General features: G+C 66.9%; 204 protein-coding genes, 3 tRNA genes, 3 rRNA genes, 1 other RNA gene and 1 pseudogene (2 of these 212 cut by a window edge). 118 read left to right on the forward strand and 94 right to left on the reverse strand.

Features of this window, described 5'->3' with window-relative positions:
- The 6 genes from MYA_RS02085 to MYA_RS02110 form a co-directional block, all read right to left on the reverse strand.
- Positions 1–93: the 5' end (the start) of a UbiX family flavin prenyltransferase gene (locus MYA_RS02085; RefSeq protein WP_014722359.1), read on the reverse strand. 504 nt of this gene lie to the left of the window's left edge; only the first 93 of its 597 coding nucleotides appear in the window; the start codon lies at positions 91–93; the stop codon falls past the left edge of the window.
- Between the two features lie 12 nt (positions 94–105).
- Positions 106–417 (reverse strand): Grx4 family monothiol glutaredoxin, encoded by a 312-nt coding sequence (gene grxD / locus MYA_RS02090; RefSeq protein ID WP_011883132.1) that lies wholly within the window; start codon positions 415–417, stop codon positions 106–108.
- Positions 418–484: 67 nt separating this feature from the next.
- Complete coding sequence (gene prmC, locus MYA_RS02095) at positions 485–1,327, reverse strand: peptide chain release factor N(5)-glutamine methyltransferase (RefSeq protein ID WP_011883133.1); 843 nt, start codon at positions 1,325–1,327, stop codon at positions 485–487.
- A 7-nt stretch (positions 1,328–1,334) separates the two neighbouring features.
- Positions 1,335–2,417: a peptide chain release factor 1 gene (gene prfA / locus MYA_RS02100; protein ID WP_014722360.1), complete on the reverse strand. Its 1,083-nt coding sequence runs from the start codon at positions 2,415–2,417 to the stop codon at positions 1,335–1,337.
- An 80-nt stretch (positions 2,418–2,497) separates the two neighbouring features.
- The gene (hemA, locus tag MYA_RS02105; RefSeq protein ID WP_011883135.1) at positions 2,498–3,796 is read right to left on the reverse strand and encodes a glutamyl-tRNA reductase; all 1,299 of its coding nucleotides are present in this window, start codon (positions 3,794–3,796) and stop codon (positions 2,498–2,500) included.
- A gap of 71 nt (positions 3,797–3,867) precedes the next feature.
- Complete coding sequence (locus MYA_RS02110) at positions 3,868–4,584, reverse strand: response regulator transcription factor (RefSeq protein ID WP_011883136.1); 717 nt, start codon at positions 4,582–4,584, stop codon at positions 3,868–3,870.
- A gap of 176 nt (positions 4,585–4,760) precedes the next feature.
- Between MYA_RS02110 and MYA_RS02115 the strand changes: the two genes are divergently transcribed.
- From MYA_RS02115 to MYA_RS02130, 4 genes are all read left to right on the forward strand, one after another.
- Entirely contained in the window at positions 4,761–5,015 is a 255-nt protein-coding gene (locus MYA_RS02115) for a hypothetical protein (RefSeq protein ID WP_011883137.1), read from the forward strand.
- An 18-nt stretch (positions 5,016–5,033) separates the two neighbouring features.
- On the forward strand, positions 5,034–6,848 hold the full coding sequence (locus tag MYA_RS02120) for an aminopeptidase P family protein (protein ID WP_041493745.1): 1,815 nt from the start codon (positions 5,034–5,036) through the stop codon (positions 6,846–6,848).
- A 74-nt stretch (positions 6,849–6,922) separates the two neighbouring features.
- Positions 6,923–7,474: an isochorismatase family protein gene (locus MYA_RS02125; protein ID WP_014722362.1), complete on the forward strand. Its 552-nt coding sequence runs from the start codon at positions 6,923–6,925 to the stop codon at positions 7,472–7,474.
- Positions 7,471–8,094, forward strand: a complete 624-nt coding sequence (locus MYA_RS02130; RefSeq protein WP_014722363.1) for an HAD family hydrolase — start codon at positions 7,471–7,473, stop codon at positions 8,092–8,094. The genes MYA_RS02125 and MYA_RS02130 overlap by 4 nt, the downstream gene beginning before the upstream one ends.
- A 131-nt stretch (positions 8,095–8,225) precedes the next feature.
- On the opposite strand, the gene ettA is transcribed toward MYA_RS02130, so the two are convergent.
- Entirely contained in the window at positions 8,226–9,893 is a 1,668-nt protein-coding gene (ettA, locus tag MYA_RS02135) for an energy-dependent translational throttle protein EttA (protein ID WP_014722364.1), read from the reverse strand.
- 187 nt (positions 9,894–10,080) lie between these two features.
- On the reverse strand, positions 10,081–10,389 hold the full coding sequence (locus MYA_RS02140; protein WP_014722366.1) for a DUF3761 domain-containing protein: 309 nt from the start codon (positions 10,387–10,389) through the stop codon (positions 10,081–10,083).
- 573 nt (positions 10,390–10,962) lie between these two features.
- On the opposite strand from MYA_RS02140, the gene gabP reads away from it, so the two are divergent.
- Entirely contained in the window at positions 10,963–12,357 is a 1,395-nt protein-coding gene (gene gabP, locus MYA_RS02145) for a GABA permease (RefSeq protein WP_014722367.1), read from the forward strand.
- 53 nt (positions 12,358–12,410) lie between these two features.
- Here gabP and MYA_RS29170 read toward each other — a convergent pair whose 3' ends face one another.
- From MYA_RS29170 to ychF, 3 genes are all read right to left on the reverse strand, one after another.
- Positions 12,411–13,055 carry a hypothetical protein gene (locus MYA_RS29170; protein WP_081058997.1) on the reverse strand — a complete coding sequence of 215 codons (645 nt, stop codon included), beginning with the start codon at positions 13,053–13,055 and terminating at the stop codon, positions 12,411–12,413.
- A gap of 2 nt (positions 13,056–13,057) precedes the next feature.
- A complete protein-coding gene (locus MYA_RS29175; protein WP_014722368.1) occupies positions 13,058–14,287 on the reverse strand; it encodes an AAA family ATPase in 1,230 nt (409 codons plus the stop codon).
- Positions 14,288–14,414: 127 nt separating this feature from the next.
- Positions 14,415–15,509: a redox-regulated ATPase YchF gene (gene ychF / locus MYA_RS02150; protein ID WP_011883144.1), complete on the reverse strand. Its 1,095-nt coding sequence runs from the start codon at positions 15,507–15,509 to the stop codon at positions 14,415–14,417.
- Between the two features lie 248 nt (positions 15,510–15,757).
- Between ychF and MYA_RS02155 the strand changes: the two genes are divergently transcribed.
- From MYA_RS02155 to MYA_RS02170, 4 genes are all read left to right on the forward strand, one after another.
- Complete coding sequence (locus MYA_RS02155; protein ID WP_011883145.1) at positions 15,758–16,936, forward strand: UbiH/UbiF family hydroxylase; 1,179 nt, start codon at positions 15,758–15,760, stop codon at positions 16,934–16,936.
- Between the two features lie 90 nt (positions 16,937–17,026).
- Complete coding sequence (locus MYA_RS02160; protein ID WP_041493746.1) at positions 17,027–17,755, forward strand: DsbC family protein; 729 nt, start codon at positions 17,027–17,029, stop codon at positions 17,753–17,755.
- A gap of 115 nt (positions 17,756–17,870) precedes the next feature.
- Positions 17,871–19,670, forward strand: coding sequence for a M61 family metallopeptidase (locus MYA_RS02165; protein WP_014722372.1), 1,800 nt, complete (start codon positions 17,871–17,873; stop codon positions 19,668–19,670).
- A 144-nt stretch (positions 19,671–19,814) separates the two neighbouring features.
- Complete coding sequence (locus MYA_RS02170; RefSeq protein WP_014722373.1) at positions 19,815–20,411, forward strand: FMN-dependent NADH-azoreductase; 597 nt, start codon at positions 19,815–19,817, stop codon at positions 20,409–20,411.
- A gap of 113 nt (positions 20,412–20,524) precedes the next feature.
- On the opposite strand, the gene MYA_RS02175 is transcribed toward MYA_RS02170, so the two are convergent.
- The 8 genes from MYA_RS02175 to rpe all read right to left on the reverse strand — a co-directional run bounded on the left by MYA_RS02175 (position 20,525) and on the right by rpe (position 27,834).
- Positions 20,525–21,424 carry a uracil-DNA glycosylase gene (locus MYA_RS02175; protein WP_011883149.1) on the reverse strand — a complete coding sequence of 300 codons (900 nt, stop codon included), beginning with the start codon at positions 21,422–21,424 and terminating at the stop codon, positions 20,525–20,527.
- 12 nt (positions 21,425–21,436) lie between these two features.
- Positions 21,437–22,063, reverse strand: a complete 627-nt coding sequence (locus MYA_RS02180; RefSeq protein ID WP_014722374.1) for a CYTH domain-containing protein — start codon at positions 22,061–22,063, stop codon at positions 21,437–21,439.
- Complete coding sequence (gene trpC / locus MYA_RS02185) at positions 22,063–22,848, reverse strand: indole-3-glycerol phosphate synthase TrpC (protein WP_011883151.1); 786 nt, start codon at positions 22,846–22,848, stop codon at positions 22,063–22,065. Before trpC ends, MYA_RS02180 begins: the two co-directional genes overlap by 1 nt.
- Before the next feature lie 29 nt (positions 22,849–22,877).
- Positions 22,878–23,909, reverse strand: a complete 1,032-nt coding sequence (gene trpD, locus MYA_RS02190) for an anthranilate phosphoribosyltransferase (protein ID WP_011883152.1) — start codon at positions 23,907–23,909, stop codon at positions 22,878–22,880.
- Between the two features lie 13 nt (positions 23,910–23,922).
- Entirely contained in the window at positions 23,923–24,522 is a 600-nt protein-coding gene (locus MYA_RS02195; RefSeq protein ID WP_014722375.1) for an aminodeoxychorismate/anthranilate synthase component II, read from the reverse strand.
- A gap of 13 nt (positions 24,523–24,535) precedes the next feature.
- Positions 24,536–26,029 carry an anthranilate synthase component I gene (gene trpE, locus MYA_RS02200; protein ID WP_011883154.1) on the reverse strand — a complete coding sequence of 498 codons (1,494 nt, stop codon included), beginning with the start codon at positions 26,027–26,029 and terminating at the stop codon, positions 24,536–24,538.
- Between the two features lie 358 nt (positions 26,030–26,387).
- A complete protein-coding gene (locus MYA_RS02205; protein ID WP_014722377.1) occupies positions 26,388–27,143 on the reverse strand; it encodes a phosphoglycolate phosphatase in 756 nt (251 codons plus the stop codon).
- Between the two features lie 4 nt (positions 27,144–27,147).
- Positions 27,148–27,834: a ribulose-phosphate 3-epimerase gene (gene rpe / locus MYA_RS02210; RefSeq protein WP_011883156.1), complete on the reverse strand. Its 687-nt coding sequence runs from the start codon at positions 27,832–27,834 to the stop codon at positions 27,148–27,150.
- A gap of 176 nt (positions 27,835–28,010) precedes the next feature.
- On the opposite strand from rpe, the gene apaG reads away from it, so the two are divergent.
- The gene (gene apaG, locus MYA_RS02215; protein ID WP_014722378.1) at positions 28,011–28,385 is read left to right on the forward strand and encodes a Co2+/Mg2+ efflux protein ApaG; all 375 of its coding nucleotides are present in this window, start codon (positions 28,011–28,013) and stop codon (positions 28,383–28,385) included.
- Positions 28,386–28,464: 79 nt separating this feature from the next.
- Positions 28,465–29,697, forward strand: coding sequence for a murein transglycosylase A (mltA, locus tag MYA_RS02220; protein ID WP_011883158.1), 1,233 nt, complete (start codon positions 28,465–28,467; stop codon positions 29,695–29,697).
- A 192-nt stretch (positions 29,698–29,889) separates the two neighbouring features.
- Here the strand turns inward: mltA and paaK are convergent, their stop codons facing one another.
- The 5 genes from paaK to paaN form a co-directional block, all read right to left on the reverse strand.
- A complete protein-coding gene (gene paaK / locus MYA_RS02225) occupies positions 29,890–31,188 on the reverse strand; it encodes a phenylacetate--CoA ligase PaaK (protein ID WP_011883159.1) in 1,299 nt (432 codons plus the stop codon).
- A gap of 38 nt (positions 31,189–31,226) precedes the next feature.
- Positions 31,227–31,679 carry a hydroxyphenylacetyl-CoA thioesterase PaaI gene (gene paaI, locus MYA_RS02230; protein ID WP_011883160.1) on the reverse strand — a complete coding sequence of 151 codons (453 nt, stop codon included), beginning with the start codon at positions 31,677–31,679 and terminating at the stop codon, positions 31,227–31,229.
- A gap of 1 nt (position 31,680) precedes the next feature.
- Positions 31,681–32,472 carry a 2-(1,2-epoxy-1,2-dihydrophenyl)acetyl-CoA isomerase PaaG gene (paaG, locus tag MYA_RS02235; protein ID WP_014722380.1) on the reverse strand — a complete coding sequence of 264 codons (792 nt, stop codon included), beginning with the start codon at positions 32,470–32,472 and terminating at the stop codon, positions 31,681–31,683.
- 45 nt (positions 32,473–32,517) lie between these two features.
- Positions 32,518–33,720, reverse strand: coding sequence for a 3-oxoadipyl-CoA thiolase (gene pcaF, locus MYA_RS02240; protein ID WP_041493747.1), 1,203 nt, complete (start codon positions 33,718–33,720; stop codon positions 32,518–32,520).
- 96 nt (positions 33,721–33,816) lie between these two features.
- Positions 33,817–35,523 (reverse strand): phenylacetic acid degradation protein PaaN, encoded by a 1,707-nt coding sequence (gene paaN / locus MYA_RS02245; protein WP_014722382.1) that lies wholly within the window; start codon positions 35,521–35,523, stop codon positions 33,817–33,819.
- Positions 35,524–35,652: 129 nt separating this feature from the next.
- Between paaN and MYA_RS02250 the strand changes: the two genes are divergently transcribed.
- The 8 genes from MYA_RS02250 to MYA_RS02285 all read left to right on the forward strand — a co-directional run bounded on the left by MYA_RS02250 (position 35,653) and on the right by MYA_RS02285 (position 46,358).
- On the forward strand, positions 35,653–36,429 hold the full coding sequence (locus tag MYA_RS02250; protein WP_011883164.1) for an enoyl-CoA hydratase: 777 nt from the start codon (positions 35,653–35,655) through the stop codon (positions 36,427–36,429).
- A gap of 558 nt (positions 36,430–36,987) precedes the next feature.
- A 16S ribosomal RNA gene (locus MYA_RS02255) occupies positions 36,988–38,520 on the forward strand.
- A 63-nt stretch (positions 38,521–38,583) separates the two neighbouring features.
- Positions 38,584–38,660 (forward strand) — tRNA-Ile (locus MYA_RS02260).
- Between the two features lie 38 nt (positions 38,661–38,698).
- Positions 38,699–38,774, forward strand: a tRNA-Ala gene (locus MYA_RS02265).
- A gap of 284 nt (positions 38,775–39,058) precedes the next feature.
- Positions 39,059–41,940 (forward strand): 23S ribosomal RNA (locus tag MYA_RS02270).
- A gap of 154 nt (positions 41,941–42,094) precedes the next feature.
- Positions 42,095–42,207 (forward strand): 5S ribosomal RNA (gene rrf / locus MYA_RS02275).
- Together the 16S, 23S and 5S rRNA genes with 2 tRNA genes alongside form the textbook arrangement of a ribosomal RNA operon.
- Positions 42,208–42,472: 265 nt before the next feature.
- Entirely contained in the window at positions 42,473–44,548 is a 2,076-nt protein-coding gene (locus MYA_RS02280) for a molybdopterin-containing oxidoreductase family protein (protein ID WP_041493748.1), read from the forward strand.
- Between the two features lie 136 nt (positions 44,549–44,684).
- Complete coding sequence (locus MYA_RS02285; protein ID WP_014722384.1) at positions 44,685–46,358, forward strand: long-chain fatty acid--CoA ligase; 1,674 nt, start codon at positions 44,685–44,687, stop codon at positions 46,356–46,358.
- A 366-nt stretch (positions 46,359–46,724) separates the two neighbouring features.
- Here the strand turns inward: MYA_RS02285 and MYA_RS02290 are convergent, their stop codons facing one another.
- The gene (locus MYA_RS02290; protein ID WP_011883167.1) at positions 46,725–47,894 is read right to left on the reverse strand and encodes a porin; all 1,170 of its coding nucleotides are present in this window, start codon (positions 47,892–47,894) and stop codon (positions 46,725–46,727) included.
- A 278-nt stretch (positions 47,895–48,172) separates the two neighbouring features.
- Between MYA_RS02290 and coq7 the strand changes: the two genes are divergently transcribed.
- The 18 genes from coq7 (at position 48,173) to lpxC (ending at position 68,606) form a co-directional block, all read left to right on the forward strand.
- A complete protein-coding gene (gene coq7, locus MYA_RS02295; RefSeq protein WP_014722385.1) occupies positions 48,173–48,799 on the forward strand; it encodes a 2-polyprenyl-3-methyl-6-methoxy-1,4-benzoquinone monooxygenase in 627 nt (208 codons plus the stop codon).
- Positions 48,800–49,186: 387 nt separating this feature from the next.
- Positions 49,187–49,615, forward strand: a complete 429-nt coding sequence (mraZ, locus tag MYA_RS02300; protein ID WP_014722386.1) for a division/cell wall cluster transcriptional repressor MraZ — start codon at positions 49,187–49,189, stop codon at positions 49,613–49,615.
- A gap of 23 nt (positions 49,616–49,638) precedes the next feature.
- On the forward strand, positions 49,639–50,580 hold the full coding sequence (gene rsmH, locus MYA_RS02305; RefSeq protein ID WP_014722387.1) for a 16S rRNA (cytosine(1402)-N(4))-methyltransferase RsmH: 942 nt from the start codon (positions 49,639–49,641) through the stop codon (positions 50,578–50,580).
- Positions 50,577–50,918: a cell division protein FtsL gene (gene ftsL, locus MYA_RS02310; RefSeq protein WP_014722388.1), complete on the forward strand. Its 342-nt coding sequence runs from the start codon at positions 50,577–50,579 to the stop codon at positions 50,916–50,918. Before rsmH ends, ftsL begins: the two co-directional genes overlap by 4 nt.
- Positions 50,915–52,765 carry a peptidoglycan D,D-transpeptidase FtsI family protein gene (locus MYA_RS02315; RefSeq protein WP_011883171.1) on the forward strand — a complete coding sequence of 617 codons (1,851 nt, stop codon included), beginning with the start codon at positions 50,915–50,917 and terminating at the stop codon, positions 52,763–52,765. Before ftsL ends, MYA_RS02315 begins: the two co-directional genes overlap by 4 nt.
- On the forward strand, positions 52,762–54,300 hold the full coding sequence (locus tag MYA_RS02320; RefSeq protein WP_014722389.1) for a UDP-N-acetylmuramoyl-L-alanyl-D-glutamate--2,6-diaminopimelate ligase: 1,539 nt from the start codon (positions 52,762–52,764) through the stop codon (positions 54,298–54,300). Before MYA_RS02315 ends, MYA_RS02320 begins: the two co-directional genes overlap by 4 nt.
- On the forward strand, positions 54,297–55,703 hold the full coding sequence (locus tag MYA_RS02325; RefSeq protein WP_014722390.1) for a UDP-N-acetylmuramoyl-tripeptide--D-alanyl-D-alanine ligase: 1,407 nt from the start codon (positions 54,297–54,299) through the stop codon (positions 55,701–55,703). The genes MYA_RS02320 and MYA_RS02325 overlap by 4 nt, the downstream gene beginning before the upstream one ends.
- A gap of 16 nt (positions 55,704–55,719) precedes the next feature.
- A complete protein-coding gene (gene mraY, locus MYA_RS02330; RefSeq protein ID WP_011883174.1) occupies positions 55,720–56,889 on the forward strand; it encodes a phospho-N-acetylmuramoyl-pentapeptide-transferase in 1,170 nt (389 codons plus the stop codon).
- Positions 56,890–56,917: 28 nt separating this feature from the next.
- Complete coding sequence (gene murD / locus MYA_RS02335) at positions 56,918–58,429, forward strand: UDP-N-acetylmuramoyl-L-alanine--D-glutamate ligase (protein ID WP_011883175.1); 1,512 nt, start codon at positions 56,918–56,920, stop codon at positions 58,427–58,429.
- Positions 58,426–59,709, forward strand: coding sequence for a putative lipid II flippase FtsW (ftsW, locus tag MYA_RS02340; RefSeq protein WP_014722391.1), 1,284 nt, complete (start codon positions 58,426–58,428; stop codon positions 59,707–59,709). Before murD ends, ftsW begins: the two co-directional genes overlap by 4 nt.
- Positions 59,710–59,975: 266 nt before the next feature.
- Positions 59,976–61,079: an undecaprenyldiphospho-muramoylpentapeptide beta-N-acetylglucosaminyltransferase gene (gene murG / locus MYA_RS02345; protein ID WP_011883177.1), complete on the forward strand. Its 1,104-nt coding sequence runs from the start codon at positions 59,976–59,978 to the stop codon at positions 61,077–61,079.
- Positions 61,076–62,473, forward strand: coding sequence for a UDP-N-acetylmuramate--L-alanine ligase (gene murC, locus MYA_RS02350; RefSeq protein ID WP_011883178.1), 1,398 nt, complete (start codon positions 61,076–61,078; stop codon positions 62,471–62,473). Before murG ends, murC begins: the two co-directional genes overlap by 4 nt.
- Position 62,474: 1 nt before the next feature.
- On the forward strand, positions 62,475–63,416 hold the full coding sequence (locus tag MYA_RS02355; protein ID WP_011883179.1) for a D-alanine--D-alanine ligase: 942 nt from the start codon (positions 62,475–62,477) through the stop codon (positions 63,414–63,416).
- A gap of 19 nt (positions 63,417–63,435) precedes the next feature.
- On the forward strand, positions 63,436–64,188 hold the full coding sequence (locus MYA_RS02360; RefSeq protein WP_011883180.1) for a cell division protein FtsQ/DivIB: 753 nt from the start codon (positions 63,436–63,438) through the stop codon (positions 64,186–64,188).
- A 26-nt stretch (positions 64,189–64,214) separates the two neighbouring features.
- Entirely contained in the window at positions 64,215–65,447 is a 1,233-nt protein-coding gene (gene ftsA / locus MYA_RS02365; protein ID WP_006752447.1) for a cell division protein FtsA, read from the forward strand.
- A gap of 111 nt (positions 65,448–65,558) precedes the next feature.
- The gene (ftsZ, locus tag MYA_RS02370; protein WP_011883181.1) at positions 65,559–66,755 is read left to right on the forward strand and encodes a cell division protein FtsZ; all 1,197 of its coding nucleotides are present in this window, start codon (positions 65,559–65,561) and stop codon (positions 66,753–66,755) included.
- Between the two features lie 187 nt (positions 66,756–66,942).
- Positions 66,943–67,449 (forward strand): peroxiredoxin, encoded by a 507-nt coding sequence (locus tag MYA_RS02375; protein ID WP_014722392.1) that lies wholly within the window; start codon positions 66,943–66,945, stop codon positions 67,447–67,449.
- 239 nt (positions 67,450–67,688) lie between these two features.
- Positions 67,689–68,606 carry a UDP-3-O-acyl-N-acetylglucosamine deacetylase gene (gene lpxC, locus MYA_RS02380; protein ID WP_011883183.1) on the forward strand — a complete coding sequence of 306 codons (918 nt, stop codon included), beginning with the start codon at positions 67,689–67,691 and terminating at the stop codon, positions 68,604–68,606.
- 74 nt (positions 68,607–68,680) lie between these two features.
- On the opposite strand, the gene MYA_RS02385 is transcribed toward lpxC, so the two are convergent.
- Positions 68,681–69,160: a DUF721 domain-containing protein gene (locus MYA_RS02385; RefSeq protein WP_011883184.1), complete on the reverse strand. Its 480-nt coding sequence runs from the start codon at positions 69,158–69,160 to the stop codon at positions 68,681–68,683.
- 269 nt (positions 69,161–69,429) lie between these two features.
- On the opposite strand from MYA_RS02385, the gene secA reads away from it, so the two are divergent.
- The 4 genes from secA to MYA_RS02405 all read left to right on the forward strand — a co-directional run bounded on the left by secA (position 69,430) and on the right by MYA_RS02405 (position 74,951).
- Entirely contained in the window at positions 69,430–72,222 is a 2,793-nt protein-coding gene (secA, locus tag MYA_RS02390; protein ID WP_014722396.1) for a preprotein translocase subunit SecA, read from the forward strand.
- 143 nt (positions 72,223–72,365) lie between these two features.
- A complete protein-coding gene (argJ, locus tag MYA_RS02395) occupies positions 72,366–73,607 on the forward strand; it encodes a bifunctional glutamate N-acetyltransferase/amino-acid acetyltransferase ArgJ (RefSeq protein WP_011883186.1) in 1,242 nt (413 codons plus the stop codon).
- Between the two features lie 19 nt (positions 73,608–73,626).
- Complete coding sequence (locus MYA_RS02400) at positions 73,627–74,496, forward strand: ATP-binding protein (RefSeq protein WP_014722399.1); 870 nt, start codon at positions 73,627–73,629, stop codon at positions 74,494–74,496.
- Positions 74,493–74,951, forward strand: coding sequence for an NUDIX domain-containing protein (locus MYA_RS02405; protein WP_011883188.1), 459 nt, complete (start codon positions 74,493–74,495; stop codon positions 74,949–74,951). The genes MYA_RS02400 and MYA_RS02405 overlap by 4 nt, the downstream gene beginning before the upstream one ends.
- Before the next feature lie 65 nt (positions 74,952–75,016).
- Here MYA_RS02405 and MYA_RS02410 read toward each other — a convergent pair whose 3' ends face one another.
- From MYA_RS02410 to MYA_RS02455, 10 genes are all read right to left on the reverse strand, one after another.
- Positions 75,017–75,217 (reverse strand): DNA gyrase inhibitor YacG, encoded by a 201-nt coding sequence (locus tag MYA_RS02410; protein ID WP_011883189.1) that lies wholly within the window; start codon positions 75,215–75,217, stop codon positions 75,017–75,019.
- A 28-nt stretch (positions 75,218–75,245) separates the two neighbouring features.
- Positions 75,246–76,001 carry a cell division protein ZapD gene (zapD, locus tag MYA_RS02415; protein ID WP_011883190.1) on the reverse strand — a complete coding sequence of 252 codons (756 nt, stop codon included), beginning with the start codon at positions 75,999–76,001 and terminating at the stop codon, positions 75,246–75,248.
- Positions 76,002–76,110: 109 nt separating this feature from the next.
- The gene (coaE, locus tag MYA_RS02420) at positions 76,111–76,719 is read right to left on the reverse strand and encodes a dephospho-CoA kinase (RefSeq protein ID WP_034194193.1); all 609 of its coding nucleotides are present in this window, start codon (positions 76,717–76,719) and stop codon (positions 76,111–76,113) included.
- A gap of 90 nt (positions 76,720–76,809) precedes the next feature.
- A complete protein-coding gene (locus MYA_RS02425; RefSeq protein ID WP_011883192.1) occupies positions 76,810–77,721 on the reverse strand; it encodes a prepilin peptidase in 912 nt (303 codons plus the stop codon).
- A 39-nt stretch (positions 77,722–77,760) separates the two neighbouring features.
- On the reverse strand, positions 77,761–78,975 hold the full coding sequence (locus MYA_RS02430; RefSeq protein WP_011883193.1) for a type II secretion system F family protein: 1,215 nt from the start codon (positions 78,973–78,975) through the stop codon (positions 77,761–77,763).
- Positions 78,972–80,249, reverse strand: a complete 1,278-nt coding sequence (locus tag MYA_RS02435; RefSeq protein WP_041493749.1) for a GspE/PulE family protein — start codon at positions 80,247–80,249, stop codon at positions 78,972–78,974. Before MYA_RS02435 ends, MYA_RS02430 begins: the two co-directional genes overlap by 4 nt.
- Positions 80,250–80,331: 82 nt before the next feature.
- Positions 80,332–81,618, reverse strand: coding sequence for an HlyC/CorC family transporter (locus MYA_RS02440; protein ID WP_011883195.1), 1,287 nt, complete (start codon positions 81,616–81,618; stop codon positions 80,332–80,334).
- A gap of 354 nt (positions 81,619–81,972) precedes the next feature.
- Entirely contained in the window at positions 81,973–83,418 is a 1,446-nt protein-coding gene (locus MYA_RS02445) for a GSCFA domain-containing protein (RefSeq protein ID WP_014722403.1), read from the reverse strand.
- 458 nt (positions 83,419–83,876) lie between these two features.
- Positions 83,877–83,953 (reverse strand) — tRNA-Pro (locus MYA_RS02450).
- Between the two features lie 167 nt (positions 83,954–84,120).
- On the reverse strand, positions 84,121–85,116 hold the full coding sequence (locus MYA_RS02455) for a polyprenyl synthetase family protein (RefSeq protein WP_034194180.1): 996 nt from the start codon (positions 85,114–85,116) through the stop codon (positions 84,121–84,123).
- 210 nt (positions 85,117–85,326) lie between these two features.
- On the opposite strand from MYA_RS02455, the gene rplU reads away from it, so the two are divergent.
- The 4 genes from rplU (at position 85,327) to proB (ending at position 88,432) form a co-directional block, all read left to right on the forward strand.
- Positions 85,327–85,638 carry a 50S ribosomal protein L21 gene (rplU, locus tag MYA_RS02460; protein WP_006025184.1) on the forward strand — a complete coding sequence of 104 codons (312 nt, stop codon included), beginning with the start codon at positions 85,327–85,329 and terminating at the stop codon, positions 85,636–85,638.
- Positions 85,639–85,662: 24 nt separating this feature from the next.
- Entirely contained in the window at positions 85,663–85,926 is a 264-nt protein-coding gene (rpmA, locus tag MYA_RS02465; protein WP_006476999.1) for a 50S ribosomal protein L27, read from the forward strand.
- A gap of 185 nt (positions 85,927–86,111) precedes the next feature.
- Positions 86,112–87,224, forward strand: a complete 1,113-nt coding sequence (gene cgtA, locus MYA_RS02470; RefSeq protein WP_011883198.1) for an Obg family GTPase CgtA — start codon at positions 86,112–86,114, stop codon at positions 87,222–87,224.
- A gap of 89 nt (positions 87,225–87,313) precedes the next feature.
- A complete protein-coding gene (gene proB / locus MYA_RS02475; protein WP_014722406.1) occupies positions 87,314–88,432 on the forward strand; it encodes a glutamate 5-kinase in 1,119 nt (372 codons plus the stop codon).
- Between the two features lie 102 nt (positions 88,433–88,534).
- Here the strand turns inward: proB and MYA_RS02480 are convergent, their stop codons facing one another.
- Positions 88,535–89,092: a CNP1-like family protein gene (locus tag MYA_RS02480; protein WP_014722407.1), complete on the reverse strand. Its 558-nt coding sequence runs from the start codon at positions 89,090–89,092 to the stop codon at positions 88,535–88,537.
- A gap of 63 nt (positions 89,093–89,155) precedes the next feature.
- The gene (locus MYA_RS02485; protein ID WP_011883201.1) at positions 89,156–89,803 is read right to left on the reverse strand and encodes an RNA pyrophosphohydrolase; all 648 of its coding nucleotides are present in this window, start codon (positions 89,801–89,803) and stop codon (positions 89,156–89,158) included.
- Between the two features lie 216 nt (positions 89,804–90,019).
- Here MYA_RS02485 and MYA_RS02490 point away from each other — a divergent pair, with 216 nt between their 5' ends.
- Positions 90,020–91,756: a proline--tRNA ligase gene (locus tag MYA_RS02490; protein WP_011883202.1), complete on the forward strand. Its 1,737-nt coding sequence runs from the start codon at positions 90,020–90,022 to the stop codon at positions 91,754–91,756.
- A 21-nt stretch (positions 91,757–91,777) separates the two neighbouring features.
- Entirely contained in the window at positions 91,778–92,380 is a 603-nt protein-coding gene (locus tag MYA_RS02495) for a MarC family protein (RefSeq protein WP_011883203.1), read from the forward strand.
- A gap of 77 nt (positions 92,381–92,457) precedes the next feature.
- Here MYA_RS02495 and MYA_RS02500 read toward each other — a convergent pair whose 3' ends face one another.
- Both MYA_RS02500 and ffh read right to left on the reverse strand, forming a co-directional pair.
- Positions 92,458–93,009 (reverse strand): hypoxanthine-guanine phosphoribosyltransferase, encoded by a 552-nt coding sequence (locus MYA_RS02500; protein WP_011883204.1) that lies wholly within the window; start codon positions 93,007–93,009, stop codon positions 92,458–92,460.
- A 97-nt stretch (positions 93,010–93,106) separates the two neighbouring features.
- Entirely contained in the window at positions 93,107–94,474 is a 1,368-nt protein-coding gene (gene ffh / locus MYA_RS02505; RefSeq protein WP_011883205.1) for a signal recognition particle protein, read from the reverse strand.
- Positions 94,475–94,564: 90 nt separating this feature from the next.
- On the opposite strand from ffh, the gene MYA_RS02510 reads away from it, so the two are divergent.
- From MYA_RS02510 to MYA_RS29205, 7 genes are all read left to right on the forward strand, one after another.
- Complete coding sequence (locus MYA_RS02510) at positions 94,565–95,458, forward strand: cytochrome C assembly family protein (RefSeq protein ID WP_014722409.1); 894 nt, start codon at positions 94,565–94,567, stop codon at positions 95,456–95,458.
- Between the two features lie 13 nt (positions 95,459–95,471).
- Positions 95,472–95,768, forward strand: coding sequence for a PP0621 family protein (locus MYA_RS02515; protein WP_014722410.1), 297 nt, complete (start codon positions 95,472–95,474; stop codon positions 95,766–95,768).
- 10 nt (positions 95,769–95,778) lie between these two features.
- Positions 95,779–96,369 (forward strand): 1,6-anhydro-N-acetylmuramyl-L-alanine amidase AmpD, encoded by a 591-nt coding sequence (ampD, locus tag MYA_RS02520; RefSeq protein ID WP_034194192.1) that lies wholly within the window; start codon positions 95,779–95,781, stop codon positions 96,367–96,369.
- A gap of 462 nt (positions 96,370–96,831) precedes the next feature.
- On the forward strand, positions 96,832–99,822 hold the full coding sequence (locus tag MYA_RS02525; protein ID WP_011883209.1) for a ribonucleoside-diphosphate reductase subunit alpha: 2,991 nt from the start codon (positions 96,832–96,834) through the stop codon (positions 99,820–99,822).
- A gap of 362 nt (positions 99,823–100,184) precedes the next feature.
- Complete coding sequence (locus tag MYA_RS02530; protein WP_011883210.1) at positions 100,185–101,396, forward strand: ribonucleotide-diphosphate reductase subunit beta; 1,212 nt, start codon at positions 100,185–100,187, stop codon at positions 101,394–101,396.
- An 82-nt stretch (positions 101,397–101,478) separates the two neighbouring features.
- Positions 101,479–101,805, forward strand: a complete 327-nt coding sequence (locus MYA_RS29200) for a hypothetical protein (protein WP_011883211.1) — start codon at positions 101,479–101,481, stop codon at positions 101,803–101,805.
- A gap of 28 nt (positions 101,806–101,833) precedes the next feature.
- Complete coding sequence (locus MYA_RS29205) at positions 101,834–102,535, forward strand: histone H1-like DNA-binding protein (protein WP_011883212.1); 702 nt, start codon at positions 101,834–101,836, stop codon at positions 102,533–102,535.
- A 217-nt stretch (positions 102,536–102,752) separates the two neighbouring features.
- On the opposite strand, the gene MYA_RS02540 is transcribed toward MYA_RS29205, so the two are convergent.
- The 10 genes from MYA_RS02540 to MYA_RS02585 all read right to left on the reverse strand — a co-directional run bounded on the left by MYA_RS02540 (position 102,753) and on the right by MYA_RS02585 (position 111,441).
- The gene (locus tag MYA_RS02540) at positions 102,753–103,226 is read right to left on the reverse strand and encodes a glycine zipper 2TM domain-containing protein (RefSeq protein ID WP_011883213.1); all 474 of its coding nucleotides are present in this window, start codon (positions 103,224–103,226) and stop codon (positions 102,753–102,755) included.
- A gap of 19 nt (positions 103,227–103,245) precedes the next feature.
- Positions 103,246–104,184 (reverse strand): carbohydrate kinase family protein, encoded by a 939-nt coding sequence (locus MYA_RS02545; protein ID WP_011883214.1) that lies wholly within the window; start codon positions 104,182–104,184, stop codon positions 103,246–103,248.
- Between the two features lie 94 nt (positions 104,185–104,278).
- Complete coding sequence (gene tpx / locus MYA_RS02550; protein ID WP_011883215.1) at positions 104,279–104,782, reverse strand: thiol peroxidase; 504 nt, start codon at positions 104,780–104,782, stop codon at positions 104,279–104,281.
- Between the two features lie 71 nt (positions 104,783–104,853).
- Positions 104,854–106,620 carry a DUF3426 domain-containing protein gene (locus tag MYA_RS02555; RefSeq protein ID WP_014722415.1) on the reverse strand — a complete coding sequence of 589 codons (1,767 nt, stop codon included), beginning with the start codon at positions 106,618–106,620 and terminating at the stop codon, positions 104,854–104,856.
- A 45-nt stretch (positions 106,621–106,665) separates the two neighbouring features.
- Positions 106,666–107,568: a 50S ribosomal protein L11 methyltransferase gene (prmA, locus tag MYA_RS02560; protein ID WP_011883217.1), complete on the reverse strand. Its 903-nt coding sequence runs from the start codon at positions 107,566–107,568 to the stop codon at positions 106,666–106,668.
- A gap of 2 nt (positions 107,569–107,570) precedes the next feature.
- A complete protein-coding gene (accC, locus tag MYA_RS02565; RefSeq protein WP_011883218.1) occupies positions 107,571–108,938 on the reverse strand; it encodes an acetyl-CoA carboxylase biotin carboxylase subunit in 1,368 nt (455 codons plus the stop codon).
- A gap of 84 nt (positions 108,939–109,022) precedes the next feature.
- Positions 109,023–109,496 carry an acetyl-CoA carboxylase biotin carboxyl carrier protein gene (gene accB, locus MYA_RS02570; protein ID WP_011883219.1) on the reverse strand — a complete coding sequence of 158 codons (474 nt, stop codon included), beginning with the start codon at positions 109,494–109,496 and terminating at the stop codon, positions 109,023–109,025.
- Positions 109,497–109,560: 64 nt separating this feature from the next.
- Entirely contained in the window at positions 109,561–110,013 is a 453-nt protein-coding gene (gene aroQ / locus MYA_RS02575) for a type II 3-dehydroquinate dehydratase (RefSeq protein WP_034194178.1), read from the reverse strand.
- 194 nt (positions 110,014–110,207) lie between these two features.
- Complete coding sequence (locus MYA_RS02580; protein ID WP_014722417.1) at positions 110,208–110,789, reverse strand: TlpA family protein disulfide reductase; 582 nt, start codon at positions 110,787–110,789, stop codon at positions 110,208–110,210.
- A gap of 7 nt (positions 110,790–110,796) precedes the next feature.
- Positions 110,797–111,441 carry a UDP-N-acetylmuramate--alanine ligase gene (locus MYA_RS02585; protein WP_014722418.1) on the reverse strand — a complete coding sequence of 215 codons (645 nt, stop codon included), beginning with the start codon at positions 111,439–111,441 and terminating at the stop codon, positions 110,797–110,799.
- A 222-nt stretch (positions 111,442–111,663) separates the two neighbouring features.
- Here MYA_RS02585 and mpl point away from each other — a divergent pair, with 222 nt between their 5' ends.
- The 17 genes from mpl (at position 111,664) to pyrF (ending at position 130,233) form a co-directional block, all read left to right on the forward strand.
- On the forward strand, positions 111,664–113,049 hold the full coding sequence (gene mpl / locus MYA_RS02590; RefSeq protein WP_011883223.1) for a UDP-N-acetylmuramate:L-alanyl-gamma-D-glutamyl-meso-diaminopimelate ligase: 1,386 nt from the start codon (positions 111,664–111,666) through the stop codon (positions 113,047–113,049).
- Positions 113,046–113,615 (forward strand): YqiA/YcfP family alpha/beta fold hydrolase, encoded by a 570-nt coding sequence (locus MYA_RS02595; protein WP_011883224.1) that lies wholly within the window; start codon positions 113,046–113,048, stop codon positions 113,613–113,615. Before mpl ends, MYA_RS02595 begins: the two co-directional genes overlap by 4 nt.
- 81 nt (positions 113,616–113,696) lie before the next feature.
- Positions 113,697–115,805, forward strand: coding sequence for an RNB domain-containing ribonuclease (locus tag MYA_RS02600; RefSeq protein ID WP_011883225.1), 2,109 nt, complete (start codon positions 113,697–113,699; stop codon positions 115,803–115,805).
- Positions 115,802–116,668 carry a shikimate dehydrogenase gene (gene aroE, locus MYA_RS02605; RefSeq protein ID WP_011883226.1) on the forward strand — a complete coding sequence of 289 codons (867 nt, stop codon included), beginning with the start codon at positions 115,802–115,804 and terminating at the stop codon, positions 116,666–116,668. Before MYA_RS02600 ends, aroE begins: the two co-directional genes overlap by 4 nt.
- 14 nt (positions 116,669–116,682) lie before the next feature.
- Positions 116,683–117,420 carry a monofunctional biosynthetic peptidoglycan transglycosylase gene (mtgA, locus tag MYA_RS02610; RefSeq protein WP_014722419.1) on the forward strand — a complete coding sequence of 246 codons (738 nt, stop codon included), beginning with the start codon at positions 116,683–116,685 and terminating at the stop codon, positions 117,418–117,420.
- A gap of 426 nt (positions 117,421–117,846) precedes the next feature.
- A complete protein-coding gene (locus MYA_RS02615; protein ID WP_011883228.1) occupies positions 117,847–119,457 on the forward strand; it encodes a S10 family peptidase in 1,611 nt (536 codons plus the stop codon).
- A 64-nt stretch (positions 119,458–119,521) separates the two neighbouring features.
- Positions 119,522–119,920: an EF-hand domain-containing protein gene (locus MYA_RS02620; RefSeq protein ID WP_014722420.1), complete on the forward strand. Its 399-nt coding sequence runs from the start codon at positions 119,522–119,524 to the stop codon at positions 119,918–119,920.
- A gap of 333 nt (positions 119,921–120,253) precedes the next feature.
- Positions 120,254–121,153 (forward strand): IclR family transcriptional regulator, encoded by a 900-nt coding sequence (locus tag MYA_RS02625; protein WP_011883231.1) that lies wholly within the window; start codon positions 120,254–120,256, stop codon positions 121,151–121,153.
- Positions 121,150–122,154 carry a 2-dehydro-3-deoxygalactonokinase gene (locus tag MYA_RS02630; RefSeq protein ID WP_014722422.1) on the forward strand — a complete coding sequence of 335 codons (1,005 nt, stop codon included), beginning with the start codon at positions 121,150–121,152 and terminating at the stop codon, positions 122,152–122,154. The genes MYA_RS02625 and MYA_RS02630 overlap by 4 nt, the downstream gene beginning before the upstream one ends.
- 13 nt (positions 122,155–122,167) lie before the next feature.
- Positions 122,168–122,845 (forward strand): 2-dehydro-3-deoxy-6-phosphogalactonate aldolase, encoded by a 678-nt coding sequence (locus MYA_RS02635; RefSeq protein ID WP_041493750.1) that lies wholly within the window; start codon positions 122,168–122,170, stop codon positions 122,843–122,845.
- Positions 122,845–123,624, forward strand: a complete 780-nt coding sequence (locus MYA_RS02640) for an SDR family oxidoreductase (protein WP_014722423.1) — start codon at positions 122,845–122,847, stop codon at positions 123,622–123,624. The genes MYA_RS02635 and MYA_RS02640 overlap by 1 nt, the downstream gene beginning before the upstream one ends.
- A gap of 111 nt (positions 123,625–123,735) precedes the next feature.
- Positions 123,736–124,731: an arabinose ABC transporter substrate-binding protein gene (locus MYA_RS02645; RefSeq protein ID WP_014722424.1), complete on the forward strand. Its 996-nt coding sequence runs from the start codon at positions 123,736–123,738 to the stop codon at positions 124,729–124,731.
- Between the two features lie 71 nt (positions 124,732–124,802).
- A complete protein-coding gene (gene araG / locus MYA_RS02650; RefSeq protein ID WP_014722425.1) occupies positions 124,803–126,314 on the forward strand; it encodes an L-arabinose ABC transporter ATP-binding protein AraG in 1,512 nt (503 codons plus the stop codon).
- A 79-nt stretch (positions 126,315–126,393) separates the two neighbouring features.
- Positions 126,394–127,410: an L-arabinose ABC transporter permease AraH gene (araH, locus tag MYA_RS02655; protein ID WP_011883237.1), complete on the forward strand. Its 1,017-nt coding sequence runs from the start codon at positions 126,394–126,396 to the stop codon at positions 127,408–127,410.
- Positions 127,411–127,433: 23 nt separating this feature from the next.
- Complete coding sequence (locus tag MYA_RS02660; RefSeq protein ID WP_014722426.1) at positions 127,434–128,231, forward strand: SDR family NAD(P)-dependent oxidoreductase; 798 nt, start codon at positions 127,434–127,436, stop codon at positions 128,229–128,231.
- A gap of 73 nt (positions 128,232–128,304) precedes the next feature.
- Positions 128,305–129,366 (forward strand): aldose 1-epimerase, encoded by a 1,062-nt coding sequence (locus MYA_RS02665; protein WP_014722427.1) that lies wholly within the window; start codon positions 128,305–128,307, stop codon positions 129,364–129,366.
- A gap of 39 nt (positions 129,367–129,405) precedes the next feature.
- Positions 129,406–130,233 (forward strand): orotidine-5'-phosphate decarboxylase, encoded by an 828-nt coding sequence (gene pyrF, locus MYA_RS02670; RefSeq protein ID WP_011883240.1) that lies wholly within the window; start codon positions 129,406–129,408, stop codon positions 130,231–130,233.
- 190 nt (positions 130,234–130,423) lie between these two features.
- Here pyrF and MYA_RS02675 read toward each other — a convergent pair whose 3' ends face one another.
- From MYA_RS02675 to thiL, 3 genes are read right to left on the reverse strand one after another with little or no spacing between them, the layout of a single operon-like run.
- Positions 130,424–130,924, reverse strand: coding sequence for a CinA family protein (locus MYA_RS02675; protein WP_011883241.1), 501 nt, complete (start codon positions 130,922–130,924; stop codon positions 130,424–130,426).
- 31 nt (positions 130,925–130,955) lie between these two features.
- Entirely contained in the window at positions 130,956–131,501 is a 546-nt protein-coding gene (locus tag MYA_RS02680) for a phosphatidylglycerophosphatase A family protein (RefSeq protein WP_014722429.1), read from the reverse strand.
- Positions 131,491–132,525, reverse strand: a complete 1,035-nt coding sequence (thiL, locus tag MYA_RS02685; protein WP_085954461.1) for a thiamine-phosphate kinase — start codon at positions 132,523–132,525, stop codon at positions 131,491–131,493. The genes MYA_RS02680 and thiL overlap by 11 nt, the downstream gene beginning before the upstream one ends.
- Positions 132,526–132,667: 142 nt before the next feature.
- On the opposite strand from thiL, the gene MYA_RS02690 reads away from it, so the two are divergent.
- From MYA_RS02690 to MYA_RS02700, 3 genes are all read left to right on the forward strand, one after another.
- Entirely contained in the window at positions 132,668–134,968 is a 2,301-nt protein-coding gene (locus tag MYA_RS02690) for an NADP-dependent malic enzyme (RefSeq protein ID WP_014722431.1), read from the forward strand.
- A 376-nt stretch (positions 134,969–135,344) separates the two neighbouring features.
- Positions 135,345–135,776, forward strand: coding sequence for a ribonuclease (locus tag MYA_RS02695; protein WP_011883245.1), 432 nt, complete (start codon positions 135,345–135,347; stop codon positions 135,774–135,776).
- Between the two features lie 16 nt (positions 135,777–135,792).
- Positions 135,793–136,356, forward strand: coding sequence for a barstar family protein (locus MYA_RS02700; protein WP_011883246.1), 564 nt, complete (start codon positions 135,793–135,795; stop codon positions 136,354–136,356).
- 162 nt (positions 136,357–136,518) lie between these two features.
- Here MYA_RS02700 and MYA_RS02705 read toward each other — a convergent pair whose 3' ends face one another.
- The 3 genes from MYA_RS02705 to speE form a co-directional block, all read right to left on the reverse strand.
- Complete coding sequence (locus tag MYA_RS02705) at positions 136,519–137,286, reverse strand: 16S rRNA (uracil(1498)-N(3))-methyltransferase (RefSeq protein ID WP_011883247.1); 768 nt, start codon at positions 137,284–137,286, stop codon at positions 136,519–136,521.
- 17 nt (positions 137,287–137,303) lie between these two features.
- Entirely contained in the window at positions 137,304–137,720 is a 417-nt protein-coding gene (locus tag MYA_RS02710; RefSeq protein ID WP_014722433.1) for a VOC family protein, read from the reverse strand.
- A 133-nt stretch (positions 137,721–137,853) separates the two neighbouring features.
- Entirely contained in the window at positions 137,854–138,711 is an 858-nt protein-coding gene (gene speE / locus MYA_RS02715; protein ID WP_011883249.1) for a polyamine aminopropyltransferase, read from the reverse strand.
- Between the two features lie 214 nt (positions 138,712–138,925).
- Here speE and tkt point away from each other — a divergent pair, with 214 nt between their 5' ends.
- Together tkt and gap are read left to right on the forward strand one after the other, a co-directional pair.
- On the forward strand, positions 138,926–140,998 hold the full coding sequence (gene tkt / locus MYA_RS02720; protein ID WP_014722434.1) for a transketolase: 2,073 nt from the start codon (positions 138,926–138,928) through the stop codon (positions 140,996–140,998).
- An 87-nt stretch (positions 140,999–141,085) separates the two neighbouring features.
- Positions 141,086–142,096: a type I glyceraldehyde-3-phosphate dehydrogenase gene (gap, locus tag MYA_RS02725; protein ID WP_011883251.1), complete on the forward strand. Its 1,011-nt coding sequence runs from the start codon at positions 141,086–141,088 to the stop codon at positions 142,094–142,096.
- Between the two features lie 169 nt (positions 142,097–142,265).
- On the opposite strand, the gene MYA_RS02730 is transcribed toward gap, so the two are convergent.
- A complete protein-coding gene (locus tag MYA_RS02730) occupies positions 142,266–142,988 on the reverse strand; it encodes a FadR/GntR family transcriptional regulator (RefSeq protein ID WP_014722435.1) in 723 nt (240 codons plus the stop codon).
- Between the two features lie 212 nt (positions 142,989–143,200).
- Between MYA_RS02730 and MYA_RS02735 the strand changes: the two genes are divergently transcribed.
- The 3 genes from MYA_RS02735 (at position 143,201) to MYA_RS02745 (ending at position 146,184) form a co-directional block, all read left to right on the forward strand.
- A complete protein-coding gene (locus tag MYA_RS02735) occupies positions 143,201–144,523 on the forward strand; it encodes a C4-dicarboxylate transporter DctA (RefSeq protein WP_014722436.1) in 1,323 nt (440 codons plus the stop codon).
- Between the two features lie 108 nt (positions 144,524–144,631).
- Positions 144,632–145,639, forward strand: coding sequence for an allantoicase (gene alc, locus MYA_RS02740; RefSeq protein WP_011883254.1), 1,008 nt, complete (start codon positions 144,632–144,634; stop codon positions 145,637–145,639).
- A 14-nt stretch (positions 145,640–145,653) separates the two neighbouring features.
- The gene (locus tag MYA_RS02745; protein ID WP_011883255.1) at positions 145,654–146,184 is read left to right on the forward strand and encodes an ureidoglycolate lyase; all 531 of its coding nucleotides are present in this window, start codon (positions 145,654–145,656) and stop codon (positions 146,182–146,184) included.
- A 94-nt stretch (positions 146,185–146,278) separates the two neighbouring features.
- Here the strand turns inward: MYA_RS02745 and fur are convergent, their stop codons facing one another.
- Positions 146,279–146,707, reverse strand: a complete 429-nt coding sequence (fur, locus tag MYA_RS02750; protein WP_011883256.1) for a ferric iron uptake transcriptional regulator — start codon at positions 146,705–146,707, stop codon at positions 146,279–146,281.
- A 142-nt stretch (positions 146,708–146,849) separates the two neighbouring features.
- Between fur and MYA_RS02755 the strand changes: the two genes are divergently transcribed.
- The 11 genes from MYA_RS02755 to MYA_RS02795 all read left to right on the forward strand — a co-directional run bounded on the left by MYA_RS02755 (position 146,850) and on the right by MYA_RS02795 (position 158,161).
- The gene (locus MYA_RS02755) at positions 146,850–147,656 is read left to right on the forward strand and encodes an outer membrane protein assembly factor BamE (protein WP_014722437.1); all 807 of its coding nucleotides are present in this window, start codon (positions 146,850–146,852) and stop codon (positions 147,654–147,656) included.
- 66 nt (positions 147,657–147,722) lie between these two features.
- Positions 147,723–148,520 carry a 4-hydroxy-tetrahydrodipicolinate reductase gene (dapB, locus tag MYA_RS02760; protein WP_011883258.1) on the forward strand — a complete coding sequence of 266 codons (798 nt, stop codon included), beginning with the start codon at positions 147,723–147,725 and terminating at the stop codon, positions 148,518–148,520.
- A gap of 19 nt (positions 148,521–148,539) precedes the next feature.
- Positions 148,540–149,235, forward strand: coding sequence for a MotA/TolQ/ExbB proton channel family protein (locus MYA_RS02765; protein ID WP_011883259.1), 696 nt, complete (start codon positions 148,540–148,542; stop codon positions 149,233–149,235).
- A gap of 22 nt (positions 149,236–149,257) precedes the next feature.
- Positions 149,258–149,689, forward strand: coding sequence for an ExbD/TolR family protein (locus MYA_RS02770; RefSeq protein ID WP_014722438.1), 432 nt, complete (start codon positions 149,258–149,260; stop codon positions 149,687–149,689).
- Between the two features lie 281 nt (positions 149,690–149,970).
- Entirely contained in the window at positions 149,971–152,565 is a 2,595-nt protein-coding gene (gene leuS / locus MYA_RS02775) for a leucine--tRNA ligase (protein ID WP_014722439.1), read from the forward strand.
- Between the two features lie 38 nt (positions 152,566–152,603).
- Positions 152,604–153,158 (forward strand): LPS-assembly lipoprotein LptE, encoded by a 555-nt coding sequence (locus MYA_RS02780; RefSeq protein WP_014722440.1) that lies wholly within the window; start codon positions 152,604–152,606, stop codon positions 153,156–153,158.
- An 18-nt stretch (positions 153,159–153,176) separates the two neighbouring features.
- Complete coding sequence (holA, locus tag MYA_RS02785) at positions 153,177–154,271, forward strand: DNA polymerase III subunit delta (RefSeq protein WP_011883263.1); 1,095 nt, start codon at positions 153,177–153,179, stop codon at positions 154,269–154,271.
- A 138-nt stretch (positions 154,272–154,409) separates the two neighbouring features.
- A complete protein-coding gene (locus MYA_RS02790; protein WP_011883264.1) occupies positions 154,410–155,681 on the forward strand; it encodes a glutamate-5-semialdehyde dehydrogenase in 1,272 nt (423 codons plus the stop codon).
- A gap of 21 nt (positions 155,682–155,702) precedes the next feature.
- The gene (locus tag MYA_RS29220) at positions 155,703–157,109 is read left to right on the forward strand and encodes an AAA family ATPase (RefSeq protein ID WP_081065121.1); all 1,407 of its coding nucleotides are present in this window, start codon (positions 155,703–155,705) and stop codon (positions 157,107–157,109) included.
- Positions 157,110–157,120: 11 nt separating this feature from the next.
- The gene (locus MYA_RS30860) at positions 157,121–157,735 is read left to right on the forward strand and encodes a hypothetical protein (RefSeq protein WP_158333091.1); all 615 of its coding nucleotides are present in this window, start codon (positions 157,121–157,123) and stop codon (positions 157,733–157,735) included.
- Positions 157,736–157,738: 3 nt separating this feature from the next.
- Entirely contained in the window at positions 157,739–158,161 is a 423-nt protein-coding gene (locus MYA_RS02795) for a CopD family protein (RefSeq protein WP_014722442.1), read from the forward strand.
- An 87-nt stretch (positions 158,162–158,248) separates the two neighbouring features.
- On the opposite strand, the gene MYA_RS02800 is transcribed toward MYA_RS02795, so the two are convergent.
- Entirely contained in the window at positions 158,249–159,097 is an 849-nt protein-coding gene (locus MYA_RS02800; RefSeq protein ID WP_011883266.1) for a MurR/RpiR family transcriptional regulator, read from the reverse strand.
- 295 nt (positions 159,098–159,392) lie between these two features.
- On the opposite strand from MYA_RS02800, the gene edd reads away from it, so the two are divergent.
- From edd to MYA_RS02820, 4 genes are all read left to right on the forward strand, one after another.
- Positions 159,393–161,249, forward strand: coding sequence for a phosphogluconate dehydratase (edd, locus tag MYA_RS02805; protein WP_014722444.1), 1,857 nt, complete (start codon positions 159,393–159,395; stop codon positions 161,247–161,249).
- 19 nt (positions 161,250–161,268) lie between these two features.
- Positions 161,269–161,895 carry a bifunctional 4-hydroxy-2-oxoglutarate aldolase/2-dehydro-3-deoxy-phosphogluconate aldolase gene (gene eda, locus MYA_RS02810; RefSeq protein ID WP_011883268.1) on the forward strand — a complete coding sequence of 209 codons (627 nt, stop codon included), beginning with the start codon at positions 161,269–161,271 and terminating at the stop codon, positions 161,893–161,895.
- Between the two features lie 221 nt (positions 161,896–162,116).
- Positions 162,117–163,478: a GntT/GntP/DsdX family permease gene (locus tag MYA_RS02815; RefSeq protein ID WP_014722445.1), complete on the forward strand. Its 1,362-nt coding sequence runs from the start codon at positions 162,117–162,119 to the stop codon at positions 163,476–163,478.
- A gap of 13 nt (positions 163,479–163,491) precedes the next feature.
- Positions 163,492–163,995, forward strand: coding sequence for a gluconokinase (locus tag MYA_RS02820; RefSeq protein WP_011883270.1), 504 nt, complete (start codon positions 163,492–163,494; stop codon positions 163,993–163,995).
- A 109-nt stretch (positions 163,996–164,104) separates the two neighbouring features.
- Here the strand turns inward: MYA_RS02820 and purB are convergent, their stop codons facing one another.
- Positions 164,105–165,493, reverse strand: coding sequence for an adenylosuccinate lyase (purB, locus tag MYA_RS02825; protein ID WP_011883271.1), 1,389 nt, complete (start codon positions 165,491–165,493; stop codon positions 164,105–164,107).
- 202 nt (positions 165,494–165,695) lie between these two features.
- Between purB and MYA_RS02830 the strand changes: the two genes are divergently transcribed.
- The 6 genes from MYA_RS02830 (at position 165,696) to MYA_RS02855 (ending at position 171,758) form a co-directional block, all read left to right on the forward strand.
- Complete coding sequence (locus tag MYA_RS02830; RefSeq protein WP_011883272.1) at positions 165,696–166,649, forward strand: LysR substrate-binding domain-containing protein; 954 nt, start codon at positions 165,696–165,698, stop codon at positions 166,647–166,649.
- A gap of 452 nt (positions 166,650–167,101) precedes the next feature.
- Positions 167,102–168,388, forward strand: a complete 1,287-nt coding sequence (locus MYA_RS02835) for a Glu/Leu/Phe/Val family dehydrogenase (protein ID WP_011883273.1) — start codon at positions 167,102–167,104, stop codon at positions 168,386–168,388.
- A 252-nt stretch (positions 168,389–168,640) separates the two neighbouring features.
- Positions 168,641–169,534, forward strand: coding sequence for a glutamate/aspartate ABC transporter substrate-binding protein (locus MYA_RS02840; protein WP_014722447.1), 894 nt, complete (start codon positions 168,641–168,643; stop codon positions 169,532–169,534).
- Positions 169,535–169,618: 84 nt separating this feature from the next.
- The gene (locus tag MYA_RS02845; RefSeq protein ID WP_011883275.1) at positions 169,619–170,359 is read left to right on the forward strand and encodes an amino acid ABC transporter permease; all 741 of its coding nucleotides are present in this window, start codon (positions 169,619–169,621) and stop codon (positions 170,357–170,359) included.
- On the forward strand, positions 170,359–171,036 hold the full coding sequence (gene gltK, locus MYA_RS02850; protein WP_011883276.1) for a glutamate/aspartate ABC transporter permease GltK: 678 nt from the start codon (positions 170,359–170,361) through the stop codon (positions 171,034–171,036). The genes MYA_RS02845 and gltK overlap by 1 nt, the downstream gene beginning before the upstream one ends.
- The gene (locus MYA_RS02855; protein WP_011883277.1) at positions 171,033–171,758 is read left to right on the forward strand and encodes an amino acid ABC transporter ATP-binding protein; all 726 of its coding nucleotides are present in this window, start codon (positions 171,033–171,035) and stop codon (positions 171,756–171,758) included. The genes gltK and MYA_RS02855 overlap by 4 nt, the downstream gene beginning before the upstream one ends.
- A 116-nt stretch (positions 171,759–171,874) precedes the next feature.
- On the opposite strand, the gene MYA_RS02860 is transcribed toward MYA_RS02855, so the two are convergent.
- Together MYA_RS02860 and MYA_RS02865 are read right to left on the reverse strand one after the other, a co-directional pair.
- Positions 171,875–177,112 carry an autotransporter outer membrane beta-barrel domain-containing protein gene (locus MYA_RS02860; protein WP_014722448.1) on the reverse strand — a complete coding sequence of 1,746 codons (5,238 nt, stop codon included), beginning with the start codon at positions 177,110–177,112 and terminating at the stop codon, positions 171,875–171,877.
- A 616-nt stretch (positions 177,113–177,728) separates the two neighbouring features.
- Positions 177,729–178,652, reverse strand: a complete 924-nt coding sequence (locus MYA_RS02865; RefSeq protein ID WP_041493752.1) for a class II glutamine amidotransferase — start codon at positions 178,650–178,652, stop codon at positions 177,729–177,731.
- A 209-nt stretch (positions 178,653–178,861) separates the two neighbouring features.
- On the opposite strand from MYA_RS02865, the gene pyrC reads away from it, so the two are divergent.
- From pyrC to rnpB, 3 genes are all read left to right on the forward strand, one after another.
- Positions 178,862–179,926, forward strand: a complete 1,065-nt coding sequence (gene pyrC, locus MYA_RS02870; protein ID WP_034194154.1) for a dihydroorotase — start codon at positions 178,862–178,864, stop codon at positions 179,924–179,926.
- Positions 179,923–180,804: a DUF3025 domain-containing protein gene (locus MYA_RS02875; protein ID WP_014722450.1), complete on the forward strand. Its 882-nt coding sequence runs from the start codon at positions 179,923–179,925 to the stop codon at positions 180,802–180,804. The genes pyrC and MYA_RS02875 overlap by 4 nt, the downstream gene beginning before the upstream one ends.
- A gap of 12 nt (positions 180,805–180,816) precedes the next feature.
- An RNA gene (gene rnpB, locus MYA_RS28940) (RNase P RNA component class A) lies at positions 180,817–181,228 on the forward strand.
- A 68-nt stretch (positions 181,229–181,296) separates the two neighbouring features.
- Here the strand turns inward: rnpB and MYA_RS02880 are convergent.
- The gene (locus MYA_RS02880; protein WP_072465471.1) at positions 181,297–181,761 is read right to left on the reverse strand and encodes an OsmC family protein; all 465 of its coding nucleotides are present in this window, start codon (positions 181,759–181,761) and stop codon (positions 181,297–181,299) included.
- Positions 181,762–182,336: 575 nt separating this feature from the next.
- Complete coding sequence (locus MYA_RS02885) at positions 182,337–182,642, reverse strand: DUF1090 family protein (protein ID WP_011883282.1); 306 nt, start codon at positions 182,640–182,642, stop codon at positions 182,337–182,339.
- 311 nt (positions 182,643–182,953) lie between these two features.
- On the opposite strand from MYA_RS02885, the gene rplM reads away from it, so the two are divergent.
- The 3 genes from rplM (at position 182,954) to erpA (ending at position 184,365) form a co-directional block, all read left to right on the forward strand.
- On the forward strand, positions 182,954–183,382 hold the full coding sequence (rplM, locus tag MYA_RS02890; RefSeq protein ID WP_009687896.1) for a 50S ribosomal protein L13: 429 nt from the start codon (positions 182,954–182,956) through the stop codon (positions 183,380–183,382).
- 11 nt (positions 183,383–183,393) lie between these two features.
- Positions 183,394–183,786 (forward strand): 30S ribosomal protein S9, encoded by a 393-nt coding sequence (rpsI, locus tag MYA_RS02895; protein WP_011883283.1) that lies wholly within the window; start codon positions 183,394–183,396, stop codon positions 183,784–183,786.
- A 207-nt stretch (positions 183,787–183,993) separates the two neighbouring features.
- Positions 183,994–184,365 (forward strand): iron-sulfur cluster insertion protein ErpA, encoded by a 372-nt coding sequence (erpA, locus tag MYA_RS02900; protein ID WP_011883284.1) that lies wholly within the window; start codon positions 183,994–183,996, stop codon positions 184,363–184,365.
- 88 nt (positions 184,366–184,453) lie between these two features.
- Here erpA and MYA_RS02905 read toward each other — a convergent pair.
- Positions 184,454–185,563 (reverse strand): annotated as a pseudogene (locus tag MYA_RS02905) (anhydro-N-acetylmuramic acid kinase); the annotation flags it as partial.
- Between the two features lie 181 nt (positions 185,564–185,744).
- On the opposite strand from MYA_RS02905, the gene tyrS reads away from it, so the two are divergent.
- From tyrS to MYA_RS02920, 3 genes are read left to right on the forward strand one after another with little or no spacing between them, the layout of a single operon-like run.
- On the forward strand, positions 185,745–186,986 hold the full coding sequence (tyrS, locus tag MYA_RS02910) for a tyrosine--tRNA ligase (RefSeq protein ID WP_011883286.1): 1,242 nt from the start codon (positions 185,745–185,747) through the stop codon (positions 186,984–186,986).
- The gene (gene dtd / locus MYA_RS02915; protein WP_011883287.1) at positions 186,983–187,441 is read left to right on the forward strand and encodes a D-aminoacyl-tRNA deacylase; all 459 of its coding nucleotides are present in this window, start codon (positions 186,983–186,985) and stop codon (positions 187,439–187,441) included. Before tyrS ends, dtd begins: the two co-directional genes overlap by 4 nt.
- Positions 187,442–187,464: 23 nt before the next feature.
- Positions 187,465–188,127, forward strand: coding sequence for a histidine phosphatase family protein (locus tag MYA_RS02920; RefSeq protein ID WP_011883288.1), 663 nt, complete (start codon positions 187,465–187,467; stop codon positions 188,125–188,127).
- A gap of 102 nt (positions 188,128–188,229) precedes the next feature.
- On the opposite strand, the gene MYA_RS02925 is transcribed toward MYA_RS02920, so the two are convergent.
- The 9 genes from MYA_RS02925 to MYA_RS02970 all read right to left on the reverse strand — a co-directional run bounded on the left by MYA_RS02925 (position 188,230) and on the right by MYA_RS02970 (position 197,986).
- Positions 188,230–189,186, reverse strand: coding sequence for an oxygenase MpaB family protein (locus MYA_RS02925; protein ID WP_011883289.1), 957 nt, complete (start codon positions 189,184–189,186; stop codon positions 188,230–188,232).
- 29 nt (positions 189,187–189,215) lie between these two features.
- Positions 189,216–190,283, reverse strand: coding sequence for a Holliday junction branch migration DNA helicase RuvB (gene ruvB / locus MYA_RS02930; RefSeq protein ID WP_011883290.1), 1,068 nt, complete (start codon positions 190,281–190,283; stop codon positions 189,216–189,218).
- A 121-nt stretch (positions 190,284–190,404) separates the two neighbouring features.
- Positions 190,405–190,986 carry a Holliday junction branch migration protein RuvA gene (ruvA, locus tag MYA_RS02935; RefSeq protein WP_011883291.1) on the reverse strand — a complete coding sequence of 194 codons (582 nt, stop codon included), beginning with the start codon at positions 190,984–190,986 and terminating at the stop codon, positions 190,405–190,407.
- 217 nt (positions 190,987–191,203) lie between these two features.
- Positions 191,204–191,746, reverse strand: coding sequence for a crossover junction endodeoxyribonuclease RuvC (ruvC, locus tag MYA_RS02940; RefSeq protein ID WP_011883292.1), 543 nt, complete (start codon positions 191,744–191,746; stop codon positions 191,204–191,206).
- Positions 191,747–191,897: 151 nt separating this feature from the next.
- A complete protein-coding gene (gene purH / locus MYA_RS02945) occupies positions 191,898–193,463 on the reverse strand; it encodes a bifunctional phosphoribosylaminoimidazolecarboxamide formyltransferase/IMP cyclohydrolase (protein WP_014722454.1) in 1,566 nt (521 codons plus the stop codon).
- Positions 193,464–193,507: 44 nt separating this feature from the next.
- Entirely contained in the window at positions 193,508–193,741 is a 234-nt protein-coding gene (locus MYA_RS02950; RefSeq protein ID WP_006476892.1) for a Fis family transcriptional regulator, read from the reverse strand.
- A complete protein-coding gene (dusB, locus tag MYA_RS02955) occupies positions 193,738–194,805 on the reverse strand; it encodes a tRNA dihydrouridine synthase DusB (RefSeq protein WP_011883294.1) in 1,068 nt (355 codons plus the stop codon). Before dusB ends, MYA_RS02950 begins: the two co-directional genes overlap by 4 nt.
- A 422-nt stretch (positions 194,806–195,227) precedes the next feature.
- Positions 195,228–196,415: a UbiH/UbiF/VisC/COQ6 family ubiquinone biosynthesis hydroxylase gene (locus MYA_RS02965; RefSeq protein WP_011883295.1), complete on the reverse strand. Its 1,188-nt coding sequence runs from the start codon at positions 196,413–196,415 to the stop codon at positions 195,228–195,230.
- A gap of 173 nt (positions 196,416–196,588) precedes the next feature.
- Positions 196,589–197,986: an aminopeptidase P N-terminal domain-containing protein gene (locus MYA_RS02970; RefSeq protein ID WP_014722455.1), complete on the reverse strand. Its 1,398-nt coding sequence runs from the start codon at positions 197,984–197,986 to the stop codon at positions 196,589–196,591.
- A gap of 172 nt (positions 197,987–198,158) precedes the next feature.
- Between MYA_RS02970 and MYA_RS02975 the strand changes: the two genes are divergently transcribed.
- Positions 198,159–198,773 carry a glutathione S-transferase family protein gene (locus MYA_RS02975; protein ID WP_034194433.1) on the forward strand — a complete coding sequence of 205 codons (615 nt, stop codon included), beginning with the start codon at positions 198,159–198,161 and terminating at the stop codon, positions 198,771–198,773.
- A 163-nt stretch (positions 198,774–198,936) separates the two neighbouring features.
- Here the strand turns inward: MYA_RS02975 and MYA_RS02980 are convergent, their stop codons facing one another.
- The 4 genes from MYA_RS02980 to MYA_RS02995 form a co-directional block, all read right to left on the reverse strand.
- Positions 198,937–200,556 (reverse strand): FMN-binding glutamate synthase family protein, encoded by a 1,620-nt coding sequence (locus MYA_RS02980; protein ID WP_014722456.1) that lies wholly within the window; start codon positions 200,554–200,556, stop codon positions 198,937–198,939.
- Between the two features lie 115 nt (positions 200,557–200,671).
- Positions 200,672–201,826, reverse strand: coding sequence for a tRNA 2-thiouridine(34) synthase MnmA (gene mnmA, locus MYA_RS02985; RefSeq protein ID WP_011883299.1), 1,155 nt, complete (start codon positions 201,824–201,826; stop codon positions 200,672–200,674).
- The gene (locus MYA_RS02990; RefSeq protein WP_011883300.1) at positions 201,823–202,332 is read right to left on the reverse strand and encodes an NUDIX hydrolase; all 510 of its coding nucleotides are present in this window, start codon (positions 202,330–202,332) and stop codon (positions 201,823–201,825) included. Before MYA_RS02990 ends, mnmA begins: the two co-directional genes overlap by 4 nt.
- Before the next feature lie 106 nt (positions 202,333–202,438).
- Positions 202,439–203,359: a LysR family transcriptional regulator gene (locus MYA_RS02995; RefSeq protein ID WP_014722457.1), complete on the reverse strand. Its 921-nt coding sequence runs from the start codon at positions 203,357–203,359 to the stop codon at positions 202,439–202,441.
- A 108-nt stretch (positions 203,360–203,467) separates the two neighbouring features.
- On the opposite strand from MYA_RS02995, the gene MYA_RS03000 reads away from it, so the two are divergent.
- Positions 203,468–204,391 (forward strand): carbon-nitrogen hydrolase family protein, encoded by a 924-nt coding sequence (locus tag MYA_RS03000; RefSeq protein ID WP_014722458.1) that lies wholly within the window; start codon positions 203,468–203,470, stop codon positions 204,389–204,391.
- A gap of 192 nt (positions 204,392–204,583) precedes the next feature.
- Here MYA_RS03000 and MYA_RS03010 read toward each other — a convergent pair whose 3' ends face one another.
- The 9 genes from MYA_RS03010 to MYA_RS03045 form a co-directional block, all read right to left on the reverse strand.
- A complete protein-coding gene (locus MYA_RS03010) occupies positions 204,584–205,270 on the reverse strand; it encodes a helix-turn-helix transcriptional regulator (protein ID WP_014722459.1) in 687 nt (228 codons plus the stop codon).
- Positions 205,271–205,343: 73 nt separating this feature from the next.
- Positions 205,344–205,760, reverse strand: a complete 417-nt coding sequence (locus MYA_RS03015; protein ID WP_011883304.1) for a VOC family protein — start codon at positions 205,758–205,760, stop codon at positions 205,344–205,346.
- 342 nt (positions 205,761–206,102) lie between these two features.
- Positions 206,103–207,401: a THUMP domain-containing class I SAM-dependent RNA methyltransferase gene (locus MYA_RS03020; RefSeq protein WP_014722460.1), complete on the reverse strand. Its 1,299-nt coding sequence runs from the start codon at positions 207,399–207,401 to the stop codon at positions 206,103–206,105.
- Between the two features lie 166 nt (positions 207,402–207,567).
- Positions 207,568–209,691, reverse strand: a complete 2,124-nt coding sequence (locus tag MYA_RS03025; protein WP_014722461.1) for a site-specific recombinase — start codon at positions 209,689–209,691, stop codon at positions 207,568–207,570.
- 438 nt (positions 209,692–210,129) lie between these two features.
- On the reverse strand, positions 210,130–210,279 hold the full coding sequence (locus tag MYA_RS31680) for a hypothetical protein (protein WP_014722462.1): 150 nt from the start codon (positions 210,277–210,279) through the stop codon (positions 210,130–210,132).
- Between the two features lie 66 nt (positions 210,280–210,345).
- Complete coding sequence (locus MYA_RS03030) at positions 210,346–211,089, reverse strand: PqiC family protein (protein WP_014722463.1); 744 nt, start codon at positions 211,087–211,089, stop codon at positions 210,346–210,348.
- Positions 211,086–212,705: a PqiB family protein gene (locus MYA_RS03035; protein ID WP_011883308.1), complete on the reverse strand. Its 1,620-nt coding sequence runs from the start codon at positions 212,703–212,705 to the stop codon at positions 211,086–211,088. The genes MYA_RS03030 and MYA_RS03035 overlap by 4 nt, the downstream gene beginning before the upstream one ends.
- Positions 212,698–213,327, reverse strand: coding sequence for a paraquat-inducible protein A (locus tag MYA_RS03040; protein ID WP_011883309.1), 630 nt, complete (start codon positions 213,325–213,327; stop codon positions 212,698–212,700). Before MYA_RS03040 ends, MYA_RS03035 begins: the two co-directional genes overlap by 8 nt.
- Entirely contained in the window at positions 213,324–214,013 is a 690-nt protein-coding gene (locus tag MYA_RS03045) for a paraquat-inducible protein A (RefSeq protein WP_011883310.1), read from the reverse strand. Before MYA_RS03045 ends, MYA_RS03040 begins: the two co-directional genes overlap by 4 nt.
- Before the next feature lie 258 nt (positions 214,014–214,271).
- Here MYA_RS03045 and MYA_RS03050 point away from each other — a divergent pair, with 258 nt between their 5' ends.
- The 3 genes from MYA_RS03050 (at position 214,272) to MYA_RS03060 (ending at position 216,061) form a co-directional block, all read left to right on the forward strand.
- On the forward strand, positions 214,272–214,832 hold the full coding sequence (locus MYA_RS03050) for a cytochrome b (RefSeq protein ID WP_014722464.1): 561 nt from the start codon (positions 214,272–214,274) through the stop codon (positions 214,830–214,832).
- An 8-nt stretch (positions 214,833–214,840) separates the two neighbouring features.
- Entirely contained in the window at positions 214,841–215,401 is a 561-nt protein-coding gene (locus MYA_RS03055) for a YceI family protein (protein WP_011883312.1), read from the forward strand.
- An 81-nt stretch (positions 215,402–215,482) separates the two neighbouring features.
- Complete coding sequence (locus MYA_RS03060) at positions 215,483–216,061, forward strand: YceI family protein (RefSeq protein ID WP_011883313.1); 579 nt, start codon at positions 215,483–215,485, stop codon at positions 216,059–216,061.
- Here MYA_RS03060 and MYA_RS30875 read toward each other — a convergent pair.
- A complete protein-coding gene (locus tag MYA_RS30875) occupies positions 216,051–216,239 on the reverse strand; it encodes a hypothetical protein (RefSeq protein WP_014722466.1) in 189 nt (62 codons plus the stop codon). The two genes, MYA_RS03060 and MYA_RS30875, sit on opposite strands and share 11 nt — an antisense overlap.
- Here MYA_RS30875 and MYA_RS03065 point away from each other — a divergent pair.
- A complete protein-coding gene (locus MYA_RS03065; protein ID WP_014722467.1) occupies positions 216,226–217,503 on the forward strand; it encodes an MFS transporter in 1,278 nt (425 codons plus the stop codon). The two genes, MYA_RS30875 and MYA_RS03065, sit on opposite strands and share 14 nt — an antisense overlap.
- A gap of 7 nt (positions 217,504–217,510) precedes the next feature.
- On the opposite strand, the gene MYA_RS03070 is transcribed toward MYA_RS03065, so the two are convergent.
- From MYA_RS03070 to queA, 6 genes are all read right to left on the reverse strand, one after another.
- Positions 217,511–219,052 carry a S41 family peptidase gene (locus tag MYA_RS03070; RefSeq protein ID WP_014722468.1) on the reverse strand — a complete coding sequence of 514 codons (1,542 nt, stop codon included), beginning with the start codon at positions 219,050–219,052 and terminating at the stop codon, positions 217,511–217,513.
- A 209-nt stretch (positions 219,053–219,261) separates the two neighbouring features.
- Positions 219,262–220,212: a protein translocase subunit SecF gene (gene secF / locus MYA_RS03075; RefSeq protein ID WP_011883316.1), complete on the reverse strand. Its 951-nt coding sequence runs from the start codon at positions 220,210–220,212 to the stop codon at positions 219,262–219,264.
- Between the two features lie 18 nt (positions 220,213–220,230).
- A complete protein-coding gene (gene secD / locus MYA_RS03080; RefSeq protein WP_011883317.1) occupies positions 220,231–222,252 on the reverse strand; it encodes a protein translocase subunit SecD in 2,022 nt (673 codons plus the stop codon).
- A 106-nt stretch (positions 222,253–222,358) separates the two neighbouring features.
- Entirely contained in the window at positions 222,359–222,682 is a 324-nt protein-coding gene (yajC, locus tag MYA_RS03085; RefSeq protein WP_011883318.1) for a preprotein translocase subunit YajC, read from the reverse strand.
- Positions 222,683–222,941: 259 nt separating this feature from the next.
- Positions 222,942–224,135, reverse strand: coding sequence for a tRNA guanosine(34) transglycosylase Tgt (gene tgt / locus MYA_RS03090; protein WP_011883319.1), 1,194 nt, complete (start codon positions 224,133–224,135; stop codon positions 222,942–222,944).
- A 179-nt stretch (positions 224,136–224,314) separates the two neighbouring features.
- Positions 224,315–225,376, reverse strand: a complete 1,062-nt coding sequence (gene queA / locus MYA_RS03095; protein ID WP_014722469.1) for a tRNA preQ1(34) S-adenosylmethionine ribosyltransferase-isomerase QueA — start codon at positions 225,374–225,376, stop codon at positions 224,315–224,317.
- 167 nt (positions 225,377–225,543) lie between these two features.
- Here queA and recG point away from each other — a divergent pair, with 167 nt between their 5' ends.
- From recG to katG, 3 genes are all read left to right on the forward strand, one after another.
- The gene (recG, locus tag MYA_RS03100; RefSeq protein WP_041493755.1) at positions 225,544–227,889 is read left to right on the forward strand and encodes an ATP-dependent DNA helicase RecG; all 2,346 of its coding nucleotides are present in this window, start codon (positions 225,544–225,546) and stop codon (positions 227,887–227,889) included.
- A gap of 137 nt (positions 227,890–228,026) precedes the next feature.
- The gene (locus MYA_RS03105) at positions 228,027–228,986 is read left to right on the forward strand and encodes a LysR substrate-binding domain-containing protein (RefSeq protein WP_011883322.1); all 960 of its coding nucleotides are present in this window, start codon (positions 228,027–228,029) and stop codon (positions 228,984–228,986) included.
- A 492-nt stretch (positions 228,987–229,478) separates the two neighbouring features.
- A protein-coding gene (gene katG / locus MYA_RS03110) for a catalase/peroxidase HPI (RefSeq protein ID WP_041493935.1) crosses the window boundary here: on the forward strand, positions 229,479–229,651 show its start. It continues 2,014 nt past the right edge of the window; the window shows 173 of its 2,187 coding nt (coding positions 1–173); its start codon is at positions 229,479–229,481; the stop codon falls past the right edge of the window.

Below are 229,651 nucleotides of genomic sequence, written 5' to 3' on the forward strand. Positions count from 1 at the left end.
CAGCATGTCGAGCAGCCGCAGGCCGTAGACCGCGCCGGTGGCGCCGGTGATCGCGACGATCAGCCGGCGTGGCGGCGCGCTGGGAGATGCCATGCGGGACGGGCTTTACGCGGCGGCGAACAGTTGCTGCAGTTCGCCCGACTGGTACATCTCCATCATGATGTCCGAGCCGCCGATGAATTCGCCCTTCACGTACAGTTGCGGGATGGTGGGCCAGTTCGAGAATTCCTTGATGCCCTGGCGGATTTCGTCGTCCTCGAGGACGTTGACCGTCTTGAACTGATCGACGCCGCAGGCCTTCAGCACCTGCACTGCGCGGCCCGAGAAGCCGCACATCGGGAATTGCGCGTTGCCCTTCATGAAGAGCACGACCTGGTTTTCGTCGACGATTTGCTTGATACGTTGTTGGGTGTCCATGACTGACCTTGCGTTTGCGGGGCGTTAGATCGAAATGATAGCGGATTTCATCCGCGCGGGCCGGGCGTCAGCCGGGCAGGCGGCCGCCGGTCGTACGCTCGATCGCGGCCAGATCGGCGAGCGATTCGACCGCGACGAAGCCGTGCGACGCGAGCAGCGCGCGCACGGCTTCGGCCTGGTCGTAGCCGTGCTCGATCCACAGCGTGCCGCCCGGTTTCAGATGCGCGCCGGCGCCCGCGACGATCGTGCGGATCGCGCTCAGGCCGTCGGCATCGTCGGTGAGCGCGCCGCGCGGCTCGAAGCGCAGGTCGCCCTGCTCGAGGTGCGGATCGTGCTGCGCGATGTACGGCGGGTTGCTGACGATCGCATCGAACGCGAGCGCCGGGTCGAGCGCGGCGTACCAGTCGCTCTGCAGCCAGTGCAGCGGGCCGCCGGGGCGCCGCGCGTCGAGCAGCTTGGCGGCGTTGCGCTGCGCGACTTCGAGCGCGGCCGGCGAGCGATCGAGCGCCCATACGCGGGCGTCGGGCCGCTCGGCCGCGATCGACACGGCGATCGCGCCGCTGCCGGTGCCGAGATCGAGCACGGCCGGATGCGGCCGGCCGTCGATCGCGTCGAGCGCGGCTTCGACCAGCAGCTCGGTTTCGGGGCGCGGGATCAGCACGTCGGGCGTCACGTCGAACGGCCGGCCGAAGAACTCGCGCATCCCGACGAGCTGCGCGACCGGCTCACCGGCCACGCGGCGTGCCTCGAGCGCGCGGTAGCGTGCGATCGCCGCCGGCTCGAGCGGCGCATCGCCGCGCGTGATCAGCTGCGTGCGGGTCCAGCCGAGCGCGTGCGACAGCAGCACGCGTGCATCGACCGCGTCGAGCGGCGACGCGCGCAACAGATCGTCGGCGGTGAGCTCGGGCATCGTGGCCTCAGTCGGCGTCGCCGAGCGACGCGAGCAGTTCGGCCTGATGCTCGCTGACGAGCGCGCCGATCAGTTCGTCGAGGTCGCCGTCCATCAGCGCCTCGAGCCGGTACAGCGTCAGGTTGATCCGGTGGTCGGTCATCCGGCCCTGCGGGAAGTTGTAGGTGCGGATCCGCTCCGAGCGGTCGCCGGAGCCGATCAGGCTCTTGCGCGTCGCGGCTTCCTTCGCGTGCTGCTCGTGATACTGCTTGTCCTTGATGCGCGCGGCGAGCACCTTCAGCGCGCGATCCTTGTTCTTGTGCTGCGAACGGTCGTCCTGGCACTCGACGACGATCCCGGTCGGAATGTGCGTGACGCGCACCGCCGAGTCGGTCTTGTTGATGTGCTGGCCGCCCGCGCCCGACGCGCGGAACGTGTCGATCCGCAGGTCGGCCGGATTGATTTCGACCTCGCCGATCTCGTCGGCTTCCGGCATCACCGCCACCGTGCACGCGGACGTGTGGATGCGCCCCTGCGTCTCGGTGGCCGGCACGCGCTGCACGCGATGGCCGCCCGACTCGAACTTCAGCCGCGAATACGCACCCTGGCCGGCGATCCGCACGATCACTTCCTTGTAGCCGCCGAGGTCCGACGGGCTCTCCGACATCATCTCGACCTGCCAGCGCTGGCGTTCCGCGTAGCGCAGATACATGCGCAGCAGGTCGCCCGCAAACAGCGCCGATTCGTCGCCGCCGGTGCCGGCGCGGATTTCGAGGAAGATGTTGCGATCGTCGTTCGGGTCCTTCGGCAGCAGCATCTTCTGCAATTCGCCTTCGAGGCGGGTCATGCGCTCGCGTGCGCTGCGAATCTCCTCTTCGGCGAAGTCGCGCATCGACGCGTCCGCGAGCAATTCCTGCGCGGCCGCTTCGTCGTTGCGCGACTGGCGCCACAGCGCGTACTGCTCGACGACCGGCCCGAGCTCCGCGTGTTCGCGCGTCAGCTTGCGGTACTGGTCGAGATCGGCCGTGACGTTTTCGCGGCTCAGCAGATCATTGAGTTCGGCCAGCCGGACAGACAGCTGGTCGAGCTTGCGTTGCATGCTCGTCTTCATGGTGTGGAGCGGCGCTCCCGGGCAAGGGTATTCGAAAAGGATAGGCCGGCGCGCCGCCGGCGGCGTCGCGCCGACCGTCGCTAGTGGCCGGACTGGTCGTTCGAGCGCGGCGCGTGCTGGTAGAAGCCGCGCATCAGGTCGATCAGCGAATCGCGATCGGCGCCGCTCACGCGGTTCAGCGCGCTCGTCGGGCCGTGGATCAGCTTGTTGGTGAGCGCCTGCGACAGCGCTTCGAGAACGGCGGCCGGATCGTCGCCGCGTGCGAGCAGCTTTTGTGCCTTCTCGACTTCGGCGCGGCGCAGTGCGTCGGCCTGCGTATGCATGTGACGAATCACCGGCACGACGCTGCGCGTGTCGAGCCATTGCATGAAATTCTGCACGCGCGTCTCGATGATCGCCTCGGCCTGGGCGACCGCGGCCTGGCGCGACGCGTTGCCTTCGCGCACGATCGCGCCGAGATCGTCGACCGTGTAGAGGAACACGTCCTTCAGCTTGCCGACTTCGGGCTCGATGTCGCGCGGCACCGCGAGGTCGACCATGAAGATGGGCCGGTGGCGGCGTGCCTTCACCGCGCGCTCGACGGCACCGAGGCCGATGATCGGCAGCGTCGACGCGGTGCACGACACGATGATGTCGAACTCGTGCATGCGCGTCGGCAGGTCCGACAGCGGCATCGCGCGGCCGCCGAAGCGTTCGGCGAGCCGTTGGCCGCGCTCCGCGGTGCGGTTCGCGACGACGAGCTCGCGCGGGCCTTGCGCAGCGAAATGCGTCGCGCATAGCTCGATCATCTCGCCCGCGCCGATGAACAGCACGCGCTGATCCGCCACCTTTTCGAAGATGCGTTGCGCGAGGCGCACCGCCGCGGCGGCCATCGACACCGACTGCGTGCCGATCTCGGTCGTGCCGCGCACTTCCTTCGCGACCGCGAACGTGCGCTGGAACAGCTGGTTCAGATAGGTGCCGAGCGCGCCGGCTTCGGTCGCGGTGCGCACGGCGTCCTTCATCTGGCCCAGAATCTGGGTTTCGCCGAGCACCATCGAATCGAGGCCGGACGCGACGCGGAATGCGTGCCGGACCGCTTCCGATTGCGGCAGCGCGTAGACGTGCGGCGCGAGTTCGTCGACCGGAATCCGGTGATACTCCGACAGCCAGCGAATCGCCCCGTCGCGCGCGGCGCGATCATGCGTCGCGCAATAGAGCTCGGTGCGGTTGCAGGTGGAGAGGATCGCCGCTTCGGGCGTGTTCGGCGCCTGGGGGCCGAGGAACACGTTCTTGAACGTGACGAGAGCCGGTTTGATCTGCTCGAGCGGAAACGCCACGCGTTCGCGCAAGGCGACAGGCGCAGTGTGGTGATTGATTCCGATCGTGAGGAGTTGCATATCAGGGGCTATCGTTTAGCCTCATATTATAGCGTCTCGGCGATTTCCTCACTCAGCGCGTGGCGGGTACGTCAGCCGGGCGGCGCGCAGGCGGGGGCCTCGACCGGCACGCGGTTGAGCTGATAGCCGTAGCCGTACAGAGGCAGGAGCCGGTAGCCGCGTTCGGGAAGCAGCTGCAGCTTGCAGCGCAGCCGTGACGCGTGGGTGTCGAGCGTGCGCGACTTCATGTCGCGGTGACGCGCCCACACCGTTTCGAGGATGTGGGCGCGCGACACCGGCCGGGACAGGTTCGCGAACAGCAACTCGGCGAAGCGAAATTCCTTCGGCGTGAGCGCGACGACCGAATCGCCGAAGCGCACGACGCTGTGGATCACGTCGAACGCGTATTCGCCGAACGTTTCGCGTGCGCGATTCGGCGGCCGCCGCACGCCCGCGCGCCGGCTCAACGCATTGACGCGCGCCAGCAACTCGGGGCCGCTCACGGGGCGCACGACGCAGTCGTCCGCGCCCGCGTGCAGGCACGACACCACTTCGCTTTCCCGCGCGCGCTGCATCACGGCGATGGCCGGCAGCCCGGGCAGGATCGACTGCGCCCGCGGGATGACTTCCTCGGCCGGGTGATCGCCGGCCCAGTTGCCGGTGATCAGCATGTCGCAGGTGTCGGTGGCGAGCCACTCGAAGAAGTCCGCGCTCGACTCGAACGCGTGGCAGAGGTGACCGCCGGCGAACAGCAGGCGGTTCAGGAGCGCAGCATGGCGCGCCTCCGGATCGATCAGGGCAATTCGCATGAGGATTTCTTCAATACGGCTGCCGGTGCGCGCTTGCCATAACGTCAGGTCGGCCCCTACACTCGAATGTTCGCGGCGCCCGGCTGGTCGGGGGTTTCGATGGATGGATGAGTCGATGCTAGCCGCTGGCAACGTTCACGCCTATGGGACGAATCTGAATTTATAGAAGGCGTCGAATGAACTGGTTTGGAATCATTGTTCTCGGAGCGGCCGTCGGGCTGTTCGGCCGGTGGCTGCACCCGCTGCGGCGCGCAGGCCGGCCGGCATGGTGGATCGCGGTGCTGGTCGGCATCGTGGCCGCCGCCGCCGCGCGCATGGCCGGTAACCTCTCCGGACTGTTTTACGATGGCGAAACGCTCGAATGGCCGGTCTGCACCGGTGTCGCGTTCCTCGCCGTAGCCGTGACGGTCGCCGTGTCGGCCCGTCGCTGAAAGCTCTCAGGTGAAATCATGAATGCCCGTCTCCCCGAAGTCTCGTCGGTGCCGGCCCGCCTCGCGCTGCTGCGCGGTGCGATGGTCCGCGAGGACCTGGCCGCCTATCTGGTGCCGTCCGCCGATCCGCACCTGTCCGAGTACCTGCCCGAGCGCTGGCAGGCGCGCCGCTGGCTGTCCGGGTTCACCGGCTCGGTCGGCACGCTGGTCGTGACCGCCGATTTCGCCGGGCTTTGGGTCGACAGCCGTTACTGGGTGCAGGCAGAGGCCGAGCTTGCCGGCACGGGCGTTCAGCTGATGAAGATGACGAGCGGCCAGCAGAGCGCGCCGCACGTCGACTGGCTCGCGCAGAACGTGCCGGCCGGCGCGACGGTCGGCGTCGACGGCGCGGTGCTCGGCATCGCGGCCGCCCGCGCGCTGACGGCCGCGCTCGACGCACGCGGCATCGCGCTGCGCACCGATCTCGACCTGCTCGACGCGATCTGGCCCGAGCGCCCTGGCTTGCCGGGCGCCGCGGTGTTCGAGCACACGGCGCCGCAGGCCGACACGACGCGCGCCAGCAAGCTCGCCGAAGTGCGCCGCGCGATGCACGCGCAGGGCGCGCAGTGGCACTTCGTGTCGACGCTCGACGATCTCGCGTGGCTGTTCAACCTGCGCGGCGCCGACGTCAACTTCAACCCGGTGTTCGTCGCGCACGCGCTGATCGGCGCCGAGCGCGCGACGTTGTTCGTCGCCGACGGCAAGGTGCCGCCGGCGCTGGCCGCGTCGCTCGCGCAGGACGGCGTCGAGGTCCGCGCGTACGACGCCGCGCGCGCGTCGCTGAGTGCGCTGCCCGACGGCGCAAGCCTGCTGATCGACCCGCGCCGCGTCACGTTCGGCACGCTCGAGGCCGTGCCGGCCGGCGTGAAGCTGATCGAGGCCGTGAACCCGTCGACGTTCGCGAAGTCGCGCAAGACGTCCGCCGAGATCGAGCACGTGCGCGTGACGATGGAGCACGACGGCGCCGCACTTGCCGAATTCTTCGCGTGGTTCGAGCAGGCGGTGAACCGCGAGCCGATCACCGAGCTGACGATCGAGGCGCAGCTGACGGCCGCGCGCGCCCGGCGTCCCGGCTACGTGTCGCCGAGCTTCGCGACGATCGCCGGCTTCAACGCGAACGGCGCGATGCCGCATTACCACGCGACGCCCGCGTCGCATGCGACGATCGCCGGCGACGGCCTGCTGCTGATCGACTCCGGCGGCCAGTACACGGGCGGCACGACCGACATCACGCGCGTCGTGCCGGTCGGCACGGTCGGCGATCTGCAGCGGCGCGATTTCACGATCGTGCTGAAGTCGATGATGGCGCTGTCGCGCGCGCGCTTCCCGCGCGGCATTCGCTCGCCGATGCTCGATGCGATCGCGCGCGCGCCGATGTGGGCGGCCGGGCTCGACTACGGCCACGGCACCGGTCACGGCGTCGGCTATTTCCTGAACGTGCACGAAGGGCCGCAGGTCATTTCGCACTACGCGCCGGCCGAGCCGCACACGGCGATGGAAGAGGGGATGATCACGTCGATCGAGCCGGGCGTGTACCGGCCCGGCAAATGGGGTATCCGGATCGAGAACCTGGTCGTGAATCGCGCGGCCGGGCAGACCGAATTCGGCGATTTCCTCGCGTTCGAGACGCTCACGCTGTGCCCGATCGACACGCGCTGCGTGCTGATCGAGATGCTGCACGAAGAAGAGCGCGCCTGGCTGAACGCGTATCACGCGAGCGTGCGCGAGCGGGTCGGCCGGCACGTGAGCGGCGACGCGAAGGCCTGGCTCGACGTGCGCACGCAACCGATCTGACCCGGCCCGACGCACGGCAAAGCAGACGCCGCATACCGGCCGCACGGCGGCCGGACCATCACCGAGGGCACGCGATGGCAGACACCGCAGTAATCGTGATCGACATGCAGCGCGGGCTGCTGCAGCGGGCGCGGCCCGCGTACCGGCTCGACGACGTCGTGGCGGGCATCAACCGCCTGACCGCGGCCGCGCGCGCGGCGAATGCGCCCGTGTGCTTCGTGCAGCACGACGGCGACGCGGACGACGACATCGTGCCCGGCACACCCGGCTGGGAACTGCACGACGCGCTGAGCGTCGGCCCCGCCGACTGGCGCATCCGCAAGCAGATGAGCGATGCGTTCCACGACACGCCGCTCGCCGCGCAGCTCGACGGGCACGGCATCCGGTCGGTGCTGATCTGCGGCTATGCGACCGAGTTCTGCGTCGATGCGGCCGCGCGCCGCGCGGCGCTGCTCGGCTACCGGACGAGCGTCGTGTCGGACCTGCATACGACCAACGAGCGCACGCATCTGTCGGCCGCGCAGATCGTCGCGCACCATCAGTTCGTGTGGGAAAACAGCACGCTGTCGGGCAACGCGGTGACGCCGCGTCCGCTCGCGGACGTGCTCGCAACGGAGTTCGCATGACGATCAAGGCGGTGGTATTCGATTTCGGCGGCGTGCTGATCGACTGGAGCCCCGAGTATCTGTACCGGCAACTGATTCCCGACGAAGCGCCGCGCCGCTGGTTCCTCACGCACGTGTGCGCGATGGACTGGGTGGTCCGCCAGGACGGCGGGCAGACGATCGACGAAGGAACCGACGAACTCGTCGCGAAGTTTCCGGAACACGAGGCGCTGATTCGCGCGTTCTACGCACGCTGGCACGAGATGATCGGCGGCGTGCTCGAAGAAGGCGCGGCGCTGGTCGAGCGGCTCGATGCGCAGCGCATGCCGCTGTTCGGGCTGACCAATTGGTCGGCGCAGACGTTTCCGTATGCGTGGGACAACTTCCCGGTGCTGCGACGCTTCAAGGACATCGTCGTGTCGGGCCACGTGAAGCTCGTGAAGCCCGATCCGGCGATCTACCGCGCAATGCACGCGCGGATCGAACCGCATCTGCCGGGTGTCGCGCCGCATGAACTCGTGTTCATCGACGACAACGCGAACAACGCGGCGGCCGCGACCGCGCTCGGCTGGCACGGCATCCATCACACGAGCGCGGCGGCGACCGAGGCGCGCCTGCGCGAGCTGGGCGCGCTCACGTAGGCGAGCGTCGGGCGTTGAGCCAATAGAAAAGCGGGCCAGTGGCCCGCTTTCGTTTTGGCGATCCCGAAGCGGCGGCGCGGGCGTGCGGCCCCGCGTTGCCGCGCACCGCGCCGGACGCCGCCCCGTGCCGATCAGCGGCTGATCGGCTTGTAGCGCAGACGCTTCGGCTTCGCCGCTTCTTCGCCGAGGCGCGCACGCTTGTCGGCTTCGTACTCCTGGTAGTTGCCGTCGAAGAACGTGACCTGCGAATCGCCTTCGAAGGCGAGGATGTGCGTCGCGATCCGGTCGAGGAACCAGCGATCGTGCGAGATCACCAGCACCGAGCCCGCGAACTCCAGCAGCGCGTCTTCCAGCGCGCGCAGCGTTTCGACGTCGAGGTCGTTCGACGGTTCGTCGAGCAGCAGCACGTTGCCGCCGGAGATCAGCGTCTTCGCGAGGTGCAGGCGGCCGCGCTCGCCGCCCGACAGGTTGCCGACGATCTTCTGCTGGTCGCCGCCCTTGAAGTTGAAGCGGCCGATGTACGCGCGCGACGGCGTTTCGTACTTGCCGACCGTCAGCACGTCGGCGCCGCCGGAGATTTCCTCGAACACCGTCTTCGAGCCGTCGAGCGCGTCGCGGCTCTGGTCGACGTACGCGAGCTTCACCGTGGGCCCGAGCACGACTTCGCCGGAATCCGGCTGCTCCTTGCCGGTCAGCATCTTGAACAGCGTCGACTTGCCGGCGCCGTTCGGGCCGATGATGCCGACGATCGCGCCGGCCGGGATCTTCAGGCTCAGGTTGTCGATCAGCAGGCGATCGCCGAACGACTTGCTGACGTTCTTGAACTCGATCACTTCATTGCCGAGGCGATCGCCGACCGGAATGAAGATTTCCTGCGTTTCGTTGCGCTTCTGGTATTCCTGGCTGTTCAGTTCCTCGAAGCGCGCGATCCGCGCCTTCGACTTCGCCTGACGGCCCTTCGGGTTCTGGCGCACCCACTCCAGTTCCTTCTTGATCGCCTTCTGGCGCGCCGATTCCGACGCTTCTTCCTGCTTCAGGCGCTCTTCCTTCTGGTCGAGCCAGCTGCTGTAGTTGCCCTTCCACGGAATGCCGTGGCCGCGGTCGAGTTCGAGAATCCACTCGGCCGCGTTGTCGAGGAAGTAGCGATCGTGCGTGACGGCGACGACGGTGCCGGGGAAGCGCACCAGGAACTGCTCGAGCCAGTCGACCGACTCGGCGTCGAGGTGGTTGGTCGGCTCGTCGAGCAGCAGCATGTCGGGCTTTTCGAGCAGCAGCTTGCACAGCGCGACGCGGCGCTTTTCGCCGCCCGACAGGTGCTCGATCTTCGCGTCCCACGGCGGCAGGCGCAGCGCGTCGGCGGCCACTTCGAGCTGCTGCTCGGGGCTGCCGCCGTCGCTCGACGCGAGGATCGCTTCGTATTTCGCCTGCTCGGCCGCGAGCGCGTCGAAGTCGGCGTCGGGTTCCGCATACGCGGCGTAGATTTCCTCGAGCTTCTTGTTCGCCTGGAACAGGTCGCCGAGGCCGTCCTCGACCGCCTCGCGCACCGTCTTCGTCGGGTCGAGCTGCGGTTCCTGCGGCAGATAGCCGATGTTCAGGTTCGGCATCGGCGTCGCTTCGCCTTCGATGTCCTTGTCGACGCCCGCCATGATGCGGATCAGCGTCGACTTGCCCGAGCCGTTCAGGCCGAGCACGCCGATCTTCGCGCCCGGAAAGAACGACAGCGAGATGTCCTTCAGGATCTGGCGCTTGGGCGGCACGATCTTGCCGACCCGGTTCATCGTGAAAACGTATTGGGCCATTTGGGTGTGAAAGTCAGAGGGTTGAGACTGCCGCGCGGCGCATGGGCGAGCGTGGCGTCGGATGAGTCGGTACGGAGCGCGCGGCGCGCGGCGCGGCCGTGGCGCCGCGTGGCGGCGGCGCGAGCGCGTATTGTACTTCGCCGCCGCCTGCCGCTGGCGCGGCGCCGGCCATTCGGCCGACCCGCCTTCACAACCATGCGGCGACGCCGCCGTGCCCCGAACACGTGCCGCGCCGATGGCGGCTGAAGCTGTACGTGCCGTCGCGGCAACGTGCGCTCGCGCCGTCGGGCACGCGGCCCGATCTCGAATGCGCGGGCGCATGCACGGTGTCGCCGTCGCGATTGCGGTACGTGTCGTGCCGGTCGAGATCCGCTTCGCTGCCGTAACCGGGCGACGCGCGATACGCGTGTGCGGCGGGCGGCAGCGCGATGCACGCGACGAACAGCGCGGCCGCGACGGTCGCGATGCGGGTAGCGCGGCGCAGCGTGGCGGACATGGTGGTTCTCCGGATGAGGTGGTCGATGGCGGCTCGCAGGTCGAGCGGGCGGGGCGCGAAGCATTGCCGCGGACCGCGCGCCGACGCCGCGATGCTACGCGAAGGCCGTCGCCGCTGCCGCGAACCGGCACGCGGCAACGCTCGCGTCGCCCGTCTGCCGCACGATAGGGTGACGGCCCCATGGCGAGCGCCCGATAGCGCGCTCGCGCCGCTCGCCCGGCCGCCGAACCGACACCAAGCGTTGCATCGACGACCATCGATGCAACCAGTGGTTCCATCGAAATTCTTCAATTGGTTCTTAGTTCAGAACCGTTTGATGCTTACACTCCTTCGCTTCGAAGGCGGCCGACCGACGGCCGACGGAACGGGCGCACGCGATGCGCCGGCGCGCTGAGCGCCGCATCGCACCCGCAGCTTCGCAGACTGCGTCGCGCACCGACCAGACCGGCCCGATCCGGCTCCTGGTCCGCATGCGACGCATGCGCGGCGGGCAGCGGATACAACAACGACAACTCCCTCGCCGCCTTCATGCCACAACCGGTCGTACCGGCACCGTTTTTTGGAGAGAGACATATGAGTGGAAGCAACACAGGCCTCGGCACGGGTCTGAAACAGCGGCACGTGACGATGATGTCGATTGCCGGCGTCATCGGCGCGGGCTTGTTCGTGGGCTCCGGCCACGCCATCGCGGAGGCCGGCCCGGCTTCCATCCTCGCGTATGCGATCGCGGGCGTGCTGGTCGTGCTGGTGATGCGCATGCTCGGCGAGATGGCCGTCGCGCATCCGGACAGCGGTTCGTTCTCGACCTATGCCGATCGCGCGATCGGCCATTGGGCCGGCTTCTCGATCGGCTGGCTGTACTGGTGGTTCTGGGTGCTGGTGATTCCGATCGAGGCAACGGCCGCCGCAACCATTCTCAATGCGTGGTTCCCCGGCGTCGCGACCTGGATCTTCGCGCTCGGCATCACGCTGCTGCTGACGATCACCAATCTCTTTTCGGTCAAGAACTACGGCGAATTCGAATTCTGGTTCGCGCTGATCAAGGTGGTCGCGATCGTCGTGTTCCTGTGCATCGGCGGTGCCGCGATCCTCGGCATCGTTCCGGCGCCGGCGGTGTCGGGCGTGTCGAACCTGTTCGCGCACCAGGGCTTCATGCCGAACGGCGCGGGCGCGGTGCTGGCTGCGATGCTGACGACCATGTTCTCGTTTCTCGGCACCGAGATCGTGACGATCGCGGCCGCGGAATCGGACAACCCGCAGCGCCAGATCGTCCGCGCGACGAACTCGGTGATCTGGCGTATCACGCTGTTCTACCTCGGCTCGATTCTCGTCGTCGCCGCCATCGTGCCGTGGAACGATCCGCTGCTGCCGAAGCACGGCTCGTATCAGCGTGCGATGGAGCTGATCGGCGTGCCGAACGCGAAGGCGATCATCGACGTGATCGTGCTGGTGTCGGTCGCGAGCTGCCTGAACTCGGCGCTGTACACGGCGTCGCGGATGCTGTTCTCGCTGTCCAAGCGCAAGGACGCGCCCGCGTTCCTGCACCGCACCGATTCGACCGGCACGCCGCGCGCGGCCGTGCTGGCGTCGACCGCGTTCGGCTTCCTGACGGTGATCGCGAACTATCTGATGCCGGAGCAGGTGTTCGGCTTCCTGCTCGCGACCTCGGGCGCGATCGCACTGCTCGTGTATCTCGTGATCGCGATCTCGCAGCTGCGGATGCGCAAGACGCTCGAATCGACGGGCGCGGACCTGACGCTGCGGATGTGGCTGTTCCCGTGGCTCACGTGGGCGGTGATCCTGTTCATCTGCGGCACGCTGACCGTGATGTTCGTGAGCGAGGCGCACCGGATGGAAGTGGGCGCGACGGCCGTGCTGGCGCTGCTGGTGCTGTTCGCTTCGTGGCTGAACAAGCGTGCGCGCGATGCGCGGGCATTTTCCTCAAGACAGGCAATAGAGTTGCAGTGAGGTTAATGCACGAGGTCCGTAGTATTTTACGGACCTCGTTGGTCCAGCTTAGGCTAAGCAACTAGCCGTTTTAGGCCGTCGCGAAATTGGCAAAAGCTGTCGGAGGCATTGTTGTTAACGTCCATAAGCATTCCGATTTGCCTTGCCCATTCATGTTTCATTTCACCTGCAGCTGGCCATCCAGCAGCGTGAATAGCTGCCTTTCCACCCTTGTGGACTGCATCGGCGAGTAATTCCCAAGTTCCACATACGCTATCTTGCTTATAGCGTGCTAATACATCTTTTTTTGCTCGTGGAAAAGCAGTCCATAGTGCATTTGCATCACCCAACAGCCAAGCTTCCATTTCCTCGATTGCGAGTGAGAATAGGGTTGTGGGTGCTGGGTTGCATTGATCAAGAAGATTGTTAAGTTCCCGCAAAAATGCCCGAGGATCGCGAGAATCACTGTCGACGATAACTGCGACAGCATCTGTTCCTGGTGTTTTCCCGTAACCCTTTAAGAGTCTTGGGAGTTGGTCGAGCAGTGCTCGTTTTGCTGGGTCAGTTTTTGATGCCAGTCCTTTAGGTATGCGACCAATGCCTTTATAAGGATGCACTCGCCATGTATGTGGTTCCCCTTGTGCTCCGATGATGCGTGGCAGCAAGATTTCGAGGAGACACGCTCCAGAGCTGTCTTCCACCAATACCTCGATATGCATACTTATCTCGCGTCCAAGTAGTCGCTATACCAAAGTCCACCCAACGGCAACCCTTCTTCAACAAGATTACGCACAAGCTCAATGTCGGAGGCGCGTCGAATGGTAGAGAACCCGTCTGAGCCCTTTTCCAATATCCATACTTCGTCTGGAGATAAGGCGTCGACGAAATATGGTTGATGGGTAGTTACGAAAATTTGAGGCGCGTTTTTTTTTCCCGTCGCATGGCTTCTAAGTTCAAAAGCCAGAGAGTCGAGAAGCCGATGATAAAGTCCGTTTTCTGGTTCTTCGATGCAGATAAAGGGAGGAGGTTCCGGGTCCTCCATTAAGAGTAGGTAAGCGAAAATTTTCAGCGTGCCGTCCGACATTTGCCCGGCATAGAACGGATCAGAAAAGGCGCCATCGTTGAACTGAAGTAGGACGCGTTTATCCTGTGTTACGGTAGTTTTGATGCTTTGAACGCCAGGTATTTTCGCGGCGATTCGATCGAGAATGGCTGCGAATCGCTCTTTATGTTCGCGCTCCATATATTGCACGACATTGCCGATGTTATCGCCGTGAATGTTCAGGTGGCGCTGAATGCCCGCAGGTTGAATAGTCCGTGCAGCATCCGGATGAAAATACGAAAGGTACCAACCTTTTAGGAAGTCACGAAATCGCTTGATGCGAGGGTGTTCCTTGAGTGTTCCCAATGTGGCGATGCCCAGTTGACGTAGATCCGTAAGCTCAACGTCCTCCTGAGATCGATCCTCACCACCCTCCATTTCCACGGCTTCTTCCCCTGCCCATACTTTTCCCTTTCCGTGTTGAAGTTTTAGAAAAGGGTATGGTCGACCGTGCTTCGCGCCTTTGCGGCGTTGTTTCAGCGTTTCGGATTGTACAAAGGGGCGGCCGCTCTCATCCAAATTGATTGCCAATTCGTAAGTAATTGGCCGTTCACCTTTGGCTTCTCGGTAATAAATTTCAAATTGAATGGGTTCAGTCGTCCCCAAAGAGCGCATGCGTTCGAATCCGCCGCGCTGTTTGGCATCACAAGCTGTTTCAACGTCTGTCGATAGGCAGTCTGCAACAAATCCGAATGCGTCAAATAAAGTGCTTTTCCCGACGCCATTTTTTCCGATCACAACTGTGAACGGCGTCAGTGGGTCTACCTTTTGCCCGGTGGACATTTTGCCGAGGGTGACATCACGTAGCGCACGGTAGTTACGTACTCGAAATCCTTCGATCAATGCCATATTGTTACCTTCGTTGACGTGGCGGATGGTGCTGCGAACCACAAAAAAAGCCCGAAATAACGATCGTTGGACCGATTCTGTCGGGCTTGAGGTTAGCTATTGTTGCATGAACGCTTACAGCGTACTGTCAGACGTTGAACAGGAAGTTCATCACATCGCCGTCGTGCACGACGTATTCCTTGCCTTCCGCGCGCATCTTGCCGGCTTCCTTCGCACCCTGTTCGCCCTTGTACGCGACGAAGTCGTCGAACGAGATCGTCTGCGCGCGGATGAAGCCGCGCTCGAAGTCGGTGTGGATCACGCCGGCCGCCTGCGGCGCCGTGTCGCCGATATGGATCGTCCACGCGCGCACTTCCTTCACGCCCGCGGTGAAGTAGGTCTGCAGGCCCAGCAGCTTGAAGCCCGCGCGGATCACGCGGTCGAGGCCCGGCTCTTCCATGCCCATGTCCGCGAGGAACGCTTCCTTGTCGGCGTCGTCGAGATCGGCGATTTCCGCCTCGATCGCGGCGCACACGGCGACCACCGGCGAGTTCTCGCTTTCCGCGTACTTGCGCACCGCTTCGAGGTGCGGGTTGTTGTCGAAGCCGTCGTCCTTCACGTTCGCGACGTACATCGCGGGCTTCGCCGTGATCAGGCAGAACGGCTTGAGCAGCGCCTGCTCGTCGTCCGACAGGTCGAGGCTGCGCACGGCCTTGCCCTGGTCGAGCTGCGCGCGCACTTTCTCGAGCACCGCCGCGAGCTTCACCGCTTCCTTGTCGTTGCCCGACTTCGCGGCCTTCGAGTAGCGCGTAAGCGCCTTCTCGACGGTGCCGAGATCGGCGAGCGCGAGCTCGGTGTTGATCACTTCGATGTCGTCGATCGGGCTGACCTTGCCGGCGACGTGGATCACGTTGTCGTCTTCGAAGCAGCGCACGACGTGTGTGATCGCGTCGGTTTCGCGGATGTTCGCGAGGAACTGGTTGCCGAGGCCTTCGCCCTTGCTCGCGCCGGCGACGAGGCCCGCGATGTCGACGAATTCGACGACGGCCGGCAGGACGCGCTCGGGCTTCACGATTTCGGCCAGCGCCTTCAGGCGCGTGTCGGGGACTTCGACGATGCCGACGTTCGGCTCGATCGTGCAGAACGGGTAGTTCTCGGCGGCGATGCCGGCCTTCGTCAACGCATTGAACAGTGTGGACTTGCCGACGTTGGGCAAGCCGACGATGCCGCATTTGAGGCTCATGGAATCCTTCGGACGGGTGGGGCGGCGCGGCCGGACGGAGCGCGGCGGCGCGGGAAAATAGGGACGGCCGGCGCGCGAGGCGCGGCGGGCCGACGTTCAAAGGCGCTATTGTACCGTGCCGACGCCCCGGTTTCCGGCCTTGGCCGGAACGCCCCGACGCGACCGGCCGCCGCATTGGCGCAGCCACGGGCGATTCTGCTGATTTCCCGCAAAGTCCGGCCGAGTAAGGGCTCGGCCCCGCGGCTATAATGCGCGCCATGACTGCCCACCACACCTTCGATGTCGCCGTGGTCGGCGGCGGGCTCGTCGGCAAGACGGCCGCGCTCGCGCTGACCCAGTCCGGCTACAAGACCGCGTTGCTCGCCCAGCCGGCGACCCCGCGCCCCGCCGATCTCGCGTTCGATACGCGCATCTACGCGCTGTCCTCCAGTTCGCAGGCGTTGCTCGAACGGCTGCGGGTCTGGCAGGCGCTCGACCACGGGCGGCTCGCGCCGGTGTACGACATGCGCGTGTACGGCGATGCCCACGCGGAGTTGCATTTCTCCGCGTACCAGGCGTCGGTGCCGCAGCTCGCATGGATCGTCGAATCGTCGCTGATCGAGACGTCGCTCGACGCCGCGCTGCGGTTCCAGCCGAATCTCACGTGGTTCGACGCGCGCGCGCAGGGCTTCGACGTGCGCGACGATGCGGCCGTCCTGACGCTGTCGTCCGGGCACGTGGTCGAGGCGGACCTCGTGGTCGGCGCGGACGGCGCCCATTCGTGGGTGCGCTCCCAGATGGGCGCCAAGGTCGAGCGCCGCGATTACCGGCAGACGGGCGTCGTCGCGAACTTCAAGGCGTCGCTGCCGCACCGCGAGACCGCGTACCAGTGGTTCCACGAAGGCGAGATCATCGCGTTGTTGCCGCTGCCCGACGGCCACGTGTCGCTCGTGTGGTCCGCGCAGACCGCGCACGCCGATCAGCTGCTCGCGCTCGATCCCGCGCAGCTCGCCGCCGAAGTCGAACGCGTGTCGCACGGTCAGGTCGGCACGCTCGAATGCGTGACGCCGGCGGCCGGTTTCCCGCTCGCGCTGCAGACGGTCGACAAGCTGATCGCGCCGCGCGTCGCGCTCGTCGGCGACGCCGCGCATCTGATCCATCCGCTCGCGGGGCAGGGGATGAACCTCGGGCTGCGCGACGTCGCGTCGCTCGCCGATGCGATCGCGAGCAAGGAGAGCTTCCGCAATCTCGGCGATACGGTGCTGCTGCGCCGCTACGAGCGCGCGCGCCGCGAGGACATCCGCGCGCTGATGGTCGCGACCGACGGGCTGCAGCGGCTGTTCTCGGTGCCCGGCCCGCTCGCGAAGGCGGTGCGCAACGCGGGCATGGCGTTCGTCGGCGCGCAGCCGCTCGTGAAGCGCTGGCTGGTGTCGGCCGCGCTCGGCTGATCGAACCTTCGCATGGCGGTCCTGTCGGACAGGTGCCCGTTACGGCGTACACTGTGACGTGCACTTCGATTGAGCTGAAGGACCAACCCGATGAAAAGAACGATCCGCATGGCATCGCTGGCGCTCGCCGTCACGATGGCGACGCTTGGCTGTACCGCGCAGGCCGACCAAACCACCGACAAGCTGAAAGCCACGCTGCAGGCGCGTCTCGGCAGCGACGCGCCGATCAAGAGCGTGTCGAAATCGCCGGTCGCGGGCCTCTATGAGGTGAACCTCGGCTCGCAGATCATCTATAGCGACGCAGCGGGCGACTACGTGCTGCTCGGCGATCTCGTCGACACCAAGACGCACAAGAACCTGACCGACGCACGCCTGTCCGATCTGAACCGGATCGATTTCGCGAGCCTGCCGTTCGCGAACGCGATCAAGGTCGTGAAGGGCAACGGCGCACGCAAGATCGCGGTGTTCTCCGACCCCAACTGCCCGTACTGCAAGCGGCTCGAGACGACGCTGCAGTCGATCGACAACGTGACCGTCTACACGTTCCTGTACCCGGTGCTGTCGCCGGATTCGACCGCGAAGTCGAAGGCGATCTGGTGCGCGAGCGATCGCGCGAAGACGTGGGAAAGCTGGATGATCGACCATCGCGCGCCGTCCGGCGCCGGCACCTGCGACACCACCGCGCTCGACAAGAACCTCGCGCTCGGCCACGGGATGAACGTCACCGGCACGCCGACGATCTTCCTGCCGGACGGTCGCCGCCTGCCGGGCGCCGTTTCGGCCGAGCAGCTGAACCAGGCGCTCGCGTCGAGCAAGTAACCGACCGACACGCCGGGCCGCAACGCCCGGCCAGCGAGGGGCGCCCGCGACACCCGCCGGCGCCTCTCGTCGTTTTCGCCGCCTTATCCCGTTCGATCTCCGACCGATTGCCACGATGACCCAGCCGATCCGCTATTCGATTGCCCCGAAAGATCTTGCCGCGCACCTGTTCGAAGTCTCGGTGACGGTCGCCGACCCCGATCCCGCAGGCCAGCGCTTCGCGCTGCCGGTCTGGATTCCGGGCAGCTATCTCGTGCGCGAGTTCGCGCGCAACATCGTCACGCTCGCCGCGTTCAACGACGCCGGCCGCAAGGTGCGGATCGCCAAGACCGACAAGAACACGTGGCAGGCCGCGCCGGTGAGCGGCGCGCTGACGCTGCGCTACGACGTCTATGCGTGGGACCTGTCGGTGCGCTCCGCGTATCTCGACGAAGCGGGCGGCTTCTTCAACGCCACCGCGGTGTTTCTGAGCGTCGCCGGCCGCGAGGACGCACCGTGCGAGGTCGACATCGCGAAGCCGGCCGGCCCGGCGTTCCGCACGTGGCGCGTCGGCACGTCGCTGCCCGAGGCGCGCGGCACGCGGCGGTACGGGTTCGGCGCCTATCGCGCGGCGAACTATGACGAATTGGCCGACCATCCGGTCACGATCGGCGAATTCGCGCTGGCGACGTTCGAAGCGCACGGCGTGCCGCACGACATCGTGATCGCCGGGCGCGTGACGCAGCTCGACATGGAGCGCCTGCGTACCGACCTCAAGCGCGTGTGCGAAGCGCAGATCGCGCTGTTCGAGCCGAAGTCGAAGAAGGCGCCGATGGACCGCTACGTGTTCATGACGCTCGCGGTCAGCGACGGCTACGGCGGCCTCGAGCACCGTGCGTCGACCGCGCTGATCTGCAACCGCACCGACCTGCCGGTGAAGGGACGGCCGGAAACGACCGAAGGCTATCGTACCTACCTCGGCCTGTGCAGCCACGAATACTTCCACACGTGGAACGTGAAGCGCATCAAGCCGGCCGCGTTCGTGCCGTACGACCTCGGGCGCGAGAACTACACGTCGCTGCTGTGGCTGTTCGAGGGCTTCACGTCGTATTACGACGACCTGATGCTGGTGCGCAGCGGGCTGATGTCGCAGGACGAATACTTCGCCGCGCTCGGCCGCACCATCGGCGGCGTGCTGCGCGGCACGGGCCGCCTGAAGCAGAGCGTCGCCGACAGCTCGTTCGACGCATGGATCAAGTATTACCGGCAGGACGAGAACGCGACCAACGCGATCGTCAGCTACTACACGAAGGGTTCGCTCGTCGCGCTCGCGTTCGATCTGGCGATTCGCGCGCAAACGCGCAACCGCAAGTCGCTCGACGACGTGATGCGCCTGCTGTGGCAGCGCTACGGGCGCGACTTCTATCGCGGCAAGCAGGCGGGCGTCGGCGAGGACGAAGTCGACGCGCTGATCGAGGAAGCCACCGGCGTCGCGCTCGGCCGCCTGTTCGCCGACGCCGTGCACGGCACGCGCGACCTGCCGCTCGCCGAACTGTTCGCGCCGTTCGGCGTGACGCTCGTGCCGGAAGTCGCGAACGGCGCGGCCGCGAAGCCGAGCATCGGCGCGCGCCTGCGCGGCGGCGCGGACTGCACGCTGGCGGCCGTCTACGAAGGCGGCGGCGCGCACCGCGCGGGGCTGTCGGCCGGCGACACGCTGATCGCGCTCGACGGGCTGCGCATCACCGGCACGAACCTCGACGCGCTGCTCGCGCGCTACCGGCCGGGCGACAAGGTCGAGATCCACGCGTTCCGGCGCGACGAGCTGCGGACCGTGAAGCTGAAGCTCGACGGCCCGGACGTCACGCGCTACCGGCTGACCGCGGCCGCGAAGCCGGCCGCCGCGCGCAACGCCCGGGAAGCCTGGCTGAAAGGCTGAGCGCGGGGGGGCTGCGCCCAACCGGCGGCCGATTGTTCTGCTGATGCAACAATCCGTCGCCGGAGCCCCGCTTTTTCGCGACGATGTGGCCACGCACAATGGCGTCACTCGCGCTGACCAAGCGCAATCCAACTGGAGCCTGACATGACGACCATTCTGCAAATCAATTCCGCGGCGCGCTCGCAAGGTGCGCAGTCCACGCTGCTGGCCAGCGAACTGACGGCAAAGCTGCAACAATCGAACCCCGGCGCCCAGGTCGTCGTGCGCGACCTGCTGGCCGACGCGCTGCCGCACCTCGACGAAACGGTGCTCGGCGCGTTCTTCACGCCGGCCGACCAGCGCAGCGCGGAACAGAATGCGATCGTCGCGAAGAGCGATGCACTGATCGCCGAACTGCAGGCGGCCGACATCGTCGTGATCGCCGCTCCGATGTACAACTTCGGCGTGTCGTCGCAACTGAAGACGTATTTCGACTGGATCGCCCGTGCCGGCGTCACGTTCCGCTATACCGAGAACGGTCCGGAAGGCCTCATCAAGGGCAAGAAGGTGCACGTGGTCACCGCGCGCGGCGGCAAGTACCTCGGTACGCCGAACGACAGCCAGACGCCGTTCCTGCGCACCTTCCTCGGCTTCATCGGCCTGACCGACGTAAGCTTCATCCACGCCGAAGGCCTGAACCTCGGGCCCGATGCGCAGAGCGCCGCGCTCGCCGGTGCACGCGAGGCGATCGCCGCCGTGTAACGCGCAGATGCGCGGCCGTGCCGCGCTGCGTCGTCAAACGAAAACGCCGCGTCCCGACAGGGCGCGGCGTTTTTGCGTTGCGGCCGGCGCCAATGCCAAGCCGGCGACGTGCGTCAGGCGAGCGTTTCGGCGATCTCCGGCAGCCGCCAGTCGATCGGTTCGCGGCCCGCTTCGACCAGATACTCGTTCGCGAGCGCGAAGTGACGGCAGCCGAGGAAGCCGCGGTGCGCGGACAGCGGCGACGGATGCGGCGCCTCGAGCACGCAATGGGCGTTCGCATCGAACAGCGCGCGCTTCGCCTGCGCATGCGCGCCCCACAGCATGAACACGAGGCCGCGATGACGGCCGGCCAGCTCGCGGATCAGCGTGTCCGTGCATTGCTCCCAGCCGCGCTTCGCGTGGCTCGCGGCGGCGCCGCGCTCGACCGTCAGCACGGTGTTGAGCAGCAGCACGCCCTGGCGCGCCCACGTGTCGAGGCAGCCGTGGCGCGGCGTGTCGTGACCGAAGTTCGCCGCGATTTCCTTGAAGATGTTGCGCAGCGACGGCGGCGTGCGCACGGCCGGCGGCACCGAGAACGCGAGGCCATGGGCCTGCGGCGTGCCGCGGTCGTCGCCGTGGTACGGGTCCTGGCCGAGGATCACGACCTTCACGTCGTCCGGGCTCGTCAGGCGCAGCGCGCGGAACACGTCGGTCGGGTAGACCGTCTTGCCGGCGGCGCGCTCGTCGTCGACGAAGCGACACAACGGCGCGTACGCGTCGCTGTCGGTGAACGGCTTCAGCACGTCGCGCCAGACGGCCGGCAGCGCGTCGAATTGGGCGGCGAGGTGCGGGACGTCGGCGGCGCCGGCCTGCGGCTGCGCGGCGCGCGCCGGAGCCGCTTCCGCGGCCTTCTTGCCGGCCGCGCGCGCACGCGCGGGTGCGGCGGCGGGAACATCGTGCTGCGCCGGTTCCGGCGCGGGATCGTCGAACAGCGACGCCTGTTGCGGCGTACGGAGAGTCTTGCGGGTTGCCATGCGTGATGCGGGTTATTGCGCGCGCAGCCGGTAGCCGCGCTGCGCCTTGCTGATGTTTTCGGGGGCGAGGCCCGGCAGCGCCTGCTGCAATTCGGCGGCGAGCGTCGCGAGCGCCGCTTCCGGGCCGTCGATCAGTTCGAGTTCGATTTCGCTGATCGGTTCGCGGCGCGTATCGCTTTGCGTCTGAACGACGATCTCGCCGACGTCCACCGCCGCCTCGACGGTCGCGCCGCCGATTGCGACGCGCCACAGCGTACGCGAAAAATCCGTGCGGAACAGCGCGTGCAGCGCCGGCGCGGCGTCGCGCAATGCGGTCGCGGCTTCCGGCACGTCGCAGGCTGCGACCAGCGCGTCGATTTCGAGCGCGTCGCCGGCGACGGGCAGCTCCCATTCATGGCGGCGATGCAGGCCGGCCTCGGCGCTGCCGACCGTCTTGAACGTCTGCAGCCAGCCGTGCGGCGTGCGGCGCACGCGCACCGCGCTCTTCGACTGGGCGAGCGCGAGCTCGGGCGTGTCGTAATAGACGTTCGCGAGCGTGATGGCCTGGCCGGCCTCGCCGGTCAGCGTTTCGAAAAAGTGCCGCGCGGCGTCGGCCTGACCGGCCGGCAGCGCGAGCTTGATCTCCCGTTCGATCGCCATCAGAAGAACATCCGCGCGAGTGCCGCGCCCGGCTCGTCCGCGCGCATGAACGCTTCGCCGACGAGGAACGCGTTCACGTTCGCCGCGCGCATCGTGTCGACGTCCGCGCGCGACAGGATGCCCGACTCGGTCACGACCATGCGGTCGGCCGGAACCATGTCGAGCATGTCGAGCGTGGTCTGGATCGTCGTCTCGAAGGTGCGCAGGTTGCGGTTGTTGATGCCGACGAGCGGCGTCTTCAGCGTGAGCGCCTGTTCCATCTCGTTGCGGTCGTGAACCTCGACCAGCACCGCGAGGCCGAGTGAGTGCGCATACGCTTCGAGTTCCTGCATCAGCGGCGTGTCGAGCGCGGCCGCGATCAGCAGGATCGCGTCGGCGCCCATCGCGCGCGCCTCGAGGATCTGGTACGCGTCGACGATGAAGTCCTTGCGCAGCACCGGCAGCGTGCAGGCCGCGCGCGCTTCCTCGAGGTAGCGCACGCTGCCCTGGAAGAACTGTTCGTCGGTCAGCACCGACAGGCATGCAGCGCCGTGCGTCGCGTACGAGCGCGCGATGTCGGCCGGCACGAAATGCTCGCGCAGCACGCCTTTCGACGGGCTCGCCTTCTTCACTTCGGCGATCACCGCGGGCTGGCCGGCGGCCTGCTTCGCGCGCAGCGCGCCGACGAAGTCGCGCAGGTCGCGCGCCGATGCTTCGAGTTTCAGCGCCTCGAGCGGCGTGCTGCGCATGGCTGCCGCGACTTCGTCGCGCTTGACTGCGATGATTCGGTCGAGAATGTCGCTCATGTGGGTTCCTGCTGGATTCGTGAGGGGAGTCAGCGCTTGAACTGCTGCGTGAAGCGCACGAGTTCGTCGACTTTCGCGCGCGCCTTGCCGCTCGCGATCGCTTCGCGGGCGAGCTGGATGCCGTCCGCGATCGACGCGGCGACATTGGCCGCGTAGAGCGCGGTGCCGGCGTTCAGCGTGACGATCTCGCGGGCGACGCCCGGCTGGTTGTCGAGCGCGCCGAGCAGCATCACGCGCGATTCGTCGGCATTTTCGACCTTCAGCGTGCGGTTCGACACCATCTGGAGCCCGAAGTCCTCCGGATGGATCTCGTATTCGTGCACCTGCCCGTCGCGCAATTCGCCGACCAGCGTGGCCGCGCCGAGCGACACTTCGTCCATCCCGTCCTTGCCGTACACGACCAGCACGTGCTGCGCGCCGAGGCGCTGCATCACGCGCACCTGGATGCCGACGAGATCGGCGTGGAATACGCCCATCAGCTGGTTCGGTGCGCCGGCCGGATTGGTCAGCGGGCCGAGGATGTTGAAGATCGTCCGCACGCCGAGCTCGCGGCGCACGGCCGCGATGTTCTTCATCGCCGGATGATGGTTCGGCGCGAACATGAAGCCCATGCCGGTTTCGGCGATCGACGCGGCAACCTGATCCGGCTGCAGGTCGATGTTCACGCCGAGCGCCTCGAGCACGTCGGCGCTGCCGGACTTGCTCGACACGCCGCGGTTGCCGTGCTTCGCGACCTTCGCGCCTGCCGCGGCCGTCACGAACATCGACGCGGTCGAGATGTTGAAGGTGTGCGCGCCGTCGCCGCCCGTGCCGACGATGTCGACGAAGTTGGAGTTGTCCGGCACCTCGACGTGGTGCGCGAACTCGCGCATCACGGTCGCGGCGGCGGCGATTTCGCCGATCGTCTCCTTCTTCACGCGCAGGCCGGTGATGATCGCGGCCGCCATCACGGGCGACATGTCGCCGCGCATGATGAGCCGCATCAGGTGCAGCATCTCGTCGTGGAAGATTTCGCGGTGTTCGATCGTGCGCTGCAGCGCTTCCTGCGGGGTAATCGTCATCGTGCGTCTCCGGTCAGGCGGCCGGCGCGCTCGCGCGGGCGGCTGCGCGATGCTGTTTCAGGAAGTTCTCGAGCAGCGCGTGGCCATGCTCGGACAGGATCGATTCCGGATGGAACTGCACGCCTTCGATCGGCAGCGTCTTGTGGCGCACGCCCATGATCTCGCCGTCGTCCGTCCACGCGGACACTTCGAGGCAGTCGGGCAGCGATTCGCGCTCGATCGCGAGCGAGTGGTAGCGCGTGACGTCGAAATGCTTCGGCAGATCGGCGAACACGCCGCGGCCGTCGGTTTCGATCCGGCTCACCTTGCCGTGCATGATGGTCTTCGCGCGCACGACGCGGCCGCCGAACGCTTCGCCGATCGCCTGGTGGCCGAGGCATACGCCGAGAATCGGCTTCTTGCCCGCGAACTCGCGCAGCACGTCGAGCGTGATGCCTGCGTGCTGCGGATTGCTCGGGCCGGGCGACAGGCAGATCGTGTCGGGGTTCAGGCGCGCGATGTCGTCGAGCGTGATTTCGTCGTTGCGGTAGGTGCGCACGTCCTCGCCCAGTTCTCCGAAGTACTGGACCAGGTTGTAGGTGAACGAGTCGTAGTTGTCGATCATGAGCAGCATGGTCAGTCTCCGGTCAGAAGTCGCTATCGAGGCCGTCCTGGACCTGTTCGGCCGCACGCAGCACCGCGCGCGCCTTGTTCTCGGTCTCTTGCCATTCGGATTCGGGCACCGAGTCGGCGACGACGCCCGCCGCCGCCTGCACGTACAGGTTGCCGTTGTGGATCAGGCCCGTGCGGATCGCGATCGCGAGGTCCATCTCGCCCGAGAACGACATGTAGCCGACCGCGCCGCCGTACAGCCCGCGCTTGACCGGCTCGAGCTCGTCGATCAGCTCCATCGCGCGCACCTTCGGCGCGCCCGACAGCGTGCCGGCCGGGAACGTCGCGCGCAGCACGTCGTAGTTCGTCATGCCGGGCTTGAGCTTGCCCTCGACCGAGCTGACGATGTGCTGCACGTGCGAGTACTTCTCGATCACCATCTTGTCGGTCACCTGCACCGAGCCGATCTGCGCGATGCGGCCGACGTCGTTGCGCGCGAGGTCGATCAGCATCACGTGCTCGGCGATTTCCTTCGGGTCGTTCAGCAATTCGGTCGCGAGTTCGGCGTCGCGCTCGGGCGTGTTGCCGCGCGGGCGCGTGCCGGCCAGCGGCCGGATCGTGACGATCTGGTCATCGCCGCGCTTTTCCTGGCGCACGAGGATTTCCGGCGATGCGCCGACCACGTGGAAATCGCCGAAGTTGTAGTAATACATGTACGGCGACGGGTTCAGCGAACGCAGCGCGCGATACAGCGACAGCGGATTGTCGCGGTACGGCTTGGTCAGCCGCTGGCCGACCTGGATCTGCATCAGCTCGCCGGCCGCGATGTATTCCTTCGCCTGACGCACGGCGGCCAGATAGTCTTCCTTCTTGAATTCGCGGAACGTCTCGGTACGCACGCTCGCCGACGTGACGGGCGGCTGCACCGTCGTGCGCAGGCGCTGCTTCAGTTCGCGCAGGCGCTGCTTGCCCTTCGTGTACGCCTCGGGCTGCGCCGGGTCGGCATAGATGATCAGGTACAGCTTGCCGGCGAGGTTGTCGATCACCGCGACTTCCTCGGTGAGCAGCAGCTGGATGTCGGGCAGGCCGAGATCGTCGCGCGGCGCGGTGTTCGCGAGCTTCTTCTCGATGTAGCGCACCGCGTCGTAGCCGAAATAGCCGGCCAGGCCGCCGCAGAAGCGCGGCAGGCCCGGGCGCTGCGCGACCTTGAAGCGCGCCTGGAACGACTCGATGAAGGCGAACGGGTCGCCGTCGTGCGTTTCGATCACCTCGCCGTCGCGCACGACTTCGGACACGCCGTTGCGGGCGCGCACCAGCGTGCGTGCCGGCAGGCCGATGAACGAATAGCGGCCGAAGCGTTCGCCGCCCACCACCGATTCGAGCAGGAACGAGTTGGCGCCCGCGCGTTCGGGCTGCGCCAGCTTCAGGTAGAGGGACAGCGGCGTTTCGAGGTCGGCGAGTGCTTCCGCGATCAGCGGAATGCGGTTGTAGCCTTCGTTCGCAAGCGATTGGAATTCGAGTTCGGTCATGTTCCGGTCCTGTTCGGGACGAGCGGCGGCGTGCGCCAGGGATCACTTGACGCTGCGCGGCTGCCGTCGGCGAAAGGGCGGTCGATCGAGAAGTGCCTGTTGCCGGCCGGCACTCCGGGCGTGAGCGTCGCGAGCCTGTGGCCGATCCTGAACGCAGGCGTTCGGATGCGGTAGAACTCGGAGGTGGTGCGACGATCGGCGCGCGGATGCGCAGCGAGATAAAAAACGGCGCTGAAGACGGGCTTCAGCGTACCTCATCGAAGAGGTCAGCGCGACCAGCGACGCCAGGGCCAGGCTCCCCGGTCGATGCTGCTCAGACTCCGTTTTTTATTCAGAAACATGCGGATGGAAGAAATAATCAGATGGTTGGCCGGCCGGCATTGTGCGCGGCGATCGCGCGTGCTGCGACCAGCAACGAATCGACTATACCATCCGAATTTATCGTTTGTATAGCTTTGCCGTGGTTGTAGCCGTACGGCACGGTCAGCGTCGCCATCCCGGCTGCGCGGCCCGCCAGCGCATCGTTCTCCGAGTCGCCGATCGCGACCGCCGTGTGCGGCGCCACGCCGAGCGCGTCGCATGCCGCGAGCATCGGCAGTGGATCGGGCTTTTTGCGCGCGACGCTGTCGCCGCCGAGCACGATGCCGAAACGATCGATCAGCCCGTATTGCTCGAGCAGCTCGAGCGCGAAGCGGTGCGGCTTGTTCGTCACGCACGCGAGCCGGATGCCGGCCGCATGCAGCGCATCGAGGCCGGCGGTCACTTCCGGATAGAGCCGCGTGTGCCGGCCGTTGATCTTCGCGTACTCGGCCTGGTAGATCGCGAGCGCGTTGTCGAAGCGCGCTTGCGCGTCGGCCTGCGAGAAGCGCGGCGCCAGCACGCTCTGGATCAGATGCTCGGAGCCCTTGCCGACGTAGCCGATCACCTCGTCGCGCGACGTGGCCGGCGCGCCGAGCCGCGCGAGCATCCCGTTCAGCCCGGCCGTGAAATCGTCGGCCGTGTCGACCATCGTGCCGTCGAGGTCGATCAGCGCCGCATCGATGCGCGGCGCCGCGAAACGGATCGGGGCGCCGGTGTCGGGCGGCGCGCAAGCGTCGAGCGAGGAATCGGCCACGGCGTCAGCTCCGCTCGACCGTCGCGAGTGCCGCGCGCATCTCGTCGATCACCTTGCGATAGTCGGGCTTGCCGAAGATCGCCGAGCCCGCGACGAACGTGTCGGCGCCGGCTGCCGCGATCTCCGCGATGTTGTCGGTCTTCACGCCGCCGTCCACCTCGAGCAGGATCTCGCGGCCCGTGCGTTCGGTGTACGCGTCGATGCGCGCGCGCGCTTCGCGCAGCTTGTTCAGCGTTTCCGGGATGAACGACTGGCCGCCGAAGCCGGGGTTCACCGACATCAGCAACACGAAATCGAGGCGGTCCATCACGTGGTCGAGATAGTTCAACGGCGTGGCCGGATTGAACACGAGGCCGGCCTTGCAGCCGTGGTCGCGGATCAGCGACAGCGTCCGGTCGATGTGGTCCGAGCCTTCCGGGTGGAAGCTGATCAGATTCGCGCCGGCTTTCGCGAAATCGGGCACGATACGGTCGACCGGGCGCACCATCAGATGCACGTCGATCGGCACCTGCACGTGCGGGCGGATCGCTTCGCAGACGAGCGGGCCGATCGTCAGGTTCGGCACGTAATGGTTGTCCATCACGTCGAAGTGAATCCAGTCGGCGCCGGCGGCGACCACGTTGCGGACTTCTTCGCCGAGCCGTGCAAAGTCGGCCGACAGGATGCTGGGAGCGATGCGGAATTGGGTCATGACAGGGGAGCGGGGGACGCTGCGGCGCAAAACCGCCATTCTACCGTCCGGCGACCGCGTGCGCGGCGGCGAGCTGTGCGGTGGCGGCCCGATTGCGCATAGAATGCCGAACCAGTGCGGCGCGCCGCGGCCCGGCGCTACAGATGGCGCGGGCGGTTACCTACAGCGGAAACACCATGAGTCAGTATCAGTTCACCGTTTCGGTGAAAACCAGTTACTTGCCGGAACAATCCGACCCGGATCGACGTCAATACGCATTCGCGTACACGCTGACCATCCGCAATACGGGGCAGGTTGCAGCGCAACTGATCGCCCGTCACTGGATCATCACGGACAGCGAAAATCACTTGCAGGAAGTGAAGGGGCTCGGCGTCGTCGGGCACCAGCCGCTGCTGCAGCCGGGCGAACATTTCGAGTACACGAGCTGGGCCGTGATCGCGACGCCGGTCGGCACGATGCGCGGTGCGTATTTCTGCGTGGCGGAAGACGGCGAGCGGTTCGAGGCGCCCGTCGAAGAATTTGCGCTGCACATGCCGCGCACACTGCATTGAGCGTGCGGCGGGCGCTCAGCGCGGCTGGCGGTCGTTGTCGCGTGCGTGTTTCTTTCTGCCCGACGACGTCCACACGACGATGAAGATCAGCAGCGCAAGCGCGACGAAAGCTTCGAGCCCGAAGATGAGCATCGGATATTGGTCGAGAAAATCTGACATGGCGGTTTCCATCAAGAACGGACATTGTATGTGGTTTGGCGCCCGGGCGGCCGGCTGGCTGGCCGCCGCCGCGGCGGCCGCGCTACTCGCGGCATGCGGCAGCGCGCCGACGCGGACGTCGGCGCTCAAGCCGCCGACGGGCGCGGCGATCGTGCCGGGGCAGGTCGCCGCGCAGCGACTGACGCCGGTGGCCTGGCAGCAGGTGCCGGGCTGGCAGGACGATGCGCTGATCGGCGCGACGGCCGCGTTGCGGCAGAACTGCGTGCGGCTCGCGCGCCAGCCGGCTTGGCAGCGCGCGTGCGCAGCCGCCAACCGGCTCGACGAGTTGGACGTGAGCAGCGCGCGCGCATTCTTCGAAACGTATTTCACGCCGTTTCAGTTCGCCAATACCGACGGTACGCTGGACGGTCTCGTGACCGGCTATTACGAACCGCTGCTGCACGGCTCGAGGGTGCGTCGCGGTCCTTACCAGTACGCGCTGTACCGCTGGCCGGCCGGCTATCGCGCGGGCACCGCGCTGCCGGCGCGCGCGCAGCTCGAGCGCGCGGGCATTCTGAACGGCAACGAACTCGTGTGGGTCGACGATCCGATCGAGGCGTTCTTCCTGCAGGTCCAAGGTTCGGGGCGCGTGTTGCTGGACGACGGTTCGGTGATGCGCGTCGGCTTCGGCGGCACCAACAACCAGCCGTACCGCTCGATCGGCAAATGGCTGATCGATCACGGCGAGCTGACGCCCGCGCAGGCGACGATGCAGGGCATCAAGGCATGGGCGAAGGCGAATCCGGCACGCGTCGACGCGCTGCTCGACACGAACCCGCGCTTCGTGTTCTTCCGCGACATGCCGACCAAGGAAGATGCACCGCACGGTGGCGCGGAAGGCCCGATCGGCGCGCTCGGGGTGCCGCTCACGCCGGAGCGCTCGATCGCGGTCGATCCGTCGTCGATCCCGCTCGGCACGCCGGTGTTCCTGCAGACCACACGCCCGTTGACGAATACACCGATGAACCGGCTCGTGTTCGCGCAGGACACGGGTTCCGCGATCCGCGGCGGCGTGCGCGCCGACTACTTCTGGGGGCTCGGCGACGATGCGGGCGACCAGGCCGGCCGGATGAAGCAGGTTGGCCGGATGTGGCTGCTGTTCCCGAATTCGTGATGCGCGACCGCGCCGACGTAAAGCTGTAGCCGGCGTGCCGACACGGCCTCGAATTGCTGCACCCCAAAGGCTGGATCGTCGATCCGGCCTTTGGGGTGTTTTTCATCGCGGAACGTGGCGAGCGGGCTGGGCTGCGGCGAGCGGCGCCGGCATCCGTGCGCGCGCGGCCCGTCACGAAGCCGCGCTGCGGGTTCAGCCCTTGCGCTTGTCGATCACGCGTCGGGCCTTGCCGACCGAGCGCTCGATCCCGTTGACCGGCAGCACGTTGATGACCGCGGTCACGCCGATCAGCGACTTGATGTCGTGCGCGAGCGCGTGGCTCGCCGCGCGGATCGCCGCGGTGTCGGGAGCCGTCTCCGGGCACGGCTCGACGTTCAGCGTCAGCACGTCGAGCGGGCCTTCCTTCGTCAGCACGATCTGGTAGTGCGGCGCGAGCGCGCGCTGTTTCAGCAGCTGCTCTTCGATCTGCGTCGGGAACACGTTCACGCCGCGCACGATCATCATGTCGTCCGAGCGGCCGGTGATTTTTTCCATCCGGCGCATCGTGCGTGCGGAGCCGGGCAGCAGGCGCGTGAGGTCGCGCGTCCGGTAGCGGATGATCGGCAGCGCTTCCTTCGTCAGCGACGTGAACACCAGCTCGCCCAGTTCGCCGTCCGGCAGCACCGCGCCGGTGTCCGGATCGATGATTTCCGGATAGAAATGGTCTTCCCAGATGGTCGGGCCGTCCTTGGTCTCCACGCATTCCGACGCGACGCCCGGGCCCATCACCTCGGACAGCCCGTAGATATCGACCGCGTCGATGCCCATGCGCTGCTCGATGGCCGTGCGCATGTCGTTGGTCCACGGTTCCGCGCCGAAGATGCCGATGCGCAGCGAGCTCTGCGCGGGATCGAGGCCCTGGCGCTCGATCTCGTCGGCGATCGACAGCATGTAGCTCGGCGTCACCATGATGATGTCGGGCCGAAAGTCCTGGATCAGCTGCACCTGCTTTTCGGTCTGCCCGCCGCCGAACGGAATCACCGTGAGGCCCGCGCGTTCGGCGCCGTAATGCGCGCCGAGGCCGCCGGTGAACAGGCCGTAGCCGTAGCTGACGTGGACCTTGTCGCCGCGGCGGGCGCCGGCCGCGCGGATCGAGCGCGCGACGAGATCGGCCCACGTATCGATGTCGCGCGCGGTATAGCCGACGACGGTCGGTTTGCCGGTCGTGCCCGACGACGCGTGAATGCGCGAGATCTGGTCCTGCGGCACCGCGAACATCCCGAACGGATAGCTGTCGCGCAGGTCGCTCTTGGTCGTGAACGGGAAGCGCGCCAGATCGGCGAGCGTTTTCAGATCGTCCGGATGAACGCCCGCTTCGTCGAACTTGCTGCGATAGACCGGGGAATTTTCGTAGGCGTGCCGAAGCGACCATTTCAGGCGGTCGAGCTGCAGCGCAGTCAGTTCGTCGCGTGAGGCGGTCTCGATCGGCTCGAGCGGTAGCGCGGTAGTCATGCGTGTCTCCAGTGTTTGTTATGTGCGAGCCGCGGGCGTCAGCGATCTTCAGGCAGCACCGTGCCCTTGATTTGCGCCGACTTGCCGCGAAACATCGCGACGGTCTCGCCGGCCTGATTCATGACGCGCACGTCGTAGATGCCGTGCCGGCCGCTGCGCGTCTGCTCGGTTGCCTCGGCCGTCAGCACGTCGTTGCCGTGGACCGGCCGCAGGTACTCGATCGAGCAGCCGGCCGCAACGGTATTCAGGTTGTACGAATTGCATGCGAACGCGAACGTCGAGTCGGCGAGCGTGAAGATGATGCCGCCGTGGCAGGTCTGATGCCCGTTCAGGAATTCCGGCCGCACGCGCATGTGCAGACGTGCGTAGCCGGCGCGCACCTCGGCGATTTCCATGCCGAACGCGCGGCTGCAGGCGTCCGCCTCGTACATGGCCTGCGCAGTCGCGCGCGCGAGTGCGTCGGGGTCGAGCGGGTGAAGGGCGGCTGTCATGTCAACGCCCCTCGAAGCGCGGCGCGCGCTTCTCGATGAACGCCTTGACGCCTTCCGAATAGTCGTACGACTGGCCGAGCTTGCGCTGCAGGTCGCGCTCGACGTCGAGTTGCTGGTCGAGCGTGTTGCTGATGCTGTCGCGCATCGATTGCTTGATCGATGCGATCGCGAGCGTCGGCTGCTGGGCGAGCTGGTTAGCGACCTGACGGACCGACGCGGCAAGCGTATCGTCGTCGACCGCGCGCCAGATCAAGCCCCATTGCTCGGCCTGCTCGGCGCCGAGTTTGTCGCCTGTCAGTGCCAATCCGAGCGCGCGCGCCATGCCGATGCGCTGCGGCAGGAACCACGTGCCGCCCGAGTCGGGCACGAGGCCGATCTTCACGAACGCCTGGATGAAGCTGCTCGAGCGGGCGGCGAACACCAGGTCGCACGCGAGCGCCAGGTTCGCGCCCGCGCCGGCGGCCGTGCCGTTCACGGCCGCGATGACCGGAATCGGCATGCGCTGCAGGCGACGGATCAGCGGATTGAAATGCTCGTCGATCAGCGCGCCCAGATCGGTCGAAGCGCCGGGCGTGAAGTCGAGATCGGCAAGGTCCTGGCCCGCGCAGAAGCCGCGGCCCGCGCCGGTCAGGATCAGCGCGCGGGCGCCGGCTTTCTCGACCTCATCGAGCGCGGACTGCAATTCGCGATGCATCGCGCGCGTGAAGCTGTTCAGCTTGTCCGGACGGTTGAGGGTGACCGTGGCCACGTTCGCGGCCCGATCGAGCTCCAGCTGGATCGCGTCATATGACATGCAGTGTCTCCTTCATGACTTCGTTATAGGCGCGCGGCGAGCCGGTTACACGCGTTCGATCGCGATCGCGATGCCCTGGCCGACGCCGATGCACATCGTGCAGAGCGCGAAGCGGCCGCCGATGCGCTCCAGTTGATGAAGCGCGGTGGTCACCAACCGGGCGCCCGATGCGCCGAGCGGATGGCCGAGCGCGATCGCACCGCCGTTCGGGTTCACGCGCGGATCGTCGTCGGCGACGCCGAGCATGCGCAGCACCGCAAGACCTTGCGACGCGAACGCTTCGTTCAGCTCGATCACGTCGAACTGGTCGATCGACATGCCGAGCTGGCGCAACAGCTTCTGCGTCGCGGGCGCCGGGCCGATCCCCATCACGCGCGGCTCGACGCCGGCCGTCGCCATGCCGACGACACGTGCGCGGCGGCGCAGTCCGTATTGATCGGCGGCCTGCGCGTTGGCGAGCAGCAGCGCGCAGGCGCCGTCGTTGACGCCCGACGCGTTGCCGGCCGTCACCGAGCCGTCGGGACGCACGACGCCCTTCAGCTTGGCAAGCGCGTCGAGCGACGTTTCGCGCGGATGCTCGTCCCGTGACACGACGACGGCGTCGCCCTTCTTCTGCGGAATCGTCACCGCGACTATTTCCGCCGCGAGCGTGCCGTCCTGCTGCGCAAGCGCGGCCTTCTGCTGGCTGCGCAACGCGAACAGATCCTGGTCGGCGCGGCTGATGTCGTAATCGACCGCGACGTTCTCGGCCGTCTCCGGCATCGAATCGACGCCGTATCGCTGCTTCATCAGCGGATTGACGAAACGCCAGCCGATCGTCGTGTCGAATATGTCGGCCTGGCGGGCGAACGCGCTGGCGGCCTTGCCTATCACGAACGGCGCGCGCGTCATGCTTTCGACGCCGCCCGCGATCATCAGGCGCGCCTCGCCGGCCTTGATCGCGCGCGCGGCCGTGCCGACGGCGTCCATGCCGGAGCCGCACAGCCGGTTCAGCGTCGTGCCGGGCACGGCGCTCGGCAGGCCGGCCAGCAGCGCCGACATGCGCGCGACGTTGCGGTTGTCCTCGCCTGCCTGGTTCGCGCAACCGTAGATCACGTCGTCGAGCGCGGTCCAGTCGACGTCGCGGTTACGTTCGATCAGCGCGCTGATCGGCACCGCGCCGAGATCGTCGGCTCGAACGTCTTTCAGGGCGCCGCCGTAGCGGCCGATGGGGGTGCGAATCGCGTCGCAGATGTAGGCGTCGGTCATGGGAGTGTCGGGCGTGTCGATGTGCAACGAACCCGCCGGTTGGCGGATTCGTTCATGGTAGAGAACGTGGCCGAATTTGCACCTCGGCCGTTCGGCTTATGCCGTATGGCCAGCTTCCGCGGGCGCCGCCTTCGGTGCAACATGCACTCGGCTTTGCACGACGCGGAACCGGTTGGCGACGAACGCCGGGTCGGCCAGTGCCGCGTTGGCGGCCGGGTTCGCGCCGGTGCCGTGGAAGTCCGAGAACGCGGCCGACTGGTTGACGAATACGCCGCCCGTCAGGTTGATCGACAGCGCGACGCCGCCGCGAATCGCCGCTTCGTGCGCAGCGTCGAGCACGTTGGCGTCGGTGCTGTAGACGGACAGCGTCAGCGCGCCGTGTTGGGCAGCGATCTCGCCGGCGAGATCGAGCGACTGCGCGGTCGAGTCGGTCGCGATCACGAACGAGATCGGGCCGAACCACTCCTGCGTGAACTTCGCGCGGTCGGCCACGTCGAGCTGCATCACGAGCGGCGTGCGCACGCGAGCGTTGGCGAAGGTGGGATGCACGAGCGTCTGGCTGTCGGCGAGCACGCGGCCGAGCTTGCGGGCGTCGTCGATGCGCGCGCTCACGCCTTCGTTCTGGATCGCGCCGATCAGCTCGACGGAGCGTGCAGCGTCGCCGGTCAGCTTCTGCACGGCGCCGGCGATGGCCTGGGCGACGTCGTCGAAGCTCGCATGGCCATCCGCGGTCTGGATGCCGTCGCGCGGTACGTAGATGTTTTGCGGCGCCGTGCACATCTGGCCCGAGTACAGCGCCAGCGAGAACGCGATGTTCTTGGCCGCGGCCTTGAGGTCGTCGGTCGAGTCGATCACGATCTGGTTGACGCCGGCTTTCTCCGTGTACACCTGCGCCTGGTGAGCATGGCGTTCGAGCCACGTGCCGTTCTGCGTACTGCCGGTGAAGTCGATCAGCTTGATTTCGGGGCGCAGCGCGAGGTCCTGCACGAGCGCGCCGTCGTTCGGCTCGGTCGCGAGCAGCGTGACGACATTTGGATCGAAGCCGGCTTCGCGCAACACGTCGCGGGCGATGCGGACCGTGATCGCGAGCGGCAGGATCGCGCCCGGGTGCGGCTTGACGATCACCGTGTTGCCGGTGGCGAGGTCGGCGAACAGGCCGGGGTAGCCATTCCAGGTCGGGAACGTGCAGCAGCCGAGCACGAGGCCGGTGCCGCGCGGGACGATCGTATAGCGCTTGTGCATCGCGAGCGGCGGGTTCTTGCCCTGCGGCTTTTCCCAATGCGCATCGGCGGGGATGCGGCGCAGCTCGTCCCAGGCATAGGCGACCGCTTCGAGCGCGCGATCCTGCGCGTGCGGGCCGCCGGCCTGGAATGCCATCATGAAGGCTTGGCCCGTCGTATGCATCACGCTGTAGGCGATCTCGAAGCTCGCGCGATTCAGCCGTGCCAGGATTTCGAGGCTGACGCCGATCCATGCGCTCGCGCCGGCTTCACGCCATTGACGTTGGGCCGCGGCTGCCGCGGCGATCAACTCGTCGGGCGTCGATTTTGGATAGCGGATGTCGAGCGGGATCCCGTATGGCGACTGCTCCGCGCCGACGGTCCCGCCGGACGCCGGCTGGTCGAGCTCGAACACGCTGCCGAGATGCGCTTTGAACGCGGCTTCGCCATCGGCGTTCGCGCTTTCCCCGTACACTTTGGGACTCGGCATTTCCGCAAACGGGCTCCAGTACCCGCGGCTCTCGATGGCGGCGAGGGCGTGTTTCAGCGTGTCTTCGTGCTTCGTGAACAGTGCATGGGTCATGACGGCAGCCTGATGGACAGTGAGAAGGGTTGGATCGATTAATTAACCGACCGGTTGGTCGGAGAATGTTAGCATCAAACTATTCGCGTGTGCGAGGCGTTTCTCATTTCATTGATCGAGGAGAAATAGATGTCTTACGAGAACATCCTGGTGGAGACCCGAGGGCGAGTCGGATTGATCACGCTCAACCGTCCGAAGGCGCTCAATGCGCTGAACGATGCGTTGATGGATGAGTTGGGTGCGGCGCTGAAGGCGTTCGACGCAGACGACGAAATCGGCGCGATCGTCGTGACGGGCAGCGAGAAGGCGTTCGCGGCCGGCGCCGACATCGGCATGATGGCCACCTATTCGTATATGGATGTGTACCGCGGCGACTACATCACGCGTAACTGGGAGACCGTCCGCGAGATCCGCAAGCCGATCATTGCGGCCGTGGCGGGGTTTGCGCTCGGTGGCGGCTGCGAACTCGCGATGATGTGCGACATCATCTTCGCGGCCGATACGGCCAAGTTCGGCCAACCGGAGATCAAGCTGGGCGTGATGCCTGGCGCCGGCGGCACGCAGCGTCTGCCGCGCGCGGTCTCGAAGGCGAAGGCCATGGACATGTGCCTGACTGCACGTTTCATGGACGCGGCCGAAGCGGAGCGCGCCGGGCTCGTGTCGCGTGTGCTGCCGGCCGACAAACTCCTCGACGAAGCGGTTGCGGCCGCGACGACGATCGCCGAGTTTTCGCTGCCGGCAGTCATGATGGTGAAGGAGTCGGTGAATCGCGCGTACGAGACGACGCTGGCCGAGGGCGTCCACTTCGAGCGCCGCCTGTTCCATTCGCTGTTTGCGACGGAAGATCAGAAGGAAGGGATGGCGGCATTCGTCGAGAAGCGGAAGCCGGTATTCAAGAACCGCTGATTCGGGCGACGGCAGCGCGACGCGCTGCCGAACGATCGCAATCAGGGGTATCCGACGTGTCGACCTGAAGCCCCGCACGCGGCAGCGTGCGGGGCTTTTTCAAAATATTTTCACAAAGGGGTTGCATTGCGAGAGGCGGGTGCATAGAATCACGCCTCTTTCGCGCTACCGGAAACGCGGCGCGGGAGAAGAAGGGAAGCGGTGCGGTTGGGGTGGTTGTAGTGACCCGAACGCACACGAAGCTGAACCCCTCACCGTCGCAGCGAAGCAGTTCAAAAAGTTGTTGACGAGTGAAGAAAGACGGTTCATAATCTCGTTTCTCTGCTGCTGAAAACGCAGCGCTGCTGAGAAACACGAAGTTCCTCGCAGAAATGCTCTTTAAAAATTAACAGCCGATAAGTGTGGGCGCTTGATGGAAGCGAGCTGATCTTCGGATCAGAAAGCGAAAGTATCAAGAGTCTCACACTAAAGTAAGTCAGGTTTATGAAGAGATTCATATACCTGTCAGCTTTGAGTGAGCGACCGGTTCTTAACGGAACCGAAAACAGTAACAGGTTTAAACTGAAGAGTTTGATCCTGGCTCAGATTGAACGCTGGCGGCATGCCTTACACATGCAAGTCGAACGGCAGCACGGGTGCTTGCACCTGGTGGCGAGTGGCGAACGGGTGAGTAATACATCGGAACATGTCCTGTAGTGGGGGATAGCCCGGCGAAAGCCGGATTAATACCGCATACGATCTATGGATGAAAGCGGGGGACCTTCGGGCCTCGCGCTATAGGGTTGGCCGATGGCTGATTAGCTAGTTGGTGGGGTAAAGGCCTACCAAGGCGACGATCAGTAGCTGGTCTGAGAGGACGACCAGCCACACTGGGACTGAGACACGGCCCAGACTCCTACGGGAGGCAGCAGTGGGGAATTTTGGACAATGGGCGAAAGCCTGATCCAGCAATGCCGCGTGTGTGAAGAAGGCCTTCGGGTTGTAAAGCACTTTTGTCCGGAAAGAAATCCTTGGCTCTAATACAGTCGGGGGATGACGGTACCGGAAGAATAAGCACCGGCTAACTACGTGCCAGCAGCCGCGGTAATACGTAGGGTGCAAGCGTTAATCGGAATTACTGGGCGTAAAGCGTGCGCAGGCGGTTTGCTAAGACCGATGTGAAATCCCCGGGCTCAACCTGGGAACTGCATTGGTGACTGGCAGGCTAGAGTATGGCAGAGGGGGGTAGAATTCCACGTGTAGCAGTGAAATGCGTAGAGATGTGGAGGAATACCGATGGCGAAGGCAGCCCCCTGGGCCAATACTGACGCTCATGCACGAAAGCGTGGGGAGCAAACAGGATTAGATACCCTGGTAGTCCACGCCCTAAACGATGTCAACTAGTTGTTGGGGATTCATTTCCTTAGTAACGTAGCTAACGCGTGAAGTTGACCGCCTGGGGAGTACGGTCGCAAGATTAAAACTCAAAGGAATTGACGGGGACCCGCACAAGCGGTGGATGATGTGGATTAATTCGATGCAACGCGAAAAACCTTACCTACCCTTGACATGGTCGGAATCCTGAAGAGATTCGGGAGTGCTCGAAAGAGAACCGGCGCACAGGTGCTGCATGGCTGTCGTCAGCTCGTGTCGTGAGATGTTGGGTTAAGTCCCGCAACGAGCGCAACCCTTGTCCTTAGTTGCTACGCAAGAGCACTCTAAGGAGACTGCCGGTGACAAACCGGAGGAAGGTGGGGATGACGTCAAGTCCTCATGGCCCTTATGGGTAGGGCTTCACACGTCATACAATGGTCGGAACAGAGGGTTGCCAACCCGCGAGGGGGAGCTAATCCCAGAAAACCGATCGTAGTCCGGATTGCACTCTGCAACTCGAGTGCATGAAGCTGGAATCGCTAGTAATCGCGGATCAGCATGCCGCGGTGAATACGTTCCCGGGTCTTGTACACACCGCCCGTCACACCATGGGAGTGGGTTTTACCAGAAGTGGCTAGTCTAACCGCAAGGAGGACGGTCACCACGGTAGGATTCATGACTGGGGTGAAGTCGTAACAAGGTAGCCGTATCGGAAGGTGCGGCTGGATCACCTCCTTTCCAGAGCTTCTCGCAAAGTTGAGCGCTCACGCTTATCGGCTGTAAATTTAAAGACAGACTCAGGGGTCTGTAGCTCAGTCGGTTAGAGCACCGTCTTGATAAGGCGGGGGTCGTTGGTTCGAATCCAACCAGACCCACCATTTGTCTGGCGGTAACACCCTGAGGCATCTGTACTCATGGGGGCATAGCTCAGCTGGGAGAGCACCTGCTTTGCAAGCAGGGGGTCGTCGGTTCGATCCCGTCTGCCTCCACCAATCCTCAATGACAAGCGTTCGACGCGTCGAGCTTTTGTCATTGGCGATTGAGCCAGTCAGAGTGATATGAGTAACACCATATCGGCTGTCGTTCTTTAACAATCTGGAAGAAGTAAGTAATTTGGATAGTAGAAGCGTCTTGAGATGGACGTGAAAACTATCCGGGTTGTGATTGTATCGATGTATCTCAAGATGATTCGAACTTCATGTTCGGCTCAATTGGAATACGGCACAACGCGAGAACTCAACCTGTAGCGACTGTCGATGAGACAGACTCGTTATAGGGTCAAGCGAACAAGTGCATGTGGTGGATGCCTTGGCGATCACAGGCGATGAAGGACGCGGTAGCCTGCGAAAAGCTACGGGGAGCTGGCAAACGAGCTTTGATCCGTAGATATCCGAATGGGGAAACCCGGCCCTTTTGGGTCATCCTGGACTGAATACATAGGTCCAGAGAAGCGAACGCGGTGAACTGAAACATCTAAGTAACCGCAGGAAAAGAAATCAACCGAGATTCCCAAAGTAGTGGCGAGCGAAATGGGATGAGCCTTGCACTCTTTATTTGTATTGTTAGCCGAACGCTCTGGAAAGTGCGGCCATAGCAGGTGATAGCCCTGTAGGCGAAAACAGTATGAAAGAACTAGGTGTGCGACAAGTAGGGCGGGACACGTGAAATCCTGTCTGAAGATGGGGGGACCATCCTCCAAGGCTAAATACTCGTGATCGACCGATAGTGAACCAGTACCGTGAGGGAAAGGCGAAAAGAACCCCGGGAGGGGAGTGAAATAGATCCTGAAACCGCATGCATACAAACAGTCGGAGCCTCGCAAGGGGTGACGGCGTACCTTTTGTATAATGGGTCAGCGACTTACGTTCAGTAGCAAGCTTAACCGTATAGGGCAGGCGTAGCGAAAGCGAGTCCGAATAGGGCGTTCAGTTGCTGGGCGTAGACCCGAAACCAGGTGATCTATCCATGGCCAGGATGAAGGTGCGGTAACACGTACTGGAGGTCCGAACCCACTAACGTTGAAAAGTTAGGGGATGAGCTGTGGATAGGGGTGAAAGGCTAAACAAACCTGGAAATAGCTGGTTCTCTCCGAAAACTATTTAGGTAGTGCCTCGTGTCTCACCTTCGGGGGTAGAGCACTGTCATGGTTGGGGGGTCTATTGCAGATTACCCCGCCATAGCAAACTCCGAATACCGAAGAGTGCAATCACGGGAGACAGACATCGGGTGCTAACGTCCGGTGTCAAGAGGGAAACAACCCAGACCGCCAGCTAAGGTCCCCAAATATAGCTAAGTGGGAAACGAAGTGGGAAGGCTAAAACAGTCAGGAGGTTGGCTTAGAAGCAGCCACCCTTTAAAGAAAGCGTAATAGCTCACTGATCGAGTCGTCCTGCGCGGAAGATGTAACGGGGCTAAGCTATATACCGAAGCTGCGGATGCGAGCTTTGCTCGCATGGTAGGAGAGCGTTCCGTAAGCCTGCGAAGGTGCCTTGTAAAGGGTGCTGGAGGTATCGGAAGTGCGAATGCTGACATGAGTAGCGATAAAGGGGGTGAAAGGCCCCCTCGCCGTAAGCCCAAGGTTTCCTACGCAACGTTCATCGGCGTAGGGTGAGTCGGCCCCTAAGGCGAGGCAGAAATGCGTAGCTGATGGGAAGCAGGTCAATATTCCTGCACCATTGTTAGATGCGATGGGGGGACGGATCGCGGAAGGTTGTCCGGGTGTTGGAAGTCCCGGTCGCTGCATTGGAGAAGGCACTTAGGCAAATCCGGGTGCGTAATTCAAGGGTGTGGCGCGAGCTCCTTCGGGAGCGAAGCAATTGGAAGTGGTTCCAAGAAAAGCCTCTAAGCTTCAGTCTAACGATGACCGTACCGCAAACCGACACAGGTGGGCGAGATGAGTATTCTAAGGCGCTTGAGAGAACTCGGGAGAAGGAACTCGGCAAATTGGTACCGTAACTTCGGGATAAGGTACGCCCTTGTAGCTTGACTGGCCTGCGCCAGGAGGGTGAAGGGGTTGCAATAAACTGGTGGCTGCGACTGTTTAATAAAAACACAGCACTCTGCAAACACGAAAGTGGACGTATAGGGTGTGACGCCTGCCCGGTGCCGGAAGATTAAATGATGGGGTGCAAGCTCTTGATTGAAGTCCCGGTAAACGGCGGCCGTAACTATAACGGTCCTAAGGTAGCGAAATTCCTTGTCGGGTAAGTTCCGACCTGCACGAATGGCGTAACGATGGCCACACTGTCTCCTCCCGAGACTCAGCGAAGTTGAAGTGTTTGTGATGATGCAATCTACCCGCGGCTAGACGGAAAGACCCCATGAACCTTTACTGTAGCTTTGCATTGGACTTTGAACCGATCTGTGTAGGATAGGTGGGAGGCTATGAAACCGGAACGCTAGTTTCGGTGGAGCCGTCCTTGAAATACCACCCTGGTTTGTTTGAGGTTCTAACCTTGGCCCGTGATCCGGGTCGGGGACAGTGCATGGTAGGCAGTTTGACTGGGGCGGTCTCCTCCCAAAGCGTAACGGAGGAGTACGAAGGTACGCTAGGTACGGTCGGAAATCGTGCTGATAGTGCAATGGCATAAGCGTGCTTAACTGCGAGACCGACAAGTCGAGCAGGTGCGAAAGCAGGTCATAGTGATCCGGTGGTTCTGTATGGAAGGGCCATCGCTCAACGGATAAAAGGTACTCTGGGGATAACAGGCTGATACCGCCCAAGAGTTCATATCGACGGCGGTGTTTGGCACCTCGATGTCGGCTCATCTCATCCTGGGGCTGTAGCCGGTCCCAAGGGTATGGCTGTTCGCCATTTAAAGAGGTACGTGAGCTGGGTTTAAAACGTCGTGAGACAGTTTGGTCCCTATCTGCCGTGGGCGTTGGATATTTGAAGGGGGCTGCTCCTAGTACGAGAGGACCGGAGTGGACGAACCTCTGGTGTACCGGTTGTCACGCCAGTGGCATCGCCGGGTAGCTATGTTCGGAAGAGATAACCGCTGAAAGCATCTAAGCGGGAAACTCGCCTTAAGATGAGATATCCCTGGGGACTAGATCCCCTTGAAGGGTCGTTCGAGACCAGGACGTTGATAGGTCAGGTGTGTAAGCGCAGTAATGCGTTCAGCTAACTGATACTAATTGCCCGTAAGGCTTGATCCTATAACAAGTCTGCCTTGTAGATCGGCGCCGTGCGAAAGCACTGGCCGCGATCCGGAGCGACATGTTGGATTCTCGTGTGTGATACACACAACCTAAATTACTGCTTCTTCCAAGATTGGTTCTGTTGGCCACGCCAGCAGAACAACCCTCTTTGCCTGATGACCATAGCGAGTCGGTCCCACCCCTTCCCATCCCGAACAGGACCGTGAAACGACTCTACGCCGATGATAGTGCGGATTCCCGTGTGAAAGTAGGTAATCGTCAGGCTCCCTAAGCCAAGAACCCCCGCCCGATAAGGCGGGGGTTTTTGCATTTGTGGCTCTGAAAATACGATCTCACCGCGACTAAAGCCATCATTTCAGTGGTGTAACGCCGTGATCTAGATCAGTACCGAAGCCCTATCCCATACCAACAAAATTCCATCCCCCTTCCCAATTTCCGACGGACAATCAGGAAATTCGGATGAAGTGAAGCCTGATCAAGGGCGTCCACGTAGAATCTGCCAATCTCCCCCGATGCAGGATCCAGAACGATGAACGGAGCTACCCAGATAGCTCGGGCCGTTTGCCCGCACGATTGTCCCGACACATGCGCGATGCGCGTAACCGTCGAAAACGGCAAGGCAATCAAGGTCACCGGCGACCCCGAGCATCCGCCGACCCAAGGCGTGCTGTGCACGAAAGTCAGCCGATATGCCGATCGTGTTCATCATCCTGACCGTCTGACCGTTCCGCTCAAGCGCATCGGTGCGAAGGGGGAAGGGCGTTTTGCGCCGATCACCTGGAACGAAGCGTTCGACGAGATCGGCCGCCGCTTGGGCGATATCGCCGCGCGCTCGCCGGAGTCGATCCTGCCGTACAGCTATGCGGGAACGATGGGCCTCGTGCAGGGCGAAGGCATTGCTCAACGGTTCTTCCACAAAATCGGCGCGTCGCGGCTCGAGCGCACAATCTGCGCGGCGGCCGGCGCGGCAGGGCTGCGCTACACGTATGGCGGAAACATCGGCATGCACCTCGAACATTTCGAGGAAAGCGAGCTGATCCTCATCTGGGGCGCCAATCCAATTGCGTCGAGTCTGCATTTCTGGACACGCGCGCAGGAAGCCAAGCGCCGCGGGGCACGCCTGGTCGCGATCGATCCGTATCGCTCGTTGACCGCGGAGAAGTGTCATCAGCACATCGCACTGAAGCCGGGCACCGACGGCGCGTTCGCCTTGGGCATGATGCATGTGCTGATTACCGAGAACCTGCTCGATCACGACTACATCGCGAACCATACGGTCGGCTTCGAGGCGCTGAAGGCGCGAGCGCTGTCCTATCCGCCCGAACGCGTCGCCCAAATTTGCGGGATCGACGCGTCGGAACTGATCGAACTCGCGCGCCGCTACGGCGCGACGCGCAAGGCATCGATTCGCCTCAATTACGGCATGCAGCGCGTGCGCGGCGGCGGCAATGCAGTGCGTGCAATCGCATCCCTGCCCGGACTCACGGGCGCATGGCGCGATCGGGCCGGCGGGCTGTTGCTGTCGTCGTCGGAATTCGCGCCGATCGATCATGCCGCCTTGCTGCGCCCGGATCTCATCCCCGGCTGGCCGCACAAGTTGCCGCGCATCATCAACATGAATGCGATCGGCGACGCGTTGCTGCATCCGGGCGACGATGCCTTCGGGCCGAAGGTGGAAGCGGTGATCGTCTACAACTCGAACCCGGTGGCCGTCGCGCCGGACTCGTCGAAGGTAGCAGCGGGGTTCGCGCGCGAGGACCTGTTCACAGTCGTTCTGGAGCACTTCCAGACGGATACCGTCGATTTCGCCGACATTGTGCTGCCTGCGACGACGCAACTCGAGCATCTCGACATCCACAAATCGTATGGTCACACCTACGTGATGGCGAACCTGCCGGCGATCCCGCCGGTCGGCGAGGCGCGGCCGAACACGGAGATTTTCCGCGGCATCGCGCGCAGCATGGGGCTCGACGAGCCGGCGCTCTATCACAGCGACGAAGAAGTCGCTCAGACGGCGCTCCGCTGGGACGACCCGACGCTCGATAGCGACTGGAACACCTTGAAGCACGCGGGCTGGGTGAAGCTCAAGCTCGCGGATGCGCCGTTTGCAAACGGCGGCTTCCGCACGCCGTCCGGAAAATGCGAGTTCCACAGCGCGCGACTCGAGCAAATGGGCCTGGATCCGGTGCCGGATTATCTGCCGCCGTACGAGTCGGCCGAGGCGTCGCCGGAACTGGCCGCGCGTTACCCGCTCGCGATGATTTCGCCGCCGGCCCGCCACTTCCTGAACAGCACGTTCGTCAACGTCGAGAGCCTGCGCAGTACGGAAGGCGAGCCGCACCTCGACATCCATCCGGCGGACGCCGAGTCGCGCGGCATCGGCGATGGCGACACGGTGCGAATCTTCAACGACCGCGGCTCGATGCAGGCCGTCGCGAGGGTCACGGATCGTGCGCGCGCGGGGCTGGTCGTGGGCTTGTCGATCTGGTGGAAGAAGTTGTCCGCGGACGGCCGAAACGCAAATGAAGTGACGAGTCAGGCGCTGACCGATCTCGGCAATTCGGCGACGTTTTACGATTGCCTGGTAGAAGTAGAACGGATTTGACCGAACATCGCGATATGATCTGACGAATTCAATCGAAAGTTGGAAGTGGGTATCTAACCCTGTTGTCTCGGGACGGGCGAGCCGCTACGATGCGTTTTAGCACGACCATTCGAAAATCAGTGAGGAGACGCGCGGCATGGAAAAAATTTGGCTGAAATCGTACCCACCCGGCGTTCCAGCCGAAATTGACGCGTCCCCCTACCCATCCATCCCGGATCTGCTCGACGAGAGCTTCCGCCAGTATCGTGATCGCAGCGCGTTCGTCTGCATGGGCAAGCGCATCACGTACGGCGAACTCGATGCGCTGTCGCGACATTTCGGCGCGTGGCTGCAGTCGCGCGGGCTGAAGCGCGGCGCGCGCGTCGCGTTGATGATGCCGAACGTGCTGCAATACCCGGTGGCGATCGTCGCGGTGCTTCGCGCCGGCTATACGGTCGTCAACGTCAACCCGCTCTATACGCCGCGCGAGCTCGAGCATCAGCTGAAGGACAGCGGCGCAGAGGCGATCGTCATTCTCGAGAACTTCGCGTCGACGCTTCAGGCCGTGATCGCCAACACCGGGATCAAGCACGTCGTCGTCGCATCGATGGGCGACCTGCTGGGCATCAAGGGCTGGCTCGTCAACTATGTCGTGCGGCGCGTAAAGAAGATGGTGCCGCCGTGGCAATTGCCGTCGTATACGCGCTTCAACGCCGCGCTGTCGGAGGGCGCACGGCAGACCTTCAAACCGCCGAAGCTCGCGCCGGACGACGTCGCGTTCCTCCAGTACACGGGCGGCACCACCGGGGTCGCGAAGGGCGCGACGCTGCTGCACCGCAACATCGTGTCGAACGTGCTGCAAGCCGGCGCGTGGCACCATCCGGCGCATGAGAAATTCCCCGACGTGAAGCAGTTCATCACCGTCGTCGCGCTCCCGCTCTATCACGTGTTTGCGCTGACCGTCTGCGGGTTCCTGACCATGCGCACGGGCGGCATGGGCATCCTGATCCCGAACCCGCGCGACATCGGCGGCATGATCAAGGAGCTGAAGGGCTACCAGATCTCGACGATTCCGGCAGTCAACACGTTGTACAACGCGCTGCTGAACCATCCGGATTTCGGCCAGCTCGACCTGTCGAAGCTCGCGATCGCGAACGGCGGTGGGATGGCGATCCAGGAAGGCGTCGCGAAGCGCTGGTACGAAAAAACCCATACGGCGATCGTCGAAGGGTATGGCCTGTCGGAGACGTCGCCGGTGGCGACCTGCAACCCGGTGACGGCCACCGAATACAGCGGGACGATCGGTTTGCCGCTGCCGTCGACCGAGATTGCGATTCGCGACGACGCGGGCAACGACGTCGCGCTCGGCGAGCCGGGCGAGATCTGCATTCGCGGGCCGCAGGTGATGGCCGGCTACTGGAACCGTCCGGATGAAACGGCGAAGGTCATGTTTCCCGACGGCTTCTTCAAGACCGGCGACATCGGCGTGATGGACGCGCGCGGTTACGTGAAGATCGTCGATCGCAAGAAGGACATGATCCTCGTGTCCGGCTTCAACGTGTATCCGAACGAGGTCGAGGACGTGGTGGCGTCGCATCCGGGCGTGTTCGAGGTGGCGGCCGTCGGCGTACCGGACGAACACTCGGGCGAAGCGGTGAAGCTGTTCGTCGTGAAGAAGGACCCGGCGCTCACCGACAAGGACATCCTCGCGTACTGCAAGGAGCGGCTCACCGGCTACAAGCGGCCGAAGCTGGTCGAATTCCGCACGGAACTGCCGAAGACGAACGTCGGAAAGATCCTGCGGCGCGAACTGCGCGACGGCCGCGCGTAACGTCGACGTTCGAACCTGCGAGCCCGGCCTTGTGCCGGGCTTTTTAATTTTGGGCGGGCGACGCGTCGCGCTGCAGATATCGTCGGGACGTGGCCGTCGCCACGATGGTCGTTCGACTCCGAGGGCGGTGGCCGCCGGCGCGGCCGCGACCATTCCATGCACCCGCTTCGTTTCGAATGGCAGGCGCGCGGTGAACTTCGGTGCCGGTAAAGGCGGCGTTCACGTGGCGCTGCGTCGCCAGCGCACAGCCGGCGCAAGCGCTCGCGCCGCGCCGCCGCGCGCGCCACACGCCGACCGCGCCCAACCGAAAAAGAAAAAGGCGCCCGAAGGCGCCTTCAAGACACTGCGGCTTGTCAGGCAAGCTGATTAGAACTTGTGACGGATGCCGACGCGGGCTGCGACCTGGTTGCTGGTGCTCGACGCGTCGAGGCCGTTGATCGCGGCGGTTGCCTGAACGACGTTGCCCTTCGAATCGAGCACGTTGCCCGACGCGTGTTGATACACGCCGATCACGTAGACGTCGGTGCGCTTCGACAGGAAGTAGTCGACGCCCAGCGAGCCCTGGTGATACTTGGCCGCCGAGTTGCCGTCGATCTTGCTGCCTTGCGTGTAGTCGTACGCGGCGCCGAGGATCAACGCCGGGGTCAACTGGTACTTGAAGTTGAGTTCGCCGTTGTTGAACGTCGCGGTCTGGTTCGTGTATTGACCGGCCGAGAAGCCCTTGAACTTCGTGTTCGAGTACGTCGCGCCGATCGTTGCCGCGCCGAACGTGTATGCACCGCCCGCGCCGATGACCTGGTACGTGTTCGCGCTGTTCGCGTACGTGCCGTAAACCGGCGAGGAGACGACCGGCTTGCCGCTTGCCGCCGGATCGGACGAGCCGGTGTTGAAGATGCCGCCGTAGTTCGCCGGCGTACGTGCGTTCAGGTAGCCGACGCCCAGGACCAGCGGGCCGTTGTTGTAGCCCGCGCCGAGCGACCAGACCTGATTCTTCGAGAACTGGCCGGCTTGGCCGCCGAAGCTGTACAAGCCGCCGAACGTGAAGCCGCCGTAGTTTGCGCTCGTGTACTTGACCGCGTTGTTCACACGGTAAGCGTTGTTGAAGTTGTCGAGGTCGCCCGGGTGAGCGGCGATGTAGCCGCCCCATTGGTCACCTGCCTCGAGCGGGCCGACGAAGTCGACGACGGAGTCGTACTGGCGACCCAGCGTGACCGTGCCGTACTGGCTCGACAGGCCGACGTAAGCCTGACGACCGAACATCAGGCCGCCTTGACCGAGCTTGCCGGAGTTCACGTCGAAACCATTTTCGAGCACGAAGATCGCCTTCAGGCCGCCGCCCAGATCTTCGGTGCCGCGCAGGCCGAAGCGGCTGCCTTGCATCACGCCGCTGGCCAGACCGTACAGATGGCCGCCCTTCGCGTTGTTGTTGAAGATGAAGCCTTCATCGATGATGCCGTAAAGGGTCACGCTGCTTTGCGCATGGGCTGCGCCAGCGAACGCGCCCAGCGCGACGAGCGCGAGAAGCGACTTTTTCATTAACGGATCTCCAAGAATCACTGAATTTTTTTGGCGGGGCGGATAGTTATGTTGTGTCGACGAGCCCCTTCAACTTCGCAAGAAGTCGCTCGTAATGTAGCAAAGCCACTTTTTCCGACAAAGCGAAATGCCGTGGCTCAAGGTCGCCATGTTTCCTTTATGCAACAATGGTTAAAATCACGGGTTAACCGCAATTTCCGCTGAATAATCAAGTCGGTTACGCAGCGGAGCACGTGCCTTTTGCCGCCCGCGGCAGCACACGCAGACAGGAGAACAGGATGGTGTTGGACGAACTGATCAGCGAATTCGACCGTGGCCTCAGGTCGCTGACCGGCATTAGCCGGATGAGCCGGCCGGTGCCGGTGCCCGCGCAGCCGCCGGCTGCCGAACTGACGCCCGCGGAGCGCACGCACGCCGCCGGGCTGATGCGTGTGAACCACGTCGGCGAGGTTTGTGCGCAGGCGCTCTATCAGGCGCAGAAGTTCACCGCGCGCACCGCCTCCGCGAAGGCGATGTTCGAGGAAGCCGCGCGCGAGGAAGAGGACCATCTCGCATGGACCGCGCACCGCCTGAAGGAGCTCGACTCGCGCCCGAGCCTGTTGAATCCGCTCTGGTATGCGGGTGCGCTGGCGATCGGCGTGGCTGCCGGCACGCTCGGCGACAAGGTCAGCCTGGGCTTCATGGCCGAGACCGAGCGCCAGGTGGAGAATCACCTCGAAGGCCACCTGTCCGAGCTTCCGGCCGCGGACACCGCGTCGCGCGCGATCGTCGATCAGATGCGCATCGACGAGGTGAAGCACGGCAAGGCAGCGACCGATGCCGGCGGAGTGGAATTGCCGCTGCCTGCTCGGATGCTGATGCGCGCCGCCTCGAAAGTCATGACCAGCACTGCGTACTATCTGTGATCTTCGGGCCGGGGCCGCGCACGACGCGGCTCCGGTTCACCGCCGACGATACCGCCCGCTTTTTCCGCGTTTTCCCGCCCCTGAAAGCCCCGCCCGCACGCCAGTCTGGCCCGCCTTTCTCACGTATCACCTTCACAAGTTGCACTAGCCCATTCATTTATAACGATTTTTAGTTTGCAGGGCCGCATGAGAAACCGCGCGTAAGTCCTTGTTCTGAATAACAAAATTCGTCAAAAAAGCGGGCCGCTCCCTTGACCGTGCCAAACCCTTCCTCTAAAGTGGGAGACAGTGTGAGAAAGTGTATTTTTGTGTGATTTGGCGGGCCATTCGGGCTAAATTCTTGAGCGTTGGGCGGGTGCTTCGGTGCCCTGAACGGGAGAGCGGAACGTGTTCCAAGGGGCGTCGGCGCTGACGCTCGATGCGAAAGGCCGGATGTCGGTGCCGGCCCGCTATCGCGAAGCGCTGCAAGGACAGGCAGAAGGACGGGTGACTGTGACCAAGCACCCGGACGGCTGCCTGTTGCTGTTTCCGCGCCCGGAATGGGAAGTGTTTCGCGCCAAGATCGCCGCGCTGCCGATGGACGCCCATTGGTGGCGCCGTATTTTTCTCGGCAACGCGATGGACGTCGATCTCGACAGCGCGGGCCGGATTCTCGTATCGCCCGAGCTGCGAATGGCAGCCGGACTGGAAAAGGAAGTCATGTTGTTGGGAATGGGTAGTCACTTCGAGCTGTGGGATTCGCAGACCTACATCGCGAAGGAGCAGGCAGCGGTGGCGCAGGGCATGCCCGACGCGCTGAAGAATTTCACGTTCTGATTGCGGTGACGGAGACGCCCGCGATGGGAAACGAATTGCAGCATCGGACCGTATTGCTGGACGAAGCGGTCGATTCGCTCGTGACGCGACCGGACGGCATTTACGTCGACGGCACGTTCGGGCGCGGCGGCCACAGCCGCGCGGTGCTCGCACGGCTCGCGCCGGGCGGGCGGCTGATCGCGTTCGACAAGGATCCGAGGGCGATCGAGACGGCGCAGCGCATCGAGGATGCGCGCTTCTCGATCGTGCACGACAGCTTTGCATCGATGCGCGACGCGCTGGCGGCGCGCGGTGTCGAGAAGGTGTCGGGGGTGTTGCTGGACCTGGGCGTGTCCTCGCCGCAGGTGGACGATCCGGCGCGCGGCTTCAGCTTCCGCGCCGATGGCCCGCTGGACATGCGAATGGATCCGACGCGCGGCGAGTCGGCGGCCGAGTGGCTCGCGCGGGCTTCGGTGCAGGAATTGACGGAGGTGATACGAGATTATGGGGAAGAACGGTTTGCTTTTCAGATTGCAAAGGCGCTTGTTGCTCGCCGGGCAGAGTCCGACCGTCTTGGGCCTCTCGACACCACGGGCGAGCTTGCCCAAATCGTGGGTCACGTCGTCAAAACCCGTGAGAAGGGCAAGGATCCGGCAACCCGCACCTTTCAGGCTATACGGATTCACGTCAATCAAGAGCTTGCGGACCTGCAAGTCGTACTAGACGCGGCATTGTCGTTGCTGGAGCAAGGGGGGCGGCTGGTGGTCATCAGCTTTCATTCACTCGAGGATCGAATCGTCAAGCGATTCATGCAGGCGCACGCGAGTGCGCCTGCGGTCGACCGTCGCCTGCCGATTCGCGCCGTCGACCTCCCGAGCCCGCCTCTGAAGATCGTCAGCCGTCAGTTTCCGAGCGAAGCGGAAGTCGCCGCGAATCCGCGCGCCCGGTCGGCCGTGATGCGCATCGCGGAGCGCGTCACGCCATGAGCCGCTTCAACATCTTCCTGCTGATCATCGTGATGGGTTGCGCGTTGTCGGTCGTCAATTCGACGAACCAGCAGCGCCAGATCTTCATCCAGCTGCAGCGCGCGCAGTCGCAGGAGCGTCAGCTCCAGCAGGATTACGCGCAGCTTCAATATCAGCAGAGCGCGCTGTCGAAGACCTCCCGCATCGAGCAGCTCGCGAACGATACGCTGAAGATGCAGCCGATCACGACCGGCCGCACGCAGTACCTGACGCTGCCGTCGGGCGCCGCGAAGGCGATCGACGCACCGATTCCCGCGTCGGCCGATGCCGGCGCGAAGGGCCGCGGGGGCGCACGATGAAGCCGTCGCACAAGCGCCAGGACGTGAAATTCTCGTCGAGCCCCGTGCTCGGCGTGCACCTGCCGATGTGGCGCTCGAAGCTCGTCGTGTTCCTGCTGTTCATGGCGTTCGTCGCGCTGACCGCGCGCGCGTTCTGGATCCAGGGCCCCGGCAACGCGTTCTACCAGAAGCAGGGCGAGAGCCGCTATCAGCGCACGATCGAGCTGCCGGCCACGCGCGGCAAGATCCTCGACCGCAACGGGCTCGTGCTCGCGACGAGCCTGCCCGTGCGCGCGATCTGGGCCATTCCCGACGCCGTGCCGGACGACCTCGACGCCGCCAAGATCAACCAGCTCGGCAAGCTGCTCGGCATGACGCCGAAGGAGCTGCGCATCAAGCTGTCGGAAGACAAGGGCTTCGTCTACGTGAAGCGTCAGGTGCCGCTCGACGTCGCCGACAAGGTCGCCGCGCTCGACATCCCGGGCATCTATCAGCGCAACGAGTACAAGCGCTTCTATCCGGAAGGCGAGATCACCGCCCATCTGATCGGCTTCACGAACGTCGAGGACGAAGGGCAGGAGGGCGTCGAGCTCGGCGACCAGAAGTCGCTGTCCGGCACGTCCGGCGTGCGTCGCGTGATCAAGGACCGGATGGGGCACATCGTCGAGGACGTCGCCGAACAGATTCCGCCGCACAACGGCACCGACGTCGACCTGTCGATCGACAGCAAGATCCAGTACATCGCGTACGCGAACCTGAAGGCCGCCGTCGAGAAGTTCAAGGCCAAGGCCGGCGCGGCGATGGTCGTCGACGTGCGCACCGGCGAAGTGCTCGCGCTGGTCAACTATCCGACCTACAACCCGAACGACCGCACGCGCCTGACCGGCGAGCAGCTGCGCAACCGGATCCTGACCGACGTGTTCGAGCCGGGCTCGATCATGAAGCCGTTCACCGTGTCGCTCGCGCTCGACCTGCATCGCGTGACGCCGAACACGCTCGTCGAGACGGGCAACGGGCACTTCGTGCTCGACGGCGCGCCGATCACCGACGATGCGGGCTTCGGCACGCTGACGGTCGGCGGTGTGATCCAGAAGTCGAGCAACATCGGCGCGACCAAGATCGCGATGACGATGCGGCCCGAGGAAATGTGGAACATGTATACGAGCATCGGCCTCGGCCAGGCGCCGAAGGTCGGCTTCCCCGGCGCCGCGGCCGGCCGGCTGCGTCCGTGGAAGAGCTGGCGCCGCATCGAGCAGGCGACGATGTCTTACGGCTACGGGCTGTCGGTATCGCTGTTCCAGCTGGCGCGCGCGTACACCGCGATCGCGCACGACGGCGAACTGATGCCGGTGACCATTTTCAAGACCGACCCCAATCAGCAGATCACGGGCACGCAGGTATTCACGCCGACCACCGCGCGCGAAGTGCGCGCGATGCTCGAGACCGTCGTTGCGCCGGGCGGCACGTCGCCGGACGCCGCGGTGCCCGGCTATCGCGTCGGCGGCAAGAGCGGTACCGCCTACAAGCACGAAGGTCATGGCTACACGCGCAAGTACCGCGCGTCGTTCGTCGGGATGGCGCCGATGCCGAATCCGCGCATCGTGGTCGCGGTGTCCGTGGACGAGCCGACCGCGGGCAGCCACTTCGGCGGGCAGGTCTCGGGCCCCGTATTTTCGGCGATCGCGGGTGATACGATGCGCGCGCTGAACGTGCCGCCGAACATGCCGATCAAGCAGCTCGTCGTATCGGGCGACGCCGCGCCGGCGGCGCCCGCCGCGTCGGGGCCGCAAAAGCTCGCCGGCAGCGGCCACGCGAAGCATATGATCGTTTCCAGCACTACACGTAATTCACCAGGAGTTGTTCGATGAGCGCCGCTCGCAGTTCTCATCCGGCGCATCAGCAGATCGCAGCCGCGCTTGCGTGGCTGCGCCAGCATGTGGCCCCCGCGGCGCAGCTGCATGCCGACACGCGCAGCCTGCAGGCCGGCGACGTGTTTCTCGGCTATGCGGTCGACGGGGCCGACAATCGCGCGTTCATTGCCGATGCGGTGGCCCGCGGCGCGGCCGCCGTGCTGTATCAACCGGAAGGCCTCGCTGCCGCGCCGGCCGTTCCGGTCGCGTTCGCGGTGCCTGGCCTCGACCAGCTCGCCGGCGAAATCGCGAGCGGCTGGTACGGCGATCCGAGCGACGCTCTGCTCGCGATCGGCGTGACCGGCACGAACGGCAAGACGTCGTGCACGCAATGGATCGCCGCCGCGCTGACGGCGCTGCACCAGCCCTGCGCGCTGATCGGCACGCTCGGCAGCGGCATGCCGGGCCAGCTCGTGCCGACCGGCTTCACGACGCCCGACGCGCCGCAGTTGCAGCGCAGCCTCGCGCGCCTGCGCGATGCGGGCGCGAAGGCCGTCGCGATGGAAGTGTCGTCGCACGCGCTGCATCAAGGCCGCGTGAACGGCACCGCGTTCGACATCGCGGTGTTCACGAATCTCACGCAGGATCATCTCGACTATCACCGCACGTTCGACGCGTACGAGGCGGCGAAGGCGAAGCTGTTCGCGTGGCGCGGGCTGCGCGCGGCGGTCGTCAATCGCGACGACGCGGCGGGCCGCCGGCTGCTCGAGAAGCTGGCCGGACGCGTGCGCACGATCGCGTACGGCATCGGCGACGCGCCGTCGGCCGGCGCCGACCGCGAGCTGGTCGCGACCGACGTGCGCGCGACTGCCGCGGGCACCGCGTTCCGGCTGCGCTCGTCGTGGGGCGAGGCCGACGTCGAGGTCGGCACGCTCGGCACGTTCAACGTCAGCAACCTGCTCGCGGTGCTCGGCTCGCTGCTCGCGGCCGACGTGCCGTTCGACGCGGCGGTTGCCGAGATCGCGCGGCTCGAGTCCGTCAACGGCCGCATGCAGCGGCTCGGCGGTCGGCCGCAGAACGACGAGCCGCTGGTGGTGATCGACTATGCGCACACGCCGGACGCGCTCGACAAGACGCTCGAAGCCCTGCGCCCGATCGCGGCGGCGCGCGGCGGCCGGCTCGTCTGCATGTTCGGCTGCGGCGGCGACCGCGACGCGACGAAGCGCCCGCTGATGGGCGCGATCGCCGAGCGGCTCGCCGACGAAGTCGTCGTCACGAGCGACAACCCGCGCAGCGAAGATCCACAGCGCATCATCGACCAGATCGTCGCCGGCATGACGGCGCCCGATCGCGCACGCCGTATCGAGGATCGCGCGAGCGCGATCCTGCAGGCCGTGCGCGGCGCCGCGCGCGAAGACGTCGTGCTGCTGGCCGGCAAGGGCCACGAAGCGACGCAGGAAATCATGGGCAAGAAGCGCACGTTCTCGGATCAGGATCACGCGCGGCTCGCGCTGGCGGCGCGCGCGACCCACGGCAAGGGAGGCGGCGAATGACGATGCTCAGTCTCGGCGAAGCCGCGCGCCTGATTCCCGGCGCCGTCGTTCACGGCGATCCGGCCACGACGTTCGAGCGCGTATCGACCGACAGCCGTACGGCCGGCCCCGGCGACCTGTTCGTCGCGCTGAAGGGTGAGCGCTTCGACGCGCACGACTTCCTCGGCGACGTGGCCGCGCGCGGCGCAGCCGCGGCGCTGGTCGCGCACGTGCCGGCGGGCCTCGCGATGCCGGTCGTCGAAGGCGGCGAGACGCGCGCCGCGCTCGGCGCGCTCGCGCATGGCTGGCGCAAGCGCTTCGCGCTGCCGCTCGTCGCCGTGACGGGCAGCAACGGCAAGACGACCGTCAAGGAAATGATCGCGTCGATCTTCGCGGCAGCGGTCGGCGCCGACGCACGGCTCGCGACGGCCGGCAACCTGAACAACGACATCGGCGTACCGCTGACGCTGCTGCGGCTGTCGGCCGCGCACCGCCTCGCGGTGATCGAGCTCGGCATGAACCATCCGGGCGAGACCGACGTGCTCGCGCGCCTCGCCGCGCCGACCGTCGCGCTCGTCAACAACGCGCAGCGCGAGCACCAGGAGTTCATGGCGACGGTCGAGGCGGTCGCGCTCGAACACGCGGCGGTGATCCACGCGCTCGCGCCGGACGGTGTCGCCGTGTTCCCGGCCGACGATGCGTACGCGGGCATCTGGCGCGTCGCGGCGACCGGCAACCGGATTCTCGATTTCGCGCTGCACGACGCGCAGCGGCAGGTCGACGCCCAAGTCACCGGCCGCTTGCAAGGCGGCGAGCTCGCGATCGACACGCCGTCCGGCGCGCTGACCGTACGGCTGCGCGCGCTCGGCGAGCACAACGCGCGCAACGCGCTGGCGGCCGCGGCCGCGGCGCTCGCGGCCGGCGTCGAGCTGGCCGCGATCGGGCGCGGGCTCGAAGCGTTCGAGCCGGTCAAGGGCCGCTTGCAGGTGCGGCGTGCGGACGTCGGCAGCCTCGCGGGCGCGACGGTCGTCGACGACACCTACAACGCGAACCCCGACTCGATGCGCGCGGCGATCGACGTGCTGGCCGCACAGGCGGCGCCGCGCGTGCTGGTGATCGGCGACATGGGCGAAGTCGGCGACGAAGGCCCGGCCTTTCACCGCGAGATCGGCGCTTATGCGCGCGAGCGCGGCATCGACGCGCTGTTCGCGCTCGGCGATGCGTCGCGCGACGCATGCGCGGCGTACGGCGGCACGGCCCGCCATTTCGGCGACGTCGGCGCGCTGCTGACCGCCTTGCTCGCGGCCGGCTACGGCGCGCACGCGACGGTGCTGGTCAAGGGCTCGCGGTACATGAAGATGGAGCGCGTGGTCGACGCGCTGACGAACCAACCCGCGGCGGGCACGGTGCCCGCCGCTCACTGAGTAGAAGGAAGGAAGCATGCTGCTGGCGCTGGCGCAATGGCTGCAAGGAGACGCAAGCTTTTTGCGCTTGTTCACGTACCTGACGTTCCGTGCGGTGATGGCTACCATCACCGCGCTCGGCATCGGGCTCGTGTGCGGACCGTGGGTGATCCGCAAGCTGACGCAAATGAAGGTCGGGCAGGCCGTGCGCAAGGACGGCCCGCAGAGTCATCTCGTCAAGTCCGGCACGCCGACGATGGGCGGCGTGCTGATTCTGATCGGCATCGCGGTCGCGACGCTGCTGTGGGGCGACCTGACGAACCGTTTCATCTGGATCGTGATGCTCGTCACGTTCGGCTTCGGCGTGATCGGCTGGGTCGACGATTACCGCAAGGTGGTCCACAAGGACCCGCGCGGGATGTCGTCGCGCGAGAAGTATTTCTGGCAGTCGGTGATCGGCCTGTTCGCGGCCGTCTACCTGGCGTTCAGCGTGTCCGAGGCGAACAACGTGCGCGTGCTCGACCTGTTCATGGCGTGGGTGAGGAGCGGGCTGTCGATGGGGCTGCCCGCGCGGGCCGACCTGATGCTGCCGTTCCTGAAGTCGATCAGCTACCCGCTCGGCGTGTGGGGCTTCATCGTGCTGACCTATTTCGTGATCGTCGGCGCGAGCAATGCGGTGAACCTGACCGACGGCCTCGACGGCCTCGTGATCATGCCGGTCGTGCTGGTCGGCGCGTCGCTCGGCGTGTTCGCGTACGTGATGGGCAGCTCGGTCTATTCGAAGTACCTGCTGTTCCCGCATATTCCGGGCGCGGGCGAATTGCTGATCTTCTGCTCGGCGATGGGCGGAGCCGGGCTGGCGTTCCTCTGGTACAACACGCACCCCGCGCAGGTGTTCATGGGCGACGTCGGCGCGCTCGCGCTCGGCGGCGCGCTCGGCACCGTCGCGGTGATCGTGCGCCAGGAAATCGTGCTGTTCATCATGGGCGGCATCTTCGTCGCGGAAACGTTGTCGGTGATGCTGCAGGTGTCGTGGTTCAAGTACACGAAGAAACGTTACGGCGAAGGGCGCCGCCTGCTGAAGATGGCGCCGCTGCATCACCATTTCGAATTGTCCGGCTGGAAGGAAACGCAGGTGGTGGTGCGTTTCTGGATCATCACGCTGATGCTGTGCCTGTTCGGTCTGTCCACCCTCAAGCTGCGGTAAAGGAAAGGTAACAAGGATGTCTGGCGAGATGTTTGGAGATCGGCAAAGGCCGATGGTGCTCGTGCTGGGGCTTGGGGAATCGGGCCTCGCGATCGCGCGGTGGTGCGCGAGGCACGGGTGCCGGCTGCGGATTGCCGATACCCGCGAGGCGCCGCCGAACCTTGCCGCGCTGCAGGCCGAAGGCATCGACGCCGAATTCGTCGGCGGCCCGTTCACGCCTGCGCTGCTCGACGGCGGCATCGACATCGTCGGGCTGAGCCCCGGCCTGTCGCCGCTCGAGCCGGCGCTCGCCGCGCTGCTCGCGGCCGCGAGCGAACGCGCGATCGCGGTGTGGGGCGAACTGGAATTCTTCGCGCAGGCGCTGCGCGCGCTCGGCACGAGCGGCTACCAGCCGAAGGTGCTGGCGATCACCGGCACCAACGGCAAGACCACGACGACGAGCCTCACCGGCTTGCTGTGCCAGCGCGCGGGCAAGAAGGTCGCCGTCGCCGGCAACATCAGCCCGGCGATGCTCGACCGGCTCGCGAGCGCGATCGACGAGACGGCGCTGCCCGACGTCTGGGTGCTCGAACTGTCGAGCTTCCAGCTCGAGACCGCGCGTACGTTCGCGCCCGACGCGGCCGCGATTCTGAACATCACGCAGGACCATCTCGACTGGCACGGCAGCTTCGACGCCTATGCGGCGGCGAAGGGCCGCATCTTCGGCGCGACGACCACGCGCGTGCTGAACCGCGACGACGCGGCCGTGATGAAGTTCGCGCCGGCCGCGGGCGCCGCCGATGCGGCGCGCACGGTGACGTTCGGCCTCGGCGAGCCGACGCGGGACGGCGACTACGGGCTGTCGCGCGACAACGGTATCGCGTGGCTCGTCGAAGCGATCGACCGCGACGCGCCGGACGAAACGACGACGACCCGCCGCCGCAAGCGCGACGGCGCGCATACGCCCGATATCGCGCACAAGCGGCTGATGCCGGTCGACGCATTGCGCATCCGCGGGCTGCACAACGCGGCGAACGCGCTGGCCGCGTTCGCGCTCGCGCGTGCGATCGACCTGCCGGCCGCGCCGCTGCTGCATGCGCTGCGCGAATACCGCGGCGAAGCGCATCGCGTCGAGGTGATCGCGACGATCGACGACGTCGATTACGTCGACGACAGCAAGGGCACGAACGTCGGTGCGACGGTAGCCGCGCTCGACGGCCTCGCGCAGAAGATCGTGCTGATTGCCGGCGGCGACGGCAAGGGCCAGGACTTCGCGCCGCTCGTCGCGCCGGTCGCGCGCTGGTGCCGTGCGGTGATGCTGATCGGCCGCGACGCGCCGGCGCTGCGCGCGACGCTCGCCGACACCGGCGTGCCGCTCGCCGACCACGCGACGCTCGAAGGCGCGGTGCGTGCGGCCGCCGAGCTCGCCGAGCCGGGCGATGCGGTGCTGCTGTCGCCTGCCTGCGCGAGCCTCGACATGTTCCGCAACTACGCCCATCGCGCGGACGTGTTCCGCGCGGCGGTGGATGAAATCGCCATCGACAAAGGAGCGACGCCATGAGCTGGTCCGATCGCCTCGTCTCCCGCTTCAACGATCGGCGCGACACCGGCGGCAATGCCGCGGGCGGACGCGCCGCCTCGGCCACGCGCGCCGCGACGGGCGGCCTCGCGAGCGTCGTCAACGGCGTGCGGCCGAGCCGCTCGCGGATGCTCGACTTCGACTACTCGCTGCTGTGGGTCGCGATCGCGCTGCTCGGGCTTGGCGTCGTGATGGTCTATTCGGCATCGATCGCGATGCCCGACTCGCCGAAATACGCGTCGTATCACGATTACGCGTTCCTGATGCGCCATTGCGTGTCGCTCGTCGTCGCGTTCGTCGCGGCGGTGGTCGCGTTCCGCGTCCCCGTGTCGACCTGGGACAAATATGCGCCGCATCTTTTCCTGATCGCACTGGTGGGTCTCGTAATCGTTCTGATCCCGCACGTCGGCAAGGGCGTGAACGGCGCGCGCCGCTGGATTCCGCTCGGCATCACGAACATGCAGCCGTCGGAAATCATGAAGCTCGCGGTGACGATCTATGCGGCGAACTACACGGTGCGCAAGCAGGAGTACATGCAGAGCTTCGCGAAGGGCTTCTTGCCGATGGCGTTCGCGGTTGGCCTGGTCGGCGCGCTGCTGCTGCTCGAGCCGGACATGGGCGCGTTCATGGTGGTCGCGGCGATCGCGATGGGCGTGCTGTTCCTCGGCGGCGTGAACGGCAAGCTGTTCGGCGGGCTGGTCGCGACCGCGATCGGCACGTTCACGATGCTCGTGTGGCTGTCGCCGTGGCGTCGCGAGCGGATCTTCGCGTATCTCGATCCGTGGGACGAACGCTACGCGCAGGGCAAGGCCTACCAACTCACGCACTCGCTGATCGCGTTCGGCCGCGGCGAGTGGTTCGGCGTCGGCCTCGGCGGCAGCGTCGAGAAGCTCAACTACCTGCCCGAAGCGCATACCGACTTCATCCTCGCGGTGATCGGCGAGGAGCTCGGCTTCGTCGGCGTGCTGGTGGTGATCCTGCTGTTCTACTGGATCGTGCGCCGCGCGTTCGAGATCGGCCGTCAGGCGCTTGCGCTCGACCGCACGTTCGCGGGCCTGATGGCTAAGGGCATCGGCATCTGGTTCGGCGCGCAGACCTTCATCAACATGGGCGTGAACCTCGGCCTGCTGCCGACCAAGGGCCTCACGCTGCCGCTCGTCAGCTACGGCGGCTCGGGCATTCTGCTGAACTGTGTCTCGCTGGCGGTGCTGCTGCGGGTCGATTATGAAAATCGCGTACTGATGCGGGGAGGGAAGGTATGACCTCCCTGCGTCAGTACGCGATTTCGGCGAAGGCCGGCGAAGGCTAACTTCGTGCGCGAAGCGTGCGAAGTTAAGCGCAGCGGCCGTAGCCAAAACCCTCGTTCATTCGTACTGATGCGGGGAGGGAAGGTATGACCTCCCTGCGTCAGTACGCGATTTCGGCGAAGGCCGGCGAAGGCTAACTTCGTGCGCGAAGCGTGCGAAGTTAAGCGCAGCGGCCGTAGCCAAAACGTTCGTTCATGCTTGCTGATGCGCGGAGGAAAGGTATGACCGCGTCGCGACGCACGCTGATGGTGATGGCAGGCGGCACCGGGGGCCACGTGTTCCCGGGGCTCGCGGTCGCGCACCGGATGGAAGCGGCGGGCTGGCGCGTCGTATGGCTCGGCAATCCGGCCGGGATGGAAGCGACGCTCGTGCCGAAGCACGGCATTCCGATGGAATACGTGCGCTTCGGCGGGCTGCGCGGCAAGGGGCTGAAGACCAAGCTGACGCTGCCGTTCAACCTGCTGCGCGCGTGCTGGCAAAGCCTCGGCGCGCTGCGCCGCGTGCGGCCGGACGTCGTGCTCGGGATGGGCGGTTACATCACGTTTCCGGCGGGCGTGATGACCGCGCTGTCGGGCCGGCCGCTCGTGCTGCACGAACAGAATTCGATCGCCGGCCTCGCGAACAAGGTGCTCGCCAAGTTCGCGAAGCGCGTGCTGGTCGCGTTCCCCGACGCACTGCCGCACGCCGAATGGACCGGCAACCCGATCCGCGCGGAACTTGCGCGCACGGAAGCACCCAAAGCACGCTATGCATCGCGCAGCGGCCCGTTGCACGTGCTCGTGGTCGGCGGCAGTCTCGGCGCCGCCGCGCTGAACGAAGTCGTGCCGCGCGCGCTGGCGCTGCTCGCGCCGGGCGAGCGTCCGCGCATCGTCCATCAGGCGGGCGCGAAGCACATCGATGCGCTGAAGGCGAACTACGAAGCGGCCGGCTTTGCGGGCGGCGACGACGTGCGGCTCGTGCCGTTCATCGACGACATGGCGAGCGCGTACGCGGCGGCCGATCTCGTGATCTGCCGCTCCGGCGCGATGACGGTGTCGGAGATCGCGGCGGTGGGCGTGGCCGCGCTGTTCGTGCCGTTCCCGTACGCGGTCGACGATCACCAGACGACCAACGCCGCGTTTCTCGCCGATGCGGGCGCGGCGGTGCTGGTGCAACAGCGCGACCTGTCGGCGCAACTGCTCGCCGACTGGCTGCGTGGCCAGTCGCGGGCGTCGCTCGCGGCGATGGCCGAGCGTTCGCGCTCGCTGGCAAAGCCCGAGGCCACCGATGAAGTTGCGCGCGTCTGCGCGAAGGTGGCCGGCGCGAACCTGGAACAATTGCAATGAAACACATCGTCAAACATATTCATTTCGTCGGGATCGGCGGCGCGGGCATGAGCGGCATCGCCGAAGTGCTCGTCAATCTCGGCTACGAGGTAAGCGGCTCGGACCTGTCGCGCAATGCGGTGACCGATCGCCTCGCGGCGCTCGGCGCGCGCATCGCGATCGGGCACGACGCGGCGAACATCGAAGGTGCGAACGCGGTCGTCGTGTCGACGGCCGTGCGCTCGGACAACCCGGAAGTGCTGGCCGCGCGCCACCAGCGCGTGCCGATCGTGCAGCGCGCGGTGATGCTCGCGGAGCTGATGCGCCTGAAGCAGGGCATCGCGATCGCCGGCACGCACGGCAAGACCACCACGACGAGCCTCGTCGCGAGCGTGCTCGCGGCCGGCGGCCTCGATCCGACCTTCGTGATCGGCGGCCGGCTGATCAGCGCCGGCGCGAACGCGCGGCTCGGCACCGGCGACTTCATCGTCGCGGAGGCCGACGAGTCGGACGCGTCGTTCCTGAACCTGTATCCGGTGATCGAAGTCATCACGAACATCGACGCCGATCACATGGACACCTACGGCCACGATTTCGCGCGGCTCAAGCAGGCGTTCATCGAATTCACGCAGCGCCTGCCGTTCTACGGCAGCGCCGTCGTGTGCGTCGACGATCCGAACGTGCGCCAGATCATCCCGTTCATCTCGAAGCCGGTCGTGCGCTACGGGCTGTCGGCCGACGCGCAGGTGCGCGCGGAGAACATCGACGCGCGCGACGGCCGCATGCACTTCACGGTGATCCGCGAAGGCCGCTCGCCGCTCGCGGTGGTGCTGAACCTGCCGGGCCTGCACAACGTGCAGAACGCGCTCGCGGCGATCGCGATCGCGACCGATCTCGGCGTGTCGGACGACGCGATCCAGCTCGCGCTGGCGGAATTCAACGGCGTCGGCCGGCGCTTCCAGCGCTACGGCGAGGTGCCGAGCGCGGACGGCGGCCAGTACACGCTGATCGACGACTACGGCCACCACCCGGTCGAGATGGCGGCGACGATCGCGGCCGCGCGCGGCGCGTTCCCGGGCCGCCGCCTCGTGCTGGCGTTCCAGCCGCACCGCTACACGCGCACGCGCGACTGCTTCGACGATTTCGTCAACGTGCTGTCGACGGTCGACGCGCTGGTGCTGACGGAAGTCTATGCGGCGGGCGAGGCGGCGATCGCGACGGCCAACGGCGACGCGCTGTCGCGTGCGCTGCGCACGGTAGGGAAGGTGGACCCGGTGTTCGTCGCGACGGTCGACGACGTGCCGGACGCTCTGGCCAAGGTCGCGCGCAACGGCGACGTGGTGATCACGATGGGCGCGGGTTCGATCGGCGGCGTGCCGGCGAAGATCGTGCAGAACACGCAACAGAAGGGATGACATGAGCGGGATCGATCCGAAACGTTTCGGCAAGGTGGCGGTGTTGTTCGGCGGCGAGTCGGCCGAACGCGAGGTGTCGCTCACCTCGGGCCGTCTCGTGCTGCAGGGCCTGCGCGACGCAGGCATCGACGCGCATCTGTTCGACCCGGCCGAGCGGCCGCTGTCGGCGCTGAAGGACGAAGGCTTCGTGCGCGCGTTCAACGCGCTGCACGGCGGCTACGGCGAGAACGGCCAGATCCAGGGCGCGCTCGACTTCTACGGGATCCGCTACACGGGCAGCGGCGTGCTCGGCTCGGCGCTCGGCCTCGACAAGTTCCGCACCAAGCTCGTGTGGCAGCAGACGGGCGTGCCGACGCCGCCGTTCGAAACGGTGCTGCGCGGCGACGACTACGCGGCGCGCGCGACGGAGATCGTCGCGAAGCTCGGCCTGCCGCTGTTCGTGAAGCCGGCGAGCGAAGGCTCGAGCGTCGCCGTGCTGAAGGTGAAGACGGCCGACGCGTTGCCCGCCGCACTGTCGGAAGCCGCGACGCACGACAAGATCGTGATTGTGGAGAAGAGCATCGAAGGCGGCGGCGAGTACACCGCGTGCATCGCCGGCGATCTCGACCTGCCGCTGATCAAGATCGTGCCGGCCGGCGAGTTCTACGACTATCACGCGAAGTACGTCGCCGACGATACGCAGTACCTGATCCCGTGCGGCCTGCCGGCGGCGCAGGAAGCGGAGCTGAAGCGCATCGCGCGGCGCGCGTTCGACGTGCTCGGCTGCACCGACTGGGGCCGCGCGGACTTCATGCTGGACGCGGCCGGCAACGCGTATTTCCTCGAAGTGAACACGGCGCCCGGCATGACCGATCATTCGCTGCCGCCGAAGGCTGCACGCTCGATCGGCATCAGCTATTCGGAGCTGGTCGTGAAGGTGCTGTCGCTTACGCTCAACGATTGACGCAGGAACGGAACGACGTATGTGGAACAACGTTCGCCAACTCAACCTTGCCGCCAGCGCGCTGTACGCGCTGCTGCTGCTCGTGTTGGCGGCGGCCGGCTGCTACTGGCTGATCCAGCGTCCGACGTTCGCGCTGCGCGAGATCCGGATCGACGGCGACACCGAACACATCAACTCGCCGACGGTGCGCGCGGGGGTGGTCGGCCGGCTGAAGGGCAACTTCTTCACGGTCGATCTCGACACGGCGCGCGCCGCGTTCGAGCAGATGCCGTGGGTGCGCCACGCGAGCGTGCGCCGCGTGTGGCCGAATGCGCTGGCTGTCACGCTCGAGGAGTACAAACCGCTCGGAACGTGGGGCAGCGCGCAGCTCGTCAGCGTCGACGGCGAGCTGTTCACCGCGAACCAGGGCGAGCTGGATCAGGAGCTGCCCGCGTTCGACGGTCCGGAGGGCAGTGCAAGGGAAGTCGTCGCGCGCTATCGCGACTTCATGAACTGGTTTGCGCCGCTGAAGGCGGCGCCTGAAGAAGTGACGCTGTCGGCGCGTTACGCGTGGACGGTGAAGCTGTCGAACGGCATGCAGGTCGAGCTGGGCAAGGAGCGCACCAGCGAAACCCTGCACGACCGCAGCCAGCGCCTCGTCGCCGCGTGGCCGGCCGTCACGCAGCGCTGGGGCAACGACATCGAGTACGCGGACCTGCGTTATCCGAACGGGTTCGCGATACGTGCGGCAGGCATGCGGTTCCTGACCGATACCGACAAGCGCAAGCAGTAACGAGAGATCACACGCAAGAGCACTTTATGAGCAAAGACTACAAGGATCTGCTGGTTTCCCTCGACATCGGCACGTCGAAGGTGGTGGCCATCGTCGCCGAGCTGAAGGGCGAGGGCCATTACGAGGTGATCGGCCTCGGCCAGAGCGAATCGAAAGGTCTGAAGAAGGGCGTGGTGGTCAACATCGAGGCCACCGTGCAGTCGATCCAGCGCGCGCTCGAGGAAGCCGAGCTGATGGCCGACTGCAAGATCACCAACGTGTTCACGGGGATCGCGGGCAGCCACATCCGCAGCTTCAACTCGAGCGGGATGGTCGCGATCAAGGACAAGGAAGTCACGCAGACGGACGTCGCGCGCGTGATCGAGACCGCGAAGGCGATCAACATCCCGACCGACCAGCAGGTGCTGCACATCCTCACGCAGGAATTCATCATCGACGGCCAGGAAGACGTGCGCGAGCCGATCGGGATGAGCGGCATCCGCCTCGAAGTGAAGGTGCACATCGTGACGGGCGCGGTCAGCGCCGCGCAGAACATCGTCAAGTGCGTGCGCCGTTGCGGGCTCGAAGTGAACGACCTGATCCTGCAGCCGCTCGCGTCGTCGCTCGCCGTGCTCACCGAGGACGAGAAGGATCTCGGCGTGGTGCTGGTCGACATCGGCGGCGGCACGACCGACATCGCGATCTTCGCGGAAGGTGCGATCCGCCATACCGCGGTGATTCCGATCGCCGGCGACCAGATCACGAGCGACATCGCGATGGCGCTGCGCACGCCGACGCCGGACGCGGAAGACATCAAGGTCGGCTACGGGATCGCGAAGCAGGCGCTCGCCGATCCGGACGAGATGGTCGAAGTGCCGGGCCTCGGCGAACGCGGGCCGCGCACGCTGTCGCGCCAGGCGCTCGCGGCGGTGATCGAGCCGCGCGTCGAAGAACTGTTCTCGCTCGTGCAGCAGGTCGTGCGCGAGTCGGGCTACGAAGAACTGCTGAGCTCCGGCGTGGTCATTACCGGCGGCGCGTCGATGATGCCCGGCATGGTCGAGCTCGGCGAAGACATTTTCCTGAAACCGGTGCGCATCGGCGCGCCGGAATACGCAGGCGGCCTCGCCGACGTGGTGCGCAACCCGCGCTACTCGACGGCGATGGGCCTGCTGGTCGAAGGCAGTGCGCAGCGCATGCGCGGCCGCAAGGTCGCCGTGCAGTCCGGCAACGCGGGGCAGATCTTCTCGCGGATGAAGGAGTGGTTCCTGAGCAACTTCTGACCAACCGAATCGAAATTCGCGCCGGTGCCGGCGGCCGGCGCGCGACAGGGGGTTGCCCGATCTCCTGCCGAATAACGGCCGCGTAGTCTTATTTTCTTGACGGAGGCAACAATGGAATTCGAAATGCTGGAAACCGAAACCAACGGCACCATCATCAAGGTGGTCGGCGTTGGCGGCGCTGGCGGCAATGCCGTTCAGCACATGATCAACCGGGGCGTGCAGGGCGTCGACTTCATCGTGATGAACACCGACGCACAGGCGCTGTCGCGTGCACGCGCACCGTCCGTGATCCAGCTCGGCAACACCGGCCTCGGCGCCGGCGCGAAGCCGGAGATGGGCAAGGCGGCGGCCGAAGAGGCGCGCGAGCGCATCGCCGACGCACTGCGCGGCGCGCACATGGTGTTCATCACGGCCGGCATGGGCGGTGGCACGGGCACGGGCGCGGCGCCGGTCGTCGCGCAGATCGCGAAGGAGATGGGCATCCTGACGGTCGGCGTCGTCAGCAAGCCGTTCGAATTCGAAGGCGGCAAGCGCATGCGCGTCGCAGAAGCAGGCTCGCAGCAACTGGAGGATCACGTCGACTCGCTGATCGTCGTCCTGAACGACAAGCTGTTCGACGTGATGGGCGATGACGCCGAGATGGACAAGTGCTTCCAGTGCGCGGACGACGTGTTGAACAACGCGGTCGCAGGCATCGCCGAAATCATCAACGTCGACGGCCTCGTGAACGTCGACTTCGAAGACGTGAAGACGGTGATGGGCGAGCAGGGCAAGGCGATGATGGGCACGGCGACGGTCGCCGGCGTCGATCGCGCGCGCCTCGCGGCGGAACAGGCCGTGGCGAGCCCGCTGCTCGAAGGCGTCGATCTGTCGGGCGCGCGCGGCGTGCTGGTCAACATCACGTCGAGCCGCTCGCTGCGCCTGTCGGAAACGCGCGAAGTGATGAACACGATCAAGAGCTACGCGGCGGAAGACGCGACGGTGATCTTCGGTGCGGTGTACGACGACGCGATGGGCGATGCGCTGCGCGTGACGGTCGTCGCAACGGGCCTCGGCCGTGCGGCGAAGAAGCAGCAATCGGCGCCGATGACGCTGCTGCGCACCGGCACCGACAACCAGCCGGTCAGCGCGGTGTCGCACGGCTATGCGCAGCCGCAGCACGTCAGCACGGCCGACTACGGCGCGCTCGATACGCCGGCGGTGTGGCGCAATTCGCGCGAAACCGCGGCATCGCACGTGCAGGCGCTGCAGGAAAAGGGTGTCGACACCTACGACATCCCGGCTTTCCTGCGCAAGCAGGCCGACTGACGGCACACTGAGGCGAAGCCGCGGCGAGCTGCCGCGGTAACGCCGGCGTGACGGATGCCACGGACCACGACAGGCCGCGTCGAAGCGACGCCGGGCCGGGAGACGTGCCCTCTTCGCGTGAGCGAAGCGGGATGGGCCGCGCTGTCCGCAACACGCCGCAAAACCGTATCGCTATGAGGGACCAGCCATGATTCAAGTGGGCGAAGCGCTGCCCGACGCGCAATTGTTCGAATACGTCGACGACGCGCGCGAAGGCTGCACGCTGGGGCCGAACGCCGTCAGCGTGCGCGAGCAGGTGGCGGGAAAGCGCGTGGTGATCTTCGGATTGCCGGGTGCTTTCACGCCGACCTGTTCGGCGCAGCATGTGCCGGGCTACGTCGAGCATGCCGAGCAGTTGCGCGCGGCAGGCATCGACGAGCTCTGGTGCGTGTCCGTCAACGACGCATTCGTGATGGGCGCATGGGGACGTGATCTGCACACCGCGGGCAAGGTGCGCATGATCGCGGACGGCAGCGCTGCTTTCACTCATGCGCTGGGGCTGACGCAGGATTTGTCCGCGCGTGGCATGGGAATCCGTTCCCTGCGCTACGCGATGGTGGTCGACGACGGTGTGGTCAAGACGCTGGCCGTCGAAGCGCCGGGCAAATTCGAAGTGAGCGATGCAGCGAGTGTGCTCGCGACACTGAGGTCCTGATCGGGCGTGCACCGTTGCCGTGAGGCAACGCCGAGCAGCACCGCCAGGCCAGTTGTAACACGGGCCGATGACCGGAAACGCCTCCGTTCCGGGCATCGGCCCGTCCCGTATTCGCGCGGGTAAACAGTCGAAACAGATTGATACGCAGTTTCAACCAGCGTCGAATAGGGAATTACGCTATAATCTCACCTATCGAATATAACTCCTGATTGATATTCTCAATCAAGCAGAAGAACACCATGCTGAAGCAGCGCACCATCAAATCGATCGTGAAGACCGTGGGTATCGGTCTGCACTCGGGCCGCAAGGTCGAACTGACGCTCCGCCCGGCCGCGCCGGGCACGGGGATCGTGTTCTCGCGCGTCGATTTGCCGACGCCCGTCGACATCCCGGCCTCCGCGATGTCGATCGGCGATACGCGGCTCGCGTCGGTGCTGCAGAAGGACGGTGCGCGCGTGTCGACCGTCGAGCACCTGATGTCCGCGTGTGCGGGCCTGGGCATCGACAATCTCTATGTCGACGTGACGGCCGAGGAAATTCCGATCATGGACGGCAGCGCCGCGTCCTTCGTGTTCCTGATCCAGTCGGCCGGCATCGAGGAGCAGAACGCGCCGAAGCGCTTCATCAAGGTGACGAAGCCGGTCGAAATCCGCGACGGCGACAAGTTCGCGCGCCTCGACCCGTTTTTCGGCTTCAAGCTGAAGTTCACGATCGACTTCCGTCACCCGGCCGTGGACAAGACCGGCCAGGAACTTGAGGTCGATTTCGCGAATACGTCGTACGTGCGCGAGATCGCGCGTGCGCGCACGTTCGGTTTCGCGCACGAGGTCGAGATGATGCGCGAGCTGGGCCTCGCACGCGGCGGCAGCATGGACAACGCGATCGTGCTCGACGAATACCGGATCCTCAACAACGACGGCTTGCGCTACGACGACGAGTTCGTGAAGCACAAGATGCTCGACGCGATCGGCGACCTGTACGTGGTCGGCCATCCGCTGCTGGCGTCGTACACGGCTTACAAGTCGGGCCACGGGCTGAACAACGCGCTGCTGCGCGAACTGCTCGCGCACGAAGACGCCTACGAGATCGTCACGTTCGACGATCCGCAATCCGCACCGAAGGGGTTCGCGTTCGATACGCAGACGGCCTTCGCGTGATCGGCGGCAGGCACGCGCGATAAAAAAGCGACCTTCGGGTCGCTTTTTTATCGCGCGTGCCGCGGCGGCGCGCTTCAACGCGGCGATTTCGGGCCGTGGCGCGCGGCCATCCGCGCGAGCGCCGCCTGCAGCGGCGACGGTTCGAGATGGTCGGCGAGCTCGCGCAGCGCCGCCACGCCGACCGACGTCATCCGCGCCTGCTTCACGTGCGGCGGTTCCGGCGCATCCTTCGGCCGCACGCGCACCCGCAGCGCGTCCACCGGCCAGCCGCGCTTTTGCAGATCGGCGAGCAGCCGGCGCTCGACCTGACGCAGCCGCGCGGCGAGCGCATTGTGCGCGGCAAAAAGGGTCAGCGTACCGTCCTTGATCGAGCCCGGTTCGACATGACTGGCGAGATAGTCGGGCAGCAGCGCGGTGAGGTCGCGCTGCAGCGACGCGACCTGTTCGACGCCGGCACGCAGCGCCGCGAACGCGTCGGTGCGGTTGAGCACTTCGGACACGGGTTGCGGGCGATACGTGGAGAGCGAGCCGAAACGCTTGGAAAATCGGTTCATCGAGGCATTCTTCGGGCGCGCACGCGCGCGGAGGTTGACGCCGATTGTACCCGCGCCGGCGCACGCACGGGCGGCTTTCGGCCGCGCGCGGCGGCTCGCCGGAACCGTTGCCGCGCGCGGCGCGCGTGCCGCGCCGACACCGGCGCGTGCTTTCCCGCGTGCTAAAATTCCTCGTTTGATTCCACTAATTCGCTAAGCCGCCGAGGCTCGGGCGTCGAGGGCGCGCAACGCGTGCCGGGCGCCGGTGCTGCGACGCAGGATCCGATCCGATGACAACCGGTTTTCTCCAGAAAATTTTTGGCAGCCGCAACCAACGGCTCGTCAAGCAATACCAAAAGACCGTCGCGGCGATCAATGCGCTCGAACCGCAGATCGAAAAGCTGACGGACGACCAGTTGCGCGGCAAGACGGACGAGTTCCGTCAGCGGATCGCGGCCGGCGAGTCGCTCGACAAGCTGCTGCCCGAGGCGTTCGCGGTGTGCCGCGAGGCGAGCCGCCGCGTGCTCAAGATGCGCCACTTCGACGTGCAGCTGATCGGCGGCATGGTGCTCCACTACGGCAAGATCGCCGAAATGCGCACTGGCGAAGGCAAGACGCTCGTCGCGACGCTGCCGGTGTACCTGAACGCGCTGGCAGGCCGCGGCGTGCACGTGGTGACCGTCAACGATTACCTCGCGCAGCGCGACGCCGAATGGATGGCGCGCCTCTACAACTTCCTCGGTCTGTCGGTCGGCATCAACCTGTCCGGCATGGAGCACGACCAGAAGCAGCAGGCCTACGCGGCCGACATCACGTACGGCACGAACAACGAGTTCGGCTTCGACTACCTGCGCGACAACATGGTCTACGAGACCGATGCGCGCGTGCAGCGGGCGCTGAACTTTGCAGTCGTCGACGAAGTCGACTCGATCCTGATCGACGAGGCGCGTACCCCGCTGATCATCTCGGGCCAGGCGGAAGACCACACCGAACTGTACGTGCGGATGAACGCGCTGCCGCCGCTGCTCGAACGCCAGATCGGCGAGGAGAAGGCCGACGGCACGGGCGTCGAGAAGCCGGGCGACTACACGCTCGACGAGAAGTCGCGCCAGGTGTTCCTGACCGAATCGGGTCACGAGAAGGCCGAGCGCCTGCTCGCCGAGTGGGGCCTGATCGGTGAAGGCGAGAGCCTGTACGCGCCGCAGAACATCACGCTGATGCACCACGTGTACGCGGCGCTGCGCGCCCATACGCTGTTCCACAAGGATCAGCATTACGTCGTGCAGAACGGCGAAGTGGTGATCGTCGACGAATTCACCGGCCGCCTGATGGCCGGCCGCCGCTGGTCCGACGGCCTGCACCAGGCGGTCGAGGCGAAGGAGCACGTGAAGATCCAGAGCGAGAACCAGACGCTCGCGTCGATCACGTTCCAGAACTACTTCCGGATGTACGCGAAGCTCGCGGGCATGACCGGCACCGCCGACACCGAAGCATACGAATTCAACGAGATCTACGGCCTCGAGACGGTCGTGATCCCGACCAACCGTCCGCCGAAGCGGATCGACAAGCAGGACCAGATCTACAAGACGGCCAAGGAGCGTTACGACGCGGTGATCCGCGACATTCGCGAATGCTACGAGCGCGGCCAGCCGGTGCTGGTCGGCACGACGTCGATCGAGAATTCGGAGCTGCTGTCGCACCTGCTGACGCAGGCCGGGCTGCCGCATGAAGTGCTGAACGCGAAGCAGCACGAGCGCGAAGCGGCGATCGTCGCCGAAGCCGGCCGTCCGAAGCGCATCACGATCGCGACCAACATGGCCGGCCGCGGCACCGACATCGTGCTCGGCGGCAACGCCGAGAAGCAGGCGGCGTTCCTCGAGGCCGACGATTCGATCCCGCCGGACGAAAAGGCGCGCCGCATCAAGCAGCTGCACGACGAGTGGGAAACGCTGCACGAGCAGGTGAAGGCCGCGGGCGGCCTGCACATCATCGGCACCGAGCGCCACGAATCGCGCCGGATCGACAACCAGCTGCGCGGCCGTGCGGGCCGCCAGGGCGATCCGGGCTCGTCGCGCTTCTACCTGTCGCTCGACGATCCGCTGCTGCGCATCTTCGCGGGCGACCGCGTGCGCTCGATCATGGATCGCCTGAAGATGCCGGAAGGCGAGGCGATCGAGGCCGGCATCGTCACGCGCTCGATCGAATCCGCGCAGCGCAAGGTCGAAGCGCGCAACTTCGACATCCGCAAGCAGCTGCTCGAATACGACGACGTGTCGAACGACCAGCGCAAGGTGATCTATCAGCAGCGTAACGAGCTGCTCGAAGCGCACGACATCACCGAGACCATTTCGGCGATGCGTCATGGCGTGATCACCGAAGTCGTGCACCAGTTCGTGCCGGCAGGCAGCATCGAGGAACAGTGGGACGTGCCGGAGCTCGAGGAAGTGCTGCGCAACGACTGGCAGCTCGATCTCGCGATCCAGGAAATGGTGAACGAGTCGTCGTCGATCACGGCCGAGGAGATTCTCGAGGCCGTGACGAGCGCCGCGGACGAGCAGTACGAAGCGAAGGTCGCGATGGTCGGCCGCGAGTCGTTCAGCGCGTTCGAGCGTTCGGTCATGCTGCAGACGGTCGACCGCCTGTGGCGCGAGCATCTGGCCGCGCTCGATCACCTGCGCCAGGGCATCCATCTGCGCGGCTATGCGCAGAAGAACCCGAAGCAGGAATACAAGCGCGAAGCGTTCGAGCTGTTCGCCGCGATGCTCGACGCGATCAAGCAGGAAGTCACGCGCATCGTGATGAACGTGCAGATCCAGTCGCCGGAGCAGCTCGAGGAAGCCGCCGAGCAGATCGAGGAGCAGGGCGGCCATCTCGAGAACGTCGAGTTCCAGCACGCCGACTACGCCGAATCGGGCGCGCCGGTGGCGAACGTCGCGGTTGCGGCGGCCGCCACGGCCGACATGGTCGGCAGCGCGATGACCCACGGCGGCGCCGGCGGCGAGATGCCGAAGGTCGGCCGCAACGACCCGTGCCCGTGCGGCAGCGGCAAGAAGTACAAGCAATGTCACGGGAAGCTGTCATGATCGGCGGCGGCGCGCATGCGCGTGCCGCATCGTTCGCAGCTTCGAGTCAGTGATGTGAGTTGCGGCGGCCCGTTCCCGCGGCCGCCGGTTCTTCCAATCGATGCCGGCGCGTGCCGGCATTTTCCATCCGGCAGGTGTGCCCCATGGCTGTCAATTTTCCGTCGATCGATCCCGCCCAATTGCATCCCGTCGCCGGCGTCACGCTCGGCTGGGCGGAAGCGAACATCCGCAAGCCGAATCGCAAGGACGTGCTGGTCATTTCCGTCGACGAAGGCGCGACGGTTGCCGGCGTATTCACCGAGAACCGCTTCTGCGCCGCGCCGGTGATCGTGTGCCGCGAGCATCTGGCGAAGGTTCGTGCGGGCGGCGCGGGCATCCGCGCGCTGGTCGTGAATACCGGCAATGCGAACGCGGGCACCGGCGAGCCGGGCCTCGCGAACACCCGCGAAACCTGCGCGGAGCTCGCGCGCCTCGCGGGCCTCGACGCCGCGCAGGTGCTGCCGTTCTCGACCGGCGTGATTCTCGAGCCGCTGCCGATCGACCGCCTGAAGGCAGGGCTGCCGGCCGCGCTCGCGAACCGCAACGCGGCGAACTGGTACGACGCCGCGCAGGCGATCATGACGACCGACACGCTGCCGAAGGCCGCGTCGCGCCAGGTGACGATTGACGGCCACACGGTCACGCTGACGGGCATCAGCAAGGGCGCCGGGATGATCAAGCCGAACATGGCGACGATGCTCGGCTTCCTCGCTTTCGACGCGAACGTCGCGCAGCCGGTGCTCGACACGCTCGTGAAGGAAGTCGCCGACCGCTCGTTCAACTGCATCACGATCGACGGCGATACGTCGACGAATGACTCGTTCATCCTGATCGCGTCGGGCAAGAGCACGCTGCCCGCGATCACGTCGACCGATACGCCGGCCTATGCGGCGCTGCGCGACGCGGTCACGCAGGTCGCGCAGCAGCTGTCGCAGCTGATCGTGCGCGACGGCGAAGGTGCAACGAAATTCATGACCGTGCAGGTCGAGGGCGGCAAGAGCGTCGCCGAGTGCCGCCAGATCGCCTACGCGATCGGCCATTCGCCGCTGGTGAAGACGGCCTTCTATGCGTCCGACCCCAATCTGGGCCGGATCCTGGCTGCGATCGGCTATGCGGGCGTCGCCGATCTCGACGTCGGCAAGATCGACCTCTATCTCGACGACGTGCTGGTCGCCAAGGCCGGCGGCCGCAACCCGGCCTACCAGGAAGAAGACGGTCAGCGCGTGATGAAGCAGAGCGAAATCACGATCCGCGTGCTGCTTGGCCGCGGCGATGCGCAGGCGACGGTGTGGACGTGCGATTTGTCGCACGACTACGTGAGCATCAACGCGGACTACCGCTCCTGATCGCGGGCGCTCGAACGACATGGACAAGCTCGAACAGTTTCTGACGCGTGCGGAAGCGCTGCTCGGCCGCCTCGAGGGGCTGCTGCCGCCCGCGCCGGCGGACGTCGACTGGAATGCGGCCACCGCGTTCCGCTGGCGCAAGCGCCAGGGGCGCGGCTATCTGCAGCCGGTGCCGGCGGCGTCGGCGATCACGCTCGACGATCTTCACAACATCGACCGGCAAAAAGGGCTGATCGAGCAAAATACGCGTCAGTTCGTGCAGCGCAAGCCGGCCAACAACGTGCTGCTGACCGGCGCGCGCGGCACCGGCAAGTCGTCGCTGATCAAGGCGTGCCTGAACGCGTACGCGAACGACGGGCTGCGCCTGATCGAAGTCGACAAGGACGATCTGCACGATCTCGGCGACATCGTCGAGCTGATCTCGCAGCGCCCGGAGCGCTTCATCGTGTTCTGCGACGACTTGTCGTTCGAGGACGGCGAATCGGGGTACAAGGCGCTGAAGGTCGCGCTCGACGGCTCGATCGCCGCGCAGTCGGACAACGTGCTGATCTACGCGACTTCCAACCGCCGCCATCTGCTGCCCGAGTACATGAGCGACAACGAGTCGTACAAGCACCTGCCGGACGGCGAGATCCACCCGGGCGAAGTGGTCGAGGAGAAGATCTCGCTTTCTGAGCGCTTCGGCCTGTGGGTCAGCTTCTACCCGTTCAAGCAGGACGACTACCTCGACATCGTCGCGCACTGGCTGCGCCATTTCGGTTGCGCGGACACCGAGATCGACACGGCGCGCGGCGACGCGCTCGTGTGGGCGCTCGAGCGCGGTTCGCGTTCGGGGCGCGTCGCGTGGCAGTTCGCGCGCGACTGGTCGGGCCGCAAGGAGCAAGCATGAGCACTGCGCATGCAACGGACGCCGGGCGCGCGCCCGACGGCCGCAAGGTGACGGAAGTCGCGGTCGGCGTGATGGTGCAGTCCGACGGGACGCCCGGCGGCTGCCGCTATCTGCTCGCGCAGCGGCTGCAGGGCAAGCCCTATGAAGGCTACTGGGAGTTCCCGGGCGGCAAGCTCGAGGCCGGCGAGAGCGTCGAGGAGGCGCTCGCGCGCGAGCTGCACGAGGAGCTCGGCATCGTCGTCACGGCGAGCGAGCGCTGGCACACGCTCGAGCACGATTATCCGCATGCGTACGTGCGGCTCTATTTCTGCAAGGTGACGGGCTGGACGGGCGAGCTGCACGGCAAGGAAGGGCAGGCGTTCGCGTGGCAGCCGCTGCCGGTCGACGTCGCGCCGCTGTTGCCCGCCGCGCTGCCGGTGCTCGAATTGCTTGAGAAGGAAGCGGCGTCGCAATGACGCCGTCGCGGCCCGCCCACTGAAAAGGCGGGCCATATCGGCCGGGGTTGGCCGGCCGTTCGGAGTCAGACGTCGCGGCGCGTGTCGCCGCCGTCTTCCTCGGACGACGGACCTTCGTCGGACGAACCGCCGATCCGATACTTTTCCGCAGCCCATGCGCCGAGGTCGAGCTGCTTGCAGCGGGCCGAACAGAACGGTCGGAACTTGTTTTCGTGTGTCCAGCGCACTTCGGCGCCGCACGACGGGCATTTCACAACGGTAACCATACGAAAGCGTAAAACCGGCACGCGGCCGTTACAGGTTGCAGAGTGTCAGATGGAACGGTACGTCGATGTCGACTGCGCGCGGACGCACATCGCCGTCCTGCATGGTGAATCGCACCCACAGCATGTATTTGTTGGCGCTCGCTTCGGGGATCACGTGCAGCTCCGGCGGCACGCGCACCTGCATCAGCTGATAGGTGCGCCCGGACAGCATTTGCTGATAGCTGCCCTGCATCGCCATCACCTTCGACGCCTGGCCCGATTCGCGCGCGAGCCGCAGCACGATCGCCGCGGCGTCGCGCAGCGGCAGCAGCGGCGCCACCCATTTCGCGATGTCCTGGCGCCGCTGTTCGGCCGGCCATTGTTGCCACGCGTAGTACGACGGCAGGTCGAACTTGCAGGTGCCGCCCGGAATGACCGCGCGGCTGCGGATGCTCGCGAGCCACTCGTTGTCGACCAGATGCTGCCCCGTCTTGCCCTGCATCTGCGCAAGATTGGCGAGCGTCTGCTCGATTTCGCCGAGCACGGCTTCGAGCGCATTCTGTTCGATGCCCGGATTGCCGCGGAACGGCGCGAGCGTCTGGCGCTGACGTTCGAGCTCCTTCATCAGATCCGATTTCAGGTCCGCGCGGCCGGTGACCTCGGCGATCTCGAACAGCGTCGTCAACGCGACGTGATGTTCGCGCGGGTCCTCCTGAGCCAAAAAGAACGCGAAGCGCTCGAACAGGTCCTCGAGGCGCAGCAGCGTGCGGATTCGCTCGTTGAACGGATACTCGTAAAGAATCAAGCGCGCTCGCCTCTCGGGTAGGGATAGAAACAATGCAGGACATTCTAATGCCCCCTCTCTACCCTAGCAACGCGCCAATTTCGTGCACCATCGCGCGCGAGCGCCGCGTTCAGTGTTTTGCAGCCGCGAATGCGAGGTAGCGTTGGTGCAATGCATCGACCTGTGCGGCCAGCGCGTCGGGCGTCGTCGCGTCGTTGACGATCACGTCGTCGGCAGCGGCCAGGCGCGCTTCGCGCGTCGCTTGTCGCGCGATGATCGCCTCGACCTGCTCGCGCGTGAAGCCATTGCGCTGCATCACGCGCGCGATCTGGGTGTCGACCGGGCAGTCGACGACGAGCACGCGATCGCAGCGCGCCTTCCAATTGCGCGACTCGACCAGCAGCGGCACGACGAAAATCACGTACGGGCCCTGCGCGTCGCGGGCCTCGCGTTCCGTCTCCGCGCGAATCAGCGGATGGGTGATCGCTTCGAGCCGCCTGCGCGCGTCTTCGTCGCTGAAGATGAGTGCGCGCATCCGTGCGCGGTCGAGCGAGCCGTCGGCCGCGACGAACGCGGGCCCGAACGTCTGCTCGATCGCCGGCATCGCGAGACCGGCCGGCGCGGTGATGCGGTGCGCGATCAGGTCGGTATCGACCAGCGATGCGCCGCGTGCGGCGAACAGGTCGGCGACGGTCGTCTTGCCGCTGCCGATCCCGCCGGTGAGTCCTATTGCATACATACGAGCCTCCGCCGCGCCGCCGCGATTGAGCGCGACGGCTGCGTGCGACGTAGCGAACGCGAACGAGGCGGACACGGGCGTCGCACCATGTCAGCCGCCGAGCGCCGAATAGAAAGGGGTACCGAAAAACAGCGTCGCGACGCCGCCGGCCGCGAGGAACGGACCGAACGGAATCGGCTCCTCGAAGCGCATGCGGCCGCGCCACGTCGCGACCAGCCCGACGATCGCGCCGGTCACCGCGGCGAACAGCACGACCTGCGGCAGCGCGGCCCAGCCCATCCATGCACCGAGCGCCGCGAGCAGCTTCAGATCGCCGAAGCCGATGCCTTCGATGCCGCGCAGCCATCTGAACAGCCAGTAGATCGACCACAGGAACAGGTATCCGGACATCGCACCGATCACGGCCGACTGCAGCGACGTGAACATGCCCGCGAGGTTCAACGCGAGGCCTGCCCACAGCAGCGGCAGCGTCATCGAGTCGGGCAGGTAGCCGGTCCGGATGTCGATCGCGCTCATCGCGAGCAGCGCGGCGCATAGGCCGAACGCGGCGATTGCTGCGCCGGTGGGGCCGAATGCGGCGAGCGAACCGGCGGCGAGCAGGGCGCCGGCGAGTTCGACGAGCGGATAGCGGATGCCGATGGCGTGACCGCACTGACGACAGCGCCCGCGCAACATCACGTAGCTGAGGAGCGGGACATTTTCCCATGCGCGCAATACGTGGCCGCAGTGCGGGCATGCGCTGCGCGGGCGCCACAGATCGTAGCGCTGCGGATAGCCGTCGTCGGGCGCCGCGTCTGCGTTGCCGGTCGCTTCGGCGATTTCGGCGCGCCACGCGCGCTGCATCATCACCGGAACCCGGTGCGCGACGACGTTGATGAAGCTGCCGACGCACAGACCGATCACGACGGCGAACGCATACTGCACCGCGGGCGGCAGCAGCGCCAGCGCGAGCAACGTGCCGGCGGGCGAATCGGGAACGGGGAACATGGGCGCGCGCGTCATCGGGTCAGGGTTCGGTAGGCGACGGAATCGGATGCGATGCTACACCACGTTGCCGAGCTGAAGGATGGGCAGATACATCGCGATCACGAGCGCGCCGACGAGTGCGCCCAGCACGATCACGATCAACGGTTCGCCGAGCGCCGCGAGCGCATCGAGGCGCGCGTCGAGCTGACGCTCGCAGAGCGACGCGATATCGGCCAGCATCGTGTCGAGCGCGCCGGTTTCCTCGGCGACGGCGATGGGCTGCACGACATCGTCCGGAAAGCACCCGGCCGCGTGCATCGCATCGGCGAGCCGTACGCCGCGCAGCACGCGGGCCGCGATCTGCTCGGTGGCGCGCTCGAACACCGGATGGCCGGACGCGCGTTCGAGCGTCGCGAATGCGTCGGCGAGCGGCACGCCGGCGCCGAGCAGCGTCGCGAGCGAGCGACACCAGCGCGCGGCCGCGAACCGCGCGAGCGCACTGCCGACGACTGGCGCGTTCAACATCCGCTGCGCGACCGTGTAGCGCAGTTGTGGCGAGCGCCGCAACGCGTGGCGCGCAGCGAGCGCCAGCGCGGTCGCAACGGCGACGAACGTGCCGCCCCAGGCCGAGGTCGCGGACGAAACGGCGAGCAGGGCGCGGGTCGGTGCGGGCAAGGCGGCGCCGAAGCCGTCGAAGATCTGCCGGAAGGTCGGGACGACCCACACCATCAACGCGGCCGAGATCGCGAGCGCGAACGCGATGACGGCGACCGGGTACGTGAGGGCGACGCGCGCCTTGCGCCACTGTGCGTCGGCGCGCTCGCGGTGCTCGGCGACGCGGGTGAGCACGGTGCCGAGCGCGCCCGATGCCTCGCCGACTTCGATCAGCTGCCGATACAGCGTGCCGAACTGCGCCGGATAGCGCCCGAGGGCGACGGCCAGACGCTGCCCGCCGACGATCTCGCGCGCGAGACCCGCAGCGATGCGCGGCATCCCGTCACGCGTGCGGGTGCGCGCGAGCATCTCGAGCGACGGTGCGAGTGGCAGCCCGGCTTGCAGCAAGCTCGCGAGCTGACGCGTGAAGCGCGTCACGTCGCGTGTGCCGGCGGCGGGCGGCCGCGCGGCGCCGCGCGCGTCGAGCGCCAGCACCGCGATACCGTCCCGCGCGAGCGCGGCACGCGCGGCGGCCGCGTCGAACGCGATGACGTGGCCGCGGCACGCGCTGCCGTCGCGACGACGGCCGCGCCATGCGAACCGGGTTTCCTGACGGGGCGCGCGCATCGCGGTCATGCGTCCGGCGTCGCGGCAAGCGCTTCCGCGATACTCGTCGTGCCGTCGCGAACGTGCGCGAGCGCCGCGTCGCGCAGGTTGCGCACGCCTTCGGCCGCGGTGCATTGCGCCAGCGCACCGACGCTTGCGCGCGCGACGATGCGCTCCGCCATCTCGGCCGACACCGGCATCGTCTGATGCAGACCGATCCGCCCTCGATAGCCGATGCCGTGGCAGGCGGCACAACCGCGCGCGACGAACGGCCGCCAGCCGGACGCCAGCGCGGCGGCATCGCAACCGGCTTCGCGTAGCACGCTTGCCGGTGCATCGGAACGCACGCGGCACGCGGTGCACAGGCGCCGGACGAGGCGCTGCGCGGTCACGAGGCGCAACGCGGCCGCAAGGTTGTACGGCGCGACGCCGATGTCGAGCAGCCGTGCGACCGCTGCCGGGGCGTCGTTCGTATGCAGGGTCGACAGCACGAGGTGGCCCGTCTGCGCGGCCTTCAGCGCGACGTCGGCCGTCTCCGCATCGCGAATCTCGCCGACCATGATGACGTCCGGATCCTGTCGCAGCAGCGCACGCAGTGCGGTGGCGAAGGTGAGGCCGGCCTTTTCCGCGACGCCGACCTGGTTGATGCCGTCGAGCTGGATCTCGGCCGGATCCTCGACCGTGCAGACGTTGTGCGCGTCCCGATCGAGCATCTGCAGCGCGCAATAGAGCGACAGCGTCTTGCCGCTGCCGGTCGGCCCGGTCACGAGCACGAGGCCGTGCGGCGCACGTATCGCGGCCTCCATCGCCGCGGCCTGACGCGCGTCGAAACCGAGGCGCGCGAGCGTGAGGTCGGGCGGCAGCGTCTCGAGGCGGCGCAGCACGAGCTTCTCGCCGAACAGCGTGGGCAACGAGCTGACCCGGTAGTCGCCGCGCTTGCCGGCGTCGATCGCAATGCGCAGCCGGCCGTCTTGCGGAAGCCGCCGCTCGGCGATGTCCATCCGGGCGAGCACCTTGATCCGCGTGACGACCGCGTCGCGCAGATGAACCGGCGGGCGCAGGTGCTCGTGCAGCACGCCGTCGATGCGCAGCCGGATGCGCCAGCCCGTTTCGAACGGTTCGACGTGGATGTCGGACGCGTCGCGTACGCGCGCGGCATGCAGCGTATCGGTGAGCAGCCGTACCGCGGGGGAGTCGTCGAGCTGCGCGGCATCGAGCGAGCGCGGCGGCGCGGCCGACGACGCGGCGGAGGAGAGCGGCGGCCGCTGCATGTGCAGCGGCGCCGCGGGAGGGGGCGATTGCATGTGAGCCGGCGCTGGGCCGCCTGTTGATCGTGACCGGGAAATGGTCGCGTATCGCGAGCGGCGCCGACAGTCGGCCGTTCGGCTAGCGCACCGCGCGGGCGCGCGTGACGCGCGGCTTGAACAGTTTGACGGTGCGCACGGCCTGATCGTCGCTGCGCATCACCTCGAGCATCACGCCGCCGATTTTCACGCACACGTCGCCTTCCGGAATCTCCTCGAGGATCTCGAGAATCAGCCCGTTGAGGGTCTTCGGTCCGTCGGTGGGCAGTTGCAGATGCAGCCAGCGGTTCAGTTCGCGCAGCGGCATGCTGGCGGCGACGATGCATTCGCCGCTCTCGTTCCAGCCACCCGCGCGTTCGCCGCGCGGCATCGACGTCGTGAATTCGCCGATCAGCTCCTCGATGATGTCCTCGGGCGTCACGAGCCCTTCGAGTTCGCCGTACTCGTTGACGACCAGCGCGGTGCGTTGCCGGCTTTCCTGGAAGTACTGGAGCTGCTGGACGACCGGCGTGCCGGACGGCACGTAGTAAGGCTCGGCGAGCAGCGTGCGCAGCATTTCGCGGTCGAAGTCCTGGTTGTGCAGCGCCGTCAGCGTCTTGCGCACGTGCAGCACGCCGAGCACCTTGTCGATGTCGCCTTCATACACGACGAGACGGTTGTGATAGCAGGTCTCGATCTGATGCAGGACTTCGTCGAACGGCGCGTAGAAGTTCAGCGACTCGATCTGCCGCCGCGGCACCATCACGTCGTCCACCGTGATGTTCTCGAGGTCGAACAGGTTCAGCAGGATGCTGCGGTGCTTGGTCGGCATGAAGCTGCTCGATTCGAGCACGATCGCGCGCAGTTCGTCGGCCGACATGCGCTGGTCGCGGCCGCTCTTCGTGTTGATGCGCAGCACCCACAGCACGCCGTTGGCGAGCGCGTTGACGAACCACACGACCGGCTTGAACACGCGCATCAACGGCGCGATCACGAGGCTCGCCGGCAGCGCGATGCGCTCGGGAAAGGTCGCGCCGACGATTTTCGGCGCGATTTCCGCGAACACGATGATCAGGAACGCGACGATCCCGGTCGCGATCGACAGCGCGAGGTTGTTACGGCCGAACGTGTGCAGCGCGAGCGACGTCGTGAGCACCGGGATGATCGTGTTGAACAGGTTGTTGCCGATCAGGATCACGCTGAGCAGCAGATCGGTGCGCGTCAGCAGGCCTTGCGTGGTTTTCGCGCCGAGCGCGCCCTGGCTGGCGAGATGCTTCAGCCGATGGCGGTTGAGCGCCATCATCGCGGTCTCGGAAATGGAAAAGAAGCTGGAACAGAGGAGAAGCAGGAAGACGGCGCCGATTTGCGCCCATAAGGGAATTTGGTCCACGCGTCGGAAAGGGCAGTGAAGACAGGGATGGAGGGAATATAGCAGAGGCCGACGGCGGGGATGTGTCCGGCACGGCACGCCGGTTCGTGTGAACGGCGAAAAAGGAGTCGGAAGACGTACGCGGTGCACGTCCGGTCAAATCGCGGTCGGGCCGCGGGCATTCGATTGCGCTGCAGCCGCGGTCGTCGGAGTCGTCCCGCATACAAGCCGTAAACCGACGATTCAGCGCATTTTCACTGCGAAGCGCGGTTCGGAAGGCCGGACCACTTGTCGCCCGAGCCGGAGGTCAGCCTTTGCTTCCGGGTAGCGCGCATTCAGTGCGCGCATCTCCAGCGGCCCGACGTCATGCGGTCGTTACGAAAAGTGCTCGATGAATGAATCGGTGATGGCCTTGACGACATGGTCGCCCACATGCAGTGCTGCATCGTCGTCGTTGCCGTAAAACGGTCCCACATGGCCGCCGAGCCAGCGCACGATTTCGAAGCTCGGCCAATAGATGACATCGGGATTGCTCGTAACGAATTCGTGGGCGACGACACGGAGCGTCGATTTGGAAATGCAATCGGCCTGTATCGCGGATTTGAACTCGAACGTGGTTTTCAACGGTACGGGGCTGACCGTAAGCACGACCTTGACGTCGGGGTTCAACGCCTTGATATTCGCGACGATGTAGTCGAGATTGTCCAGATTTTGGCCGACGGTGGTAGTCCGGAAGTCGTACATCTCTGCGAATGCTCGCGAGCCCAGTGCCGAACTGGAAGGCATCACGAATTCGCCGGATTGCCGGTCGAAGAAGGCGGGCGCAACGCCCAGCGTGTAGACGAACACCTTCGCGGTGGCCAGACGCACCCGGAGATTCTCCGGGGTGATGTTGAGGGACGCAAAGAGCTCGTCGAGGCGCTCCTTGCTTTGGCCGGTGCATTGGCCCAACGCCCAGTCCACCATCTTGCGGTTTGCGAAGCTCGAATTGATGTGTTCGACGACTTCGAAGAAATCGGCCTGATAGCCCCGTTCGATGAGACGTACGGCGATCTCTCTCGCAAAGCACGAGCCCAGAGTAAAAAAGCGGGTTTCCTTGTCGATGAAGCGTTGCTTCGGCAAGCCATCCAGCAAGCTCGTCCGGATTACGGCCGAAAGGTCGCCCCTCATTTCACGCGTGCTGGGATACTTCGCTCGTGCAATGCTCTTTCGCCGGGTGCCGTCCGAAAGCACTTTGCGGGAAAGCTCGACATCGGTCTTGTTGACGATGGCGGGGTTGAGCGTTCGTGCGTGGTCGATAAGCGCGACGGCTTCTTCAAGATCGTCGTCAGCGCGGAGTTGCGAGAGCTTTGCGTAGTGATCGGCATTCGCCGGATCGATCTTGATGAGCCAGCGATAGGCGAACTCCGCATCCTCCGGCGGCCCGACATAGCTTGCCGCTGTCGCCAGGATCTCCAGGCAGACTTTCAGTTGCGGCCAGGCCGCGGCCTGCGGCGTATTCTCGACGAGACGAAGTGCGTTTTTTGCATGGTCTCGCCGAATCGCCCAACTCTTGTGGAGGCCGGGATACCGCAACGCATCGAAGCAACCGAGAAAGAAGATTGCATCCGGATTCCGCTGGTCCTGGATGAGCGATTGCCGAAGATGCTCGACAGCAAGGTCTAGCTGCCCCGTCTGGCCATAAAGAATGCCGAGAAGGAGATTCGCTTCATGATCTGAACCGTCGATCTGCTCGTTGCCCAGCTGCGCAATGACAGCGTGCGCACCAACGTTTCCGGCGAGCGCCTGTTTTGCCTGATTCTTCCAGCTACTGATATCCACTTGACCTTCCCGTATCGAGCGTTGCGCTCTTCGATCGACTGTCCGGCTGGGCGTCGAACGGGGGCGGCGAGACGAAGATCGTCTCGCGCATCAAGTCCGTTCAGTCGCTATGTCGATGATTATCGGCATTGTGCGAGCCAAACTTAATACCGGTCGGTGCGGGCGCCGGATGGCAAGCGGGATGCTGGTCAATGCGAGTGATTGAGCGGTGGGCTGCGCGTGGCGTTCGGCGATTGCCGCCGATTGTATGGTCCGGGTTACGACGTTCGGATGAGCAGATCGCGCGGACGGTGTCTGGGCGCGTCGTTGACGGTATCGATACGATGGCGGCGGATCAATGAAAAAAGCCTCACGAACCGAATGGATTCGCAAGGCTTTATCAAAGGTTTGCACTATGTATGCTGCTGTAGTGCTGCAACGACGGCGATACTTTCCAGTCGCTGACTTTAACCAAATTCTGGTCGGGGTGAGAGGATTCGAACCTCCGGCCTCTACGTCCCGAACGTAGCGCTCTACCAGGCTAAGCTACACCCCGAATTTTTGCTGGTCCGACTTCGCTTTCTTGGTGAAGATCGCTGCGTCGTCTCAAGCAAGAACGTAACTATAACGATGTTTTTTCTAAAAGGGAATACCCTGGCGAAGAAATTTTTTCGGGGCAGGGTATTGCGTCCCGTGCGCGGCGTGTCCCGTGCGCGGCGTGTTTTACGACTGCCGCGACGTCGAGTACGAGCACAGCCCGAGCAGGCTCTCCTTGTAGATGGAGTCGGGAAACGCGGCGATCGCGGCGGCGGCGGCCTGCGCTTCCTGGCGTGCGCATTCGAGCGTATGGTCGAGCGCGCCCGAACGCGTGATCGCCTCGAAGATCGTGTCGAAGCGATCCGTGCCGCCTTGCTCGATCGCCTCGCGCGCAAGCGCCGCTTGCTCGGGCGTGCCGCGTTCGATCAGATAGATGAGCGGCAGCGTCGGCTTGCCTTCGCGCAGATCGTCGCCGGCATTCTTGCCCATCGCTTCGGCGGTGCCCGCATAGTCGAGCCAGTCGTCCATGATCTGGAATGCGGTGCCGATGCGGCGGCCGTATTCGGCCGCGGCGGCTTCGGTCGGCGCGTCGGCGCCCGACAGCACCGCGCCCAACCGGGCCGATGCCTCGAAGAGCTTCGCGGTTTTGTAGCGGATCACCTGCATGTAGCGCGACTCGTCGACGTCCGCGTCGTGCATGTTCAGCAACTGCAGCACTTCGCCTTCCGAGATGATCGTCGTCGCTTCCGACAGAATTTCCATCACGCGCATCTTGCCGACGCCGACCATCATCTCGAACGAGCGCGAGTACAGATAGTCGCCGACCAGCACGCTGGCCGCGTTGCCGAACAGCGCGTTGGCCGTCTGCCGGCCGCGCCGCAGTTCGGATTCGTCGACGACGTCGTCGTGCAGCAGCGTGGCCGTATGGATGAACTCGACGACGGCGGCCAGCACGTGCCGCTGGTGCGAGGTCTCGCCGAGCGCGCCGGCCACGAGCAACAGCAGCGCCGGACGCAGCCGCTTGCCGCCCGCACCGATGATGTACTCGGCGATCTGGTTGATCAGCAGCACGTCGGACGCGAGGCTTTGCCGGATAACGCGATTGACCTGCTCCATGTCGCTGGCGATCGGAGCGAGCAGGTGGGCGGCGCTGAGGGTGGGGGAGGCGGTGGACGACGACATGATGATCGAAATGGGTGATGCGGCGGATTATAAGTCGAATCCGCCATATGCCGGTCTGTCCGACGTGAGCGGCCCGCGATTTTGGCCATCCGGCCAGGGCTTGCGCGCGGCAATCGTGGATCGGCTTTGACTCGGCCGCTAACCCCATGTATAATCACGTGTTTTCCGCGCGTGGTGTGCGGAAAAATTGGATCCAGAGTGAGGTTCTCAATGTACGCGGTCATAAAAACCGGCGGCAAGCAGTACAAGGTTGCCGTTGGCGAAAAACTCAAAGTAGAACAGATACCGGCTGACATTGACGCTGAAATCACGCTCGACCAGGTTCTCGCAGTGGGCGAAGGCGAATCGATTAAGTTCGGTACGCCGCTGGTCAGTGGGGCTTCCGTCAAGGCCACCGTCGTGTCGCACGGTCGTCATGCCAAGGTCACCATCTTCAAGATGCGTCGCCGGAAGCACTACCAAAAGCACGGCGGCCACCGCCAGAACTACACTGAGCTGCGCATCGACGCGATCAACGCGTAAGCGCCTCGGTAAAGGAGCAATCAGATGGCACACAAAAAGGCAGGCGGCTCTTCCCGGAACGGCCGCGACTCCGAGTCGAAACGTCTCGGCGTGAAAGTGTACGGCGGCCAGGCGATCAACGCTGGCGGCATCATCGTGCGTCAGCGCGGTACGCGCATGCACGCTGGCGAGAACGTCGGCATGGGCAAGGATCACACCCTGTTCGCGCTGGTCGACGGTCACGTCAAGTTCGCGACCAAGGGCGCGGACAAGAAGCATCTGGTCATCGTTGTCCCGGCGGCTGCCTAAGTCAAGGCACCACGGGCTTCGTAGCCGAAAGGCCCCGCAGTCTTCGCGGGGCCTTTTTTTATTTGGCCGCCGCGCGCAGGTGCGCGCCGGCGGCTGTCGCGAACGGCGGGCAATCGGCCGAACGGCAGATTGTTCAAGCGTGCCGGCGCGCGGCACAATAGCGGAAATACTGGTCGGAGTGACGAATGAAGTTCATTGACGAAGCACGAATCGAAGTCATCGCCGGCGACGGAGGCGATGGCAGCGCGTCGATGCGCCGCGAGAAGTTCGTTCCGTTCGGCGGGCCGGACGGCGGCGACGGCGGCCGGGGCGGTAACGTCTACGCGATCGCCGACCGCAACATCAACACGCTGATCGACTACCGTTACGCGAAGAAGCACATGGCGCGCAACGGCGAAAACGGTCGCGGCTCCGATTGTTACGGCAAGGGCGGCGACGACATCACGCTGCGCATGCCGGTCGGCACGGTCGTGACCGACATGGACACCGGCGAGCTGATTGCCGACCTGACCGAACACGATCAGCAGGTGATGCTCGCGAAGGGCGGCTCCGGCGGCCTCGGCAACCTGCATTTCAAGTCGAGCACCAACCGGGCGCCGCGCCAGAAGACCGACGGCAAGCCCGGCGAGCGGCGCATGCTGCGGCTCGAACTGAAGGTGCTCGCCGACGTCGGGCTGCTCGGCATGCCGAACGCCGGCAAGTCGACCTTCATTTCATCGGTGTCGAACGCGAAGCCGAAGATCGCCGACTACCCGTTCACCACGCTCGCGCCGAACCTGGGCGTCGTGCGCGTCGGCCCGAGCAAGAGCTTCGTGATCGCCGATATTCCTGGGCTGATCGAAGGCGCGGCCGAAGGCGCGGGCCTCGGCCACCAGTTCCTGCGGCACCTGCAGCGCACCGGCGTGCTGCTGCATCTCGTCGACCTCGCTCCGTTCGACGAAAGCGTCGATCCGGTCGCGGAAGCGAAGGCGATCGTCGGCGAACTGCGCAAGTATGACGAGGCGCTCTACGAAAAGCCGCGCTGGCTCGTGCTGAACAAGCTCGACATGGTGCCGGAAGACGAGCGCGACGCGCGCGTTGCCGACTTCCTCGAGCGTTTCGGCTGGGACGGCCCGGTGTTCCAGATTTCGGCCCTGACCGGCCAGGGCTGCGAAGCCCTGTGCTATGCGATCTACGATTACCTTGCCGAGCATTCGGACGCGCATCGCGCGGCGGAAGAGGAAGATCTGGCCGCGGACGTGCGCTTCCGCGATGCGCCGCCGAGCGACGGCGGCGCAACCTCAGGCGGCGATGCCTGAGCGAGCCCGTCACGCACCGGGCGCTGCGCCCGGTGCCGGAAATTCATCGCGCCCGGCCGGGGCATGCATCAGACAGGAGACAGCGCACGATGCGTTCGATCATCGCGGATTCGAAGCGATTGGTGGTGAAGGTGGGTTCAAGCCTCGTGACCAACGACGGCAAGGGCCTCGATCATGCGGCAATCGGCCGCTGGGCGGCGCAGATCGCTGCGCTGCGCGCGCAGGGCAAGGAAGTGGTGCTGGTCAGCTCGGGCGCGATCGCCGAGGGGATGCAGCGTCTCGGCTGGAACAAGCGTCCGCGCGAAATCGACGAATTGCAGGCCGCCGCGGCGGTCGGGCAGATGGGGCTCGCGCAAGTCTACGAAAGCCGCTTCACCGAGCATCGCATTCGCACCGCGCAGATCCTGCTCACGCATGCCGACCTGGCCGATCGCGAGCGCTATCTGAACGCGCGCTCGACGTTGCTCACGCTGCTGCGCCTCGGCGTCGTGCCGATCATCAACGAGAACGACACGGTGGTCACCGACGAAATCAAGTTCGGCGACAACGACACGCTCGGCGCGCTCGTCGCGAACCTGATCGAAGGCGATGCACTGATCATCCTGACCGACCAGACGGGGTTGTTCACCGCCGATCCGCGCAAGGATCCGAACGCAACGCTCGTCGCGGAAGCGAGCGCGGGCGCGCCGGAGCTCGAGTCGATGGCGGGCGGCGCGGGGTCGAGCCTCGGCCGCGGCGGGATGCTGACGAAGATCCTCGCAGCGAAGCGCGCCGCGCACAGTGGCGCGAACACCGTGATCGCGAGCGGCCGCGAGGCCGACGTGCTGGTGCGGCTGGCCGCGGGTGAGGCGATCGGCACGCAACTGATCGCACGGACCGCGCGGATGGCCGCGCGCAAGCAATGGATGGCCGATCATCTGCAGGTGCGCGGGCACGTCGTGATCGATGCGGGCGCAGTCGAGAAGCTGAGGGACGGCGGCAAGAGCCTGCTGCCGATCGGCGTGATCGACGTGCAGGGCGCGTTTGCGCGCGGCGAGGTGATCGCGTGCGTCGGCCCGGACGGGCGTGAAGTGGCGCGCGGCCTCACGAACTACAGCAGCGCGGAAACGAAGCTGATTCACCGCAAGCCGAGCGGCGAGATCGAGACGGTGCTCGGCTACATGCTCGAACCCGAGCTGATTCATCGCGACAACCTCGTGCTGGTCTGATCGTCCGGCGCACGACCGGCCGCAGCCGTGCATGAAAAAGCCCGCGCGGACGCGGGCTTCTGTACGACGCCGCAAGCCGCCTGAGCGGCCCGTGTCCTGCGCTCAGCGCAACTGGCTCATCGCAGTGCGGTGGAACTTGATGTTCTCGAGGATCTGGCGGGTCGTGCCCTGCGGCATCTTGTTCGCGCAGAAATAATCCTGGTACAGCGCCGAGTGGTACGAGTTCAGCTCGCCGTTCTCGATGCGGCGCCAGTCGTTCTCGACCGTGCGGTCCCAGCCGTCGTGATCCGAATTCAGCCCCGCATACTGACGCCATTCGTAGGTGTCGCAACGGATGCCTTCATAGTTCACGTTACGCGCGCCGGCCGGACTCGTGATGACCACCGCATAGCGCACGACGCCGTCGGTGCCGACCGCGAGCGACTTGGCATCGACGAAGAACTTCAGCGGCGTGTTCTGCGACACGTTGAACGGGAGCAGATCGGCGGCTTGCGGAAGCGGCGGCAGCGTGTCGACCGCGTTTTCCTTCCATTCGCCCTGACGGTCCAGCAGATACACGAACGCGCTGTCGTCCTTGTTGGTCGGCGCGTTCGAGTGGGCGCAGCCGGCCAGCGCGGCCGCCGCGACGATCGACGCGAGCGCGAGAGCAATCGCTTTCAATATGCATTCCTCGTAAAAAAGGGCGCGACACCAAGGTCGCGCCCGGTCATGCAGTCCAACTCGTCATTTGCCGATGATCACGCGGGGCGGCATCTCGTCGAGCGTGCGCGCCTCCACTTCGATCTCGGAACAGACCACCGATGTGTCGACAATCGTCAGCGTCTGCTGGGCCGGCGCGCCGCCGATGCGCGGATAGCGCAAGGGGCGCGGCCCGCGCGGCTTTTCGGCTCGCTGCGCCGGGCGGCGCAGGAAGCGCGACAACTCCGTCAGCGCCAACTGATAGACATCCCGCTTGAACTCGATCACCGCATCGAGCGGCACCCAGTACTCGTTCCAGCGCCATGCATCGAACTCCGGGTGATCGGTCGCGCGCAAGCAAATATCGCAATCGCGTCCGACCATCCGCAGCAGGAACCAGATCTGCTTCTGGCCGCGGTAATGGCCGCGTACTTCGCGTTTGATGAACTTGTCAGGCACCTCGTAACGCAACCAGTCGCGGGTGCGGCCGATTATCTTGACGTGTTCCGGATGCAGGCCCGTCTCCTCGTGCAGTTCCCGGTACATCGCCTGCATGGGGGTCTCGCCGTACTTGATCCCACCTTGAGGAAACTGCCAGGAATGCTCGCGGAGCCGCTTGCCCCAAAACACCTCGTTGCGCGCGTTCAAGAGGATGATGCCGACGTTCGGGCGAAAGCCTTCACGATCCAGCATACAACCACCTTCGAATCCTTTAAAATTGCTTTGATTATAAACAGATAACGGGCGCTGCGCACCGTGACGGAGCGAATCCGCGCGGGGTTTGCCGGCCGAAGTGTCCCTGATTTGTCTGCTAAGTCGTCTGCGCCACCGTCGTTCGCCGCGCGCAGCTTTTTCACCTTGAAACTTTTTCGGGCGCCCCGCCTGGGCGCCGTATTTGGAACCGTCCGCATGAAAGCTTCCCGTTTCTTTATCGGCACCCTCAAAGAGGCACCGGCCGACGCAGAGATCGTCAGCCACAAGCTGATGGTGCGCGCCGGCATGATTCGTCGTGTCGCCGGTGGCATCTATAACTACCTGCCGATCGGCCTGCGTTCGATTCGCAAGGTCGAGGCGATCGTGCGTGAGGAAATGAACCGGGCCGGCGCCCTCGAGCTGCTGATGCCGGCCGTGCAGCCGGCGGAGCTGTGGCAGGAATCGGGGCGCTGGGAGCAGTACGGCCCTGAGCTGCTGCGCTTCAAGGATCGCAAGGACAACGACTTCGTGATCGGGCCGACGCACGAGGAAGTGATCACCGATATCGCGCGCAACCAGATCAAGAGCTACCGGCAGATGCCGGTGAACTTCTATCAGATCCAGACGAAGTTCCGCGACGAGATCCGCCCGCGCTTCGGCGTGATGCGCGGCCGCGAATTCCTCATGAAGGACGCGTATTCGTTCGACAAGGACGCGGCCGGCCTTAACGAGTCGTACCGCAAGATGTACGACGCGTACGTGCGCATCTTCACGCGCCTCGGCCTCGAGTTCCGTGCGGTCGCGGCCGACAGCGGCTCGATCGGCGGCAACTTCTCGCACGAGTTCCACGTGATCGCCGATACCGGCGAGGACGCGATCGCATACTGCCCGACCTCCGAATTCGCGGCGAACATCGAAGCCGCTGAAGCGCTGCCGCTGATCGCCGAACGTGCGGCGCCGGCCCAGGCGATGGAGAAGGTCGCGACGCCCGGCAAGGCGAAGTGCGAAGCGGTGGCCGAGCTGCTGGCGATCCCGCTCGAGCGCACGATCAAGTCGATCGTGCTCGCGACCGACAACGAAGGCGCCGAGCCGACCATCTGGCTCGTGATGCTGCGCGGCGACCACGATCTGAACGAGATCAAGGTGTCGAAGCTGCCGGGCCTGAAGAACCACCGCTTCGCGACCGAGCAGGAAATCGTCGAGTGGTTCGGTACGCCGCCGGGCTATCTCGGCCCGGTCGGCACGAAGAAGCCGGTGAAGGTGATTGCCGATCGCACGGTCGCGAACATGAGCGACTTCGTGGTCGGCGCGAACGAGGTCGACTATCACATCGCGGGCGTGAACTGGGGCCGCGATCTGCCGGAGCCGGACGTCGCCGACGTGCGCAACGTGAAGAAGGGCGATCCGTCGCCGGACGGCAAGGGCGTGATCGACATCTGCCGCGGCATCGAGGTCGGCCACGTGTTCCAGCTCGGCACCAAGTACTCGGAAGCGATGGGCGCGACGTTCCTCGACGAGTCGGGCAAGCCGCAGCCGATGCTGATGGGCTGCTACGGCGTCGGCGTCACGCGCATCCTGGGCGCGGCGATCGAGCAGAACTTCGACGACAAGGGCATCATCTGGCCCGAGTCGATCGCCCCGTTCGAACTCGTGCTGTGCCCGATGGGCTATGACCGCAGCGAGATGGTGCGTGAGGCCGCCGACAAGCTGTACGCGGAACTGACGGCGGCCGGCGTCGACGTGATCCTCGACGATCGCGGCGAGCGCCCGGGCGTGATGTTCGCCGACTGGGAACTGATCGGCGTGCCGCATCGCCTGGTGATCGGCGAGCGCGGGCTGAAGGACGGCAAGGTCGAGTACCAGGGCCGCCGCGACGCCGAAGCCACGCTGCTGCCGGCCGATGCGGCTGCTGCGACGGTGACGGAGAAGATCCGCGCCGCGCTCGCGCACTAAGCGCGACGGCGGGAGCGCGCGGTGGAATACACCTTCCTGTCGGCCACCGTGCTGCTCGTGCTGATCACGGATCCGCTCGGCAACATCCCGCTGTTCATCACGGCGATGCGCGACGTGCCGCGCGAGCGGCGCGTGAAGCTGATCCTGCGCGAAGTGGGAATCGCGTTCGTGATCCTGCTGTTCTTCATGGTGGTCGGCGACCGCTTCCTGCGGATGATGAGCCTCACCGACCTGTCGCTGCGGCTCGGCGGCGGGATCGTGCTGTTCCTGATCGCGCTGCGGATGATCTTCCCGCATCCGGACGGCGCGCTCGGCAGCGATCCGCGCGCGGGCGGCGAGCCGTTCATCGTGCCGCTCGCGATTCCGGCGCTCGCCGGGCCGTCCGCGCTCGCGACTGTGATGCTGCTCACGTCGCAGGCGCCCGGCAAGATGTTCGAATGGGTCGGCGCGCTGACGGTCACGATGCTCGTCTGTGCGGTCACGCTGGTGCTCGCCGAGCGCATCCAGCAGTGGCTCGGCGAGCGGACCGTCGCGGCGTTCGAGCGGCTGATGGGGCTCGTGCTCGTCGCGATTTCGGTCGAGATGCTGCTGGCCGGCGTGCGCGCCTTCGTGCATCAGCTGTAACGCCGGCGGCGCGTGCCGACGAAAAAAAGCGGCGCACCGGGAACCCGGTGCGCCGCTTTTTCTTTACGACGGGGCGATCAGACGTTCGCGGTCAGCGCGCGGATCGTCGGCAGGTTGCGCCAATAGCCCTTTGCGTCCATCCCGCAGCCGAACACGTAGCGGTCGGGCACGGCGAAGCCGCAGAAGTCCGGGTGCAGCGGCTTGGCCTTCGCGAGCGTCTTCTCGCACAGCACGGCCGACATGAAGCGCTTCGCGCCCATCTCGAGGATGCGATCGCGGATCGCGGCCATCGTCTCGCCTTCGTCGAGGATGTCGTCGAGCACGAGCACGATGCGGTCCTTCACCGATTCGCGCGGCGCGACGCGCCAGTGCATCTCCGGGCTGCCCTGCGTCGTGTTGCGGTAGCGGGTCAGGTGGATGTAGTCGAACTCCAGCGGGAAATCGAGGTGCGGCAGCAGCATCCCGGTAAACACGGCGGCGCCGCCCATCACCGACAGGACGAGCGGGAACGCATCGCCGATCTCGGCGCGGATCGCGTCGGCCATGCTGGAGATCGACGCGTTGACGGCGTCAGCGGAGACGATCTCTTCGGAGTGGTCGAAAATGTGGAGGGCTTCTTCGCGGTTCATGGCTTCTGGCGGGACGGAGTCGGTATACAAATAAGGATGAAGCAGAACGGGCGGCGCGCGCTACGGCAAAAACCCGCGCGCCGGCCCACGGGCGCGATCAGCGCATGCCGGGCATCATGCCCTTCAGGCCGCGCATCATCTTGTGCATGTTGCCGCCCTTCAGCTTCTTCATCATCGTGCGCATCTGATCGTACTGGTTCAGCATCCGGTTGACTTCCTGCACCGGCACGCCGGCACCGGCCGCAATGCGGCGCTTGCGCGTCGCCTTGATGATCTCGGGTTTCGCGCGCTCGGCGGGCGTCATCGAGTTGATGATGCCTTCCATCCGGCGGATCGACTTCTCGGCCTGGCCCATGTCGGCACCGGCCGCCGCCTGCTGGAACTGCGCGGGCAGCTTGTCCATCAGCGACGACAGGCCGCCCATGTTCTTCATCTGCGAGATCTGCGCGCGGAAATCGTTCAGGTCGAAGTCGCCGCCTTTCTTCACCTTGTCGGCGAGCTTCTGCGCGGCCTGCACGTCGACGCCGCGCTGCGCCTCCTCGACCAGCGCGAGGATGTCGCCCATGCCGAGGATCCGGTTCGCCATCCGGTCCGGGTGGAACACTTCGAGACCGTCGAGCTTTTCGGCGACGCCGACGAACTTGATCGGCTTGCCGGTCACGTGACGCACCGACAGCGCGGCGCCGCCGCGCGAATCGCCGTCGAGCTTGGTGAGCACGACGCCCGTGAGCGGCAGCGTGTCGTTGAACGCCTTCGCGGTGTTGACGGCGTCCTGGCCGAGCATCGCGTCGACGACGAACAGCGTTTCGGCCGGCTTCAGCACGCCGTGCAGCGCGGCGATCTCCTGCATCATCGCTTCGTCGATACCGAGACGGCCGGCCGTGTCGACGATCAGCACGTCATGGTAGTGGCGCTTCGCCCAGTCGACGGCGGCAAGCGCGATGTCGACGGGCTTCTGGTCCGGCGTCGACGGGAAGAAATCGGCGCCGACCTGTTCGCTCACCGTTTTCAACTGCATGATCGCGGCCGGGCGATAGACGTCGCACGAGACGGTCAGCACCTTCTTCTTGTACTTCTCGCGCAGCAGCTTCGCGAGCTTGCCGACGGTCGTGGTCTTGCCGGCGCCTTGCAGGCCGGCCATCAGGATCACGGCGGGCGGCGTGACGGCGAGGTTCAGCTCGGCGGCCTTGCCTTCGTAGTCGCCGCCGATCACGGCGGTGAGTTCCTTCTGGACCACGCCGACGAGCGCCTGCCCCGGCGACAGGCTGCTGATCACTTCCTCGCCGAGCGCCTTTTCCTTGACCTTGGCGATGAATTCGCGGACGACGGGCAGCGCGACGTCGGCCTCCAGCAGCGCGAGACGCACCTCGCGGAGCATCTCCTGGGTGTTCGCCTCGGTAAGCCGGGCTTCGCCGCGCAGCGTCTTGACGACGCGCGCCATCCGTTGAGTGAGATTGTCGAGCATGGGGAGCGTTGGACAGTGGGGGCCCGAAGGCGCGACGGAAACCGGATGAACGGACCGTCGCGAGGAGGGGGCCTAGTGTAAACTTCGAACATGGATATTGTACTGTATGCCCTCACCGCGTTCCTGTACGGCGGCCTGGCCGTCGCAGGCTGGCGCACGCACCGTCAGGCCGGTGCGCCGCTCGTCGCGAGCGTGCCGGCCGTGCCGGTTCCGGCGTCCGCCGCCTCGGGGATGAGCGCCGCCGGCCGCGCGCTGCTGCTTGCCGCGCTCGTCGCGCACGGCGTGCTGCTGCACATGACGATCTTCCCGCACGACGCGATGGTCTTCGGCTTCGCGTTCGCGCTGTCCGCGATGTTCTGGCTCGGCGCCGGCATCTACTGGATCGAGAGCTTCTTCTTCCCGCTCGACAGCCTGCGCCTGCTGGTGCTGCCGCTCGCCTGCGGCGCGTCGCTGCTGCCGCTCGTGTTCGGCGGCGTGCGGGTGCTGCCTTATGCCGCAGCGCCGCTGTTCAAGCTGCACTTCCTGATCGCCAACATCGCGTACGGGCTGTTCGCGATCGCCGCGCTGCACGCGATCCTGATGCTGATGGTCGAGCGGCGCCTGCAATCGCTGCGCAACGGCGGGCGCGACGGCTCGACCGGCTGGATCGCGAGCTGGCTCGAAACGCTGCCGCCGCTGCTCACGCTCGAGAAGCTGCTGTTCCGCCTGATCGGCGCCGGCTTCGTGCTGCTCACGCTGACGCTCGCGTCGGGCATTCTGTTCAGCGAGCAGATCGACGCGCGGGCGATGCGGCTCGACCACAAGACCGTGTTCGCGGTGCTGTCGTGGCTGATGTTCGGCGGCCTGCTGGTCGCGCACAAGACGTCCGGATGGCGCGGGCGCGGCGCCGCGCGCTGGGTGCTCGTGTCGTTTGGCGCGCTGCTGCTCGCGTATGTCGGCAGCCGCTTCGTTTTCGAGGTGCTGCTGCACCGTTCCGTGGTTTGAACGCAGGTTACCGATGCGACAGATTCTCCTCCTGATCCTTCTTTTCTTCGCGGGCTCGTGGCTTGCGCGCAAGCTGCGCCAGGCCCAGGATCACGCGCACGCGCGCACCGGCCGCGGCGCCGGTTATGGTGGCGGCGCGGCAGGCCCGGGCGCCGACACGCGCTCGCTGCCCGAGCCGATGGTGCGCTGCGCCGAGTGCGGCGTGCATGCGCCGAAGGGCGATGCGGTCGCGGGCGGCGGCGAATACTTCTGCAGCGCCGAGCATGCGCAGCGCCATCGCGCCCGCGCGAGCGACACCGATGCACGATGAGCGGCGCGCGATGAGCGACGCAGTACGGTTGTCGGTCGACGCGGACGGCTGGGTGCGCGAAGCGCGCCATGCGCGCTCGCCGAACTTCGAGGCGCGGCCGGCGGGTGCGGTGCCGACGCTGCTCGTCGTTCACAACATCAGCCTGCCGCCCGGCGAATTCGGCGGCGACGCAATCGAGGCGCTGTTCCTGAACCGGCTCGATTGCGATGCGCACCCCTATTACCAGAGTCACCTGCGCGGCGTGCGCGTGTCCGCGCACTTCCTGATCCGCCGCGACGGCGAGCTCGTCCAGTTCGTGTCGTGCGACGAGCGCGCGTGGCACGCGGGCGCGTCCGAGTTCTTTGGCCGCCCGCGCTGCAACGACTTTTCGATCGGCATCGAGCTCGAAGGCGCGGACGACGTGCCGTTCGACGCCGCGCAGTATGCGACGCTCGGCGCGCTCGCGCGCACGCTGGCCGCGCGTTATCCGATCGCTGCGGTGGCCGGGCATGCCGACATCGCGCCCGGCCGCAAAACCGACCCCGGCCCGCATTTCGATTGGCAACGCTTCGCAGGCGATGCCGGCTTTCCCGCCGAATACTTTCCTTTCCGTCAGCACTGAGCGCAGGGTTTTTGAACCGGAGAAATTTTTTTTCCGGACCAATGCCTTGTCACGTCTGCGCCTGCGCGGCGCGGGTGTGATGTCAAGACCTCAGGCGCAAATTATCCGTTTGGACGTCGTTCGAATGTCCACTATACTTGGTGCCTGTTGAGTAGTTCTGTACTAGATATAGTGTGTGCCGCAGGGATAACCCGAGCGGCACCGGCCGGCTGGCCAAGCCGGCGGGCAGGGTTCTCAGGGCGGCGGCCAGGCCGGGCGGTCCGGGCGTCGCGATCAAGCGCAGCGAACTTCGACGGGGCGGAGTACACATGACGAAGCACACGACCGGCTCGGTTGTCGCGCATCGGCCGAACCGGCTTTCCCGACGCATCGCTCGCCTCTTACCGCTCGCGCACCGCATTGCGCAGCGTTCGTTCTAATCCGCGGTTCTCTCCGCACCATCCCACACCAGGAGCTTTGCACATGCAAACCACCGACAACGCGACGTCCCAGTACGAGAGCGCCTCGAGCCGTCCGCTCGGCGGGACCGAACAGGGCGCGCAGGCGCTCGCGCCGCAGGCCACGTTCGCCGACTACAAGGTGATCCGCCGCAATGGCAGCGTGGTGTCGTTCGAGCCTTCGAAGATCGCGATCGCGGTGACCAAGGCTTTCCTGGCCGTCAATGGCGGGCAGGGCGCGGCATCGGCGCGCGTGCGCGAACTCGTCGAGCAGCTCACGCACAACGTCGTGCGTGCGCTGGTGCGCAGCCGTCCGAACGGCGGCACGTTCCATATCGAAGACATCCAGGATCAGGTCGAGCTCGCGCTGATGCGCGGCGGCGAGCACAACGTCGCGCGTGCGTACGTGCTGTATCGCGAGAAGCGTCACCTCGAGCGCCAGCACGCGGGCGAGGAAGCGGCGGCAGCGGGCGCCGAGTCGAACACCGGCATCAACGTCGTCGACAACGGCGTCACGCGTCCGCTCGACATGAACGCGCTGCGCGCGCTGATCGTGTCGGCCTGCGACGGCCTCGGCACTGCGGTAAACGCTGATCCGATCGTCGCCGAGACGGTGAAGAACCTGTACGACGGCGTGCCGATGAGCCAGGTCTACGACTCGGCGATCCTCGCTGCGCGCACGATGATCGAGAAGGATCCGGCGTACAGCCAGGTCACGGCCCGCATCCTGCTGCACACGATCCGTCGCGAGATCCTCGGCGAGGAAGTCGTCCAGGCCGACATGTCGGCGCGCTACGCGGAGTACTTCCCGCAGTTCCTGAAGCGCGGCGTCGACGCCGGCCTGCTCGACGACAAGCTGCTGCAGTTCGACCTGAAGCGTCTCGGCGAAGCGCTGGACGCGAATCGCGACCTGCAGTTCGGCTACCTCGGCCTGCAGACGCTGTACGACCGCTACTTCCTGCACGTCGACGGCACCCGCATCGAAATGCCGCAGGCATTCTTCATGCGCGTCGCGATGGGCCTGTCGCTGAACGAGATCGACCGCGAAACGCGCGCGATCGAGTTTTACAACGTGCTGTCGAGCTTCGACTTCATGAGCTCGACGCCGACGCTGTTCAACTCGGGCACGCACCGTTCGCAGTTGTCGTCGTGCTACCTGACGACGGTCGCGGACGACCTCGACGGCATCTACGAAGCGCTGAAGGAAAACGCGCTGCTGTCGAAGTTCGCCGGCGGCCTCGGCAACGACTGGACCCGCGTGCGTGCGCTCGGCTCGCATATCAAGGGCACGAACGGCAAGTCGCAAGGCGTGGTGCCGTTCCTGAAGGTCGTCAACGACACGGCCGTCGCGGTCAACCAGGGCGGCAAGCGCAAGGGCGCGGTGTGCGCGTACCTCGAATCGTGGCACCTCGACATCGAGGAATTCCTCGAGCTGCGCAAGAACACCGGTGACGACCGTCGCCGCACCCACGACATGAACACGGCGAACTGGATTCCCGACCTGTTCATGAAGCGCGTGATGGAAGGCAGTGACTGGACGCTGTTCTCGCCGTCGACCTGCCCGGACCTGCACGACAAGTTCGGCGCCGATTTCGAGAAGGCTTACACGGCTTACGAAGACAAGGTCGCGCGCGGCGAGATCAAGCTGTTCAAGAAGATTCCGGCGCAGCAGCTGTGGCGCAAGATGCTCGGCATGCTGTTCGAGACGGGCCACCCGTGGATCACGTTCAAGGATCCCTGCAACGTGCGCTCGCCGCAGCAGCACGTCGGCGTCGTCCACTCGTCGAACCTGTGCACGGAAATCACGCTGAACACGAGCGACACCGAAATCGCGGTGTGCAACCTCGGCTCGGTGAACCTCGTCGCCCACCTGGTGAAGCAGGCCGACGGCAGCTACGCGCTCGACCACGACAAGCTCAAGCGCACGATCAGCGTCGCGATGCGCATGCTCGACAACGTGATCGACATCAACTACTACGCGGTGCCGAAGGCGCGTAACTCGAACCTGAAGCACCGTCCGGTCGGCATGGGCATCATGGGCTTCCAGGACTGCCTGCATCTGCTGCGCACGCCGTACGCGTCGGAAGCGGCCGTCGAGTTCGCCGATCGTTCGATGGAAGCGGTCTGCTACTACGCGTACTACGCGTCGACCGAGCTGGCCGAGGAGCGCGGCCGCTACTCGAGCTACCGCGGCTCGCTGTGGGATCGCGGCATCCTCCCGCAGGACACGCTGAAGCTGCTCGCCGAAGCGCGCGGCGGCTACGTCGAAGTCGACACGTCGGAGTCGCTCGACTGGTCGACGCTGCGTTCGCGTATCGCGGCGCACGGCATGCGCAACTCGAACTGCGTCGCGATCGCGCCGACGGCGACGATCTCGAACATCATCGGCGTGTCGGCTTGCATCGAGCCGACCTTCCAGAACCTCTACGTGAAGTCGAACCTGTCGGGCGAATTCACGGTGGTGAACGAGTACCTCGTGCGCGACCTGAAGGAGCGCGGCCTGTGGGACGAAGTGATGGTCGCCGACCTGAAGTACTTCGACGGCATGCTGTCGCGCATCGACCGCATCCCGGCCGACCTGCGCGCGATCTACGCGACCGCCTTCGAAGTGGATCCGACGTGGCTCGTCGAAGCGGCATCGCGTCGCCAGAAGTGGATCGACCAGGCGCAGTCGCTGAACATCTACATGGGCGGCGCGTCGGGCAAGAAGCTCGACGAGGTCTACAAGCTCGCATGGCTGCGTGGTCTGAAGACGACCTACTACCTGCGCACGATGGCAGCCACGCACGTCGAGAAGTCGACGGTCGCGCACGGCGCGCTCAACGCGGTGCCGACGAGCGGCGGCTCGAGCAGCGGCGGCGCGCAAGGCGCAGCGGGCGGCTTCGGTGCGGCGGGCGGCGACGTGTCGTCGGGTGGGCTCAACGCAGCAGCGCTCGCGCCGGTCGAAGCAGACGGCCCGGTGTGCACGATGCGTCCGGGCGACCCCGGCTTCGACGAATGCGAAGCTTGCCAGTAACGCGGCGCGCATGAGTTGAAGCAGTTCGGGCGACGCGCACGACAGCCGATCGAGGTTGAAGTGTGCGTCGCTCTCTACTAAAAAAATGATAAGGAATCTGCAACGCGGCACATGCGTTGCAGGCAGCGACAAGCGATCGAAACATCCCCGACGACGTCGCGTTTCGATCAGCGTTCGATGCGTCGAGCGCACCTCGCGATACATGCGCGATACGCGTCGCACTCTGCATGAACGACGATGCGTTGCTCAAAGTGTTGTATCGAGGTCGCAACGCGAATCGAAAAAAGGATTTTTCGTGAGCGAACCCTTTTATCGCTCAGGAAAAGATGGTACAAACCGTTCTAAATTGATGGTGACAATTTATGCTCAACTGGGATGACGAGAAGACTGCCGTAACCCCCGCGAGCGGAGCGCAGCAAAACGCGATGCGCACCTCCGCAGGGATGGCCGTCGGACTGCAGGCTGCAACGCCTGCCGCCCATCAGGTCCGTGACATTTTCGAAGGCGATCTTGCGGTGCCGCCGCAAGCACCGGCTGTTCCCGCCGGCGGTTCGGAAGCGCGGGTCAACGTTGCGGACAAGCGCATCATCAACGGCCAGACTGACGTCAATCAGCTGGTGCCGTTCAAGTACAAGTGGGCGTGGGAAAAGTATCTGGCCGGTTGCGCGAACCACTGGATGCCGCAGGAAATCAACATGTCCCGCGACATCGCACTGTGGAAGGATCCGAACGGTCTGACCGAGGACGAGCGCCGCATCGTCAAGCGCAACCTCGGCTTCTTCGTGACCGCCGATTCGCTCGCTGCGAACAACATCGTGCTCGGCACGTACCGCCACATCACGGCGCCCGAGTGCCGGCAGTTCCTGCTGCGCCAGGCGTTCGAAGAGGCGATCCACACGCACGCGTATCAATACATCGTCGAATCGCTCGGCCTCGATGAAGGCGAGATCTTCAACGCGTACCACGAGGTCGCGTCGATCCGCGCGAAGGACGAGTTCCTGATTCCGTTCATCCATACGCTGACCGACCCGGCCTTCAAGACCGGCACGCTCGAAGCGGATCAGAAGCTGCTGAAGTCGCTGATCGTGTTCGCGTGCATCATGGAAGGCCTGTTCTTCTATGTCGGCTTCACGCAGATCCTCGCGCTCGGCCGCCAGAACAAGATGACGGGTGCTGCGGAGCAATATCAGTACATCCTGCGCGACGAGTCGATGCACTGCAACTTCGGCATCGACCTGATCAACCAGATCAAGCTCGAGAACCCGCATCTGTGGACCGCCGAATTCCGCGCGGAGATCCGCGAGCTGTTCAAGCATGCAGTCGAACTCGAATACCGCTACGCCGAGGACACGATGCCGCGCGGCGTGCTGGGTCTGAACGCGTCGATGTTCAAGAGCTATCTGCGCTTCATCAGCAACCGCCGTTGCCAGCAGATCGGCCTCGATCCGCTGTACCCGAACGAAGAAAACCCGTTCCCGTGGATGAGCGAAATGATCGACCTGAAGAAGGAACGCAACTTCTTCGAGACGCGAGTGATCGAGTATCAGACGGGCGGCGCGCTGTCCTGGGAATAACCCGCAGCAGCGAACCCGTCACATGATGGAGTAGCCGGCGGCCTCTCGGCCCCGGCCCAAGGTTTAGGAGCAAGAACGCCTGATGCAAAGCATGCCCGGTGCCTTAACGGCCCAACGACATCATCGGCACTTTGCGAACCCTTCAGTGGGATGGGCAAACTTCCCTCCGGAAAAAGCGGACGGCCGTGTGGCCGTCAGCTTGATCAAGCGATTAGGGGTAGCGGCGCGGGGTGCGCCGGCTACCGACTTGATTTGGCGCGCGAGGCCATGGGGTCACGCGCGCCATACCGTATTCATTAGCGTAAGCGCGCAGTATCCGCGTACGCCGATGAATAGCCCGCTTCGAAGCGCACGTCCTGAACAGCGTCCGCGGGAAGCGGGTTTTGACGAAGGGTGTAGTTTGAACTGACTCTCATCTGAACCTGAAGGAGAACAACATGGCTACTGCCAAGAAGAAACCGGCTGCCAAGAAGGCTGCTGCTAAGAAGACCGTTGCGAAGAAGGCAGCTGCGCCGGCGAAGAAGGCCGCTGCAGTGAAGAAGGTCGCTGCGAAGAAGGTCGCGGTGAAGAAGGTTGCAGCGAAGAAGGCAGCGCCGGCGAAGAAGGCTGCAGCGAAGAAGGCAGCACCGGCGAAGAAGGCCGCTGCGAAGAAGGTTGCAGCCAAGAAGGTCGCGGTGAAGAAGGTTGCTGCGAAGAAGGCAGCACCGGCGAAGAAGGCCGCTGCGAAGAAGGTTGCAGCCAAGAAGGTCGCAGTGAAGAAGGTTGCTGCGAAGAAGGCCGCACCGGCGAAGAAGGCTGCTGCAAAGAAGGCAGCACCGGCCAAGAAGGCTGCAGCGAAGAAGGCCGCACCGGCGAAGAAGGCTGCTGCGAAGAAGGCAGCGCCGGCCAAGAAGGCTGCGCCTGCGAAGAAGGCTGCCGCACCGAAGGCTGCTGCACCTAAGGCCGCTGCGCCGAAGGCTGCCGCCGCACCGAAGGCTGCTGCTCCGGCGAAGAAGGCCGCTGCTCCGAAGAAGGCCGTCGTGAAGAAGGCCGCGCCGGCAACCACCGCGTCGACCGCATCGGTTGCGCCGGCATCGGGCGTGAAGACGGCGCTCAACCCGGCAGCGGCATGGCCGTTCCCGACGGGCAGCCGTCCGTAATCGCGGCTGACCAGCATCACCCGGACACTCATGTGGTGTCCGCGGGTTGAGTAGCGCTACTCAATCGGTCCCGCCATCTGGCCTGGATGGCGGGATTTTTTTCGCCCGTACGCGGCCGGGCATGGACGTGATGCGCGGAGCGTGGACGAAAAAAAACGCATGTGCGACTTCGCACATGCGTTCGACCGCGGCTTGCGCCGCGTGCTGAGGATGCTCGTTAGTGCGTGACGCGCGTGACGCCGCCGCTCGACAGCAGTCGTACGCGCTCGCCTGCGCGGAAGACTTCGCCGCTGGCTGCTTGCGTGATCGAGCGCAGGTCGCCGTTGTCGAGGCGAACGGTGATTTCGACGCCGTTCGCGGTACTGAGGTTTTCGCCGACCGCGTTGCCCGCCACCGCGCCGACCAGGCCGCCTGCGATCGCCGTCAGGATCGAGCCCTTGCCGCCGCCGATCGCGCTGCCCGCGACCGCGCCGAGTGCGCCGCCGCCGAGCGTGCCGATCGCGCTGCCGCCGCCGTCCGACTGGATGCGCACCGCACGCACGCTTTCGACCGTGCCCATGCGAACCGTCTGTTCGCGCTGCGCCTGGCCGACGCTATAGACGTCGGCCGAACCGGGCGCGGTGAAGCAGCCCGCGAGAGTCAGGGTGGCCGTCAGCATCGCCGCGAGCGTGAGGGTTTTCTTCGTCAACATCTTTGCTCTCCAACAGTATTTATTTGAGACTGTAACCGAAGGCGGCCTCGAAGCGCGCGTCGACATCGGCGCGCGTCAGTGCGTAAGTCTGGGGGCCCTGATGGGCGATCTTGATCGAGCCCATCAGGCTCGCGAGGCGGCCGGTGGTTGCCCAGTCCAGACCGTTCTCGATGCCGTACAGCAGGCCGCCACGGAAGGCGTCGCCGCAACCGGTCGGATCGACGATCCGCTCTGCCTGCACGACCGGAATCTGTTCTTCGCCGTTCTTGTGAAGAATGGTAGCGCCGTGTTCGCCCCGCGTGACGATCAATGCTTGAACCCGGCTGGCGATTTCCTTCTCGGACCACCCCGTCTTGTCACTGACGAGCTTGCCCTCGTAGTCGTTGACCGCGACGAAGGTCGCGAGTTCAATGATGCGGCGCAGCGTCGCACCGTCGAACAGCGGCAGGCCCTGACCCGGATCGAAGATGAACGGGATGCCGGCCTTGGCGAATTGTTCGGCGTGCTGGACCATCCCGTCGAAGCCGTCGGGCGCGACGATGCCGAGCTTCACGCCGGGCACCTCGTCCGCACGGTTCAGATGCGATTCCATCATCGCGCCGGGGTGGAATGCGGTGATCTGATTGTTCTCCAGATCGGTCGTGATCATGGCCTGCGCGGTGTGCGCGTCGGGCACGACCCGCACGTTGGCTTTGGACAGGCCGAGGCTGTCGAGACGCTCGAGATAGCGGTCCGCGTCGTTGGCGCCGACCGTCGCCATGATGCGTGCGTCGCCGCCGAGCAGGTGCAGCGCGTACGCGATGTTCCCCGCGCAACCGCCGAATTCGCGACGCATCGTCGGCACGAGGAAGCTCACGTTCAGCAGGTGAACCTGGTCGGGCAGGATGTGCTCGCGGAACCGACCTTCGAAGGTCATGATGTTGTCGTAGGCGAGCGAGCCGCAAATCAGCGTAGTCAAGGCGTGGGTTCCTGTAGAGGACAAAGGGAAAGCGGCCGGCCCGGCGGCCGCGGCGAGCCCGTCGGGCTGCGCGCGGCGGCCGGGCGGCTGCGGATTACTTCAGTGCGGCGAGTGCTGCGTCGTAGTTCGGCTCGTCCTTGATTTCGTCGACGAGTTGCGCGTGGATCACCTTGTCCTGCGCGTCGAGCACGACGACCGCGCGGGCCGTCAGGCCGTTCAGCGGGCCGCTCGTGACGTCGACGCCGTACGCGTTCGCGAACGCGCGGCCGCCGCGGAAGGTGGACGCCGTCACGACGTTCGCGAGGCCTTCGGTCGTGCAGAAGCGCGTGGCCGCGAACGGCAGGTCGCCGGACACGACGATCACGACCGTGTTGTCGAGCGACGACGCGGCTTCGTTGAACTTGCGCGTCGACGTCGCGCAGGTCGGCGTGTCGAGGCTCGGCACGATGTTCAGCACCTTGCGCTTGCCGGCGAAGCTGGCGAGCGTCAGATCGGCGAGGTCCTTGCCGACCAGCTTGAAGTCGGGGGCTTGCGAGCCGACGGCCGGGAACGTGCCGGCGATATCGATCGGGTTGCCACCCAGCGTAACTTTGCTCATGTTCGTGCTCCGAAATAGCGCGCCGGTGCGGCGCGCGGGTTGAGACGGCGCGCATGCGCGCGCGCGATGCGTCACGGATAGAAGATCTGGACGCGGAAATTCGATGCGCTCGCGCCGTTCGTGTCGAGCCGCACGACCATCGTCTGCGTCGTGCCGGGCGGCAGCCCTGCGTCGATCGGCGTGCCCGGGCGGACGTAGTCGCGCGGCGCGAGCACGCGGCGCACGGTGACGTGATTGGTGTCGTCGAGCAGCGTCAGCTCGAGCGACGGGTACGCGAGCGCGACGCGATAGCGGTTGGTCAGCGGCGCCTTCAGCTCGAGCACGCGCGGCCCGTCGAGCTGGCGCAGGTCGGTCGCGTTGAGCCGCAGCCCGTCGATCGCGCGCGGCGGCGTGACCTTGCAGCCGAGCGCCGCGCACGCCTGACGGTACCAGCTCTGCGTGACCGGCCAGTAGATCATCACGGATTCGCGCTGCCACCACGCCAGCTGCGCGAACAGCAGCACGCCGAGCGTGGCCGCGACGACGCCGCCGAAAAAACCGGCGAGCATGCCGCGTCGTTGCGGCGCGCGGGTCTCGCGCGTCACCTCGAAGTGGGGGCGGTCGTCTTCGGTGAGTGCGGCGGGGAACGGGACGGCCGGTTGGGCGGGTGGCTTTGCCGCCGATTGGGCGTCGTCGGGCGCGTTTGCAGGTTCGCCCGCGGCCGCGACGCCACGCTCGGCAGCGTGGCTGGCGTCGGGCGCTGCGTCGGGCGGCGCCGGCGTAAAGGCGAACCGCGGTTCGCGGGGAACGTCGTCGGGTTCCGGAAAGTGCGTGTGCGTGTGCGCGTCCGCGTTTGCGTTTGCGGGCGCGGTCGGGTCGACGGGATCGGCGCCCGCTTGCTCGATCGATTGCGCAGGTGCGATGAAGCGCGGTTCGCGTGGGTCGGTTTCTGCGGCTGGCAGGGTAGACGCGTCGGTGTCGTGCGGTGCCGCAGCCGGTTCGGCCGGCCATGCGGCCGCTTCGACGACGCGGCGTTCGGCAGCATCCGTCGAAATCGGCGCGGGCGTGCCGGTCTGGCGAACGGTGCCGGCGTCCGTGGTTTCTTGCCGCGTCACCGGCACGAGCGGTTCGGCGCGAATGGTGTGCGCGTTGTGCAGCAGCGACGGATCGACGCCGGCGTCGAGCCACGGCGCCCACATGTCCCAGCCCGCAGGCCTGAAGTTGCCATCCGTCGCCGCGTGCGCCGGCAGGTCGGCGGTGAAGAGCCGCGCCGGTGAGGTCGGGGAGGGCGTGTCGCTGACGGCGTCGGCCGGTGTTGCTTCGTCCAGCGCTGGTGCGGTGGGCGTTGGTTCGGGCGGTGCTGAGTCGACCGGTGCCGACGCGGCTGGCGTTGATGCGGACTGCGGTGCTTCGAGCGGGGCCGTATCGACCGGCGTTGCTCCAACCGGAGCTGATTCGACGGGCACCGCTTCAATCGGTGCCGCTTCAACCTGCGCTGATTCGACTGGCGCTGCTTCAATCGGCGCCGCTTCGACCGGTGCTGCTTCGGCCGGCGCTGCTTCAATCGGAGCTGATTCGACCGGTGTTGCTTCAACCTGCGCTGATTCGGCCGGCGCTGCCTCAACCGGCGTTGCTTCGATCGGTGTTGCTTCACCCGGAGCCGCTTCAACCGGACTCGTTCCAACCGAAGCCGTTCCACCCGCCGCTTCCCTCACCGTCGGCTCGGGAACGAGCGAGCGCGTCGCGTCGAACACCTGCCGGCAGTGTCCGCAGCGCACCAGCCCGTCATGCAGCGTCAGCTGCTCCTGCTGCAGCCGGAAGACGGTTTCGCAATGAGGGCAGCGCGTCGCAAGAAGCATGTCGAGCCGGGCGGCCTGCTGGCCAGAGTGAAGGACAGCGCTATTCTAATGGCTTTCCCGCCGCGTTCCGGCGAGGCAAACCCAACCTTCGTGCTCGCGCCATACCGAGATGTCGACGTAGCGCGCGTACACCGCCGCGACTTCGTCCGCCTGGCGCGCGAGCACGCCCGACAGCGCGATGCGGCCGCCCGGCTTCACCTTCGACGCCAGCATCGACGCCATCAGCTTCAACGGGTTCGACAGAATGTTCGCGACGACAATGTCGAATTCCCCGTCCGGGCACGCGTCGGGCAGCCCGTACGTGACGTCCGCATGGTTGCGTTCGCTGTTCTGCCGCGCCGATTCGACCGCCTGCGGATCGATGTCGATGCCGATCACCGGGTCCGCGCCGCACTTGCGCGCGAGGATCGCGAGGATGCCCGAGCCGCAACCGTAGTCGAGCACCGACTGGCCGGGCTTCACCGTCTGCTCGAGCCATTCCATGCACAGGCGCGTGGTCGGGTGGCTGCCGGTGCCGAACGCGAGGCCCGGATCGAGCTCGAGAATCAGCGCATCGGGATCGGGCGCATCGTGCCACGACGGCACGACCCAGATCCGTTCGCCGATCGGGATCGGCTCGAACTGCGACTGCGTGAGCCGCACCCAGTCCTGCTCCTCGACTTCACGCACGTCGAACTTCGGCGTATCGGCAATGCCGATCTCGTTCGCGGCCGCCGCGAGCAGCACGGCCGGTTCGAGATCGGGCGACAGCAGCGCGACCACGCGCGAGTGCTGCCACGCGGTGCGCTCCGGAACCAGGCCGGGCTCGCCGAAGAGCGGCTGCTCGTCGGGCGTGTCGGCGTCGGCGTCCTCGACGGACACCGACAGCGCGCCGAGGTCGAGCAGTGCGTCGGACAGCGCCTCCGCATGCTCGCGGGCCAGTTCGACGACGAGTTCGCGATAGCTCATGCTTACGCTTCTTCCGGTGCGACCTGCTGCTTCTGCGCGAGCCGGTGTTCGAGGTAGTGGATGCTGGTGCCGCCTTCGACGAACTTCGAATCGATCATCAGCTCGCGGTGCAGCGGGATGTTGGTCTGGATGCCTTCGACGACCATTTCCGACAGCGCGATCCGCATCCGGCGGATCGCCTGGTCGCGCGTCGCGCCGTAGGTGATCAGCTTGCCGATCATCGAGTCGTAGTTCGGCGGCACGAAATAGCCGTTGTACGCATGCGAGTCGACGCGCACGCCCGGCCCGCCCGGCGTATGCCACGACGTGATGCGGCCCGGCGACGGCGTGAACTTGAACGGATCTTCCGCGTTGATCCGGCATTCGATCGCATGTCCGCGGAACTGCACGTCGCGCTGGCGCAGCGCCATCTTCTCGCCGGCCGCGATGCGGATCTGTTCCTGCACGATGTCGACGCCGGTGATCAGCTCCGATACCGGATGCTCGACCTGCACGCGCGTGTTCATCTCGATGAAGTAGAACTCGTTGTTTTCGTACAGGAATTCGAACGTGCCGGCGCCGAGATAGCCCATCTTCTTGCAAGCGTCCGCGCAGCGGTCGCCGATGCGGTCGATCAGGCGGCGCGGAATGCCCGGCGCCGGCGCTTCCTCGATCACCTTCTGGTGACGGCGCTGCATCGAGCAATCGCGCTCGCCGAGCCAAATCGCGTTCTTGTGCGCATCCGACAGCACCTGGATCTCGATGTGGCGCGGGTTCTCGAGGAACTTCTCCATGTACACCTGCGGGTTGCCGAACGCACGGCCGGCCTCCTCGCGGGTCATGTTGACCGCGTTCACGAGCGCGGCCTCGGTGTGCACGACGCGCATGCCGCGTCCGCCGCCGCCGCCGGCCGCCTTGATGATGACCGGATAGCCGATTGCGCGCGCAATCTTCACGATCTCCTTCGGATCGTCCGGCAACGCGCCTTCCGAGCCCGGCACGCACGGCACGCCGGTCTTGATCATCGTCTGCTTTGCCGTGACCTTGTCGCCCATCAGGCGGATCGTGTCCGGGCGCGGGCCGATGAACGTGAAGCCCGACTGCTCGACGCGTTCGGCGAAATCGGCGTTTTCCGACAGGAAGCCGTAGCCGGGGTGGATCGCTTCGGCGTCGGTGACTTCCGCGGCGCTGATCAGCGCCGGCATGTTCAGGTAGCTGAGGTTCGACGGGGCCGGGCCGATACAGACGGCTTCGTCCGCGAGGCGCACGTACTTGGCTTCCTTGTCGGCTTCCGAGTAAACGACCACCGTCTTGACGCCGAGTTCGCGGCACGCGCGCTGAATGCGCAGCGCGATTTCACCGCGGTTGGCAATGAGGATTTTTTCAAACATAGCGAGTATTCGTCTCTTCGAGGGGCGCGCGAACGGCGCCTGGAGAGCATCGGCGGCGCGCGGCCGGACGGCCGCGCGGCGGGCTTAGCCGATCACGAAAAGCGGCTGGCCGTATTCGACGGCCTGGCCGTTCTCGACGAGGATTTCCTTGATCACGCCGGCCTTGTCCGACTCGATCTCGTTCAGCAGCTTCATCGCTTCGATGATGCACAGCGTCTGGCCTTCCTTGACCGTGTCGCCGACCTGCGCGAACGGATCCGCGCCCGGCGACGGCGCGCGATAGAACGTACCGACCATCGGCGACGTCACGACGTGGCCTTGCGGCACGGCGGGCGCCGCGGCGCCTGCGGCCGGTGCGGCTGCCGCACCTTCGGCCGGCAGCGCGACCGACGGGGCCGGGGCGCTGACCTGCGGGGCAAATCCGCCCGTCGGCTGGACATAGACCGGCGGCGCGTTCTTGACGATACGCACCTTGCCTTCGCCTTCCGTCACTTCCAGCTCGGAGATGCCGGATTCGGAGACGAGGTCGATCAGAGTTTTCAGCTTACGAAGATCCATCGGGAGTTCCCCTTTCAATACGTGAAAGCGCCGGTCAGACCGGCGCTGAATCTAGATCGCGAAATCAGCCGCGCGACGCGCCTTGCAGCTTGTCGAGCGCGTATTCGAGCGCGTACAGATAACCTTTCCAGCCGAGCCCGCAGATCACGCCTTCGGCCTGGTCGGAAAAGTAGGAGTGGTGCCTGAACGCTTCGCGGCGGTGCACGTTCGACAAATGAATTTCGACGAACGGGATGCCAACGCCGGCGATCGCGTCCCGGATCGCGACGCTCGTATGCGTGTACGCGGCCGGATTGATCAGGATGAAATCGGTCTGTTCCTCCCGCGCGGCCTGGATGCGGTCGACGAGCGCGCCTTCGTGGTTGCTCTGGAACGACGACAGTTCGGCGCCGGCAGCCTGCGCCCGCGCGGCAAGCGCCTGATCGATCTGCGCGAGCGTGACGCGGCCGTACACCTCCGGTTCCCGGGTGCCGAGAAGGTTCAGGTTGGGGCCGTGCAGCACCAGCAATCGTGTCATGGTCGCTTCTATTTCTGCGGAATTGCGCGAACTTTAGCGCTATTTAGAGAAATTTGTCTAGTTTTGCCGAACGGCCAACGGCGCCGGGCCTGCAAGAATTACCGGGAGCTAAGCGAAGTATTCGCGAATTCCGGTGAAACTGCGGCGATCGACCTGCAAAACACCGCGAACGTGCGGGCGCCCATTCGCGCATGTCACAACGTGTCGAGGGTCTTTTTGAGCTCGGCGGGCTGGATTTGCCCCAATTTTGTTTCGCGGATCTTGCCCGTTTGGTCGATGACTACCGTGAACGGCAGCGCACCGGCCGTATTGCCGAAATTACGCGCCAGATCGGCACCCGCATATCCGCTGACGAATACCGGATAGTCGACCTTCACCTTCTGCAGGAAGTTCTTCACGTTCTGGTCGGAGTCGACGCCGATGCCGATGAAGCGGATGCCCTTCTCCTTATATTGATGCGACAGCGCGACGAGTTCCGGCATCTCCTGGACGCACGGGCCGCACCACGATGCCCAGAAATTCACCACGACCTTCTGGCCCTTGAACGACGCGAGCGTCGCCGGCTTGCCGTCTACATCGGTCAGCGCCGCGGCCCACAGCTGCTCGACCGGGCTGCCGGACGGAGCCGGCGCGGCCGATGAGTCCGATGTGGCCGATGTGGCGGCCGCCACACCGTCGTCGGCGCTGCCGCCGCGGAACCAATGGCCGGCGGCGAGCCCGCCGCCGATCGCCGCGGCCGCGACGAGCGCCACCGCCAACATGCGTTTCATCATCATCGTGGAATCATTCCGGTTCGGAAGGCGCGTCGCCGGCTTCGAGCAGCGCGCGCAACGCGGCGGCGTCGGCCCGCGCGACGCGCCCGCGTGCGTCGGCCTTGACCGCGCCGCGCAGGTCGTCGCTCGCATAGAGCGCGACGTGCACGCCGATGGCGTCCATGTCGCGCCGCGGGCGCCACAGGAAGCTGAGCGTCTCGACGTCGGCGCGACCGGCGAAATGCCGGGTCTCGGACACGTCGTACTGAACGTTCTGGTTCAGCAGGTAGATGGCGACGTCCTTCGGGTTGTCGGTGAATATCTGCAAATGGATGTCCGAATGCGCGTTCGCGGTGCCGTTCAGCACCGCGCCCGTCACGTACGGATTGAATTCGGCGAGCCGGCGCATCCAGTCGAGCGCCGCTTCGCGCAGCCGGCGGAGCTCGTCGGGCTGCGTATCGCTCTGGAACAACGCGATGTATTCGCGCAGTTCTTCTTCGATCAGGTCGTTATCGGGCAGCCATTCGCCCGCAACGCGCGTATCGCCGAACAGCTGGCGGGCGGCCTTGCGCTTCGCGCTGGCGTAATCGAGGCCGTCCTCCGCGATCAGGCGGGCGGCGGACTGGGCGATTTCCTCGCGGGCACGCCGCGGATCGACAAGAGGTTTGCGAGACATGATCCGGCAATCATACTCGATCGCCGCCGCGGCAGACCGCGGTGCGGCTGCGTGCCGCCCGCCGCGCCGGACGGCCTCGCGCGCCGTCGTTCGGCCCGGGCCGTCAGTTACAATGACGATCTTTGTGGCGCGGCGAAAGCGCTGGCCCGGACGGCGCGTCCGGCATGCCGCACACGTCCCTTTCCGAATCGACGGCGCCCGGCGGCGCGAAAGCATTCATCTATGCACATCCACATTCTTGGCATCTGCGGCACCTTCATGGGCGGTCTCGCCGTGCTCGCGCGCGAGGCGGGCCACACGGTGACGGGTTGCGACGCGGGCGTCTATCCGCCGATGAGCACGCAGCTCGAGGCGCAGGGCATCACGCTGATCGAAGGCTACGGCGCCGAGCAGATCGACCTCAAACCCGACCTGTTCGTGATCGGCAACGTCGTCACGCGCGGCAATCCGCTGATGGAGGCGATCCTCGATCGCGGCCTGCCTTACGTGTCCGGCCCGCAATGGCTCGGCGAACACGTGCTGGCCGGCAAATGGGTGCTCGCGGTCGCGGGCACGCACGGCAAGACGACCACCTCGTCGATGCTCGCGTGGCTGCTGGAAGACGCCGGCCTGAATCCGGGCTTCCTGATCGGCGGCGTGCCGCTGAACTTCGGCGTGTCGGCGCGGCTGACCGATTCGAGCTTCTTCGTGATCGAAGCCGACGAATACGATACGGCGTTCTTCGACAAGCGCTCGAAGTTCGTCCACTACCGGCCGCGCACGGCCGTGCTGAACAATCTCGAATACGATCACGCCGACATCTTCCCGGATCTCGCCGCGATCGAAACGCAATTCCACCATCTCGTGCGCACGGTGCCGCGGGTGGGCCGGATCGTCACGAACGGCCGTTCCGACGCGCTGGAGCGCGTGCTGGCGCGCGGCTGCTGGAGCGAAGTCGAGCGTTTCGGCGTCGACGGCGGCTGGCAGGCGCTGCCGGCCGAGGACGGTGTGCCGGTGGACGAGCGCTTCGCGGTGTATTCACAGGCCCAGCGCGTCGGCGAAGTCGCGTGGCAGGTGCAGGGCGACCACAACCGGATGAACGCGCTGGCCGCGATCGCGGCCGCGCGCCATGTCGGCGTGCCGCCGGCGCAGGCGGCCGCCTCGCTCGCATCGTTCCGTAACGTGAAGCGGCGCATGGAAGTGCGCGGCAGCGTCGACGGCGTGACCGTCTACGACGACTTCGCGCACCATCCGACCGCGATCGAAACCACGATCGCCGGCCTTCGTGCGCGCATCGGCCGAGAACATTCCCGCATCCTCGCCGTGCTGGAGCCGCGTTCGAACACGATGAAGCTCGGCGTGATGAAGGCGCAGCTGCCGGCCAGCCTCGCCGATGCCGACCTCGTGTTCGGCTACGGCGCGCCGAGCGGGCGCGACGCGCTCGGCTGGAACCTCGGCGACGCACTGGCGCCGCTCGGTGCGAAGGCGCACGCGTTCGACGACCTGCATCTGTTGGTGAAGGCCGTCGTCGCCGCCGCCCGCCCGGGCGACCACGTGCTGGTGATGAGCAACGGCGGCTTCGGCGGCGTGCACCAGCAGCTGCTCGACGCGCTCGGGAGCCGCGCGTGATCCTGTACCTGCACGGCTTCCGCTCGTCGCCGGAGTCGCAGAAGTCGCGGCTGCTGGCCGCGCGCATGGCGGCGCTGGGCCGCACGGCGGAGTGGCGCTGTCCGTCGCTGGCGGTGTCGCCGCTCGAGGCGATCGCCGTCGCCGAGGCCGCGGTGGCCGGCGCGCAGGACGTGACGGTGATCGGCAGCTCGCTCGGCGGCTACTACGCGACCTGGCTCGCCGAATGCCACGGCTGGAAGGCGGTGCTGCTGAACCCGGCGATCGTCCCGCAACGCGATCTCGAACAGTATCTCGGCGAGCAGCCGTTGTGGCACGGCGGCGGGTCGATCGTCGTCGAGCGCCGCCATCTGCAGGAGCTCGACGCGCTGCGCGTGCCGGCGATTTCGCGGCCCGAACGCTACTATCTGTTCGCGGCGACCGGCGACGAAGTGCTCGACTACCGCGAGATGCTCGCCCATTACCCGGGCGCGAAAACCCGCGTGATCGAAGGCAGCGATCACGGGATCAGCGAATTTGCCGACTACGTCGACGACGTTCTCGCCTTTTGCGATCAAAAAACGTCTTGAATCCGGCGTCATGCCGATCGAATTTCCATCATCATCCGGCGCCGCCGATGCGGCGCCCGGCAGTCTGAACGAGAGTACTGAGTGAACGTTTTCTTCGAGGAATCGGGCAGTTTCAAGGCGGGCAGCGTGCTGTCGCGCCAGGGCGACGCGTTTCAGGTCGAGTTGCCCGGCGGGCGGCGCGCGAAGGTGCGCGCAAAGGACGTGCTGATCGAGTTCGAGAAGCCGGCCGCGAGCGAGCTGATGCAGGAAGCCGACACGGCCGCGCAGCAGATCGACCTCGACTTCCTGTGGGAATGCGCGCCGGCGGAGGAATTCGCCTATACGACGCTGGCCGCCGAATACTTCGGCGCGGGCTACGGCCCGGTCGAGCGCGCGGCGCTGGTGCTGCGGCTGCACGGCTCGCCCGTGTACTTCCGCCGCAAGGGCCGCGGCCAATATCAGCGCGCGCCGGAAGAGCAGCTGAAGATGGCGCTCGCGTCGCTCGAGCGCAAGCGCCAGCAGGCGCTGGTGCAGGCGCAGTACGAAGAGGAGCTGAAGGAAGGCAAGCTGCCGCAAGCGTTCGCCGGCAAGGTGCTCGCGCTGCTGACGCGACCGGACAAGAATTCGATCGAATACAAGGCGCTCGAGGCGGCGGCCGGGGCGCGCGGCGTGTCGCCCGCGCGGCTGATGCTCGACTGCGGCGGCATCGAGTCCGCCCGCGCGCTGCACGAGGCGCGCTTTCTCGCCGAGTTCTTCCCGCACGGCACGGGCTTTCCGCCCGTCGCGGTCGGCCCGCTGCCGGACGACCTGCCGCGCGCGGACGTCAACGCGTTCTCGATCGACGACATCACGACGACCGAAATCGACGACGCGTTCTCGGTCGAGCATCTGGCAGACGGCCGCGTGCGGATCGGCGTGCACATCGCGGCGCCGGCGCTGGGCATCGTGCGCGGCGACGCGGTCGACGCGATCGCGCGCGCGCGTCTGTCGACGGTCTACATGCCGGGCGACAAGATCACGATGCTGCCGGACGACGTGGTCGACGTCTTCACGCTGAAGGAGGGCGACTACCGCCCGGCGCTGTCGTTGTACATCATCGTCGATCGCGATACGCAGGAGATCGTCGCGAACGAGACGCGCGCCGAGCTCGTGTACGTGAAGAACAACCTGCGCCACAACACGCTCGACGAGCTGGTCAACGAGGAGACGCTCGCGGCCGGCACCGGCGATTACCCGCACAAGGACGACATCGCGGTGCTGTGGCCGCTCGCGCAGGCGCTGTTCGAGAAGCGCCAGGTCGCGCGCGCGGGCTACGGCCTGAAGCGCGAGGTGCAGCGCAATACCGACTACAACTTCTACGTCGAAGGCGAGCACGTGACGATCACGCCGCGCCGCCGCGGCTCGCCGCTCGACCTGATCGTGTCGGAGCTGGCGATCCTCGCGAACTCGACCTGGGGCGCGTTCCTGCACGATCACACGGTGCCGGGCATCTACCGCTCGCAGCGCGGCTTCGGCGCGCCGGGCCCGAAGCGCACGCGGATGCAGACGACGGCCGCGCCGCACGAAGGGCTCGGCGTCGCGCAGTATGCGTGGAGCACGTCGCCGCTGCGCCGCTACGTCGACCTCGTGAACCAGTGGCAGCTGCTCGCCTGCGTGCAGCACGGCGTCACCGCGAAGCTCGCCGCGCCGTTCAAGCCGAAGGACGCCGACCTGTACGCGGTCGTGCAGGGCTTCGACGACACCTATAGCGCCTACGCCGACTACCAGCGCCGGATGGAATACTTCTGGTGCCTGCGCTGGCTCGCGCAGGAGCAGAAGAAGCAGGTAGTCGCGAGCGTCGTGAAGGGCGATCTCGTGCGCCTCGAGGAAATTCCGCTGCTGCTGCACGTGCCGGGGCTGGGCGTGCATGCGCGCGGCACGCGCGTGCTGCTCGAGGTGATGTCGCTCGACGAGCTGACGATCGAGGCGTCGGTGCGACCGCTGAGCGTGCTCGACGCGCCGACCGTGACGAGCGGCGATGGGGCCGACGAAGAAGACGACGCCGAAGGCGAAGGCGGCGACGACACGCTGGTCGACGCGCAGGATGCGTCGGCGGAATCGGAAGCCGAGGCGCTGGCCGAATCGGACGGCGCCGTGGCCGAAGGCGGCGACGCCGCAACCGGCGGCGAGCACGAAAGCGAGCCGGAAAGCGCACCGGGGCGCGCATCATGAGCGCGACGGCGTCGACGAGCGGGGCAGACCGCTACGTGGTGTTCGGCAACCCGGTGGCGCACAGCAAGTCGCCGTTCATCCACGCGCAGTTCGCCGCGCAGACGGGCCAGGCGCTCGTCTACGAACACCGGCTCGCGCCGGTCGACGGCTTCGAGGCGGCGGTACGCGCGTTCGTCGCCGAAGGCGGCCGCGGCGCGAACGTGACGGTGCCGTTCAAGCTCGACGCGCATGCGCTCGCCGACACGCTGTCGCCGCGCGCGGCAGCCGCGGGCGCCGTGAACACGCTGCGCATCGAGGCCGATGGCCGGATTTTCGGCGACAACACCGACGGCGTCGGCCTCGTGCGCGACATCGAGTCGAATCTCGGCGTGTCGCTCGCCGGCGCGCGCATCCTGCTGCTGGGCGCCGGCGGCGCCGCGCGCGGCGTCGTGCTGCCGCTGCTCGAGCGCGCGCCGCTGTCGATCACGATCGTCAATCGCACCGCGAGCAAGGCCGAGGCGCTGGTCGGGCAGTTCGCGCAGGCCGCGCACGACGCGGGCTGCGTGCTGTCGGGCGGCGGCCCGGACGTCGTGCGCGCCGAACCGTACGACGTGATCGTCAACGCGACGGCCGGCAGCCTCGACGCGGCGCTGCCGGCGTGCGACCCGGCCGCGTTCGGGCCGCACACGCTCGCGTACGACATGATGTACGGCGCGCAGCCGACGGTGTTCATGCAGCACGCGGCGTCGCTCGGCGCGCGCACGGCCGACGGGCTCGGGATGCTGGTCGAGCAGGCCGCCGAATCGTTCTACATCTGGCGCGGCGTGCGGCCGGACGGCGCGCCGGTGCTGGCCGCGCTGCGCCAGGCGCTCGCGGCGGGCTGAACGGGGCGCGGCAGATGGTGGCGGCAAGCGGTACGCAGCGCACGCGCACGGTGGGCCTGGCCCGCTGGATCGTCTATGCGGGCTCGGTATTCGCCGGCGCGTGGCTCGCGACGCAGCTGTTCTATCTGGTGCAGATCGCGCTGTGGTCGTTCATCAACCCCGGTTCGACCGCGTTCATGCGCACCGACGCATGGTGGCTGTCGCACGACAAGCCGCCTGCGCAGATCCAGCATCAATGGGTGCCGTACGACCAGATCTCGCGCAACCTGAAGCGCGCACTGATCGCATCGGAGGACGCGACCTTCGCGACCAACAACGGTTACGACGTCGACGCGATCCTGCAGGCGTGGGAGAAGAACAAGGCGCGCGGCCACATCGTCGCCGGCGGCTCGACGATCACGCAGCAGCTCGCGCGCAATCTGTTCCTGTCGCGCGAGAAGAGCTACATCCGCAAGGGGCAGGAGCTGATCATCACGTGGATGCTCGAAACGGTGCTCGACAAGGAGCGCATCTTCGAGATCTACCTGAATTCGGTCGAATGGGGCCGCGGCGTCTACGGCGCCGAGGCCGCCGCCCGTTACTACTACCGGATCCCCGCGAGCCGGCTCGGCGCGTGGCAGTCGGCGCGCCTCGCGGTGATGCTGCCGAAGCCGCGCTGGTTCGACGCGCATCGCGGCTCGGCCTATCAGGCGCAGCGCGCCGCAATCATCGCGCGCCGGATGGGCGCGGCCGAGCTGCCGCAATCGCAGTAAGCGGCGCGCTCGCGCCGCCGCAGCGCCGCTCATGGCGTTCATGCGCCGATGCTGCGGCGCAGCGCAAGCAGGCCGCCGGTAGGCCGGGCGCAATCCGTTAGACGAATCCGTCTATTTCGCTTTTCCGAGCAATCTCCTCCGCACCGCGACGTTCGTTGCGGGCGTCGCACGCAATCCGTGCGCCTCTCCTAGTTTGTCCGCAGCGCGAACGCCGTTGAAAGCTGCACGAAATCGGACAGTTCGGTAATCGAAGCGTTGATGAAAGGTGTGCGCCGCACCGAACTTCAGGCGAATATTTCCAAATTTTTCAAAGCCGGAACGCTCGCGTATATTGGCCAGCGCCTCGGCTCATCGGCCGCAAGCGAGGCGGGGGGCGGCTTACCGGGCTGCTCGACACAAAAAACATTCGAGAGAAGGAAAGCAACGATGCCAGCGAGCAAAGCGAAGCTGTTGTTGGGGGTCGTGTTCTCTTCGCTGATTCTGACGGCCTGCAACGACGACGTGACGTCGTCAGCCGCAGCAGGCGCCGCCAGTTCGGCCGATCCCGCCGCCCAGACGGACCAGCCGTACAACGATCCGAACAGCTATTCGTCCAGCGCGAGCGCGTCGCTCGACGCATCCGCCGCGGTCGAAAAGGCCGCCGTCACCCATCACCAGATCACGCTGAACGGCCAGACCATCCGCTACACGGCCAGCGCCGGTCACCTCGTCGCCCGCAATCCGCAGACGGGCGCGCCCGAAGCGTCGTTCTTCTACGTCGCCTACACCGCCGACAACCAGCCCGCCGCGAAGCGTCCGGTCACGTTCCTGTACAACGGCGGCCCCGGCTCCGCATCGGTGTGGCTGCATCTCGGCTCGTTCGGCCCGAAGCGGATTCAGACCGGCGATCCGAACGCGAACACGTCGAGCTTTCCGTTCGTCGACAACGCGGAGAGCCTGCTCGACACCACCGACCTCGTGTTCGTCGACGCGATCGGCACCGGCTTCTCGGAGGCGATCGCGCCGAACACGAACCAGACGTTCTGGGGCGTCGATCAGGACGCCGGCGCATTCCGCGACTTCGTCACGCGCTACCTCACGGTGAACCAGCGCAACGCTTCGCCGAAATACCTGTTCGGCGAGTCGTACGGTACGCCGCGCACCGACGTGCTCGCGAACCTGCTCGAGACGGCCGGCGTGAAGCTCGACGGCATCGTGCTGCAGTCGTCGATCCTGAACTACAACACCAACTGCGACATGGCGAGCGACTATGTCGGCAACTCGAACAACGGCGCGAGCCCGGTGAGCTGCGCGGGCTTCGTGCCGTCCTACGGCACCGTCGGCGCGTACTACCAGCTCGACAATCCGAACCCGTCGAACCTGCCGCAGTACGCGGACCAGATGCGCCTGCTCGCCGCCGGCAGCTACGCGCCCGCGGTGAACGCGTATCTCGCGAGCCATACGCCGCCGCCGTCGTCGCTCGTCACGACGATGGTCAATGCTACCGGCGTCAAGCAGGCGCTGTGGAACGCGGACTTCAACGTGGTGCCGACCTTCTTCGACAACAGCTTCCAGGTGTCGCTGATCCCGGGCACGCTGATCGGCCGCTACGACGCGCGCGTGAACGTGCCGTCGTCGAGTCCGCTCGCGGCGGACGGCGATCCGTCGAGCACCTTCATCACGAAGCCGTTCACCGACACGATCGGCAGCTACCTGCCGAACGTGCTGAAGTACAGCGCGCAGTCCGCGTATTCGGTGAGCAGCGACGCGATCCAGACGTGGGACTGGACGCACGACGGCCTCGCGATGCCCGACACGATTCCCGATCTCGCGACTGCGCTGACGCTGAATCCGTCGCTGAAGGTGCTGTCGCTGAACGGCTATCACGACATCGCGACGCCGTTCTATCAGACCGAGCTCGACCTCGCGCGGCTCGGCACGCAACCGAACCTGACGATCAAGGACTATCAGGGCGGGCACATGGTCTATCTCGACGACACGTCGCGTCCGCAGGAGAAAGCCGACCTCGTGACTTTCTACGGCGCGGCCGCGCACTGATGCGATGTGCGGGCCGGCGCACGGCGCCGGCCGTCGACGACCTCATTCCAGACTGGAGCCTGACATGAACAAACGTTTCCTCGTGGTGGCCGTCGCGCTCGCATGCGCGGCGGCGTCAGCAACCGCTGCCGCATTCGCGCAGGCCGGCGACGCCGCCGCGCCCGCGCGGGCCCGCCAGGCGCAGCTCGGCGATCCGTACGTGCCGCCGGCCGCGCGCAAGCCGACCGCCGGCACGCAGACCACCGGCGCCGCGCTGCACGCGCAGGTCGTGCGCAAGCTCGCGCGGCAGTTCGGCGCGGCCGACACGCAGAACAACGGTTCGATCACCGAAGCGCAGGCGCGCGCGGCCGGCCTCGGCTACGTCGCGAACCACTTCCGGCAGATCGATGCGAGCGGCAGCGGCCGCGTGTCGTTCGCCGACGTGCAGCGCTACATGCAGGCGCGCAGCACGAGCCAGCAGTAAGCGCGGCGCAGGCGAACAACGGGGGCGGAGCCTGCGGTGCGCGGGCTCCGCCCCCGTGCGCATCGCGCCGCCGGCAGCACGGCGGCGCGTACTTCTCATTATCTGGACAACGCATTCAAATATTGGAGACGAGTGCGTGCGCTCCTACAATCCGAAGCACATCGACAGCTTCGGACCCACGCACCGCGCGGCGCCCGACGCATACGGAGACACCTTCCATGACCTTCGCCGGGCGCTTTCCTCGGTGCATCGACTGCCGCGTCGCCGCGACGCCCGCGCTCGCTTGCGCGTCGCGACGGCGGCTTCACCGATTCCGTTGACGAAGCCCGCTCCATGACCAACATGCCCGACACCCTTGCTCTCGACGCCCGGCGCGCGACGCCGGACGATGCGCCGCTGACCGACAGCATCGGCGCGACCAGCACGCCGCTCGACCTCGCCGCGCAGCAGGCCGGCACGCAGACGCTGCTGCGCGGCCTCGCGATCCTCGAAGCGATCGCGAACGGCGCGCGCGACATGCGTTCGATCGGCGCCGCGCTCGGCACGACGCGCAGCACGACGCACCGTCTCGTCAGCAGCCTCGTGCAGGCGCGCTACCTGCGTCAGGTGCAGGGCGGCTATCTGCTCGGGCCGAAGCTGATCGAGCTCGGCACGATCGCCCTCGAGCAGATGCCGCTGACGGCGGTCGCGCGCCCGCATCTCGAAGCGCTCGCCGAAGCGACGCTCGACACGATCCATCTCGGCGTGCGCGACGGCGACGACGTGCTGTACATCGACAAGATCCCCGGCACGCGCGGGCTGGAAATGCGTTCGCGCGTCGGCCACCGGATGCCGCTCGCGTCGACCGGCATCGGCAAGGCGATGATGCTCGACCTCGACCCGGACCTGTGGCGCTCGCTGTTCGAAGCCGCGCGGCGCGCGCTGGCCGGCGTGAATTTCAAGCCGGACAACCGGCCGGAGACGAGCGCGTTCCTGCAGCGCATGGCGCACTACGCGGCCGGCGGCTACACGTTCGACCTCGAGGAAAACGAGGCGTCGATCCGCTGCGTGGCCGCGCCGATCCGCGATGCATCGGGCGCGATCGTGGCGGCCGTGTCGGTTGCCAGCACGATTCCGTACATGCCGCACGACCGGATGGACGAACTGATTCCGCTCGTGCAGCGCGAAGCGCGAGCCATTTCCGCGGAGCTGGGCTGGAGCCCGCCGCAGGGTACCCGCAGGATCAAACGATGACCAATTCGACCGGGACCGCTCCGGACGCCGCACCGTCGCTGATCGCGCTCGACTGGGGCACGACGTCGCTGCGCGCCTATCTGTTCGACGCGCACGGCGCGCTCATCGACACGCGCAGCCGCGCGGCAGGCGTGATGCACGTGCCCGCCGACGGCGCGCGCGCGTTCGACGACGTGTTCGAAGAGGCGTGCGGCGACTGGCTCGACCGCGCGCCCGGCGTGCCGGTGCTGGCCGCCGGGATGGTCGGCAGCGCGCAGGGCTGGCGCGAGGCGCCGTACGTCGCGGTGCCGGCCGGCGCCGATGCGCTCGTCGCCGGTCTCGTCACGGTAAGCACCGCGCGCGGCACGACGGTGGCGATCGTGCCGGGCGTGATCGCGACGGGCGAACTGCCGGACGTGATGCGCGGCGAGGAAACCCAGATCTTCGGCGCACTCGCGAACGATCCATTGCTTGATGCCGATCGTTCAGGCGTACTGATCGGGCTGCCGGGCACGCATGCGAAGTGGGCGTGGGTGAAGGACGGGCTGATCGAGCGCTTCCAGACCTTCATGACCGGCGAGCTGTACGCGGCGCTGCGCGATCACACGATCCTCGGCCGCACCATGCGCGCGAGCGCGTCGTCCGACCGCGCGGCGTTCGAGCGCGGCGTCGCGGTCGCGCGCGGCGCGCGGCACACGGGGCTGCTCGCGACCGTCTTCAGCACGCGCACGCTCGGCCTGACCGGGCGGCTCGCGCCCGATGCGCAGGGCGATTACCTGTCCGGCCTGTTGATCGGCCATGAACTGAATGCGCTCGCCGCGATGCTCGCGGAGCGCGGCGTCGCGCTCGCGAACCAGCCGCTGCTGCTGATCGGCGACGACGGCTTGTGCGCCCGCTACGTCGATGCGCTGCGCGGGTTCGGCTGCACCCATGCGCGCGTCGTCGCGCAGGCGACCGAACGCGGCCTGTGGTGGATCGCCGCGCGCGCCGGGCTGGTGCGCGCCGACCAACGAACCGATTGAAGAGGAACCGTCCATGCCGTCCGACCTCACGCTGCCCGCACCGTACACGCCGCACCCCGCCTTGATGCATGCGTTCGACGCGTGTCCGCTGATCGCCATCATGCGCGGCATCACGCCCGCGGAAGCCGTCGATCACGGGCTCGCGCTGCATGAAGCCGGCTTCCGGATCGTCGAGGTGCCGCTCAATTCGCCCGAACCGTTCGCCAGCATCGCCGCGCTGCGCCGCGCGTTGCCCGACGACATGATCGTCGGCGCAGGCACCGTGCTGCGCGCCGAATTCGTCGAGCGCGTGCGCGACGCGGGCGGCGCGCTGATCGTGATGCCGCACTCGGACGCCGCCGTGATCCGCCGCGCGCGCGAGCTGGACCTCGCCAGCGCGCCGGGCGTCGCGACGCCGACCGAGGCGTTCGCCGCGCTCGCCAACGGCGCCGACGTATTGAAGATGTTCCCGGCCGAGCAGCTCGGCGTGCCGGTCGTGAAGGCGTGGCGCGCGGTGATCGACCGCGCGGTGCCGCTGATTCCGGTCGGCGGCGTCACGCCGGACAACATGCAGCCGTTCCTGGCGGCCGGCGCGAACGGCTTCGGGCTCGGCTCGGCGCTGTATCGGCCGGGCCAGACGGCGGACGCGACGGCCGCGAACGCGCGCGCGTTCCAGGCCGGCCTGCGCGCGGCGCGCGGCGGAGCCGCATGATGGCGCGGCTGGCCGGCAAGGTCGCCGCGGTGACGGGCGCGGCACGCGGCATCGGCGCGGCGATCGCGCATGCGTTCGCGCGCGAGGGCGCGTGCGTCGCGCTGCTCGACGTCGACGTCGAGCACGCGCAGCGCACCGCCGCCGCGATCGCCGCCGAGGTCGACGGCGCGCGCGTGCTCGCGCTGCATGCGGACGTCACGCGCCAGGACTCGATGCGCGCTGCGCTGGCGCGCACCGAAGCCGAATTCGGCCCGCTCGACGTGCTGGTGAACAACGCGGGCATCAACGTGTTCGCCGATCCGCTGACGATGAGCGACGACGACTGGCGCCGCTGCTTCGCGGTCGACCTCGACGGCGTGTGGCACGGCTGCCGCGCGGCGCTGCCGGACATGGTCGAACGCGGCCGCGGCTGCATCGTGAACATCGCGTCGACGCATGCGTTCAGCATCATTCCGGGCTGCTTTCCGTACCCGGTCGCGAAACACGGCGTGCTCGGGCTCACGCGTGCGCTCGGCATCGAATACGCGGCGCACAACGTGCGGGTGAACGCGATCGCGCCCGGCTACATCGACACGCAGCTCACCCGCGACTGGTGGGATGCGCAGGACGACCCGGCGGCGGCGCGCGCGCAGACGCTCGCGCTGCAGCCGATGAAGCGCATCGGCCAGCCGGACGAAGTCGCGATGACGGCCGTGTTCCTCGCGTCCGACGAGGCGCCGTTCATCAATGCCACGTGCATCACGGTCGACGGCGGGCGCGCGGCGCTGTACCACGACTGAGGCGCCTGACGTAACGATTCGAAAGACCGCACGTGCGACGGCCGCGCGCACGCTGCGTCGAAACCAACAAGCGGCTGCATCCCGTTCGATGAAGACAAGGAGACACTGGACATGAAACGCAGAACCTTCGTAACGCTGGCCGCGGCGGCCGCGGTGGTGCTCGGCAGCCCGCTCGCGCAGGCGGCCGATCCGGTCAAGATCGGCTTCCTCGTGAAGCAGCCGGAAGAGCCGTGGTTCCAGGACGAATGGAAGTTCGCCGAGATCGCCGCCAAGGACCGCGGCTTCACGCTCGTGAAGATCGGCGCGCCGTCGGGCGAGAAGGTGATGAGCGCGATCGACAACCTGTCCGCGCAGAAGGCGCAGGGCTTCATCATCTGCACGCCCGACGTGAAGCTCGGGCCGGGCATCGTCGCCAAGGCGAAGTCGCACAACCTGAAGATGATGACGGTCGACGACCGCCTCGTCGACGGCGCGGGCAAGCCGATCGAATCGGTGCCGCACATGGGCATCTCCGCGTACAACATCGGCAAGCAGGTCGGCGACGGCATCGCGGCCGAGATCAAGAAGCGCGGCTGGAACATGAAGGAAGTCGGCGCGATCGACATCACCTACGAGCAGCTGCCGACCGCGCACGACCGCACGAGCGGCGCGACCGACGCGCTGGTCGCCGCCGGCTTCCCGAAGGCCAACGTGATCGCCGCGCCGCAGGCGAAGACCGACACCGAGAACGCGTTCAACGCGGCGAACATCGCGCTCACCAAGAACCCGCAGTTCAAGCACTGGGTCGCCTACGGCCTGAACGACGAGGCCGTGCTCGGCGCGGTGCGCGCGGCCGAAGGGCGCGGCTTCAAGGCCGACAACATGATCGGGATCGGCATCGGCGGCTCGGAGTCGGCGCTGAACGAGTTCAAGAAGCCGCAGCCGACCGGCTTCTACGGCACCGTGATCATCAGCCCGAAGCGCCACGGCGAGGAAACCTCGGAGCTGATGTACGCGTGGATCACGCAGGGCAAGGCGCCGCCGCCGCTCACGCTGACGACGGGCATGCTCGCGACGCGCGAGAACGTGGCGAAGGTGCGCGAGGAGATGGGGCTCGCGTCGAAGTAAGCGAGCAAGCGGGATGCCGGCCGCCGCGGCGATGCGGCGGCCGGCGATCGATCTGGAAGTGGGGAGACGACGTGTCAGCGGCACTGCGTTTTGACAATATCGGCAAGGTATTTCCCGGCGTGCGCGCACTCGACGGCATCTCGTTCGACGTGCATGCGGGCGAGGTGCATGGCCTGATGGGCGAGAACGGCGCGGGCAAGTCGACGCTGCTGAAGATTCTCGGCGGCGAATACCAGCCCGATGCGGGCAGCGTGCTGGTCGACGGCCAGCCCGTGCATTTTTCGAGTGCGGCCGCGTCGATCGCGGCCGGCATCGCGGTGATTCACCAGGAACTGCAGTACGTGCCCGACCTGACGGTCGCGGAGAACCTGCTGCTCGGCCGGCTGCCGAACGCGCTCGGCTGGGTGAAGAAGGGCGAGGCGAAGCGCCACGTGCGCGAGCGGCTCGCCGCGATGGGCGTCGATCTCGACCCCGACGCGAAGCTCGGGCGGCTGTCGATCGCGCAGCGCCAGATGGTCGAGATCTGCAAGGCACTGATGCGCAACGCGCGCGTGATCGCGCTCGACGAACCGACCAGCTCGCTGTCGCATCGCGAGACGGAAGTGCTGTTCAAGCTCGTCGACGATCTGCGCGCGCAGGGCCGCGCGCTGATCTACATCTCGCACCGGATGGACGAGATCTACCGGCTCTGCGACGCATGCACGATCTTCCGCGACGGCCGCAAGATCGCGTCGCACCAAGCGCTTGCCGACGTGCCGCGCGAGCGGCTGGTCGCCGAGATGGTCGGGCGCGAGATCGCGGACATCTACCACTACGCGCCGCGCGCGCTCGGCGACGTGCGGTTTTCGGCCGAAGGCGTCGATGGCCCGGCGCTGCGTGAGCCGGCGAGCTTCTCGGTGCGCGCGGGCGAGATCGTCGGCTTCTTCGGGCTGGTGGGCGCGGGACGCAGCGAGCTGATGCGGCTCGTGTACGGCGCGGACCGCCGGCGCGCGGGCGTGCTGACGCTCGACGGCCGGCGCATCGACGTGAAGCGCACCGGCGACGCGATCCGTCACGGCATCGTGCTGTGTCCGGAGGACCGCAAGGAGGAAGGGATCATCGCGATGGCGTCGGTCGCGGAGAACATCAACATCAGCTGCCGCCGCCATTCGCTGCGCGCGGGGCTGTTCATCGACCGCAAGACCGAAATCGAAACGGCCGACCGCTTCATCCAGCGGCTGAAGATCAAGACGCCGAACCGCCGGCAGAAGATCCGCTTCCTGTCGGGCGGCAATCAGCAGAAGGCGATCCTGTCGCGCTGGCTCGCGGAGCCCGACCTGAAGGTCGTGATCCTCGACGAGCCGACGCGCGGCATCGACGTGGGCGCGAAGCACGAGATCTACGACGTGATCTACCGGCTCGCGGAGCGCGGCTGCGCGATCGTGATGGTGTCGTCGGAGCTGCCCGAAGTGCTGGGCGTGTCCGATCGCATCGTCGTGATGCGCGAAGGGCGCATCGCGGGCGAGCTGCCGCGCGAGCGCGCGAACGAGCATGCGGTGCTGAGCCTCGCGCTGCCGCAGACGAGCGCCGCGCAGGCGGCCTGAGGCGGCCGCACGCGGCCGGGACATTCGAATCGATCACGCGCGGCACGGGCCGCGCGAAGCAGGAGCAGGAGACACAACCATGCAAGTCAGGGAAAACCTCGCGAGCGCAGCCGTGAAGCCGTCGGCCGACGCGCTGGTGCCGCAGCAGAGCGATCGCCAGAAGTGGTGGCAGCACCTCACCGAATACAGCCTGATCGCGATCTTCGCGGTGATGTTCATCACGATGTCGCTGACGGTCGATCACTTCTTCTCGATCGACAACATGCTCGGCCTCGCGCTGTCGATCTCGCAGATCGGGATGGTCGCGTGCACGATGATGTTCTGTCTCGCGTCGCGCGACTTCGACCTGTCGATCGGCTCGACCGTCGCGTTCTCCGGCGTGCTGTGCGCGATGGTGCTGAACGCGACCGACAACACGCTGGTCGCGATCGTCGCGGCGGTCGCGGCCGGCGCGGCGATCGGCTTCGTGAACGGCGCGGTGATCGCGTATCTGCGCATCAACGCGCTGATCACGACGCTCGCGACGATGGAGATCGTGCGCGGGCTCGGCTTCATCGTGTCGAAGGGGCAGGCGGTCGGCGTGTCGTCGGATACCTTCATCGCGCTGGGCGGGCTGTCGCTGTTCGGTGTGTCGCTGCCGATCTGGGTCACGCTGCTGTGCTTCATCGTGTTCGGCGTGCTGCTGAACCAGACCGTGTACGGCCGCAACACGCTCGCCATCGGCGGCAACCCGGAGGCGTCGCGCCTCGCCGGGATCAACGTCGAGCGCACACGCGTCTACATCTTCCTGATCCAGGGCGCGGTGACGGCGCTCGCGGGCGTGATCCTCGCGTCGCGCATCACGTCGGGCCAGCCGAACGCCGCGCAGGGCTTCGAGCTGAACGTGATCTCCGCGTGCGTGCTCGGCGGCGTATCGCTGATGGGCGGCCGCGCGACGATCTCGGGCGTCGTGATCGGCGTGCTGATCATGGGCACGGTCGAGAACGTGATGAACCTGCTGAACATCGACGCGTTCTATCAGTACCTGGTGCGCGGCGCGATCCTGCTCGCGGCCGTGCTGCTCGACCAGCTGAAGAACCGCGGCGTACGCGACTGACCGATTCCACGGAGACGATCCGCATGACTCTCGACACTTCCGCGCAGCACGCGCGCTATGCGCGCTACCCGAGCCTCGCCGATCGCGCGGTGCTGATCACGGGCGGCGCGACCGGCATCGGCGCGTCGTTCGTCGAGCACTTCGCGCGCCAGGGCGCGCGCGTCGCGTTCGTCGATCTCGACGCGCAGGCGGGCGCGGCGCTGGCCGAACGCCTCGCCGGCGAGCCCGAGGTACGCCACGCGCCGCTGTTCGTCGCGTGCGACCTGACCGACATCGACGCGCTGCGCGGCACGATCGACGCGATCCGCGCGCGGCTCGGCGCGATCGACGTGCTCGTGAACAACGCGGCGAACGATGCGCGCCACGCGATCGCCGACGTGACGCCCGCGTCGTTCGACGCCGGCATCGCGGTGAACCTGCGTCACCAGTTCTTCGCCGCGCAAGCCGTGATCGACGACATGAAGCGTCAGGGCGGCGGCGCGATCATCAATCTCGGCTCGATCAGCTGGATGCTGAAGAACGGCGGCTATCCCGTCTACGTGATGGCGAAGGCGGCCGTGCAGGGGCTCACGCGCGGGCTCGCGCGCGATCTCGGGCCGTTCGGGATCCGCGTGAATTCGCTGGTGCCCGGCTGGGTGATGACCGACAAGCAGCGCAGGCTGTGGCTCGACGACGCGGGCCGCGCGGCGATCAAGGCCGGCCAGTGCATCGACGCCGAATTGCTGCCGGACGATCTCGCGCGCATGGCGCTGTTTCTCGCGGCCGACGACAGCCGGATGATCACCGCGCAGGACGTGGTGGTCGACGGCGGCTGGGCCTGATTGCGACGTCGCGTTCGCACGGCGCCGCGCGAGCGCGCCGTATCGTTTCATCGACGAAGGAAAGGAGTTCGACATGACTGCCACGCCCTCGCGCGCATCGTCGTCCACGAGCCAGACGCGCCGCGCGCGCCTGGCTGCCGCCGCGCAGCCGGTCAGCGCCGGCCCGCAGACCGCCGCGTTCGCGCAGGGCGTCGGCGCCGCGCATGCGGCGGCCGTCACGCTGTCGAACGCGTTGCTGCGGCTCGACGTGCTGCCGCATCTCGGCGGCGGCATCGCGCGCTTCGACTGGCGCGGCGATCACGGCGTGGCGGTGCCGGTGTTCCGCCGTTGCGAGCAGCCGGATAGCGCGACCGATCCGAACGCGCTCGCGTGCTATCCGCTGCTGCCTTACTCGAACCGGATCGGCAACGGCCGCTTCGAATGCGACGGGCGCAACGTCGCGGTGCCGCGCAACCGGCGCGACGAGCCGCTGCCGATTCACGGCGACGGCTGGCTCGCGCGGTGGCAGGTCGACGACGCGACCGCCACGTCGCTGCAGCTGTCGCTCGATCGCGCGAGCGGCGCGCCGTATGCGTTCCGGGCGATCCAGTCGTTCGAGCTCGACGACGCGACGCTGTCGATCGCGCTGTCGATCGAGAACGCCGGGCGCGCGCGGCTGCCGTTCGGGCTCGGCCTGCATCCGTTCGTGGTGCGCGACGACACGACCGAGCTGGCCGCCGCCGCCGGCGGACTGTGGCTGTCGGGCGCCGATTTCCTGCCGGTGCGGCACGTGAGCGTGCCGCCCGCATGGCAGTTCGGCGTCGCGTATCCGCTGCCGCCCACGCTCGTCAATCACGCGTTCACCGGCTGGGGCGGCCACGCGACGATCAGCTGGCCGCGCCGCGCGCTGTCGCTGACGATCGCCGCCGACGTCGACGCGTATGTGCTGTACACGCCGCCCGGCGAGGATTTCTTCTGCTTCGAGCCGGTCGATCATCCGATCAATGCGGTGAACCTGCCGGGCGGCGCGGCCGCGCACGGGATGACGCTGCTCGCGCCCGGCGAACGGCTCACGCGGCGCTTTTCGTTCACCGTCGCGCGCACCGATGCGCGGGTCGACGCGGCCGCGCGCGAAGCGCGCTGGCGACGCGGGTAAAATACGCGGTCTACCAACGGTTTGCCGCGAGTATCCGCCATGTCTTCCCCGCTTACTTTCATCGAATCGCTGCGCGCCGCGTGGCAGCGCACGAATTCGCTGCTGTGCGTCGGCCTCGATCCCGAGCCGTCGCGCTTTCCCGTGCAGTTCGACGGCCAGCCCGATGCGATCTTCGAATTCTGCCGGCAGATCGTCGACGCCACCGCGCCGTATGCGAGCGCGTTCAAGCCGCAGATCGCGTACTTCGCCGCGCATCGCGCGGAAGACCAGCTCGAGCGGCTGATCGCGCATATCCATCTGCAGCATCCGGGCCTGCCCGTGATCCTCGACGCGAAGCGCGGCGACATCGGCAGCACGGCCGAGCAGTACGCGCGCGAAGCGTTCGAGCGCTATCGCGCGGACGCGGTCACGGTCAATCCGTACATGGGCTACGACTCGGTCGAGCCGTACTTCGAGCACGAAGGCAAGGGCGTGATCGTGCTGTGCCGCACGTCGAACCCGGGCGGCTCCGACCTGCAGTTCCTCGACACCAACGGCCGGCCGCTGTACCAGGTCGTCGCGGATCTCGCCGCGAACAAGTGGAACGCGAAGAACGGCCAGCTCGGCCTCGTGGTCGGCGCGACGTTCCCGAACGAGATCGAGGTCGTGCGCGGGATCGTCGGCGACATGCCGCTGCTGATTCCGGGCATCGGCGCGCAGGGCGGCGACGTGCAGGCGACCGTCACCGCGGGCCGCACCGCCGACGGCACGGGGATGATGATCAACTCGTCGCGCGCGATCCTGTACGCGAGCCGCGACGAGGATTTCGCCGAAGCCGCCGCGCTCGCCGCGCAGAAGACGCGCGACGCGATCAACGCGTATCGCTGACCTTGCCGGCCGCCCGTTCGGGCGGCCGCTCGCCGCGTCGGCGTGCGCAGCCGCATCCGCGGACCGCGAACTGCGCGCGTCGCTCGCGCTTGTCACCGATCCTTAACGACGGCACGCCGGTGAGACGGCAGACGGAAACCGGATCGTCGTGAAGCACGACGCGATCCGGCAAGCGGGCGGGGCGGGCGGATCAGCCCTCGCGTTCGTCGAGCAGCTTCAACAGCCCGCGCAGCGCATGCGCGGCCGCCTGCGTGCGGATCTGCTCGCGGTCGCCCTTGAACACGAGCGTCTCGACGTCGGTGTGCAGCCGGTTGCTCCACGCGAACGACACGGTGCCGACCGGCTTCTTCTCGCTGCCGCCGCCCGGCCCGGCGATGCCGGTGACCGACAGCGCGACCTGCGCGCGGCTGTTGCGCAGCGCGCCTTCGGCCATCGCGCGGGCGACCGGCTCGCTGACCGCGCCGTGCTTCTCGATCAGGTCGGGCGGCACGCCGATCATCTCGCTCTTGGCCTGGTTCGAATAGGTGACGAAGCCGCGCTCGAACCACTGGCTGCTGCCGGAGATGTCGGTGATCGCGGCGGCGATCATGCCGCCCGTGCAGGACTCGGCGGTGGCGAGCGACAGGTGCTCGTCACGCAATTTGTTGCCTGCGCGGATCGCAAGCTGATGGACGACTGAATCGGTTGGCATGCGCGTCGGGAAACGGGAGTCGGGAAATCGGTCAGCCGACGACCGAGCGCCACAGCGCGATCACGAGCAGCGTCATGAACGCGGCGACCAGATCGTCGACCATGATGCCGAGCCCGCCTTTCACGCGGCGGTCGAAGTAGCGGATCGGCGGCGGCTTCAACATGTCGAACAGGCGAAACACGACGAACGCCCACAGCTGGCCGACGAAGGTCGCCGGCGTGACGAACAGCATCACGAGCCAGATCGCGACGATTTCATCCCAGACGATGGGGCCCGGATCGGCGTTGCCCATCTTGCGTGCGGTGAAGCCGGTCAGCCAGGTGCCGGCGGCGAAGCCGAGCGCGATCAGCGCCCACCATTCGGGCACCGTCAGATAGCGGTTGAGCACGACGAACGTCAGCCAGCCGAACAGCGTGCCGAACGTGCCGGGCAGGAACGGCGCGAGCCCGCTGCCGAAGCCGAGCGACACGAGGTGCGCCGGGTGCGACAGCATGAAGCGCGCGCTCGCGCGCCGCGGGGCGAGCGGGGCGGCGCCGGGCGCTGCCTCGGCTTGCGCGTGCGTCGGATCAGTGTGCATCGAAGTGGTCGAAGCCGTGCAACGTGAGGGTGAGGGGCGCGCCGGCGGCGTCGCGCCACGCGATCGCGGGCCGCTCCGACGGCGAAGACAACGCGCGTATTGTACCGATTCGCGTGACCCGCACCGCCGCGCTCGCGCCGGCTGCCTCGACCGCCCCGCGGGCCGCGGGCGGCGCGGTGAAGCACAGCTCGTAGTCGTCGCCGCCGGCGAGCGCGCAGCGCCGCTGCACGTCGGGCGGCAACGCCGCGAGCGCCGCCGAGCGCGGCACCGCATCGGCGTCGACGTCCGCGCCCACGTTCGAGCGCGTGAGGATGTGCTGGAGATCGCCGGCGAGCCCGTCCGAGATGTCGAGCGCCGCATGCGCGACGCCGGCGAGCGCGAGCCCGAGCGCAATGCGCGGCTCGGGACGCTCGAGCGCGCGGCGGAACGCCGCTGCGTCGTCGGCGCCGGCGCGCCATTCTCCGCGTGCGATGCCGAGGCCCGCGCGCGCGTCGCCGAGCGTGCCGGACACCCAGACGTCGTCGCCGGGGCGCGCGGCATCGCGCCGCAGCACGGCGTCCGGCGCCACTTCGCCGAACACCGTCACGCACAGGTTCAGCGGCCCGCTCGTCGTGTCGCCGCCGATCAGCTCGCAGCCGAACCGGTCGGCGAGCGCGAACAGCCCGCGGCTGAACGCGTCGAGCCACGCGGCATCCGCGCGCGGCAGCGCGCACGCGAGCGTGAACGCGCGCGGCGCGGCGCCCATCGCGGCGAGGTCGGACAAATTGACCGCGAGCGTCTTGTGACCGAGCGCGTCGGGCGCGACGTCGGGGAAGAAGTGGCGGCCTTCCACCAGCATGTCGGTCGAAATGGCCAGCAGTTTTCCGGAACGCGGCTCGAGCAGCGCGCAATCGTCGCCGATGCCGAGCGTCGACGTGCGGGTGCCGCGGGCCGCGCGGCGCGCGAAGAAGCGATCGATCAGCGAAAACTCGGACAGGGCGGCTGGCACGGCGGACGGACCCGGAAGCGGTGAAAGGAACGGCATTGTACGAGGCGAACGGCGCCGTTTCTGCACCGTTCAGTCCATTTTTGTCGCGGCTGTTGCACCCGAAACGCCGGTCTGACGGGGTTGGATTGGCGCTACAATGCGGTGGAACAGTCATTCTAATCCGCCCGCCACGAGACACATGTCGACTCAAGCCTCCTCCAAAGCCAAGCTCCGCGAAGCCGCCCTCGACTATCACGAATTCCCGACGCCCGGGAAAATCGCGATCGCCCCCACCAAGCAGATGATCAACCAGCGCGACCTCGCGCTCGCGTATTCGCCCGGCGTCGCGTTCGCGTGCGAGGAGATCGTCGAGAACCCGCTGAACGCCGCGCGCTTCACCGCGCGCAGCAACCTGGTCGGCGTTGTCACGAACGGCACCGCGGTGCTCGGGCTCGGCAACATCGGCCCGCTCGCGTCGAAGCCGGTGATGGAAGGCAAGGCCGTGCTGTTCAAGAAGTTCGCGGGCATCGACGTGTTCGACATCGAACTGAACGAGTCGGACCCGCACAAGCTCGTCGACGTGATCGCCGCGCTCGAGCCGACCTTCGGCGGGATCAACCTCGAGGACATCAAGGCGCCCGACTGCTTCATCGTCGAGCGCGAAGCGCGCAAGCGGATGAAGATTCCGGTGTTCCACGACGACCAGCACGGCACCGCGATCGTCGTGGCCGCGGCCGTCACGAACGGCCTGAAGGTCGTCGGCAAGGACATCAAGAAGGTGAAGCTGGTCGCGTCGGGCGCCGGCGCGGCCGCGCTCGCGTGTCTCGATCTGCTGGTCGACATCGGCCTGCCGCTCGAGAACATCACGGTGACCGACCTAGCCGGCGTGGTGTACAAGGGCCGCGCCGAGCTGATGGACCCGGACAAGGAGCGGTTCGCGCGCGAAACCGACGCACGCACGCTCGCCGAGGTGATGGAAGGCGCCGACATCTTCCTCGGCCTGTCGGCCGGCGGCGTGCTGAAGCAGGAGATGGTGAAGGGCATGGCCGAACGGCCGATGATCCTCGCGCTCGCGAACCCGACGCCCGAGATCCTGCCCGAGCTCGCGCTCGAAGTGCGCCCGGACGCCGTGCTGGCCACGGGCCGCACCGACTATCCGAACCAGGTCAACAACGTGCTGTGCTTCCCGTTCATCTTCCGCGGCGCGCTCGACGTCGGCGCGACGACGATCACGCGCGAGATGGAGATTGCGGCGGTCAATGCGATCGCCGAGCTTGCGCAGCACGAGCAGAGCGACATCGTCGCGACCGCGTACGGGATCCAGGATCTGTCGTTCGGCCCCGAATACCTGATTCCGAAGCCGTTCGACCCGCGCCTGATCGTCAAGATCGCGCCGGCCGTCGCGCAGGCCGCGATGGACGGCGGCGTCGCGACGCGCCCGATCGAGGACATGGACGCGTACAAGCAGCATCTGCAGCAGTTCGTCTATCACAGCGGCACGACGATGAAGCCGATCTTCCAGATCGCGCGCGCCGCGCCCGGCGAGAAGAAGCGCGTCGTGTTCGCGGAGGGCGAGGAAGAGCGCGTGTTGCGCGCGGTTCAGATCATCGTCGACGAGAAGCTCGCGAAGCCGATCCTGATCGGCCGCCCGTCGGTGATCGAGCACCGTATCCAGCGCTACGGGCTGCGCCTGACGCCGGGCGCCGATTTCACCGTCGTCAACACCGAGCACGACGAGCGCTACCGCGACTTCTGGCAGACGTACTACAAGATGATGGCGCGCAAGGGCATCAGCGAGCAGCTCGCGCGTGTCGAGATGCGCCGCCGCACGACGCTGATCGGCTCGATGCTGGTGAAGAAGGGCGAAGCGGACGGGATGATCTGCGGCACGATCAGCACCACGCACCGCCACCTGCACTTCATCGACCAGGTGATCGGCAAGCGCCCGGGCTGCAGCGTCTACGCGGCGATGAACGGCCTCGTGCTGCCGGGCCGCCAGATTTTCCTGGTCGACACGCACGTGAACGTCGATCCGACCCCGGAGGAGCTGGCCGAGATCACGATCATGGCCGCCGAGGAAGTGCGCCGGTTCGGCATCGAGCCGAAGGTCGCGCTGCTGTCGCACTCCAATTTCGGGACGAGCAACGCGCCGTCAGCGCAGAAGATGCGCGATACGCTCGCGATCCTGCAGGAACGCGCGCCGGAGCTGAAGGTCGACGGCGAGATGCACGGCGACGTCGCGCTCGACGCGGCGCTGCGCAAGGAGATCCTGCCCGAATCGACGCTCGAGGGCGACGCGAACCTGCTGATCCTGCCGAACATCGATTCGGCGAACATCGCGTACAACCTGTTGAAGACGGCCGCCGGCAACAACATCGCGATCGGGCCGATCCTGCTGGGCGCCGCGCAGCCGGTGCACGTGCTGACCGAATCGGCGACCGTTCGCCGCATCGTCAACATGGCGGCGCTGCTGGTCGCCGACGTGAACGCGTCGCGCTGAGCCAACACGCGGGTGCCGCCCGGTCGAACCGGCGCGGCACAGCAGATGAAATTGTCAACAAAGGCAAAAAGAGGCGTGCCCGCAACGGGCACGCCGTCGGGTATCGCGCGAAGGCGCTTTCCCTAATCAACAACGGCATCTCTCCACTCCGGGTAATGAGCGTGGCAAGGAGGCAGATCTCGCCAGGTGACAGATGCCGCCGCCATTTTATCCTATGAAAGATAAAAGTGATGTGATTTAGGTAAAAAATGCCCGTTGCGGCGGGGCATCGGGCTTTCGGTTTCCAAACGAACATTGATTCGCGGGAACAATAGCGCTACGCTAACGCCTTTGGTTGGTCGTCAACTACTTGATTTAACAGCGGGAACCCTGGTTCATGGCACGCAAGTGGCTCCGCAACGGCGCGCTCGCGTCCGTCTTCGCGATGTTTGCGATGGGTATCGTCGGCGCGCCGACGGGCAGTCTGGTTTCCGCCGCATACGCACGGCAGGCCGCTTCGGCCGACGTGGCCGCAGCCGGGGTCGATACGGTCCCCGCGGCGCGTTTGCCGCGCGAGGCCGTGACCACGCTTGGCCTGATCGCCGACGGCGGCCCCTATCCTTACGAGAAGGACGGCGTCGTGTTCGGCAATCGCGAACGGATCCTGCCCAAGGCGAAGCGCGGCTACTACCACGAGTACACGGTCCCGACGCCGCGCGCGCGCAATCGCGGCGCGCGTCGGATCGTCTGTGGCGGGCCGCTGCGCCGGACCGACAACTGTTATTACACAGACGACCACTACAACAGTTTTAAACGTATTGTTGAATGACTTCGGGATGAACGGCATGAGCGACTCCATCTACGCGCACGATACGGCGGCGGCGGAACTGTTCGCGGCCGGCGACGGCAATCTGTTTCAGCGCGTGATGCAACTACACGCGGCGGCACAGGCCGGCGGCGCGCCTGAGCAACAGGCGGCCGAGCCCGGGCTTTCATCGAACGAGGAGCCTATGAGCCTTTTCACGACCGTCCGACCCAATCTCGTGCAGTCGATCCGCGCGTTCCGCGTGCAGGATCTCGCCGACGAAGCCGGTCGGCTCGGCCAGCATTTCCTGTATGCGTATTGCGGCGCCGCGCAGTCGAAGCAGGAAGTGATGGAGACGATCGCGACGTCGTTTCTGTTTCCAAAGCATTTCGGCAAGAACTACGACGCGCTGTACGACTGCCTGACCGACCTCGTCGCGAAGGCCGGCGCACAGCCCGGTTTCGTGATCGTCCTCGAAGGGCTGCCGATCGCGCAGAAGTTCGACAAGGAAGGGCGCGAGACGCTGCTCGACGTGTTCCGCGAGGCCGCGGAGTTCTGGGCCGAGCGCAAGGTCGCGTTCCGCGTGTTCTATTCGTTCGCGTAAGCGCAGGTGCGGCGGCCGCCTACGCGGCCCATCCTGCAGGAAGCCCGCGTCGAGCGGGCTTTTTTGCGTCCGCGCTCGCGCGGGCCGGGCGCAGCCGGTGCTCGATATGCGACTCGCCGAGAGTTCGGGGCCGCCGCTTGCCACGCGCGGCGGCCCGCCGCATCACCACCCGCCCCAGCGCGCGGCCAGCGCCGCGAGTACGGCCGCGCCGGCCGTTTCGGTGCGCAGCACGCGCGGGCCGAGCGACAGCGCGGTGAAGCCGTGCGCACGCGCCGCGTTTTCCTCGTCCGGCGACAACCCGCCTTCCGGCCCGATCAGCAGGGTGACCGTAGCCGCGGGCGGCTGATCCGGCAGCGACGCGAACGGAATGCTCGCGCGCGGCGACAGCAGCAGCCGCAACTCGCCGTCGGCCGGCGCCGCGGGCAGCGCGTCGAGCCACGCGCCGAACCCGCGCACCGCGGCGACCTCGGGCACGCGGTTGCGCCCGCACTGCTCGCACGATGCGCGCACGACGCCGCGCCAGTGCGCGACGCGCTTGTCCGCGCGCTCGCCCGACAGCTTCACGACGCCGCGCGCCGTCGTCAGCGGCACGACCGCCGCGACGCCGAGCTCGACGGCCTTCTCGATCACCCAGTCCATCTTGTCGCCGCCGGCGATGCCTTGCGCGAGCGTCACACGGTACGGCGGCTCGGCCTCGACCGGCTCGAACGCGTCGAGCTGCGCAAGCGCGTTGCGCTTGTCGATCTCGACGAGCTGCGCGCGGTACTGTCCGCCGCTGCCGTCGAACAGCACCAGCGCGTCGCCGGGCTCCAGCCGCAGCACCTGCGCGTGACGCGCGACGTCGGCCGGCAACGCGAGCGTCGCGCCGGCGCGCAGCGTCGCTTCGACGAAAAAGCGCGGCACGGCCGCGGTGGTGGTCGCCTCGTTCATCTCGATTGCGGCTCCGTTCATGGGCGCACCCGGCACGCGAGTGCCCAGCGGTAGCCGTCGAGATCCTCGATCTGCGCGAAGCGGTCGCCCCAGAACTGGTCCTGCGGCGCGCTCTGCGACTTCGCGCCCGCATCGAGCGCGCGCTGCCAGGTCGCGTCGACGTCGTCGACGTACAGATAGAACGACTGCGGCGCGGTCGCGTTCGCATGCTTCGGCGTGAGCGCGGTCGAGCCGAATGCGCCTTCGGGCGCGAACATCACGATCAGCTGATCGTGATAGGTCATCTCGACGTGCATGATCGCGCCGTCCTCGTCATGGACGTCGCGCAGCGCGAAACCGAATGCGGCCTTGAAGAAGTCGATGGCGGCGCGCGCGTTGCGCACGGCCAGATAAGGCGTCAACCAAGGCACGTTGGCCGGACGTGGATCGGTCATCAAATCTCCTGTGGAAAGGTCGTCGCGCGGGCGTTCGGCCGCATGCGGCCGCCGCGACGGGCGTTTACCGCGCCCGCCCGCTGCGCGCCGACGAGCGCGCGATCAACCGGCATCACGACGCGTTGCGCCAAGCTCAGCGGCGCCCGCCCAGTGTATCGCGCAGCGCGCGCGGCAGGGCAAAGAGGGCCGCATGAAGTCGCGCATCGTAGTAGCGCAATCCGTGCACGCGGCGGGCGGCGAGCCGCTCGTCGACGTCGTGTGCGAACAGCGCGGCCGCGTCGAGCGTGTCGCTCGCGATCGCCATCAGCCATTGGGAGCCGTACAGCGGCACGTGCGCGGACAGCGGGTCGACGAACGCGAAGCTCGCGCGCAGATCGTCGAGCAGCGCGGCGATGCGCGCCGCATGGAACAGCGGCGAGCCCAGATGCATCGACAGCGCGGCGCGCGGCGTCAGGATCCGCTTGAGCCGCGCGTAGAACTCGCGCGTATAGAGGCCGGCCGCCGGCGAGTCGGGCGGCGTGAGGTCGAACACGACGAGATCGAAATGCTCGACGGTCGACGCGACGAACTGCGCGGCGTCGCCGATCACGACCTCGACGCGCGGATCGTCGAGCGCGCCCTGGTGCACGTCGTCGAGATAGCGGCGCGCCATCCCGACCACTTCGTCGTCGAGTTCGGCGACGACGATCCGCTCGATGCACGCGTGCTTGAGCAACTGGCGCGCGGCGCCGCCGTCGCCGCCGCCGAGCACGAGCGCCTTCTTCGGGCACGGATGCGCGAGCGCGGCCGGGTGCGTCATGCACTCGTGGTACACGTATTCGTCGCCGACCGACGTCATCGGCCGGCCGTCGAGCGTGAACAGGCGGCCGAGCTGCGGGGTGTCCCACACTTCGATGTGCTGGTGCGGCGAGGCGACGTGCGCGAGCCGTCGCGCGTTGGGAAAGCCGTACGCGGCGTCGGGCGTGGGATGAAAAAGGAGGGTCGTGCTCACGGGGGGCGCGCGGGGCGGGCAGTTCCGACGCCTGAATTATAGGAGGCGCGCGGTTTGCCGGAAATGCGTGCCCGAACACGGAGCGCCGGCAGGGGAAATGTCGGCCCATCTGTTAAAATGCCGAGCTTTGCAGCCCCGTCCGTCGGCTCCGTCCGCTTCGCGTCCTTCAGGCGCCGCATCGCGCGCCGGGAACGTTCGACGCTCGAGCTTCCGGATGCCGCCGTGCTCCCGTTTCCTCGACTCGTTCTCCGGACTCGACATGACGACTTCGTCTCCCGCCTCCACCACTTTGATGGCCAACGCGATCCGTGCGCTCGCGATGGACGCCGTCCAGCAAGCGAACTCCGGCCACCCCGGCATGCCGATGGGCATGGCCGAAATCGGCGTGGCGCTGTGGTCGCGTCACCTCAAGCACAACCCGACGAACCCGCATTGGGCAGACCGCGACCGTTTCGTGCTGTCGAACGGCCATGGCTCGATGCTGCTGTACTCGCTGCTGCACCTGACCGGCTACGACCTGCCGATCGAAGAGCTGAAGAACTTCCGCCAGCTGCACTCCAAGACGCCGGGCCATCCGGAATACGGCATCACGCCGGGCGTCGAGACGACCACCGGCCCGCTCGGCCAGGGTCTCGCGAACGCCGTCGGGATGGCGCTCGGCGAAGCGCTGATGGCCGACGAGTTCAACCGTGACGGCGCGAAGATCGTCGACCACCACACCTACGTGTTCCTCGGCGATGGCTGCCTGATGGAAGGCATCTCGCACGAAGCCTGCTCGCTGGCCGGCACGCTGAAGCTGAACAAGCTGATCGCGCTGTACGACGACAACGGCATCTCGATCGACGGCGACGTCGTCAACTGGTTCCATGACGACACGCCGAAGCGCTTCGAGGCGTACGGCTGGAACGTGATCCCGAACGTGAACGGCCACGACGTCGACGCGGTCGACGCCGCGATCGCGAAGGCCAAGCTGTCGGACAAGCCGACGCTGATCTGCTGCAAGACGGTGATCGGCAAGGGCGCGGCCACCAAGGCGGGCGGCCACGACGTGCACGGCGCGGCGCTCGGCGCGGAAGAAATCGCGAAGACGCGCGCAGCCCTCGGCTGGACCTGGGAGCCGTTCGTGATTCCGCAGGAAGTCTATGCGGCATGGGACGCGAAGGACGCCGGCCAGCGCGCCGAAGCGGCTTGGAGCGACACGTTCGCGCAGTACCGCGCGAAGTACCCGGCCGAAGCAGCCGAATTCGAGCGCCGGATGGCCAACAAGCTGCCGGCCGACTGGGCCGAGAAGGCAGCGGCGATCGTCGCCGGCGCGAACCAGCGCGGCGAGACGGTCGCGACCCGCAAGGCGTCGCAGCAGGCGATCGAAGGGCTCGCCGCGGTGCTGCCGGAACTGCTCGGCGGCTCGGCCGACCTGACCGGCTCGAACCTGACCAACTGGAAGGCGTCGAAGGCGGTGCGCGCGAATCCGGAAGGCGCGGGCGTCGTGCTCGGCAACCACATCAACTACGGCGTGCGCGAATTCGGCATGAGCGCCGCGATCAACGGCCTCGCGCTGCACGGCGGCCACAAGCCGTTCGGCGGCACGTTCCTGACGTTCTCCGACTACAGCCGCAACGCGCTGCGCGTCGCGTCGCTGATGAAGGTGCCGTCGATCTTCGTGTTCACGCACGACTCGATCGGCCTCGGCGAAGACGGCCCGACGCACCAGTCGATCGAACACGTATCGAGCCTGCGCCTGATCCCGAACCACGACGTGTGGCGTCCGGCCGACACGGTCGAGACTGCCGTCGCATGGACCCACGCGGTCGCAGCCGACCGTCCGTCGAGCCTGATCTTCAGCCGCCAGAACCTCGCGTTCAACCCGCGTACCGATGCACAGATCGCGAACATCGAGAAGGGCGGCTACGTGCTGAAGGACTGGGATGACGAGATCGTCGCGCGCAAGATCATCCTGATCGCGACGGGCTCCGAAGTCGAACTCGCGATGAAGGCCGTCGAGCCGCTCGCACAGCAGGGCATCGCGGCGCGCGTCGTGTCGATGCCGTCGACCAACGTGTTCGACCGCCAGGACGCCGAGTACCGCGAGCGCGTGCTGCCGCACGGCGTGCGCCGCGTCGCGATCGAAGCGGGCGTGACCGGCTTCTGGCACAAGTACGTCGGCCTCGAAGGCGGCGTCGTCGGGATCGACACGTTCGGCGAATCGGCGCCGGCCGGCGTGCTGTTCAAGTACTTCGGCTTCACCGTCGAGCACGTGATCGAGACGGCGAAGGCCGTGCTGGCCTAAGAGCATTCGCGACGCGCGCGGCCGGCCGCGCGCGTCGCACCGTGAAGCTGCACGAAACGAATTTTTTCAGCCATCAGGAGATAGACCATGACGATCCGCGTCGCAATCAACGGCTACGGCCGTATCGGCCGCAACACGCTGCGCGCGTTTTATGAAAACGGCAAGAAGCACGATCTCGAGATCGTCGCGATCAACGATCTGGGCGATGCGAAGACGAACGCGCACCTGACCCAGTACGACACCGCGCACGGCAAGTTCCCGGGCGAAGTGTCGGTCGACGGCGACTACCTGGTCGTGAACGGCGACAAGATCCGCGTGCTCGCGAACCGCAACCCGGCAGAACTGCCGTGGGGCGAGCTGGGCGTCGACGTCGTGATGGAATGCACGGGCTTCTTCACGTCGAAGGAAAAGGCGAGCGCCCACCTGAAGGGCGGCGCGAAGAAGGTGATCATCTCGGCGCCGGGCGGCAAGGACGTCGACGCGACGATCGTCTACGGCGTGAACCACAACGTGCTGAAGGCCGAGCACACGGTCATCTCGAACGCATCGTGCACGACGAACTGCCTGGCGCCGCTCGTCAAGCCGCTGAACGACCAGATCGGCCTCGAAACCGGCCTGATGACGACGATCCACGCGTACACGAACGACCAGGTGCTGACGGACGTCTATCACGAAGACCTGCGCCGCGCGCGTTCGGCCACGCACAGCCAGATCCCGACCAAGACGGGCGCTGCTTCGGCGGTCGGCCTGGTGCTGCCGGAACTGAACGGCAAGCTCGACGGCTATGCGATCCGCGTCCCGACGATCAACGTGTCGATCGTCGACCTGTCGTTCATCGCGAAGCGCGACACGACGGTCGAGGAAGTCAACGCGATCATGAAGGAAGCTTCGGAAGGCGCGCTGAAGGGCATCCTCGGCTACAACGACGCACCGCTGGTGTCGATCGACTTCAACCACAACCCGGCTTCGTCGACGTTCGACGCAACGCTGACCAAGGTGTCGGGCCGTCTCGTCAAGGTGTCGAGCTGGTACGACAACGAGTGGGGTTTCTCGAATCGCATGCTCGATACGGCAGTCGCATTCGCGAACGCGAAGTAAGTCTGCGAATCGTGCGGCCGCGGCGACGCGGCCGGCGCGATGCACGAACCCGGCCCGGTTATTCGGCCGGGTTTTTTATTGTCCGGCGCTACATGAGCAGCGCGCCGAGCCGTTTCCCCGGCCCGCGAGCGCCAGGTGCGCGACTGCCATGCGACGCCCGCGCCGTGCGTCAACCGCCCGGCGTCGGAAAGAAGATCCCGGCACGGCGCGCAGCATTCGTGATGTGCGTCTCGATCGCATCGCCCGCCGCGGCCGCGTCGCGCGCGCTCAGCGCATCGACGATCGCGCGGTGCTCCTGCCACGTCGACAGCAGCAGCTCGCGCCGGTAGAACGGCATGCGCTGGCTTTCCTTCATGATGTCCGCGCTGCTGCGCAGCACCGACTCGATCGCCGCGTTGCCGGCGAGATGAATGATCCGCATGTGGAAGTCGAAGTCGAGGCGCGACGCTTCGTCGAGCTCGCTTTCGGTCAAGGCGACGTGCAGCTCGGCAAGGTTGTCCTCGAACCACGCGATGTCGTCGTCGGTGACGACGTGCGCGGCCATCCGCGCGGCGAAGCCTTCGAGCGCATAGCGCATCTGGTACGTGTCGGGCGGCGACGATTGCTCGGCGAACTGCCACGCATGCGCGGCGCTCGCCTGCGCGCTCTCCACATAGACGCCCTTGCCGGCGCGGATGCGCAGCATCCCGAGCGCCTCGAGCGTGGACAGCGCCTCGCGCAGCGACGCGCGGCTGATCTCCAGCTCCTCGGAGAGCTGACGCTGGGCCGGCAGCAGGCTGCCGACCGGATACACGCCTGCCTCGATCCGGTCGCGGATCGTCGCGATGGCGGCGTCGGTCACGGTGTGCGGAACGTTTTTCATGATCTGTGCAATGGCCGGTCTGACCGGCATTGTAATCCGCACGCGCGGCGCGCACGACGGCGCTACGGGTAAGCCACGACCCGTCGCGTTCCGGCCCCCGTCGTGCCGGGCTCGAAGCGCGGGAAATCCCTATTTTGTCCATCCTTGACGCGACTATATCGGCTTCCTACTATCCACCATAACAGCACTGGTCATACCAGTATGAACAGACGAAACTGCAACCGTTGGATCGGGAGAGCGCCGTGTCGAAATTCCTCAATTCGCTGTTTGGCCGGGTAGTCATCGCATTGATTCTCGGGGTGGCGCTCGGTGCGTTCTTCCCGCATTTCGCCGAGTCGCTGCGGCCGCTCGGCGACGGTTTCCTGAAGCTCATCAAGATGGTCATCGGCCCGATCGTGTTCTGCGTCGTGGTCAGCGGGATGGCCAACGCGGGCGACCTGAAGAAGGTCGGCCGGGTCGGCCTGAAGGCGGTCGTCTACTTCGAGGTGATGACGACGCTCGCGCTCGGCATCGGCCTCGTGCTCGCCTGGCTCACGCGCCCGGGCGTCGGGATGAACATCGACCTGCGCTCGCTCGACGCGGCGTCGCTGTCGACGTACGCGAAGAACGCCGAAAGCCTGAAGGACACGGCCGGCTACCTGATGAAGATCATCCCGGAGACCGCGATCGACGCCTTCGCGAAGGGCGACATCCTGCAGATCCTGGTGTTCGCGGTGCTGTTCGGCTCGGCGCTGTCGCTGCTCGGCGACAAGGCGCAGCGGGTGAACGGCCTGATCGACGAGCTGTCGCACGTGTTCTTCCGCATCATCGGCTTCATCATCAAGCTCGCGCCGCTCGGCGTGCTCGGCGCGATCGCGTTCACGACCGGCAAGTACGGCGTCGCGTCGCTCAAGCAGCTCGGCTACCTCGTCGCGGTGTTCTACCTGAGCTGCTTCGTGTTCGTCACGGTCGTGCTGGGCATCGTGATGCGCATCGCCGGCTTCTCGGTGTTCAAGCTGATCCGCTACCTGCGCGAGGAGCTGTCGATCGTGCTCGGCACGGCGTCGTCGGACGCGGTGTTGCCGCAGGTCATGAGCAAGCTCGAATACATGGGCATCAAGGATTCGACCGTCGGCCTCGTGATCCCGACCGGCTATTCGTTCAATCTCGACGGCTTCTCGATCTACCTGACGCTCGCCGTGCTGTTCATCGCGCAGGCCACCAACACGCCGCTGTCGACGCACGACCTGATCGTCGTGCTGCTCGTGTCGCTCGTCACGTCGAAGGGCGCGCACGGGATTCCGGGCTCGGCGATCGTGATCCTCGCGGCGACGCTGTCGGCGATTCCCGCGATTCCCGTGCTCGGCCTCGTGCTGATCCTGCCGGTCGACTGGTTCGTCGGCATCGCGCGCGCCGTGACCAACCTGATCGGCAACTGCGTCGCGACGGTCGTCGTTGCGGTCTGGGAGAACGACATCGACCGCGTGCGCGCCAAGCGCGTGCTGAACCGCGAGCTGTGCTACGTGCCGGCGGACGAGCAGGGCGCCGCCGCACCGGTGGCCGGCGATCAGGCGCACGCGCTCTGAGCCCCACGCGCGCGTCGCGGCTTCCCCGGCCGCGGCGCGCGAATTCCTTGCCCGCGGCCGGCGTGACGATCCGCCGGCCGCCGCCAAAATCAAGATAGTGGAGACGACATGGCAGCCCCCATCCTCGATCCGAATGCGCCGGCGTTCACGCGCCGCTACATGAACCTCGCCGATCCGCGTCTCGGCGCGCAGGCGCTGTTCGCCAGCGACGAGTTCTTCGCGCCGAAGGAGCGCATGCTGAACCCCGAGCCGGCCGTGTTCATTCCGGGCAAGTACGACGACCACGGCAAGTGGATGGACGGCTGGGAAACGCGCCGCAAGCGCACGACCGGCCACGATTTCTGCGTGATCCGGCTCGCGCGGCCGGGCGTGGTCCACGGCGTCGATCTGGACACCAGCCACTTCACCGGCAACTTTCCGCCGGCCGCGTCGATCGACGCGTGCAGCGTCGACGGCGACACGCCGCCCGACGACGCCGCATGGCGCACGATCGTCCCCGCGACGACGCTGCAGGGCAACGCGCACCACTACGTGAGCGTGAGCGACGCGCAGCCGGTCACGCATCTGCGCGTGAACCTGTATCCGGACGGCGGCCTCGCGCGGCTGCGCGTGTACGGTCAGCCGCAGCGCGACTGGCACGACGTGGCGGCCGGCGAACTCGTCGATCTGGCCGCGATCGAGAACGGCGGCTACCTGGTGGCGGCGAACAACCAGCACTTCGGTGCGGCGTCGCAGATGCTGATGCCGGGGCGCGGCGCGAACATGGGCGACGGCTGGGAAACGCGGCGCCGCCGCGAGCCCGGCAACGACTGGGCGATCGTCGCGCTCGCGCGGCCGGGCGTCATCCGGCGCGTCGACGTCGATACGGCATTCTTCAAAGGCAACTTCCCGGACCGCTGTTCGCTGCAGGCGGCGCGCGTCGCGGGCGGCACCGACGATTCGCTCGTCACGCAGGCGATGTTCTGGGCCGAACTGCTCGGCGAGCAGAAGCTCCAGATGGACCGCGTGCACACGTTCGACCAGCTGGCGGCGCTCGGCCCCGTCACGCACGTGCGCTTCAACATCTTCCCGGACGGCGGCGTGTCGCGGCTGCGTCTGTGGGGCGAACCGGCCTGACGGAGGGCATCGGCATGAGCGGACCCCGCATCCTGCGCGCGCAGCCCCTGACCCGCGACGCGTTCGCGCCGTTCGGCGACGTGATCGCGCTCGAAGGCGCGCGGCACTTCCCGATCAACGGCGGTACGACCGAGCGCTTCCACGATCTCGCGACCATCGACGTCTGCGCGGACGGCGGCCGGCCGCTCGTCAGCGTGTTTCGCGCGCAGCCGCGCGCGCTGCCCGTCGCGCTGACGCTGATGGAGCGCCATCCGCACGGCAGCCAGGCATTCATCCCGCTCGCCGCGGTCGCGCGCTATGCGATCGTCGTCGCGCCGGCCGGCGAATTCCGGCCCGACGCGATGCGCGCGTTCGTCGCCGAGGGCTGGCAGGGCGTGAACTACGCAAAAGGTGTCTGGCACCATCCGCTGCTCGCGCTCGACGCGGTCAGTGACTTCGTGATCGTCGACCGCGGCGGCCCCCAGCCGAACTGCGACGAGATCGCGCTGGCCGACCCGTGGGTTCTCGAACTCGGGCTCGGCCCGGCGAGCGCGGGCGCGGCCTGACGCGGCGCCGGCCGGCGGCGACGCCAAAAACGACACGGCCCGGGCGGCGGGATGCCGGCCGGGCCGTCGCGCATGCGCGGACGAGCGCTCGGTCTCAGTGCTTGCGGTGCGGGCAGTTCTCCGTCGTGCAGGAGCCGTACATCGCGAGCGAATGCTCCTGCAGATGGAAGCCGCGTTCCTTCGCGATCGTCTGCTGGCGGCTTTCGATCTCGGCATCGAAGAATTCCTCGACGCGGCCGCAATCGAGGCACACGAGGTGATCGTGGTGGGAGCCTTCATTGAGCTCGAACACGGCCTTGCCCGATTCGAAGTTGCTGCGCGACAGCAGGCCGGCCTGCTCGAACTGCGTCAGCACGCGGTAAACGGTGGCGAGTCCGATGTCCAGCTGCTCGTTGAGCAGGTTGCGGTAGACGTCTTCGGCCGTCAGGTGACGCACCGGGCTTTGCTGGAAGATCTCGAGAATCTTGAGGCGCGGTAGGGTGGCCTTTAGCCCGATATTCTTGAGATCGGTCGGATTGGTCATGGCTAGGCATCCCTAGAGTACAATGCAGGGCTTCAATGTTACCGGCTTTTGGCCGTTCCAGAAACACGCGCGGCCCGCGGGGCGGGCCAGCTCGGTGACGGAAATGTTCCCGGAATCTCTTTCGCACTTTCAGAGGAGTCGCATGCGGAGTGCCATCATCGCTGCCGCCGCCGTTGCCGCGCTGGCGGGTTGTTCGTCGTACGACAGCGTGACGCAGCGCATCGCGCAGAGCATCACGCCCTATCGGATCACGGTTGTGCAGGGCAACTTCGTGTCGCAGGAGAAGGCCGCTCAACTGCAGGCCGGCATGACGCGCGAACAGGTTCGCGCGCTGCTCGGCACGCCGCTGCTGTCGGACATGTTCCACGCCGATCGCTGGGATTACCTCTTTTACTTCAAGCGCGGCTCGACCTCCGTGGTCCAGCAGCGCGACCTCGTGCTGACGTTCGCGGGCGACCGCCTCGCCAGCTGGACGGGTGCGGATAACCTGCCGTCCGAGCTCGACCTGCTCGCCGATATCGACGGCGATCGCGGCGGCAAGAAGGCGAAGGCCGCTGCCGCGGCGAAGAAGGCGTCCGAAGCCGCCGCCGCTGCTGCCGCCGCCAGCGCCGCGCAGGCGAGCGCTGCCGCGAGCCCGGCCGCCGAGCCGGCGTCCGCCGCCGCGCTCGACCAGGATGCGAACGCGCAGGCCGCACGCGCGGCGAACCGCGCGACCAACCAGGTGTCGGGGCAGGGCGCGACGGCCCGTCGCTTCACGCCGGCCGCGCAGGCCTCGGGCGGCGCGCCGGTGCCGGGCGGCCAGCCGCCGGGCGCGGCGCCGGCGATCCAGCCGCAGTTCCAGTTCCATCGTCCGCCGCAGCCGAACGTGTCGAACGACGCGTCGCCGCCGGTCGGCCCGCAGGGCGCGGACAACCTGCAGAACCAGCCGCTCACCGCGCCGGCCCAGTAAGCGGCCCGCGTGCGGAATCGGGGGCGGCAGGCGCCGCCCGCCTTTAGACCTGTCGTGTAGAAAGCCATGAAGATTGCGATTGCCGGTGCATCGGGCCGTATGGGCCGGATGCTGATCGAAGCCGTTCTCAACGATGCCGACGCGCAGCTCGTCGGCGCACTCGACCGCGCCGGGTCGCCGTTTCTCGGCCAGGACGCGGGCGCGTTCGTCGGCAAGGACACCGGCATCAAGCTGACCGACGATCTCGACGCGGTGTTCGCGCAGGCCGATTACCTGATCGACTTCACGCGCCCCGAGGGCACGATCGCCCACATCGAGGCCGCGCTACGCCACGACGTGAAGCTCGTGATCGGCACGACCGGCTTCACGGCCGAGCAGAAGGCGCAGCTGCAGGCTGCGGCGGCGAAGCTCGGCATCGTGTTCGCGGCGAACATGAGCGTCGGCGTGAACGTCACGCTGAAGCTGCTCGAATTCGCGGCGCAGCACTTCTCGCACGGCTACGACATCGAGATCATCGAGGCGCACCACCGTCACAAGGTCGACGCGCCGTCGGGCACCGCGCTGATGATGGGCGAGGCGGTGGCCGGCGCGCTCGGCCGCTCGCTCGACGACTGCGCGGTGTACGGCCGCCACGGCGTGACCGGCGAACGCGATCCGTCGTCGATCGGTTTCGCGGCGGTGCGCGGCGGCGACATCGTCGGCGATCACACCGTATTGTTCGCCGGCATCGGCGAACGGATCGAAATCACGCACAAGTCGTCGAGCCGCGTGTCGTACGCGCAGGGCGCGCTGCGTGCGGTCCGCTTCCTGTCGGCGCGCGGCGCCGGCCTGTTCGACATGCAGGACGTGCTCGGCCTGCGCTGATCCTCACGGGGAAACTCCGATGGCGATTCCCACCGGCGTTGTCCACTACCTCGAAAGCGGCGATGCGATCACGCACGCCGTCGCCTACGTGCTGCTGGCGATGTCCGTCGCCAGCTGGTGCTTCCTGCTCGTCAAATCGTGGCTGCTGGTCCGCGCGAAGCGGCAGGGGCCGCGCGCGCTCGCCGCGTTTTGGCGGGCGGCGTCGCTCGACGCGGGCATCGCCGCGCTCGCCGGCGCCGATCGCGAGCGCGTGTTCGTGCCGCTCGCCGAAGCCGCGCGCGATGCGGCCGACGAACACGATCCCGCCGCGCTGGCCGCGCGCGTCGAGCGCGGCGAACGCGTGTTGCGCGCGCTGCGTCACGCGATGCTGCGCTCGCAGCGGCGCCTCGAGTTCGGCCAGGTGCTGCTCGCGTCGATCGGCAGCACCGCGCCGTTCGTCGGGCTGCTCGGCACCGTGTGGGGCATCTACCATGCGCTCGGCAGCATCGCCGTGAGCGGGCAGGCGCAGATCGAGAACGTCGCGGGGCCGGTCGGCGAGGCGCTGATCATGACCGCGTTCGGGCTCGTCGTCGCGATCCCCGCGGTGCTCGCGTACAACATCCTCGGGCGGCTGGTGCGCCAGCTCACCGAGGAACTCGACGGCTTCGCGCGCGACCTGCACGTGTTCGTGTGCGCGCAACCCGTGCAGCCGGCCCAACCCGCCCAACCCGCATAACCCGCGGCCCGGAGGAACGACCATGGCATTCGGCGGGCTGGAGCACCACAAGACGTCCGCGCCGATGGCGGAGATCAACATGACGCCGCTGATCGACGTGATGCTCGTGCTGCTCGTCATCTTCATCATCACCGCGCCGCTGATGACGCACGCGATCCGGCTCGACCTGCCGAAGGTCGCGGCCGGCGTCGCGCGCGATACGCCGCAGTCGGTCACGTTGTCGATCGACGACGCCGGCAAGCTCTACTGGGACGACACGCCCGTCACGCTCGACGCGCTGCCCGCGCGCCTGCGGGCGGCGGCGGCCACCGCCGCGCCGCCCGAGTTGCGGCTGCGCGCGTCGCGCGCGACCCGCTATGACGTGATCGCGCAGGTGATGGGCGCCGCGCAGGCCGCGGGCCTGACGCGGATCGGCTTCGTCACCGACCTGCCGCCGGCGGGCGCCAAACCCTGAGCGGCGTGCGTCGCATGCACGCGCTCCGCACAAGAATGCATGCCGGCCCGCGACACCGGCCGTACCGGCCGTCACGGACGGTATAATCGTCGTTTCCGCCCGGTCGGCAGGGTTTCGCCGGGTAACCCGGAGCACCGCCGGGTTACCCGGCGAAGATCCGGCAACCACGATGCAGGCCCGCGACCCGTGTGCCTGCCGCCGCCGCCGGGCTGCCCGATTTCGTCCACTTCCGCGTGCCCGCCTGAATCGCGCGCCGCTTAAAGCCTAGTCCGAACCACACCATGCACGAGAGATACGTACCCGCCGACGTCGAAGCCGCCGCCCAGGGCGACTGGCGCGCAGCCGATGCCTACAAGACGAAGGAAGATTCGCAGAAGCCGAAGTTCTACTGCGTGTCGATGCTGCCGTATCCGTCCGGCAAGCTGCACATGGGTCACGTGCGCAACTACACGATCAACGACGTGATGTACCGCTATCTGCGGATGAACGGCTACAACACGCTGATGCCGATGGGCTGGGACGCGTTCGGGATGCCGGCCGAGAACGCCGCGATGGCCAACGGCGTGCCGCCCGCGAAGTGGACCTACGACAACATCGACTACATGAAGGGGCAGATGCAGTCGATGGGCCTCGCGATCGACTGGTCGCGCGAGATCGCGACGTGCAAGCCCGACTACTACAAGTGGAACCAGTGGCTGTTCCTGAAGATGCTCGAGAAGGGCATCGCGTACAAGAAGACGGGCACCGTGAACTGGGACCCGGTCGACCAGACCGTGCTCGCGAACGAGCAGGTGATCGACGGCCGCGGCTGGCGCTCGGGCGCGCTCGTCGAGAAGCGCGAAATCCCGATGTACTACCTGCGCATCACGCAATACGCGGATGAGCTGCTGAACGATCTCGACGGCCTCGGCTGGCCCGAGCGCGTGAAGATCATGCAGCAGAACTGGATCGGCAAGAGCTTCGGCGTGAACTTCGGGTTCCCGTACGAGCTCGACGGCGAGAAGGCGCTGCTGCGCGTGTTCACGACGCGCGCCGACACGATCATGGGCGTCACGTTCTGCGCGATCGCGGCCGAGCATCCGCTCGCGACGCGCCTCGCGCAGGGCAAGCCCGAGCTGCAGGCGTTCATCGACGAATGCAAGCGCGGCGGCGTCGCCGAAGCCGACGTCGCGACGATGGAGAAGAAGGGCATCGCGACGGGCTTCTCGGTCACGCACCCGCTGACCGGCGAGGCGGTCGAGGTCTGGATCGGCAACTACGTGCTGATGAGCTATGGCGAAGGCGCGGTGATGGGCGTGCCGGGCCACGACGAGCGCGATTTCGCGTTCGCGAAGAAATACGGGCTGCCGATCAAGCAGGTGATCGCCGCCGAAGGGCAGACGTACTCGCTGGACGCATGGCAGGAGTGGTACGGCGACAAGGACGCCGCGGTCTGCGTGAACAGCGGCAAGTACGACGGCCTGCGCTACACGGAAGCAGTCGACGCGGTCGCGGCCGACCTGAAGGCCGGCGGCTTCGGCGACAAGCAGGTGACCTGGCGCCTGCGCGACTGGGGCGTGTCGCGCCAGCGCTACTGGGGCACGCCGATTCCGATCATCCACTGCCCGTCGTGCGGCGACGTGCCGGTGCCCGAGCAGGATCTGCCGGTCGTGCTGCCGGAAGACCTCGTGCCGGACGGCACGGGCAACCCGCTCGCGAAGTCCGAGGCGTTCCTGAACTGCACGTGCCCGAAGTGCGGCGCGGCCGCGAAGCGCGAAACCGACACGATGGACACCTTCGTCGATTCGTCGTGGTACTTCTCGCGCTACACCGCGCCGGACGCCGACACGATGGTCGACGCGCGCACCGATTACTGGATGCCGATGGATCAGTACATCGGCGGCATCGAACACGCGATCCTGCACCTGCTGTATTCGCGCTTCTGGACCAAGGTGATGCGCGACCTCGGCCTCGTGAAGTTCGGCGAGCCGGCCAAGAACCTGCTCACGCAGGGGATGGTGCTCAACGAGACGTACTATCGCGAAGACGCGACCGGCAAGAAGACCTGGTACAACCCGGCCGACGTGACGGTCACGCACGACGACAAGGGCCGCCCGGTGGGCGCCACGCTGAACGCCGACGGCCAGCCGGTGGTGCTCGGCGGCATCGAGAAGATGTCGAAGTCGAAGAACAACGGCGTCGATCCGCAGGTGCTGATCGACCAGTACGGCGCCGACACCGCGCGCCTCTTTACGATGTTCGCCGCGCCGCCCGAGCAGCAGCTCGAGTGGTCGGGTGCGGGCGTCGAGGGCGCGAGCCGCTTCCTGCGCCGCGTGTGGAGCTTCGGCGCCGGCAACCGCGAGGCGCTCGCCGCGCGCGCGGGCTTCGACGCAGCGTCGCTGGGCGACGCCGACAAGGCGCTGCGCCGCGAAATCTACAGCGTGCTGAAGCAGGCCGACTTCGACTACCAGCGCCTGCAGTACAACACGGTCGTGTCGGCGGCGATGAAGATGCTGAACGCGATCGACGGCGCGAAGGGCGCGACGCCCGGCGTGCTGCGCGAGACGTACGGCGTGCTGCTGCGCGTGCTGTACCCGGTCGTGCCGCACGTCACGTTCGAACTGTGGAAGGCGCTCGGCTACGCGGACGAATTCGGCCCGCTGCTCGACGCACCGTGGCCGAAGGTCGACGAGGCCGCGCTCGAGCAGGCCGAGATCGAACTCGTGCTGCAGGTGAACGGCAAGGTGCGCGGCGCGCTGAAGGTCGCGAAGGATGCGACGCGCGACGCGATCGAAGCCGCGGCGGTGGCCGACGAAGCATTCGCGAAGTTCAGCGACGGCAAGCCGGCGAAGAAGATCGTCGTCGTGCCGGGCCGGCTCGTGAACATCGTCGTCTGACGGCCGCCGGCCGTCGGGTGCACACAGAAGGAGCGAAGGTGATCCGCAGATCGTTTTTGATGCTCGCCGCCGGCAGCGCGCTCGCGCTGTCGGCATGCGGTTTCCAGTTGCGCGGCCAGCAGAACTACGCGTTCAAGCACCTGCTGATCGCCGGCGCGCCGGCGCCGGTGCAGGCGCGCCTGGTGCGCCTCGTCGAGGCCGGCAGCGACACGAAGATCGTCAAGTCGCCGGACGACGCCGACGCGGTGCTGAGCATGTGGGAGTCGCGCGGCCAGAACACGCTGACGCTGAACAAGTACGGCTCGGCGCAGGAGTACGCGCTGTTCTACACGCTGAACTACACGCTGACGAGCAAGGACGGCACCGTGCTGATCCCGCCGAGCGCGATCGCGCTGAACCGCGCGATGACGTACAGCGATCAGTACACGAACGCGAAGGCCCAGGAAGCCGACATCCTGTACGCCGACATGCAGAACGATGCGGTCGACCAGCTGATGCGGCGTCTCGCGATCGTCCACTCGCTGACGCCGGCGCCGGAAGACGTGGTGCCGGGCGTGGCGCCGCGCGCGCCGCTGCCGCCGCCGCCGCTCTGATCTGCCGCGCACGCACCGATGCAATTGCGACTTGATGCGCTGGAGCCGCACCTCGCGAAGGGGATGGCCGGGCTCTACACCGTCTACGGCGACGAGCCGCTGCTCGCGCAGGAAGCGTGCGACCGCATTCGTGCGGCCGCGCGCGCGGCCGGCTTCACCGAGCGCTCGGTGCATACGGTCGAGCGCGGCTTCGACTGGAGCGTGCTGCTCGGCGCGACCCAGGCGATGTCGCTGTTCGGCGAGCGCCAGCTGATCGAGCTGCGTATTCCGTCGGGCAAGCCGGGCAAGGAAGGCGCCGACGCGCTGAAGACGCTCGCGGCGACGCCCAATCCGGACGCGCTGATGCTCGTCACGTTGCCGCGCCTCGACGCGGCCACGCAGAAGTCCGCCTGGTTCACCGCGCTGCAGAATGGCGGCGTCGCGCTGAAGATCGATCCGGTCGACCGTGCGCAGCTGCCGAACTGGATCGGCCAGCGCCTGTCGATGCAGGGCCAGCGCGTCGCGCCCGGCGAAGACGGCCGCCGCGCGCTGCAGTTCATCGCGGAGCGCGTCGAGGGCAACCTGCTCGCCGCGCATCAGGAAATCCAGAAGCTCGGGCTGCTGTATCCGCAAGGCGTGCTGGCGTTCGAGCAGGTGCACGACGCGGTGCTGAACGTCGCGCGCTACGACGTGTTCAAGCTGAACGAGGCGATGCTCGCCGGCGATGCCGCGCGGCTCGCGCGGATGATCGACGGCTTGAAAGGCGAGGGCGAGGCGATCGTGCTGGTGATGTGGGCCGTCGTCGAGGAACTGCGCACGCTGTTGCGGATCAAGCGCGGCGCGAGCGCCGGCAAGCCGCTCGCGACGCTGCTGCGCGAGAACCGAGTGTGGGGGCCGCGCGAGCGGCTGATCGCCCCGGCGCTGAACCGCGTGTCGGAAGCCATGCTCGAGAAGGCGCTCGCGTTCGCCGCGAAGCTCGACCGGCAGGTGAAGGGGCTGTCGGCCGTCACGCCCGGCCGCCGCACGCACGACGATCCGCCGCCCGACCCGTGGGACGGCCTGTTCCAGCTCGCGATGACGGTCGCGGGCGAGCGCGGCGAGCGACCGCCGACCGCGGGTCGCGTGCGGCGTTAAGCCCGCCCGGCGCGCTCAGCGTCCGTTCTGCAACCCGCTTACAATGCTCCGACAGGCCGCGCGGCCCGCGTTGTCCGCGCGCCGACGCTTTCCCCCGAATTCACGCCGCGCGAAGCGGCTCGTTTCTCGAGTCACACGATGGATATCGACCAATACATGACGGACCTGGGCCGCCGGGCCCGGCACGCGTCGCGCGCGATGGCGCGCGCCAGCACGGCCGCGAAGAACGCGGCGCTCGACGCCGTCGCGCGCGCGATCGAGCGCGACGCCTCGGCGCTGAAGGAAGCGAACGCGCGCGACGTCGCGCGTGCCCGCGACAAGGGGCTCGACGCGGCGTTCATCGACCGCCTGACGCTGTCGGACAAGGCATTGAAGACGATGGTCGAAGGGCTGCGCCAGGTCGCGTCGCTCGCCGATCCGATCGGCGAGATCAGCAATCTCAAGTACCGCCCGAGCGGGATCCAGGTCGGCCAGATGCGCGTGCCGCTCGGCGTGATCGGGATCATCTACGAGTCGCGGCCGAACGTGACGATCGACGCGGCCGCGCTGTGCCTGAAGTCGGGCAATGCGACGATCCTGCGCGGCGGCTCCGAGGCGCTCGAATCGAACGCGGCGCTCGCGAAGCTGATCGGCGAGGGGCTCGAGGCGGCCGGGCTGCCGCAGGACGCGGTGCAGGTGGTCGCCACCGCCGATCGCGCGGCGGTCGGCAAGCTGATCACGATGACCGAATACGTCGACGTGATCGTGCCGCGCGGCGGCAAGAGCCTGATCGAGCGCCTGATCAACGAGGCGCGCGTGCCGATGATCAAGCACCTCGACGGCATCTGCCACGTGTATGTCGACGATCGCGCCGATCTCGCGAAGGCGCTCACCGTGTGCGACAACGCGAAGACGCACCGCTACGGCACCTGCAACACGATGGAGACGCTGCTCGTGTCGAGCGGCATCGCGGCCGCGCTGCTGCCGCCGCTCGGCAAGCTGTATCGCGACAAGCAGGTCGAGCTGCGCGTCGATGCGGCCGCGCGCGCGGTGCTCGCCGATGCGGGCGTCGGCCCGCTGGTCGACGCGACCGACGCGGACTGGCACACCGAATATCTGGCGCCGGTGCTCGCGATCAAGGTCGTCGACGGGCTCGACGCGGCGATCGAGCACATCAATCACTATGGGTCGCACCACACCGATGCGATCGTCACCGAGGATCACGATCGCGCGATGCGCTTCCTGCGCGAAGTCGATTCGGCGAGCGTGATGGTGAACGCGTCGACCCGCTTCGCCGACGGCTTCGAGTTCGGCCTCGGCGCGGAAATCGGCATTTCGAACGACAAGCTGCACGCACGCGGCCCCGTCGGCCTGGAAGGGCTGACGTCGCTGAAGTACGTCGTGCTCGGGCACGGCGAAGGCCGTCAGTAAGCTTACGCAAGAGGAGTTCGCATGCTCACAAGGCTTCGGGTCAAAGGGTTCAAAAGCTTGGACGACGTTACCGTAGACTTTGGCCCGTTCACCTGCATTGCTGGGGCCAACGGCGCGGGAAAGTCGAATCTCTTTGATGCGATTGTGTTTTTGCGCGATCTCGCGGATATGCCGATTATCGCTGCGGCGAACAGGGTGAGAGATCGGGAGGGTAAGCGTTTCGGATCCGTCGGGGCGATATTTACGAGGTACAGGGATGGAAGCGCAGATACGCTTGAGATCGAAGCCGAATTCCTTGCTTCGAGCGCCGTTGTCGATGACTTTGGCCGCCACGGAGCGCCCAATGTTACGCTCTTGAGGTACCGTATTGAGCTTGGTTACAAACTGGATGAGGTGTCCGGGAGTGAGCGCATTCAATTGCTTGATGAAGTGCTCGAATATGTTCCCAAGCGCGATTTCCGCCGCAACCTGTTCCCGCATGGCGATAATTTTTGGGAGTCGGTAAAAGGCGGAACGAAGACTTCGAATTTTATTTCTACGGAGAAGTCTGCTGACGGTCAGGTAACGGTCAAGATCCATCAAGACTCAGGGACGAGCAGAGGGCGGCCGGAAAGTATCCCCGCATTCGGAATGGAGCGGACCGCCCTAAGCGGTATCAATACGATCGATAGACCTACTGCGTTGGCTGCCCGTCGCGAGATGCAGTCGTGGGCGTTGTTGCAGCTTGAACCATCCGCGCTAAGGCAGCCCGACGATTTTTCTACTCCCTCAGATATCCATGTGGCTCCGTCCGGCGCCCATATGCCCGCCACACTCAAATCACTTGATAAGGACGCTGAAGTCGCAAATCGATTGTCAGAGCTGATTCCTGGGGTCGCCGAACTTTCCGTCGAAGTGGACGACAGACGTGAGCTGAAAACATTGTATTTGACAAATCAAGATGGGATCAGATATCCGGCAAAAGCGCTTTCAGACGGTACGTTAAGATTCCTCGCATTGGCCATTATTCATGCGGACCCGATGGCCGGTGGAGTAATCTGCTTGGAAGAGCCAGAAAATGGAATTCATCCGTCCAGAGTTCGCGCGATGACACAGTTGTTGCGCGACATGGCAGTTAATCCGCACATGCCTGTGGGCGAGCAAAATCCATTGCGCCAGGTAATTATCAACACCCATTCCCCGTTGGTAGTAGAGGAGCTTCGGGTTGATGACCTCGTTGTCTGTCAGCAGTATCGACGAAAGGGCGCTACATTCAGTACGTTTGGTTTTTTAGCCAAAACGTGGCGCGCAGAAAAAATGCCCGATCAAAAAACAACATCATTGAGTACGCTTCTCGATTATCTCAACAAGGGGGATATTGAACCGAGTCAGCGCCCATCGACAGTTGGTGCATTGTTGCGTGAACAGTTGCAACTATTTTCTTCGTAGGCGGGTGGTGTGTGAATTTCATTCGTTATACTCTTCTCGGGGATGGGAGTTCGGATGCGGTTCTCCTTCCAATTATCCGCTGGGTTATCGATCAAAACTTCCCTGAGCTGACGACGGTGGGAGAGTTTGCAAGGAATGGTTTGCCTCCAGTTTCTGAGGGGCTGAGAGCTCGGGTCGCAAAAGCGAAGGTGCTTTACGATTACGATGTGCTGTTTGTGCATCGCGACGCCGAGCGCGATGGTTATGATCTGAGGCGCCGCCAATTGATGGAGGAGCTTGCAGATTTGACGGATCGTTGGATTCCAGTAATCCCAGTACGGATGACGGAGGCTTGGTTGTTTGGGAACGAGGCGGCTCTCCGGCGATCTGCGGAAAACCCAAACGGAAATATCTCTTTGGATATACCGCATCCGAATCGGTGGGAGTGTCTTCCTGATCCAAAGGAAGAGCTATTTCGAATATTGCGTAAGGCATCCAATCGATCAACGCGTCGCGCGATTAACGAGGGGCAATGTCGAAGTAGAGTGTCAGAACTTACTCCGGACTTTACACATCTACGTCCGTTACAGTCTTTCAGTGCATTCGAGGCAGATGTTATTGCGATATTTCGCACGTTTGAGGAGTAGTAGATGGCAATGCTCTGGGTCAAGACCTTCCATATCGTACTGATCGCCGCGTGGTTCGCCGGCTTGTTCTACCTGCCGCGCATCTACGTGAACCTGGCCATGGAAACCGATCCGGCCGCGGTGCGGCGCCTGCTGCTGATGGCGCGCAAGCTGTTCCGCTTCATGACGCTGATCGCCGTGCCGGCGCTCGCTTGCGGGCTGTGGCTCTGGCTCGTGATCGGCATCGGCCAGGGGCAGGGGTGGATTCATGCGAAGGTCACGGTGGTGCTGCTGCTCGTGATCTACCACGCGTATTGCGGGCATCTGCTGAAGGTGTTCGAGCGCGGCGAGAACCGCCGCACCGACAAGTGGTATCGCGTGTTCAACGAGCTGCCGGTGCTCGGCATGCTGATCGCGGTCGCGCTGGTCGTGATCAAGCCGTTCTGAGCGAGCGGCACGCGCCGCGGGCCAACCGTGGCTATCGACCTGCAACGGCGCTCCGATGGGGCGCCGTTTTTGCTGTGGCGTCGCGCGCTAGTCCTTTGCCGGATCGTCGATCCGGCGGCGCGTGATCGCCTCCTTCGCGCGGCCGACGCGCTCCATCAGCGCCGGCCCGCGCGACAGCGCGACGCCGACCGCCAGGATGTCGCCGATCGCGAGATGCGACATGCGCGACGTCATCGGCGAGAACACGTCGGTTTCCTCGGCGACGTTCGACGCGAGGCTCACCGTCGCCAGTTTCGCGAGCGGCGAATGGCTTTGCGTGATCGCGACGACCTTAGCGCCGCACGCGAGCGCCGAGCGCGCGGCGTCGACGATGTCGCGCGTGCGGCCGGTGTTCGAGATCGCGACCACGACGTCGTGCGGCCCGAGAAGCGCCGACGACATCGAGAACGTATGCGGGTCGGAATACGCGACGCTCGGCACGCCGAGCCGGAAGAACTTGTGCTGGATGTCCTGCGCGGCGATGCCCGAGCCGCCCGCGCCGTAGAACTCGATGCGCGACGCGTGCGACAGCAGCGCGATCGCGTCGGCGACGCTGCCGGCCGACAGGCTGTTGCGTACTTCGATCAGCGCGCCGATCGTGCGGTCGAACACCTTGCCGATGATGCCGGGCGCGGGCTCGTCGGGCTCGACGTCGCGGTACACCGACGACACGCCGGGCGCGACGCTCTGCGCGAGCCGGATCTTGAATTCGCGAAAGCCGCTGCAGCCGAGCGCCTGACAGAAGCGCGCAATGGTCGGCTGGCTGACGCCCGCGCGGGTCGACAGCTCGGTCATCGCGAGGTCGAGCACCTCGCGCGGCGCGGCGAGGATGTAGTCGGCGAGCTTGCGCTCGGACGGGCGCAACTCGGGGCGGATCGCTTCGATGCGAGGCAGCATGGGACGGCGGAAAGGGAATCGGGTTCGGATGACGGAGTGTATCGCAATCGAATTGTAGAAAATCTACATGAAAATGCTAGGTGGTGGAGTGGGGTTTTGCGGGGCCGTGCTCAGTGAGAATTAGGGTTTTCACTGAGTCATGCCTTGCTGGTATTGGGAATGGCGGTTGCGCGCAGGATCATGTGCATTGCATGCGTGTAGTTTTTCTACTAGACTTCCTTCGTTCGTTCGACGCAACTCGATCGTCCCCACGATTCCAACCGCCGGTGTCGTCCGGCATACAGGAGCGCCCAGCATGACGTCGCTGCATCCCACCCTGGCGAAAGTCACCGATCGCGTGATCGCCCGCAGCCAATCGACCCGTTCGGCCTATCTGCAGCGCATCGACCGCGCGCAAGGCAAGTTCCCGGCGCGCGGCGCGCTGTCGTGCGCGAACCTGGCGCACGGCTTCGCCGGGCTCGAAGGCAGCGACAAGTTCCAGATCAAGGCGATCCGCGAGCCCAACATCGGCATCGTGTCCTCGTACAACGAGATGCTGTCCGCGCACGCGCCGTACAAGGATTTCCCCGACATCATCAAGGCCGCCGCGCGCGAGAACGGCGGCGTCGCGCAATTCGCGGGCGGCGTGCCGGCGATGTGCGACGGCATCACGCAGGGCAACGCCGGGATGGAGCTGTCGCTGTTCTCGCGCGAGGCGATCGCGATGGGCACCGCGATCGCGCTGACGCACAACATGTTCGATGCCGCGCTGTGTCTCGGCATCTGCGACAAGATCGTGCCGGGCCTGCTGATCGGCGCGCTGCAGTTCGGCCACCTGCCGACCATCTTCGTGCCGGCCGGCCCGATGACGAGCGGCCTGTCGAACGACGACAAGGCGAAGATCCGCCAGCAGTTCGCGACCGGCCAGGTCGGCCGCGACGCGCTGCTCGAAGCCGAATCGGCCGCGTATCACGGTCACGGCACCTGCACGTTCTACGGCACCGCGAACAGCAACCAGATGCTGATGGAGCTGATGGGCCTGCACCTGCCGGGCTCGGCCTTCGTTCACCCGCACACGCCGCTGCGCGATGCGCTGACCGCGCAGGCCGCGCGCCGCGTGCTCGACCTGACGGTCGAGCGCGGCCAGTACACGCCGATCGGCCACGTGATCGACGAGAAGGCGATCGTCAACGGGATCGTCGCGCTGCTCGCGACCGGCGGCTCGACCAACCACACGCTGCACCTCGTCGCGATCGCGCGCGCGGCCGGCATCCTGATCGACTGGAACGATTTCGACGAGCTGTCGGCGGTCGTGCCGCTGCTCGCGAAGATCTATCCGAACGGCAAGGCCGACGTAAACCATTTCCACGCGGCCGGCGGCGTCGCGTTCCTGGTGCGCAACCTGCTCGAAGGCGGTCTGCTGCACGAAGACGTGACGACGGTCGCCGGCAAGGGCCTGTCGCACTACACGCAGGAGCCGAAGCTGATCGACGGCAAGCTGACGTGGGTCGACGGCACCGCCGAGAGCCACGACACGAAGGTGCTGCGCAGCATTCGCGAGCCGTTCCAGCCGGACGGCGGCCTGCGCCTGATGCAGGGCCGGCTCGGCCGCGGCGTGATCAAGATTTCGGCGGTCGCGCCCGAGCATCGCAAGGTGAAGGCGCCCGCGATCGTGTTCGATTCGCAGGAGGCCGTGCAGGCGGCGTTCGATCGCGGCGAGCTCAAGCGCGATTTCGTCGCCGTCGTGCGGTTCCAGGGCGCGCGTGCGAACGGGATGCCCGAGCTGCATCGTTTGACGCCGCTGCTCGGCGTGCTGCAGGATCAGGGCTTCCATGTCGCGCTCGTCACCGACGGCCGCATGTCGGGGGCGTCGGGCAAGGTGCCGGCGGTGATTCACGTGTCGCCGGAAGCGCTGCTCGCCGGCCCGCTCGGCAAGGTGAAGACCGGCGACACGCTCGTGATCGACGCGGAAGCCGGCGTCCTCGACATCGAGATCGACGACGCCGAATGGCAAGTGCGCCCGGTCGCGCAGCCGCTGCACCAGGCCGACAACGAAACGGGTTTCGGGCGCGAACTGTTCGGCGTGTTCCGCGCGGCGGCCGCACCGGCCGAGCAGGGCGCATCGGTTTTCGGGACGCTGGTCGGCGAAACCGCCGCTCACGTCGCTGCATGAATTTCAAGGAGCTCCATCAATGAAGACGATTGCTGAAATCGTGAAGCTGGGCCCGGTGATTCCGGTGCTCGCATTCGACTCGGTCGAGCAGGGCGAACACGTGTCGCGCGCGTTGCACGCGGGCGGCGTCAAGGTGCTCGAAATCACGCTGCGCACGCCGGCCGGCATCGAGGCGATCCAGCGCGCGAGCCAGCTGGCGGACGACATCGTCGTCGGCGTCGGCACCATCACGAAGCCCGAGCACTGCGCGCAGGCGAAGCGCGCGGGCGCGAAGTTCGGCGTGTCGCCGGGCCTGACGAAGGACCTGCACCTCGCGTCGCTCGACGCCGGCCTGCCGCTGCTGCCGGGCGTGATGACGCCGAGCGACATCATCCAGGCGCTCGAATTCGGCTACGAGACCGTGAAGTTCTTCCCCGCGCAGCAGGCCGGCGGCGTGCCGATGCTGCAGGCGTTCCACGGCCCGTTCCCGGCGCTGAAGTTCTGCCCGACCGGCGGCATCACGGTCGAAACCGCGCCGAACTTCCTGAAGCTGCCGAACGTCGTGTGCGTCGGCGGCTCGTGGCTCACGCCGAAGGCCGCGCTCGCCGCGCAGGACTGGGCCGAAGTCACGCGTCTCGCGCAAGCCGCGAGCCAGCTGCCGCGTTGATGCTTGTACGCAATGACATCCGAACCCTCGGGAAACGGGCGCTTAGTGCTTGTTTTTCCGAGGGTTTTTGCTGATGGAACCGGTTCTATCCGCGGGCCGCAAAGATAAGTAAAATTCAGCGTCCTGACCGGGTGGGTACCCCCGGTGTTTCGGAGACCTGCATAGCCGGGCATACTCGCAACCACTCGCCCGGTTTCGAACAATCCTAGGAGGAGTGCCACATGGGGGCTGTCCAAGGCAGCATGCTGCTCGTTTTCACGCTGATCGCGATTGCCGCGTTGATCCTGATGATCGCGCGCTTCAAGATCTACCCGTTCCTGGTGCTGATCATCGTTTCGCTGGGCCTCGGTCTCGCCGTCGGGATGCCGATGGACAAGATCGTCAAGTCGTTCGAAACGGGCACGGGCGGCACGCTCGGTCACATTGCGATCGTCGTCGGTCTCGGCACGATGCTCGGCAAGATGATGGCCGAATCGGGCGGCGCCGAACGGATCGCGACCACGCTGATCGACTGGTTCGGTGAAAAGAACATTCACTGGGCGATGATGTTCGTCGCGATCATCGTCGGCCTGCCGGTGTTCTTCGAAGTCGGCTTCGTGCTGCTGATTCCGATCGCGTTCAACGTCGCGAAGCGTACCGGCAAGTCGCTGCTGGTCGTCGGGCTGCCGATGGTGGCCGGCCTGTCGGTCGTGCACGGGCTGATCCCGCCGCACCCGGCCGCGCTGCTGGCCGTTCAGCAATACGGCGCCGACATCGGCAAGACGATCGCGTTCGGCTTGATCGTCGGCGTGCCGACCGCGATCATCGCCGGTCCGCTGTTCGCGCTGACGATCTCGAAGTTCGTGAAGCTGCCGGACAACAATCCGCTCGCCGCGCAGTTCGTCGATACGCGCACCGACGGCGGCAATCGCGAGCTGCCGGGCTTCGGCCTCACGCTGTTCACGGTCCTGCTGCCCGTCGTGCTGATGCTCGTCGGCAGCTGGGCCGATCTCGTGTTCGCGCCGAAGTCGCTGCCGAACAACCTGCTGCGCTTTGCCGGCAACTCCGACGTCGCGCTGCTGATCGCCGTGCTCGTGAGCTTCTTCACGTTCGGCAAGCTGCAGGGCTTCAACCGCGACCAGATCCAGAAGTTCTGCAGCGAGTGTCTCGCGCCGATCGCCGGCATCACGCTGATCGTCGGCGCGGGCGGCGGCTTCGGCGGCGTGCTGCGCGACAGCGGCATCTCGCAGCAGATCGTCGAGACGGCGAAGCACGCGCATCTGTCGCCGCTGCTGCTCGGCTGGTTCGTCGCGGCGCTGATGCGTCTCGCGACGGGTTCGGCAACCGTCGCGATGACGACGGCCTGCGGCATCGTCGCGCCGATCGCCGCGGCGGCCGGCACGACGGTCAGCCCGGAGCTGCTGGTGCTCGCGACGGGCTCGGGCTCGCTGATCTTCTCGCACGTGAACGACGGCGGCTTCTGGCTGATCAAGGAATACTTCGGGATGACGGTCGGTCAGACGTTCAAGACCTGGTCGTTGCTCGAAACCATCATCTCCGTGCTTGGCCTGGGCTTCACGCTGGCGCTCAGCATGGTTCTGTAACAAGGGGTAGTCAATGATTCTGATCGCAATGGGCGTGTCGGGCGCGGGCAAGTCGCGAATCGGCGAAATGCTGGCGGAACGCCTGTCGTGCAGCTATACCGACGGCGACGCGTTTCACAGCGCCGCCAACAAGGAAAAGATGCACCACGGCATTCCGCTGACCGACGACGACCGTTGGCCGTGGCTGCGCGCCATTCGGGCGGCCATCGAGGAAAAGCAGCGCGCGGGCGAGACGGCCGTGTTCACGTGCTCGTCGCTGAAGCGCTCGTATCGCGACGTGCTGCGCGGCACCGACGCCGACGTGCGGTTCGTGTATCTGAAGGGCTCGTTCGACGTGTTGCGCGAGCGCCTGAAGACGCGCACCGGCCACTTCTTCGATCCGTCGCTGCTGAAGAGCCAGCTCGAGACGCTCGAGGAGCCGGGCGCGGACGAAGCGATCGAGGTCAGCATCGAATTGACGCCCGAACAGATCGTCGACGAAGTGATGGTGAAGATCGGCCTCGCGCAGCAGCACTGAGCTGCTGCTCGAGCCGGGACGGACGATTCCGTTCCGACCGTCTGAACAGCAAAAAGCCCGATGCGAAGCAGTTCGCATCGGGCTTTTTTGCGTCGGCCGACGGTCGCGCTTATGCGATCCGCTTCGCGAGCTCGACGGCCTTGCCGATGTACGACGCGGGCGTCATCGCGAGCAGGCGGTCCTTCGCGTCCTGCGGGATCGCGAGCGTGGCGACGAATTCCTGCAGCGCTTCGCGCGTGATGCCCTTGCCGCGCGTGAGCTCCTTCAGTTGCTCGTACGGATTCTCGATGCCGTAGCGGCGCATCACCGTCTGCACCGGCTCCGCGAGCACTTCCCAGCAGTTGTCGAGGTCGTCGTGCAGGCGCTGCGGGTTCACTTCGAGCTTGTCGAGGCCGCGGATCAGCGAGTCGTACGCGAGCAGCGAGTAGCCGAGGGCGACGCCCATGTTGCGCAGCACCGTCGAGTCGGTCAGGTCGCGCTGCCAGCGCGACACCGGCAGCTTGTCGGCGAGGTGGCGCAGCGTCGCGTTCGCGAGGCCGAGGTTGCCTTCCGAGTTCTCGAAGTCGATCGGGTTGACCTTGTGCGGCATCGTCGACGAGCCGATCTCGCCGGCCTTCGTCTTCTGCTTGAAGTAGCCGACCGAGATGTAGCCCCACACGTCGCGGTCGAGGTCGAGCAGGATCGTGTTGGCGCGCGCGACCGCGTCGAACAGCTCGGCCATGTAGTCGTGCGGCTCGATCTGGATCGTGTACGGGTTGAAGGTGAGCTTCAGGCGGTTTTCGATCACGTCGCGCGAGAACGCTTCCCAGTCGAATTCCGGATACGCCGACAGATGCGCGTTGAAGTTGCCGACCGCGCCGTTCATCTTGCCGAGGATCTCGACCTTCTCGATGCGTGCGATCGCGCGGCCCAGACGGGCGGCGACGTTCGCGAGCTCCTTGCCGAGCGTCGTCGGGCTGGCCGGCTGGCCGTGCGTGCGCGACAGCATCGGCTGATCGGCCAGGGCGTGCGCGAGCGCGACGAGACGCTGGTGGACGGTGCGCAGCGCCGGCACGATCACGTGCTCGCGCGCGCCGGCGAGCATCATCCCGTGCGACGTGTTGTTGATGTCCTCGGACGTGCAGGCGAAGTGGATGAACTCGCTCGCCTTCTCGAGCTCGGCCTGGCCCTTCACCGATTCCTTCAGCCAGTATTCGACGGCCTTCACGTCGTGGTTCGTCACGCGCTCGATGTCCTTGATGCGGGCGGCGTCGTGCGCGGTGAAGCGCTCGGCGAGCTGCAGCAGGAATTGCTCGGACGCGTCGGAGAAGCGCGGAATTTCGGCGAAGCCGGCGCGCGACAGCGCGATCAGCCAGTGCACCTCGACGGTGACGCGGTGGCGCATGAACGCGGCTTCGGAGAGCCAGTCGCGCAGCGCTTCGGTCTTGCTGGCGTAGCGGCCGTCGATGGGCGAGAGCGCGGTGAGGGCGAAAAGCGTATCGGGACGAGTGTCGGACATGGTCGGGCGGGGCCTCGGGGGCCGGGCGAACGAGGGGAGGAGAATCCGGCATTTTACCATCGGCGCGGGCCGGGGCTGGCCGAACCGGTCGGGCCGAGCGTGGCGGCGTCCGGCCGCGTGCGACCGACTGCGGCCGAGTGCGGCCGGCGGCCGGTAGAATGCTCGCTTCTCCCCGACCCGCCGCCCGCCGCGCCCGATCCGCATGGAACTGAAATGGCTCGAAGACTTCGTTTCGCTCGCGGAAACGCGCAGCTTTAGCCGGTCGGCCGAGTTGCGCCACGTGTCGCAGCCGGCTTTCTCGCGGCGCATCCAGGCGCTCGAGGCGTGGCTCGCGACCGAGCTGATCGACCGCTCGGTCTATCCGACGCGGCTCACGCAAGCCGGCCAGATCTTCTACGAACAGGCGCTGACGATGCTGTCGCAGGCGCACGAGGCGCGCACGCTGCTGCGCGGTCACGTCGGCGCGCCGGTGCCCACGATCGAGTTCGCGGTGCCGCACACGCTGTCGCTCACGTATTTCCCGCGCTGGCTGCAGCGGATCGAGGCGAAGATGGGGCAGGTCCACACGCGGCTGCGCGCGCTGAACGTGCACGACGCGGTGCTGTCGCTCGTCGAAGGCGGCTGCGATCTCGTGATGGGCTATCACCATCCGAGCCACCCGGTCGCGCTCGATCCCGCGCGCTACGACATGCTGGTGCTCGGCAGCGAGCCGATCAGCGCGTTTTCCGCGCCGGCGCGCGCGGGCCGGCCGCGCTACACGCTGCCGGGCACCGCCGAGGCGCGCGTGCCGTACCTGTCGTATACGCCGAACGCGTATCTCGGCCGGATGACCGAAGTCATCGTGGCGAATGCGCCGACGCCGCTGTTCCTCGATCGGGTGTACGAAACCGACATGGCCGAAGGGCTGAAGGCGATGGCGCTCGCGGGCCACGGCGTCGCGTTCCTGCCGCACAGCGCGGTCGAGGACGCGATCGCGAGCGGCAGCCTGATCCGCCTCGACCGCTCGGCGCGCGGCGGCACGCATCCGTTCACGCTGACGATGGATATCCGCCTCTACTGCGACAAGCTCGCGCTGCAGGGCGACGACCCGCGCCAGAAGCTGGTTCGGGCGCTGTGGGAAGTCGTGCGCGACGAGCTGCGTGAAACGGCTGGGTGAGGGCTGGTTGACGCTCGATTGACGGCGGACATGGGGCCGGCTGACGGCCGGGATGACCGAGACGACCAACGGTCGCGCAATCGTCGACCATCGACAGCCGACAGCCGACAGCCGACCGCCAAGCGCCAAGCGCCCAAGCGCCCAAGTGCCCAAGTGCCCAAGTGCCCAAGTGCCCAAGTGCCCAAGTGCCCAAGTGCCCGCCCACCCCCGCACCTAACGGCTCCCTTGCAATCCCCCGGCCGGCCGCCGCAAGCCGCCTCGCACTCCCGATCCCCCGCATTTTTCCCCCACCCGATCCCCGCCCGTTCGCCGCCGTTCTTGCGAAAATCGCCCGTGGATTTGCGCAAAATCGCGATCATGCAAGAAACGCATAATCGAATAAGCAAACGGCATTGGATAAAAAAAACGGGTTTTTCGACAATGTGCGCAATCCGTTGAACGTTGGAGCATCCATGTCTTCGCAATTGCAGTCCATCCCGTCCTACCTGCACGCCGACGATCTCGGCCCGTGGGGCAACTATCTTCAGCAGGTCGATCGCGTCGCGCCGTACCTCGGTTCGCTGTCGCGCTGGCTCGAAACGCTGAAGCGTCCGAAGCGCATCCTGATCGTCGACGTGCCCATCGAGCTCGACAACGGCACCGTCGCGCACTTCGAAGGCTATCGCGTGCAGCACAACGTGTCGCGCGGTCCGGGCAAGGGCGGCGTGCGCTACCACCAGGACGTGACGCTGTCGGAAGTGATGGCGCTGTCGGCATGGATGTCGGTGAAGAACGCGGCCGTGAACGTGCCGTACGGCGGTGCGAAGGGCGGCATCCGCGTCGACCCGCGCAAGCTGTCGCGCGGTGAGCTCGAGCGCGTGACGCGCCGCTACACCAGCGAGATCGGCATCATCATCGGCCCGAACACCGACATTCCGGCGCCGGACGTCAACACCAACGAACAGGTGATGGCGTGGATGATGGACACGTATTCGATGAACCAGGGCCAGACGTCGACCGGCGTCGTGACCGGCAAGCCGATCTCGCTCGGCGGTTCGCTCGGCCGCAAGGAAGCGACGGGCCGCGGCGTGTTCGTGGTCGGCTGCGAAGCGGCGAAGAAGAAGGGCCTCGAAATCGAAGGCGCGCGCATCGCGGTGCAGGGCTTCGGCAACGTCGGCGGCATCGCGGCGAAGCTGTTCCAGGAAGCGGGCGCGAAGGTGATCGCGGTGCAGGATCACACGGGCACGATCTATCAGCCGGCCGGCCTCGACGCGAACAAGCTGCTCGACCACGTGGCGCGCACGGGCGGCGTCGCGGGTTTCGAGGGCACGGAGCCGATGCCGAACGACGAGTTCTGGACGGTCGAAACCGACATCCTGATCCCGGCGGCGCTGGAAAACCAGATCACCGAGAAGAACGCGTCGAAGATCCGCACGAAGATCATCGTCGAAGGCGCGAACGGCCCGACCACGACCGCGGCCGACGACATCCTGAGCGCGAACGGCGTGCTGGTGATCCCCGACGTGATCGCCAACGCGGGCGGCGTGACCGTGTCGTACTTCGAGTGGGTGCAGGATTTCTCGAGCTTCTTCTGGACCGAAGACGAGATCAACCATCGCCTCGAGCGCGTGATGCGCGAAGCGTTCGCCGGCGTGTGGGCGGTCGCGGAAGAGCACAACGTGTCGGTGCGCACGGCGGCGTTCATCGTCGCGTGCAAGCGCATCCTGATGGCGCGCGAAATGCGCGGTCTGTACCCCTGATCGTGCGTGGCCGAGCGTCGCTCGGCCCACTATGAACGATACATGACGCAATCGACCCGATTGCGTACATGAACCCTCGCGGGCGATGCCGAATCCGGCGTCGCCCGCGTGCGCATTCGGGCGCGGAAAGCGCCGCGCGAAGCCGGGAGGACGGCGACGCGCAGGACGATTCGTAGTGCGGTAAACAACCAGTACTTTCAAAAATATTACTTTGATACACTGGCGCGGGTTTTAGCCAAGGAGATGACCAAAATGAAATACCAGAAGGCAGTCCTGATGATCGCGGCGCTGTGCGCGTTCGCGAGCGGCGCGCATGCACAGGAGACCGGCACGCTGAAGAAGATCAAGGACACGGGCGTGATCGCGCTGGGCCACCGCGAATCGTCGATTCCGTTCTCCTACTATGACCAGAACCAGCAGGTCGTCGGCTATTCGCGCGACTTCCAGATGAAGGTCGTGGATGCCGTGAAGAAGAAGCTGAACCTGCCGAGCCTGCAGGTGAAGAACATCCCGGTCACGTCGCAGAACCGCATCCCGCTCGTGCAGAACGGCACGGTCGACATCGAGTGCGGCTCGACCACCAACAACCTCGAGCGTCAGCAGCAGGCCGCGTTCTCCGACACGATCTTCGTGATCGGCACGCGTCTGATGACGAAGAAGGATTCCGGTGTGAAGGACTTCGCCGACCTGAAGGGCAAGACGGTCGTGACGACCGCGGGCACGACGTCCGAGCGCCTGCTGCGCAAGATGAACAACGACAAGCAGCTCGGCATGAGCATCATCAGCGCGAAGGACCACGGCGACTCGTTCAACACGCTCGAATCGGGCCGCGCGGTCGCGTTCATGATGGACGACGCGCTGCTCGCAGGCGAGCGCGCGAAGGCGAAGCAGCCGGGCGAATGGGTGATCGTCGGCACGCCGCAGTCGGAAGAGGCGTACGGCTGCATGATGCGCAAGGGCGATGCGGACTTCAAGAAGGTCGTCGACGAGGCGATCTCGCAAGTCGAGAAGTCGGGTGAAGCCGCGAAGATCTACGCGAAGTGGTTCGAGAACCCGATCCCGCCGAAGGGGCTGAACCTGAACTTCCCGCTGTCCGATTCGATGAAGAAGCTGTACGCGAACCCGAACGACAAGGCGCTCGACTGACCACGCCGCCGTTGACGCAGAAATGACGCTACTGAAACGGAAGAGGCCACGCTTCTTCCGTTTCTTTTTGCTGGAGTCTTGCCCATGTCTTACCACTGGAACTGGGGCGTCTTCCTGAGCCCCGTCTCGACCGGCGAGCCGACGACTTACTTCGGATGGCTGATGTCCGGCTTCTGGGTGACGATCGAAGTGTCGCTGGTCGCCTGGGTCATCGCGCTGATCGTCGGTTCGCTGTTCGGCGTGCTGCGCACCGTGCCGAACAAATGGCTCGCCGCGCTCGGCACCGTCTACGTGTCGATCTTCCGCAACATCCCGCTGATCGTGCAGTTCTTCGTCTGGTATCTGGTCGTGCCGGAGCTGCTGCCCGCGTCGATTGGCACCTGGATCAAGCAGCTGCCGCCCGGCACGCAGTTCTTCACCGCGTCGATCGTCTGTCTCGGGCTGTTCACCGGCGCACGCGTGTGCGAGCAGGTGCGCTCGGGCATCAACGCGCTGCCGAAGGGCCAGCGTGCGGCCGGCCTCGCGATGGGCTTCACGCAATGGCAGACGTACCGCTACGTGTTGCTGCCGGTCGCGTACCGGATCATCGTGCCGCCGCTCACGTCGGAGTTCCTGAACATCTTCAAGAACTCGGCGGTCGCATCGACGATAGGCCTGCTCGACCTGTCCGCGCAGGCGCGCCAGCTGGTCGACTACACCGCGCAGACCTACGAGTCGTTCATCGCGGTGACGCTCGCGTACGTGGTCATCAACCTCGTCGTGATGGCGTTCATGCGCTGGATCGAAGGCCGCACGCGGCTGCCCGGCTACATCGGAGGCAAGTGATGCATCAGTTCGACTGGAGTAGTATTCCCGGCGCGATACCGACGCTGTGGACGGGGGCGATCGTCACGTTCAAGATCACGCTGATCGCGATCGTCATCGGCATCGTCTGGGGCACGCTGCTGGCGCTGATGCGGCTGTCCGGCGTGAAGCCGCTCGCATGGTTCGCGAAGGGCTACGTGACGGTGTTCCGCTCGATCCCGCTCGTGATGGTGCTGCTGTGGTTCTTCCTGATCGTGCCGCAGCTGCTGCAGGGCGTGCTCGGGCTGTCGCCGACGATCGACATCCGGCTCGCGTCGGCGATGGTCGCGTTCTCGCTGTTCGAGGCCGCGTATTATTCCGAGATCATTCGTGCCGGCATCCAGGCGGTGCCGCGCGGGCAGGTGAACGCCGCGTTCGCACTCGGCATGAACTACGCGCAGGCGATGCGCCTCGTGATCCTGCCGCAGGCGTTTCGCGCGATGGTGCCGCTGCTGCTCACGCAGGCGATCGTGCTGTTCCAGGACACGTCGCTCGTGTACGTGATCAGTCTCGCGGACTTCTTCCGCACGGCCGCGAACGTCGGCGATCGCGACGGCACGACCGTCGAGATGGTGCTGTTCGCCGGCGCATGCTATTTCGTGATTTGCTCGTTGGCTTCTGCCCTCGTCAAAGGTCTCCAGAAAAAGGTCACAAGATGATTTCCATCAAGAACGTTTCGAAGTGGTACGGCCAGTTTCAGGTCCTCACCGATTGCACGACCGAGGTCAGCAAGGGCGAGGTCGTCGTGGTGTGCGGGCCGTCGGGCTCGGGCAAGTCGACGCTGATCAAGACGGTCAACGGCCTGGAGCCGTTCCAGCAGGGCGAGATCCTCGTGAACGGCCAGTCGGTCGGCGACAAGAAGACGAACCTGTCGAAGCTGCGCTCGAAGGTCGGGATGGTGTTCCAGCATTTCGAGCTGTTCCCGCACCTGTCGATCACCGAGAACCTGACGCTCGCGCAGATCAAGGTGCTCGGCCGCAGCAAGGACGAGGCGACCGACAAGGGCTTGAAGCTGCTCGATCGCGTCGGGCTGAAGGCGCATGCGCACAAGTTTCCGGGCCAGCTGTCGGGCGGCCAGCAGCAACGCGTCGCGATCGCGCGCGCGCTGTCGATGGACCCGATCGCGATGCTGTTCGACGAGCCGACCTCCGCGCTCGATCCGGAAATGATCAACGAGGTGCTCGACGTGATGGTCGAACTCGCGCAGGAAGGGATGACGATGATGGTCGTCACGCACGAAATGGGCTTCGCGAAGAAGGTCGCCCATCGCGTGATCTTCATGGACAAGGGCGCGATCGTCGAGGACGACCGCAAGGACGATTTCTTCTCGAATCCGAAGTCGGATCGCGCGAAGGACTTCCTCGCGAAAATCCTCCACTGAACGCTCCCGTGTAGCGCACGCCGCTTCGACGAACCGCCCGGCCTAGCGCCGGGCGTTTTTTTTCGGCCGCTGCCGCCGAACGGCAGCGGCGCACGGGCGTCGCGACGCGGCCTGCGTTACCAGCTGTAGCGGTAGCCGGCCTGGCCGGTGACGCCGCGCCGGTAGTCGCCGCCGATGTTGCGCGCGTATTTGACGTTCGCGTACAGCGTGCCCGACTTGCCGAAGGCCGCGGTCACGCCGAGGCCGAGCTCGTACCACGTGCGGCCCAGATGCGTCGCGAACGGCGTGCCGCCGACGACGGTTTGGCCCGGCGACAGGAAGTCGTGCAGCACGTCGGCCGTGAAATACGGCGTCGCCGCGCCCAACGCGCTCGCCCCGAGGTTCGGCCGGAACATCCGTACGCCGAGGCGTCCACGCAGCGCATGGCTCGTCGTGCCCGACACCGCCGACACGCTGTCGTTGAACCCGTTCAGCTTCAGGTACTGATACATCAGCTGCGCCTGCGGTTCGATCGCGATCGGCGTGGCGCCGATGCCGAACGGCTTGCCGGCTTCCTGCGACAGCGCGATGCCGAAGCCGTTCTGCGATGCGTCGTTGCCGTAGCTGTCGCGATAGCGGTTGCCGTAGTGCGTGACCTGCCCGACGCTGTCGAAGTAGGTGCCGTCGGCCAGATAGCGCGTCCAGTAGCCGCCGGCGCTCTGCGCGTGCATCTCGACCGAGCCGGTCGACGTCGACAGGCCGGGCGCATCGACGCGCGCCGGATCGCTGAAGCTCGCATTCGACACGCCGATGCTCGCCGTCACGCCCGCATGCGTGCTGCCGCCGTCCGGCGCCTGGCCGAGCGTCCAGTCCTTGCCGAACTGCGCGAAGAAGGTGCGCTCGTCGGCCGCGAAGCGGCCCGCGTTCGCATCGAAGCTCTGTCCGCCGATGCGGCCCCACACGCCGTCGCGATTGCCGGGCGCCTGCTTGTCGACGTTGTACACGTCGCCGACGCGCTCGTGCAGCTTGCCGAGCGTCGAGAAGCCGTAGTCGGCGTTCAGGAGCGGCGTCATCGTGAAGCCCGCGACGCCCGGACGGTACGCGAGCGTGCCGGCGCCGCCGCCGGCGGTCAGCGGGCCGACCGCGATGACCTGGTTGGACGGATCGAGCTGCGAGCGCAGATACCAGCCGTTCGCGTCGAGCTGGCCGCCGCGATAGAGCCGGTATTCGTATGCGCCGGCCTGGACCGGGCCGGCGAGATGGAACGCGGACGCGGCCGTCGTGCCGCCGTTCGCCGTGACCACCACCGGAATGCCGTCGCCGGTCGTCTGCGCGCCGCTGCCGGCGGTGTTCGCGATCTTCAGCGCCGTCGTGCCGCTTGCGGCGCCGCCGTTCACGATCAGCCGGTCGGTCGGCGACGCGTCGGCGCCGAGATAGGTGTTCAGCGCGATCGTGCCGCCGTTGCCGACGTAGCCGCCGGTGGTCAGCGTCTTGTAGCTGCCGGCCGCCGTCGGCGCGCCCGACGGCGCGGCGAATGCGACCAGGCCCGCGTTGTTCAGGCTGCTCAGCACCGAGCTGCCGGTGATCCGCCATGCGCTCGTCGCGTCGACGTTCAGCGCGACCGGATCGATCTTGCCCGTCAGCGTCGTGCCGTTCGTCAGCGACACGGTCCCGGTGCTCGACGCGTCCGACACGATGTCGCCGGCCAGCGTCACGGCCGAAGCGTCGAAGCGCGCGACGCTGCCGTTCGCGAGGTCGAGCAGCGTGCCGTTGCCGGCCGTCACGACGGTGCCGTTGCGTACCGCGATGTCGACCGCGCCGCCGCGCGCGGCGAACGCCGGGCCGGCGACCGACGCGACGCTACCGCCGTCGACCAGCACCGAACTCGTCGCGCCGCTCGCGCGCGAGTCGACGCTCAGCAAGCCGGCCGTCGCGCCGTGCAGCGTCGTGCCGGTCAGCGCGAGCACGCCGCCGCCGTCGACGGTCGCGCCGTTGCCGGCCGCGCTCGTGAGCGTCGAGCCGGTGTCGCCGATCCGGCCGCCGTTTTGCGCGACGACGCCGTCGGCTGCCGCGCCCGCCGCCGCGATCTTCGCGCCCGACAGCAGCGCGGTCGCGCCGCCGCCGACGACCAGCCCATGCGCGCCGGCGCCGGTGGTCGAGACGGTGGTGCCGTCGGCGGCCAGCGTCGCATCGGCGCCGGCCACGACGATGGCGCGCGCGTTTTCGCCCGCGGTGCGCACGACGCTCGCCGCATCGGTCGCGATGCGCGTGCCCGCGCCCGTCGACGAGATGCCGTCGGCGCCGTTGCCGGTCGTGCCGATCTGCGTGCCCGACAGCACGATCGTCGTGTTGGTACCGAGGTTGTCGATGCCGGCGCCGCCGCCGCCCACCGCGATCGACGTCGCGCCGGCCGCGAGCGCGCCGTTCGCGACGCTCGAGTCGATCAGCACGCCGTGCGCGCTCCCGTTCGCGACGATGGTGCCCGCGCCCGACAGCACGACCGACGCGCCCGCGCCGGTCAGATGCACGCCGGCGACGCCGTCGTCGGCGCCGATCGTGCCCGCGTTGTTCAGCACGGCCGACGCGCCTTGCACGAGCGCGCCGGTGCCGTCCGACACGCGGATCGTCGACATGTTGTCGACCGTGCCGAGCGCGCCGATCGCGACGCCGGTCGAGCCGACGCCGGTCAGCAGCACCGCGTTGCGGTTCTCCAGCGTGCCGAGGTTGCGCGCGACGAACCCGGTCACGCCGGCGCTCGACGACATGACGGCCGCGTCGTTGCCGAGCACCGTCGCGACCGGCGCGCCGGCGTTCGCGCCGGCCAGGTCGTGGGCCTGGCCGTCGACCACGCCCGCCGTGGCGCCGGCCGCGTTCAGGTTGATCGTCGCGCCGGCGTCGATCGTGCCGTGTGCGCCGCCCTCGACCGCCACCGCGATGCCGTTCGCGCCGCGCACGTTGTAGGTCGCGGAGCCGGTCGACAGCGTCGTGCCGGCGCCGGTCGCGTGCACGCCGCGCGCGCGCTCGCCGTTCACGTCGGTCGTCAGCGTGCCGGCGGCCGACGCGCCCGTGTAGGCCGCGCCGGCTGCGATGCGGAACAGCGTCGAGTCGTCGGTATCGACGCTCAGCCGCTGCGCGGCCACGTTGATCGTCGAGCCGGCGCCGTACACGTAGAAGCCGATCTGGTTCGTACCGGACGTGAAGCGCGGCACGGCGTTCGCGCCGACGTCGATCGCGGCGCCCGCGCGCGCGTGGGCGCCGATCGCGCCATTGCCGGTCAGGTCGAGCGCGCCGTCGAGCGTGGCCTTCGCGCGCGGGCCTTCGGCCCAGACGCCGTAATTGCGTGTGTCCGACGCCGCGTCCAGCCCGCCGGCGACGTCGATCGTGCCGGTCGACGTCGCGGCCGTGGCGGTCGAGCCGGTGCCGACCACCATGATGCCGATGCCGTTCACGCCGTTCAGCGTGATCGTGCCCGTGTTGGTCACGGTCGCGGCCGTGTCGGCCGCCAGCATCCCGACGTTCGCGAGCGGCGTGCCGGGCGCCGCACCGTTCACGACGATCGTGCCGGCGTTGCGCAGCGTGCCGGACGACGAGCCGATGCTCGCCATCGCGGCGCCGTTCTGCGTTTGCGAGCCGATCACGATCGAGCCGAGGTTCGCGGCCGTGCCCGACGCGCCGAGCAGGATGCCGTAGCCGTGCGCGGACAGTGCGACGTCGGCCGCCGCCGCGCCCGGCCGGTACTGCGCCGCGCGTCCGACGTAGATCGTGCCGCCGGCCTCGTTGGTGAAGGCGCCGCCGTCCGCGAGGCCGCCGATCACCTGGCTGTCGAGCGTGGTTGCGTTGACGCCGACGTTCAGCGTGCCGGCGTTCGACGCGGTTGCGCCGTCGGTCGCCGCGATCGCGTAGCTGAGCAGGGTCGGCCGGTTGCCGTCGAGCGTCCATGCGGCGACGTTCATCACGCCGTTGTTCACGAACGTGGTGCCCGTGCCGTTCGCGTACACGCCGTTGCCCTCGGTGTAGGCGTGGAAGCCGAAGTTCTCGGGCGGCGCGGCGCCGGCGGTGTCGAAGTTCTCGCCGGCCGCGTAGCCGGACGAGATCACGCCGTTGTTGACGCCGCTCGCACCGGTGAGCAGCCGCACGAGCGTGAAGTCGCCCGACAGGCTGCCGTCGTTGACGAACTGCGCGCCGTTTTCCGCGAGCACCGCCGAGCTCGATTCGATCGCGCTGGTGCCGCGGAAGTCGATCTGGCCGTCTCGGCCGATATGCAGCGTCGCGTTCGCGCCGGTGCCGTGCAGCGCGGCCAGATGGTCGATCGGCAACGTGTTCTTGTCGCCGGCCGACACGTCGTTCGCGTACTGGAAGGTCTGCCGCGAGAACGTGACGGCCTGGCTGAACGCGCTGTCGTACGCGGCTTGCGAGCCGAGCGCGCCGCTGCGGACCGAGCGTACGAGAAAGTCGTTGTATGCGGCGAGCGACGCGGCGTCGTCGACGCGCCAGCGGCTGCCGTCGAACGCGGTGAAGGTGCCCGCGTAGGCCGGCACGTCGAGCTGCAGGTTGCCCACCGCGCCGCCGGCCTCGACGTAGTCGCCGGTCGTGAACAGCACCTGGTTGCGCGAGTTCCAGTTGACGACGCTTGACGCGGTGCCGGTGCCGTCCGCGAAGGCGAGGTCCGTCTGCTTCGCCGCGATCGTGATCGCGTTGCCGGCCGCGTCGGGCGCGTTCGCCGCGTTGCCGAGCGACACGTTCAGCGTGCCGCCCGAGCGCTCGACGGTGCCGATCCGCGTGTTCAGGTACTGGTTGCCGTCAACGTCGTGATAGAGGGGCACGTAGGTCGCGCCGAGCGTCGATGCGGCGAACGCGGACGAATTGTAGGTCGCAACCGATGCGTGGGTGCCGGTGATCGAATCGGGCGTGCTGACGCTCTGCGTCTTGCCGCCGAGCGAGACCAGCGGCTGGTCGGGATTGCCCGTCACGATCGTGGTCGTGCCGAGCGGGACGCGCGTGTAGCCGGCGTCGCCGCCGTTCTGGCTGGTCCATGCGCCGGTCGCGGCGACGGTATCGCCGCCCGTGACGGTCGTCGCCCCGGCCAGGTTGTCGTTCACGGTCGGGCTGAAGCTGCCGACGGTGCAGCTGCCGCCGCTCGCGACCGCCGACCCGTTGCCGCAGGTCGATGCATGTGCGGCGCCGGCCGACAGCGCGGCGAACGCGGCGCCGGCCATCGCGGCGCGCAGCGGCGCCAGCCGGATCGCGTCGCGGCTCGCGCGACGGTTCGTGCCCGATGTGCTGCCCGAGCGCTTGCCGCGTGCCCGGGCTGTCTCCGCAACCGCGACCCAGCAGCCGGCGGCTTCGCTCCATATCGATCGAAATGAGTGATTCACGACAACCCCTCTTTGCTTTTTTTGAAGTGATATCCACCGCGGCGCGGTGAAAGCGCATTCCGCGGCCGAAAATGGTTCGAGCCGGCGTGCGCGCCATTGGCCGCATTGCCGTCGTCACGTGAATCGCTTTTCGATATACCGAGGATGAGCGGAGTCTACTGATCTGAATCGCGAAGGATTATCAAAAAAATGAGTGCCGTTGTGATAATGTCGACTCGGTCCGGTATTTTTGAATTATGTGATGAATCGAACCGAAAGCCTTTCTGGTAAAGGCTTGAGCGATATCGTGCGAGGCGGGGTAATCCCGTCGCTCGACGGTGGGCTGGCGCACTGTTCCAAAACGGCGCTGCGATAGAATATGGCTTCCGGAAGGTGGGCGGGGATTTAAAAGGCGTTTCGTTTTATCACGTATATATTATTTTCGCGTGAATGTTGATTAAATAAAGTTAATGTTGCGTCGCCGCGGGTTGGCGCGCGTCATTGTGGTTTGATTGAAACGAAAACCGATTGCCGGCGAACGAGCGGCGCGCTGTTCGGCAATGGCTCGTCGCGCGGCCGGTCGGGCCGCGGTCGCTTCGTCATGCTGAGATGGAGAAGGAAGGGCGGCGCGTGCGGCTCAGAAATCGATCGCGTCGTCGGCGTCGGCGTCGGCGTCGTCGGCGGCGGCCAGCGCCTCGCGACGCATGCCGCCGCACGGCGCGGAGGCCGACGCGTCGAGCGCCGGGTTGCGCAGCTTCTCGAGCACGCGCTCCGGCACCGGAATCCGCGTCCGCGCGGCGACGTCGCCGCACTGGAACATGATCAGCTCGCCGGGCTCGAACGACGTCCAGACTTCGTTGTCGGTCAGCGGCTGCGTGGCGATCACCGCGACGCGATCTTCGGGCGTCGTGTATTTCGCGAAGTCGATCGACAGGTCTTCGTCGACCAGATGCGCGGTGGAGAACGGCCAGCGCCGCACGATGTAGTGCAGTCGCGTCGAGCAGTGCGCGAACAGCGCCTGGCCGTTCGACATCAGGAAGTTGAATACGCCGTGATCGGTGATGTCGCGCGTCAACTCACTGACGCGCTCGAACAGCTCCGGCAGCGGCGGCTGTGCGCCGGGGAATGCCTCGCGCAGCCCTTGCATCAGCACGCAGAACGCCTTCTCGCTGTCGGTCGTGCCGACCGGGTGGTAGACGCTGCCGTCGAGATCGGGTTCGTAGTCCTGCAGATCGCCGTTATGCGCGAAGATCCAGTGACGCCCCCACAGCTCGCGCATGAAGGGGTGGCTGTTCTCGAGCAGGATATGGCCTTGCGTGGCCTTGCGGATATGCGCGATCGTGTTCTTCGACTTGATCGGATAGCGCTTCACCATTTCGGCGATCGGCGACGTGGCCGAGGCCTGCTGATCGATGAACAGACGGCAGGCCTTGTCCTCGAAGAACGCGATGCCCCAGCCGTCGGCGTGGTGATCGGTGAGGCCGCCCCGGGCCGCGAAACCAGTGAAGGAGAATGTGACGTCCGTCGGCGCGGCGCAGTTCATTCCTAGGAGTTGGCACATTTTACTTGGGGCGGGGGCGGAAGCAGGGTAACCAACCGGGTGAACCCCGGTACAATATGGCTCCTAGCATATCACCGAGCCTCGAGCGGTAAAAAGCGGATTCCGCCGGCCCAAGGCCCCGTGTTGCGGTTTGCCGTCAGTCGGCCCGTGCACGCGTGCTCCGGCCCCGCCGATCCTCGATGGCCAGCCCGTTCCTCACGACGCCTCCTATGACTGCCTCGAACGCTTCCTCCCCGGCGACGCTCACGCTCGCCCGTCCCGACGACCTGCATCTGCACCTGCGCGACGGCGACATGCTGGCCGCGGTGCTGCCGCACACCGCACGCCAGTTCGCGCGCGCGATCGTGATGCCGAACCTGAAGCCGCCCGTCACGACGACCGCGCACGCGCAGGCCTATCGCGACCGGATCCTGGCCGCGCTGCCGGCCGGCAGCGCGTTCGAGCCGCTGATGACGCTGTACCTGACCGACAACACGGCGCCCGACGAAGTTCGTCGCGCGCGCGACAGCGGCTTCGTGCACGGCGTGAAGCTGTATCCGGCCGGCGCGACGACGAACTCGGATCACGGCGTGAGCGACCTCGCGAAGTGCGCGAAGACGCTCGAGGCGATGCAGGAAACCGGCATGCCGCTGCTCGTGCACGGCGAGGTGACGGACCCGTCGATCGACATGTTCGATCGCGAGAAGGTGTTCATCGACCGCGTGATGACGCCGCTGCGCCGCGATTTCCCTGCGCTGAAGGTCGTGTTCGAGCACATCACGACGAAGGATGCGGCCGACTACGTGCGCGACGCCGATGCGGCGCCGGGCCTGCTCGGCGCGACGATCACGCCGCAGCATCTGCTGTACAGCCGCAACGCGCTGTTCGTCGGCGGCATTCGCCCGCATTACTACTGCCTGCCGGTGCTCAAGCGCGAGACGCACCGCGTCGCGCTCGTCGAAGCGGCGACCTCCGGCAACCCGCGCTTCTTCCTCGGCACCGACAGCGCGCCGCATGCGCGCGGCGCGAAGGAAACCGCCTGCGGCTGCGCCGGCTGCTACACGGCGCTGCACGCGCTCGAGCTGTATGCGGAAGCGTTCGACCAGGCCGGCGCGCTCGACAAGCTGGAGAATTTCGCGAGCCGCTTCGGCGCCGATTTCTACGGCCTGGCGCACAGCACCGACACGGTCACGCTGCGCCGCGAGACCTGGGAGCTGCCGACCGAGGTGTTCGCGGGCGATACGCCGGTCGTGCCGCTGCGCGCCGGCGAGACGATCGGCTGGAAGTTCGCGTGAGCGTCGCGCCGCCGTGCGCCGCCGCTCACGCGGCCGACGGCGGGGCGGCGCAATTCGCGCGGATCGACTGGTCCGCGCCGTGGCTCGCGCAGTACGACGAGCCGGGCCGTTTGCTGCAGGTGGCCGCGCTCGCGGGCGAAGCCGCCTTGCTCGATGCATTGGGCGACGCGGCCGGCGCACGCACGAGCGGGCGCGGCAGGCCGCTGCGCTTCGTGCCGCAGGCCGAACTGCCGCCCGGCGTCGCATACGAAACCCACATCGCCGACACGGGGCGCGTGCCGACCCGCCACAATCTTCACGACTTCTTCAATGCGCTCGTGTGGCTCGCCTATCCACGCACCAAGGCCGCGCTGAACGCACGGCAGGCCGCGGCGATCGACGCCGCGGGCGGCGTCGGGCCGGTGCGTGGGTCGCTGCGCGATGCACTCACGCTGTTCGACGAGAATGCGGCGCTGTTCGTGACGGCCGAGCGCGCGCTCGCCGACGCACTGCGCGGCTTCGACTGGCAACGTCTGCTGGTGAGCTCGCGCGCCGCGTGGGGTACGCGCTGCGAGGCGCGCCTCGTCGGCCATGCGCTGCTCGAGAAGCTGGTGGCGCCGTACAAGTCGTGTACCGCGCACGCGTGGATCGTCGAAGTCAGCGACGACTACTTCTCGTGGCCCGACGCGCGCCGCGCCGCGCATCTCGACGCACGGATCGCCGACGAACTCGCGACGCGCGCGCTGACGAGCCGCGATTTCGCGCCGCTGCCGGTGCTCGGCGTGCCGGGCTGGTGCGACGCGAACGCCGCGCCGGCGTTCTACGACGACCCGGCCGTGTTCCGCAGCGGTCGACGGACGGACGCCGCGCGCGCTGCGGGCGGCGGCGCGCAGTGCTAGAATGCGCGTCGCAAAGCAGGCCAGGCAGTCGCGGCCTCGCCGCCTTCGGGCAGGCGGGGGCGAGGAAAGTCCGGACTCCACAGGGCAGGGTGATGGCTAACGGCCATCCGTGGCGACACGCGGAACAGGGCAACAGAAAGCAAACCGCCGATGGCCCGGCGCAAGCCGGGATCAGGTAAGGGTGAAACGGTGCGGTAAGAGCGCACCGCGGCGACGGCGACGTTCGCCGGCACGGTAACCTCCACCCGGAGCAATTCCAAGTAGGCAGGCGCGCATTTTCGGATGCAGGATGGGGCCCCCGTCTCGTCTGCGGGTAGGAAGCTTGAGCGCGTCAGCAATGGCGCGCCTAGAGGAATGGCTGCCACGCGCGGCGCGCTTCGGCGTGCGGCGTGCACAGAATCCGGCTTATCGGCCTGCTTTGCCGTTCGAATGCACAAGGGCCGGCGCTCCATCGGGAGCGCCGGCCCTTTTTGTATCGTCGGCGCAGCGCGCTTAGTCGGCGACGATGTCGAACGAATGCGTGAGCTCGGCCGTCTTCGCGATCATGATCGACGCGGAGCAGTATTTGTCGTGCGAGAGGTTGATCGCGCGCTCGACCGTGGCCGGGTTCAGGTTGCGGCCCGTGACGGTGAAGTGGAAGTGGACCTTCGTGAACACCTTCGGGTCCTCGCTTGCGCGCTCGGCCTTCAGCGTGACCGAGCAGCCGGTGACTTCCTGGCGGCTCTTCTTCAGGATCAGCACGACGTCGTACGCGGTGCAGCCGCCGGTGCCGACCAGCACCATTTCCATCGGGCGCGGAGCGAGGTTGTGTCCGCCGCCTTCCGGCGCGCCGTCCATCGCGACGAGGTGCCCGCTTCCGGTCTGGGCCGAAAACGCCATCCCGTCCTGACCCATCCAGCTTACTTTGCATTCCATGCTTGCGCTCCAGCGTTGCCTGATTCGGATTCGATCCGGCATTGTAGCCCGCTGCGCAACGGTCGGCTGATGCACTGCACGACGCGAAACGGCGAGCCGGCCTGGGCGGCGTCGCGTCGGCCATTTGGCTGGTATTTCCCTGCTGGCTTTAGGGGTTTTACTCTAGGCGGGGCGGGACGATTGGCGCGGCGTTTTCAGCTATGCAACTGATTTGAAAGGGGAAATCCATGAGGCCCAGTGTGCGTCGGGGATTCCGCATTATGGTTTTTGATTTCGTAATGCAGATTTTCTTGTGAAGTCGGAGGGGCATTCGTATAATGAGCTCCATTGGTTGTCGCGCTGCGGCAACCTCCGAATGTCTCCTCCACCCTCCTCCAAAGGTGGATTAAGCCCGAACCAAACGTTCGGGCTTTTTTTCGTCCAATGCAAACATCGGCGCGCCGGTTGCGCGGTCTGAAAGCGCTTTGAGAGCGGCGAATCCGCGGCGCTTTTGCGGCGGGTGGGCGGCGCTTCGGCAGCGGGCGAGCGCGCCGACATTGGTTCTATAGCGGTTCGACCGGTGTTCGACACCGGCTCGAGGCCGCTATGGCCCCCGCTCGACAGCGGTTCGACACCGATCAGACGGGCTGCCTCGCCGCCGGCCGCGGCGCCGGCCGTGCCGGCGTGCTGGTCGGCTGCGTCGGCGTTGCCTGGGCGTCGCTGGCCGAAACGTCGCCCTGTTCGTGTGCGCAGAAATGGCGTACGCGCTCGCGCACCGCGCGCAGGCGGGCGACGCGTTCCTCGGTATGGGATTCGCGCGCGTCGGCGATGCGCGCGTCGAGTGCGGCGAGCTTGGCCTCGCAGGCCTGCTGGGCGGCGCTCGCGGGGACGGCGGCCGCCAGCAGGGCGGCCGCGAAAATGGGCATAAGTCCTTGTTTCATCATGCTTGCTTGTTGTTTTTTCGTGGTCGGCCGGTCGCGCGCGGCAAGGTCATGTGCAACGCGCGACGGGTGCGCCGCCGGGCGCTCGGATCGCCCGGTGCGGCACGGCACGCCGGAATTTTCGCCGATTTCGGGCGCCGCCGGCGCGGGCCACGGATTCTCTTTGACCGCCCTGTGGTATTTCCTTTATAATTCAGGGCTTTTCCGCATTCATGCCCACGGAAAAAGAACAGGGAGAGCCTGCACCGCGCCTCGAAGCGCACTCAGACAAGCAGGAAGAACACATCGGGCAAAGCATTTTTTTTGGATCGATCATGAAGACGTTTTCCGCAAAAGCCCATGAGGTGACGCGCGAATGGTACGTGATTGACGCGACGGATAAGGTTCTCGGCCGTGTTGCCAGCGAAGTGGCACGCCGTCTGCGCGGCAAGCACAAGCCTGAGTTCACCCCGCACGTCGACACTGGTGATTTCATCATCATCATCAACGCGAGCAAGTTGAAGGTCACGGGCAACAAGACGCTGGACAAGAAGTACTACCGTCACTCGGGCTACCCGGGCGGCATCTATGAAACGACGTTCGGCAAGATGCAGGAACGCTTCCCGGGCCGTGCGCTCGAGAAGGCGGTCAAGGGCATGCTGCCGAAGGGCCCGCTCGGCTACGCGATGATCAAGAAGCTGAAGGTCTACGCAGAAGCGACGCATCCGCACTCGGCTCAACAGCCGAAGGCGCTCGAGATCTAAGGGGAGCCCACATGATCGGTAACTGGAACTACGGTACGGGCCGCCGCAAGAGCGCAGTCGCACGTGTCTTCATCAAGGCTGGCAAGGGCGACATCATCGTCAACGGCAAGCCCATCGCTGACTACTTCTCGCGCGAAACGTCGCTGATGATCGTGCGTCAACCGCTGGAACTCACGAACCACGGCCAGACGTTCGACATCAAGGTCAACGTCAACGGCGGCGGTGAAACGGGTCAGGCAGGCGCAGTGCGTCACGGCATCACCCGTGCACTGATCGACTACGATGCGACGCTCAAGCCGTCGCTGTCGAACGCAGGCTTCGTCACGCGCGATGCGCGTGAAGTCGAGCGTAAGAAGGTCGGTCTGCGCAAGGCACGCCGCGCAAAGCAGTTCTCGAAGCGTTAATTCTGCTTCATGGCCACGCCGCTTTCGGGCGGTGTCTGCCGAAAAAACCGCCAGCTTTCACGCTGGCGGTTTTTTTATGCCCGCTCGACGCGGGTGCCCATGGCGTTCGCTTTACCGAAATCAACAAGAACCTATTGATTTCATGGACATCGGCACGATCTTCTGATCCGCCCTACAATAGCGGCTAAAGCTTTTTGGAGAGTTCGCATGAACGCTGTTAACGAATCCGCAGCAACGACGGCCGAAATGCCGGTCCCGTTCGTCTTCACCGACGCCGCGGCCGACAAGGTCAAGCAACTGATCGACGAAGAGGGCAATCCCGACCTGAAGCTGCGCGTGTTCGTGCAAGGCGGCGGCTGCTCGGGCTTCCAGTATGGCTTCACGTTCGACGAGGAAGTCAACGAGGACGACACCGTGATGGACAAGAACGGCGTCCAGCTCCTGATCGACTCGATGAGCTACCAGTATCTGGTCGGCGCCGAGATCGACTACAAGGACGACCTCAACGGCGCGCAGTTCGTGATCAAGAACCCGAACGCCACGACCACCTGCGGTTGCGGCTCGTCGTTCTCGGTCTGAGCGCGACTCGGATCCTGTCCGGTTCGCCGGAATAAGAAACGGGGCTTGATGCCCCGTTTTTCATGTCCGCGCGCCGCGCGTCATCGGATCAGCGCGGATACAGCGCGCCGAGCACGCGCTCGCCGGCCGCGCCCGTCACGCTGGCCAAATTGCCGGGCAGGCGCGCGGTGAAGCGGTACGCGAGCCATGCGAACGCGAGCGCCTCGACCTGTTGCGGCGGCACGCCGAGCGCGGCCGTCGTGTCTACCGTGGCTAATACGCCGGCTTCCTGCAGCGCGCGACGCAGCGCGTCGAGTAGCACGGGATTGCGGGCGCCGCCGCCGCAGACGAACACGGCCTTGCAGCCGGCTGCGTGCCGCGCGATCTCGCGAGCGACCGACACCGCGGTGAGCGCGGTCAGCGTCGCCTGCACGTCCTCCGGCGCAACCTGCGCAAAGCCGGCCAGCTTCGCGTCGAGCCACGCCGCGCTGAACAGGTCGCGCCCGGTGCTTTTCGGCGGCGGCGCGGTGAAATAGGGTTCGTCCAGCAGCGCGTCGAGCAACGCCGCATGCACGGTGCCGCGCGCGGCGAACTTGCCGCCGTCGTCGTACGGCTTGCCGAGTTGGCGCGTCGCCCATGCGTCGATCAACGCGTTCGCCGGCCCGCAGTCGAAGCCGCGCACGTCGCTGCCTTCAGCCGGCAGGATCGTGATGTTGCTGATGCCGCCGAGGTTGCAGACGACGCGCGTGTCGCCCGGCGCGCCGAACACCGTCGCATGAAACGCCGGCGCCAGCGGCGCGCCGTGGCCGCCGGCCGCGACGTCGCGCATGCGGAAGTCGGCGATCACGTCGACATGCGTGAGCTCGGCGAGCAGCGCCGGATTGTTCAGCTGACGCGTGTAGCCGCGTTCGGGACGGTGCCGGACCGTCTGGCCGTGCACGCCGATCGCGCGCACGTCGTCGCGCGACAGGCCGGCCGTACGCTGCAGCTCGTGGCAGCACACCGCATAGCGCGCGACGAGCGCATTCGCGGCGACCGACTCGCGGTCGATCTCGTCGTCGCCCGGCTGCTGTAGCGCGAACAGCGCGTCGCGCAGCGATTGCGCGAAGCCGACGAACGCTTCGGCGAGCACGACCGGCGCGCGGCCCGTTTCGAACCGGACCGCGACGCCGTCGACGCCGTCCATGCTGGTTCCCGACATGAGTCCGAAGTAGACGCCGTCGGCCGGATGGGCAGGTTGCGGGTGTCGTTGCGGCACGTTGGGTTCTCCTGGATCGAACGGCGCGGGCCGGTGCCGCGCGCCTCGCACCCGATTATCCGCGCAACCTGACGCGTCGTTAAGCGATGCGCGCGCAAGTTATGGGAAAATCCCTGTCTTTGCGACATTCTTCCTGGCACCGATGAGCACCGAACCCAGTTCCAAGCCCGTTTTCCCGATCACCGACGAAGTCCGCCACGCGCTCGCCGTCACGAAGCGCGGTGTCGACGAACTGCTGATCGAGGAAGAGTTCGCGCAGAAGCTCGCGCGCAGCGCGGCCACCGGCAAGCCGCTGCGCATCAAGCTCGGGCTCGACCCGACCGCGCCCGACATCCACATCGGCCATACGGTCGTGCTGAACAAGATGCGCCAGCTGCAGGACCTCGGGCACACGGTGATCTTCCTGATCGGCGATTTCACGTCGCTGATCGGCGATCCGTCCGGCCGCAACGCGACGCGCCCGCCGCTCACGCGCGAGCAGATCGAGTCGAACGCGAAGACTTACTTCGACCAGGCCGCGCTGGTGCTCGACCGCGACAAGACCGAGATCCGCTACAACAGCGAGTGGTCGATGCCGCTCGGCGCCGACGGGATGATCAAGCTCGCGTCGCGCTACACGGTCGCGCGGATCCTCGAACGCGAGGACTTCACGAAGCGCTTCCAGAGCGGCATCCCGATTTCGATCCACGAATTCCTGTACCCGCTGATGCAGGGTTACGACTCGGTCGCGCTGAACGCCGACCTCGAGCTCGGCGGCACCGACCAGAAGTTCAACCTGCTGGTCGGCCGCGAACTGCAGAAGCAGTACGGCCAGGAACAGCAGTGCATTCTGACGATGCCGCTGCTCGAAGGGCTCGACGGCGTCGAGAAGATGTCGAAGTCGAAGGGCAACTACGTCGGCATCAGCGAGAAGCCGACCGACATGTTCGGCAAGCTGATGAGCATCTCGGACACGTTGATGTGGCGTTACTTCGAACTGCTGTCGTTCCGCAGCCTCGACGAGATCGCCGGCTTCCGCCGCGAAGCCGAAGGCGGCCGCAACCCGCGCGACTTCAAGGTGCTGCTCGCGCAGGAAATCGTCGCGCGCTTTCACTCGCAGGCCGACGCCGAGCGCGCGCTCGAGGACTTCAATCACCGCGCGAAGGGCGGCGTGCCGGACGATATCCCGTCGGTCACGCTCGCAGGCGCGCCGCTCGCGATCGGCCAGTTGCTGAAGCAGGCGGGCCTCGTGCCGTCGACGAGCGAAGCGCTGCGCAACATCGAGCAGGGCGGCGTGAAGATCGACGGCGCGACCGTGTCCGACAAGGGCCTGAAGGTCGACGCCGGCGAGTTCGTCGTGCAGGTCGGCAAGCGCCGCTTCGCGCGTGTCACGCTGACCGCATGATCGCGCTGATCCAGCGCGTGAAGCGCGCCGACGTGCAAGTCGGCGAGCGTACGACCGGCGAGATCGGCGCGGGCCTGCTCGCGCTGGTCTGCGCGGAGCGCGGTGACACCGAGGCCGCGGCGGACAAGCTGCTCGCGAAGCTGCTCGGCTATCGCGTGTTCAGCGACGCGGCCGGCAAGATGAACCTGCCGGTGTCGAACATCGACGGCGCGGGCCGCGCGGGCGGCCTGCTGCTCGTGTCGCAGTTCACGCTGGCGGCCGACACCAACAGCGGGCTGCGGCCGAGCTTCACGCCGGCCGCGCCGCCCGAAGAAGGCAAGCGCCTGTTCGATTACTTCGTCGCGGCCGCGCGCGAGCGTCACCCGATCGTCGAGACCGGCGAGTTCGGCGCCGACATGCAGGTATCGCTCGTCAACGACGGCCCCGTGACGTTCTGGCTGCAAGTGCGGCCCTGATTCTTTCCCGGAGGCGCGCCGCGATGGCGACCACGCAGATCCTGTTCATCCGTCACGGCGAGACGGCCTGGAACCGCATCAAGCGCATCCAGGGCCACATCGACATTCCGCTGGCCGACTCGGGGCTCGCTCAGGCGCAGCGGCTCGCCGTGCGGCTTGCGCGCGAAGCGCGCGAGGGGCAGCGCCTCGACGCCGTTTATTCGAGCGACCTGATGCGGGCGCAACAGACCGCGCAGCCCTTTGCCGACGCGCTCGGCTTGCCGCTCCAGTTGCGCGAAGGGCTGCGCGAGCGCGCATACGGCGCGTTCCAGGGCCATGACAGCACCGAGATCGAGACGCTGTTTCCCGATGCATACGCCGCATGGCAGACCCGCGACCCGGGCTTCGCGCCCGATGGCGGCGAGTCGCAGCGCGCGTTCTATCATCGCGTGCTGCATGCGCTCGAACCGATCGTCGTCGCTCATCCGGGCGGCCGCATCGCGTGCGTCGCGCACGGCGGCGTGCTCGACTGCGTGTACCGCTTCGCCAACGGTCTCGATCTCGCGGCGCCGCGCAACTATCAATTGCTCAACACGAGCATCAACGTCGTCGATTACGCTGACGGCCGCGCGCAGGTCGTGCAGTGGGCCGACGTGTCGCACCTCGACGCCGCGAGCGACGACGACGGCTATCGCAAGGTGCTCTGAGGCGGTCGCATCGGCGTGACGGGTTGGCGGGCGTCAGTGCGTTGCCGGCATCCGGCCGCGCGTTGGTGACTCTGACCTACTGAGCGACTTACCGACTCACCGTCATGCAGGCGGCTCGCCGCCCGACGGCGCTGCGCTGGCGCGGCGCCGTGCGCGTTTCGATACGCCGTTCACGAGCGCCCAGCGCAGCACCGGCGCGACTGCGCGCACACCGGGCCGGACCACCGCCCGCCGCAGCGGCGCGAACCGCGCGAGGCCGAGCATCTGCTGCGCCCACGGCGGCAACAGGTCGATCCCGGCGTGCATCACCAGCGTGGCGGCCGGCCGCAGCGCAGGCTTCGCGAGCGGCGCGTTCAGCAGGATGCGGATCACTTCGAACGTGCGCGGGCCGGCTTCGAGCTCCGGCTGCATGCGCGCGAGATAGGCGGCGACCTCCGCGCGCGAGCGCGGCACGGCCTGCGCGCCGAGGCGCTCGGCGATCTGCGCGGTTTCCGCGTAATAGCGATCCTGACATTCGCCGCTCAGCGCCGGATTCACATAGCGCAGATGCGCGGCCAGGAAGCTCGATACTTCCGCGACATGCACCCACGTGAGCAACGCCGGATCGTCGGCGCGGTACGGGCGGCCGTCGGGCGCGGTGCCCGATACGCGCGTGTGAATGGCCTTCACGCGCTCGATCAGCGCGAGCGCGTCCGCGCGATTGCCGAACGTGGTGCCCGATATGAACGTCGCCGTGCGGCGCAGGCGGCCGAGGATGTCGGTGCGAAACGACGAATGATCCCAGACGCCCGCCAGCGCGAGCGGATGAAGCGCCTGCAACAGCAGCGCGGAGACGCCGCCGGTCATCATCGACGCGAAATCCGCATGTACGCGCCAGCAGACCGCGTCCGGCCCGAACAGCCCGGGGTCGCCGGGCGGCGATGAATAGTCGATCGACGGGCCGCCGCTGCCGGTCGTCAGGTGCGTGACGCCGGCCGCGAGCCGCTTGCGCAGCGGCTCGATCCAGCGCGGGCCCGCGCTCGGCGCGGCGGGATGACGACGGGGCGGCGGCGTGGTCATGGCTGGTTGGCCGGGAGCGACGCGGCGGGCTACGCGCCGTCGGGCGTGTTCCACATGCTGCCTTCCGCACTGCCGGCCGCCGGCGCGGACAGCCCGAAATGGCGGTAGGTGAGCAGCGTCGCGACGCGCCCGCGCGGCGTGCGCTGCAGGAAGCCTTGCTGGATCAGGTACGGTTCGAGCACGTCCTCGATCGTGTCGCGCTCCTCGCCGATCGCGGCCGCGAGGTTGTCGATGCCGACCGGGCCGCCGTCGAACTTGTGCAGGATGGCCTCGAGCAGCTTGCGGTCCATCAGGTCGAAGCCGACCGGATCGACGTCGAGCATCGCGAGCGCGGCATCGGCGACGGCCGCGGTGATCTGTCCGTCGGCCTTCACTTCCGCGTAGTCGCGCACGCGGCGCAGCAACCGGTTCGCGATCCGCGGCGTGCCGCGCGAGCGCTTCGCGATTTCCAGCGCGCCGTTCGGGTCGATCTGCGCGTTCAGCAGTGCCGCCGAGCGCCGCACGATGCGCGACAGCTGCTCGGCGTCGTAGAACTCCAGCCGCGCGACGATCCCGAAGCGATCGCGCAGCGGATTGGTGAGCATCCCCGCGCGCGTCGTTGCGCCCACCAGCGTGAACGGCTGCAGATCGAGCTTCACGCTGCGCGCGGCCGGACCTTCGCCGATCATGATGTCGATCTGGTAATCCTCGAGCGCCGGATACAGGATTTCCTCGACGACCGGCGACAACCGGTGGATCTCGTCGATGAACAGCACGTCGTTCGCTTCGAGATTGGTCAGCAGCGCAGCGAGGTCGCCGGCGCGCTCGAGCACCGGGCCCGACGTCTGGCGCAGATTCACGCCCATCTCGCGCGCGATGATGTGCGCGAGCGTGGTCTTGCCGAGGCCCGGCGGGCCGAACAGCAGCACGTGGTCGAGCGGCTCGGAGCGGCGTTTCGCGGCCTCGATGAAGATCTCGAGCTGACCGCGCACCTTCTCCTGGCCGACGTAATCGTCGAGCTGGCGCGGCCGCAGCGCGCGTTCGAACACCTCCTCGTGCGACGAGGCGGGCGTGGCGGCGATGATCCGCTCGGCGGCGAGTTTGTCGGTTTCAATCATGCGGGCATTGTACCGCGCGCCGTCGCGCGCCCGAATCGGCCGAACGGCCGACTGGCGCGCGCCGCCCGGCGGCGCAACACTGGCTCCGACAGCCCGGCCCGACAGCCCGACAGCCCGGCCGTTACGCCTTCGACAGCGCCTTGAGCGCGAGCTTGATGCCGTCGGACACGCCGGTGCCGGCCGGCACGTTCTTGATCGCCGCGAGACCTTCCTTTTCGGAATAGCCGAGCGCGACGAGCGCGTTCAGGATGTCGGCCGCGTGGTCGGACGGCGACGCGGCGCCGGCGAGCGCACCGAGGTCCGCGCCGAGCTTGCCCTTCAGTTCGAGCAGCAGGCGTTCGGCGGTCTTCTTGCCGATTCCCGGCAGGCGCGTGAGGCGGGCGGCGTCCTGCATCGTCACGGCTTGCGCGAGCTCCTGCACGCTCATGCCGGACAGCACCGCGAGCGCCATGCGTGCGCCGATGCCGGTGATTTTCAGCAGCTCGCGGAAGGTCGTGCGCTCCTGCGGCGTCAGGAAGCCGTACAGCAGGTGGGCGTCCTCGCGCACGATCTGCTGCGTGAGCAGCACGACGCGCTCGCCCGTTTGCGGCAGGTTGTAGAAGGTGCTCATCGGCACGTCGATTTCATAGCCGACGCCGTTGCAGTCGACGAGCAGGTGAGGCGGGTTCTTTTCGAGCAGGATGCCGGCGATGCGACCGATCATGGATGGCGGGATGCGAGGAAGAAAGCGCGAGTGTAGCGCAGCTGCGGCGCGATGCCGATGGGAGGGTGGCGGGGGGGCTTGCGCAAGGCGCGCGAGTTGCGCAAGGCCGGCCAAATGGCGAACCGGCGACACGGCGAAACTGCGCATCGCGACTACGCACACGTTTCGTGCGAGACGATCCGCCGTGTCAGGTGCCGGACCGACGAGGCCGCCCACGTCAGCCGACGAGCCGCCCGCGTCGCACACGCAGCCCCTTGCGCGCGAGCGCGGGCGCGAGGCCGCTGATCGTGCCGAGCGTATTGCCGCTGTGTGCATGGCAGATCGCCATCCCGAGCGCGTCGGCCGCGTCGCTGCCCGGCTGGCCCGACAGATTGAGGAGCCGCGTGACCATCTCCTGCATCTGCGATTTGGTCGCGCGGCCGTAGCCGACGACTGCCTGCTTCAGTTGCAACGCGGTGTACTCGGCAACCGGCAACCCGCCCGCGACGAGCCCGCAGATGGCGGCGCCGCGCGCCTGCCCGAGCAGCAGCGTCGACTGCGGGTTGACGTTGACGAACACCTGTTCGATCGCGGCCTGGTCGGGCGCGTGTTCGCGCACGAGCGTCGACACACCCTGGAAGATCGTGCCGAGCCGCGTGGCGAGGTCGGCGGTCGGCGTGCGGATCACGCCGCTCGCGACATACGCGAGCCGATGGCCGCTGACGTCGATCACGCCGAAGCCGGTGACGCGCAGGCCGGGGTCGATGCCGAGAATTCGCATGAGTGAGGAGAAAGACGGGATGCAGCGATACTACAACGAACGGTGCGCGGCGCCGGCCGCACGACAGCGTGCATCGGCGCCGCGCAATAAAAAACCCGGCGAGCAGGCTGCCGCCGGGTTCTCGAGCCGCGGCCGCACGGGCCGCGAGCGATCAGTGACGGAAGTGACGCACGCCCGTCAGCACCATCGCGATGCCGTGTTCGTCGGCCGCCGCGATCACTTCGTCGTCGCGCATCGAGCCGCCCGGCTGGATCACGCAGGTCGCGCCCGCGGCCACGACCACGTCGAGACCGTCGCGGAACGGGAAGAACGCATCCGACGCGACGGCCGAGCCGGCCAGCGTGAGGCCCGCGTTCTGCGCCTTGATGCTCGCGATGCGCGCGGAGTCGACGCGGCTCATCTGGCCTGCACCGACGCCCAGCGTCATGCCGTTGCCGCAGAACACGATCGCGTTCGACTTCACGTACTTCGCGACGCGCCATGCGAACAGCAGGTCGTCCATTTCCTTCGCGCTCGGCTGGCGCTTCGTGACGACGCGCAGCTCGCTCGGCTGCACGTTCCGCGAATCGAGCGACTGCACGAGCAGGCCGCCGCCCACGCGCTTCAGGTCGAATGCGTTGTGGCCGTCGCCGAGTGCGATCTCGAGCAGGCGCACGTTCTGCTTCGCGGCGAATACCTGCTGCGCGGCGGCCGAGAACGACGGCGCGATCAGCACTTCGACGAACTGCTTCGCGACGGCTTGCGCGGCTGCCTCGTCGACTTCGCGGTTGAACGCGATGATGCCGCCGAACGCCGACGTCGGGTCGGTCTGGAACGCCTTCGCGTATGCGTCGGCCGGGTCGTTGCCGACCGCGACGCCGCACGGGTTCGCATGCTTGATGATCACGCACGCCGGTGCGTCGAACGTCTTCACGCATTCCCACGCCGCGTCGGAATCGGCGATGTTGTTGTACGACAGTTCCTTGCCCTGCAGCTGGCGGTAGTTCGCGAGCGCGCCGGCCGGCGCGGCCAGGTCGCGGTAGAACGCAGCGCTCTGGTGCGGGTTCTCGCCGTAGCGCAGGTCCTGCACCTTGTCGAACGCCAGGTTCAGCGTGGCCGGATACGTGCTGCGCGAGGCGTGCTGCAGCTCGTCGGTCAGGCTCGTCAGGTAGTTCGTGATCGCGCCGTCGTATTGCGCGGTGTGCGCGAACACCTTCGTCGCGAGGCGGAAGTTGGTCGCGTAGCCGATCGCGTTGCCGTTCGCCTTCATTTCATCGAGCACGACCGCGTAGTCGGCCGGATCGACGACGACGGTCACGTCGCGATGGTTCTTCGCGGCCGAGCGCAGCATCGTCGGGCCGCCGATGTCGATGTTCTCGATCGCGTCGGCGAGCGTGCAGTCGTCCTTCGCGATCGTCGCGACGAACGGATACAGGTTCACGACCAGCAGGTCGATCGTCGGGATGCCGTGCTGTTCGAGCGCCTGCATGTGCTCGGGCAGATCGCGGCGCGCCAGGATGCCGCCGTGCACCTTCGGGTGCAGCGTCTTCACGCGCCCATCGAGCATCTCCGGGAAGCCCGTGTAATCGGCCACTTCGGTCACGGGCAGGCCGGCGTCGGCGAGGAGTTTCGCGGTGCCGCCGGTCGACAGCAGCTTGACGCCGAGGTCGGACAGCGACTTCGCGAAGTCGACGATGCCGGTCTTGTCGGAAACGGAAATGAGCGCTTGCTTGATCATGATGGAACCACCAATAGCCAGGGAAACGGGGACGGGACGGCCGGCTACAGCAGGCCGTGCTGCTGCAGCTTCTTGCGCAGCGTATTGCGATTGATGCCGAGATACTCCGCGGCGAGCGACTGGTTGCCGCCGGCCTGTACGAGCACGACCTCGAGCATCGGCTTTTCGACGCAGGACATCACCATTTCATAGACGTCGTGCGGATTGGAGCCGTCTAGATCCCGGAAATACACGTCCAGGCTCTCGCGGACACATTGTTCGATGTTGTGCTTGCTCATGCTGCTAACTGGTTATGGTCGTCCGACTCGCGCTGGCCGTTTTCGGGTTCGTCGTCGACGTACACGAGGCGGTCCGACAGCGCCTCTTGCGCGTCGAAGAATGCGTTGACGGCGGCGAGCTGCTCGCGGGTGGAATCGAGCGTGTTCATCCGGTGCCGGAACCCGTTGGCACCGGAAAGGCCGCGAGTGTACCAGCCGATGTGCTTGCGCGCAGTACGGACTCCGGTGAATTCGCCATAGAACGCGTAGTGATCTTCCAGGTGCTCGTTCATCACCTGCCGGATCTCGTCGATGCGCGGCGGCGGCAGCAGCTCGCCGGTTTGCAGGAAATGATCGATTTCGCGGAACAACCACGGACGGCCTTGCGCGGCGCGACCGATCATCAGCGCGTCGGCGCCGGTGGCGTCGAGCACGGCCTTCGCTTTCGCCGGCGACGCGATGTCGCCGTTCGCGACGACCGGAATGCCGACGGCCGCCTTCACGGCCGCGATGGTTTCATACTCGGCGTCGCCGTGGTACAGGTCGGCGCGCGTGCGGCCGTGCACCGTCAGCATCGAGATGCCCGCGGCTTCGGCGAGGCGGGCGACGGTGACCGCGTTCTTGTGTTCGCGATCCCAGCCGGTGCGGATCTTCAGCGTGACGGGCACCGCATCCGGCCCCGTGCCGACCGCCGCGACGACGGCCTCGACGATGCGCTGCACGAGCGGCTCGTTCTGCAGCAGCGCCGAGCCGGCCGCGACGTTGCAGACCTTCTTCGCCGGGCAGCCCATGTTGATGTCGATGATCTGCGCGCCGTTGTCGACGTTGTAGCGGGCCGCTTCGGCCATCATTGCCGGATCGGCGCCGGCGATCTGCACTGCGATCGGCTCGACTTCGCCCTCGTGGTTGGCGCGCCGCATCGTCTTCGCGCTCTTCCACAGCTGCGCATTCGACGCGACCATTTCGGACACCGCGTAGCCGGCGCCGAGCCGCTTGCACAGCTGGCGGAACGGACGATCGGTGACGCCGGCCATCGGGGCGACGAACAGGTTGTTGCGCAGAACGTGAGAGCCGATAACGGGCATCGCAATGGCACCGCCCGCGAGCGCCGGGACGTCGCGGGCCAAAAAGGGCGGAGGGAAAACGCGCATTTTACCGTATTCCCATGCCCCGCCGATTTGACCCGGTTTGACCGGGTTCGACCGATCATGTCGAACGCGCCGAATGCGCCGAATGCGCCGAACGCACCGAACGCACCGAACGCACCGAACGCACCGAACGCACCGAACGAGCCGAACGAGCCGAACGAGCCGAACGAGCCGAACGAGCCGAACGAGCCGAACGAGCCGAACGCATCGAACGCGCCGAACGCACCGAACGCACCGAACGCACCGAACGCACCGAACGCACCGAACGCACCGAACGCACCGAACGCGCCGAATGCACCGAATGCACCGAATGCACCGAATGCGCCGAATGCGCCGAATGCGCCGAACCCGCCGCCCGCTCAGCTGCGCTGGCCGAACATCATCTGGCGCGCGATCGCCTTCTTCAGCGGCGGCACGAATTCGAGCGCGGTGAGCGCCGCGCCGCGCAGCAGCGGCAGCGGCCCGGCATCGACGGTGAACAGGCGCGCGAGCGTGTCGGTCGCGCCGATCGTGAAGCGCCGGTCGAGTGCGCGCCGCGCGTTGAAGGCGGCGAGAGCCGTCGGTTCGAAGCCCTGCGCCGACACCGCGTCGACGAGCGTGTGTGCATCGCGCAGGCCGAGGTTCAAGCCCTGGCCGGCCACCGGATGCAGCGTCTGCGCGGCGTTGCCGACGATCGCGACGCGGCCGTTGACGAGCGTTTGCGCCGCGGCCAGCCCGAGCGGGAACGATGCGCGCGCGGCGATCGCGACGAAGCGGCCCATGCGCTCGCCGAACGCGCTGCCGAGCTCGTGCAGGAACGCATCGTCGGGCAGCGCGACGCGGCGCGCCGCCTCGTCGGGCGCGCAGCACCAGACGAGCGCATAGTCGGCCTGGCGCGGGCCGCCGAGCGGCAGCAGCGCGAGCGGCCCTTCGTGCGTGAAGCGCTCCCACGCGACGTTCGGGCGCGGCGAGGACACGGTGACCGTGCCGACGATCGCGGTCTGCCCGTAGTCGCGCCGATGCTTGTCGGCATCGGCCTGCCGCTCGTGGAACAAGCCGCCTTCGGCGTTGATGACGATCCGGGCGCGCAGCGTGCGCTCGCCGTGCGGGCCGTCGAGCGTCAGCGTGACGCCGTCGGCGTCCTGCTGCGGCGCGCGTGCGGTGGTCGACGTGAGCCAGTCGACGCGCGTGCCGTGCACGGCCTGCGCGAGCGTCTGCACGATCGAACCGTAGCGCACCACGTAACCGAGCGCGGCGACGTCGTGCTCGTCGCGGTCGATCAGCGTGCGGCCGAAATGACCGCGCTGCGATACATGGATGTGTTCGATCGGCGTCGCATCGGCCGGCCAGCCGAGCGTGTCGAGCAGCACGCGGCTGCCGTGCGACACGGCGATCGCGCGCGGATCGTTCGCGCTCGCAGCGGGCTCGCGCGCGTCGATCAGTGCGATCGACGCGTGCTGCGTGGCGCTGCGTCGGGCGAGCCAGCCGGCCAGCGCAAGCCCGACCGGGCCCGCGCCGACGATGGCAAGGTCATATTCCGGCGTGGCCGGGGAGGAAGCGGTCGTCATCGGTGTTCGTGAAACGGGGTAACTGGGAACGGCGTATCAATGGCAGATCAACGGCGAGGCAACGGCGAAGCGGCCGCGACGCGCCGGCGAAGCGACGGTGAAGCAACAGCGAAGCAACCGCAGCGCGACCGCGAAGCAACGACGAAGCAACAACGAGCCCCGCGCCTGCACGCTCACCCACCGTGCGCCGCGCCCGCGCGCATCAGCGCCTCGATGTCGGCGGCCGCGACCGGCACGTCGCGCGTGATCAGCTCGCAGCCGTGCTCGCGCACGATCGCGTCGTCCTCGATGCGGATGCCGATGTTCCAGTATTCGGGCGGCACGTCGTCGGCGGCGCGCACGTACAGGCCGGGTTCGACGGTGAGCGTCATGCCGGCCGCGAGCGTGCGCCACGGCAGCGCGCCGTTGGCGTCGCGCGCGGCGAGGCGCTCGCGGTAGTCGCCGCAATCATGTACGTCCATGCCGAGCCAGTGGCCGGTGCGGTGCATGTAGAAGCGCGCATACGCGCGCTCGGCGATCACGTCGTCGACGCTCGAAAAGCGCGTCTTCGCGATGATTCCCGTGTCGAGCAGCCCTTGCGCGAGCACGCGCACGGCCGCGTCGTGCGGCGCCTCGAACGGCACGCCCGCGCGCGTCGCGTCGACCGCCGCCTGCTGGGCGGCCAGCACGATGTCGTACAGCGTGCGCTGCGCGGGCGAGAAGCGTCCGTTCGCCGGGAACGTGCGGGTGATGTCCGACGCGTAGCCGTCGAGCTCGCAGGCGGCGTCGATCAGGATCAGGTCGCCGTCGCGCGCGGCCGCGTTGCCGGCCGGATAGTGAAGCACGCACGCGTTCGCGCCGGCCGCGACGATCGACCCGTACGCGGGCGCCTGCGCGCCGTACTTGCGGAACGTGTACAGCAGCTCGGCCTCGAGTTCGTATTCGCGGATGCCGGGCCGGCACGCCTGCATCGCGCGGCAATGTGCGAGCGCCGAGATGTGCGCGGCGCGCGTCATGATCGCCAGCTCGTGTTCGTCCTTCACGAGCCGCATGTCGTCGAGCAGCGGCGTGAGGTCGCGCAGCGCATCGGGCGCGGCGACGCCCGCGCGCGCCTGCGCGCGCACTGCCTCGAGCCAGCCGGCGAGCTGGCGCTCGAACTGCGTCGACGCGCCGAAGCGGTAGTGCACGGTGCCCGCGTCGGCGAGCAGGCGCGGCATTTCGGCGTCGACCACGTCGACCGCATGAGCCGCATCGAAGCCGAACGCGTCGCGCGCGGCGTCGGGCCCGTAATGGAAGCCTTCCCAGGTTTCGCGGTCGGCGTTCTTCGCGCGGCAGAACAGGATGGATTGCGGGCTGCCCTGCGGGCCGGCCGCGTTCAGCACGAGCACGGCATCCGGCTCGGTGAAGCCCGTCAGGTAGTAGAAGTAGCTGTCGTGCCGGTACGGGTAGGCCGTATCGCGGTTGCGCAGCATTTCGGGCGCGGTGGGGACGATGGCGACGCCGCCGCCGGCGGCGCGCAGTGCGGAAAGCACGCGTTCGCGGCGCTGGCGGTAGACGTCGACGGCGATGGCGGTATCGAGGGGCGCATTCATTCGTGCGATTGTAGCGCCGCCGGACGCGGCGCGTGAGACGGGAGTCGGCGGCGCGCCGGCGTCGGCTGTTGCAAACCATCCACAGGCAGGACGGCCGATTTTCTACCCCGTCGCACCGGCCGGTTATGATCGGCGACAACGTATACTCTCGGCGGTTCCCTTAAAAAGGCAGATGATGAAATTAATCGGTTCGCTCAGCAGCCCGTACGTCCGAAAGGCGCGGATCGTGCTCGCTGAAAAGAAGATCGACTACAAGCTGGAGCTCGAGAACGTGTGGGCGCCGGACACGAACATTCAGGCATCGAATCCGCTCGGCAAGGTCCCGTGTCTCGTGATGGAAGATGGTGCGGCGGTGTTCGATTCGCGCGTGATTTGCGAATACGTCGACACGCTGTCGCCGGTCGGCAAGCTGATTCCGCCGTCCGGGCGCGAGCGCGTCGAAGTGCGCTGCTGGGAAGCGCTCGGTGACGGCGTGCTCGACGCGTCGGTGGCGATCCGTCTCGAGCACACGCTGCGCGAGGAAGGGCAGCGCAGCGCGAGCTGGATCGCACGCCAGCAGCGCAAGATCGACGACGGTCTGGTCGCGATGTCGCAGGGCCTCGGCGGCAAGACCTGGTGCGTCGGCAATCACTACACGCTCGCCGACATCGCGCTCGGCTGCACGCTCGGCTACCTGGACTTCCGGATGCCCGAGCTGAACTGGCGCGACCGTCATCCGAACCTCGACAAGCATTTCGCGAAGCTGTCGCAGCGGCAGACGTTCGTCGACACGCTGCCGCAGGGCTGAGCGGCCACGCGCCGCGGATTGAGCAGACAAAAGAAAAGCGCCGCTCGGGCGCTTTTCTTTTTTGCGGATGCGGCGATCAACCGATCAACCGATCAACCGATCAACCGATCAACCGATCAACCGATCAACCGATCAACCGATCAACCACCGCGCCGCGCTGACATCATTCGATCGACGCGTACGCATTCTCGCCGAGCACGAACGAATCGCTGCGCGCGATCGGCCACCACTTGTCGTACAGCGTATAGCCGCAGGTCCGGCCCTCGAGCAGCGCGCCCGGCTTCAGATACTTCAGCAGCTGCGACATCAGCCGGACCTCGTGCGGCGCGACGCGCTGCACGATGTGATGCGCGCGCAGCTCGGACGGATGCCCGAGGCCGGCCGCCTGCACGAGCTCCTGCAGCGCATGCAGCGTGTTGCGATGGAAGTTGTACACGCGTTCGGCCTTGTCGGGCACGACGAGCGCGCGCTGGCGCACCGGGTCCTGCGTGGCGACGCCGGTCGGGCAGCGGTCGGTGTGGCAGTGCTGCGCCTGGATGCAGCCCACCGCGAACATGAAGCCGCGCGCCGAATTCACCCAGTCCGCGCCGATCGCGAGCGTGCGCGCGATGTCGAACGCGCTGATGATCTTGCCGCTCGCGCCGATCTTCACGCGGTCGCGCACGCCGATCCCGACGAGCGTGTTGTGCACCATCAGCAAGCCTTCCTGCAGCGGCACGCCGACGTGGTCGGTGAATTCGAGCGGCGCCGCGCCGGTGCCGCCCTCCGCACCGTCGACGACGATGAAGTCCGGCACGATGCCGGTCTCGATCATCGCCTTCGCGATCCCGAAGAACTCCCACGGATGGCCGATGCACAGCTTGAAGCCGGTCGGCTTGCCGCCGGACAGCGTGCGCAGCCGCTCGACGAATTCGAGCAGCCCGCGCGGCGTCGAGAATTCGGAATGCGTCGCGGGCGAGATGCAGTCCTTGCCCATCGGTACGCCGCGCGTCTCGGCGATTTCCGGCGTGATCTTAGCGGCCGGCAGCACGCCGCCGTGGCCGGGCTTCGCGCCCTGCGACAGCTTGATCTCGATCATCTTGACCTGCGGATCGGCCGCCTGCTTCGCGAACTTGTCCGGGTTGAACGTGCCGTCGTCGTTGCGGCAGCCGAAGTAGCCGGACGCGATCTCCCAGATGATGTCGCCGCCGTGCTCGCGGTGATACTTCGACAACGAGCCTTCGCCGGTGTCGTGCGCAAAGCCGCCTTTCTTCGCGCCGAGGTTCAGCGCGCGGATCGCATTCGCGGACAACGACCCGAAGCTCATCGCCGAGACGTTGAGGACCGAGATGTCGTACGGCTGCGCGCGGTTCGCGCCGACGCGCACGCGGAAGTCGTGGTTCGGCAGCCGGGTCGGTGCGAGCGAGTGGCTGATCCATTCGTGCGCGACCGACTTCACGTTCAGCTCGGTGCCGTACGGGCGGTTGTCGGCGACGTTCTTCGCGCGCTGGTAGACGAGGCTGCGCTGCGCGCGCGAGAACGGCTTCTCGTCGGTGTCGTCCTCGACGAAGTACTGGCGGATTTCGGGGCGGATGAACTCGAACAGGAAGCGGAAATGGCCCCACAGCGGATAGTTGCGCAGGATCGCGTGGCGGTCCTGGTTCAGGTCGTACAGGCCGAGGGCGACGAGGGCGACGGGGACAATGATCCACAGCCAGGACAGCGCATGGATCGACGCGAGTGCGGCTGCGGCGGCGAGCAACAGCACGGCACCCCACATCGCGAGGTAACGTCTGGAAAGCATGGGGGAACTCCGTGAAAGTAGGCCGCCATGCGTACGCTGCGACGGCGGCGCGCCGGCCTCGGTGCAATCGTGTTGCGCCGGGCGCGGCGTGCCGCAAGTCTAAACCGAATGGGTGTCAGCGTGCTTCGACGAGTGCCGCTGCGGGGGCCGCAGCAGCAGCATCGCGGCCGCTGGCCGCGTGCTCGATGATGCCGCCGCCCAGGCAGATCTCGCCGTCGTACAGCACGGCCGACTGGCCGGGCGTGACGGCCCATTGCGCGTCGTCGAACGCGAGCGTGAAGCGCGCCTCGCCGGCCGGCCCGGCCGCGGCCGCGCCGAACCGGCATGCCGCGTCGGCCTGCCGGTAGCGGGTCTTCGCGCCGCACGCGAAGCCGTCGGCCGGCGGCTCGCCGGCGACCCAGCTGACGTTGCCCGCGACGAGCTCGTGCGACAGCAGCCACGGATGGTCGTGGCCCTGCACGACGTACAGCGTGTTCGACGGGATGTCCTTCGCGGCGACGAACCACGGCTCGCCGCTGCCGTCCTTGCTGCCGCCGAGCCCGATGCCCTTGCGCTGGCCGAACGTGTAGAACGCGAGGCCGATGTGCTCGCCGACGCGCTTGCCGTCGGGCGTCTTCATCGGGCCGGGCTTGGTCGGCAGATAACGGTTCAGGAAGTCGCGGAACGGCCGTTCGCCGATGAAGCAGATGCCGGTCGAATCCTTCTTCTTCGCATTCGGCAGGCCGATCTGCGCGGCGATCTCGCGCACCTTCGTCTTCGGCATCTCGCCGAGCGGGAACATCGTCTTCGACAGTTGCGCCTGGTTCAGCCGGTGCAGGAAGTACGACTGATCCTTCGTGTGATCGAACGCCTTCAGCAGCTCGAAGCGGCCGTCGCGCTCGCGCACGCGCGCGTAGTGGCCGGTCGCGATCATCTCGGCGTCGAGCGACATCGCGTGATCGAGGAACGCCTTGAACTTGATCTCGGCGTTGCACAGCACGTCCGGGTTCGGCGTGCGGCCGGCCGAGTACTCGCGCAGGAATTCGGCGAACACGCGGTCCTTGTATTCGGCCGCGAAGTTCACGGCTTCGACGTCGATGCCGATCAGATCGGCCACCGACACGACGTCGATCCAGTCCTGGCGCGTCGAGCAGTATTCGCCGTCGTCGTCGTCTTCCCAGTTCTTCATGAACAGGCCGACCACGTCGTATCCCTGTTCCTTCAGCAGCCACGCGGTCACCGACGAATCGACGCCGCCCGACATGCCCACCACTACACGGCGCTTGCTCATTTGTTCACCGCCTGACGGTCGAATGCTTGCGGCCGCGGCGCGACCGAATGCGTATGCACGAAATCGAGCGGGATGCGCCGCCCGGCGAGATAGTCGTCGACGCAGCGCATCACCGCCGGCGAGCGGTGACGCTCGCTGCACGCGCGCAGTTCGTCGGCGCTCAGCCACAGCGTGCGGACGATGCCGTCGTCGAGCGCGTGACCGGGCAGCGGTTCGCCCGCGGTGCCGCAGAACGTGAAGCGCAGATAGGTCGCGCCCGCGCTGCCGGGGCGCTCGTAGTGCGCGAGGTAGACGCCGACGAGCGCCGTGGGGACGAACGGATGCGCGGTTTCTTCGAGCGTCTCGCGGATCACGGCGTCGGCGAGCGTTTCGCCGGCCTCCAGATGGCCGGCCGGCTGGTTGATGCGCAGGCCCGTCGAGGTTTCTTCCTCGATCACGAGGAAGCGGCCGTCTCGCTCGACGAGCGCCGCGACGGTCACATGCGGGGTCCAGATTTCGGGTTTCATGGTTCGACATTTTACCGGTTGCGACCGGCGGGTGCCGGGCGGTCGGGTGATCTATCCGACCCTTTTGGACCCGAAACGTCGCCAAGTCGCCAGGTCACCCCGGCCGTCACGCCGCGACGATCGTCGCGACGCACGCTGCGATCGCGTCGCGCACCCGCACGATGGCCGGGTCGCGTTGCGCGCTCGTGCGCCAGCCGATCTCGACCGGATAGTGCGGCAGCTCGACCGGGCACGCGAGCGCGCGCAGCGACGTCGCGCGCGCGATCGCGCGGGCCGCGTGCGCCGGAATCGTGGCGACCGCGTCGGAGCCCGCGAGCAGGTACGGCAGCGCGGCGAAGTGCGTCGTCGACGCGGCGACGCGCCGCTTGTGGCCGAGCGCCGCCAGCGCCTCGTCGACGATCCCGATCACGCCGCCCGACGACACCAGCACGTGATCGCGCCGCAGAAACTCCGCGAGCGACAGCGTGCGCGGCGCGCGAGCGCTGCCCGCCGGGTCGATCACGCATGCGTAGCCGCCGGTCGCGACCGCGCGCCGGCTGAGCCCGTGCGCGGAAAACCCGCCCGACGCGATCGCGAGATCGACGCCGTGCCGCAGCAGCGCGTCGCCGGCGATCCCGCTGTGCGTCTGCCGGAAGATCAGGCGGATACCCGCGGCGTCGCGCGCGACCGCGTCGATCAGCGGGCGGCCGAGCGCGATCTCGAAGTCGTCCGACAGCCCGACCGAAATCGTTCGGCCGATCCGCTCGCCCGCGTCGGCGGCGATCGCGAGGCTCGCGCGGCAGCGGTCGAGCGCGTCCGACAGGATCGGCTTCAATTCGTCCGCGCGCGGCGTCGGCGCGAGCCCGCGGCCGGTGCGCACGAACAGCGGATCGGCGTAGATCACGCGTAGCCGCGCCAGCGCCGCGCTGGCCGCCGACTGCGTGAGGCCGAGCCGCAACGCCGCGCGGCTCGCGCCACCTTCCTCGTACAGCGCCTCGAAGACCTTCAGCAGGTTCAGGTCGAGCCCGGCGATATCATCCGCATTCATGTCAGTTATCGTGCTATCGATTTGATCGATGACATGATATCGGCAAAGATGGCGTCTTCCATTCGATCCCTTTCCATCCCGTTCGACACCTTCACCGGAGACGCCTTCATGTCCACCTCAGTCATCGCCGCGCTGCAGATCGGCGCATCGCCGGCCGGCACGCGCGCCACGCTCGACGCGATCCTCGCTTACGAAACCGCGATCCGCGACAGCGGCGCATCGCTCGTAGTGTTGCCCGAGGCGGTGCTCGGCGGCTATCCGAAAGGCGAGACGTTCGGCACGCGGCTCGGCTACCGGCTGCCCGAGGGCCGCGAGGCGTACGCGCGCTATGCGGCGCAGGCGATCGACGTGCCGGGACCGGAAACCGACGAACTGGCCGCGCTGTCGCAGCGCACGGGCGCGAGCCTCGTGATCGGCGTGATCGAGCGCGGCGGCAGCACGCTGTATTGCACCGCGCTGTTCTTCGATCCGCGCGACGGGCTCGTCGCGAAGCACCGCAAGCTGATGCCGACCGGCACCGAGCGGCTGATCTGGGGGCAGGGCGACGGCTCGACGCTGCCGGTGGTCGACACGGCCGCGGGCCGCGCGGGCGCCGCGATCTGCTGGGAGAACCACATGCCGCTGCTGCGCTGCGCGATGTATGCGAAAGGCGTGCAGATCTGGTGCGCGCCGACCGTCGACGAGCGCGATCTGTGGCAATGCTCGATGCGCCACATCGCGCACGAAGGCCGCTGCTTCGTCGTGAGCGCCTGCCAGGTGCAGCCGTCGCCGCGCGCGCTGGGCATCGAGGTGCCGGGCTGGGACCCGGAGCGGCCGCTGATCCGCGGCGGCAGCGTGATCGTCGGGCCGCTCGGCGATCTGCTGACCGAGCCGCTGATCGGCGAGCCCGGCCTCGTGACGGCGCGCATCGATACCGACGAGCTGGTCCGCGCGCGTTACGACTTCGACGTGGTCGGGCACTACGCGCGCGCCGACGTGTTTTCGCTGCACGTCGACGAGCGCCCGAAGCGGCCGGTCATATTCAACGGCTGACGGCGGGATGCGAAGCGCCGCTCCGCCGGCGCACGGAGCTCGCCGCGCGGCCGCGCTTCAAGGCCGGGCGGTGGGCGCGATGTGCGAACGCGGCGCCGTCCCGGCCGACGCAGCCGGCGGCGCAGTGAACCTGGCGGGTCGCGATCGCGATGGTGGTTGCGCGCGGCGCGCTTCGTGCGCGCGCCGCGCGCGTCAGCACCTCGGCGCCTGCGCGATCCGCATGTAGTCGGCGATGCGCCGGCCTTCCATGTCGGGAAACTGCTCGTGCAGCGTGATGTCGCCCATCCGCGCGATGTCGAACGTGCGGAAATCGTCGCGCAGCTCGCACCACGCGCCGATCGTCCAGCGTCCGCCCCAGTACACGAGCCCGAGCGGCCACACGCGGCGCTTCGTGTGCGCGCCCAACCGGTCGCGGTAGTCGAAGCTGACGATGTGGCGCGTATCGACGGCCTGATGGATCGCATCGACCTTCGCGCAGAACGTCTCGTCGATGTGGAACGACGGCGCGAACACCGGCAGGCGATCGAGCGCCGTGCGCTTGTCGGCGGGCATCGCCGACGCGATCTTCGCGAGCGCCGAGCGCGCGCCGCCGGCGAAGCGGGCGCCGCCCCAGGTTTCGAGCATCCGCGCGCCCACCGCGAGCGCCGCCAGCTCCTCGGCGGTGAACGTGAGCGGCGGCAGGCTCGCGTTGCGGTTCAGCCGGTAGCCGATGCCCGCTTCGCCTTCGATCGGCACGCCCGACAGCTGCAGGTCGCGCACGTCGCGATAAACCGTGCGCGGCGACACCGACAACCAGTCGGCCAGCTGCTGCGCGGTCGTCAGGCGGCGCCCGCGCAGCAGCTCGGCGATCTGGAAAAGGCGGTCGGCACGGCGCGTCATCGCGGCACCTCGACTCCTGCGGTGAGGGGATTGCCGCGATGATAGCGCCGCGCCGGCCCGCTCGCGGCTGCGCTCAGTGGCATTTCGGCGCGTGCAGGCCGACGCGGTTGCCCTCGGTATCGATCAGGTAGCCGATGTAGCCGTAGTTGTTCGGCAGCTCGACCACCGAGCCCTGCACGACGCCGCCCGCGCGCTTCGCACGCTCGAGCGCTGCGACGACCGATTCGCCGGCGTTCAGGTACACGAGCACGCCGTTCGCGCTCGGCTTCATCTGCTGCGGATCGAACACGATGCTGCCGCCCGTGTTCGACGCCTCGTGATCGAACACGGCCATCGGCACGCCGCCGATCACGTCGCGATGCAACGTCGTCTGCAGCACGGTTTCGTAGAAGCGGATCGCCCGGTCGAAATCGAGCGACGGGATGTCGAACCATGCGATGGCACGGTCGAGGGTTGCGGGTGCGTTTGCGTTTGCAGTCGCGGACGTCATGACGAGCTCCTTGTTGTTCGGATTCTTGATGGAAACCAGCCTTGCATTGCGCCGGGATTGCAGTGTGAACGCGGGCTCCTGACAGCGTGCTGTCAGTAGTGATGGCGGTACTGACAACGCACCGCGCGCCGGTGTGGAAAGCGCCTGCCCGTTCGCGCTTCGCGCGTCGCGCGGCGGCAGCCGGGGCGCAGCGCAGCGCCGAAGCGGACGGTGGGGTGGAAGGTACGGCAGACGAAGCGGCGCACGCATCGGCGCCGCAAGTAACAACGCCCGGCGAATGCCGGGCGTCGGGGACTGGCTGTCAGCAGCCGGCCGCAGCGGCCGGTGCGCGCGAGCGGCGCGTCACGCGTCGCCTTCCGCAGCGGCCGGGCGCGCCTTGACGCTGCCGGCGATCAGGTCGAAGCGGAACAGCCGGCATTCGAGCGCGCCGTTGAACAGCGGCGTCTTCGCCGATTCGCGCAGGCGCAGCTGGCCCGGCAGCGAGCGGTCGGAGCTCAGCAGGAACGCTTGCCAGCCGGTGAAGCGCTGCTTCAGCGCATCGCCGAGCGCGTTGAAGAACTCGCTGTCGGGCGCGTCGGTGTGCGTGCGGCGGAACGCGTCGTCGTTGCCGCGGTTGCGGCCCGTCTCGCGCACCTCGCCGCGCGCGCTGCGGCCGCGCACCTCGATCCGCTCGCCGTACGGCGGGTTCGCGAGGATGATGCCGGGGCCGTCGCACGGCGGCGTCATCGCGCGGGCGTCGATCTGCTTCAGCCATACCGACGGCACGCCCGCGCGTTCGAGGTTCGCGCGCGCCTTGTCGAGCATGTCGCCCGAGATGTCGCTGCCGTACACGCCGAGCGGATCGCGCTTGCTGCGCGCGGCGCGCTTCGCGTCGAGCGCGGGGACTTTCAGGCCCTGCCATGCGGTGATGTCGTACTGCTTGAGCTTTTCGAAGCCGAAGCGGCGCTCAACGCCCGGTGCGACGCCCAGCGCGATCTGCGCGGCTTCCGCGAGGAACGTGCCGCTGCCGCACATCGGGTCGTACAGCGGCGTGCCGGGCGTCCAGCCGGTCAGACGCAGGATGCCGGCCGCGAGGTTCTCGCGCAGCGGCGCCGCGCCCTTGTCGAGCCGCCAGCCGCGCTTGAACAGCGGCTCGCCCGACGTGTCGAGATACAGCGTGCATTCGCCGGCCGTGAGGAAGGCGAACACGCGTACGTCCGGCGCGCCGGTGTCGATGCTCGGGCGTGAGCCGGTCTTCTCGCGCATCCGGTCGCAGATTGCGTCCTTCACGCGCAGCGTCGCGAATTCGAGGCTCTTCAGCGGCGACTTGATCGCGGTGATGTCGACGCGCAGCGTCTGCGTCGACGCGAACCAGCGCTCCCACGGCTGCTCGAGCGCGAGCGCGTAGACGTCCTGCTCGTTGCGGTACGCGCGGTGCGCGATCTTCAGCAGGATCCGGCTCGCGATGCGCGAGTGCAGGTTCGCGGCCATCCCGGCGGCCCAGCCGCCGCGAAAGTGCACGCCGCCCGGCACCTGCGCGCCCGCGGTGAACGGCGCGCCGTTCAGGTGGCGGCCGGCGATCTCGGCCAGCTCGGCGGCGAGCGCCGCTTCGAGGCCGCGCGGGCAGGGAGCGAAGAATTCGTACAGGGTAGGCGAGGACATGAGGCGGGTGAGGACGTGCAAAAGTCCACCATTGTACGCGGCGCGGGCGGCCGCAGCCGGCGCCGCGTCCGTTTTGGCGTGCGGGCGGTGCGCGCGCGCCGGCCGACCGGACGTCGCGGCGGGCCGGGCGGCCCCGCCGCGCGTGCGCCGCCGGCCCGTCGAACCGTCAGTGCGAGCCCGGCTGGCCCGCGCGAGCGGCCGGTGCGCCGGCCGGCCAGAACAGCGCCGACGGCTTCGCCAGCACCGTGCGCACGATCGCGCCGACCAGCGCGCGCACCTTGGTGCGGCGCAGGCTGCGCGAGCGCACGGCCATCGTGAACGCGAGCACGAAGCTCACCAGCACGTTGAGGATCGCCATGCTCAGCACGCCGGCGCAGGCCCACCAGAGTTCGGGCGTGCGCAGCGCGTCCTGGCCGAGCACGCCAATCGCGACGCCGATCGCGCCGGCCGACAGCGTCACGTGACGCACCTCGAACGGGAACAGGAACACGGTGACGATCGCCGGGACCAGGCCGAGCATCAGCCCGAGCCCGACGTTGGCGACCACGCCGGCGACGTTCGAGCGGCAGAAGTGCGCGAGCTTCGCGGCGCCCGCCGCGCCGAGCGTGAGCCGCAGGCGGCGGTTGTACGTGAGCGCGTCGCCGACGCGGTGCAGCACGAACCAGTTGTCGGCCCAGCCGGCGAGCAGGCTCGACGTCCACAGCAGCACGCCGGTCAGCGCCGCGTAGAACGGCGTCGGGCCGAGCAGCGAGAACGAATGCAGGGTCGCGTGCGCCTTGGCCGGCGAGATCACGTTGGCGTGCAGCAGGTTGCCCGCGAGCAGCTGCACGAGCAGGCAGACGGGGAACACGACGAGCACGTTGCCGGAGATCGCCGCGGCCTGCGTGCGGATCAGCGCGATCACCGACGCGACGAACGCCTTCACGCCTTCGTCGTGGCCGGTGTCGTCGAGTTCGCGCGCGAGCGTGGGCGCGGTCATCGCCGGCTGCTTGGTCGCGAGCGTGAAATGCAGGAAGTGCATCAGCATGAAGCTCGCCGCGTAGTTGACACCCGCGAGCAGCCCTTCGAGCATCGACTGCAGGTGCGAGCCGGTGATCGCGAACTTCACGCACACCGTCGCGACCGTCACGAGGCCGCCGCCCGCGGCCATCCGCAGCATCTTCAGGTATTCGGCGCGGCCGCGCGAGATGTAGTGCTCGCCGGTGTCCGCGTTGGTCTCGACGAGCTTGCGCGCGAACAGCGAGAAGTTGCTGCGCATCAGATGCGAGACGCTCTGGCTGTTCTGGTTCGCGTCGACCAGCTCGGCGGTGAGCCGCGCCATGTCGCGCAGGTCGTCGCGGGCCATCCATGCGTTGAGCAGCAGTTCCGCGCGCTGGATGCGCATGCGCATCCGCTCGACCTGGAACACGATGTCGACCGACACGCCGTTGCGGTACAGGTGCGCGAACACGTCGTCGACCGCGGTCCGGCATTCGTCGAGCAGCACGCGCAGATAGTTCACCTCGTGCAGCAGCTTGCTCGGATCGCCGCCGTCCTCGGCCGCCGCATGCGCGGTCTCGACCGCGAGCATCGCGCGCGTGAGGCGGTAGAACGGCTGGCCTTCGAGCGGCTTGCGCGCATCGTCGTCGGACAGGCGGCTGCGCACCGTCTGCGACAGGCCGGTCGAGCTGATCTGGCAGGTCAGGTTGTGCAGCGCGGCCAGCAGGTCGCGCGAGAACGAGCCGGGCTCGTGGCGCTCGGCGTCGGTGACGTCGAACGTGAACAGTTCGGCGAAGCGGCCGAGCAGGTCGTCGGGCAGCGCGTCGATCCATTGCGCGTCCTCCGGCGTCGGGAACATCAGCGTGAACAGCGCCGACAGTTCGCGGCGGTTCGGCGCGGGCGGGATCAGCGACGAGTCGATCCGCTCGAACAGCGCGCCGAAGAAGCCGGAATGCACGGGCATCCCGGCGTCGCACAGCAGCGAGATGCCGTCGCATTCGCGCAGGATCCCGCGCAGGATGCGCGCGGCGTGCGACTTCCACGCGGGATTGCGGTCGAGCACGTGGAACAGGTAGCGCAGTCGCGCGTGGGCCGGATACGCGCGCGCGTCGGCGTCGCGCTCGGCCGGGGCGTCCTGGCCGGGCTGCATCGCGCCGTTGCGGCGCAGCCAGTGCGCGAGCTCGATCAGCCATTCGCTGCGTTCGGCGTACGACGCGTGCGCGTCGGCGTGCGCGAGCAGCGCATCGAGCTGGTGGCTGGCATTGCGCGACGCGCGCCACTTCTTGATCAGGGTCGTCAGGGAACGAAACATAAACGGAATAGCGAAAGCCCACGGGTGGGCGGGTTCGGGATGCCGGCCGGAAACGCGGCGCGGCGCCGAGGGCAACGGTGACGCGGGTCGGGCAAGCCGGACGATGGGCGGACGGTCGCCACGCGCCGTGCGTGGGCCGTCGCGGGCCTGCGCTCGCGCGGCGCTCGGTCGGACCGGGGCGGTGCGCCATCGGCTGGCCCGCACGACAGGCGGCGCGGGTCGGGGACAGCGTAGGATCGTCAATTGGCCGCGAAAAGGCAAGCTGACCGCGTTGCGTGACGCCGGTTTTTGCCGATTTCGACGAGCGAGGCGAGGCGGGTGAGGGCCGGGATCTCGTGTGGGCCGTGCGGCCGGCGGGCGTGATCGGTGATGCTGCTGGAACGGGTTACCGGGTCAGGTGGGCCGGACGAGTTACAGGGGCCGCACGGACCAGACGGGTTACGCAGTGAGCGACACGGGCGATATGGACTCCGCGAACTTCACGAACGACACGAACGACACGAACGACACGAACGACACGAACGACACGAACGACACGAACGACACGAACGACGCGGGCGACACGAACGATGCGGCTACACGCCCCATACGTCCATACGAGCCACGCACCCACACCCCCCATGCGCTCGCATCCACGCGCACCCCGCCGCCGGCTTACGCGCCCGACTTGCCGGTCGCGCCTGCGTCGCCGCCGGGCGCCGGATTGGCCGGGCAGGGCACGACCGGCACGGCCGTCGCGGCGACCGTCGTCTTGCCGCCTGCCACCGCGCTCGCTCCACTCGCCGCCACCCCACGCCGCGCGGCGATCGCGCGCACGCCGGCCGCGGCCTGCGAGGCAATCGCGTCGAGGGCGCGCCGATGGCCGGCCACCAGCGCATCGTAGCCGCCGGCGACCGGCTCCGCGACGCTCGTGCGGCACGTCATCACCGTCTGCGTGCCGACCGCGCGCACGCTCCACACCGCGTCGATCGCCGCCCGCTTGCCGGGCCACGACTCGAAGCGCTGCACGTTCACGCTGATCCGATACACGGGCACGCCGGCCGGATACGCGGAATTCGCGACGTCGATCGTGCCGAGCTGCGCGGCGAGATCGTCCGACAGCGCGCGGCGGATCTCGTCGGCCGGCGGCGCGGCCCAGCGCTCCTGCTCGAGCACGTCGACCTGCGCGGCGTTGCGCTGCACGACGAACTGGTTCCTCGCGACCTGCTCCGGTACGCCCACCGACGGCACCTCGATCAGGAATGCCGGATTGGCGGGCGCGGTGCGCACGGGCGCGGCGGCGTCGGCCGGGCTCAGCGTGTAGAAGCGCGCGGGCGGCGAGCTGCACGCGCCGAGCGCGAGCACGGCGAACAGCGCGGCTGCGCCGCTCGCGAGCACGTTCACGCGTGTCGTGGTCATGGTTGATCTCCTGGCTTGCCCTTGAGCAGCGATTCGGGATGGCGCTCGAGATAGTCGGCGAGCGCGTTCAGCGATTGCAGCGTGCGCGTGAGCTCCTTCAGCGCGCCGCGCACGTCGGACTGCAGCGGCGAATCCTGCTGCAGCGTCGCCTCGGCGGTCGAGAAGGTCTGCTTGGCGGCCGACAGCGTGTCGCGCGCTTCCGGTGCGACCTGCGTGTCGAGCTGCTTGAACAGCTTGTCGGCGTTCGTGAGCGCGCTGTTCAGGTTCGCGCCGATCTGGTCGAACGGCACCTTGTCGAGCTTCTTCGCGATGTCGGCGACCTGCAGCTGCAGCTCGTCGAGCGTGTTGGGCACGGTCGGCAGCTCGAGCGGCTGGCGCGTCGTGTCCATCTTCACGGCCGCCGCCTTCGGGAAGAAGTCGAGCGCGACGTACAGCTGGCTCGTCAGCAGGTTGCCGGTGCGCAGCTGGCCGCGCAGCCCGTGCCTGACGAGGCGCTCGACGATCTCGCGACGGGCCGACTCGCCCTTGTTGCCGATCGTTTCGCGGAAGCGCGGGCCGAGCCGCTCCGGATACACGTTCATCGTGACCGGCATCAGGAAGTTCTTGGTCTTCGGATCGAAGTCGATGCCGATGTTCGTCACTTCGCCGAGCACGATGCCGCGGAAGTCGACCGGCGCGCCCACCGCGAGCCCGCGCAGCGACTGGTTGAAGTTCATCACGACCTGCAGCGGCTCGCCGTCCGGATCGCGCATCGCGTCGCCTTCGTCGGAGCCGAGGCGGAACGTCGTGTTGTTCGGCGCGGTCGCGCCGGTGCGCTGGTTCGGCGGCGTCTGGAATGCGATGCCGCCGAGGATCACCGTCGCGAGCGATTGCGTGTTCAGCTTCAGGCCGCTCGAATCGAGCCGCAGGTCGACGCCGCTCGCCTGCCACCAGCGCGAATTCATGCCGACGTACTGGTCGTACGGCGCATTGACGAACACGTTGAAGGTGACGCCCGTGCCGTCCTTGTCGAGCGAGAAGCCGACCACCTGGCCGACCTGCACGCGACGGTAATAGACCGGCGAGCCGATGTCGACCGAGCCGAGCGAATCGCCGCGCAGCACGTACTGCGTGCCTTTCTGGTCGCGGGTCACGGCGGGCGGCGACTCGAGGCCGATGAAGTCGCTCTGCGCGTCCGGGCCGCGCCCGGCGTCGACGCCGATGTATGCGCCGGACAGCAGCGTGCCGAGCCCCGACACGCCGGTCGTGCCGACGCGCGGCCGCACGATCCAGAAGCGCGAGCCCTTGATCGCGAAGTCCTCGGCTTCCTTCTTCAACTGCACCTGGACGAGCACGCGCGTGAGGTCTTTCGACAGCGTGATCGTCTTGACCGTGCCGATCTCGACGTCCTTGTACTTGACCTGCGTCTTGCCCGGCTCGAGCCCTTCCGCGCTGTGGAAGCTGATCGTGATTTCCGGGCCGCGCTCGCGCACGGACTTGATCACGAGCCCGATACCGATCAGCGCGGCGAGCAGCGGCACGAGCCAGACGAGCGACGGCAGCCAGCCGCCTTTCGTCGAGATTGCCGGGTCGGGCGGCCGGGGCGCGTCGTGCTGCGGGCCTTGCGGACTATTCATGGTGTTTCCCTGAGGTTTCGACTGGATCCCAGATCAGGCGGGGATCGAACTGCATCGACGCGAGCATCGTCAGGATCACGACCGAACCGAACGCGAGCGCGCCGGGACCGGCCGTGATGACGGCGAGCGAACGGAAATGGACGAGCGCGACGGTGAGCGTCACGACGAAGATGTCGAGCATCGACCAGCGGCCGATCCGCTCGACGATCCGGTACAGCAGCGTGCGCTGCAGCGGCCGCCACGTCGCGCGGCGCTGCGCGCTCGTCGCGAGCAGCGTCAGCACGCCGAGCTTGAGCATCGGCACGAGAATGCTCGCGACGAACACGATCACCGCGAGCGGCCAGTCGCCGGAGGTCCAGAAATAGATGACGCCGCTCATGATCGTGTCTTCCTGCGAGCCGACGATCGACGACGTGCGCATGATCGGCAGCAGGTTCGCCGGAATGTACAGGATCACGGCCGCGATCAGCAGCGCCCAGGTGCGCATGACGCTGTCCGGCGTGCGGAAATGCAGCGTGCTGCCGCAGCGCGCGCAATGCGCATGCGCATGGTCGAGCGTCTGCACGAGCCCGCAGGCGTGGCAGCTGGCGTAACCCTCGCGGGCGGCGGTCGGCGTCGTCATCGGCGCGGCGCTTCCGGCAGCGCGGCCGGGTCGGCGGCGGCGGGAGTAGCAGGAGCGGCGGGGGCGCCCGGCGAGCGGCCGGCGCGCAGGTCGTCGGCGATGTCCCACACGGTGCGCGGGTCGAACATCAGCACGACCGCGATCATCAGCGTGAGCGCGCCGAACGCGAACAGCGCCGCGTCGGGCACCACGCGCGCGAGGCTGACCATCTTCACGATCGTCACGACGATCCCGAGCATGAAGACCTCGATCATCCCCCACGGCCGCACGAGCTGGATCGTGCGCAGCACGAGGTTCAGGCCGGGCGGCACGACGCCGCGCCGGATCGGCAGCAGCACGTAGAGCAGCGCGGCCATCTCGACGAGCGGGAACAGCACGGTCGAGCAGAACACCATCACGCCGACGATCGCCATGTCCTGATGCCACAGCGCGTCGATCGCGCCGATCAGCGTCGTCTGCACGCGCGTGCCGTTCAGGTCCATTTCGAGGATCGGGAACGTCTGCGCGATGACGAACGTGACGAGCGCGGCGACCGCGAGCGCGGTGATGCGCTCGATCTGCGTGGTGCTGTTGCGATAGAGCAGCGCGTCGCAGCGCGGGCAGCGCGCGATCTGGCGGCCGCTCAGGCGCGGTTTATGCAACAGTGCGTCGCATTCGTGACAGGCAATCAGGTCGTATCGTTGCATGGAAAAGGCGGTGTTGCGACGGCTGGGCGGCGCGTCGACGGGGCCGGAACCCGCGCCAATCTTACCAAATCGGTTTTTCGGCGGTGTCAATGCCCGGGCGCGCGGTGACCGGCCGGTAACATGGCGCGAACGTGACAGCCGGCTGGCGTGCCTGTCCTCAGAGTCCGCGCGTCGAGAAAGGTTGCGGTAGCATGGCGCCCTTGACAAGCGTCGGACGAATATACCGGCGCGGCCGTTCGCTCACCTGAGGAACCCACGATGGCATCGAACTCGCTGCCGGCCACCCCGGCACGTTACACGCAAACCGCGATCGCGCTGCATTGGCTGATCGCGGTATTGATCGTCGGCGGCTTCGCGCTCGGCTGGGTGATGACCGACATCCCCGGCTTCACGCCGGCCAAGCTGAAGTACTACTCGTGGCACAAGTGGATCGGCGTGACCGTGTTCGCGCTGGCGCTGGTGCGGCTGCTGTGGCGCGCGACCCACGCGGCGCCCGCGCTGCCCGGCGCTACGCCCGCCTGGCAGCGCGCCGCGTCGCGCGGCGTCCACATGCTGCTGTACGCGCTGATGCTCGCGATCCCCGTCACCGGCTATCTGTACAGCTCCGCGTCGAACATCCCGGTCGTCTACCTCGGCATCGTGCCGCTGCCGCGCCTGATCGACCCCGATCCGGTGCTGAAAGAGACGCTGAAGACGCTCCACGTGACGTTGAATTACATTCTGCTTGCGCTGGTGTCGCTGCACGTGCTGGCGGCGCTCAAGCATCAGGTGCTGGACCGCGACGGGCTGCTGTCGCGCATGCTTCCCTTTGCCAAATGAAGGAACCCATGAAAGTGACTTTCTCCCGCTCCGTGCTGACCGCATTCGCCGCGGCGTCGCTCGCCGCATCGGCCGCCGCGCACGCCGACGTCGACCTCGCCAAGAGCAAGGTGTCCGCCGTGTCGAAGCAGATGAACGTGCCGACCGAAGGCGCGTTCCGGAAGTTCTCCGCGCAGGTGAAGTTCGACCCGGCGAAAGCCGCGCAGGGCAGCGCGCAGGTGACGATCGACATCGCGAGCTTCGACCTCGGCGACAAGATGTACAACGACCAGGTCGCCGGCAAGGACTGGTTCGACGCCAAAACGTATCCGCAGGCGACCTTCGCGTCGAGCGCGATCGCGCCGGCCGGCGGCAACAAGTACAACGTGACCGGCAAGCTGACGATCAAGGGCAAGTCGGAGAACGTCACGGTGCCCGTGACGGTCACGCAGAGCGGCGCGACGCAGACCTTCGACGGCGTGCTGCCGATCAAGCGCTCCGCGTTCAACGTCGGCACCGGCGAATGGAAGGACACGTCGATCGTCGCCGACGAAGTGCAGATCAAGTTCCATCTCGTCGCGACGAAGTAAGCGGCGGGTCCCGCATCACCCGTATCACGTGCCTCACCCGAATGCCGCGCAAGCGCGCGGCGCCGTTCCAAGGAGAAAAAGTTGAAAAAGCATCTGATCATCGCCGCGGGCGCGCTGGCAGCCTCGCTGTCGTTCTCGGCCTTCGCCGAAAGCGCGACTTACCAGTTCGACCCGAGCCACACGTACCCGAGCTTCGAGGCCGACCACTTCGGCGGCCTGTCGGTCTGGCGCGGCAAGTTCGACAAGTCGAGCGGCACCGTGACGCTCGACCGCGCGGCGAAGACGGGTACGGTCGACGTGACGACCGACATCGCGTCGATCCACACCGGCAGCGCGAAGCTCGACGAGCACCTGCAGACGGCCGATTTCTTCGATGCGGCCAAGTTCCCGCAGGCGGTCTACAAGGGCGCGATCAAGTTCGACGGCGACAAGCCGGTGTCGGTGGTCGGCAACCTGACGCTGCACGGCGTGACGAAGCCGCTGACGCTGAAGATCGACTCGTTCAAGTGCATGCCGCATCCGATGCTCAAGCGTGAAGTGTGCGGCGTCGACGCCGTCGGCGAATTCAACCGCGACGAGTTCGGCCTCGATTACGGCAAGCAGTACGGCTTCAAGATGGCGACCAAGCTGCTGATCACGGCCGAAGCCGTCAAGCAGTAACGAGTAACGCGACCGCGGCCTTCGCGCCGCGCGCCGCCTGCGAGCCGCCGCGTTCCCGTTGCTGGGCGCGGCGGCTTTTTTGCGCGCCTATAATCGGCGGCATCGCGCGGCGCGGCCCCGCCCCGCACGCGTCGAATACGACGTAGAACGACAGGAGATCGCCGATGGATGCCGTCACGCAGTCCCGCTCCATTGCTTCGTCGCCGCGCGTGTGGCGCGCGGTGGTCGCCGCGTCGATCGGCAATGCGCTCGAGTGGTTCGATCTGGTGGTCTACGGCTTCTTCGCGGTGACGATCTCGCGCCTGTTCTTTCCCGCCGGCAACGACACCGTGTCGCTGCTGCTCACGCTCGGCACCTTCGGCGTGTCGTTCTTCATGCGCCCGCTCGGCGCGATCGTGCTCGGCGCGTACGCCGACCGCGCGGGCCGCAAGGCCGCGCTCACGCTGTCGATCCTGCTGATGATGGCCGGCACGCTCGTGATCGCGGTGCTGCCGACCTACCGGACGATCGGCGTCGCCGCGCCGTTGATCCTCGTCGCCGCGCGGCTGATCCAGGGCTTCTCGGCGGGCGGCGAATTCGGCAGCGCGACCGCGTTCCTGGCCGAGCACGTGCCCGGCCGGCGCGGCTTCTTCGCGAGCTGGCAGGTCGCGAGCCAGGGGCTCACGACGCTGCTCGCCGCCGCCTTCGGCACCGTGCTGAACGCGCAGCTCACCGCCGCGCAGATGGCCGCATGGGGCTGGCGCGTGCCGTTCTTCTTCGGGCTGCTGCTCGGGCCGGTCGCGTACTACATCCGCGCGAAGGTCGACGAGACGCCCGAATTCCTCGCGGCCGACGTCACGGCGAACCCGCTGCGCGACACGTTCGCGTCGCACAAGGCGCGGCTCGTCGCCGCGATCGGCGCGGTCGTGCTCGGCACCGTCGCGACCTATCTCGTGCTGTTCATGCCGACCTATGGTGTGAAGCAGCTCGGCCTCGCGCCGTCGGCCGCGTTCGCGGCGATCCTCGTCGTCGGCGTGATCCAGATGGCGTTCGCGCCGCTCGTCGGCCACTGGTCGGATCGCTATGGCCGCGTGCGCGTGATGCTGGCGCCGGCCATCGGCTTTCTCGTGCTGATCTATCCGGCGTTCGCGTATCTGGTCGCGCATCCGGGCTTCGGCACGCTGATCGCGCTGCAGGTGCTGCTCGCGTTCCTGATGACCGGCTATTTCGCGGCGCTGCCCGGGCTGCTGTCCGAAGTGTTTCCGGTGCAGACGCGCACGACCGGCATGTCGCTCGCGTACAACGTCGCGGTCACCGTGTTCGGCGGCTTCGGGCCGTTCATCATCGCGTGGCTGATCCGCGCGACCGGGACCAACACCGCGCCGAGCTTCTACCTGATGTTCGCGGCCGTGCTGAGCATCGCGGCGCTGGTCGTGTTGAGGCGGCGCTTCGGGTTTCGCTGAGCGCGCGTCAGTCGTCGCCGCGCTCGCATGCCGGCTGGGCCGGCATCAGCTGCGCGGGCGCGGCGACGGTCTGCACCGGCTGCCCGGCGAGCGCGGCCAGCGCCTGGCGCAGCTGCCAGTCCGCGGCCGTGCCGAATTCGCGCTGCGGCAGCGCCGCGCTCTTCGACATCTCGACCTTCGCGCGCACGCGCGCGTCGCGCAGCTTGCGCCGGGCGTCGCGCACCGTGGCGAACGGATCGGGCGCGAGCCGGTCCGCATACGGCGCACGCGCGAGATCGACCTCGCGGTACCACAGCAGCACGCCGTCGACGTCCGAGTCGCGGCGCGGCGGGACGAGCCAGTCGGGCACGACGCCGTAGCCGTCCATCGGGCAGCCGTTCGGCCGCAGGTTGCGCGCGAACGTCAGATTGAGCCGCGTGCCGTCGATCAGATCGACGCCCGTCTGCGCGAGCCCTTTGCCGTAGGTCGGCATGCCGAGCAGCCGCGCGCGCCCGAGATCGCGCAGCGCGGCCGCGGTCGCTTCGGCCGCCGACGCGCTCTGGCCGTCGACGAGCACGACGAGCGGCACGGTGCGCCACCAGTCGTCGGCCTGCAGCGGCGCGAGCGGATCCTGACCGTGCATCACCGGCAGTTCGTAGTCCGGCCAGTTGGTCGTGATGCGGCGGCGGTTCCTGCCGTCGCGTTCGAGCGTCACCATCGCGGTGCGCTCGCGCCCGGCGAACAGCGCGGTGATGCCGATCGCCGCATTCAGCGCGCCGCCGCCATTGATGCGCAGATCGAGGATCACGCCTTTCACCGGCGGACCATTGCGGCGCGCGGCCTCGACCGCGTCGATGTAGTTGCCGACCGCGGGCTCGGGGAAGCTCGACAGCCGCGTGTACAGGATGTCGCCGGCGAGCCGCTTCGCGCTCGCCGGGTGCGGGCGGACGATCGCGCGCACCGGCGCGACGACGAGCGTCGCCTGCCCGGGGCCGCGCCGTATCGTCAGCTTCAGCGGCACGCCCGCGTCGCCTTTCGCGAGCTTCACGACGTCGGCGCTGTCGAGCCCGACCACGCTCTGGTCGTTCATCGCGACGACGAGATCGTCGGGCCGCACGCCGGCCTTCTCCGCGGGCGCGTCGGGAATCACGTCGATGATGTGCAGGCCGTCGGGCCGCGTCTCGAACACGATGCCGATGCCCGGCGTGCCGTCGCGCGCGCGACGCTCGTCGTCGAGCTGCTGCCGGCGCTCGGCCGCGTTGAAGAAGCGCGCGTACGGCAGCGTCTTGATCCCCGCGTGTACGGTCGCGTCGAGCAGCGCGCCGATGTCGACGTCGGTCAGATGCTTCTTCTTCAGCACTTCGATTGCCGCTTTCAGTTCGCAGAGCTGCGCTTCCCAGTCGGGCGGACACGGGGAAGGTAGCGGCGCGGCGGTAGTGGCGCTGGCCGGGACGGTTTGCGCGAGCGCCGCGGGCGCCAATTCGAATGCAAATGCAATGAACACCGCCGCGGTGATCGCACCGGTGCGCGACGCGGCGACGCGACGAATGGCAGGCTTGACCGGAATCATGAGGAGCGCGGCTTCGGCGAGTGGGGGACGGGGCGGGGCGGTGTCGCGATTGTAGCCGACGCCCGCGCGGCGGCATCGCGATAGGCGACAGGCGGCAAGCGGCAAACCGCATGCCGATAAAAAAAGGCCGGTCCCTGAGGAACCGGCCTTTCGCTACTTCGGAAAGCGGCCGAAAAAGCCGCCGAAAAAGCCCCCAAACGCCGCGCCGCTCAAACCTGCGCGCCCGCGTTCGGATCGTCCGGATCGTGGGCCGTCTTCTTTTCCTTGACGAGGTCTTCGCGCTTGATGCCGAGCCACATCGCGAGCGAGCCCGCGACGAACACCGACGAGTAGATGCCGAACATGATGCCGACCGTCAGCGCGAGTGCGAAGTAGTGCAGCGTCGGGCCGCCGAAGAAGAACATCGACAGCACCATCATTTCCGTCGACGTGTGCGTGATGATCGTACGCGACATGGTGGTCGTGATCGCGTGGTTGATCACTTCCTGCACGCTCATCTTGCGTTCGCGGCGGAACGTCTCGCGGATCCGGTCGAAGATGACCACCGATTCGTTGACCGAGTAGCCGAGCACCGCGAGGATCGCCGCGAGCACCGCCAGCGAGAACTCCCACTGGAAGAACGCGAAGAAGCCGAGAATGATCACGACGTCGTGCAGGTTGGCGATGATGCCGGCGACCGCGTACTTCCATTCGAACCGGAACGACAGGTAGATCACGATGCCGATCACGACGCACGCGAGCGCGAGCAGCCCGTCGGTCGCGAGCTCGCGGCCGACCTGCGGGCCGACGAACTCGACGCGCTGCAGCGTCACGTCGGGGCTCTGCGCCTTCAGCGCGGCCATCACCTGGTCGCTCTGCTGCGCGGACGTGAGACCTTGCTTGAGCTGCAGGCGGATCAGCACGTTGCGCGACGTGCCGAAGTTCTGCACCTGCGCATCGGCGTAGCCGAGCTTGCCGAGCGTGTCGCGCACGGGTTCGAGCTGCGCGGCCTGCTGGTACTGGACCTCGATCACCGTGCCGCCGGTGAATTCGACGGACAGGTGCAGCCCTCGGTGGAACAGGAAGAACACGGCGGCGATGAACGTGACCAGCGAGATCACGTTGAACACCAGCGCGTGCCGCATGAACGGAATGTCTTTACGGATGCGGAAAAATTCCATGGCTTCGTCTCCGGCGCCTTATTGGGTCGAGCCCGGTTTCTTCGGCGGCACGCCTGGCTGCGCGCGGTTGCGCAACTGCGGCTTGCCGGCGCGCGGCCCATTGCCTTTCGCGGGCGCGGCGAGCTTCGCGGCGCGCGCGGTGTCGGTCGATTCGTCGGCTGCCGCGAACGTCGCGCCGGCCGCCGCGCCTTCCGGCTTCCACACCTGGCCGATCGCGAGCGACTTCAGCTTCTTGCGGCCGCCGTACCAGAGGTTGACGATCCCGCGCGAGAAGAACACCGCGGAGAACATCGACGTCAGGATGCCGAGGCAGTGCACGATCGCGAACGCGCGCACCGGGCCCGAGCCGAACGCGAGCAGCGCGAGGCCGGCGATCAGCGTCGTCACGTTGGAGTCGAGAATCGTCGCCCAGGCGTGCGCGTAGCCCGACTGGATCGCGAGCTGCGGCGGCTGGCCGGCGCGCAGTTCTTCACGCACGCGCTCGTTGATCAGCACGTTCGAGTCGATCGCCATGCCGAGCGCGAGCGCGATTGCCGCGATGCCCGGCAGCGTCAGCGTCGCCTGCATCAGCGACAGCACCGCGACGAGCAGCAGCAGGTTCACCGACAGGCCGATCACCGAGATCACGCCGAACAGCATGTAGTACGCGACCATGAACACGGCGATCGCGCAGAAGCCCCAGATCACCGAGTGGACGCCCATCTTGATGTTGTCCGCGCCGAGGCTCGGGCCGATCGTGCGTTCTTCGATGATGTCCATCGGTGCGGCGAGCGAGCCGGCGCGCAGCAGCAGCGCGAGGTCAGCCGCGGCCTGCGGCGTCGGCTGGCCGGTGATCTGGAAGCGGTCGCCGAGTTCGGACTGGATCGTCGCGACCGTCAGCACTTCGCCCTTGCCCTTCTCGAACAGCACCATCGCCATCGGCTTGCCGATGTTCTCGCGCGACACCGCGCGCACCGAGCGGCCGCCCGCCGAGTCGAGACGGATGTTGACCGACGGACGCTGGTGTTCGTCGAAGCCGGCCGACGCGTCGATGATGCGGTCGCCGGTGAAGATCACGTCCTTCTTCAGCAGCACGGGCGCCTGGTTGCCCTGCGTGAACAGTTCCTCGCCCGGCGGCACCGGGTCGTTCGGGTTCGGGTGCGTGTTGATCGGATCGGCGAGGCGCGCCTCGAGCGTCGCGGTGCGGCCGATGATGTCCTTCGCCTTCGCGGTGTCCTGCACGCCCGGCAGCTCGACGACGATGCGGTCGCTGCCTTGCTGCTGCAGGATCGGCTCGGACACGCCGAGCTCGTTCACGCGATTGTGCAGCGTGGTCAGGTTCTGCTTGAGCGCGGCGTCCTCGACGGACTTCTGCACGGCCGGCGTGAAGGTGCCGACCACTTGCGTGCCGCCGCCGCCCGGCTGGGTCGCCCATTGCAGTTCGGTGATCGACGCGGCGAGCGCCTTGAGCGCGTCTTCGGCCGTCTGCGCGTCGCTGAAATTCACGACGACGGACTGATCGACGCGGCTCACGCCGCCGTCGCGGATGTTCTTGTCGCGCAGCAAGGCGCGCGCGTCGGTCGCGTCGGAGTCGAGCTTCTTCGTCAGCGCGCCGGTCATGTCGACCTGCAGCAGGAAGTGGACGCCGCCGCGCAGGTCGAGGCCGAGGTACATCGGCAGCGCGTGGATGGCCGTCAGCCAGCGCGGCGACGCGCTCTGCAGGTTCAGCGCGACGACGTACTGCGGATCGTTCGGGTCGGTATTCAGCGACTTCTGCAGCAGGTCCTTGACGCGCAGCTGCGTATCGGTGTCCTTCAGGCGCACGCGGATGTTCGCGTTGGTCGCCGTGTTCTCGAAGGTCACGTCGTCCGGCTTGATCTGTGCGGACGCGAGCGCGGCTTCGACCTGGCTCAGCGTGGCCGAGTCGAGCTTGACCGTGGCCTTGCCGCTCGACACCTGCACCGCCGGCGCTTCGCCGAAGAAGTTGGGCAATGTGTACAGAAAGCCGATGGCGAGCGCCACGACCATCACGACATATTTCCAGATTGGATAACGATTCATGAGGGGGCCGAACGGATGGTTGGCGTGAAAGCGTCGCGTCCGGCGCCGCGCCGGCCCGCGCTGTCAGGCGGGCACGACGCGGGGAGCCGGACGCTCGTTGAAAGCCTTACAGCGACTTGATCGTGCCCTTCGGCAGAATGGTCGTGACCGCAGACTTCTGCACGGTGATTTCGGTGCCTTCGGCGATCTCGACGCCGATGTAGCCTTCGGAAACCTTCGTCACCTTGCCGACGAGGCCGCCGCTCGTGACGACTTCGTCGCCCTTCGCCATGGCCGCGAGCATGTTGCGGTGCTCCTTCTGGCGCTTCATCTGCGGACGGATCATGATGAAGTACAGCACCGCGAACATCAGGATGAGCGGCAGGAAGCTCATCAGGCTCGATTCGGCGCCACCGGCACCTTGCGCGAAGGCATTGGAAATGAACGGCACGTTGGTCTCTCCGTAGGGGAAGATCGAAAAATAAGCCGGTTATTCTACCACCGGCCCCAAGCGCAAACGGCGCAGCAAATGCGCTTTCGGATCAAGCTGTTAAAGCACGAACCGGCACCGCTGTCGCGCGTCTGGAAAGCTGATTGTAATATTCGCCGGCCGCGACTGCCGGTTGCGGCGGGCGAGACGGGTTGCGATACGGGCTGTTATGCGGGTCGTGATACGGGCCGCGCGCATGCACGGCCGGCGCGCCGTCCGTTCAGTCGACCCCGGTCGCGCGATCCTGCGCGAAGCGCTGGCGGAACGCGTCGAACGTATGCGTTTCGATCGCTTCGCGAATCTCGCTCATCAGCTGCAGGTAGTAGTGCAGGTTGTGGATCGTGTTCAGCTGCGCGCCGAGGATTTCGCCGACGCGATGCAGGTGGTGCAGATAGCCGCGCGAGAAGTTCCGGCACGTGTAGCAACTGCAGGTCGGATCGAGCGGCTTCAGCGAATTCTTGTGCGTCGCGTTGCGGATCTTCACGTCGCCGAAGCGCGTGAACAGCCAGCCGTTGCGCGCGTTGCGGGTCGGCATCACGCAGTCGAACATGTCGATGCCGTTCGCGACGCCGTCGACCAGGTCTTCCGGCGTGCCGACGCCCATCAGGTAGTGCGGCTTGTCGGCCGGCAGCTTCGGGCCGACGTGCTGCAGCACGCGCATCATGTCTTCCTTCGGCTCGCCGACCGACAGCCCGCCGATCGCGAGGCCGTGAAAGCCGAGCTCCGACAGGCCCGCGAGCGATTCGTCGCGCAGGTCCTCGAACATCCCGCCCTGGACGATCCCGAACAGCGCGTTCGGATTGCCGAGCCGGTCGAATTCGTCGAGCGAGCGCTTCGCCCAGCGCAGCGACATGCGCATCGAATCGGCCGCTTCCTTGTGCGTGGTCGGCACGCCGTTGGTCGCGTACGGCGTGCACTCGTCGAACTGCATGACGATGTCGGAGTTCAGCACCTTCTGGATCTGCATCGACACTTCCGGCGACAGGAACAGCTTGTCGCCGTTGATCGGCGACGCGAACGTGACGCCGTCCTCGGTGATCTTGCGCAGGTCGCCGAGCGAGAACACCTGGAAGCCGCCCGAGTCGGTCAGGATCGGCTTGTTCCAGCCCATGAAGCGGTGCAGCCCGCCGTGCGCGTCGATGGTGTCGAGGCCGGGGCGCAGCCACAGGTGGAAGGTGTTGCCGAGGATGATCTGCGCGTTGATCTCGTGCAGCTCGCGCGGCTGGATCGCCTTGACCGTGCCGTACGTGCCGACCGGCATGAAGATCGGCGTCTCGACCACGCCGTGGTTGAGCTTGACGCGGCCGCGGCGCGCGTGGCCGTCGGTGGTCAGCAGCTCGAATTCGAGCCCGTTTGCCGGGCGTTCGTGCACGTCGGCGCTCGCGTGCGTGTCGTGGGATGAACCTTCGGTCATCGCGTGATTCTCCTTGCTACCGGAAAACAGTCCGGCGCATGTTGCGAAACGCCGCCCGGAAAGGGCGGCGGGAAAAAAGCGGTTGCGGCGGCGCGTGGCGCGCGCGGCGGTGAAACGGCGGTGAAACGGCGGTGAAGCGGCGGTGAGACGGCGGTGAAGCGATGGCGAAGCGGCCGCGCTTACGCGTGCTCCGGCGTGTCGCGCCGCGTGAGCAGCATCGCGTCGCCGTAGCTGAAGAACCGGTAGCGCTCGTCGATCGCGTGCCGGTACGCGGCGCGGATCGTCTCGACGCCCGCGAACGCGGACACCAGCATCAGCAGCGTCGACTTCGGCAGGTGGAAGTTCGTCACCAGCCGGTCGACGACGCGAAAACGGTAGCCGGGCGTGATGAAGATGTCGGTTTCGTCCTGGGTTGCCGCGAGCGGCCGGCCGGCGGCTTCGGCGCTGCGCGCCGCGGCTTCGAGCGCGCGCATCGACGTCGTGCCGACCGCGATCACGTTGCCGCCGCGCGCGCGGGTCGCGGCGATCTTGTCGACCAGCGACTGCGGCAGGTCGTACCACTCGCTGTGCATCCGGTGCTCGGCGATGTTCTCGACGCGCACCGGCTGGAACGTGCCGGCGCCCACGTGCAGCGTCAGCGTCGCGCGCTCGACGCCCATCGCGTCGAGCTTCTCCAGCAGCGGCTGGTCGAAATGGAGGCCGGCCGTCGGTGCGGCGACCGCGCCCGGGTTGCTCGCATAGACGGTCTGATAGCGCGTCTCGTCGGTCGCGTCGGCGTCGTGCTCGATGTACGGCGGCAGCGGCAGCCGGCCGTACTGCTCGATCAGCGTGAGGCACGGCTGCGGGAAGTGCAGCGTGAAGAACGGCTCGACGCGTTCGCCGACCGTCACGTCGAACGCGTCGGCCAGCCGCAGCGTCGTGCCGGCGCCCGGCGACTTGCTCGCGCGGATCTGCGCGAGCGCCGTGTGCGTGCCGGTCACGCGCTCGATCAGCACCTCGATCTTGCCGCCGCTGGCCTTCTGGCCGAAGAAGCGCGCCTTCAGCACCTTGGTATCGTTGAACACGAGCAGGTCGCCGCGCGCGATGCACGACGGCAGCTCGGCGAAGCGGCGATCGACGAGGCGCGTGGGCGCCACGGTGCCGTCGACCTCGAGCAGGCGGCTCGCGGTGCGCTCGGGCAGCGCGGTTTGGGCAATCAGCTCGGGCGGCAGATTGAAATCGAAATCGGAGAGCGTGAACATGCGGGCTGGTTCGGAACGGCCGGCGGGCGCCGCCGACAGGGCGGAAATGCGTGAATGGCGCGCGCGAGCCGCTATGATGGCGGGGTCCGCGGCCTGGCCGGCGTCGTTCGTTCGGACGACGTGAAAGCCGCTATTGTACTTGCCTTGTGAAGCACCCTGACGATCCGATGCCTGTGTCACCACGCCGTAGCGCCGCCACCGTTGCCGATTCAGCCGATCCCGCCGATCCGTTCGACGCGGACGCCGCCGCGTCGAACGGGCCGGGCGGCCAGCCGGAAGGTGCGCCGGCGCGCCGCGCGAGCCCGCGGCGCCGCGCCGACGGGCGGCTCGCGCAGCCGGCCGCCGCGCAGCAGGCCGATGCCGCAGCGGCCGGCGACGGCGACGAAGCCGGCGCGGCCGCCACCGGCGCCGCAGCTCCGAAGCGCAAGAAGAAGCCGGCCGCCGACAAGCCCGTGAAGACGGCCGACAAGCTCGCCAAGCTCGGCCTTACCCGCTCGATCGACCTCGTGCTGCATCTGCCGATGCGCTACGAGGACGAGACCACGCTCACGCCGATCGACGAGCTGCTGCCGGGCGGCATAGCGCAGACCGAAGGCGTCGTGTTCGACAACGAAGTCGCATATCGGCCGCGCCGCCAGCTGGTCGTGAAGATCCGCGACGACGACGGCGCGCAGCTCGTGCTGCGCTTCCTGAATTTCTACGGCTCGCAGGTCAAGCAGATGGCCGTCGGCCAGCGGTTGCGCGTGCGCGGCGACGTGCGCGGTGGCTTCTTCGGGATGGAGATGGTGCATCCGGCCGTGCGCGTGGTGGAAGCCGATGCGCCGCTGCCGCAGGTGCTCACGCCCGTTTATCCGAGCACGGCCGGCGTGTCGCAGGCGTATCTGCGCAAGGCGATCGAAAACGCGGTCGAGCGTACGCCGCTGCCGGAGCTGCTGCCGCCCGAGATCGAACGCGACTACCTGAAGCCGCTCGGCGTGCCGACGCTCGCGCAGGCCGTGCGCATCCTGCATCACCCCGGCGTCGATTCCGACGAGGCGGCGCTGATGGACGGCTCGCACCCGGCCTGGACGCGCATCAAGTTCGAGGAGCTGCTCGCGCAGCAGCTGTCGCTCAAGCGCGCACACGAGGAGCGCCGCACGCGCTCGGCGCCGGCGATGCCGCGCCGCGCCGCGGACGACGCCGGCTCGCTGACCACCCGTCTGTACGCGGCGCTGCCGTTCACGCTGACCGGCGCGCAGTCGCGCGTCGTCGACGAGATCGCGCACGACCTGACGCTGCCGCACCCGATGCAGCGCCTGCTGCAGGGCGACGTCGGCAGCGGCAAGACGGTCGTCGCCGCGCTGGCCGCGACGCAGGCGATCGACGCCGGTTACCAGGCCGCGCTGATGGCGCCGACCGAAATCCTCGCGGAACAGCATGCGCGCAAACTGCGCGCATGGCTCGAGCCGCTCGGCGTCTCGGTCGCCTGGCTCGCGGGCAGCCTGAAGGCGAAGGAGAAGCGCGCGGCGATCGAAGCCGCGGCGCTCGGCACCGCGCAGCTCGTGATCGGCACGCACGCGATCATCCAGGACACCGTCGAGTTCGCGCGGCTCGGGCTCGTGATCGTCGACGAGCAGCATCGCTTCGGCGTCGAGCAGCGTCTCGCGCTGCGCGCGAAGGCGGCGAACGCGGCCAACGGCGCGCGCGACTTCCAGCCGCACCAGCTGATGATGTCGGCCACGCCGATCCCTCGCACGCTCGCGATGACGTACTACGCCGATCTCGAAGTGTCGACGATCGACGAACTGCCGCCGGGCCGCACGCCGGTGCTCACGCGGCTCGTCGCCGACGCGCGGCGCGGCGAGGTGATCGCGCGCGTGCGCGAGGCCGCGCTGACCGGGCGTCAGGTCTACTGGGTGTGTCCGCTGATCGAGGAGAGCGAGACGCTGCAGCTGCAGACGGCCGTCGAGACCTACGAGACGCTCGCCGCGGCGCTGCCCGAGCTGAAGGTCGGGCTGGTGCACGGCCGGCTGTCGCCCGCCGACAAGGCGGCCGTGATGGACGCGTTCACGCGCAACGACGTGCAGCTGCTGGTCGCGACGACCGTGATCGAAGTCGGCGTCGACGTGCCGAACGCGTCGCTGATGGTGATCGAGCACGCGGAGCGCTTCGGCCTCGCGCAGCTGCACCAGCTGCGCGGCCGGGTCGGGCGCGGCACCGCGGCGTCGGTGTGCGTGCTGCTGTACTCGGGGCCGCTGTCGCTCGCCGGCCGCGAGCGGCTCAAGACGATGCGCGAGACGACCGACGGCTTCGAGATCGCGCGGCGCGATCTCGAGATCCGCGGACCCGGTGAATTCCTCGGCGCCCGCCAGTCGGGCGCGGCGATGCTGCGCTTCGCGAACCTCGAGACCGACGGCTGGCTGATCGATCCGGCGCGCGACGCGGCGTCGCGGCTGATCGCCGCGTATCCGGACGTGGTCACGCAGCATCTCGCGCGCTGGCTCGGCGCGCGCGAACAGTACCTGAAGGCCTGACTGGTCGGCGCGGGGCCGGATCGAAAAGCACGCGTCGGCCCGGCGCTGACGGCCCGCGATACAGAGAAACTTTGCGAACCGGTGCCGGTAGGTGTATAAATTAAACCTATCGCATGCATATCCCTGATTGACCCACAATGACCCTGACCGAACTGAAATACATCGTCGCGGTGGCGCGCGAGCGGCATTTCGGCCGCGCGGCCGAAGCGTGCTTCGTGAGCCAGCCGACGCTGTCGGTGGCGATCAAGAAGCTGGAAGACGAGCTCAACGTGCAGATCTTCGAGCGCGGCGCGAGCGAAGTGAGCGTGACGCCGATCGGCGACCAGATCGTCACGCAGGCGCAGCGCGTGCTCGAGCAGACCTTCGCGATCAAGGAGATCGCGAAGCAGGGCAAGGACCCGCTGGTCGGCCCGTTCCGGCTCGGCGTGATCTATACGATCGGGCCGTACCTGCTGCCGACGCTCGTCAAGCAGATGATCCAGCGCGTGCCGCAGATGCCGCTGATGCTGCAGGAGAACTACACGCTGAAGCTGCTCGAGCTGCTCAAGCAGGGCGAGATCGACGCGGCCATCATGGCGCTGCCGTTCCCCGAAACGGGCCTGATGGTCCGGCCGCTGTACGACGAGCCGTTCGTGGTCGCGTTGCCGGCCGGCCATCCGTGGGAGAAGCGCGAGGAAATCGACGCCGAGGACCTGAAGCAGGAAACCATGCTGCTGCTCGGCAACGGCCACTGCTTCCGCGATCATGTGCTCGGCGTGTGCCCGGAGCTGATGCGCTTCTCGCAGACGGCCGACGGGATCCAGAAGACCTTCGAAGGCTCGTCGCTCGAGACGATCCGCCATATGGTCGCGAGCGGCGTCGGCATCACGGTGCTGCCGCGGATGTCGGTCGCCGAGATCGGCCCGCGCGCGAACGGCCCCGACGCCGAGTTGCTGTCGTACGTGCCGTTCCACGAACCGGTGCCGGACCGTCGCGTCGTGCTCGTGTGGCGCAAGAGCTTCACGCGGATGCCGGCGATCGACGCGATCAGCGAGGCGATCGCCGCCTGCGAGCTGCCGGGCGTCGCGAAGCTCGACATGCCGGCGACGATGAACTGAGCACACGTGGCGTACGCCGTGCGCCGGCCGATCAACGGGGCTCCGAGGCCCCGTTTATTTTTTCCTATCGCATAGATACAAGTTATCAAATTCAAAATGTCGATAGATGAAAATAGAATGGTCGACATGGATGCAGCAGGCCGGTCAAACGCGGTCTGCACGCTGGGTGCAAGGGTCAGGGGAGGATGTCATGATGCGATCGGTATTGGAGCACGCGCGGCGGAACATGCCGTTGCGCGATGAAGTCGTCAATCGTGCGCGGGCCGCGGCCCGCAGCCTGGGTCCGCTCGCGTATGCGTATCTCGCGGACCGCGCGTACGGCGGATGAGAGCCGCCGCGCAGGATCGGCGGGCCGGCCGCGCTGCGGCCACGACGCACGACATCCGATAGCAACACAGGTGTACGAGCCTGTTCCGTCTTATCCCCCGCAATGCTTCACTGACCGCGCCACGGCACGTGGGGGCCTACGAGCAAACAATGGAGAAGAAAAGCATGTCGACCGAATCGAAATGTCCGTTCAACCACACGGCGGCCGGCGGCACGTCGAACCATGACTGGTGGCCGAACCGGCTGAACCTCGAGGTCCTGCACCGGCATTCGGCGCTGTCCGATCCGATGGACGCCGAGTTCGACTACGCGCAGGCGTTCAAGCAGCTCGACCTCGC

Origin of the sequence: Burkholderia sp. KJ006, assembly GCF_000262695.1 — a bacterium.
Lineage (GTDB): Bacteria > Pseudomonadota > Gammaproteobacteria > Burkholderiales > Burkholderiaceae > Burkholderia > Burkholderia vietnamiensis.

Bases quoted from the DNA above. Each gene is read 5' to 3' on its own strand.
- grxD (WP_011883132.1), bottom strand. From the start codon at position 417: ATGGACACCCAACAACGTATCAAGCAAATCGTCGACGAAAACCAGGTC.
- prmC (WP_011883133.1), bottom strand. From the start codon at position 1,327: ATGCCCGAGCTCACCGCCGACGATCTGTTGCGCGCGTCGCCGCTCGAC.
- prfA (WP_014722360.1), bottom strand. From the start codon at position 2,417: ATGAAGACGAGCATGCAACGCAAGCTCGACCAGCTGTCTGTCCGGCTG.
- hemA (WP_011883135.1), bottom strand. From the start codon at position 3,796: ATGCAACTCCTCACGATCGGAATCAATCACCACACTGCGCCTGTCGCC.
- MYA_RS02110 (WP_011883136.1), bottom strand. From the start codon at position 4,584: ATGCGAATTGCCCTGATCGATCCGGAGGCGCGCCATGCTGCGCTCCTG.
- MYA_RS02115 (WP_011883137.1), top strand. From the start codon at position 4,761: ATGAACTGGTTTGGAATCATTGTTCTCGGAGCGGCCGTCGGGCTGTTC.
- MYA_RS02120 (WP_041493745.1), top strand. From the start codon at position 5,034: ATGAATGCCCGTCTCCCCGAAGTCTCGTCGGTGCCGGCCCGCCTCGCG.
- MYA_RS02125 (WP_014722362.1), top strand. From the start codon at position 6,923: ATGGCAGACACCGCAGTAATCGTGATCGACATGCAGCGCGGGCTGCTG.
- MYA_RS02130 (WP_014722363.1), top strand. From the start codon at position 7,471: ATGACGATCAAGGCGGTGGTATTCGATTTCGGCGGCGTGCTGATCGAC.
- ettA (WP_014722364.1), bottom strand. From the start codon at position 9,893: ATGGCCCAATACGTTTTCACGATGAACCGGGTCGGCAAGATCGTGCCG.
- MYA_RS02140 (WP_014722366.1), bottom strand. From the start codon at position 10,389: ATGTCCGCCACGCTGCGCCGCGCTACCCGCATCGCGACCGTCGCGGCC.
- gabP (WP_014722367.1), top strand. From the start codon at position 10,963: ATGAGTGGAAGCAACACAGGCCTCGGCACGGGTCTGAAACAGCGGCAC.
- MYA_RS29170 (WP_081058997.1), bottom strand. From the start codon at position 13,055: ATGCATATCGAGGTATTGGTGGAAGACAGCTCTGGAGCGTGTCTCCTC.
- MYA_RS29175 (WP_014722368.1), bottom strand. From the start codon at position 14,287: ATGGCATTGATCGAAGGATTTCGAGTACGTAACTACCGTGCGCTACGT.
- ychF (WP_011883144.1), bottom strand. From the start codon at position 15,509: ATGAGCCTCAAATGCGGCATCGTCGGCTTGCCCAACGTCGGCAAGTCC.
- MYA_RS02155 (WP_011883145.1), top strand. From the start codon at position 15,758: ATGCGCGCCATGACTGCCCACCACACCTTCGATGTCGCCGTGGTCGGC.
- MYA_RS02160 (WP_041493746.1), top strand. From the start codon at position 17,027: ATGAAAAGAACGATCCGCATGGCATCGCTGGCGCTCGCCGTCACGATG.
- MYA_RS02165 (WP_014722372.1), top strand. From the start codon at position 17,871: ATGACCCAGCCGATCCGCTATTCGATTGCCCCGAAAGATCTTGCCGCG.
- MYA_RS02170 (WP_014722373.1), top strand. From the start codon at position 19,815: ATGACGACCATTCTGCAAATCAATTCCGCGGCGCGCTCGCAAGGTGCG.
- MYA_RS02175 (WP_011883149.1), bottom strand. From the start codon at position 21,424: ATGGCAACCCGCAAGACTCTCCGTACGCCGCAACAGGCGTCGCTGTTC.
- MYA_RS02180 (WP_014722374.1), bottom strand. From the start codon at position 22,063: ATGGCGATCGAACGGGAGATCAAGCTCGCGCTGCCGGCCGGTCAGGCC.
- trpC (WP_011883151.1), bottom strand. From the start codon at position 22,848: ATGAGCGACATTCTCGACCGAATCATCGCAGTCAAGCGCGACGAAGTC.
- trpD (WP_011883152.1), bottom strand. From the start codon at position 23,909: ATGACGATTACCCCGCAGGAAGCGCTGCAGCGCACGATCGAACACCGC.
- MYA_RS02195 (WP_014722375.1), bottom strand. From the start codon at position 24,522: ATGCTGCTCATGATCGACAACTACGACTCGTTCACCTACAACCTGGTC.
- trpE (WP_011883154.1), bottom strand. From the start codon at position 26,029: ATGACCGAACTCGAATTCCAATCGCTTGCGAACGAAGGCTACAACCGC.
- rpe (WP_011883156.1), bottom strand. From the start codon at position 27,834: ATGACCCAATTCCGCATCGCTCCCAGCATCCTGTCGGCCGACTTTGCA.
- apaG (WP_014722378.1), top strand. From the start codon at position 28,011: ATGAGTCAGTATCAGTTCACCGTTTCGGTGAAAACCAGTTACTTGCCG.
- mltA (WP_011883158.1), top strand. From the start codon at position 28,465: ATGAAGATCAGCAGCGCAAGCGCGACGAAAGCTTCGAGCCCGAAGATG.
- paaK (WP_011883159.1), bottom strand. From the start codon at position 31,188: ATGACTACCGCGCTACCGCTCGAGCCGATCGAGACCGCCTCACGCGAC.
- paaI (WP_011883160.1), bottom strand. From the start codon at position 31,679: ATGACAGCCGCCCTTCACCCGCTCGACCCCGACGCACTCGCGCGCGCG.
- paaG (WP_014722380.1), bottom strand. From the start codon at position 32,472: ATGTCATATGACGCGATCCAGCTGGAGCTCGATCGGGCCGCGAACGTG.
- pcaF (WP_041493747.1), bottom strand. From the start codon at position 33,720: ATGACCGACGCCTACATCTGCGACGCGATTCGCACCCCCATCGGCCGC.
- paaN (WP_014722382.1), bottom strand. From the start codon at position 35,523: ATGACCCATGCACTGTTCACGAAGCACGAAGACACGCTGAAACACGCC.
- MYA_RS02250 (WP_011883164.1), top strand. From the start codon at position 35,653: ATGTCTTACGAGAACATCCTGGTGGAGACCCGAGGGCGAGTCGGATTG.
- MYA_RS02280 (WP_041493748.1), top strand. From the start codon at position 42,473: ATGAACGGAGCTACCCAGATAGCTCGGGCCGTTTGCCCGCACGATTGT.
- MYA_RS02285 (WP_014722384.1), top strand. From the start codon at position 44,685: ATGGAAAAAATTTGGCTGAAATCGTACCCACCCGGCGTTCCAGCCGAA.
- MYA_RS02290 (WP_011883167.1), bottom strand. From the start codon at position 47,894: ATGAAAAAGTCGCTTCTCGCGCTCGTCGCGCTGGGCGCGTTCGCTGGC.
- coq7 (WP_014722385.1), top strand. From the start codon at position 48,173: ATGGTGTTGGACGAACTGATCAGCGAATTCGACCGTGGCCTCAGGTCG.
- rsmH (WP_014722387.1), top strand. From the start codon at position 49,639: ATGGGAAACGAATTGCAGCATCGGACCGTATTGCTGGACGAAGCGGTC.
- ftsL (WP_014722388.1), top strand. From the start codon at position 50,577: ATGAGCCGCTTCAACATCTTCCTGCTGATCATCGTGATGGGTTGCGCG.
- MYA_RS02315 (WP_011883171.1), top strand. From the start codon at position 50,915: ATGAAGCCGTCGCACAAGCGCCAGGACGTGAAATTCTCGTCGAGCCCC.
- MYA_RS02320 (WP_014722389.1), top strand. From the start codon at position 52,762: ATGAGCGCCGCTCGCAGTTCTCATCCGGCGCATCAGCAGATCGCAGCC.
- MYA_RS02325 (WP_014722390.1), top strand. From the start codon at position 54,297: ATGACGATGCTCAGTCTCGGCGAAGCCGCGCGCCTGATTCCCGGCGCC.
- mraY (WP_011883174.1), top strand. From the start codon at position 55,720: ATGCTGCTGGCGCTGGCGCAATGGCTGCAAGGAGACGCAAGCTTTTTG.
- murD (WP_011883175.1), top strand. From the start codon at position 56,918: ATGTTTGGAGATCGGCAAAGGCCGATGGTGCTCGTGCTGGGGCTTGGG.
- ftsW (WP_014722391.1), top strand. From the start codon at position 58,426: ATGAGCTGGTCCGATCGCCTCGTCTCCCGCTTCAACGATCGGCGCGAC.
- murG (WP_011883177.1), top strand. From the start codon at position 59,976: ATGACCGCGTCGCGACGCACGCTGATGGTGATGGCAGGCGGCACCGGG.
- murC (WP_011883178.1), top strand. From the start codon at position 61,076: ATGAAACACATCGTCAAACATATTCATTTCGTCGGGATCGGCGGCGCG.
- MYA_RS02355 (WP_011883179.1), top strand. From the start codon at position 62,475: ATGAGCGGGATCGATCCGAAACGTTTCGGCAAGGTGGCGGTGTTGTTC.
- MYA_RS02360 (WP_011883180.1), top strand. From the start codon at position 63,436: ATGTGGAACAACGTTCGCCAACTCAACCTTGCCGCCAGCGCGCTGTAC.
- ftsA (WP_006752447.1), top strand. From the start codon at position 64,215: ATGAGCAAAGACTACAAGGATCTGCTGGTTTCCCTCGACATCGGCACG.
- ftsZ (WP_011883181.1), top strand. From the start codon at position 65,559: ATGGAATTCGAAATGCTGGAAACCGAAACCAACGGCACCATCATCAAG.
- MYA_RS02375 (WP_014722392.1), top strand. From the start codon at position 66,943: ATGATTCAAGTGGGCGAAGCGCTGCCCGACGCGCAATTGTTCGAATAC.
- lpxC (WP_011883183.1), top strand. From the start codon at position 67,689: ATGCTGAAGCAGCGCACCATCAAATCGATCGTGAAGACCGTGGGTATC.
- MYA_RS02385 (WP_011883184.1), bottom strand. From the start codon at position 69,160: ATGAACCGATTTTCCAAGCGTTTCGGCTCGCTCTCCACGTATCGCCCG.
- secA (WP_014722396.1), top strand. From the start codon at position 69,430: ATGACAACCGGTTTTCTCCAGAAAATTTTTGGCAGCCGCAACCAACGG.
- argJ (WP_011883186.1), top strand. From the start codon at position 72,366: ATGGCTGTCAATTTTCCGTCGATCGATCCCGCCCAATTGCATCCCGTC.
- MYA_RS02400 (WP_014722399.1), top strand. From the start codon at position 73,627: ATGGACAAGCTCGAACAGTTTCTGACGCGTGCGGAAGCGCTGCTCGGC.
- MYA_RS02405 (WP_011883188.1), top strand. From the start codon at position 74,493: ATGAGCACTGCGCATGCAACGGACGCCGGGCGCGCGCCCGACGGCCGC.
- MYA_RS02410 (WP_011883189.1), bottom strand. From the start codon at position 75,217: ATGGTTACCGTTGTGAAATGCCCGTCGTGCGGCGCCGAAGTGCGCTGG.
- coaE (WP_034194193.1), bottom strand. From the start codon at position 76,719: ATGTATGCAATAGGACTCACCGGCGGGATCGGCAGCGGCAAGACGACC.
- MYA_RS02425 (WP_011883192.1), bottom strand. From the start codon at position 77,721: ATGACGCGCGCGCCCATGTTCCCCGTTCCCGATTCGCCCGCCGGCACG.
- MYA_RS02430 (WP_011883193.1), bottom strand. From the start codon at position 78,975: ATGACCGCGATGCGCGCGCCCCGTCAGGAAACCCGGTTCGCATGGCGC.
- MYA_RS02435 (WP_041493749.1), bottom strand. From the start codon at position 80,249: ATGCAATCGCCCCCTCCCGCGGCGCCGCTGCACATGCAGCGGCCGCCG.
- MYA_RS02455 (WP_034194180.1), bottom strand. From the start codon at position 85,116: ATGTCGTCGTCCACCGCCTCCCCCACCCTCAGCGCCGCCCACCTGCTC.
- rplU (WP_006025184.1), top strand. From the start codon at position 85,327: ATGTACGCGGTCATAAAAACCGGCGGCAAGCAGTACAAGGTTGCCGTT.
- rpmA (WP_006476999.1), top strand. From the start codon at position 85,663: ATGGCACACAAAAAGGCAGGCGGCTCTTCCCGGAACGGCCGCGACTCC.
- cgtA (WP_011883198.1), top strand. From the start codon at position 86,112: ATGAAGTTCATTGACGAAGCACGAATCGAAGTCATCGCCGGCGACGGA.
- proB (WP_014722406.1), top strand. From the start codon at position 87,314: ATGCGTTCGATCATCGCGGATTCGAAGCGATTGGTGGTGAAGGTGGGT.
- MYA_RS02485 (WP_011883201.1), bottom strand. From the start codon at position 89,803: ATGCTGGATCGTGAAGGCTTTCGCCCGAACGTCGGCATCATCCTCTTG.
- MYA_RS02490 (WP_011883202.1), top strand. From the start codon at position 90,020: ATGAAAGCTTCCCGTTTCTTTATCGGCACCCTCAAAGAGGCACCGGCC.
- MYA_RS02500 (WP_011883204.1), bottom strand. From the start codon at position 93,009: ATGAACCGCGAAGAAGCCCTCCACATTTTCGACCACTCCGAAGAGATC.
- ffh (WP_011883205.1), bottom strand. From the start codon at position 94,474: ATGCTCGACAATCTCACTCAACGGATGGCGCGCGTCGTCAAGACGCTG.
- MYA_RS02510 (WP_014722409.1), top strand. From the start codon at position 94,565: ATGGATATTGTACTGTATGCCCTCACCGCGTTCCTGTACGGCGGCCTG.
- MYA_RS02515 (WP_014722410.1), top strand. From the start codon at position 95,472: ATGCGACAGATTCTCCTCCTGATCCTTCTTTTCTTCGCGGGCTCGTGG.
- ampD (WP_034194192.1), top strand. From the start codon at position 95,779: ATGAGCGACGCAGTACGGTTGTCGGTCGACGCGGACGGCTGGGTGCGC.
- MYA_RS02525 (WP_011883209.1), top strand. From the start codon at position 96,832: ATGCAAACCACCGACAACGCGACGTCCCAGTACGAGAGCGCCTCGAGC.
- MYA_RS02530 (WP_011883210.1), top strand. From the start codon at position 100,185: ATGCTCAACTGGGATGACGAGAAGACTGCCGTAACCCCCGCGAGCGGA.
- MYA_RS29200 (WP_011883211.1), top strand. From the start codon at position 101,479: ATGCAAAGCATGCCCGGTGCCTTAACGGCCCAACGACATCATCGGCAC.
- MYA_RS29205 (WP_011883212.1), top strand. From the start codon at position 101,834: ATGGCTACTGCCAAGAAGAAACCGGCTGCCAAGAAGGCTGCTGCTAAG.
- MYA_RS02540 (WP_011883213.1), bottom strand. From the start codon at position 103,226: ATGTTGACGAAGAAAACCCTCACGCTCGCGGCGATGCTGACGGCCACC.
- tpx (WP_011883215.1), bottom strand. From the start codon at position 104,782: ATGAGCAAAGTTACGCTGGGTGGCAACCCGATCGATATCGCCGGCACG.
- MYA_RS02555 (WP_014722415.1), bottom strand. From the start codon at position 106,620: ATGCTTCTTGCGACGCGCTGCCCTCATTGCGAAACCGTCTTCCGGCTG.
- prmA (WP_011883217.1), bottom strand. From the start codon at position 107,568: ATGAGCTATCGCGAACTCGTCGTCGAACTGGCCCGCGAGCATGCGGAG.
- accC (WP_011883218.1), bottom strand. From the start codon at position 108,938: ATGTTTGAAAAAATCCTCATTGCCAACCGCGGTGAAATCGCGCTGCGC.
- accB (WP_011883219.1), bottom strand. From the start codon at position 109,496: ATGGATCTTCGTAAGCTGAAAACTCTGATCGACCTCGTCTCCGAATCC.
- aroQ (WP_034194178.1), bottom strand. From the start codon at position 110,013: ATGACACGATTGCTGGTGCTGCACGGCCCCAACCTGAACCTTCTCGGC.
- MYA_RS02580 (WP_014722417.1), bottom strand. From the start codon at position 110,789: ATGATGATGAAACGCATGTTGGCGGTGGCGCTCGTCGCGGCCGCGGCG.
- MYA_RS02585 (WP_014722418.1), bottom strand. From the start codon at position 111,441: ATGTCTCGCAAACCTCTTGTCGATCCGCGGCGTGCCCGCGAGGAAATC.
- mpl (WP_011883223.1), top strand. From the start codon at position 111,664: ATGCACATCCACATTCTTGGCATCTGCGGCACCTTCATGGGCGGTCTC.
- aroE (WP_011883226.1), top strand. From the start codon at position 115,802: ATGAGCGCGACGGCGTCGACGAGCGGGGCAGACCGCTACGTGGTGTTC.
- mtgA (WP_014722419.1), top strand. From the start codon at position 116,683: ATGGTGGCGGCAAGCGGTACGCAGCGCACGCGCACGGTGGGCCTGGCC.
- MYA_RS02615 (WP_011883228.1), top strand. From the start codon at position 117,847: ATGCCAGCGAGCAAAGCGAAGCTGTTGTTGGGGGTCGTGTTCTCTTCG.
- MYA_RS02620 (WP_014722420.1), top strand. From the start codon at position 119,522: ATGAACAAACGTTTCCTCGTGGTGGCCGTCGCGCTCGCATGCGCGGCG.
- MYA_RS02625 (WP_011883231.1), top strand. From the start codon at position 120,254: ATGACCAACATGCCCGACACCCTTGCTCTCGACGCCCGGCGCGCGACG.
- MYA_RS02630 (WP_014722422.1), top strand. From the start codon at position 121,150: ATGACCAATTCGACCGGGACCGCTCCGGACGCCGCACCGTCGCTGATC.
- MYA_RS02635 (WP_041493750.1), top strand. From the start codon at position 122,168: ATGCCGTCCGACCTCACGCTGCCCGCACCGTACACGCCGCACCCCGCC.
- MYA_RS02640 (WP_014722423.1), top strand. From the start codon at position 122,845: ATGGCGCGGCTGGCCGGCAAGGTCGCCGCGGTGACGGGCGCGGCACGC.
- MYA_RS02645 (WP_014722424.1), top strand. From the start codon at position 123,736: ATGAAACGCAGAACCTTCGTAACGCTGGCCGCGGCGGCCGCGGTGGTG.
- araH (WP_011883237.1), top strand. From the start codon at position 126,394: ATGCAAGTCAGGGAAAACCTCGCGAGCGCAGCCGTGAAGCCGTCGGCC.
- MYA_RS02660 (WP_014722426.1), top strand. From the start codon at position 127,434: ATGACTCTCGACACTTCCGCGCAGCACGCGCGCTATGCGCGCTACCCG.
- MYA_RS02665 (WP_014722427.1), top strand. From the start codon at position 128,305: ATGACTGCCACGCCCTCGCGCGCATCGTCGTCCACGAGCCAGACGCGC.
- pyrF (WP_011883240.1), top strand. From the start codon at position 129,406: ATGTCTTCCCCGCTTACTTTCATCGAATCGCTGCGCGCCGCGTGGCAG.
- MYA_RS02675 (WP_011883241.1), bottom strand. From the start codon at position 130,924: ATGCCAACCGATTCAGTCGTCCATCAGCTTGCGATCCGCGCAGGCAAC.
- MYA_RS02680 (WP_014722429.1), bottom strand. From the start codon at position 131,501: ATGCACACTGATCCGACGCACGCGCAAGCCGAGGCAGCGCCCGGCGCC.
- thiL (WP_085954461.1), bottom strand. From the start codon at position 132,525: ATGCCGTTCCTTTCACCGCTTCCGGGTCCGTCCGCCGTGCCAGCCGCC.
- MYA_RS02690 (WP_014722431.1), top strand. From the start codon at position 132,668: ATGTCGACTCAAGCCTCCTCCAAAGCCAAGCTCCGCGAAGCCGCCCTC.
- MYA_RS02695 (WP_011883245.1), top strand. From the start codon at position 135,345: ATGGCACGCAAGTGGCTCCGCAACGGCGCGCTCGCGTCCGTCTTCGCG.
- MYA_RS02700 (WP_011883246.1), top strand. From the start codon at position 135,793: ATGAGCGACTCCATCTACGCGCACGATACGGCGGCGGCGGAACTGTTC.
- MYA_RS02705 (WP_011883247.1), bottom strand. From the start codon at position 137,286: ATGAACGAGGCGACCACCACCGCGGCCGTGCCGCGCTTTTTCGTCGAA.
- MYA_RS02710 (WP_014722433.1), bottom strand. From the start codon at position 137,720: ATGACCGATCCACGTCCGGCCAACGTGCCTTGGTTGACGCCTTATCTG.
- tkt (WP_014722434.1), top strand. From the start codon at position 138,926: ATGCCGCCGTGCTCCCGTTTCCTCGACTCGTTCTCCGGACTCGACATG.
- gap (WP_011883251.1), top strand. From the start codon at position 141,086: ATGACGATCCGCGTCGCAATCAACGGCTACGGCCGTATCGGCCGCAAC.
- MYA_RS02730 (WP_014722435.1), bottom strand. From the start codon at position 142,988: ATGCCGGTCAGACCGGCCATTGCACAGATCATGAAAAACGTTCCGCAC.
- alc (WP_011883254.1), top strand. From the start codon at position 144,632: ATGGCAGCCCCCATCCTCGATCCGAATGCGCCGGCGTTCACGCGCCGC.
- MYA_RS02745 (WP_011883255.1), top strand. From the start codon at position 145,654: ATGAGCGGACCCCGCATCCTGCGCGCGCAGCCCCTGACCCGCGACGCG.
- fur (WP_011883256.1), bottom strand. From the start codon at position 146,707: ATGACCAATCCGACCGATCTCAAGAATATCGGGCTAAAGGCCACCCTA.
- MYA_RS02755 (WP_014722437.1), top strand. From the start codon at position 146,850: ATGCGGAGTGCCATCATCGCTGCCGCCGCCGTTGCCGCGCTGGCGGGT.
- dapB (WP_011883258.1), top strand. From the start codon at position 147,723: ATGAAGATTGCGATTGCCGGTGCATCGGGCCGTATGGGCCGGATGCTG.
- MYA_RS02765 (WP_011883259.1), top strand. From the start codon at position 148,540: ATGGCGATTCCCACCGGCGTTGTCCACTACCTCGAAAGCGGCGATGCG.
- MYA_RS02770 (WP_014722438.1), top strand. From the start codon at position 149,258: ATGGCATTCGGCGGGCTGGAGCACCACAAGACGTCCGCGCCGATGGCG.
- leuS (WP_014722439.1), top strand. From the start codon at position 149,971: ATGCACGAGAGATACGTACCCGCCGACGTCGAAGCCGCCGCCCAGGGC.
- holA (WP_011883263.1), top strand. From the start codon at position 153,177: ATGCAATTGCGACTTGATGCGCTGGAGCCGCACCTCGCGAAGGGGATG.
- MYA_RS02790 (WP_011883264.1), top strand. From the start codon at position 154,410: ATGGATATCGACCAATACATGACGGACCTGGGCCGCCGGGCCCGGCAC.
- MYA_RS29220 (WP_081065121.1), top strand. From the start codon at position 155,703: ATGCTCACAAGGCTTCGGGTCAAAGGGTTCAAAAGCTTGGACGACGTT.
- MYA_RS02795 (WP_014722442.1), top strand. From the start codon at position 157,739: ATGGCAATGCTCTGGGTCAAGACCTTCCATATCGTACTGATCGCCGCG.
- MYA_RS02800 (WP_011883266.1), bottom strand. From the start codon at position 159,097: ATGCTGCCTCGCATCGAAGCGATCCGCCCCGAGTTGCGCCCGTCCGAG.
- edd (WP_014722444.1), top strand. From the start codon at position 159,393: ATGACGTCGCTGCATCCCACCCTGGCGAAAGTCACCGATCGCGTGATC.
- eda (WP_011883268.1), top strand. From the start codon at position 161,269: ATGAAGACGATTGCTGAAATCGTGAAGCTGGGCCCGGTGATTCCGGTG.
- MYA_RS02815 (WP_014722445.1), top strand. From the start codon at position 162,117: ATGGGGGCTGTCCAAGGCAGCATGCTGCTCGTTTTCACGCTGATCGCG.
- MYA_RS02820 (WP_011883270.1), top strand. From the start codon at position 163,492: ATGATTCTGATCGCAATGGGCGTGTCGGGCGCGGGCAAGTCGCGAATC.
- purB (WP_011883271.1), bottom strand. From the start codon at position 165,493: ATGTCCGACACTCGTCCCGATACGCTTTTCGCCCTCACCGCGCTCTCG.
- MYA_RS02830 (WP_011883272.1), top strand. From the start codon at position 165,696: ATGGAACTGAAATGGCTCGAAGACTTCGTTTCGCTCGCGGAAACGCGC.
- MYA_RS02835 (WP_011883273.1), top strand. From the start codon at position 167,102: ATGTCTTCGCAATTGCAGTCCATCCCGTCCTACCTGCACGCCGACGAT.
- MYA_RS02840 (WP_014722447.1), top strand. From the start codon at position 168,641: ATGAAATACCAGAAGGCAGTCCTGATGATCGCGGCGCTGTGCGCGTTC.
- MYA_RS02845 (WP_011883275.1), top strand. From the start codon at position 169,619: ATGTCTTACCACTGGAACTGGGGCGTCTTCCTGAGCCCCGTCTCGACC.
- gltK (WP_011883276.1), top strand. From the start codon at position 170,359: ATGCATCAGTTCGACTGGAGTAGTATTCCCGGCGCGATACCGACGCTG.
- MYA_RS02855 (WP_011883277.1), top strand. From the start codon at position 171,033: ATGATTTCCATCAAGAACGTTTCGAAGTGGTACGGCCAGTTTCAGGTC.
- MYA_RS02865 (WP_041493752.1), bottom strand. From the start codon at position 178,652: ATGTGCCAACTCCTAGGAATGAACTGCGCCGCGCCGACGGACGTCACA.
- pyrC (WP_034194154.1), top strand. From the start codon at position 178,862: ATGACTGCCTCGAACGCTTCCTCCCCGGCGACGCTCACGCTCGCCCGT.
- MYA_RS02880 (WP_072465471.1), bottom strand. From the start codon at position 181,761: ATGCCGGATCGAATCCGAATCAGGCAACGCTGGAGCGCAAGCATGGAA.
- MYA_RS02885 (WP_011883282.1), bottom strand. From the start codon at position 182,642: ATGATGAAACAAGGACTTATGCCCATTTTCGCGGCCGCCCTGCTGGCG.
- rplM (WP_009687896.1), top strand. From the start codon at position 182,954: ATGAAGACGTTTTCCGCAAAAGCCCATGAGGTGACGCGCGAATGGTAC.
- rpsI (WP_011883283.1), top strand. From the start codon at position 183,394: ATGATCGGTAACTGGAACTACGGTACGGGCCGCCGCAAGAGCGCAGTC.
- erpA (WP_011883284.1), top strand. From the start codon at position 183,994: ATGAACGCTGTTAACGAATCCGCAGCAACGACGGCCGAAATGCCGGTC.
- tyrS (WP_011883286.1), top strand. From the start codon at position 185,745: ATGAGCACCGAACCCAGTTCCAAGCCCGTTTTCCCGATCACCGACGAA.
- dtd (WP_011883287.1), top strand. From the start codon at position 186,983: ATGATCGCGCTGATCCAGCGCGTGAAGCGCGCCGACGTGCAAGTCGGC.
- MYA_RS02920 (WP_011883288.1), top strand. From the start codon at position 187,465: ATGGCGACCACGCAGATCCTGTTCATCCGTCACGGCGAGACGGCCTGG.
- MYA_RS02925 (WP_011883289.1), bottom strand. From the start codon at position 189,186: ATGACCACGCCGCCGCCCCGTCGTCATCCCGCCGCGCCGAGCGCGGGC.
- ruvB (WP_011883290.1), bottom strand. From the start codon at position 190,283: ATGATTGAAACCGACAAACTCGCCGCCGAGCGGATCATCGCCGCCACG.
- ruvA (WP_011883291.1), bottom strand. From the start codon at position 190,986: ATGATCGGTCGCATCGCCGGCATCCTGCTCGAAAAGAACCCGCCTCAC.
- ruvC (WP_011883292.1), bottom strand. From the start codon at position 191,746: ATGCGAATTCTCGGCATCGACCCCGGCCTGCGCGTCACCGGCTTCGGC.
- purH (WP_014722454.1), bottom strand. From the start codon at position 193,463: ATGATCAAGCAAGCGCTCATTTCCGTTTCCGACAAGACCGGCATCGTC.
- MYA_RS02950 (WP_006476892.1), bottom strand. From the start codon at position 193,741: ATGAGCAAGCACAACATCGAACAATGTGTCCGCGAGAGCCTGGACGTG.
- dusB (WP_011883294.1), bottom strand. From the start codon at position 194,805: ATGCCCGTTATCGGCTCTCACGTTCTGCGCAACAACCTGTTCGTCGCC.
- MYA_RS02965 (WP_011883295.1), bottom strand. From the start codon at position 196,415: ATGACGACCGCTTCCTCCCCGGCCACGCCGGAATATGACCTTGCCATC.
- MYA_RS02970 (WP_014722455.1), bottom strand. From the start codon at position 197,986: ATGAATGCGCCCCTCGATACCGCCATCGCCGTCGACGTCTACCGCCAG.
- MYA_RS02975 (WP_034194433.1), top strand. From the start codon at position 198,159: ATGATGAAATTAATCGGTTCGCTCAGCAGCCCGTACGTCCGAAAGGCG.
- MYA_RS02980 (WP_014722456.1), bottom strand. From the start codon at position 200,556: ATGCTTTCCAGACGTTACCTCGCGATGTGGGGTGCCGTGCTGTTGCTC.
- mnmA (WP_011883299.1), bottom strand. From the start codon at position 201,826: ATGAGCAAGCGCCGTGTAGTGGTGGGCATGTCGGGCGGCGTCGATTCG.
- MYA_RS02990 (WP_011883300.1), bottom strand. From the start codon at position 202,332: ATGAAACCCGAAATCTGGACCCCGCATGTGACCGTCGCGGCGCTCGTC.
- MYA_RS02995 (WP_014722457.1), bottom strand. From the start codon at position 203,359: ATGAATGCGGATGATATCGCCGGGCTCGACCTGAACCTGCTGAAGGTC.
- MYA_RS03000 (WP_014722458.1), top strand. From the start codon at position 203,468: ATGTCCACCTCAGTCATCGCCGCGCTGCAGATCGGCGCATCGCCGGCC.
- MYA_RS03010 (WP_014722459.1), bottom strand. From the start codon at position 205,270: ATGACGCGCCGTGCCGACCGCCTTTTCCAGATCGCCGAGCTGCTGCGC.
- MYA_RS03015 (WP_011883304.1), bottom strand. From the start codon at position 205,760: ATGACGTCCGCGACTGCAAACGCAAACGCACCCGCAACCCTCGACCGT.
- MYA_RS03020 (WP_014722460.1), bottom strand. From the start codon at position 207,401: ATGTCCTCGCCTACCCTGTACGAATTCTTCGCTCCCTGCCCGCGCGGC.
- MYA_RS03025 (WP_014722461.1), bottom strand. From the start codon at position 209,691: ATGTTTCGTTCCCTGACGACCCTGATCAAGAAGTGGCGCGCGTCGCGC.
- MYA_RS31680 (WP_014722462.1), bottom strand. From the start codon at position 210,279: ATGGGGCGTGTAGCCGCATCGTTCGTGTCGCCCGCGTCGTTCGTGTCG.
- MYA_RS03030 (WP_014722463.1), bottom strand. From the start codon at position 211,089: ATGACCACGACACGCGTGAACGTGCTCGCGAGCGGCGCAGCCGCGCTG.
- MYA_RS03035 (WP_011883308.1), bottom strand. From the start codon at position 212,705: ATGAATAGTCCGCAAGGCCCGCAGCACGACGCGCCCCGGCCGCCCGAC.
- MYA_RS03040 (WP_011883309.1), bottom strand. From the start codon at position 213,327: ATGACGACGCCGACCGCCGCCCGCGAGGGTTACGCCAGCTGCCACGCC.
- MYA_RS03045 (WP_011883310.1), bottom strand. From the start codon at position 214,013: ATGCAACGATACGACCTGATTGCCTGTCACGAATGCGACGCACTGTTG.
- MYA_RS03050 (WP_014722464.1), top strand. From the start codon at position 214,272: ATGGCATCGAACTCGCTGCCGGCCACCCCGGCACGTTACACGCAAACC.
- MYA_RS03055 (WP_011883312.1), top strand. From the start codon at position 214,841: ATGAAAGTGACTTTCTCCCGCTCCGTGCTGACCGCATTCGCCGCGGCG.
- MYA_RS03065 (WP_014722467.1), top strand. From the start codon at position 216,226: ATGGATGCCGTCACGCAGTCCCGCTCCATTGCTTCGTCGCCGCGCGTG.
- MYA_RS03070 (WP_014722468.1), bottom strand. From the start codon at position 219,052: ATGATTCCGGTCAAGCCTGCCATTCGTCGCGTCGCCGCGTCGCGCACC.
- secF (WP_011883316.1), bottom strand. From the start codon at position 220,212: ATGGAATTTTTCCGCATCCGTAAAGACATTCCGTTCATGCGGCACGCG.
- secD (WP_011883317.1), bottom strand. From the start codon at position 222,252: ATGAATCGTTATCCAATCTGGAAATATGTCGTGATGGTCGTGGCGCTC.
- tgt (WP_011883319.1), bottom strand. From the start codon at position 224,135: ATGACCGAAGGTTCATCCCACGACACGCACGCGAGCGCCGACGTGCAC.
- queA (WP_014722469.1), bottom strand. From the start codon at position 225,376: ATGTTCACGCTCTCCGATTTCGATTTCAATCTGCCGCCCGAGCTGATT.
- recG (WP_041493755.1), top strand. From the start codon at position 225,544: ATGCCTGTGTCACCACGCCGTAGCGCCGCCACCGTTGCCGATTCAGCC.
- MYA_RS03105 (WP_011883322.1), top strand. From the start codon at position 228,027: ATGACCCTGACCGAACTGAAATACATCGTCGCGGTGGCGCGCGAGCGG.